Annotated in this window: 188 protein-coding genes (2 of these 188 running past the window's edge); 118 read left to right on the plus strand and 70 right to left on the minus strand. The window is 44.1% G+C overall.

Annotated elements, in window-relative coordinates:
* The 3 genes in view from IRJ18_RS02030 to IRJ18_RS02040 are tightly spaced (at most 2 nt apart) and all read left to right on the plus strand, a layout consistent with a single transcriptional unit that may run on beyond the window.
* Positions 1-41 carry the 3' portion of a DNA polymerase III subunit gene (locus tag IRJ18_RS02030; protein ID WP_194104533.1) on the plus strand. The gene continues 1,105 nt to the left of window position 1, outside the view, so 41 of the gene's 1,146 nt are visible here — the last part of the coding sequence; its start codon lies beyond the left edge, outside the window; its stop codon occupies positions 39-41.
* Positions 42-43: 2 nt separating this feature from the next.
* Positions 44-1,459, plus strand: a complete 1,416-nt coding sequence (locus tag IRJ18_RS02035) for a PSP1 domain-containing protein (RefSeq protein ID WP_194104534.1) — start codon at positions 44-46, stop codon at positions 1,457-1,459.
* Positions 1,431-1,925 carry a gliding motility lipoprotein GldH gene (locus IRJ18_RS02040; protein WP_228072494.1) on the plus strand — a complete coding sequence of 165 codons (495 nt, stop codon included), beginning with the start codon at positions 1,431-1,433 and terminating at the stop codon, positions 1,923-1,925. The genes IRJ18_RS02035 and IRJ18_RS02040 overlap by 29 nt, the downstream gene beginning before the upstream one ends.
* 7 nt (positions 1,926-1,932) lie before the next feature.
* On the opposite strand, the gene IRJ18_RS02045 is transcribed toward IRJ18_RS02040, so the two are convergent.
* The 6 genes from IRJ18_RS02045 to porX all read right to left on the minus strand — a co-directional run bounded on the left by IRJ18_RS02045 (position 1,933) and on the right by porX (position 7,773).
* Positions 1,933-2,538 carry a hypothetical protein gene (locus tag IRJ18_RS02045; RefSeq protein WP_194104535.1) on the minus strand — a complete coding sequence of 202 codons (606 nt, stop codon included), beginning with the start codon at positions 2,536-2,538 and terminating at the stop codon, positions 1,933-1,935.
* 95 nt (positions 2,539-2,633) lie between these two features.
* A complete protein-coding gene (locus IRJ18_RS02050; protein ID WP_194104536.1) occupies positions 2,634-3,476 on the minus strand; it encodes an isoaspartyl peptidase/L-asparaginase in 843 nt (280 codons plus the stop codon).
* 199 nt (positions 3,477-3,675) lie between these two features.
* On the minus strand, positions 3,676-4,347 hold the full coding sequence (locus IRJ18_RS02055) for a M15 family metallopeptidase (RefSeq protein ID WP_194104537.1): 672 nt from the start codon (positions 4,345-4,347) through the stop codon (positions 3,676-3,678).
* Positions 4,348-4,358: 11 nt separating this feature from the next.
* Complete coding sequence (locus tag IRJ18_RS02060) at positions 4,359-5,588, minus strand: alanine dehydrogenase (RefSeq protein WP_194104538.1); 1,230 nt, start codon at positions 5,586-5,588, stop codon at positions 4,359-4,361.
* Positions 5,589-5,633: 45 nt separating this feature from the next.
* On the minus strand, positions 5,634-6,053 hold the full coding sequence (gene tsaE, locus IRJ18_RS02065) for a tRNA (adenosine(37)-N6)-threonylcarbamoyltransferase complex ATPase subunit type 1 TsaE (protein WP_194104539.1): 420 nt from the start codon (positions 6,051-6,053) through the stop codon (positions 5,634-5,636).
* Between the two features lie 166 nt (positions 6,054-6,219).
* Positions 6,220-7,773 carry a T9SS response regulator signal transducer PorX gene (gene porX / locus IRJ18_RS02070; protein WP_194104540.1) on the minus strand — a complete coding sequence of 518 codons (1,554 nt, stop codon included), beginning with the start codon at positions 7,771-7,773 and terminating at the stop codon, positions 6,220-6,222.
* 144 nt (positions 7,774-7,917) lie between these two features.
* Between porX and IRJ18_RS02075 the strand changes: the two genes are divergently transcribed.
* The 7 genes from IRJ18_RS02075 to IRJ18_RS02105 all read left to right on the plus strand — a co-directional run bounded on the left by IRJ18_RS02075 (position 7,918) and on the right by IRJ18_RS02105 (position 14,701).
* Positions 7,918-9,144 carry an HD domain-containing protein gene (locus tag IRJ18_RS02075; RefSeq protein WP_194104541.1) on the plus strand — a complete coding sequence of 409 codons (1,227 nt, stop codon included), beginning with the start codon at positions 7,918-7,920 and terminating at the stop codon, positions 9,142-9,144.
* A 128-nt stretch (positions 9,145-9,272) separates the two neighbouring features.
* Positions 9,273-10,307: a UDP-3-O-(3-hydroxymyristoyl)glucosamine N-acyltransferase gene (gene lpxD, locus IRJ18_RS02080; RefSeq protein WP_194104542.1), complete on the plus strand. Its 1,035-nt coding sequence runs from the start codon at positions 9,273-9,275 to the stop codon at positions 10,305-10,307.
* 43 nt (positions 10,308-10,350) lie between these two features.
* Positions 10,351-11,766: a bifunctional UDP-3-O-[3-hydroxymyristoyl] N-acetylglucosamine deacetylase/3-hydroxyacyl-ACP dehydratase gene (locus IRJ18_RS02085; protein ID WP_194104543.1), complete on the plus strand. Its 1,416-nt coding sequence runs from the start codon at positions 10,351-10,353 to the stop codon at positions 11,764-11,766.
* Positions 11,763-12,545 (plus strand): acyl-ACP--UDP-N-acetylglucosamine O-acyltransferase, encoded by a 783-nt coding sequence (gene lpxA / locus IRJ18_RS02090; protein ID WP_194104544.1) that lies wholly within the window; start codon positions 11,763-11,765, stop codon positions 12,543-12,545. The genes IRJ18_RS02085 and lpxA overlap by 4 nt, the downstream gene beginning before the upstream one ends.
* Before the next feature lie 87 nt (positions 12,546-12,632).
* Positions 12,633-13,250, plus strand: coding sequence for an ABC transporter ATP-binding protein (locus IRJ18_RS02095; RefSeq protein WP_194106616.1), 618 nt, complete (start codon positions 12,633-12,635; stop codon positions 13,248-13,250).
* Between the two features lie 240 nt (positions 13,251-13,490).
* Positions 13,491-14,054: an elongation factor P gene (efp, locus tag IRJ18_RS02100; RefSeq protein ID WP_194104545.1), complete on the plus strand. Its 564-nt coding sequence runs from the start codon at positions 13,491-13,493 to the stop codon at positions 14,052-14,054.
* Positions 14,055-14,125: 71 nt separating this feature from the next.
* The gene (locus tag IRJ18_RS02105; RefSeq protein WP_194104546.1) at positions 14,126-14,701 is read left to right on the plus strand and encodes a 5-formyltetrahydrofolate cyclo-ligase; all 576 of its coding nucleotides are present in this window, start codon (positions 14,126-14,128) and stop codon (positions 14,699-14,701) included.
* 44 nt (positions 14,702-14,745) lie between these two features.
* On the opposite strand, the gene IRJ18_RS02110 is transcribed toward IRJ18_RS02105, so the two are convergent.
* The 4 genes from IRJ18_RS02110 to IRJ18_RS02125 all read right to left on the minus strand — a co-directional run bounded on the left by IRJ18_RS02110 (position 14,746) and on the right by IRJ18_RS02125 (position 17,506).
* Positions 14,746-15,516, minus strand: a complete 771-nt coding sequence (locus IRJ18_RS02110; protein WP_194104547.1) for an exodeoxyribonuclease III — start codon at positions 15,514-15,516, stop codon at positions 14,746-14,748.
* 102 nt (positions 15,517-15,618) lie between these two features.
* A complete protein-coding gene (locus tag IRJ18_RS02115; protein WP_194104548.1) occupies positions 15,619-16,320 on the minus strand; it encodes a peptidylprolyl isomerase in 702 nt (233 codons plus the stop codon).
* A gap of 2 nt (positions 16,321-16,322) precedes the next feature.
* A complete protein-coding gene (locus IRJ18_RS02120; protein ID WP_194104549.1) occupies positions 16,323-16,670 on the minus strand; it encodes a hypothetical protein in 348 nt (115 codons plus the stop codon).
* A 116-nt stretch (positions 16,671-16,786) separates the two neighbouring features.
* On the minus strand, positions 16,787-17,506 hold the full coding sequence (locus tag IRJ18_RS02125; protein ID WP_194104550.1) for a 3-keto-disaccharide hydrolase: 720 nt from the start codon (positions 17,504-17,506) through the stop codon (positions 16,787-16,789).
* Positions 17,507-17,680: 174 nt separating this feature from the next.
* Here IRJ18_RS02125 and IRJ18_RS02130 point away from each other — a divergent pair, with 174 nt between their 5' ends.
* Complete coding sequence (locus IRJ18_RS02130; RefSeq protein WP_194104551.1) at positions 17,681-18,187, plus strand: Mpo1 family 2-hydroxy fatty acid dioxygenase; 507 nt, start codon at positions 17,681-17,683, stop codon at positions 18,185-18,187.
* A 6-nt stretch (positions 18,188-18,193) separates the two neighbouring features.
* Here IRJ18_RS02130 and lepB (IRJ18_RS02135) read toward each other — a convergent pair whose 3' ends face one another.
* Both lepB (IRJ18_RS02135) and IRJ18_RS02140 read right to left on the minus strand, forming a co-directional pair.
* A complete protein-coding gene (gene lepB / locus IRJ18_RS02135) occupies positions 18,194-19,291 on the minus strand; it encodes a signal peptidase I (RefSeq protein ID WP_194104552.1) in 1,098 nt (365 codons plus the stop codon).
* A 63-nt stretch (positions 19,292-19,354) separates the two neighbouring features.
* Positions 19,355-20,446, minus strand: a complete 1,092-nt coding sequence (locus tag IRJ18_RS02140; protein WP_194104553.1) for an AI-2E family transporter — start codon at positions 20,444-20,446, stop codon at positions 19,355-19,357.
* 143 nt (positions 20,447-20,589) lie between these two features.
* On the opposite strand from IRJ18_RS02140, the gene IRJ18_RS02145 reads away from it, so the two are divergent.
* Both IRJ18_RS02145 and IRJ18_RS02150 read left to right on the plus strand, forming a co-directional pair.
* Positions 20,590-21,555, plus strand: a complete 966-nt coding sequence (locus IRJ18_RS02145) for a DUF58 domain-containing protein (protein WP_317174043.1) — start codon at positions 20,590-20,592, stop codon at positions 21,553-21,555.
* 16 nt (positions 21,556-21,571) lie between these two features.
* Positions 21,572-23,197 (plus strand): ABC transporter substrate-binding protein, encoded by a 1,626-nt coding sequence (locus IRJ18_RS02150; protein ID WP_194104554.1) that lies wholly within the window; start codon positions 21,572-21,574, stop codon positions 23,195-23,197.
* A 4-nt stretch (positions 23,198-23,201) separates the two neighbouring features.
* Here the strand turns inward: IRJ18_RS02150 and IRJ18_RS02155 are convergent, their stop codons facing one another.
* Positions 23,202-25,283, minus strand: coding sequence for a TonB-dependent receptor (locus tag IRJ18_RS02155; protein WP_194104555.1), 2,082 nt, complete (start codon positions 25,281-25,283; stop codon positions 23,202-23,204).
* Positions 25,284-25,788: 505 nt separating this feature from the next.
* On the opposite strand from IRJ18_RS02155, the gene IRJ18_RS02160 reads away from it, so the two are divergent.
* Positions 25,789-27,075, plus strand: coding sequence for a DASH family cryptochrome (locus IRJ18_RS02160; RefSeq protein WP_194104556.1), 1,287 nt, complete (start codon positions 25,789-25,791; stop codon positions 27,073-27,075).
* Between the two features lie 8 nt (positions 27,076-27,083).
* On the opposite strand, the gene IRJ18_RS02165 is transcribed toward IRJ18_RS02160, so the two are convergent.
* The 4 genes from IRJ18_RS02165 to IRJ18_RS02180 all read right to left on the minus strand — a co-directional run bounded on the left by IRJ18_RS02165 (position 27,084) and on the right by IRJ18_RS02180 (position 30,977).
* On the minus strand, positions 27,084-28,679 hold the full coding sequence (locus IRJ18_RS02165) for a family 43 glycosylhydrolase (RefSeq protein WP_194104557.1): 1,596 nt from the start codon (positions 28,677-28,679) through the stop codon (positions 27,084-27,086).
* A gap of 132 nt (positions 28,680-28,811) precedes the next feature.
* Positions 28,812-30,068 (minus strand): RNA polymerase sigma factor, encoded by a 1,257-nt coding sequence (locus tag IRJ18_RS02170; RefSeq protein ID WP_194104558.1) that lies wholly within the window; start codon positions 30,066-30,068, stop codon positions 28,812-28,814.
* A 47-nt stretch (positions 30,069-30,115) separates the two neighbouring features.
* Positions 30,116-30,466 (minus strand): YciI family protein, encoded by a 351-nt coding sequence (locus IRJ18_RS02175; protein ID WP_194104559.1) that lies wholly within the window; start codon positions 30,464-30,466, stop codon positions 30,116-30,118.
* A gap of 58 nt (positions 30,467-30,524) precedes the next feature.
* A complete protein-coding gene (locus IRJ18_RS02180) occupies positions 30,525-30,977 on the minus strand; it encodes a carboxymuconolactone decarboxylase family protein (RefSeq protein WP_194104560.1) in 453 nt (150 codons plus the stop codon).
* Positions 30,978-31,147: 170 nt separating this feature from the next.
* Between IRJ18_RS02180 and IRJ18_RS02185 the strand changes: the two genes are divergently transcribed.
* Positions 31,148-31,489 (plus strand): hypothetical protein, encoded by a 342-nt coding sequence (locus tag IRJ18_RS02185; protein ID WP_194104561.1) that lies wholly within the window; start codon positions 31,148-31,150, stop codon positions 31,487-31,489.
* 64 nt (positions 31,490-31,553) lie between these two features.
* Positions 31,554-31,730: a hypothetical protein gene (locus IRJ18_RS02190; RefSeq protein ID WP_194104562.1), complete on the plus strand. Its 177-nt coding sequence runs from the start codon at positions 31,554-31,556 to the stop codon at positions 31,728-31,730.
* Positions 31,731-32,273: 543 nt separating this feature from the next.
* Here IRJ18_RS02190 and metK read toward each other — a convergent pair.
* Positions 32,274-33,524: a methionine adenosyltransferase gene (gene metK, locus IRJ18_RS02195; RefSeq protein ID WP_194104563.1), complete on the minus strand. Its 1,251-nt coding sequence runs from the start codon at positions 33,522-33,524 to the stop codon at positions 32,274-32,276.
* A 213-nt stretch (positions 33,525-33,737) separates the two neighbouring features.
* On the opposite strand from metK, the gene IRJ18_RS02200 reads away from it, so the two are divergent.
* From IRJ18_RS02200 to IRJ18_RS02370, 35 genes are all read left to right on the plus strand, one after another.
* Entirely contained in the window at positions 33,738-34,625 is an 888-nt protein-coding gene (locus tag IRJ18_RS02200) for a diacylglycerol/lipid kinase family protein (protein WP_194104564.1), read from the plus strand.
* A 3-nt stretch (positions 34,626-34,628) separates the two neighbouring features.
* Positions 34,629-34,970 carry a translation initiation factor gene (locus tag IRJ18_RS02205; protein ID WP_194104565.1) on the plus strand — a complete coding sequence of 114 codons (342 nt, stop codon included), beginning with the start codon at positions 34,629-34,631 and terminating at the stop codon, positions 34,968-34,970.
* Between the two features lie 421 nt (positions 34,971-35,391).
* Complete coding sequence (gene pckA / locus IRJ18_RS02210) at positions 35,392-36,996, plus strand: phosphoenolpyruvate carboxykinase (ATP) (protein ID WP_194104566.1); 1,605 nt, start codon at positions 35,392-35,394, stop codon at positions 36,994-36,996.
* 273 nt (positions 36,997-37,269) lie between these two features.
* On the plus strand, positions 37,270-38,103 hold the full coding sequence (locus tag IRJ18_RS02215; RefSeq protein ID WP_194104567.1) for a MotA/TolQ/ExbB proton channel family protein: 834 nt from the start codon (positions 37,270-37,272) through the stop codon (positions 38,101-38,103).
* A 91-nt stretch (positions 38,104-38,194) separates the two neighbouring features.
* On the plus strand, positions 38,195-38,809 hold the full coding sequence (locus tag IRJ18_RS02220) for an ExbD/TolR family protein (RefSeq protein WP_194104568.1): 615 nt from the start codon (positions 38,195-38,197) through the stop codon (positions 38,807-38,809).
* Between the two features lie 4 nt (positions 38,810-38,813).
* Positions 38,814-39,356: an ExbD/TolR family protein gene (locus IRJ18_RS02225; protein ID WP_194104569.1), complete on the plus strand. Its 543-nt coding sequence runs from the start codon at positions 38,814-38,816 to the stop codon at positions 39,354-39,356.
* An 83-nt stretch (positions 39,357-39,439) separates the two neighbouring features.
* A complete protein-coding gene (locus tag IRJ18_RS02230) occupies positions 39,440-40,270 on the plus strand; it encodes an energy transducer TonB (RefSeq protein ID WP_194104570.1) in 831 nt (276 codons plus the stop codon).
* A 241-nt stretch (positions 40,271-40,511) separates the two neighbouring features.
* Positions 40,512-41,429 carry a PstS family phosphate ABC transporter substrate-binding protein gene (locus tag IRJ18_RS02235; protein WP_194104571.1) on the plus strand — a complete coding sequence of 306 codons (918 nt, stop codon included), beginning with the start codon at positions 40,512-40,514 and terminating at the stop codon, positions 41,427-41,429.
* Between the two features lie 29 nt (positions 41,430-41,458).
* A complete protein-coding gene (locus IRJ18_RS02240; protein ID WP_194104572.1) occupies positions 41,459-43,162 on the plus strand; it encodes a tetratricopeptide repeat protein in 1,704 nt (567 codons plus the stop codon).
* 88 nt (positions 43,163-43,250) lie between these two features.
* Positions 43,251-43,622 (plus strand): NADH-quinone oxidoreductase subunit A, encoded by a 372-nt coding sequence (locus tag IRJ18_RS02245; protein WP_194104573.1) that lies wholly within the window; start codon positions 43,251-43,253, stop codon positions 43,620-43,622.
* A 115-nt stretch (positions 43,623-43,737) separates the two neighbouring features.
* Positions 43,738-44,280: an NADH-quinone oxidoreductase subunit B gene (locus tag IRJ18_RS02250; protein ID WP_173413312.1), complete on the plus strand. Its 543-nt coding sequence runs from the start codon at positions 43,738-43,740 to the stop codon at positions 44,278-44,280.
* Positions 44,281-44,282: 2 nt separating this feature from the next.
* Positions 44,283-44,786, plus strand: coding sequence for an NADH-quinone oxidoreductase subunit C (locus tag IRJ18_RS02255; protein WP_194104574.1), 504 nt, complete (start codon positions 44,283-44,285; stop codon positions 44,784-44,786).
* Between the two features lie 3 nt (positions 44,787-44,789).
* Entirely contained in the window at positions 44,790-46,001 is a 1,212-nt protein-coding gene (locus tag IRJ18_RS02260) for an NADH-quinone oxidoreductase subunit D (RefSeq protein WP_194104575.1), read from the plus strand.
* Positions 45,994-46,521, plus strand: a complete 528-nt coding sequence (locus IRJ18_RS02265) for an NADH-quinone oxidoreductase subunit NuoE family protein (protein ID WP_194104576.1) — start codon at positions 45,994-45,996, stop codon at positions 46,519-46,521. Before IRJ18_RS02260 ends, IRJ18_RS02265 begins: the two co-directional genes overlap by 8 nt.
* Position 46,522: 1 nt before the next feature.
* Positions 46,523-47,887, plus strand: coding sequence for an NADH-quinone oxidoreductase subunit NuoF (gene nuoF / locus IRJ18_RS02270; protein WP_194104577.1), 1,365 nt, complete (start codon positions 46,523-46,525; stop codon positions 47,885-47,887).
* Positions 47,888-48,029: 142 nt separating this feature from the next.
* Positions 48,030-49,040, plus strand: coding sequence for a 2Fe-2S iron-sulfur cluster-binding protein (locus tag IRJ18_RS02275; RefSeq protein WP_194104578.1), 1,011 nt, complete (start codon positions 48,030-48,032; stop codon positions 49,038-49,040).
* A complete protein-coding gene (gene nuoH, locus IRJ18_RS02280) occupies positions 49,040-50,104 on the plus strand; it encodes an NADH-quinone oxidoreductase subunit NuoH (protein ID WP_194104579.1) in 1,065 nt (354 codons plus the stop codon). The genes IRJ18_RS02275 and nuoH overlap by 1 nt, the downstream gene beginning before the upstream one ends.
* A 9-nt stretch (positions 50,105-50,113) precedes the next feature.
* On the plus strand, positions 50,114-50,611 hold the full coding sequence (locus tag IRJ18_RS02285) for a NuoI/complex I 23 kDa subunit family protein (RefSeq protein WP_194104580.1): 498 nt from the start codon (positions 50,114-50,116) through the stop codon (positions 50,609-50,611).
* A 59-nt stretch (positions 50,612-50,670) separates the two neighbouring features.
* A complete protein-coding gene (locus IRJ18_RS02290) occupies positions 50,671-51,180 on the plus strand; it encodes an NADH-quinone oxidoreductase subunit J family protein (protein ID WP_194104581.1) in 510 nt (169 codons plus the stop codon).
* A complete protein-coding gene (gene nuoK / locus IRJ18_RS02295; RefSeq protein ID WP_194104582.1) occupies positions 51,164-51,493 on the plus strand; it encodes an NADH-quinone oxidoreductase subunit NuoK in 330 nt (109 codons plus the stop codon). The genes IRJ18_RS02290 and nuoK overlap by 17 nt, the downstream gene beginning before the upstream one ends.
* A 97-nt stretch (positions 51,494-51,590) precedes the next feature.
* Complete coding sequence (gene nuoL, locus IRJ18_RS02300; RefSeq protein ID WP_194104583.1) at positions 51,591-53,516, plus strand: NADH-quinone oxidoreductase subunit L; 1,926 nt, start codon at positions 51,591-51,593, stop codon at positions 53,514-53,516.
* The gene (locus tag IRJ18_RS02305; RefSeq protein ID WP_194104584.1) at positions 53,513-54,991 is read left to right on the plus strand and encodes a complex I subunit 4 family protein; all 1,479 of its coding nucleotides are present in this window, start codon (positions 53,513-53,515) and stop codon (positions 54,989-54,991) included. Before nuoL ends, IRJ18_RS02305 begins: the two co-directional genes overlap by 4 nt.
* Positions 54,992-55,034: 43 nt before the next feature.
* On the plus strand, positions 55,035-56,417 hold the full coding sequence (locus IRJ18_RS02310; RefSeq protein WP_194104585.1) for an NADH-quinone oxidoreductase subunit N: 1,383 nt from the start codon (positions 55,035-55,037) through the stop codon (positions 56,415-56,417).
* A gap of 73 nt (positions 56,418-56,490) precedes the next feature.
* On the plus strand, positions 56,491-57,732 hold the full coding sequence (locus IRJ18_RS02315) for an O-antigen ligase family protein (protein ID WP_194104586.1): 1,242 nt from the start codon (positions 56,491-56,493) through the stop codon (positions 57,730-57,732).
* An 86-nt stretch (positions 57,733-57,818) separates the two neighbouring features.
* Positions 57,819-59,396 (plus strand): hypothetical protein, encoded by a 1,578-nt coding sequence (locus IRJ18_RS02320; RefSeq protein WP_194104587.1) that lies wholly within the window; start codon positions 57,819-57,821, stop codon positions 59,394-59,396.
* Positions 59,393-59,908: a hypothetical protein gene (locus IRJ18_RS02325; RefSeq protein ID WP_194104588.1), complete on the plus strand. Its 516-nt coding sequence runs from the start codon at positions 59,393-59,395 to the stop codon at positions 59,906-59,908. Before IRJ18_RS02320 ends, IRJ18_RS02325 begins: the two co-directional genes overlap by 4 nt.
* A gap of 77 nt (positions 59,909-59,985) precedes the next feature.
* A complete protein-coding gene (locus tag IRJ18_RS02330) occupies positions 59,986-60,384 on the plus strand; it encodes a carboxypeptidase regulatory-like domain-containing protein (protein WP_194104589.1) in 399 nt (132 codons plus the stop codon).
* A 140-nt stretch (positions 60,385-60,524) separates the two neighbouring features.
* On the plus strand, positions 60,525-61,181 hold the full coding sequence (locus IRJ18_RS02335) for a DedA family protein (protein WP_194104590.1): 657 nt from the start codon (positions 60,525-60,527) through the stop codon (positions 61,179-61,181).
* Positions 61,182-61,199: 18 nt separating this feature from the next.
* Positions 61,200-61,745 carry an inorganic diphosphatase gene (locus IRJ18_RS02340; protein ID WP_194104591.1) on the plus strand — a complete coding sequence of 182 codons (546 nt, stop codon included), beginning with the start codon at positions 61,200-61,202 and terminating at the stop codon, positions 61,743-61,745.
* Positions 61,746-61,754: 9 nt separating this feature from the next.
* Positions 61,755-63,095 carry a hemolysin family protein gene (locus IRJ18_RS02345; protein ID WP_194104592.1) on the plus strand — a complete coding sequence of 447 codons (1,341 nt, stop codon included), beginning with the start codon at positions 61,755-61,757 and terminating at the stop codon, positions 63,093-63,095.
* 12 nt (positions 63,096-63,107) lie between these two features.
* Positions 63,108-63,815: a 16S rRNA (uracil(1498)-N(3))-methyltransferase gene (locus IRJ18_RS02350; protein WP_194104593.1), complete on the plus strand. Its 708-nt coding sequence runs from the start codon at positions 63,108-63,110 to the stop codon at positions 63,813-63,815.
* Position 63,816: 1 nt separating this feature from the next.
* Positions 63,817-64,473 (plus strand): DUF4159 domain-containing protein, encoded by a 657-nt coding sequence (locus tag IRJ18_RS02355; RefSeq protein ID WP_194104594.1) that lies wholly within the window; start codon positions 63,817-63,819, stop codon positions 64,471-64,473.
* 9 nt (positions 64,474-64,482) lie between these two features.
* Entirely contained in the window at positions 64,483-64,980 is a 498-nt protein-coding gene (locus IRJ18_RS02360; protein WP_194104595.1) for a biotin/lipoyl-containing protein, read from the plus strand.
* Between the two features lie 33 nt (positions 64,981-65,013).
* Positions 65,014-65,805, plus strand: coding sequence for a diadenylate cyclase CdaA (cdaA, locus tag IRJ18_RS02365; RefSeq protein ID WP_194104596.1), 792 nt, complete (start codon positions 65,014-65,016; stop codon positions 65,803-65,805).
* Positions 65,806-65,917: 112 nt separating this feature from the next.
* Positions 65,918-67,240: a sensor histidine kinase gene (locus tag IRJ18_RS02370; protein WP_194104597.1), complete on the plus strand. Its 1,323-nt coding sequence runs from the start codon at positions 65,918-65,920 to the stop codon at positions 67,238-67,240.
* Positions 67,241-67,245: 5 nt separating this feature from the next.
* Here the strand turns inward: IRJ18_RS02370 and IRJ18_RS02375 are convergent, their stop codons facing one another.
* The 4 genes from IRJ18_RS02375 to IRJ18_RS02390 all read right to left on the minus strand — a co-directional run bounded on the left by IRJ18_RS02375 (position 67,246) and on the right by IRJ18_RS02390 (position 71,983).
* Positions 67,246-68,070, minus strand: a complete 825-nt coding sequence (locus IRJ18_RS02375) for a hypothetical protein (RefSeq protein WP_194104598.1) — start codon at positions 68,068-68,070, stop codon at positions 67,246-67,248.
* A gap of 151 nt (positions 68,071-68,221) precedes the next feature.
* Entirely contained in the window at positions 68,222-68,983 is a 762-nt protein-coding gene (locus tag IRJ18_RS02380) for a hypothetical protein (protein WP_194104599.1), read from the minus strand.
* 6 nt (positions 68,984-68,989) lie between these two features.
* Positions 68,990-69,607, minus strand: coding sequence for a hypothetical protein (locus IRJ18_RS02385; protein WP_194104600.1), 618 nt, complete (start codon positions 69,605-69,607; stop codon positions 68,990-68,992).
* A 417-nt stretch (positions 69,608-70,024) separates the two neighbouring features.
* Complete coding sequence (locus IRJ18_RS02390) at positions 70,025-71,983, minus strand: NPCBM/NEW2 domain-containing protein (RefSeq protein WP_194104601.1); 1,959 nt, start codon at positions 71,981-71,983, stop codon at positions 70,025-70,027.
* Between the two features lie 393 nt (positions 71,984-72,376).
* On the opposite strand from IRJ18_RS02390, the gene aspS reads away from it, so the two are divergent.
* Positions 72,377-74,122 (plus strand): aspartate--tRNA ligase, encoded by a 1,746-nt coding sequence (aspS, locus tag IRJ18_RS02395; protein ID WP_194104602.1) that lies wholly within the window; start codon positions 72,377-72,379, stop codon positions 74,120-74,122.
* 122 nt (positions 74,123-74,244) lie between these two features.
* Positions 74,245-74,703 carry an FKBP-type peptidyl-prolyl cis-trans isomerase gene (locus tag IRJ18_RS02400; protein WP_194104603.1) on the plus strand — a complete coding sequence of 153 codons (459 nt, stop codon included), beginning with the start codon at positions 74,245-74,247 and terminating at the stop codon, positions 74,701-74,703.
* A gap of 35 nt (positions 74,704-74,738) precedes the next feature.
* Here IRJ18_RS02400 and IRJ18_RS02405 read toward each other — a convergent pair whose 3' ends face one another.
* Complete coding sequence (locus IRJ18_RS02405; protein ID WP_194104604.1) at positions 74,739-75,422, minus strand: LytR/AlgR family response regulator transcription factor; 684 nt, start codon at positions 75,420-75,422, stop codon at positions 74,739-74,741.
* A 28-nt stretch (positions 75,423-75,450) separates the two neighbouring features.
* Positions 75,451-76,944 carry a sensor histidine kinase gene (locus IRJ18_RS02410; protein ID WP_228072497.1) on the minus strand — a complete coding sequence of 498 codons (1,494 nt, stop codon included), beginning with the start codon at positions 76,942-76,944 and terminating at the stop codon, positions 75,451-75,453.
* Positions 76,945-77,092: 148 nt separating this feature from the next.
* Between IRJ18_RS02410 and IRJ18_RS02415 the strand changes: the two genes are divergently transcribed.
* Genes IRJ18_RS02415 through IRJ18_RS02425 form a run of 3 tightly spaced genes read left to right on the plus strand, consistent with a single transcriptional unit; the run spans position 77,093 to position 79,655 of the window.
* Entirely contained in the window at positions 77,093-78,412 is a 1,320-nt protein-coding gene (locus tag IRJ18_RS02415; RefSeq protein ID WP_194104605.1) for an amidohydrolase, read from the plus strand.
* A gap of 22 nt (positions 78,413-78,434) precedes the next feature.
* The gene (locus IRJ18_RS02420) at positions 78,435-79,337 is read left to right on the plus strand and encodes a hypothetical protein (RefSeq protein ID WP_194104606.1); all 903 of its coding nucleotides are present in this window, start codon (positions 78,435-78,437) and stop codon (positions 79,335-79,337) included.
* Between the two features lie 3 nt (positions 79,338-79,340).
* The gene (locus IRJ18_RS02425) at positions 79,341-79,655 is read left to right on the plus strand and encodes a low molecular weight protein tyrosine phosphatase family protein (RefSeq protein WP_194104607.1); all 315 of its coding nucleotides are present in this window, start codon (positions 79,341-79,343) and stop codon (positions 79,653-79,655) included.
* A gap of 125 nt (positions 79,656-79,780) precedes the next feature.
* On the opposite strand, the gene IRJ18_RS02430 is transcribed toward IRJ18_RS02425, so the two are convergent.
* The 3 genes from IRJ18_RS02430 to IRJ18_RS02440 all read right to left on the minus strand — a co-directional run bounded on the left by IRJ18_RS02430 (position 79,781) and on the right by IRJ18_RS02440 (position 82,799).
* Positions 79,781-81,325, minus strand: a complete 1,545-nt coding sequence (locus IRJ18_RS02430; RefSeq protein ID WP_194104608.1) for a GH39 family glycosyl hydrolase — start codon at positions 81,323-81,325, stop codon at positions 79,781-79,783.
* Between the two features lie 151 nt (positions 81,326-81,476).
* Positions 81,477-81,839: a glycoside hydrolase gene (locus IRJ18_RS02435; protein WP_194104609.1), complete on the minus strand. Its 363-nt coding sequence runs from the start codon at positions 81,837-81,839 to the stop codon at positions 81,477-81,479.
* 57 nt (positions 81,840-81,896) lie between these two features.
* On the minus strand, positions 81,897-82,799 hold the full coding sequence (locus IRJ18_RS02440; RefSeq protein WP_194104610.1) for a hypothetical protein: 903 nt from the start codon (positions 82,797-82,799) through the stop codon (positions 81,897-81,899).
* 162 nt (positions 82,800-82,961) lie between these two features.
* On the opposite strand from IRJ18_RS02440, the gene IRJ18_RS02445 reads away from it, so the two are divergent.
* Positions 82,962-83,156, plus strand: a complete 195-nt coding sequence (locus IRJ18_RS02445; RefSeq protein ID WP_194104611.1) for a hypothetical protein — start codon at positions 82,962-82,964, stop codon at positions 83,154-83,156.
* Between the two features lie 4 nt (positions 83,157-83,160).
* On the opposite strand, the gene IRJ18_RS02450 is transcribed toward IRJ18_RS02445, so the two are convergent.
* From IRJ18_RS02450 to IRJ18_RS02460, 3 genes are all read right to left on the minus strand, one after another.
* Positions 83,161-84,168, minus strand: a complete 1,008-nt coding sequence (locus IRJ18_RS02450; RefSeq protein ID WP_194104612.1) for an aldose epimerase family protein — start codon at positions 84,166-84,168, stop codon at positions 83,161-83,163.
* Between the two features lie 412 nt (positions 84,169-84,580).
* Complete coding sequence (locus IRJ18_RS02455; RefSeq protein ID WP_194104613.1) at positions 84,581-85,366, minus strand: DUF1835 domain-containing protein; 786 nt, start codon at positions 85,364-85,366, stop codon at positions 84,581-84,583.
* 119 nt (positions 85,367-85,485) lie between these two features.
* Positions 85,486-86,655, minus strand: a complete 1,170-nt coding sequence (locus IRJ18_RS02460) for an MFS transporter (protein WP_194104614.1) — start codon at positions 86,653-86,655, stop codon at positions 85,486-85,488.
* 268 nt (positions 86,656-86,923) lie between these two features.
* Here IRJ18_RS02460 and IRJ18_RS02465 point away from each other — a divergent pair, with 268 nt between their 5' ends.
* A complete protein-coding gene (locus IRJ18_RS02465) occupies positions 86,924-88,210 on the plus strand; it encodes a DUF2851 family protein (RefSeq protein WP_194104615.1) in 1,287 nt (428 codons plus the stop codon).
* Between the two features lies 1 nt (position 88,211).
* A complete protein-coding gene (locus IRJ18_RS02470; protein WP_194104616.1) occupies positions 88,212-88,433 on the plus strand; it encodes a PspC domain-containing protein in 222 nt (73 codons plus the stop codon).
* A gap of 93 nt (positions 88,434-88,526) precedes the next feature.
* On the opposite strand, the gene IRJ18_RS02475 is transcribed toward IRJ18_RS02470, so the two are convergent.
* Positions 88,527-89,894 carry an MFS transporter gene (locus IRJ18_RS02475; protein ID WP_194104617.1) on the minus strand — a complete coding sequence of 456 codons (1,368 nt, stop codon included), beginning with the start codon at positions 89,892-89,894 and terminating at the stop codon, positions 88,527-88,529.
* 43 nt (positions 89,895-89,937) lie between these two features.
* Positions 89,938-90,597, minus strand: a complete 660-nt coding sequence (locus IRJ18_RS02480; RefSeq protein ID WP_194104618.1) for a bifunctional 4-hydroxy-2-oxoglutarate aldolase/2-dehydro-3-deoxy-phosphogluconate aldolase — start codon at positions 90,595-90,597, stop codon at positions 89,938-89,940.
* A gap of 231 nt (positions 90,598-90,828) precedes the next feature.
* Between IRJ18_RS02480 and IRJ18_RS02485 the strand changes: the two genes are divergently transcribed.
* The 3 genes from IRJ18_RS02485 to IRJ18_RS02495 all read left to right on the plus strand — a co-directional run bounded on the left by IRJ18_RS02485 (position 90,829) and on the right by IRJ18_RS02495 (position 92,994).
* Positions 90,829-91,854 carry a sugar kinase gene (locus IRJ18_RS02485; protein WP_194104619.1) on the plus strand — a complete coding sequence of 342 codons (1,026 nt, stop codon included), beginning with the start codon at positions 90,829-90,831 and terminating at the stop codon, positions 91,852-91,854.
* A 71-nt stretch (positions 91,855-91,925) separates the two neighbouring features.
* The gene (locus tag IRJ18_RS02490; protein ID WP_194104620.1) at positions 91,926-92,375 is read left to right on the plus strand and encodes a YhcH/YjgK/YiaL family protein; all 450 of its coding nucleotides are present in this window, start codon (positions 91,926-91,928) and stop codon (positions 92,373-92,375) included.
* 118 nt (positions 92,376-92,493) lie between these two features.
* Positions 92,494-92,994, plus strand: coding sequence for a DUF3347 domain-containing protein (locus IRJ18_RS02495; protein WP_194104621.1), 501 nt, complete (start codon positions 92,494-92,496; stop codon positions 92,992-92,994).
* A 124-nt stretch (positions 92,995-93,118) separates the two neighbouring features.
* Here the strand turns inward: IRJ18_RS02495 and uxaC are convergent, their stop codons facing one another.
* Entirely contained in the window at positions 93,119-94,525 is a 1,407-nt protein-coding gene (gene uxaC, locus IRJ18_RS02500) for a glucuronate isomerase (RefSeq protein WP_194104622.1), read from the minus strand.
* 261 nt (positions 94,526-94,786) lie between these two features.
* Here uxaC and IRJ18_RS02505 point away from each other — a divergent pair, with 261 nt between their 5' ends.
* Both IRJ18_RS02505 and IRJ18_RS02510 read left to right on the plus strand, forming a co-directional pair.
* On the plus strand, positions 94,787-95,287 hold the full coding sequence (locus IRJ18_RS02505) for a DinB family protein (protein ID WP_194104623.1): 501 nt from the start codon (positions 94,787-94,789) through the stop codon (positions 95,285-95,287).
* 187 nt (positions 95,288-95,474) lie between these two features.
* Positions 95,475-96,776, plus strand: a complete 1,302-nt coding sequence (locus IRJ18_RS02510; protein ID WP_194104624.1) for an aminotransferase class V-fold PLP-dependent enzyme — start codon at positions 95,475-95,477, stop codon at positions 96,774-96,776.
* A 1-nt stretch (position 96,777) separates the two neighbouring features.
* Here the strand turns inward: IRJ18_RS02510 and IRJ18_RS02515 are convergent, their stop codons facing one another.
* Both IRJ18_RS02515 and IRJ18_RS02520 read right to left on the minus strand, forming a co-directional pair.
* On the minus strand, positions 96,778-97,851 hold the full coding sequence (locus tag IRJ18_RS02515; protein ID WP_194104625.1) for an Ldh family oxidoreductase: 1,074 nt from the start codon (positions 97,849-97,851) through the stop codon (positions 96,778-96,780).
* Positions 97,852-97,963: 112 nt separating this feature from the next.
* Positions 97,964-98,890 (minus strand): cobalamin-binding protein, encoded by a 927-nt coding sequence (locus IRJ18_RS02520; protein WP_194104626.1) that lies wholly within the window; start codon positions 98,888-98,890, stop codon positions 97,964-97,966.
* A 92-nt stretch (positions 98,891-98,982) separates the two neighbouring features.
* Between IRJ18_RS02520 and IRJ18_RS02525 the strand changes: the two genes are divergently transcribed.
* Entirely contained in the window at positions 98,983-99,603 is a 621-nt protein-coding gene (locus IRJ18_RS02525) for a LysE family translocator (RefSeq protein WP_194104627.1), read from the plus strand.
* Here the strand turns inward: IRJ18_RS02525 and IRJ18_RS02530 are convergent.
* A complete protein-coding gene (locus IRJ18_RS02530) occupies positions 99,596-100,651 on the minus strand; it encodes a DUF2157 domain-containing protein (RefSeq protein ID WP_194104628.1) in 1,056 nt (351 codons plus the stop codon). The genes IRJ18_RS02525 and IRJ18_RS02530 overlap by 8 nt on opposite strands.
* A gap of 177 nt (positions 100,652-100,828) precedes the next feature.
* Here IRJ18_RS02530 and IRJ18_RS02535 point away from each other — a divergent pair, with 177 nt between their 5' ends.
* Positions 100,829-101,026, plus strand: coding sequence for a hypothetical protein (locus IRJ18_RS02535; protein WP_194104629.1), 198 nt, complete (start codon positions 100,829-100,831; stop codon positions 101,024-101,026).
* A gap of 82 nt (positions 101,027-101,108) precedes the next feature.
* Here the strand turns inward: IRJ18_RS02535 and IRJ18_RS02540 are convergent, their stop codons facing one another.
* From IRJ18_RS02540 to IRJ18_RS02565, 6 genes are all read right to left on the minus strand, one after another.
* The gene (locus IRJ18_RS02540) at positions 101,109-104,246 is read right to left on the minus strand and encodes an efflux RND transporter permease subunit (protein ID WP_194104630.1); all 3,138 of its coding nucleotides are present in this window, start codon (positions 104,244-104,246) and stop codon (positions 101,109-101,111) included.
* Positions 104,247-104,343: 97 nt separating this feature from the next.
* Positions 104,344-105,441, minus strand: a complete 1,098-nt coding sequence (locus IRJ18_RS02545) for an efflux RND transporter periplasmic adaptor subunit (RefSeq protein ID WP_194104631.1) — start codon at positions 105,439-105,441, stop codon at positions 104,344-104,346.
* 28 nt (positions 105,442-105,469) lie between these two features.
* Complete coding sequence (locus tag IRJ18_RS02550; protein WP_194104632.1) at positions 105,470-106,750, minus strand: TolC family protein; 1,281 nt, start codon at positions 106,748-106,750, stop codon at positions 105,470-105,472.
* Positions 106,751-106,956: 206 nt separating this feature from the next.
* Positions 106,957-107,103, minus strand: a complete 147-nt coding sequence (locus IRJ18_RS02555) for a lmo0937 family membrane protein (RefSeq protein ID WP_194104633.1) — start codon at positions 107,101-107,103, stop codon at positions 106,957-106,959.
* A 122-nt stretch (positions 107,104-107,225) separates the two neighbouring features.
* Positions 107,226-107,447 carry a DUF2795 domain-containing protein gene (locus IRJ18_RS02560; protein WP_002996718.1) on the minus strand — a complete coding sequence of 74 codons (222 nt, stop codon included), beginning with the start codon at positions 107,445-107,447 and terminating at the stop codon, positions 107,226-107,228.
* An 80-nt stretch (positions 107,448-107,527) separates the two neighbouring features.
* On the minus strand, positions 107,528-108,076 hold the full coding sequence (locus IRJ18_RS02565) for a cob(I)yrinic acid a,c-diamide adenosyltransferase (protein WP_194104634.1): 549 nt from the start codon (positions 108,074-108,076) through the stop codon (positions 107,528-107,530).
* Positions 108,077-108,267: 191 nt separating this feature from the next.
* Here IRJ18_RS02565 and IRJ18_RS02570 point away from each other — a divergent pair, with 191 nt between their 5' ends.
* Positions 108,268-109,266: a chitinase gene (locus IRJ18_RS02570; RefSeq protein WP_194104635.1), complete on the plus strand. Its 999-nt coding sequence runs from the start codon at positions 108,268-108,270 to the stop codon at positions 109,264-109,266.
* Between the two features lie 114 nt (positions 109,267-109,380).
* Positions 109,381-110,046: a DUF4142 domain-containing protein gene (locus IRJ18_RS02575; RefSeq protein ID WP_194104636.1), complete on the plus strand. Its 666-nt coding sequence runs from the start codon at positions 109,381-109,383 to the stop codon at positions 110,044-110,046.
* A 182-nt stretch (positions 110,047-110,228) separates the two neighbouring features.
* Here IRJ18_RS02575 and IRJ18_RS02580 read toward each other — a convergent pair whose 3' ends face one another.
* Positions 110,229-110,750, minus strand: coding sequence for an NADPH-dependent FMN reductase (locus tag IRJ18_RS02580; protein ID WP_194104637.1), 522 nt, complete (start codon positions 110,748-110,750; stop codon positions 110,229-110,231).
* A 228-nt stretch (positions 110,751-110,978) separates the two neighbouring features.
* Here IRJ18_RS02580 and IRJ18_RS02585 point away from each other — a divergent pair, with 228 nt between their 5' ends.
* From IRJ18_RS02585 to IRJ18_RS02625, 9 genes are all read left to right on the plus strand, one after another.
* Positions 110,979-111,782: a ParA family protein gene (locus IRJ18_RS02585; protein ID WP_194104638.1), complete on the plus strand. Its 804-nt coding sequence runs from the start codon at positions 110,979-110,981 to the stop codon at positions 111,780-111,782.
* Between the two features lie 5 nt (positions 111,783-111,787).
* Positions 111,788-112,705 (plus strand): ParB/RepB/Spo0J family partition protein, encoded by a 918-nt coding sequence (locus tag IRJ18_RS02590; protein WP_194104639.1) that lies wholly within the window; start codon positions 111,788-111,790, stop codon positions 112,703-112,705.
* A gap of 2 nt (positions 112,706-112,707) precedes the next feature.
* Positions 112,708-113,397 carry a DUF5683 domain-containing protein gene (locus tag IRJ18_RS02595; RefSeq protein WP_194104640.1) on the plus strand — a complete coding sequence of 230 codons (690 nt, stop codon included), beginning with the start codon at positions 112,708-112,710 and terminating at the stop codon, positions 113,395-113,397.
* Positions 113,394-114,146, plus strand: a complete 753-nt coding sequence (gene dapB / locus IRJ18_RS02600; protein WP_194104641.1) for a 4-hydroxy-tetrahydrodipicolinate reductase — start codon at positions 113,394-113,396, stop codon at positions 114,144-114,146. The genes IRJ18_RS02595 and dapB overlap by 4 nt, the downstream gene beginning before the upstream one ends.
* Before the next feature lie 28 nt (positions 114,147-114,174).
* Positions 114,175-115,608, plus strand: coding sequence for a signal peptidase I (gene lepB / locus IRJ18_RS02605; RefSeq protein ID WP_317174045.1), 1,434 nt, complete (start codon positions 114,175-114,177; stop codon positions 115,606-115,608).
* Positions 115,609-115,700: 92 nt separating this feature from the next.
* On the plus strand, positions 115,701-116,402 hold the full coding sequence (gene truB, locus IRJ18_RS02610) for a tRNA pseudouridine(55) synthase TruB (protein WP_194104642.1): 702 nt from the start codon (positions 115,701-115,703) through the stop codon (positions 116,400-116,402).
* 121 nt (positions 116,403-116,523) lie between these two features.
* Positions 116,524-117,453, plus strand: a complete 930-nt coding sequence (locus IRJ18_RS02615) for a bifunctional riboflavin kinase/FAD synthetase (protein ID WP_194104643.1) — start codon at positions 116,524-116,526, stop codon at positions 117,451-117,453.
* A 106-nt stretch (positions 117,454-117,559) separates the two neighbouring features.
* Positions 117,560-120,601: a GH92 family glycosyl hydrolase gene (locus IRJ18_RS02620; RefSeq protein WP_194104644.1), complete on the plus strand. Its 3,042-nt coding sequence runs from the start codon at positions 117,560-117,562 to the stop codon at positions 120,599-120,601.
* Positions 120,602-120,886: 285 nt separating this feature from the next.
* A complete protein-coding gene (locus IRJ18_RS02625; protein WP_194104645.1) occupies positions 120,887-121,192 on the plus strand; it encodes a YtxH domain-containing protein in 306 nt (101 codons plus the stop codon).
* Positions 121,193-121,264: 72 nt separating this feature from the next.
* Here the strand turns inward: IRJ18_RS02625 and IRJ18_RS02630 are convergent, their stop codons facing one another.
* Both IRJ18_RS02630 and IRJ18_RS02635 read right to left on the minus strand, forming a co-directional pair.
* Positions 121,265-123,706: a TonB-dependent receptor gene (locus tag IRJ18_RS02630; RefSeq protein ID WP_194104646.1), complete on the minus strand. Its 2,442-nt coding sequence runs from the start codon at positions 123,704-123,706 to the stop codon at positions 121,265-121,267.
* Between the two features lie 197 nt (positions 123,707-123,903).
* Entirely contained in the window at positions 123,904-125,202 is a 1,299-nt protein-coding gene (locus IRJ18_RS02635) for an ammonium transporter (RefSeq protein WP_194104647.1), read from the minus strand.
* Between the two features lie 872 nt (positions 125,203-126,074).
* Here IRJ18_RS02635 and IRJ18_RS02640 point away from each other — a divergent pair.
* On the plus strand, positions 126,075-128,531 hold the full coding sequence (locus IRJ18_RS02640; RefSeq protein ID WP_194104648.1) for an outer membrane beta-barrel family protein: 2,457 nt from the start codon (positions 126,075-126,077) through the stop codon (positions 128,529-128,531).
* A 34-nt stretch (positions 128,532-128,565) separates the two neighbouring features.
* On the opposite strand, the gene IRJ18_RS02645 is transcribed toward IRJ18_RS02640, so the two are convergent.
* Positions 128,566-129,390, minus strand: a complete 825-nt coding sequence (locus tag IRJ18_RS02645) for an MBL fold metallo-hydrolase (RefSeq protein WP_194104649.1) — start codon at positions 129,388-129,390, stop codon at positions 128,566-128,568.
* A gap of 375 nt (positions 129,391-129,765) precedes the next feature.
* Here IRJ18_RS02645 and IRJ18_RS02650 point away from each other — a divergent pair, with 375 nt between their 5' ends.
* The 11 genes from IRJ18_RS02650 (at position 129,766) to IRJ18_RS02700 (ending at position 151,553) form a co-directional block, all read left to right on the plus strand.
* Positions 129,766-131,262, plus strand: a complete 1,497-nt coding sequence (locus IRJ18_RS02650) for an MGH1-like glycoside hydrolase domain-containing protein (RefSeq protein ID WP_228072498.1) — start codon at positions 129,766-129,768, stop codon at positions 131,260-131,262.
* A 218-nt stretch (positions 131,263-131,480) separates the two neighbouring features.
* Positions 131,481-134,192, plus strand: a complete 2,712-nt coding sequence (locus IRJ18_RS02655) for an alpha-d-galacturonidase (protein ID WP_194104651.1) — start codon at positions 131,481-131,483, stop codon at positions 134,190-134,192.
* Positions 134,193-134,201: 9 nt separating this feature from the next.
* Positions 134,202-137,048, plus strand: a complete 2,847-nt coding sequence (locus tag IRJ18_RS02660) for a glycoside hydrolase family 95 protein (protein ID WP_194104652.1) — start codon at positions 134,202-134,204, stop codon at positions 137,046-137,048.
* Between the two features lie 84 nt (positions 137,049-137,132).
* Positions 137,133-140,678: a malectin domain-containing carbohydrate-binding protein gene (locus IRJ18_RS02665; RefSeq protein ID WP_194104653.1), complete on the plus strand. Its 3,546-nt coding sequence runs from the start codon at positions 137,133-137,135 to the stop codon at positions 140,676-140,678.
* Between the two features lie 3 nt (positions 140,679-140,681).
* On the plus strand, positions 140,682-143,330 hold the full coding sequence (locus IRJ18_RS02670) for a glycoside hydrolase family 78 protein (RefSeq protein ID WP_194104654.1): 2,649 nt from the start codon (positions 140,682-140,684) through the stop codon (positions 143,328-143,330).
* A gap of 8 nt (positions 143,331-143,338) precedes the next feature.
* Positions 143,339-144,490: a glycoside hydrolase family protein gene (locus IRJ18_RS02675; protein ID WP_194104655.1), complete on the plus strand. Its 1,152-nt coding sequence runs from the start codon at positions 143,339-143,341 to the stop codon at positions 144,488-144,490.
* Between the two features lie 125 nt (positions 144,491-144,615).
* The gene (locus tag IRJ18_RS02680) at positions 144,616-147,000 is read left to right on the plus strand and encodes a sugar-binding domain-containing protein (RefSeq protein WP_194104656.1); all 2,385 of its coding nucleotides are present in this window, start codon (positions 144,616-144,618) and stop codon (positions 146,998-147,000) included.
* A 128-nt stretch (positions 147,001-147,128) separates the two neighbouring features.
* Positions 147,129-148,160 carry a substrate-binding domain-containing protein gene (locus IRJ18_RS02685; protein WP_194104657.1) on the plus strand — a complete coding sequence of 344 codons (1,032 nt, stop codon included), beginning with the start codon at positions 147,129-147,131 and terminating at the stop codon, positions 148,158-148,160.
* Between the two features lie 284 nt (positions 148,161-148,444).
* The gene (locus IRJ18_RS02690) at positions 148,445-150,013 is read left to right on the plus strand and encodes a sodium:solute symporter (RefSeq protein ID WP_194104658.1); all 1,569 of its coding nucleotides are present in this window, start codon (positions 148,445-148,447) and stop codon (positions 150,011-150,013) included.
* Positions 150,014-150,050: 37 nt separating this feature from the next.
* On the plus strand, positions 150,051-150,986 hold the full coding sequence (locus tag IRJ18_RS02695) for a dihydrodipicolinate synthase family protein (protein WP_194104659.1): 936 nt from the start codon (positions 150,051-150,053) through the stop codon (positions 150,984-150,986).
* Positions 150,987-151,013: 27 nt separating this feature from the next.
* Positions 151,014-151,553 carry a DUF4251 domain-containing protein gene (locus IRJ18_RS02700; protein ID WP_194104660.1) on the plus strand — a complete coding sequence of 180 codons (540 nt, stop codon included), beginning with the start codon at positions 151,014-151,016 and terminating at the stop codon, positions 151,551-151,553.
* 58 nt (positions 151,554-151,611) lie between these two features.
* On the opposite strand, the gene IRJ18_RS02705 is transcribed toward IRJ18_RS02700, so the two are convergent.
* On the minus strand, positions 151,612-152,502 hold the full coding sequence (locus IRJ18_RS02705) for an AraC family transcriptional regulator (RefSeq protein WP_194104661.1): 891 nt from the start codon (positions 152,500-152,502) through the stop codon (positions 151,612-151,614).
* A 446-nt stretch (positions 152,503-152,948) separates the two neighbouring features.
* Between IRJ18_RS02705 and IRJ18_RS02710 the strand changes: the two genes are divergently transcribed.
* From IRJ18_RS02710 to IRJ18_RS02825, 24 genes are all read left to right on the plus strand, one after another.
* Positions 152,949-154,565, plus strand: a complete 1,617-nt coding sequence (locus IRJ18_RS02710; protein WP_194104662.1) for a fucose isomerase — start codon at positions 152,949-152,951, stop codon at positions 154,563-154,565.
* A 4-nt stretch (positions 154,566-154,569) separates the two neighbouring features.
* Positions 154,570-155,262, plus strand: coding sequence for a DUF3826 domain-containing protein (locus IRJ18_RS02715; RefSeq protein WP_194104663.1), 693 nt, complete (start codon positions 154,570-154,572; stop codon positions 155,260-155,262).
* A 76-nt stretch (positions 155,263-155,338) separates the two neighbouring features.
* Positions 155,339-158,611 (plus strand): SusC/RagA family TonB-linked outer membrane protein, encoded by a 3,273-nt coding sequence (locus tag IRJ18_RS02720; protein ID WP_194104664.1) that lies wholly within the window; start codon positions 155,339-155,341, stop codon positions 158,609-158,611.
* A 12-nt stretch (positions 158,612-158,623) separates the two neighbouring features.
* A complete protein-coding gene (locus IRJ18_RS02725; protein ID WP_194104665.1) occupies positions 158,624-160,447 on the plus strand; it encodes a RagB/SusD family nutrient uptake outer membrane protein in 1,824 nt (607 codons plus the stop codon).
* Between the two features lie 439 nt (positions 160,448-160,886).
* Positions 160,887-162,542: a polysaccharide lyase gene (locus tag IRJ18_RS02730; protein ID WP_194104666.1), complete on the plus strand. Its 1,656-nt coding sequence runs from the start codon at positions 160,887-160,889 to the stop codon at positions 162,540-162,542.
* A gap of 12 nt (positions 162,543-162,554) precedes the next feature.
* Positions 162,555-165,722 (plus strand): DUF6298 domain-containing protein, encoded by a 3,168-nt coding sequence (locus tag IRJ18_RS02735; RefSeq protein WP_194104667.1) that lies wholly within the window; start codon positions 162,555-162,557, stop codon positions 165,720-165,722.
* A 9-nt stretch (positions 165,723-165,731) separates the two neighbouring features.
* Complete coding sequence (locus IRJ18_RS02740) at positions 165,732-167,120, plus strand: glycoside hydrolase family 140 protein (RefSeq protein WP_194104668.1); 1,389 nt, start codon at positions 165,732-165,734, stop codon at positions 167,118-167,120.
* Between the two features lie 10 nt (positions 167,121-167,130).
* Positions 167,131-168,063 (plus strand): glycoside hydrolase family 43 protein, encoded by a 933-nt coding sequence (locus IRJ18_RS02745; protein WP_194104669.1) that lies wholly within the window; start codon positions 167,131-167,133, stop codon positions 168,061-168,063.
* A gap of 6 nt (positions 168,064-168,069) precedes the next feature.
* Complete coding sequence (locus IRJ18_RS02750) at positions 168,070-169,911, plus strand: sialidase family protein (RefSeq protein WP_194104670.1); 1,842 nt, start codon at positions 168,070-168,072, stop codon at positions 169,909-169,911.
* Between the two features lie 3 nt (positions 169,912-169,914).
* Positions 169,915-171,372, plus strand: a complete 1,458-nt coding sequence (locus tag IRJ18_RS02755) for a sialate O-acetylesterase (RefSeq protein WP_194104671.1) — start codon at positions 169,915-169,917, stop codon at positions 171,370-171,372.
* Between the two features lie 5 nt (positions 171,373-171,377).
* A complete protein-coding gene (locus tag IRJ18_RS02760; RefSeq protein ID WP_194104672.1) occupies positions 171,378-174,179 on the plus strand; it encodes a glycoside hydrolase family 2 protein in 2,802 nt (933 codons plus the stop codon).
* On the plus strand, positions 174,176-176,920 hold the full coding sequence (locus IRJ18_RS02765; protein ID WP_194104673.1) for an alpha-L-rhamnosidase: 2,745 nt from the start codon (positions 174,176-174,178) through the stop codon (positions 176,918-176,920). The genes IRJ18_RS02760 and IRJ18_RS02765 overlap by 4 nt, the downstream gene beginning before the upstream one ends.
* Positions 176,921-176,938: 18 nt before the next feature.
* Entirely contained in the window at positions 176,939-177,670 is a 732-nt protein-coding gene (locus tag IRJ18_RS02770; protein ID WP_228072499.1) for a DUF3826 domain-containing protein, read from the plus strand.
* Between the two features lie 2 nt (positions 177,671-177,672).
* A complete protein-coding gene (locus IRJ18_RS02775) occupies positions 177,673-178,809 on the plus strand; it encodes a sialidase family protein (protein WP_194104674.1) in 1,137 nt (378 codons plus the stop codon).
* A 3-nt stretch (positions 178,810-178,812) separates the two neighbouring features.
* A complete protein-coding gene (locus IRJ18_RS02780; protein ID WP_194104675.1) occupies positions 178,813-180,207 on the plus strand; it encodes an acetylxylan esterase in 1,395 nt (464 codons plus the stop codon).
* 146 nt (positions 180,208-180,353) lie between these two features.
* Positions 180,354-181,220 carry a sugar phosphate isomerase/epimerase family protein gene (locus IRJ18_RS02785; protein ID WP_194104676.1) on the plus strand — a complete coding sequence of 289 codons (867 nt, stop codon included), beginning with the start codon at positions 180,354-180,356 and terminating at the stop codon, positions 181,218-181,220.
* A gap of 117 nt (positions 181,221-181,337) precedes the next feature.
* Entirely contained in the window at positions 181,338-183,245 is a 1,908-nt protein-coding gene (locus tag IRJ18_RS02790; protein WP_194104677.1) for a right-handed parallel beta-helix repeat-containing protein, read from the plus strand.
* A gap of 4 nt (positions 183,246-183,249) precedes the next feature.
* Complete coding sequence (locus IRJ18_RS02795) at positions 183,250-183,981, plus strand: L-rhamnose mutarotase (RefSeq protein WP_228072500.1); 732 nt, start codon at positions 183,250-183,252, stop codon at positions 183,979-183,981.
* 221 nt (positions 183,982-184,202) lie between these two features.
* Positions 184,203-185,291: a Gfo/Idh/MocA family protein gene (locus tag IRJ18_RS02800; RefSeq protein WP_194104678.1), complete on the plus strand. Its 1,089-nt coding sequence runs from the start codon at positions 184,203-184,205 to the stop codon at positions 185,289-185,291.
* A gap of 5 nt (positions 185,292-185,296) precedes the next feature.
* The gene (locus IRJ18_RS02805; RefSeq protein ID WP_194104679.1) at positions 185,297-186,892 is read left to right on the plus strand and encodes a sodium:solute symporter family transporter; all 1,596 of its coding nucleotides are present in this window, start codon (positions 185,297-185,299) and stop codon (positions 186,890-186,892) included.
* 6 nt (positions 186,893-186,898) lie between these two features.
* Positions 186,899-189,091, plus strand: coding sequence for an alpha-L-rhamnosidase-related protein (locus tag IRJ18_RS02810; protein ID WP_194104680.1), 2,193 nt, complete (start codon positions 186,899-186,901; stop codon positions 189,089-189,091).
* A 117-nt stretch (positions 189,092-189,208) separates the two neighbouring features.
* Complete coding sequence (locus IRJ18_RS02815) at positions 189,209-192,502, plus strand: glycoside hydrolase family 2 TIM barrel-domain containing protein (protein ID WP_194104681.1); 3,294 nt, start codon at positions 189,209-189,211, stop codon at positions 192,500-192,502.
* Positions 192,499-195,780 (plus strand): glycosyl hydrolase, encoded by a 3,282-nt coding sequence (locus IRJ18_RS02820; RefSeq protein ID WP_194104682.1) that lies wholly within the window; start codon positions 192,499-192,501, stop codon positions 195,778-195,780. The genes IRJ18_RS02815 and IRJ18_RS02820 overlap by 4 nt, the downstream gene beginning before the upstream one ends.
* Before the next feature lie 4 nt (positions 195,781-195,784).
* The gene (locus tag IRJ18_RS02825; RefSeq protein ID WP_194104683.1) at positions 195,785-197,809 is read left to right on the plus strand and encodes an aceric acid hydrolase; all 2,025 of its coding nucleotides are present in this window, start codon (positions 195,785-195,787) and stop codon (positions 197,807-197,809) included.
* Positions 197,810-197,901: 92 nt separating this feature from the next.
* Here the strand turns inward: IRJ18_RS02825 and IRJ18_RS02830 are convergent, their stop codons facing one another.
* The 8 genes from IRJ18_RS02830 to IRJ18_RS02865 form a co-directional block, all read right to left on the minus strand.
* Complete coding sequence (locus IRJ18_RS02830; RefSeq protein ID WP_194104684.1) at positions 197,902-200,217, minus strand: DUF5703 domain-containing protein; 2,316 nt, start codon at positions 200,215-200,217, stop codon at positions 197,902-197,904.
* 110 nt (positions 200,218-200,327) lie between these two features.
* Entirely contained in the window at positions 200,328-201,902 is a 1,575-nt protein-coding gene (locus IRJ18_RS02835) for a sodium:solute symporter (RefSeq protein ID WP_194104685.1), read from the minus strand.
* Entirely contained in the window at positions 201,899-203,068 is a 1,170-nt protein-coding gene (locus IRJ18_RS02840) for a four-carbon acid sugar kinase family protein (protein WP_194104686.1), read from the minus strand. The genes IRJ18_RS02835 and IRJ18_RS02840 overlap by 4 nt, the downstream gene beginning before the upstream one ends.
* Complete coding sequence (pdxA, locus tag IRJ18_RS02845) at positions 203,065-204,117, minus strand: 4-hydroxythreonine-4-phosphate dehydrogenase PdxA (RefSeq protein WP_228072501.1); 1,053 nt, start codon at positions 204,115-204,117, stop codon at positions 203,065-203,067. The genes IRJ18_RS02840 and pdxA overlap by 4 nt, the downstream gene beginning before the upstream one ends.
* Positions 204,114-205,046 carry a dihydrodipicolinate synthase family protein gene (locus IRJ18_RS02850; RefSeq protein WP_194104687.1) on the minus strand — a complete coding sequence of 311 codons (933 nt, stop codon included), beginning with the start codon at positions 205,044-205,046 and terminating at the stop codon, positions 204,114-204,116. Before IRJ18_RS02850 ends, pdxA begins: the two co-directional genes overlap by 4 nt.
* A gap of 6 nt (positions 205,047-205,052) precedes the next feature.
* Positions 205,053-206,222, minus strand: a complete 1,170-nt coding sequence (locus IRJ18_RS02855) for an iron-containing alcohol dehydrogenase (RefSeq protein ID WP_194104688.1) — start codon at positions 206,220-206,222, stop codon at positions 205,053-205,055.
* A 168-nt stretch (positions 206,223-206,390) separates the two neighbouring features.
* A complete protein-coding gene (locus IRJ18_RS02860; RefSeq protein ID WP_194104689.1) occupies positions 206,391-207,170 on the minus strand; it encodes a GLPGLI family protein in 780 nt (259 codons plus the stop codon).
* A gap of 8 nt (positions 207,171-207,178) precedes the next feature.
* Positions 207,179-209,995, minus strand: coding sequence for an outer membrane beta-barrel family protein (locus IRJ18_RS02865; protein WP_194104690.1), 2,817 nt, complete (start codon positions 209,993-209,995; stop codon positions 207,179-207,181).
* A gap of 264 nt (positions 209,996-210,259) precedes the next feature.
* On the opposite strand from IRJ18_RS02865, the gene IRJ18_RS02870 reads away from it, so the two are divergent.
* The gene (locus tag IRJ18_RS02870) at positions 210,260-211,036 is read left to right on the plus strand and encodes an Fpg/Nei family DNA glycosylase (RefSeq protein WP_194104691.1); all 777 of its coding nucleotides are present in this window, start codon (positions 210,260-210,262) and stop codon (positions 211,034-211,036) included.
* Positions 211,037-211,041: 5 nt separating this feature from the next.
* Here IRJ18_RS02870 and IRJ18_RS02875 read toward each other — a convergent pair whose 3' ends face one another.
* Positions 211,042-211,611: a TlpA family protein disulfide reductase gene (locus tag IRJ18_RS02875; RefSeq protein WP_194104692.1), complete on the minus strand. Its 570-nt coding sequence runs from the start codon at positions 211,609-211,611 to the stop codon at positions 211,042-211,044.
* Between the two features lie 123 nt (positions 211,612-211,734).
* Positions 211,735-212,085 (minus strand): limonene-1,2-epoxide hydrolase family protein, encoded by a 351-nt coding sequence (locus IRJ18_RS02880; protein WP_194104693.1) that lies wholly within the window; start codon positions 212,083-212,085, stop codon positions 211,735-211,737.
* Positions 212,086-212,193: 108 nt separating this feature from the next.
* On the opposite strand from IRJ18_RS02880, the gene IRJ18_RS02885 reads away from it, so the two are divergent.
* The gene (locus IRJ18_RS02885; protein WP_194104694.1) at positions 212,194-213,723 is read left to right on the plus strand and encodes an MFS transporter; all 1,530 of its coding nucleotides are present in this window, start codon (positions 212,194-212,196) and stop codon (positions 213,721-213,723) included.
* Between the two features lie 49 nt (positions 213,724-213,772).
* On the opposite strand, the gene nth is transcribed toward IRJ18_RS02885, so the two are convergent.
* The 3 genes from nth to IRJ18_RS02900 all read right to left on the minus strand — a co-directional run bounded on the left by nth (position 213,773) and on the right by IRJ18_RS02900 (position 215,683).
* The gene (gene nth / locus IRJ18_RS02890) at positions 213,773-214,447 is read right to left on the minus strand and encodes an endonuclease III (RefSeq protein WP_194104695.1); all 675 of its coding nucleotides are present in this window, start codon (positions 214,445-214,447) and stop codon (positions 213,773-213,775) included.
* A gap of 140 nt (positions 214,448-214,587) precedes the next feature.
* Entirely contained in the window at positions 214,588-214,785 is a 198-nt protein-coding gene (locus IRJ18_RS02895; protein ID WP_194104696.1) for a hypothetical protein, read from the minus strand.
* A gap of 313 nt (positions 214,786-215,098) precedes the next feature.
* Positions 215,099-215,683 (minus strand): RNA polymerase sigma factor, encoded by a 585-nt coding sequence (locus IRJ18_RS02900; protein ID WP_194104697.1) that lies wholly within the window; start codon positions 215,681-215,683, stop codon positions 215,099-215,101.
* Between the two features lie 462 nt (positions 215,684-216,145).
* Between IRJ18_RS02900 and uvrA the strand changes: the two genes are divergently transcribed.
* On the plus strand, positions 216,146-218,971 hold the full coding sequence (gene uvrA, locus IRJ18_RS02905; RefSeq protein ID WP_194104698.1) for an excinuclease ABC subunit UvrA: 2,826 nt from the start codon (positions 216,146-216,148) through the stop codon (positions 218,969-218,971).
* A gap of 236 nt (positions 218,972-219,207) precedes the next feature.
* Here the strand turns inward: uvrA and IRJ18_RS02910 are convergent, their stop codons facing one another.
* Entirely contained in the window at positions 219,208-220,515 is a 1,308-nt protein-coding gene (locus tag IRJ18_RS02910; protein ID WP_194104699.1) for a sensor histidine kinase, read from the minus strand.
* Positions 220,516-220,522: 7 nt separating this feature from the next.
* On the minus strand, positions 220,523-221,200 hold the full coding sequence (locus tag IRJ18_RS02915; RefSeq protein WP_194104700.1) for a response regulator transcription factor: 678 nt from the start codon (positions 221,198-221,200) through the stop codon (positions 220,523-220,525).
* Between the two features lie 155 nt (positions 221,201-221,355).
* Here IRJ18_RS02915 and IRJ18_RS02920 point away from each other — a divergent pair, with 155 nt between their 5' ends.
* Positions 221,356-222,822 (plus strand): glycoside hydrolase family 130 protein, encoded by a 1,467-nt coding sequence (locus tag IRJ18_RS02920; protein WP_194104701.1) that lies wholly within the window; start codon positions 221,356-221,358, stop codon positions 222,820-222,822.
* On the opposite strand, the gene IRJ18_RS02925 is transcribed toward IRJ18_RS02920, so the two are convergent.
* From IRJ18_RS02925 to IRJ18_RS02935, 3 genes are all read right to left on the minus strand, one after another.
* Complete coding sequence (locus IRJ18_RS02925) at positions 222,819-223,343, minus strand: O-acetyl-ADP-ribose deacetylase (protein WP_194104702.1); 525 nt, start codon at positions 223,341-223,343, stop codon at positions 222,819-222,821. The two genes, IRJ18_RS02920 and IRJ18_RS02925, sit on opposite strands and share 4 nt — an antisense overlap.
* A 132-nt stretch (positions 223,344-223,475) precedes the next feature.
* Entirely contained in the window at positions 223,476-223,979 is a 504-nt protein-coding gene (locus IRJ18_RS02930) for a DinB family protein (protein WP_194104703.1), read from the minus strand.
* Positions 223,980-224,200: 221 nt separating this feature from the next.
* Positions 224,201-225,901, minus strand: coding sequence for a M3 family oligoendopeptidase (locus IRJ18_RS02935; RefSeq protein ID WP_194104704.1), 1,701 nt, complete (start codon positions 225,899-225,901; stop codon positions 224,201-224,203).
* A 185-nt stretch (positions 225,902-226,086) separates the two neighbouring features.
* Between IRJ18_RS02935 and IRJ18_RS02940 the strand changes: the two genes are divergently transcribed.
* Positions 226,087-227,346, plus strand: coding sequence for a type IX secretion system plug protein (locus IRJ18_RS02940; protein WP_194104705.1), 1,260 nt, complete (start codon positions 226,087-226,089; stop codon positions 227,344-227,346).
* Positions 227,347-227,439: 93 nt separating this feature from the next.
* On the opposite strand, the gene IRJ18_RS02945 is transcribed toward IRJ18_RS02940, so the two are convergent.
* The 5 genes from IRJ18_RS02945 to IRJ18_RS02965 all read right to left on the minus strand — a co-directional run.
* The gene (locus IRJ18_RS02945; protein WP_194104706.1) at positions 227,440-227,922 is read right to left on the minus strand and encodes a hypothetical protein; all 483 of its coding nucleotides are present in this window, start codon (positions 227,920-227,922) and stop codon (positions 227,440-227,442) included.
* Positions 227,923-227,936: 14 nt separating this feature from the next.
* On the minus strand, positions 227,937-228,761 hold the full coding sequence (locus tag IRJ18_RS02950; protein WP_194104707.1) for a hypothetical protein: 825 nt from the start codon (positions 228,759-228,761) through the stop codon (positions 227,937-227,939).
* A 51-nt stretch (positions 228,762-228,812) separates the two neighbouring features.
* The gene (locus IRJ18_RS02955; RefSeq protein ID WP_194104708.1) at positions 228,813-229,367 is read right to left on the minus strand and encodes an RNA polymerase sigma factor; all 555 of its coding nucleotides are present in this window, start codon (positions 229,365-229,367) and stop codon (positions 228,813-228,815) included.
* 164 nt (positions 229,368-229,531) lie between these two features.
* Complete coding sequence (locus IRJ18_RS02960; protein WP_194104709.1) at positions 229,532-230,494, minus strand: transketolase family protein; 963 nt, start codon at positions 230,492-230,494, stop codon at positions 229,532-229,534.
* Between the two features lie 103 nt (positions 230,495-230,597).
* On the minus strand, positions 230,598-230,686 hold the final stretch of the coding sequence (locus IRJ18_RS02965; protein ID WP_194104710.1) for a transketolase. 757 nt of this gene lie beyond the right edge of the window; only the last 89 of its 846 coding nucleotides appear in the window; its start codon lies off the right edge, out of view; its stop codon occupies positions 230,598-230,600.

The following is a 230,686-nucleotide window of genomic DNA, read 5'->3' on the forward strand; positions in this document are numbered from 1 at the left end:
TTAAAACGTTCCCGCAAGGGGCTCAATATATACCAAGCTAATTATGGGATGTGGAAGTTGTTCAACAGGTGGTGGATGCGCCCCTGCTGGCTGCAAAAGTAATGGCGCGTGCCTTACCAATGGTTGCAGCAAACTGGATGTTTACGACTGGCTGTCGCATATGGACATGCCGGCAAATTATAAGCCGTTCCAAATCGTTGAAATAAAATTCAAGGGTTCAAGAAAGGATTTTTACGTTAACCAGGATAATATATACCTGGAGGCAGGCGAACTGGTAGCAGTGGAAACTACTACCGGGGGGTATGATATAGGCCACGTATCGCTAACCGGCGAACTGGTGCGCATGCAAATGACCAAGCGCCATGTTAAAGAAGCCGATGTTGCTAAAAAAATATATCGCAAAGCTACCGAAGCTGATGTGAACAAGTGGAAAATGGCGAAGGATTTGGAATGGGAAACTATGCACAAGGCCCGTACCCTGGCGCTGGAACTTAACCTGAGCATGAAGCTGAGCGATGTAGATTACCAGGGTGATAAAACCAAAGCTACCTTTTATTATACTGCTGAAGGCCGGGTTGATTTTCGCGAGCTGATCAAAAAAATGGCCGAGCAGTTCCGTATCCGTATCGAGATGCGACAGATAGGCATGCGCCAGGAAGCCAGTCGTTTAGGTGGTATCGGTTCATGCGGCCGCGAATTATGCTGCAGTACCTGGTTAACCGACTTTAAAACGGTATCTACTTCGGCAGCGCGCTATCAAAACTTATCATTAAACACACTAAAATTAGCGGGGCAATGCGGCAAATTGAAATGCTGCCTTAACTACGAACTGGACACCTATATGGATGCCCTGAAAACCATCCCCGATAATGTAAACATCCTACGTACGGAACGTGGTGATGCCCGTTTGCAAAAAACCGACATTTTTAAACAATTAATGTGGTTTAGCTTACCCGGCGAGGAAACCTGGATGCCAATTAAAGCGAGCCGTGCAAAGGAAATTCAAAGATTGAACAGAGAGGGGATTACCCCGCCGGATTTGGGTGAACCAGTGGAAATAACCGCACCTGTTGCCAAAGCATTCGACTACGAAAACGTGGTTGGGCAGGATAGCCTTACCCGGTTAGATGAACGTAACCGCAATCGTAACAATCGCAATAAAAAGCCAAATCGCGGACAGGGTGGTCAGCAAGGCCAGCAACCGCGTCAGCAGGAGCGGGGTGGACAGCGCCCGCAACAGCAGCCAAATCAGCCCCGGCCACAGGGACAAGGAGGACAGCCAGGCGGTCAGCCAAGGCCGGCAAACCCGCAACAGGCACGAGGCGAAGGGGGCCAGACAAACCAACCGCGCGACCCGAATGCACCGGAAAGGACAGGCCAGAATAAACGCAGGCACCGCCCCAACCGTAATAAAAACCGTAACAACCCAAATGGCGGTAGCAATGAAACAGGCGCATAAAATATTGTTAGGACTGGTTGCTTTAGTGGGGATAACGGCAGTAACCAGCTGTAGTGACCCTAATGGGATTTTTGATCAGAATACGCCAATTGTTAACCATAACTGGGCATACGTAAATAATATTACTTACAATGTTAAAATTGATGATCCATCAATAGCCTATAATCTGTATTTCAATCTGCGTGTAACCGGCGATTATAAATATTCCAACCTGTTTGTGCTTCTACACACCACTGGCCCAAATCAAAAACCGGCGGTGGTGCGTTACGAACTTAAGCTGGCCAATTTGCAGGGCGAATGGTTAGGCAGCGGATCAGGAAACCTGTATAGCTATCAAATCCCATTTGAAGGCAAATATCACTTTCCAGCTAAAGGGGTATACCGTTTTGAGATAGAACAAAACATGCGCGATAACCCCTTACACGAGGTTAGCGATGTAGGGCTGCGGGTAGAGAAAGCACAATAAAATTCAATTAGTTTTCAGCAGCCAGTTCGGCGTAACGCATATCGCTGCGCAGCGATGCAAAGCGGTTACGTTGTATTTGGGTAAGTTTCTTTTCTACTTCGATAATTTCTATCAGCCAGCCATGCGAGGCGGCAATTTCACGCGCTTCCAGCAAATCCTGTTGGGCCAGTATAAAATCACCAATCTCACATTTTACCATAGCCAGTTTGCTTAAGTTTGATATGGTAAGTTTATTGTTGTTTTGTTGCCTGGCTAAAAATGTGCTTTGCAGAAAATACCATTTAGCTTCCGAAAAACGGTTTTGTTGGACATATAGCTGGGCCAGATCGCGGAAATTATAGCTGGCTACATCATATATTCTGAAACGCATATTATGCTGGGCGGTTTTCATAGCCGCCTGTTCGGCCAGTTCTAAACTATAATCGCCTGGCAATAAAGTATGGGTATGAATGCGCGGATGCGGGGTAACAGTAACCGGCAGGAAATTTTTTTGTAGCTGCAACTGTGCATTTTCCAATTCGGCAGGGCGCGGTTCAACTTTCTTCAGCTTCCACCATTGCGCCGATGCACTGATACTTATGCTACAGAAAAGAATAAGTAGGGCTATCCTCATTTAACAGTATTGGGTTTAATTAATTTAACCAGGACGCAAAGATAAAATGAAATAGTGATGATTTACAATACTTTGTGTAATTGGCAGGTAAATAGTTATTCAAACACATCCACATCGCCATCATGGCAGGCCCATACCATATAAGGATGGGTATCGGTATGATATACTTCACCCTTCTCGCTAATGGCTATCAATCCGGCAAAGCCATCATGGGCTTTTATCTCGTTAATGGTTTTTTGACAGGCAATAGCTAAAGGCATACCATCGGTAACACGGGTAGCTATGGTTGAAGCCATTGCCCCGCTTACAATATCCTCGCCAATGCCTGTGCATGATATACCGGCACAGGTATTGGCAAAGTTACCTGCCGTGGTGGCCGAATCGCTTACCCGGCCGGGTATTTCAAAGCCTTTTCCCCCTGTAGAAGTAGCTGCGGCTAAATCGCCATAAATATCCAGCGCTACACAGCCTACTGTTCCTAAGCGGATAGAGTCGCTCAATTTTTTCTCGTACTCATGCCTGCGCTGTGGGGTTTCAGGATTATAATATTCAAATCCATAGTTACGGGCAAAGGCTTCGGCGCAATCGCCTCCCAAAACCCTATCGTCAAAATGGATCAATTTTTCGGCAATCAGTATAGGATTTTTAACATTTTCTATATTGATAACACCTGCAAAGCGATGCGTTTTCCCATCCATTAATCCGGCGCTCATCCGTATACGCCCATCACTTTGAATTTGCGAGCCTGTACCGGCATTAAACAGATCGCAATCTTCCAGTAAACTAACTGTATACACTACTGTTTGTGCAGCCGTATGCTTTTGCAGGTATTTATAACCCATGGTTACAATTTCCTTTAACACTTCCTGTTTAGCTTGCTTAATTTCCTGGTTGGTCAGCGATTCGCTGAAGAAACCACCATGAATGATCAGTTTCATATCTGCACGTTTAGCTGTAATTCCCGGCGGGCTATCTATTTTAACGTTTAATTAAACGTTGGGGTATACAAGTTAGGAAATTTAATTGTTAAATCCAGCTATCGTAAGATAAATAGAAAGCTTTAGCGCCATAGTTATACACTGAAATTTCAACAGCTAAGAAATAGCTTCCTTTTTGGCCAAACAGGTAAAGTCGAGATTACAAGCTTTCAAACGGTACGTCCAGCAATTCATATTGCTGCCAGCCGTTAAAATCAAAATGCCACCATTCTGTTTTTAGGGCAGTAAAGCCATGCAATTGCATAATTGACTTTAATAATTCGCGGTTTTGTATTTGATTGGCAGGCAGATCGGCATAAGCCGACGCGGCTTTACGGCTAAAGCTATCGAATGGAGTAGGCATGGCCAATTCCTTCCCGGTTTTCAGGTTAATAACGCTGAGGTCGATAGCGCAACCACGATTATGTTTTGATCCTAACTTGGGGTTAGCTACAAAATTGGTATCAGGTGTCATTTTAAAAAAAGCTACAGTTACCGCATAAGGACGATAGGCATCGTATATTTTTAGTCCCAAACCCTGTTGTTTCAATTGGGCTTGCACTTGTTTTAAGCCCTCAACTACGGGTGCGCGCGCAAAAGCCCTGGCCTGTTTGTACATAGCCCGGTGCATAAAGTTATCCTTGGTAGCATACTTAATATCCAGCTTAATACCAGGAATGGCTTTGCTGATCTCTACCAACCGTTTATCGGGCGATGTTTTAATTTGGGTGATATATTGCCGCTCACTTAGTACATGGGGTTGCTGTTGCGCATTGGCCGCAAAGTGTGTGCACAGCAAGAAAAAACAAAACGCTAAGGCGATACGCTGCATAAATAATTACGTTAATGGTGCGATACCACCAGTAGGTCTAAATCCTTGCATGGGATATTGAAACGTTCGCCAATGTGCTTGTTGGTGAGTTGGCCCTGGTAAATGTATACCGCGTTACGAACGCCTGCAGTGCGCCATATTACATTTTTAATGCCGCCCTGTTCGCCAATATCTAATAGTATCGGGGTGAAAATGTTGGTAAGCGCATAGGTTGCTGTCCGCGCCACACGCGATGCAATATTAGGTACGCAATAATGGATCACATCGTATTTACGAAATACAGGATGGGTATGGTTAGTTACCTCTGATGTTTCAAAGCAACCGCCCTGGTCGATACTTACATCAATGATCACCGAATTTGGCTTCATCCGGCTAACGGTTTCCTCAGTAACGATACATGGACTGCGCCCATCCTCGGCCCGCATAGCCCCAATGGCCACATCGCAGGTAGTAATGGCTTTCTCCAGTACAATTGGTTGTACTACAGATGTGAATACCCGGGTGCCAATGTTGTTTTGCAAGCGGCGAAGCTTGTATATGGATGGATCGAAAACTTTTACCTGGGCACCCAAGGATATAGCTGTACGCGCGGCATATTCGCCAACGGTACCTGCGCCTAATATTACAATTTCGGTAGGTGGTACGCCGGTAATACCGCCCAGCATCAAGCCTTTTCCTTCAAACACATTACTTAGGTATTCAGCAGCTATCAGGACGGACGTTGCACCGACGATCTCGCTCATCGCTCTTATTACCGTAAGCGATCCGCCTTCATCCTGCAAATGCTCGTAACTTAAAGCCGTGATCTTTTTGTTCAGCATTGCCTGCAGGCAGTCGGCATTTAAAGTAGAAATTTGAAGGGTAGATATTAATATCTGGTTCATCTTCATCAGTTGAATCTCAGACATGGTGGGCGGGGCCACCTTCATGATCAGATCTGACGCTTCATACACCGATTTATGGTCGTATACAATGCGGGCGCCCTGTTCGCTATAGTCTTTATCGGTGAAGTTGGCGGCTTTGCCGGCATTGCTTTCCAGTATTACCTCGTGCCCGTTATTGACAAGCAAGGCTACCGACAACGGGGTTAAAGGTATCCTGTTCTCCTGGAACGATACCTCTTTAGGTATGCCGATATATAGCTTGTTTTTTTTGTTCTTCACCTCCAGCATTGATTCCTGGGGCTGCATCATTGCCTGTTTGGCAACGTCAGAAAATCCGCTATATTTCCCTGAGCTCATTCTTATATCTTTATGTTGACAGATGTAAAAATAGCTATTATTACGTTAAATATTATTTAAAGTTATCTCTCGTTCACCATCTGCTTTTGCAACTATGTGGACTTCGGTATAATGTGCCGGGCGCAGATCGGGTATTTTTTCGGGCCACTCGATAAAACAGTAATCGCCCGAATAGAAATACTCTTCATATCCCATATCCAACGCTTCGGTTTGATTTTTTAAGCGATAAAAGTCGAAATGAAAGATCCGGCCTTTCGTGCCTGCATACTCATTCACAATAGAAAAAGTAGGACTGCTGGTTTGGCCCGTTACGCCCAATTCCTGGCACAAGGCTTTTATAAGCGTGGTTTTGCCGGCACCCATCTCGCCGTAAAAAAGGAAGATTTTTTGGGTTGATGCCGCTAAAACTTTGGCAGCGATGTCGTTTATTTGGTCAAGCGTAAACGTAAAAGATGTAGTGCTCATATCAGGCGCAAACGTATTTGAGTCAAAAATACGAATAAATGTTGTACACGTTTTTATCGTTGCCGTGCTTTATGGGGATTCTTCGCTATCGCTCAGAATGAGGAAGCCCTACGAAGTTTTAAGCTTCGTAGGGCTATAAAATCATGTTAATCCTAAAATCACGGTCTTATTTAGGCCCGTAAGTAATTACCGGGATGATCATCTCTTCTAACGATATGCCGCCGTGTTGAAAAGTCTCGTTATAAAAATTAACAAACTGGTTATAGTTGTTGGGATAAACAAAATAATTATCAACCTTGGCAAATACAAAACTGCTGCTTACATGTAGTTTTGGCAACATCGCATCGTGCGGATTTTTAATGTGGAACACATCTTTCGCATTAAAATTAAGGTTTTTGCCCTGTTTATAGCGCAGATTCGTATTGGTATTTCGGTCGCCGATAATTTTGCTTGGGTTTTTTACCTTAATGGTACCATGGTCGGTACTTATTACCACGCGCACTTGTTTAGAAGCCAGGAATTTCAACAGATCAAACAAAGGCGAATGCTCGAACCACGATAATGTTAACGACCGGTAAGCCGCATCGTCGCTGGCCAGTTCACGTATCATTTGCATATCTGTGCGGGCATGGCTCAGCATATCCACAAAGTTATATACCACTACGTTCAGCTCGTTGGTCATCAGGTTGCTTACCGATTCATTTAACGAGCGACCCTCGTCTATATTTAGAATTTTATGGTACGAGAATTTGCAATCCTTACGCACCACACGTTTAATATGGTCGGCAAGGAAATCTTTTTCGAACAGGTTTTTACCCCCTTCATCCTCATCATTCTGCCACATACCCGGAAACCGTTTTTCCATATCAAGCGGCATTAAACCGGCAAAAATAGAATTACGGGCATATTGTGTTGCTGTAGGTAAAATACTGTAATAGGTATCCTCTTCTTCTAAGCGGAAGTATTCGGATATAATAGGGTGGATGATCTTAAACTGATCGTACCGAAGGTTATCTATCAAAATAAAGAACAGCGGCCCGTTGCCATCAAGTTTTGGGAATACTTTCTTTTTAAACAGTTCATGCGATAATGTGGGGCCAGTACTATTGTCTTTTACCCAACCCAAATAATTACGCTCAATAAACTTACAAAACTGCACGTTGGCTTCGGCTTTTTGCAGAGTCAGTATTTCGTGCATGCCCGCATCTTCCAGGCTTTCCAGTTCCAATTCCCAATAGATAAGTTTTTTATAAACATCTACCCATTCCTGATAGCTCAGGTTATCGTTCAGGGTCATCCCCAGCGTACGGAAATCCTGCTGGTAGGCCATGGTAGTTTTTTGGGTTACAAGGTTCTTTTTATCGGTCAGTTTTTTTACCGTCAGCAATACCTGTTTCGGATTTACGGGTTTGATCAGGTAATCATCTATTTTAGAGCCGATGGCATCTTCCATCAGGTATTCTTCCTCGTTCTTGGTGATCAGCACCACCGGCACATCGGCATTTATGTTTTTTATCTCGGCCAAAGTTTCCAGTCCGGTTAATCCGGGCATATTCTCATCCAGGAAAACCAGGTCGAAGTAGCCGGCCTTAAAGGCATCAAGCGCGTCGCGACCATTGTTGGCCGTAGTGACCTTGTAGCCCTTCTCATTCAAAAAAAGTATGTGGGGTTTCAAAAGATCAATCTCGTCGTCGGCCCATAAAATTGTAGTTTCCTGCATATATATAAATCAAAAAATTGCGGTTCAGGTATAACCCCAAAGCACGGCTTTTGTTAGCTGCTTTTAAAGTGAATTAACAAAAATTAACAATTAAACATACACTGTTTACCATAATTTGACACATTTGCAGTCTATATTGCACCGTTGAATAAAAAGAAGATCATAAACGACCCGGTTTACGGGTTTATCAGCATTCCCTCGGAGTTGGTGTTCGACCTGATCGAGCATCCCTATTTCCAGCGTTTGCGTTATATTAAACAACTGGGCATGACGCACCTGGTATATCCCGGCGCGCTGCATACCCGTTTCCACCATGCCTTAGGCGCCATGCACCTGATGAGCACTGCCATTGAAACGCTTTGCAATAAGGGGCAGGATATGACCGACGAAGAACAGGAAGCTGTGACCATAGCCATTTTACTGCATGATATTGGTCATGGCCCCTTCTCGCACGCGCTGGAGCAAAGCATTGTACAGGGTATCTCGCACGAGGATATTTCCACTGCTATGATGGACCGTATTAACCGCGACCTTGGCGGGAAACTGCAAATGGCTATCGATATTTTCAACGATACCTATCATAAAAAATTCCTGCATCAATTGGTATCCAGTCAGTTGGATATGGACCGGATGGACTACCTGAACCGGGATAGCTTTTTCACCGGGGTTTCCGAAGGGGTGATTAGTTCGGAACGTATTATTAAAATGCTGAACGTGGTTGATGATCATATTGTGGTTGAAGAAAAAGGCATTTATTCTATCGAGAATTTCCTTATCTCGCGCCGGCTGATGTACTGGCAGGTTTATTTGCATAAAACAGTAATCGCCGCCGAGCAATTGCTGGGCAAAATATTAAAACGTGCACGGGAGCTGGCGTTAAAAGGCATACCATTATTTGCTACACCTGCGCTTAGCCATTTTTTAGTAAATACCATTAACAAAGAGGCTTTTAAAAAAGAAGAAGAACATTTAGATATCTTCTCCACGCTTGACGATTCAGATATCATGTCGGCTATTAAGGTTTGGGCCGGGTGCGATGATTTTGTATTGGCTACCCTGTGTCATAACCTTATTAACCGCAAACTTTACCATGTGGATATCAGCACGCGGGTATCGTCACAGCATCATTTAGATGATCTGCTAAAAGCCGCGGTCAACAAATATCATATCACTGCAGATGAAGCGCATTACTTTGTTTTTACAGATACGATACGAAACAATGCCTATAAGGTGGGCGACGGCAATATCCGTATACTAATGAAAGACGGAACTATAAAAGATATTACCGAAGCCAGCGATTATAGCAGCCTTGGCGCATTAACCCGCACGGTGAAAAAACATATTACGTGTTATGCAAAGGACCTTGTGTAACAGCCTCACCTAACCCTCGCCAAGGGAGAGTGCTAAAAAAGCCTCCGTTTTTGACAGGAGATTTACAGGTGGCTTTTGGATATTATTTGTAATTTGCCCCTTTATCAATTAACCACTAAATTTGCCGGATGCAATTTACTGCCCGCGATATAAGCTTTCTGCTGAACGGAACTATTGAAGGTGATGCTTCGGCAACGGTTAACCGGCTGGCAAAAATTGAAGAAGCTACAGAAGGTGCGCTTTCATTTTTGGCTAACCCCAAGTACGAGAGTTTTTTGTACACTACCCAGGCATCCGTAGTAATAGTAAATAAAGACCAGGTTTTAACCGAGCCTGTTACCGCCACGCTGGTACGGGTGGATAATGCCTACAGTTCATTCGCGGTATTGCTGGAGAAATACAATTCTATTAAACTGAACAAAAGCGGGATAGAGCAGCCTTCGTTCATTCATCCGTCGGCTAAAATAGGCGAGGATGTTTATGTAGGCGCTTTTGCCTACATAGGCCCAAATGTTACCATGGGGGATAATTGCAAAATATACCCTAATTGTTTTATTGCCGATAATGTAACCCTGGGAAATAATGTAACCTTATTCCCGGGTGTAACGATTTATTTTGATTGTGTATTGGGCAATAACGTTACCATCCACTCGGGGGCAATTATTGGTGCCGATGGTTTTGGTTTTGCCCCGCAGCCTGATGGCAGCTACCAAAAGGTGAGCCAGATAGGCAATGTGGTGATTGAAGATGATGTGGAAATAGGCTCGAACACTACGGTCGACAGGGCTACCATGGGCTCTACCATCATTCGCAAAGGTGTTAAACTGGACAATTTGATACAGATTGCCCATAATGTAGAGATTGGTGCTAATACCGTAGTGGCCGCGCAAACAGGCATATCAGGCAGTACCAAAATTGGCGAACGGGTGATATTGGGGGGACAGGTTGGTGTGGTTGGGCATATTAATGTTGCTAACGGATCGCAGGTGCAGGCACAATCGGGCATTAGCCGTAATATTATCGATGAAGGCAAAAAATGGATGGGGTCGCCGGCTACCGGTTACAGCGACCATATGCGTTCGCAAGTGGTGATCAACCGCCTGCCCGAATTGGAAAAAAGAATACAGGAATTAGAAAAAATAATTAAGGAATTTAAGAAGTAGTCAAATTCCCATGCTTAGGGATAATAACTTCTGTGTTAATATCATGAACGTAAAACAAAGAACTATTAAAGGCCCGGTATCGGTATCGGGTACCGGCTTGCATACCGGCGAAAAGGTAACTATGACTTTTAATCCGGCGCCGGAAAATCACGGTTATAAATTTAGAAGGATTGACGTTGAGGGATCACCCATAATAGATGCCGATGTAGATAATGTGACCGATACTTCACGCGGAACAACCATATCGCAAAATGGCGCCAGCGTTAGCACGATTGAGCATGTATTGGCCGCACTGGTAGGTTTGGAGGTTGATAACGTACTGATAGATATTGACGGGCCTGAAATACCGATAATGGATGGTAGTTCTATTATGTTTGTTGACGCCCTGGCTGAATTGGGTTTTACCGATCAGGAGGCGGATCGCGAGTATTACCATATCCCTTATAATATTCATTATTCGGAAGAAGATCGCAAGGTAGAGATGGTGGCCATGCCGCTGGATGATTACCGCTTTACTTGTATGGTTGATTATAACTCGGCTGTATTGGGCAGCCAGCACGCCAGTATATCAACCATAAGCGAGTTTAAAAAAGAGATCGCATCGTGCCGCACTTTTTGCTTTTTGCATGAATTGGAAATGCTTTTAAAGCACGACCTGATAAAAGGTGGTGACTTGAACAATGCTATTGTAGTGGTTGATAAAGATGTGGACGAGGAAGAGTTGAACCACCTGGCCAAACTATTTAACCGTAAGGATATCAGCGTTGCCCCGCAAGGTATTTTAAACAATATTGAGCTGCGCCACCAAAATGAACCGGCCCGGCACAAGCTGCTGGACATGATTGGCGACCTGGCGCTGGTGGGCGTACCGCTGCGCGGCCATATTATGGCAGCAAGACCGGGCCATGCCGCTAACGTGGCTTTCGCTAAAAAAATTAAAGCGCTGATTAAAAAAGAACGCAGCCGCAAACATGTAAAGGTTTACGACCCTAACATGACCCCGGTTTATGATACCGTACAGATCATGAACATTTTGCCGCACAGGCAGCCGTTTTTGATGATAGATAAGATACTGGAGCTATCAAAAAGCCACGTGGTGGGGTTGAAAAATGTAACCATGAACGAAGATCTGTTTATGGGTCACTTTCCGGGTTCACCATTGTTCCCCGGTGTTTTGCAGATAGAAGCTATGGCGCAAACAGGTGGTATTTTGGTATTAAATACCGTACCCGACCCTGAAAATTATATCACATTATTCTTAAAAATAGAAAATGCGCGGTTTAAAGATAAGGTTCAGCCGGGTGATACCGTTATATTCCATTGTAACCTGATCGCGCCTATCAGAAGAGGCATTGCTCAAATGAAGGGTATTGGCATGGTTGGGGCGCGCATTGTTGTTGAGGCCGAATTAATGGCACAAATTGTGAAAAAAACAAATACTAAAACCACCGAAGAATGATCCAACCCCTGGCTTATATACACCCGCAGGCCCGCATAGCCGAAAACGTAGTGATAGACCCTTTTGTAACTATACATAAGGACGTTGAAATTGGCGAAGGCACCTGGATCGGTTCAAACGTTACCATTATGGATGGCGCGCGCATTGGTAAAAACTGCCGTATATTTCCCGGTGCAGTAATATCAGCTATCCCGCAGGACCTGAAATATAAAGGGGAAAATACCCATGTGGTAATTGGCGATAACACTACCATTCGCGAATGCGTAACCATTAACCGTGGAACTAACGACAGGTTTAAAACCGAAATTGGCAGCAACTGCCTTATTATGGCCTACTGCCACGTTGCGCACGATTGTTTGGTTGGCAATAACTGTATCTTTAGTAACAATACCACGCTTGCGGGGCATATTACCGTGGGCGATAATGTTGTTTTAGCGGGGATGGTAGCTATACATCAGTTTGTAAAAGTGGGGTCGCACGCGTTTGTAACGGGTGGTTCGCTGGTACGTAAAGATGTGCCGCCATATGTAAAAGCCGCCCGCGAGCCGCTATCGTACGCTGGGATCAACTCGGTTGGTTTACGCCGCCGCGGTTTTAGCGAAGAAAAGATAAATGAGATACAGGATATTTACCGTACCCTGTTTGTACGTAATTATAACGTAACCAAAGCCCTGGATATCATTGAAGCCGATTTCCGCCCTACCCAGGAACGCGACGAAATACTGAACTTTATACAGGGTTCGCAACGCGGTATCATGAAAGGGTTTGGAAACAGCTAAAAAGTCGATAGTCCATAGACCATAGTCCATAGTAAAAGCTATCGACGAAAGTCCATGGGCTATGGGCCATCGACCATGGACTCACACATTAGCATATCTCTAAAAGGAATTGGCCGCCGCTTTAACCGCGACTGGATATTTCGCGGGGTGGATTATGTGTTTACATCGGGAGAAAGCTATGCTATCCTGGGGCCGAATGGTTCGGGGAAATCTACCTTGCTGCAAATCCTTAATGCCAGTCTAACCCCGTCGGAGGGAAGCATCGATTTTACCTTTAGCAATCAACCATTGGAGGTTGAAAAGGTATTCAACCACATCAGTTTAGCCGCACCCTACCTGGAACTGATAGAGGAATTTACGCTGGCTGAAATGATCGATTTTCATTTCAAGTTTAAAGCTTACCTGCCGGGATTGGACTGCAATAAAGTGATCGATCTGCTGGCGCTGCCCACTTCTAAACATAAACTCATTAAGTATTTCTCATCGGGTATGAAACAGCGTTTAAAACTTGCGCTGGCTTTTTGCGCCGATACCGCTTTGCTGATGCTGGACGAGCCAACTTCAAATCTGGACAGCCAGGGGGTAGCATGGTACCTTAACCTGGTGCAGCAATTTGCAAAAAACCGGCTGCTTATCATTTGCTCAAACCAGGAGCACGAGTATAACTTTTGCCAGCACCAATTACTGATAACGGATTATAAATAAAGGCGGGGTTGTCAAGTCGTCTACAACTTCTATAACCCTAAAGGCCTTTTATTTATGGTTAACACATGTAAACCATAAATAAAATTTAATAATCTGATTATTAGATGGTTGAATAAAAATAGCCCCGAATTTTGTAAACCATGTAAACCATGTTTTAATGGGTTAACCAGGTAACATTATCAAACTAAGTGCTTGATTGTTTGCGGATAAGTACATAAGTTTGCGCCTCAGAAAAAAGATATGGCTAAAGCATCAGATATTAAAAATGGAAACATACTGCGCTTTAACGGCGAGTTAGTGCAAGTCGAAGAATTTATACACCGTACCCCGGGTAACCTGCGTGCGTTTTACCAGGCGCGCATGCGTAACGTTAAAACAGGTAAACTGGTTGAATACCGCTTCCGTGTTGACGAAGAGGTGAATATTGCCCGCGTGGAAACCAACGATTACCAGTACCTGTACGATGAGGGCGAAACTCTGGTGATTATGGATAACACTACTTTTGAACAGCACAGCGTACCCAAGTTTTTGTTCGGCAGCGGCATAAAATTCCTGAAAGAGGGGATGAATGTGATTGTTGCGTTTGAGAGCGAAGAGCCAATAATGGCATCGCTACCAAACAGCGCCGAACTGGAAATTACCTATACAGAGCCTGCCGTTAAAGGTGATACATCAAGTGGTGCCATGAAAAAAGCTACCGTTGAAACCGGTGCCGAAATAAATGTGCCCTTGTTTATTAACCAAGGTGATAAGGTAAAGGTTGATACCGCTACCGGCGCTTATGTTGAGCGCGTTAAACAATAATAATCCTTTACGAAATATAAAAAGGAGGCTTCGTTTTGCGGGGCCTCCTTTTTGTTTATATTAGTAGTGTCGTGACCAGCAAACAACAACTTCGCCAGCAATACCTTCAGCAACGGCAACAGCTTTCGGTTGATGAATACGATGCGCTGAATAAGAAATTGTTATCTGAATTTCAAAAGTTAGACTTAACCGACATTAACTGCATCCACCTTTTTTTGCCAATGAAGGAGAATAATGAACCAGATACTTATGCCATCCGCGATTGGTTGAAGGTGAGCCATCCGCATATCAAAATAGTATTCCCTCAAACCAATTTCAAAACACTAACCATGCGCAGTTTTGCGGATGATGCAGACCTAAAATTGGAAGTGAATAAATATGGTATAACCGAACCTGTGCGCGGCAATGAAGTTAATACATCAGCTATTGACTTGGTTATACTGCCGATGCTCATTTTTGATAAGCAGGGCTACCGCGTTGGTTACGGTAAAGGCTTTTACGATAGGTTTTGCGCACAATGCAAACCCGGCACAAAGTTTATCGGCCTGTCATTATTCGATCCCGTTGAAAGCATTGAAGATGTTAACGAGTACGACGTGTGGATGCACAGTTGCCATACGCCCAATGGGCGATGGGATTGGCATTGAAATTATACACCACAGCATGCTTCTCGCGATGATGTTTTTTAATACTAAGCAGGGTGCAACTCCAGCAATACCGGGCAATGGTCTGAGTGTTTTGCTTCGCACAAAATTGCCGCGCGCTTAATGCGGGGTTCCAGTTCGGTGCTGGCCATAGTATAATCAATGCGCCAGCCCAGGTTTTTAGCACGCGAATTAGCGCGGAAACTCCACCAAGTGTAGTTATGTGGTTCCTTATTCAAATGCCGGAAGGTATCTATAAAGCCCGATTCGATAAAATTCTCCATCCACTCGCGCTCCTCGGGTAAAAAGCCTGACGAGTTAGCGTTCGATTTTGGGTTATGGATGTCAATTGGTCTATGGCAAATATTATAATCACCGCATACCACCAGGTTGGGGTGTTCAACCTTCAGCAGGGTAAGATATTTGCCAAACTCATCCAGGAAACGGTATTTGAATACCTGCCGATCATCGCCGCTGGAGCCTGATGGGAAGTATACACTCATGACCGATACATCATCAAAATCAACGCGGATATTGCGGCCTTCGCGATCAAAATCAGGGATACCACAACCATATTCTACGTGATTAGGTGTGTGTTTGGTAAGGATAGCCGTACCGCTATAACCTTTCTTCTCGGCCGGGAACCAATAATGCTGATATCCCATTTGCTCTACCAGGTGCAGGTCGGTCAGTACATCAGGCGTAGCCTTTATTTCCTGCAGGCAAACCACATCTGCATCGGTAGCCTGCAGCCAGGCCAGCCAATTCTTATTTATCGCCGAACGGATACCGTTGACATTATAGGTGATGATTTTCATATTTATACAATCTGTTATAGCGAGAAATAGCGTGGCAATCTCGTAGTTCGCAAACCATCCTACGAGATTGCTGCGTCGTTACGCTCCTCGCAATGACAATAATTATTTTTCTTCCAGTCCCAGCAACTTGTCCAACTCCTTGCACTCGCCTTTTTTAAGCACTTCTACGGTCATTGGTACATCTTCCAGCGGGCGGTCTTTGGCATCTTTTTTTGCCGCGGCAATGCGATCGACCATATCCAGGCCCATCACTACTTCGCCATAAACAGTATAGCTATGATCAAGCTGGGCTGTGCCACCAACCGATCGGTACCACTGGCGCTGCCACTCGGGTACTTTATGGCCTTTCAAACGGCCCTGTTCCAGTTTGTCCAGGTCCTCATCGGTATAGCGTTTGCCTTCCACAATATAAAACTGCGTAGCGCTTGATGCCTTTTCGGGATTGTCATCGCGGGCGGCAGCTAGCACGCCTTTTTTGTGGAATAGTGTATCGTTAAATTCAGCAGGGACTTTATATTTCAAATCGCCCTCACCCAAAGCCTGACCCGGCTTGGCGTTCTTCGAATCGGGGTCACCGCCCTGTATCATAAAGTTTTGGATTATACGATGAAACAGCGTGCCGTTGTAAAAACCTTCCTTAGCCAGTTTGATAAAATTATCGCGATGCTTCGGCGTCTCATTATACAAACGGATGATGCATTGCCCGTAGCTGGTTTTAATGCGCACATACTGGTTCTTCGGCGGTTTGGCAAAGGCCGTTATTGTAAGCGTGCAAACAAGTAATAAGGTAAATAGTTGCTTCATAATTAGGGCTCTAATATTTCGTCAAAATAGTTAATGATCAGTGATTTCATCGTCATTTCCTGCTCTAACAGCGTATAATTAGGAATAGGTTTTACCAGTTTCCAATGCGGCCAGCCATCTTGGTCAAGGCCTTCCAACTCGTAGAACCCCATCATGCTGAACAGCTTGCAGGTCGCTATATGCATTAGTTCTTCCTTTTGGCGCTTGCTGAATTTTTGCGGGCCTTTGCCCAACTCCTGCACACCAATTAAAAACAGCAGAACCTTAATATCCGGCGTATCCGAATCAAAATCAGCTGCAATTCTATCCTGTAATTCTTTCCACCTGGTATTGATCTCGGCTGGTTTCATGGTGGTAAATATACGGTGTAAGTTGGAAAGATTTCATCAACAATATGTCGAACTTGCACCTGCGAATAGAGTTGCAAGTGGGATGCCGAAACAAGTTCGGCATGACGCATTACTGTCTACAATACCTTTATCCTAAAATCCTTGTACTCAATTTTCATGGGTGGGCCAACATGTCCTTGTACACCTATCAGGCCTTCCATCTTGCGGTTGGCGGTGTCGTTATCAGTTACTTCGCTCATCAATTTGCCGTTAAGGTAATGCTGCAGCTTGTTGCCTTTGGCTATAATATGTAATTCGTTCCAATCATCGTAATTGATACTTTTCAATAGTTCTTCTTTGGTGCCGGTTGAATCAATAACGGTTGGTTTGCCATTTTCTATCACTGTCCGTTGTCCGCGCAAAGCCAAAAACTGTCTGCCGCGTTCTTCATAATTCTGACCGGAATAACGCGGATAACCAAGGTTGTATTTATCCTTACCATCAATATCGGCCTGATAACCTTTCAGCGCGTAGGGCAGGCTATCCACTCTAACGCTGCGATAGTTGACGCCACTGTTGCCTTTTGCTGATATTCGGTAGCTCACCTTCAGCTCAAAATTGGCCGGGTGGCCACCTTTCCAAATTAAAAAGGTATTTACCTTAATGATAGTTTCAGGGGTGATTTCACCGATTATTTCGCCATTTTCGGCACGCCAGTATTTCGGGTCGCCTTCCCAGCCATTTAGGGTTTTGCCATCAAACATGGGTTTATACCCATCGTCTTTTAATTGCGCTAAGGCAAAACCCGATAACAAGGTGACCGCACCGATAAATGCCAGTAGTTTTTTGATTTTCATACGTTGATTGTTACGTTTATCCCATATTTCGAGTTAAGGAAGAACTATTCTCAGACTTAAATGGAAGGTTGCATACTGTATAAGCCATACACAAAGGAAGTTGCTCTTCTATATATTGCCCGGAATGAATATAACGCTTATATCCTTATCTTCGCATATCAAATTCGATAAGCCGTGAAACAGCAGCACACTCCCAAAAAACAAGTAGATATTTATTTTGATAAGTACGCCGAGAGCCATCAAAACCACACCAATGAACTGATACATTGGATATGTGTACCGCTGATTGTTTTTAGCTTGGTTGGGTTGGTATGGGCCATCCCATTCCCTTATATTAAGTTTTTAGGCAAGTATAACGGCATGTTCAATTGGGCTTCTTTCCTTATCGCTTTTAGTATTTTTTACTATTACAAACTGTCGCCAATCCTATCGTATTTCATGCTGTTGATAGTAATGGCTTTTTGCTATGTAATTACTTTATTAGAGCAATGGCATACTGCCGGGGGCCCATTACTTTGGCAATCGTGCCTGGCTATTTTTGTGCTATCGTGGGTGGGACAGTTTATCGGGCATAAAATAGAAGGGAAAAAACCATCGTTTTTAGATGATATCAAATTCCTGCTGATAGGCCCTATATGGCTGCTTCACTTTATCCTGCTGCGGTTAAAAATAAAATATTAAGCCGCATTATTTAATCGTTCTCAGTATCCTGTTCCAGCGTACTTTATTAAAAAGAGTTGCCGTAGAATCCACACTCATCCAGGTGAGCATGGCTTTACCTATGATATGGTCTTCAGGCACATAACCCCAAAAACGGGAATCGAGTGAATTGTGGCGGTTGTCGCCCATCATCCAATAATAATTCATTTTGAAGGTATACTGGCCGGCCTTTTTGCCATTGATCAGGATATCCTTTCCCTCTATATCAACTTTGTTGCCTTCGTATAGTTCAATAGCACGACGGTATAATGTCATAGTAGAATCGTTCAGGGCAATACTCATCCCTTTTTTGGGCATTACCAGCGGACCGAAATTATCGGCATTCCATTTAAACTTCTCATTGTGTGGGAAAACAGCCGCATCATATTCATTAGCTGATTGCACAACTGGTATTATACTTTTTATATTAGAATATCCTTTTAACGTAGTCAAACTTTCGGCCGGAATGATCATTTCGAAAATATCAGGGGTTTTTTGAACCAATATTTCGATGTGCAGATCTTTTATTACCTGCGGGTTTATCTCTTTACCATCGGTAATAACATTGTACGATGTCTGGGCTTTCTCTGCATTTTTAGCGGCTTTGCCGTTAATGTAAACTTGTGCATTAACAATGCGCAACGTATCGCCGGGTGTAGCCTGGCAGCGTTTAATAAGTGTAGTGCGTTCGTCTACAGGGCGGTTGTATTGCGGGTCGGCTTCCTCGGGTTTGTTAAAAACAACAACATCCTGCTTCTTAACTTCCGATAGTCCCGGTAGACGCAGATATGGTAATTTTATAGCATCCCAATAGGTTTTAACGCCATAAACAGTTGGTTCGGTGAATGGAATAGCCAATGGGGTAAATGGCATACGCGGACCGTAGTTAATTTTGCTCACAAATAAATAATCGCCGGTTAGTAAGCTGCCCTCCATTGATCCGGATGGTATGGCATAAGCCGAGAATAATAATCCACGGATAATAGTTGATGCCACCAATGCAAATAACAAGGCATCGCCCCACTCGCGCAATTTGGATTTTTTTGCTTTAGGTGCAGTTGTTTTTTTGAAAATATTAAAGCGCATAAGTATAGATGTTGATACTTATAGATGCAAAAAAAGCAATTTTGTTACAAGGTTTTCGGGTAGCTATTTTACATCTACAGTTTCTTTGGCATCAATATGCGGTTCGCCTTCGTTTATCCTTTTTACATATAGCTCATCTACCAAAATAACTACAATAGCCAGCACAGGTACGGCCAGGATAATACCCAAAGCCCCTGATATGGCACCCATAATTAATTGACTGATCAACGTTAGCGCCGGCGGCAGGTTGATCATTTTTTTCTGAATAAGCGGGTTAACAATGTTAGCCGTAATAGTTTGCGAAATAATATAAAGCGCGGCTACTAATATACCCATGTTGGTGCTAATGGTTAAGGCTAATAACACGCCGGGTATCATAGCCAGCAACGACCCTAAATTTGGCACCAGTTCAAGTATACCGGTAATTAAGCCCAGTACCATGGCTACAGGCACGCCAATAATAGATAACCCTACCGAGATTAATATAGTAACCAATACCATGGATACCATCATGCCCTTTAGCCAGCCTTTTAACGATAGGCTAATGCGGTCCAAAATGTGCTCACCGATGACTTTTTTATTTTTTGGAACTAAAACCAGTATCCCGTTTTTATATAGCGATGGATTAGCGGTAAAAAATATGCCAAGGAACATGATAATATAAATATTACCGAGTACCCCAAAACTTGTACTAAAAAATGATTGCGCAGTCGTCATCAGCTTTTGGGAATTACCATCGGATACGCTTTCCAGCAGCTTTTGCCCAATGGGCGAGGTAGCCATTTTGGCCTTAACATTATTAATAGTATGCGGCAACGTGTTACTTAGCTCGGCTACCTGGTGCTGGATTTTTGTACCCATAAACCAAAGCAGCAAACCAATAACAGCAATAGTGCCTACAACAGCCATCAGCATGGCATAGGGGCGTTTCCATTTGGTTTTACGCTCTACCAGATCGCCCAGGCCATGAAAGTAAGTGGCAATAAGCGCTCCTGCCAATACCATTAGTACCACATTGAAGGCAACGCGGGCAATTAATATTACCACCACCAGTAATGCTACTATAGCAACTGTTTGCCATACCTTTTCAATATAGGTAAGTTCTTTTTTTGAATGCGAACTGGCTTCGTGCCTGGTAGGTTGGTCTTTTGCCATACATTGTTTAATTAATTTTAAATATAATATAATCCGTCGCTATTTGTTCTGAAACAGGATATTTTTCGCCTGGTTAGGTGTGTGTACTTAAAATTGGCAAATCCCTTTCATGGTAAGGTTAACGCCATCACAACTTTTTACATGTGCCCGACGAAAAACTGCCAACCGAAATCACTACCTTAGCCTTAATGGCAGCATTAAATAATGATCAGCAGATACGGCACCTGGCCAACCTTGAATTGCTGGCACGCCAGGTGGTGGAAGGTTTTATAACCGGCCTGCATCAAAGCCCATTCCATGGTTTTTCCGTTGAGTTTGCCGAGCATCGGTTGTATAATAATGGCGAATCGGTAAAGAATATCGATTGGAAGCTGTTTGCTCGTACCGATAAGCTTTTTGTGAAGCAATTTGAAGAAGAAACCAATCTGCGCAGCTACCTGTTGCTGGATACTTCCTCATCTATGAATTTCCCCGATAAGGGGTTAAATAAGTTGCAGTTTTCGGTTTATGCTATCGCATCACTTATGTATTTGTTTAAAAAACAGCGTGACGCCTTTGGATTAGGGCTGTTTTCGGACAAGGTAGATTGGTTAAGTATGGCCCGGTCGACCACCACGCATTTGTTTTACCTGTTTGCTGAGTTAGAGAAAGCGTACAATCACCCTAAAGAAAACACGCTGACCAATGTTGGTGATGTGCTGCACCATATTGCCGAGGACGTGCACCAACGGTCGATGATTATTATCTTTAGCGATATGCTGGAAAACAGCCTGAACCCGGATAAGATGCAAGCCTTATTCGCTGCCATCCAGCATTTGAAATATAAAAAACACGAGGTGATCATTTTTAACGTTAGCGATAAAAAGAAAGAACTGGATTTTGATTTTGATAACCGTCCACACCATTTTATTGATATGGAAAGTGGCGAGGAAATGAAGGTGCATCCGGGCCGTATCCGGGAAACATACAAAGCTGCTTTGAATGAATATCGCCATCAGTTAGAATTAAAATGCGCCCAATATCATATAGATCTGATTGACGCAAACATCCACGATGGATACAACCAGATATTAAAAGCTTACCTGGTGAAACGGGCTGCAATGGGGTAAGGCCTAATTACTATTAATGAAATACTGCTACTACATACTGCTACTATTCTTTACCCTCGCATCCTGCAACAGCGGCGATGACGATAAGGGCAAGACCATTTTTAATATCAATATGGATGAGGGCCTGACCAGTATGGACCCGGCTTTTTCACGCAACCAGAATGCTATTTGGGCTACCAACCAAATTTTTAACGGATTGGTGCAAATTGATGATAGCCTGATTACCCGGCCTTGCATTGCTAAAAGCTGGGACGCTGATACTACAGGCACAATTTATACTTTCCATTTACGTAACGATGTTTATTTCCATGACGACCCACACTTTGCCGGTGGCAAAGGACGCAAAGTTGTAGCCAGTGATTTTGTTTACAGTCTTGGCCGGTTAATAGATCCTAAGGTAGCCTCGTCCGGTTCGTGGATATTCAGCGACAAGGTGCACGGCAAGCAGGATTTTATTGCCGTTAACGATAGTACATTCCAGATCAGGTTAAAGCAGCCATTCCCGCCATTGCTTAGTATGCTTACCGCACAGTATTGCTCGGTAGTACCCAAAGAAGTGGTGGGATTTTACGGGAAAGATTTTCGTAACCACCCGGTGGGCACAGGCCCATTCCAGTTTAAATACTGGAAAGAAGGCGAGGTGCTGGTATTGCTGAAAAACCCGCATTATTGGGAAAAAGATAGTTCAGGCAAACAATTACCCTATTTGGATGCCGTCAGATCGACGTTTATTGCCGATAAGCAAACCGGCTTTATGGAATTTATAAAAGGTAAGCTCGATTTTTATAATGATATAGATGGCAGCTATCGCGATGATATATTGAGTAAATCGGGCCATATTACCAGTAAATATAAAGGGAAGTTTATCATTAATACCCGCCCGTATCTTAACACGCTTTATATGGGCATGCTGGTTGATACTACGCTAGCTATAGTAAAACATTCTCCGCTTAGAATAAAGAAAGTGCGGCAAGCTATAAACTATGCTATTAATAAAGATAAAATGACCAAATACCTGCGCAATAGCTTGGGTACGCCGGGTAGTTCGGGTTTTATACCCAAAGGGATGCCGGGGTTTGATGCACAGCAGGTAAAAGGTTATAGCTATGATCCCGAAAAAGCACGGCGCTTATTGGCAGAGGCCGGATTCCCCAATGGTAAAGGCATGCCCGAAATTGTACTACACACTACGGTAGGTTATCGTAACCTGATAGAGTATGTACAGGGCGAACTAAACCGTATTGGCATTAATACACGTGTTGAAATTGTGCAAGGCAGCAGCCTGCGCGAACTGGTTGGCAAAAACGGTGTTAACTTTTTCTATGGCACCTGGATAGCCGATTACCCGGATGGCGAGAATTACCTGTCGGTTTTCTATTCAAAAAATAAAATCCCCTACGGTCCGAATTATACCGGCTTCAACAACAAAAACTTTGATAAGCTTTTTGAGCAGGCGTATCATGTGAAAGATAATGCTAAACGTTACGCCCTATACCGCCAGATGGATAACCTGGTGATGCAGGAATCGCCGGTGGTGGTTTTGTATTACGATAAATTGGTGAACCTGTATCAAAACAATATTACCGGGTACAGTAACAACGCCCAAAACCTGCTGATATTAAAAAGGGTAGTAAAGCACTGATATACTATAATCCCAATTTAAACCCTGCACCAAAATACCTGCGATTATCGTAAGCAATGTCTGATTGTTTGTTTTGTATCAGGTTTCGCGCATCTGCAAATACTTCCAGGTTTTTAAATCTTGTGCTTGTTAATGTATAACCGGCATATAAATTCTGTACATCGAAAGAATTAAAATGACCAGTAACAACATAGTTTGGAGCGTATTGATCTTGGTTCAGGCGATAAAGAATATCTATTGCGGCAAAAGCATGTTTATAGTTTATTCGGTTAACGAATCCACCGGCAAACACAGTATTATTTGGAACAAATGATTGGGACGCAGTCAGCTGTTCTTGAAAGTTTAGTTTGTATTTAACAACAGTTGCATTTAATCCTGATGTCCAGTTAAATTTAGCTGAATGGAATAAATTGAGATTTAAACCAAAACGATGCTGGTCAAGGCGTGCGTCTGGGAATAAGTACAGTGTATAATATGCACCCGAGAGATATTCCATATAGGAAGTAGTATTAACAAACTTTTGAATGCTGTAATTATAATTGAACGATAACTTATTATTCAGCAAAGACAGAGACGTGCCCAATTGTAATTGTGTGTTTGCCTGATATGCATTATAGGCAGGCGTAGCAATAGGAGTAAGGGGAATTTGGGGATTCGCAAAATTACTGCCCAAGCGATGTGTATTAGGATCGTCAAATAAAATTGTAGCATTATCGGGAATGCCTTGTAATACACTGGCGTTTGGGTCTGACAAGGCAGCAACGGATTTGGAGTAAGATCCCAATACCATTAACTGTGCGCTTTTGCCTGCGGGTATTAGATTAATAGCCACCGAAGTAAATGGATAAGCCTTGGCTAATTTACTGTTATTAAAAGTAGTGTATTTACCGGCATTCAATACACTTTGAAAACCACCTTGCAGCATAATTATATTAGCATAATTAATAATTAATGAAGGTGTTAACAATGATGTGCTCTGCCGGTAAACTGAATAACTTAAGTTATACAAAGGAGAATTGTTGACTGTGCTTTTTAGCGCGATAGAGTCAATTGCTTTTTTATAGGTAAAATTTATATTTGGTTCAAAATTGAATTTGCCGGTTGATAAGTTGTAGGACAAGTTGTCTTTTATGAATCGGGTGTTAGTTTTTGTAGCCCTGTTAGCTGTGTATATATCGGCTGGCGGGAAAGCGGGTTGAATATTGTTATATTCATTTTCACTTAGTTGATAATGCTGTAATCCCGCGCTCAATTCGTTAGTTAAGCCTTTAATTATATGGGTACTGATTTTAATATCGCCATGCCATAACTGTTGTTTGCCATTATCGTTATGGTCTAACAAAATAGTATGGTTAGTATTACTATAAGTAGTAAAATTATTGCTGTTTGTTTGCGGTACATAGCCGGCATTAATGCTAATGGTGTTTATTTTGACAACATTGACATCCAGGTATCCATTGAACTTAAAGCGATCAAAACGATAAGGGTTACTTGATGTAAAAAGATTATTCTGCAATTGAGGTACGACATCGTGTTGGTAATCTGCTGATATTCCTGCTTTAACCTCTTCAGAATTTCGGTACGCTGATAGATAATACTGATGGTAAAAATTAGTAGTGCTTTTATATGACGGATCAATTGATGTGTTGCGGCTGTTAATTGCGTTAGTTTGGCCGGCTACTACTAAGCCTGATTTTCCTGGTTCATTCCTTCTTGTTTTAACAATAAGTAATAACTGCGAAGGTTTAACTCCGTTAAGCATAACCGAAGCATTTTGAATCAGGGTAATTTCTTCAATATCATAAATGCTATAGGCGTTTACATCATTGTTTAAATTACCATCAATAATACTTACGTATGTCTGTTTGCCGTTGTAATACCCATTCAGCCATACTGCGATTGCATCACTGAGATTACTGAAGGGGAGTTTCTCCAGGTCGGCGGCTTTAATGGTGATTGCCTGAGTGATTTTTTTTTGCAATTTAACATGGCCCAGGTCGTATTCGGTCGTGTCGGTTTGAGCATGGGCTTGAAGTAACGCTACTGATAATAGGACCGCAGCACAGATCAAGAATTTTCTTTTCATAAATTGTATAAGGTTAGCCAAATATAACCAACAATTTATGTTTGCAACAGTGCGGTTAGGGTTTAAAAACAAATATCCTGTATGGGATTGTTATACAGGGTTTTATTTTTCGATCAATGTATGCTTTGGCTTTACATTGTTAACAGCGCAGCAACGGCAAAAATAGCAAGCAGGAATAAGTATTTAAATTCGAGGGTGTTTTTAAAAGTTTTCATATAGTAAAATGTTTAATAAATAGATATTTATTGTTATTCAAATAATATTCCAAATGAGTGTAATTGTTTAAACAGCGTTTTAAGCTCTTTTGTCATTCCGATATTTAATAAGCGTGTACATTAATATATACAAATTGAATCAGGGTTGATATTTAAACCCTATCGCTCAGTCACATATTTTTTGGTTTTAGCATTATCTTCCCCATGTAATTATTTCATTAAGTTTTAGCCTAAAACCTAAATAATTACAATTTTTGTAGATTAGCTGAATTTACCGGGTCACGATTACTATGAGCGAAAGAACAATACTGGTTTGGTTTAGGAACGATTTGCGTATCGAGGACAATGAAATTTTGTTGGAAGCAACGCGCAAGGCTGATAAAGTGATACCGGTTTATTGTTTCGATCCATATTACTTCAAGGTTACTCCATCCGGTACTTTTAAAACAGGCAATTTTCGGGCTAAGTTTTTAATTGAATCGGTTCAGAACCTTCGCGAAAATTTGAGGGCGATGGGTTCGGAACTAATAGTCCGTTTTGGCCCGCCGGCTGAAGTTATCCCTCAATTAGCCAATGAATACCAGGTTAACGAAGTTTATCATCACCGCGAAGTTGCATTTGAAGAAACCGGCATATCAGAACAGGTTGAGGCTGCACTTTGGAAAATAAAATTAAACCTGAAGCATTTTATTGGGCATACTTTATACCATAAGGAAGACCTGCCTTTTCCAATAAAAGATATCCCCGACAGTTTTGCCACTTTCCGGAAAAAGATAGAGCGCGATAGCTCGGTGCGGCACATAGTACCTGCACCAGAGCGCATTAACACGCCGGCCATAACCGATGCCGGCGAAATACCAAACTTGAAGCAACTGGGTTTGGAAGAACCTATACCCGACCCACGCGACAATTTTCATTTTATAGGTGGCGAAACTGTTGCGCATGAACGCCTGCAAAAGTTTTTTGTGAATTTTGATTTTGCCCTGAACGGAAAAAACAACCGCAGCGCAACATCGGGCTCGCACCTTTCGCCCTGGTTGACGTTTGGCTGTATATCGCCACGGCAAGTGTATTGGGAGGCGGTTAAGCACGAACATCATACCAATCATTCATTGATCCTGGAACTACTGTGGCGTGATTACTTTCGCTTTATGTTCAAAAAATACGGCAACCAGTTTTTTAAGGCCGATGGTTTTAAAGATGAAGCACCCGCTGTCAGTGCCGATCAGCACGCATTGTTAGAGCAATGGAAAACCGGCAGCACTGGCGTGCCCTTTGTTGATGCCTGTATGCATGAGTTGAACGCCACGGGTTACATTAATAACTATTGCCGCCAAACTGTAGCAATATTTTTAGTACGCGAATTAAAAGTAGACTGGACTAAAGGTGCCGCATATTTTGAAGAGCAATTGATTGACTATTCACCGGCCAGTAACTGGGGCAATTGGGCCTTTATAGCCGGCGTAGGCAGCGACCCACGCGACAACAAATTTTTTAACAATACCAAGCCCGCTGCCGAACACGACCCCAAAGAAGAATTTATACAAACCTGGCTGCCCGATACTGTGGTGGTGTAAGGCGCGCTTTATTTATTCCTGACAAGCGTTATATCATCCACATAACAAAAAGCGTTAGCGTTCCCATCAGGTATAAAGCCAATTTCCACCCGTCCTGCTTTTACCTGGACATCACCGATACTAATTGTTTGCCACATTGAATTTTCTCCCACGATGCTTTGCTTAAACGTTTTACCCTTGCTTTCGGCATACATCAGTAACTGATTAAAACCGACGCTGTTTTTTACTTTAGCGGTAAGCGTATATATGCCATCTTGCAAAGCTACATAAGGCGAGGACGAAATAACTTGCCAAACTTTGCGCTTAAAGTTTACTTTGTCGGTTATCTGCAGACTTTTTTCACCAATAACTACTTTACGGTCATCCTCACTATTTACATGATTTAACACAATAGAATCAGGACTGCCAATGGCGATACCGTTTCCTGAAATAACGGTAGTTGTCCACCCTGTTAATTGCTGTTGCACAGGTTTCACAGGGCTGGGGATATTTTTACGGTCGGCTTCAAAGCTGCCGTTCTTCACGTAGTTATTATCTGTACCTACTTTCCATTCACCTGTTTGGGCGTTTAGGTTCCATGAGCTAAGCGAATTGAAATAAGGCGCTTTCTCATCAAACGATAGGGGGCACCACTGGTTGTAACCCAAGCCGTTGCCGGCAAAGTCGGCCCAGCGGTCGCCGCAGTAGACCACAGTTTCCTGCTTGCTGCCTTTAATAGTGACAAAGAAGCCGGTTTGTGTTACGTGTGCGTAATCATCAGCGCAACCATTCATCACTTGCATATTGTTAGCAGGAGTGTATGGCCCCTTTATATTATCCGCAACCAAATAATAAGCATACGAAGCATCCCACCCATAAATGTTTGATGCGCACATATAATACCGGCCCTTGTACTTAAACATGCAATTCCCCTCGCGGCTTTCGCCCTGGAAAACTTTGGTGCAATCCAGCAGATCAACCTTGCCGTCCTTCACACCAATTTCCGAAACGTATATTTTATTACGGCCCTTCCCATACGAATATACAAGATATGATTTCCCGGTATCCTCATCGGTAAACACGGTTTGGTCGCCGGTATTGGTGGTGCCTATCATTGGTTCCATATTAATTTCCTGGTGCCGGATAAACGGCTCCGTGGGCGCATCGGCAGTGGCGATCATTACACGGCTGCCATGCTGTACAAACATGGCGTACTTGTTCAACTCTTTAATATAAGCCACTCCCAAGCGTCCTACCCATGTCCTTCGGCCCGATTGGTTAACTTCTGCTTTAGTTAAAACATCACGTTCAAACTTCCAGTTCACCAGGTCGGTAGAACTGTAACAGGTTACCGATTCAAAGGTCGTTCCTTTTTGGGTTACATTCGGCGCTTCGTGATAACGCTCGGCTTCCAGGTAATGCACGCCGTACCAATAATACTTTGTCCCGCTACCGGCAGGATCAGCAAAACGGAATATCCCGCCGCCCTGACTGTAAATAGGCTGTCCATCAACAGTATTCCAGAAAATGTCGTTTTTAATATTTTGCGATTGTGCATTAATTGTGTAAGCAGCACATAGCAAGAAAAGGCATACGCTGCACAAGAAAAACTTTTTAAACATCATAACAGGCAATTGGTACAATAAAAATGCGCTATTATTTAAATTCAGGCATCCTGTACTGTTCTGTAAGGTGAAGATCGATCGGTTTGCTATAATCAAATCGAAAGATGTCTTCCCTCTTAACAACGGCCTAGTTTAAATATTGCCGTCAGAGGGTTTATCCAGACTTTTTATTTTATCACGTATCAATTGTTTTTCGGTTTGGGTTTTGGCTAAGGCATAAGCCCGTTCAAAATTGGCTACAGCCTGTTGGCGATCGGTATGAGTATAAAGTTCGCCCAGTAGTAAAAAGTAAAAGTGGTTGTTTTCCAGTTTTAGCTTTTCGGCTTCAATTATTGCCTGTTGCCAGCCATTGGCCTTGTATAGGGCAAAAGTGCGGTTAAGTGCCACCGCGGGCGAGTAATTGACAAGCAATAGCTTATTATATAGTTGCAGTATTTCTTCCCATTTCTCGGGTTTGCTTTCTTTCATACAATGCCAGGCAGCAATCCGCGCCTCTAAATGGTACGAGCTTATTTCCGCGCCCTGTGCCGATAGGTTTAAAAAGTGCCAGCCCTGGTTTATTAAAATCGCATCCCATAAATCAGGGTTTTGTTCATCATATAAAATAAAATTGGGGCTGTTGGTTTTCCGGGCATCAAAGCGCGAGGCATGGAAACACATCAGCGCCAGCAAAGCATTTGTTTTGGGCAGGTTGGTTTTTGAGTATTCGCTAAGCATTATGCCCAGGCGCAGGGCTTCCAGGCATAGGTCTTTCTGCAAGGTCTGGTTATTGGTTTTTGAATAATAACCCTCGCTAAACAGCAGGTATATAATGTGCAGCACACTATCCAGCCGGTTGTCTATTTCGCTTTCAGGCGGGAATTCCAGCTGCACATTTTCGGTGCGTAGTTTTTCCTTGGCCCTGAATAACCGTTTGTTAATGGTTTCCTTGTTGGATAAAAAAGCCTCGGCAATTTCATCAATCCCAAAACCGCAAAGTATACGCAGGGCCAGCCCAATTTGTGCTTCGCTGGCAATAAGAGGCGTGCACACAGCAAAAAGCATTTGCAGTTGACTGTCCTTGATGTTTTGGTAGGTGAAATCCAACTCGGCTGGTTCTTCGTATTCCTGTTGTTGCCGGCTTAACTGCGGCATTACCTTTTCGGTATAAATTTTATTCCGCCTGAAATGCTGAAGCGTTTTTTGTTTGGCCACGGTATATAGCCAGGCTGCAGGATTAAGTGGGATACCTTTATGTGCCCAGGTTTCTGTAGCCACCAAAAAGGTATCCGTTACAATATCTTCGGCAATTTCAATGTGCTGCAAGCCATAAAGTTTACTAATTACCGCTACCATTTTGGTAAACTCCTGCTTAAATAAATATTTTAATGCTGCCTGGTGCTGATCCATTATGCTAATTAACCCTGGCCGGTTTATTGGCCAGGGATATGAAATGTTTAATCTGCAAATGCCGTTCTTATTTCCACACTGCCACCTTCATCAAAAGTCGGGCAGCCATGGGCCATAGTAATGGCCTCTTCCATAGTATCAGCTTTAATTACAATAAACCCACCCAATATTTCCCTTATCTCTACAAAAGGGCCGTCGGTTACTATACCGCTGGCTTTTAATACATTGCCACCCGGTTTTAGATGAAGTCCATTGGCGGCTATTTTTCCCTGCGCAGCGATATTGCCTATCCAATCGTTCCATTTTTTGTTTATTTCCTTTTGCTTTTCCGGGCTGTGGTTTGAGGCCGGCTGGCGGAATAAAAAAACGAACTCGTTGTTATTGCTTGATTGATTCATGATCGTTATTATTAATTGAGGTGTGAATTTAAATAATCCAGTTAAACTATGCTGTTTATTACGACTTAAATTGCCCCGGCTGATAACTGCCACCCGGCGTTTGGAAGGTAATATTAATGCGGTTGTAGCTATTGATAGTAATAACAGCCACAGTCAGGTCTATTAACTCCTGTTCTGTAAATTCGGCGGCAGCGGTAGCGTAAACTTCATCACTAACATGAGTTTTGGTAACACCCTCGGCAAATGCTAATGCAGCCCGTTCACGATTTGTATATACGGTTCCCTCGCGCCAGGCATTCAGCATGTATAGGCGTTGTTCGGTTTCTCCGGCTGCACGCAGATCTTTCGAGTGCATGTCCAGGCAATATGAGCAGCCATTAATTTGTGATACCCTGAAATAAAGCAGGTGTAATAGTTTTTGTTCAACTGGTGATTTAGCCAGGTAAGCACCTAAACCATACATTGCTTTTAATGCATCTGGCCCTTTTTCAAAAAAATTAATTCGTTTCATTTGTGTTAATGTTAAATGCCTGCCAACCGGCAGACGGGTTATAAATTTGTTTATACCTCAATAATGATCGGGGTGATGCGAATTGGACACATCAGCAGAAAAATTTTATTGATGAGAGAATAACCTTTAACTGATTTGCTTTTTCAGTAATAATCAGGATATTTGATTTAATGAAATTTGTAGCGGTTTTATTAATTGGTTGTATGCTTTTCCTTTCCTCGTTCCCGGGGACTGTGAATGCCGTACCTGTTACCGCTAAAATGGATTGTTGTAAAAAAGCCGGCGGTACATCTGCATGCCATCATAACCCGGCAAAAAACCGGGAAAGCGGATGTGAAAAGCCCGGCTGTGCTATGTTGTTTTCATGCAGTATTTGCGGTTTTATCCCTGCATCGCAGTTAAGAGTGCAGCACAACTTTTCATTACTCCTTAAGCAGCCAGTTGCTTTTTATAAAATTGGTCATCTATCCGCTTATCATAAAGCCGACTGGAAACCACCGAAAGCCTGTTAAATAATTACCTGAACAACCTAAACCGGTTTAAATGAATAATTATTTAACTTTTAAAAGAATCAAAATGAAAAAGATAATGTTAAGCATGCTGGCGATAGCGTTCGCCGCAACTTCAGTAATGGCAAATGGTAATGCTCCTGTTAAAAAAGCAAAAGCAAAACAGGCAACTTGTACCAGTTGTCCAAAGGGACAAAAATGCACAAAGGAAAAATGTGCAGATCAGTCCAGTTGCTGTAAATAAGCAATTATAAGAAAGCCCCTTGCCGATTGGCGAGGGGCTTTTTAATTAAACCCAATTATCTCATCCCCTTAATCTGGATAAGTACCAAAGGGTGTAACATATCCGGTGTATTAACTGTCCAATAAAAGTTACAAATAAATTATAATAAATGCTGGTAATCAGCGTATCTTTATTATAAGATTATGAACACGTTCGAAGAATTCACCGTAATTATTGGCTTGCTGGCCATCGCCTTTGAGGGGATCGGCTATGTGAAAAGCTATATCCATAAATTGCTGCACTAATTATTCAGCAAAAAGCTAACCTATGATATTTGAAGCGCCCTTAACAAAGGCGCTTTTTGTTTGGAATAACTTTGAACCCTCCTTCAATCTAAAGTAAATCTCTTCTGAGCAGTAGCGAAGAATTTTCGATGTGCATTGTTCCTCTGCTATTTTGTGATCCTTCGCTGACGCTCAGGATGACGCGAGTATATAAAAAAAGCGTCCTGATCAAATCAAGACGCTTTTATCTTTCGGACTTTCGGTCTTCCCGACTTTCGGGCTATAAGCCAAAAGCAGTTTTTACTTTATCTACATAGTCCAGTTTCTCCCAGGTAAACAGTTCTACTTCTTTTTGTATAGAGCTGCCATCGGGCCTGGTGAATGTTTTGGTTACAGTTTGGCTTGGTTTACCAAAGTGGCCATAAGCTGCGGTTTCGCTGTATATTGGGTTACGTAGTTTAAAGCGGGTTTCAATAGCGTAAGGGGTCATATTGAAAATGCTTTCTACTTTTTTAGCTATCTCGCCATCATTTAAACCAACTTTACCGGTACCATAAGTGTTTACGTAAATACCCATAGGCTGGGCAACACCAATAGCATAGCTTACCTGTACCAATACCTCGTTGCAAACACCTGCAGCTACCAGGTTTTTAGCAATGTGGCGGGTAGCGTAAGCAGCAGAACGGTCAACCTTTGATGGGTCTTTACCGCTGAAAGCACCACCACCGTGTGCGCCTTTACCACCATAGGTATCTACGATGATTTTACGGCCGGTTAAGCCGGTATCGCCATGCGGGCCACCAATAACAAATTTACCGGTTGGGTTAATGTGATATTTAATCTGATCGTTAAAGAAGTGGGCATATTTAGGATATTTAGCTTTTACGCGCGGGATAAGGATATTGATCAAATCATCGCTGATCTTTTTCAACATAGCTTTCTCTTCATCAAAATCATCGTGCTGGGTTGAAATTACGATAGCATCAATACGGGTAGGCTGGTTGTTATCATCATATTCCAGCGTTACTTGCGATTTTGCGTCTGGGCGAAGGTATTTTATCTCCTTCATTTCGCGACGGATAACAGCCAACTCCAATAATAAAGCGTGGGCAATATCCAAAGCCAGGGGCATATAGTTGTCGGTTTCAACAGTAGCGTAACCAAACATCATACCCTGGTCGCCGGCACCTTGCTCTTCCTTGCTTTTGCGGTCGACACCCTGGTTAATATCCGGCGATTGCTCGTGAATAGCCGAAAGCACACCACAGCTGCTGCCATCAAACATGTATTCGCCTTTGGTATAACCAATTTTGTTGATCACATCACGGGCAATTTTTTGTACATCTAAATAAGCTTTTGATTTTACCTCGCCGGCTAAAATTACCTGGCCAGTAGTTACTAAAGTTTCGCAAGCTACTTTCGATTCGGCGTCGAAAGCTAAAAAGTTATCAATTAACGCGTCCGATATCTGGTCGGCAACTTTATCCGGGTGCCCTTCTGACACTGATTCTGATGTGAATAAATATGGCATAAGAATTATTTTTTAATTAAAATACAGGAAAGGGAAAGAGAAAATGGATTGCGCGCTTGCAAAAAAAGGAGCATTGGTTTTAGCACTTTTTTACGTGGTTGCAATCCAGCCTATATATAATAGGCGTCAAATCAGTCCACTTTCAAGCGCAAATGTAAAACAATTTTACAAAAGCCGAAAATAGGTTACTTTTGGTGCTGAAAAATTAATTGTTTGAAACTTAAAGTACTTTTTATTATTAATCCCATATCGGGCGGCAAAAATAAAGATGGGGTGCCGGCGCTGATAAAAAAGCACCTGGATGCTGCTAAGTTTGAATACCGTATAGATATTAGTACCGGTGTTTTGCATGCCCAACAATTGGCCCAAAAAAATATAAAGCAATACGATATTATTGTGGCGGTAGGCGGGGATGGGACAATAAACGAAGTAGCTTCGGTTATTGCAGGTACAGAGACAACATTGGGCATTATTCCTTATGGTTCAGGTAATGGCCTTTCGCGTTTCCTTGGTATTCCCATGGATCCGGAAGCAGCGATAAAAACCCTAAGCCAGGGGCTGGTGCAACATATTGATGCAGGTAAACTAAACGGCAAATGGTTTTTTAATATGGCCGGCCTGGGTTTTGATGCACATATCAGCGAGGTATTCAGCCATGATAAAAAGCGCGGGTTCGGTGCCTATATTAAATCCTCATTCAGGGAAATTACCAATTATAAATCCGAAACATACAGGCTTAATATTGATGGTGAAGATTATGTTAAAAAGGCTTTTATGCTCAGCTTTGCCAATTCATCGCAATACGGAAACAACGCGCACATATCGCCTTATGCTTCGGTACAGGATGGTTTGCTGGATGTTTGCATAGTGAAACCTTTCCCTTTATATAAATTTATAATGATGGGGATACGCATGTTCACCAAAACTACCCCCGGCTCAAAGTATGTCGAGATCATTAAAGGGAAGGAAATAATCATTAAGCGAGAGAAAGAAGGCGCTATACACCTGGATGGCGAACCGCAAATAATGGGCGCGGATATTAAGGTAGAGATCGTTCCCGCGTCATTAAAAATAATTACAGGACAAACTTATAAAGCATAAGCCATGTCGAAAAAAAATAAAAACTTTACCGGGGTAGTATACTCAACCGATCCGGGATTTGAGTATAAAGAAGAAACGCAAGCGTCATCAGGCACGCTGCCACCCCAACAGCAAAACCTGCGCATCTTCCTCGACCGCAAGGGCGGCGGTAAAATGGTGACTGCCATTGCCGGCTTTGTTGGCACCGATGCCGATATGGAGGCCCTGGGAAAAAAACTGAAAAGCAAATGCGGGGTAGGTGGCTCGGTAAAAGATTTTGAGATACTGATACAAGGCGACCACCGAGATAAGGTACTGGCCATCCTAACGGCCGATGGGTATAAGGCTAAAAAAGCTGGAGGGTAGAGGAATACTTTCCCTCTTGAGGGGGATAGGGATATGTCCTTTCTGTGAAATATTTATGCTTATTCTATTCTATTTTCGGCGTTGCCTTCGGCCCGCGCTTTCCGCTCATACTGCACAGGCCTTAGGCGCAAGGCTGGTATCCGCTACAATCGTTAACGCATAACAGAAATAATAGGAGATGCGTAATCAAATCAACACATCCTTATTTTTATTCTATACATAGCATTAATACGATCTAATTAAATGCTAATATTATCTTGTTTTTCAAAAATACTTAGTGTATCGACATTATATATTAAATATCTAATAATCAATAATTTATTATAGTGTAAAAACTACGTACTTGAAATTTTTGTTGCTGTTTCATTAGATAATTGGCATTTGTATTGCTATGTTTGCATAGTAATTATAAACCAATTTAATGAAGAGAATGTCGACCCAACTACCCGACTTAGGTTACTTGAACCTGGGTCGGGCTAAGAAAATATTTTACCAATTTTCGCCTGCCCAACTGGTGGAAGCCGCTTTAAAACGCCATGAGGGCACCCTGGCTGATACCGGCGCTTTAGCCATAGATACCGGCAAATTCACTGGCCGCTCGCCTAAAGACCGCTTTATTGTTGAGGACGATATTACCCGTAACACGGTTTGGTGGGGCGATGTCAATATTAAATTCGGCGCTGCAAAGTTTGACGCTTTATTTCAAAAAATGACTGCTTACCTAAGCAGTAAAGAAATATTTGTGCGCGATGCCTGTGCCTGCTCTAACGAGAAATATCATTTAGATATCCGCGTAATTACCGAAACGGCCTATCAAAACCTGTTTGTGCACCATCTGTTTATCCGTCCTGAGCTGATAGACGCCAAATCGCGGCCAGAGTGGACAATTATAGCAGCCCCCGGTTTTATGGCCGACCCTGCAGTTGATGGCACCCGCCAGGAAAACTTCTCTATCATTAACTTTAGTAAAAAAATGATATTGGTTGGTGGTTCCGGTTATACCGGCGAGATAAAGAAAGGTATCTTCTCAGTACTGAACTTTATACTACCGCATGATAAAAAGGTATTATCTATGCATTGCTCGGCCAATGTGGGGGCTAAAGGCGATACGGCTATTTTCTTCGGCCTTTCCGGTACCGGCAAAACTACCCTCAGTGCCGACCCGGAACGTAACCTGATAGGCGACGACGAACATGGCTGGAGCGATTATACCATATTTAACTTCGAAGGAGGCTGCTATGCTAAATGCGTAAACCTAACTGCCGAAAGCGAACCACAGATATTTAATGCCATTAAGTTTGGGTCACTGCTGGAGAATATTAACTTTTATAAAGGCACCAGCCGCGTAAATTTTGCAGATGTAGAGAAAACAGAAAATACCCGCGTATCGTACCCACTGAACTATATCAGTAACGCAGTGGTCCCTTCTATTGGGGCATCGCCAAAGAACATTTTCTTTTTAACCGCAGATGCATTTGGCATACTGCCACCCATATCAAAACTAACGCCTGAACAGGCTATGTACTATTTTATATCAGGCTATACCGCTAAGGTAGCGGGGACAGAACATGGTGTAGTACATCCTGAAGCTACTTTTTCGGCCTGCTTTGGTAAAGCCTTTTTACCGCTGCATCCTATAACTTATGCCCGTTTGCTTGGTCACAAGATAAAGGAACATAATGTAAACGTGTGGCTGGTAAACACCGGGTGGACAGGAGGTGCCTTTGGTACTGGTAAGCGCATGCGCCTAAAATACACTCGCGCTATGATAACTGCTGCGTTAAACGGTCATTTAGAGCATGTGCATTATGAGCAGCACCATGTATTTAATGTAAGCATACCTTTAACGTGCCCAAATGTCCCTGATCATATCCTGAACCCGCGTAAAACCTGGATCAATCCCGATGAATATGACGAGCGGGCAAATGATCTTGCCAACCTGTTTGTAAAAAACTTTGAACAGTATGCCAAATACAGCACAGTTGAGATACTAAACGCCGGTCCCGCAGTAACTATATCAGTTTAGTTACATATAAAATTAAGGCATACGCTTGCTAATTTTAAAAAATTTAGTTTTTATTGTAAAAAATTGTCTGTAGCAAGGCAATTTTTTTGTTTAAAGTCGTTTATAAAGCCGTATCATTACGCCTTATAAACCGGCGCATTAAAAAATTATTAATAATAGCGGATTTCGTTTTTTTATATTAATAAAATTATAAATTTGTTATTCGCTCTTAAAAAGCACATTTAATTAACTAATAACATATAAACAAAAACTAAAAACTAAATTTTAAAAGTAATGGCAAACGCACCAAAACCAACTACACCTGTTAAGAAAGAAGGCGGCTCAGGTTCAAGCATTTTCGCTACCCTGGTAATTCCTATCTGTTTCGTTATCGCTATCCTTGTATTCCTGTACGTTTTGGGAGATCCTAGTCACTACAAAGGCGGTGATGTTGAGCACGGCGAACCATCTGATTACTTTGGTACTGTACACCGCGGTGGACCGATTGTACCGGTGCTGATGACCATGTTCATGATGCTTATCGTATTCTCTATCGAGCGTTTTGTTGTTATCGGCAAAGCTTCAGGTAGCAGCAGCGTTGATTCTTTCGTTCACAAGATCCAGGTTTTCCTGAACCAAGGTAACATTGATGCCGCCTCTGCCGAGTGCGACAAGCAAAAAGGCTCTGTAGCCAACGTTATCAAATCAGGCCTGAAAAAATACAGGGAAATGGAAGTTGAGCCAAATCTTGACGTTGACCAGAAAACGTTAGCTATCCAAAAAGATATTGAAGAAGCTACTGCACTGGAAATGCCAATGTTAGAGCAAAACTTAACCATTATCGCTACCCTGGTATCAATTGGTACATTATTGGGTCTGTTAGGTACAGTAACCGGTATGATCCGTGCGTTCCAGGCATTGGGTGCTTCAGGTGCCCCAAGCCAATCGGCATTAGCGGTAGGTATCTCTGAAGCATTGATCAACACTGCTTTGGGTATCAGTACTTCAGCTTTATCAATTATCATGTACAACATCTTTACATCTAAAATTGATAAGTTGACTTACGCTATCGACGAAACAGGCTTCAGCATTGTACAAACATTTGCTGCGTCTCACAAAAACAAATAAAATTTAGTGCATAAGTAATACCCGGCTGGTATTTAACCGGCCGGGTATTATATCACCATTTCACTAATTTTTTATTTAATCAAACGAAACTATGCCAAGAGTAAAGATTCCAAGAAAGAGTACAGCGATTGACATGACGGCTATGTGCGACGTTGCCTTCCTGTTGCTTACTTTCTTTATATTAACAGCAAAACCCCGTACAGATGATCCTGTACCGGTGGATATTCCGGCATCAACCATGAAGATTCAATTACCCGAATCGGATGTTGCTACCTTAACCGTTGGCCAAAAGAAAGTATTTTTTGGCGTGGAAGGTTTCGAGATCCGTAAGGAAGTGTTGAAACAAATGAGCGCTAAGTACAATGTTCCCTTTACCGATCAGCAGATCGTTAAGTTTTCGGCGCTGCCTACATTTGGCGTACCAATCCGTCAATTACCGGGATTTTTGGACCTTGATGCCGATCAGAAAAAGATATTCAAACAACCAGGCATCCCAACCGATACCACTGCAACTTGCGAATTGTATGATTGGGTACGCACATCGCGTGTAGTTACCGCCAGCCTTGATAACAAGGATATGCGGGTTGCTATAAAAGGCGACAGTAAGGAAGAGTATCCAACTATTGCAATGATCATAAAAGTGTTGCAGAAACAAAAAGTGAACAAATTTGCTTTAATAACAAGTGTAAAATCCGCAGTAAAGTAAAAACATGGCAGAATTAGATACCTCCGGCGGGGGTGGGAAAAAAGGCGGGAAAGTAAGAAGTAAAAAAGCGTCTACACGCGTGGATTTAACCGCGATGGTGGATTTGGCTTTCTTGCTGGTAACTTTCTTTATGCTAACTACCACCCTAAATAAACCCAAGGCTATGGACTTGGTAATGCCTGATAAAGACGAAAAAGTAAAAGATCAGAAACCGGTGCCTGAAAGCCGTACAATGACAATTTTGTTGGGTAAAGACAATAAAATTGAATGGTACCTAGGCTTACCCGGAAAACCACTTGCGCCACCTACAACTGATAACTTTGGTAAGGAAGGCATTCGCAAGGCGTTAATGGAAAATCAGAAAAAAATATCTGAGGCGTCTGGCGGTAAACCAATGATCGTACTGGTAAAGCCAAGCGACCATTCGGTTTATAAAAACATGGTGGATATTATGGATGAGCTGAATATCGCTAAAATCGATATCAGGGCAATCGTTGATATTTTACCTGCCGAAGTCGAACTTTTAAAGCGCGACGGCAACTACTAATAAAACTAAAAATTTAGTTGTTTATTTGGATAATAAACTATAACTTTAGTCGTTCAATAATTAAACATTAAAAATATTATACAATGTCCTTTTTAAGCTCAAAATTAGATATCTTAAAACCTGAGTGGCTTGACATTGTTTTTAATGGCAGGAACAAAAGTTACGGTGCATACGAACTAAGAAAACAGAATCCGAAAAGTACTGTAAAGGCACTTATATTTACTGTTCTGTTGTTTGTGTTTGCTGTATCATTGCCAACCATCATAAACAAGATCAAAGGGTTTATCCCGAAAGCCCCGGAAAAAGTAAAAATTGTTGAGGTGAACTTAAAACCACCTCCACCAATTGATAATACAAAAAAACCACCTCCGCCACCTCCGGAACCACCAAAACCGAAGGTTGACCAGGTACGTTTCCCGCCTCCGGTAGTGAAACCTGATAACGAAGTAAAGGAAAAAGATCCACCAACTCAGGAAGAGCTGAAAGTAGCGGATCCGGGCCCGAAAGATCAGAAAGGTGACCCTAATGCGGCTATCCGTATTGATGAGCCGGTTGGTAACTCTGATACCAAAGCGGTAACAGAAGAAAGCAACGAGATTTTTACCGCAGTTGAGGAGCAAGCCTCTTTTCCAGGCGGTTTGGGAAAATTTGGTGATTACTTAGGTAAAAATATCCGTTACCCGGCTGTTGCTCGTGAAAACAACGTGCAAGGTAAAGTATTCCTTACCTTTGTTGTTGAACGCGACGGTAGTTTAACTGATATTAAAGTGTTACGTGGTATTGGCAGCGGTTGCGATGAAGAAGCAATACGTGTTATCAAGGCTTCACCGAAATGGAAGCCAGGTATGCAAAACGGTCGTGCCGTTCGTTCTCAATTTACAGTACCTATCAGCTTCACTTTACAGGAACAATAGGATACATTAATGTCATATTTTTATAAACGTAAGCAAAAATCGCCCTCAAGGCGGTTTTTGCTTATTTTAGGAATCGCCCTGTTTATATGCATTACTGCATTTGGGCTAATGATACTGTTTTGGGATAAATTGGCTATAGCCATGCAATTAACCCCACAGTTACGGATAGGGTTCGGTGTATTGTGTATTATATATGGTATACTACGCAGCTCACGGATCATATTTAGGAAAGAAGATAATAATGAGCGCTAAAAAGAGTTTTTTATTTGTTGGGTGCGGGTTAGCGCTTGTCGCAGGTTTATATGCCTGCAAACCCAAGAAGGGAAAGGTTAATGCCGATACCTTTATGGCGGGCAAAGCCGACTTTCTGATAGATGAATCGTGCTCACCCATAGTTGATGAAGAGGCTTATGTTTTTACCGCATCATACGATAAAGCCAAACCTCACCTCATTTACAAAACCGAAAATGATCTGCTTAATTTGCTGTTAAACGATAGCCTTAACTTCGCTATCATGACACGCGACCTTAAGCCAGCCGAAGCCAAAGCGATGGCTGATCGCGGTTTACCCGCCGAAGTGAATAAGTTTGCTACCGACGCGGTAACATTAATTGTGAACAATACATCTGCCGATACAACGATAACTGTATCGCAGATTAAAGATATGCTGAACGGGGAAATAAAAACAGATAAAAACATCGTTTTTGATAACCCAAATTCAAGTTTGGTACGGTATTTAAAGGATTTAACCGGTATTAAAGACCTGACCAGCAAAAATATATATGCGTTAAAATCTAATAAAGAGGTTATACGTTATGTAAGCCAGCACCCGCAATCTATAGGGATAACTGGATTTGCCTGGCTAAACGATCCCGATAAGGATTACGCAGATGCCGTTAGTAAAGTGAAGATTGTTGGTGTGAAGGATGATCGCCGCAAAGATGACATTGGCTTTACTAAACCATCACAGGAAACCTTTGCTCTAAAACAATATCCGCTTGCACGCAATTTGTATATTATCAATTGCTCGGGCAGGCAGGGTTTAGGATCGGGGTTTGCTTCCTTTATATTGAGTGACAGGGGGCAAAGGATCATATTGAAATCGGGCTTATTGCCTGAGATTATGCCCGGTAGGGAAGTTAACATTGTACAACAGTAAACAACAAACTAAAACTATAAATTAGAGCCATGAAAATGATTAAAAGAGTAGCGATGTCGATTACGGCACTGGTATTTATAGGTTCGTCAGTTTTTGCGCAAAGTCTAGCCGACGCCAAAAAAGCTATTGACGCCGAACAATATCAGAAAGCTAAAACAATGCTTAAAAACCTGACTGTAACACAACCAACCAATGATGAAAACTTTTTTTATCTGGGTTGGGTATATATAAAGCAGGATTACACAGATTCTGCAAAAACTGCTTTTAATAAAGGCATTGCAGCAAATCCCAAATCAGCTTTAAATTATGCTGGCTTAGGTGCGGTTGCCCGTTTAGAAAAAGACAAAGCAGGTGCAACATCAAACTTTAACCAGGCTTTAATACTGGCAGGTAAGGATACTAAACCATATCGGTATGTAGGCGAGAGTTATTTATTACCAGTTCCGCCGGCAACAGTTGTAACCCAGGCCGATGCTGATGCCGCTATTGCAGTATTGGAAAAAGGTAAAGTTGTTAACCCAAAAGTTAAAGACGCCGAACTAATGGTAGCCCTGGGTGATGCATATATTTCACAACTGAAAAGTAACGATGCATATAGAAACTATTCAGATGCATTGGGTGCTGATCCAAAATCGCTGACTGCACACGTAAAAGAAGGTGTGCTTTGGAGATTAGCGAATAACTGGGAATCGGCCGCGAACGAGTTTAAAGCTGCTTTGGCTATAGACCCTAACTTTGGCCCGGCTTACCGCGAATGGGCTGAAACCGATCTGCGTCAGTCTAAAAACGATATGAAAGTAGCTTCAGAAAAAGTAAAAGAAGCTGTTGAACACTACCGCAAATATTTAAGCCTGACAGATATGTCGCTTGAATCACAATTGCGTTATGCCGACTTCCTTTATAATGCCGGCGATTTTAAAACTTTACAGGAAACAACAGCCGCGTTATCTAAATATGCCAACACCAATCTGCGTGTTTACCGTTATTTGGCCTATTCAGCTTTGGAGAATAAGGATTATGCAGCAGGTTTATCTGCAATAAACAAATGGTTAAGCCAGGCAGGGCCTAATCGTATTTATCCTACAGATTACCTGGTATTGGGCCGTTTGCAATTAGCTTCAGGAGATTCAACCGGTATTGCTAACCTGCGCAAAGCGTATTCATTAGATACTACAAAAGCCGATGTGTTTTTAGAGATTGCAAAAAGCGATTATGCTAAAAAGAAGTATTTAGCTGCAGCTAACGATTACCAGGAGTATTTCGACAAATCGCATAAAGGCGGGGTATTAGATCACTTTTACCAAGCCAACGGTTATTATTATGGCTTCCTATATCCTGCGCCCGGTACTAAACCAGACAGCACCCTATTAACTAAAGCAGACTCTGGTTATAGCTACGTGAACCAAAAATTAGGCAAACCAAATGCTTCAGCCGTGCAGTACCGGGCTTACATTGCCGACTTAAGGGATGCGGACCGTAATAATATTAAAGGTTTAGCAAAACCATATTACGAACAATATATCGCCTTAGTAACAGCTAAACCAACTTTAACTACAGCTGATAAAGCTGATTTAGCTGCTGCTTATGTGTACTTAGCGCGTATTTATGAATATAAAGATAAAGATGAGGCTAAAACATTGGAAGCCTATACTAAAGCTAAAGAGTACGACCCTACAAATGCTGCGGTTGTGGCCTACTTCAGCCGCAAGCCGGGAGCTAAATCGGCTAAATAAGGTATAAATTTCAATATCATACAGAAAGCTCTCCGGTACTATGCTGGAGAGCTTTTTTTATAAGCGGTACATTACTATATTTGCGCCCATGGAAGCACAAAGTTCGGCAATTAATTATTTGCCTATTGTTATACAAATGCTGGTAGCGGTTGGCTTTGCCGTAGGTACCATGTTTGCCACACACTATCTTGGTCCTAAAAGAAAGACTAAAGATAAACTTACCCCGTTTGAATCGGGTGTAGAGGTGGTAGGTAACGCGCGTACACCAATATCTATCAAATATTTTTTGGTAGCTATATTATTTGTGCTGTTTGATGTGGAAGTAATATTTATGTATCCATGGGCTGTAAACTTTAGGGAAATGGGTGTAGAAGGGTTGGTAGAGATGTTTATTTTTATGGCTACACTACTGCTGGGCTTCATTTATATCCTGAAAAAGAAGGCCCTGGATTGGGATTAATTAGATTGATTCTAAATATGTTCCCCTTATCATAGTGTACTTTTAACAACGTTTAATTATTGTAAATTTGCCCGTCAGTTTTTTTGCTGGCAGGCTTTACTTATTTGTTTAAGTGATGAGTGATATTCAAATTGTTAACGCGCCTGCGGGTGTTGAAGGTCAGGGCTTTTTTGCTACTAAGCTTGATGAAGCCGTGGGTTTAGCGCGTTCATATTCATTATGGCCATTGCCATTTGCTACCTCATGCTGTGGTATCGAGTTTATGGCAACCATGGCATCGCACTATGACCTTTCCCGTTTCGGTGCCGAGCGTTTAAGCTTTTCGCCGCGCCAGGCCGATTTGTTGATGGTAATGGGCACTATATCAAAAAAAATGGGCCCGGTTTTACGCCAGGTTTATCTGCAAATGGCCGAACCACGTTGGGTAATGGCTGTGGGTGCCTGTGCATCAAGCGGTGGTATATTCGATACTTATTCTGTTTTACAAGGCATAGATGAGGTGATCCCGGTTGATGTTTATGTACCCGGCTGTCCGCCACGCCCCGAAGCTATTATTGATGGCTTTATGCAAATACAAAAACTGGTGCAAACAGAAGAGCGCCGCCGCCGCGATACACCGGAATATCAAAAACTATTAGCATCATACGGGATCCAATAATAATGAGCACTATAACTAACGAAGAAATTATTGGGCTGATTGCCGCTAAATTTGGTGATACCGTACTAACTGAAGGCGAACCCTATGGTTTACTGACCATACAAACCGGCCGCGAGCAGATCATCGACCTGTTGACCTTTTTGAAAGAAGACGCCACGCTTAAGTTTGGCTTTTTGACTGATATCACCGCTATACACTACCCTGAACTGGAAAAACAAACCGGGGTGATCTATCATCTGCATAGTCTGCAAAACAATATCCGCATCAGGATAAAAGTATTTTTGGCAGATGGCGATGTACATATACCTACCGCCACCGTTTTATGGGATGGCGCTAACTGGATGGAACGTGAGACTTACGACTTTTTTGGAGTAGACTTTACTGGCCATCCCGATTTAAGAAGAATATTAAATGTTGACGACATGACGGTTTTCCCGATGCGCAGAGAATATCCGCTGGAAGACCCTAACCGTGTTGATAAAAAAGATTACTTTTTCGGAAGATAAGAAATGGATAACCATCCTGTATTAACAGATAACGATCCGCAAAGCGAACTATCTACCCTTAATTTAGGGCCTACGCACCCGGCTACGCACGGCGTTTTTCAAAACGTATTGCAACTGGATGGCGAGCGTATTGTAAGCGGCGTATCCACCATAGGGTATATACACCGGGCATTTGAAAAAATTGCCGAACACCGCCCGTTTTACCAAATTACCCCGCTAACGGACAGGTTGAACTACTGCTCGTCGCCAATCAACAACATGGGCTGGCATATGACGGTAGAAAAACTGCTGAACATACAATTGCCAAAGCGTGTAGAATACCTGCGCATTATTGTAATGGAGCTGGCGCGTATTGCCGACCATATTGTATGTAACGGTGTATTGGGTGTTGATACCGGCGCTTTCACAGGTTTCCTTTACATGATGGAATTCCGTGAGCACATTTACGAAATATATGAGGAAATTTGCGGATCGCGCTTAACTACTAACGTAGGCCGTATAGGCGGATTCGAGCGCAATTTCAACGATATATTTTTCCGCAAGGTGCGTAAGTTCCTGGAAGATTTTCCTAAAGGTTTAGCCGAGTTTGAAAATTTGTTCAACCGTAACCGCATATTTATTGATCGTACTAAAGGTGTGGCTGCCGTTACCCCCGAAGCGGCTTTAAACTATAGCTGGACTGGTCCTTTATTGCGTGCCGCAGGTGTAGATTATGACGTGAGGGCCATGAACCCTTATTCATCGTATCAGGATTTGGATTTTGAAGTACCCGTAGGTACCAGTGGCGATGTTTATGATCGTTTTTTGGTACGTAACGAAGAAATGAAGCAGAGTATGCGCATGATAGATCAGTGCTTGAAGCTGATCGAGAAGGAAAACCCAACTATCTTCCACGCCGATGTCCCTGCTTATTACCTGCCTCCGAAAGAAGAAGTTTATAATAATATGGAAGCCTTGATCTACCACTTCAAAATAGTGATGGGCGAGGTAGAAACCCCTGTTGGCGAAGTTTACCATTCGGTTGAAGGCGCTAACGGCGAATTAGGTTTTTATTTGGTTAACGATGGCGGCCGTTCGCCATACCGTTTGCATTTTCGCAGGCCAAGTTTCATTAATTACCAGATGTACGCGCCAATGAGCCGCGGCATGCTGTTATCTGATGCGATTATTAACATGAGTAGTTTAAACATTATAGCCGGAGAGTTAGATGCTTAGAGTTGAAGATACTGAACAAACGCCTGTTAACTTTAGCACTGAGTTAATTGCCCAGTTTGCTGATATCGTAAGCAGGTATCCGGAAGGCCGTCAAAAATCGGGCTTATTGCCTATACTGCACCTGGTACAGGCTGAATACGGCTGGTTAAGCGTACCTGCCATGGATAAAGTAGCCGAATACCTTAACATTTTACCAATTGAGGTTTACGAGGTAGCTACTTTTTATACTATGTACTTTATGCGCCCGCAAGGCAAATATGTACTTGAAGTTTGCCGCACCGGCCCTTGCGAAATTGTTGGCGCCGGCAAAATAATGGATTACATTGAAAATAAACTGGGCGTTAAAGAAGGTGAAATTACCCCCGACGGTTTATTTAGCTGGCGCGGTGTAGAATGCCTTGCTGCCTGTGGCTTTGGCCCGGTGCTGCAAATTGGCCCTGAATATACTTTTTACGAAAACCTGACCCCCGAATCGGTTGATAAACTGATTGGTGATCTGAAAGCTAAAGCGAGCAACTAAGATGGGACGCAAATTATTATTAGAACATATTAACGTACCCGGCATTAATACTTTTGATGTTTACCGTCAAAAAGGTGGTTACCGCTCGGTAGAAAAAGCCCTGAAAACTTTGACACCTGAAGAAGTGGTGGAAGAAGTGAAAAAATCAGGCTTGCGTGGCCGTGGTGGCGCGGGTTTCCCAACCGGTATGAAATGGGGTTTCCTGGCTAAACCGGAAGGTGTACCACGTTACCTGGTTTGCAACGCCGATGAATCTGAACCCGGCACTTTTAAAGACCGCTACCTGATGACCTACATCCCTCACCTGTTAATTGAGGGGATGATAGTAGGCAGTTTTGCCCTGGGTGCAAAAACATCATATATATACGTTCGTGGCGAAATGATGCCGCAGATCCGCATTTTGGAAAAAGCTATCGCCGAAGCCAAAGCAGCCGGATTTTTGGGCAAAAATATATTAGGCACCGGTTACGACCTGGAACTGTACGTACAGCCCGGTGGGGGCGCCTACATTTGCGGCGAAGAAACCGCCCTGCTGGAATCACTGGAAGGCAAGCGTGGCAACCCGCGTATTAAACCGCCATTCCCGGCTATTGCGGGTTTGTATGGCTGCCCTACTGTGGTAAACAACGTAGAATCAATTGCTGCTGTGGTGCCTATTATAAACGATGGAGCTGAAGAATATGCTAAAATAGGCATTGGCAGAAGTACAGGTACTAAGCTGATATCTGCTGGCGGGAATGTACGCAAGCCGGGTGTTTACGAAATTGATTTAGGCCTGCCTGTAGAAGAATTTTTATATAGCGACGAATATTGCGGCGGTATAGCTAACGGCAAACGCCTGAAGGCGGTAGTAGCCGGTGGTTCATCGGTACCAATCCTTCCCGCTAACCTGTTTATGAAAACAGCTAACGGCGAAGCCCGCCTGATGAGCTATGAAAGTTTAGCCGATGGTGGCTTTGTTAGCGGTACTATGATGGGTTCGGGTGGTTTTATCGCTTACGACGAAGACCAGTGTATTGTACGCAACACCTGGAACTTCACCCGCTTTTATCACCATGAAAGCTGTGGCCAATGCTCGCCTTGCCGCGAGGGTACCGGCTGGATGGAGAAAGTTTTGCACCGCCTGGAATATGGTCATGGCAAAATGAGCGATATGGATTTGCTGGTCGATGTATCTAAAAAGATAGAAGGGAATACCATTTGTCCGCTGGGCGACGCGGCTGCATGGCCGGTAGCCAGTGCTATCCGCCATTTCAGGGATGAATTTGAATGGCATGTGAGCCATGCTCATGAAGCAACGACACATAATTTTGGCTTAGCTCATTACGCGGATCCGTTGCCGAAGCCTGAAGAGAAGGTAGCGTAAGGCTGAAGCCGGTTTGTTATTGCGAGGAACGAAGCAATCGCGAACTATACAAGGCCACTATGCTTGTGTGCGATTGCCACGCTACGCTCGCAATGACATGGTGAAAATATAAAGAGAGAAAAAGAATTTTGACGAACATAAAATGTCAGATAAACATAAAGTTACTATAGACGGGATAGCCATTGAAGTAGAGCCCGGGACAAGCATTCTGAACGCCGCGAGGCTGATTGGGGGCGATATTGTTCCGCCTGCTATGTGCTATTACTCTAAACTGGAAGGCAGCGGCGGTAAATGCCGTACTTGTTTGGTGCAGGTAAGCAAAGGTTCAGAAAAAGACCCGCGCCCGATGCCTAAGCTGGTAGCATCGTGCCGAACCACGGTGATGGACGGTATGGAAGTGAAAAATATCACATCGCCCGAAGTTATTGAAGCGCGTAAGGGCGTAGTGGAAATGCTGTTAATTAACCACCCGCTGGATTGCCCGATTTGCGACCAGGCTGGTGAGTGCGACCTGCAAAACTTAGGTTATGAACACGGCGCGGCTAAAACCCGTTACGAATTTGACCGCCGTACATTTGAAAAAATTGACATTGGCGATAAGATACAGCTGCATATGACACGTTGCATCCTGTGCTACCGTTGTGTTTTCACGGCCGATCAGATCACCAATACCCGCCTGCACGGTATATTAAACCGTGGCGACCACTCTGAAATATCTACCTACATCAGCAAAGCGGTTGATAACGATTTCTCAGGAAACGTAATTGATGTTTGCCCGGTAGGTGCGTTAACCGACAGGACTTTCCGCTTTAAAAACCGGGTTTGGTTTACTAAACCTGTAGAGGCCCACCGCGATTGCGATCACGAAAAATGTAACGGTAAAGTAACCCTGTGGTATAAAGGCGAAGAGGTGCTACGTGTTACCGCCCGCAAAGATGAATATGGCGAGGTTGAGGAATTTATATGCAATACCTGCCGCTTTGATAAAAAGAAAACCAGCGATTGGGTAATTGAAGGCCCGCGTAAGGTATCGCACAAATCGGTGATCAGCGCAAACCATTATGATACGCTGAAACCACTGCCGGTAGTAAAAACCAACCCGCTGCTGCAGGGAGCTAACAAGGAACAATTTGAACGAGACACACGCTTATAATGGAATTAGCACAAATAGGAATTAAGGCAGGGTTAGTAGTTATTATTTTCGCCATTAGTTTGGTAATGGCCATGTACAGCACCTATGCCGAGCGTAAAGTTGCCGCGTTTTTGCAGGATAGGGTAGGCCCTAACCGCGCCGGTAAATGGGGTATTTTACAACCCCTGGCCGATGGTGGCAAGATGTTTATGAAAGAAGAGATCATCCCCACAAGGGCAAGTGGCCTGCTGTTTATAGTTGGCCCAGCGCTGGCTATCATGACGGCCTGTATAGGCTCGGCGGTGATACCTTGGGGACAAAAAATTGTAGCGGGTAATACTATTATCGATTTGCAGGTGACCGACATCAATGTAGGTATCCTGTACATTTTTGGTGTAGTATCGCTGGGAGTGTATGGTATTATGATAGGTGGCTGGGCATCAAACAATAAATATTCACTGTTAGGGGCTATCCGCGCGGCATCGCAAAATATCAGCTACGAAATTTCAATGGGCTTATCTATCATCGCTTTGCTGATGGTAACTGGCACTTTAAGCCTTAAAGAAATTGCCGAACAGCAGCACAGCTGGCATTGGAATGTGCTTTATCAGCCGCTCGGTTTCCTGTTGTTTTTAGTATGCGCTTTCGCGGAGACCAATCGTTCACCGTTTGATTTACCTGAGTGCGAAACCGAACTGGTAGGTGGTTATCATACCGAATATTCATCAATGAAACTCGGCTTCTACCTGTTTGCTGAATACATCAACATGTTCATTTCATCTGCAGTGATGGCTACTTTATACTTTGGGGGTTACAATTATCCTGGTATGAGCTGGATGGCCGGGCACATGGCTGTGTGGATGCCTCATGCTGCCCCTGTTATCGTCCCGCTAATTGGCACTGCTGTATTGTTTGCTAAAATTGTCCTGTTCATTTTCTTCTTTATGTGGGTACGCTGGACCATCCCGCGTTTCCGTTACGACCAGTTGATGGACCTTGGCTGGAAAATATTAATACCGCTGGCTATCACCAACATTGTACTTACCGGTGCCTGGATCACTGTTCACGATAAATTTTTTAAGTAAGAAATTGAGATGGAACCACTAAGTAATAAACGGAAAGTTTTAGATTTTAAGCCATTGACGCTGGCCGAGCGTTCGTACCTGCCGGCTATTGCCAAAGGTATGGCTATCACCATAAAGCACTTTTTCAAAAAGCCGGTAACTATTAGTTATCCCGAGCAAAAACGTGAGTTCTCTGAAAACTTCAGGGGCATGCACTCGCTTAAGCGCGATGAGAACGGTGCCGAGCGTTGTACAGCTTGCGGTTTGTGCGCCTTATCATGCCCGGCTGAAGCTATTACCATGACAGCCGCCGAACGCCAGAAAGGTGAGGAGCATTTATATCGCGAAGAAAAATACGCTGCCGTATACGAAATAAATATGCTGCGCTGCATTTTTTGCGGCCTGTGCGAGGAGGCTTGCCCCAAAGAAGCGATTTATCTTGATGGCGATATTGTACCATCGGATATGCTGCGGAAAGACTTTATTTACGGTAAAGACAAATTAGTAGAGGCACCCTTAAATCAATAGAGAAGTTTTATACCTTTGCCCCGCTATTACGAAGGTTAAGGTGATATAGTAAACAACATATGAGTATATTTTACTTCATCGCATTTTTATCCATACTGTTTGCAGTGCTGGTTATTTCTGCAAAAAACCCGGTACATAGCGTACTGTACCTTATCCTTACGTTTTTCACCATTACCATCCATTATATTTTACTGAACGCGCAGTTTTTGGCTATTGTAAATTTTATAGTTTATATGGGTGCCATAATGGTGCTGTTCCTGTTTGTGCTAATGTTGCTGAACCTGAACGTTGATGCAGAACCGGCTAAAAGTAATATTGTAAAGTTCGCCGGCGTAATCGGTGGCTGCTGTTTACTGGCTACGTTGTTCGGGTCGTTAAAATTGGCGTCCGCATCAAACCCGGTAGTGCTAAGTAACCCCGGACTGGGCCTGGTTAAAAACCTGGGTAAAGTATTATTCACCGAATTTTTATTGCCGTTTGAAATTTCGTCCATCCTGCTGTTATCGGCTATGGTAGGCGCGGTTTTGCTGGCTAAAAGAGAAAAGCAACCTGATGGAAAGTTTTTTTAATACCGTTAGAGTAGTGCCGCTTAACCACTACATCATGTTAAGCTGCATTTTGTTTTCGATAGGGGTTATTGGGGTATTGATACGTCGTAACGCCATTGTGATATTCATGTCGGTTGAGCTGATGCTGAACGCGGTGAACCTGCTGCTGGCCGTATTCTCGGTTTATCGCGGCGATGCCAGCGGACAAGTGTTTGTATTCTTTATTATGGCCCTGGCTGCTGCCGAAGTAGCTATTGGCTTGGCCATTATAGTGATGATCTACCGTAACACCAGTTCGATAGATACGAATGTGTTGAATAAATTGAAATGGTAATAGCCCCCGGCCCCTGAAGGGGAGTAGGACGGCTTACTGAATAATATAATAAATAAAAACTTCTGTCCCCCCTTCAGGGGATTAGGGGGCTTGAATTATGGATAAATATATCTGGCTTATTCCTTTGTTACCGCTTGCAGGGTTCGTGTTTAACGGACTTGGCCGCAATGTCCTTTCAAAAGGCGTTATCGGTTTTATCGGTACATTTTTGGTATTGGTGTCATTCGGTATCAGCTTAAGTGTGTTTTTTGAAGTGCAGCAAAAAGGGCACGCTATTAACCTAACCATGTTCGATTGGATAAGCGCCGGGACAATGCATGTGCCTTTTGCCTTTATGGTCGATCAGTTGAGTGCTATAATGCTGCTGATCATCACCGGTGTCGGTACGCTGATTCATTTATACTCCATAGGCTATATGCACGATGATGCCGGTTTTGGTAAGTTCTTCGCTTACCTTAACCTGTTCATCTTCTTTATGCTATTGCTGGTAATGGGTTCAAACTACGTGGTAATGTTTATTGGCTGGGAAGGCGTAGGCTTGTGCTCATATTTACTTATCGGTTTCTGGTACACCAATCCTGCTTATGCAGATGCGGCTAAGAAAGCCTTTGTAATGAACCGTATTGGCGACCTTGGTTTCCTTATCGCTATATTTTTGATGGTAAATATGTTTGGCAGCCCATCGTTCAACGAGATATTTCCTAAAGTGCAAATGATGCACCCGGGCTATTGGACCATTACTTTAGTTACTATATTGCTGTTTATCGGCGCTACAGGTAAATCGGCACAGATACCTTTGTTTACCTGGTTGCCCGATGCTATGGCCGGCCCAACACCGGTATCGGCGCTAATACACGCGGCTACCATGGTTACCGCGGGTATTTATATGATAGCGCGCAGCAACGCCTTGTTCTCGTTTGCGCCGGTAACAATGGAGATTGTAGCTATTATTGGTTTGGCAACTGCCTTACTGGCCGCGCTGATTGCCTTAACTCAAACAGATATTAAAAAGGTACTAGCTTATTCAACCGTATCGCAATTAGGCTATATGTTTTTAGGTTTAGGCGTTGGCGCTTATACCGGCGGGTTCTTCCATGTAATCACACATGCCTTTTTTAAAGCTTTATTATTCCTTTGCGCAGGTTCGGTTATTCACGCGGTAAGCGGCGAACAGGATATGCGCAATATGGGCGGCCTTTGGAAAAAACTACCTATCACAGCCTGGACCATGCTTATTGGTACTATTGCCATTGCAGGTATCCCGCCGTTCGCAGGCTTCTTCTCTAAAGATGAAATATTGGCACATGTCTACGAACACAGTAAGTGGATGTACGCCGTAGGTGTATTTACCGCCATGCTAACATCGTTCTACATGTTCCGTTTGATATTCCTTACCTTCTTTGGTAAATTCCGTGGCACCAGCGAGCAGGAGCACCATTTGCACGAGTCACCTGCTAATATGACCATCCCGCTGATCATTTTAGCGGTGTTATCAATAGTTGGCGGCTTTATTGGTGTGCCCGAAGCTTTGGGCGGTCACCATGCTTTGGAACATTTCCTTGCCCCGGTATTCAGGAACCCTTATCTGCATAAAACTACCGAGGTTTTATCTGCAAATACAGAAATGACTTTAATGGCTGTATCAGTTGGCGGTGCTATCATCGCGCTGATATATGCTTATATTAAATACGTTAAAAACAACCACGTGCCCGTGCGCGATGGGGAAGAACGCGGTCTGCTGGCAACCTTATCATACCATAAGTTTTATGTAGATGAATTGTATGATATCCTGTTCCGTAAACCGCTGGATGCACTGTCGGACTTCTTCTACAAAGTAGTTGATAAGCTGGGTATTGATGGCCTGGTGAATGGCATAGGTGCTGCCCCCGTTGAGGGTAGCAAAGGCCTGCGCCTGCTGCAAACAGGTAATGTGGGTTTCTATATTTTTATGATGGTGGTGGGCATTATTGCTGTACTTATTTATAGCCTGGGATTAACAGATATACTGCATATAAAAAAATGACGGTTTCGATATTACTTTTTTTACCTCTGCTTGCTGCGCTTATTCTTGTTTTTGTTAAGAACGAACAGGCTAAATATGCGGCATTGTTTTTTGCAGTAGCCGAACTGGCACTGTCTGTTTATTACCTGGTTAACTTTGTACCTGATGCTTCTGTTCAGTTTGCGATAGACGCGTCGTGGATACCGCAATTTGGTATTTACTTTAGCGCCGGTATTGACGGTATCAATATTATTCCGGTAATGCTAACCACACTGCTGGTACCCATTATTATCCTGACTACTTTCAAGCACGATCAGCCAAGGGCAAACGCTTTTTACGCACTGATGCTATTTATGCAAACGGGTTTGCTGGTTGTATTTACCGCTTTGGATGGTTTCCTGTTTTACGTAGGCTGGGAAGCGGCGCTGATACCTATTTATTTCATTTGCGCGCTATGGGGAGGCGAGAACAGGATAAAAGTAACGCTGAAGTTCTTTATCTATACCTTCGCCGGTTCGTTGTTTATGCTGGTAGCATTGATTTACCTGTACACACAAAACCCAAACAAAACTTTTGATATACATGAGCTTTACGGCTTAACCTTATCGCTTAAAGCGCAGGGTTGGTTGTTCCTGGCATTCTTTTTAGCGTTTGCTATTAAGATGCCGATATTCCCATTCCATACCTGGCAACCTGATACCTATACCGAAGCGCCAAGTGGTGGTACAATGATGCTATCGGGTATAATGCTGAAGATGGGTATTTATGGCGCTATCCGCTGGATGATCCCTATTGCTCCACAGGGCTTTAATAAATTTTATCCATATGCAATAACTTTGGCGGTTATCGGGATAGTTTATGCCAGCATCATCGCGTTCAGGCAAAAGGATGGTAAGCGTTTGGTTGCTTATTCGTCAATAGCGCACGTTGGTCTTATTGCAGCCGCTATTTTCGCATGGAACGTTAATGGTAATCAAGGCGCCATGATACAAATGCTTAATCACGGTATTAATGTGGTAGGTTTATTTTTTGTATGGGATATCATCAGCCGTAAAATGAATACACGCGATTTAAACCAGCTTGGTGGGATTGCTAAAAATAGCCCCTGGTTTGCGGTATCGTTCCTTATCATCACTTTGGGTACAGTTGCACTGCCATTAACCAACGGGTTCATCGGCGAGTTTTTATTGCTGAACGGTGTTTACTATTACAACGTACGCCTGGCTATTGTGGCGGGCACTACTATTATATTAGGTGGTGTATATATGTTAAGGATGTATAAAAATGTGATGCAGGGCCCAACCAACGACCTGACCATTACCTTCACCGATATTACCGGTAGCGAGCGGGTAGTAATGGTGATCATCTGCGCGCTGATCATCATAATAGGAATTTATCCGCAGCCTATTCTGCACTTAAGTGAAGCAGCGGTAACAGAATTGACGGCCACGGTAAATGCTAAAATGAGTCTTTTAGGGTCGAACTTTAAACCATAATTATTGTCAGGACCTGATATTATAAAGAAATTGGAAATATAAAATGAATACCCTCATCCTCATATCTGTTTTACCTATACTGTTGTTGTATTTGGGCTTATATAAAGCTAAAAATGCGTTGTTACCCGTAACCATTATCGGTTTACTGGCGGCACTGGGTTTAGTAGTTGCAAAATGGAATACCGTTGCCGAGCCAATTTATCACGGCATGATGCAGTTTGATAGGTTCGCCATCGCTTTCTCGGCCATCACTATCCTATCGACCATACTGATCCTGATGCTGTCTAAAGATTACTTTGAACGCATTAGCAGTCACGTGGCCGAATACTATGCTATTATTTTATTCTCCCTGGCGGGCATCGTGGTGATGGTATCATACCATAATTTAACCATGCTGTTTATCGGTATCGAGATCATGTCGGTAAGCTTGTACATATTGGCGGGTATTAAAAAGAATGATTTTGCTTCAAACGAAGCAGCGCTGAAATATTTTCTGATGGGTGCCTTTTCTACGGGTTTCCTGTTGTTCGGCATTACGCTCATTTATGGAGCTACAGGTTCGTTCGACCTGGATGTGATCCGCGACTGGGCTTTAACCCATACCAGCAAAACCGTTGACCCGATGTTTTACACGGGTATTATGCTGATGATAGTTGGTCTGTGTTTTAAGGTAGGCGCCGCGCCATTCCATTTTTGGACACCGGACGTTTACGAAGGCTCACCAACTTTAATCACTGCGTTCATGTCTACCGTAGTTAAAACGGCTGGCTTCGCGGCTTTCTTAAGATTGTTTTCTACTTGCTTCGCCTCGGTATCCGATTTCTGGATGCCTACGCTAATGGCTATCACTATACTTACCTTGTGTATAGGCAATATCACTGCGCTGTATCAGCAAAGTTTTAAAAGAATGCTGGCGTTCTCCAGCATTTCGCATGCGGGTTATTTGTTGTTCGCTATTGTTGCGCTGGGCGTAAACTCAGGAAATTCAGTGTTCATATATGCCACGGCTTATTCAGTTGCCTCTATCATTGCCTTTGCAGTGCTGATATTGGTTCAGCAGCAATCCGGTAACGATAATTTTGAAAGCTTTAACGGCTTAGGAAAAAGTAACCCATTCCTGGCGTTTGTGCTTACGGTAGCTATGCTTTCGTTAGCAGGCATACCACTTACCGCAGGGTTTATTGGTAAATTTTTTATGTTTAGCGCTGCTGTGGCCAAATTGCAAATATGGATGGTGGTTATAGCAGTGATAAATGCCATCATCAGCATTTTCTACTACTTCCGGGTTATTGTGGCCATGTATTTCCGCAGCGCCGACCGTACCGAAATGGTTATACCGGGTTATTTTAATGTAGTGCTGGCGCTATCGGCTATCATCACTATCATTATTGGCATTTACCCAAGTGTTATTGCTAACTTGATTTAACTTCCTTATTATACCATAATATTTAGGTATTGACAATTACATTTAATCTGTTTAATTTCAAAACAAATTAGATGTGATTGTTGCATCTGCATTAGCATTACCTAAACTGAAACTTCGACCACATATTCCTTTTTTAATCATGCTGTTTTGCATGGTTATTTCTGCTTTTTCCGGAAATAGATCTTTAACATGCGGTTGCTGTGTAGCATGTAGTTGGTTATACTTATATAACGCCAATTTTGATAAAAAGAAGATTTTTTTATCAGCAATATTTTTCGCTGTAATTTTAGTATTGGCAGTTTTGGTTTTTAAGCAAGATTCATCCAGCGGAAGATTACTGATATATAAAATATCATTACAGATATTAAATAAACATTTCGTAACTGGCGTAGGATTGGGGAATTTTAAAACAACCTATCTGTATGCGCAGGCCGATTATTTTAGGGCAGGTCACTTTACGATCAAAGAGTTGCTGCTTGCAGATAGTACGCAGTATGCATTTAATGAATATCTCCAATTTGTTATTGAATTAGGTTTAGCGGGATTTGTGCTTATCATCTGCTTTTATAGCCTGATGTTTATAATTATAAAAAAAGCCATACAAAAAAAATCTTCACAATTATTATTAATATGTATTTCTCTATTCATTGCATTAACTATAGCCGCTTGTTTTAGCTATGTATTCCATATAGCAATTTTTGCTGCCATCTACATCGCTTGCAGTACATATATCGCTTGTTTTACCTTAACTAAAGGGTGGACTAAAAGTATTCTTATTGCAGTTTCAGTAATTAGCGTAGCTGCAATTTGGATAAACAATTACTCGTTGTTTATATTTCATTCAAATGCTCTTGAAAAATTTAAAGAAGCAAACGAATTAGGGCAAGCTGGATATAAATCAGAAGCTTACCAAAAAATGGATAGCTTATATGAAGATTTAAAAGACTACCAGTTATACCTGGAAACCTTTGGCAACTTAGCATTACAACAAGGCTATCCGCAAAAAGCGTTAACCGCATTTCAACAGCAAAAAAAACGTAAACTTTATTACAACCTTTTTGCAAACATCGGCGATTGTTATAACAAATTAAATCAAAAAAGTGAGGCCGAGAAGAATTACCAGTTAGCCGTAAATATGGTTCCAAACCGTTTTGTTAGCAGGTACAGATTGTTTGAATTTTATCTGTATAATAATGAACCCCAAAAAGCATTAATAGTGGGGAAAGGTATATTGCATCTTCCAGCTAAAATACCGTCGGCCCAAGTAAATCATATTAAAAGCATCGTACAAATCAAATTAAATCAGCTTAAATAAAGAAAATAGAATTTCGGTAACCTTTTTTGCGGGAGTCCGTAAAAGGTAATAAAATCCTAAACTTCATTAACCTAAACTAAAAAACAATGAAATTGAAATTTACCAGTTTAGCATTAATTGCTATTGTTATCTTTTTTTCGTGTCGTAAAAGTTACGATACCTCTAACGCCAATTTAGAAACGACAGTTTCAAAAACATTTTCAGTAAAAGACGCCCAAAGTTATTTGGATACTAATCTGCATCTAAAAGCAAGTAGCCTGAATAGTATTGTTTTAAATTCAACAAGGCATCTTTCAAGTAGTGCATATTTTATGTTTAATAGGGCTAAAGTGGGTAGTATTAGACAATTCGAAGTAGTGGAAATACCGGTTGCACTAAGCAATAACGTAATTCCCTTTTATAATTTCGCTAAAGACAACTTAAAATATAAACCGGATATGTCGGTTTTTCATGCATCTTTCACCCGTATGCTTGTTTATAAAAACCAACAAACAAAAGAGATTAGCAGCGTATTAGTTACCTATATCCCGGATAAGGAATATTTATTGGCTAATAAAAATGACGCCAGCAATAATACTATTGCAAAAATGAGCCCGTTATTTAAAGGTTACCTGCAATACCAAGATAAAGATGGAAATATTAAATATGTGTTACGTATTATAAATGGACGAACAGTGCACAAATATGTTTACAGCGCTTCTGGCCGGATGGCCATACAGGGCACCAAACTGAAAGTGAATGATTGGGTGGAGCAATGCGTTGACCATTACCAGGTGGGCTGTGTTGTGGGGCCGGAAGGCGAACTTATTAATTGTGGCGAACCGGTATATCTTGGAACCGATTGTACTATTTGGTACGAACCTGATAGCCCAAATAATAATGACCCGACACCACCGGAGGACAATGGCGGCAGTGGCGGTGGCGGTGGCGGTAGTGCGGGTGGTGGCATAGCTACTTTAAGTGTTCAAGGCATTAATCTTCCTCCATGTATTACGGCTATACTTAATAGTATTAATAGCGCTGCGTATCAGGTTGCTGCAGTAGCAAGTATGTTTAATGATCCAATTGACATACCTGATTCATACGGCGTAGGCACAATGCTGAATACGGTAATGAATAATCCAGCTTATGGAATTACGTTTTCTGTAGGCAATAATTTCCCAGGGACAAACGCATCAACAAGTCCGTCAGCACTTTATCCAGTTACTACAGAATTGCAAAGCTCTTACACTAGTACTGCGACGCAACTTTCCGTTGCCAGAACCATAATGCATGAGACAATACATGCTTATTTTCAGTACGGCTTGGCGAATTTTCAAAATGATCCTAATTTCGCTAACTTTCAAACAATAAACGACGTGTTGTTTGATACTAATGGCAACCCGCAGAACGATCAGAACTTAGCACAACATAATGCCATGGCATTAGATTATGTAAGTGGAATTACAAGTATGCTCGTTATTTATGCAAATATGAATAACATAACATCTCCGGACCCCAATAGAACAATCCAGGAATATTGTTCGGATTTAGCCTGGGCTGGACTATTTGGTACGAATGCATATAAAAGTTTGTCACAAACTGATCGAGATCGTATTAATGATACTGCTTTAAAAGAACAAGATAATTTACAAGGTTCAACGGGGAAAAAGGCATGCCAATGAGAATCAAAAACATTTTAATGATTACCATGCTTCTATATGGATGTGGGGTAACAGCGCAGGTAACTGATACCGGAAAAGGAAATGAATTTTATCAACACCTGATCATTGGATTGGGTGTTGATAAAGATATCCCGATATATTATAAAACATCACTATCTGTGTTTAAACGGGTTGACTTAAAAAATGATAAATTGAGGTGGATAGGAAAGGATCAAGTTTCTGGAATAGCTGCTTTTTTAAATCAGGTCGATCCCAATCAATTAAAAGAAAATGAATCGCTATCTAAAATAGAGGGGCATCCGTTTACAGTAAAAAAATATGAAAGCATTAATTCGCGATCACAGCCATTTTTAGAATTATCGCCTATAGTTTATTCAAGTGATAAAAGTTTGGCGCTTTGTTCTGTTTATCATTGGAGCAGCCCGGAAGCGGCGAGCGAAACTATTTATATTCTACAGCATCAATCATCCGGATGGAAAATCGTTAGGTTTTTGGTTGTGTCAATTTCTTAATTATTGTAAAATTTAATAAAGTCAATGTACTAACAATAAACATTATCCGCATTTGACTATCACAAAAGAAGCCGGCTATGAAAAAAAAAATTTTTTTTATAAGTTGTTTTTCTTTAATGTATTTAATTTCTTGCTCTGTTAATCATGAGATTGTGAAACCAAAGTCGGGTGATTATCAATGGCAGGTTACTCATTCCTCCCAGGCGTCCGCCCCGGTAATTTGTGGTACTGTTAATGACTTTGATACTAAAAAGCCATTAGGTAAAAATGGTGCAATAAAGATCAATCAAAGTGTAAAACAAAAAACCGATTTGAATGGGGGATTTTCGTTCAAAGTTGAACCTGGAAAATACGCTTTCACAATAGTTGCCTTCCCATATGATTTAGTAACGACAAAAAAAATACAAGTAAATCTTGGTGATTCGGTTAAGTTAAAAGTGTACCTCAAGCCTAGCAGTGAACCCATGGTTGACTAAATTTTTTTGATCACATAAATAAGCTTAAGATATACAAACGAGGCGGGCTAACACCCGCCTCGTTTTGTATATCGTGTTATTTAATAGTTATAGGCAGTAAATACTACAAGTAAAATAATATTTGTAGTTTTACTTATTACATGGAAAGTTTCTGGGAACATCTGCACACTTTAACCGATGCTAATTCCATCATAAGTACCGGGGGCTTTTACCTATTACTTATTGTTGTATATGCTGAAACGGGCCTCTTTTTCGGGTTTTTTTTACCCGGCGACTACCTGCTGTTTATGGCCGGCCTTTTTTGCGCGACAGGTATATTAGATGTCTCTATTTATTTATTATTAGGCGGGTTGATGATTGCGGGTATATTGGGTAATTATACCGGCTATTGGTTTGGTTACCGAACAGGCCCCTTACTGTTCAACCGCAACGAATCAATCTTCTTTAAAAAACGCTATGTGGTAATGGCAGAAGCGTTTTATGAAAAATATGGTGGCATGGCTTTGGTTTTAGGCAGATTTTTCCCCATAATCAGAACTTTTGCACCTATCTTTGCAGGTGTTGTAAAAGTGGACATTAAAAAGTTCACTATCTATAACATAATAGGGAGCGTAGCCTGGGTATGTACATTAACATTAATAGGTTTCTTCCTGGGGCTTAAATATCCCGGGATAAAAGATTACCTTCAATACATTATTGTTGGTTTAATTGTAATAACAGCTATCCCATTGGTAGTAGCATTTGCCCGAAGAAAAGGGTTTATTGATACAGAAGAAAATAAAACAAATAAGGCATAATTATATTTAATATAGCAAATGAGTACACAACACCCATGGCACCAGGTATCGCCGGGCGATGATATACCGTCAACAGTGAACGCGATTATAGAGATACCAAAAGGATCGAAAGCGAAGTATGAGATTGATAAAGATTCGGGTTTATTGAAACTGGACAGGATCCTGTTCTCGTCGGTAATGTATCCGGCCAACTACGGTTTTATCCCGCAAACCTATTGCGATGATAAGGATCCTTTAGATATATTAGTACTATGTTCTGCCGATGTTTATCCTATGAGCATGATAGAAGCCAAAGTAATTGGGGTGATGCACATGGTTGATAACGGCGAACAGGATGATAAAATTATCGCGGTAGCAAAAAACGATATGTCGGTAAACTATATCGACGATTTGAATGAATTGCCGCCGCATGCCATGAAAGAAATAGTGCGGTTTTTTCAGGATTACAAAGCGCTGGAAGAAAAGAATGTTACCATAGAGCATCTTTTAGGCAAGCCCTACGCATATAAAGTAATTAAGGAAAGTTTAGAGCTGTATAAAGCTACTTTCAAAGTTGAACAATAAAAAAAATTAATGGACCACCCCGATCTTTATGTAAACGGCTATTTTATTGTTCTAACCATATTCCTGGTTTTTTTAAACGGGTTTTTTGTAGCTGCAGAATTTGCGCTGGTACGTGTGCGGGGCTCGCAAATTGAATTGCAGGTAAAAACCGGCAGCCGGATGGCGCGGCTTACGCGCAGCATTATGGCTAATATGGCTGGCTACCTGGCTGCTACGCAATTAGGTATCACCATTGCATCGTTAGGCCTGGGTGTAATAGGCGAAGACGTGTTTACACGTGTAATGCTGAATGCGTTTAATTTATTAGGGTTTCAAATCACCTCGGTATTTGTTATCAATACATGCCATGTGCTGGCATTTGCTATAATTACAGTATTAAGTATTGTGTTTGGTGAATTGGCTCCTAAGCGACTGGCCATTCAGGCTTCAGTACGCACGGCTATGGCGGTATCGGCGCCGCTGCGTATCTTTTTTGTAGTGTTTAAGCCGCTTATTTGGGTGCTTAATAACTTTGCCAATTTTATACTTAAGCTTTTGGGTATTAACGCGGTACAGGGCGAATCGCACCACAGTTCGGAAGAATTACAATACCTGTTAGAACAAGGCAAAGAAACCGGCGTACTGGATTCAACGGAACACGAACTGATAAAAAACGTGTTCGATTTTAACGAGCGTGTGGTGAAAAACATTATGGTGCCGCGTACTAAAATATCAGGCATGGATGTGGAAACCAGCAAGGAGGAGCTATTAGAACTGATTATTACTGAAGGCTATAGCCGGATGCCGGTTTACCAGGATAGCGTTGATAAAATTATTGGTGTAGTGCATGCTAAGGATATTTTGCCTTTGTTAGCCCGTAATACCAACTTTGAACTAAAAGACATTATCCGCAAGCCATATTTTATCCCGGAAACCAAAAAAATAAACGACCTGATGGCCGAACTGCAGCAAAAACGCATGCAAATAGCCATTGTGCTTGATGAATTTGGCGGCACGGCAGGCATGGTTACGCTGGAAGATATTGTAGAAGAATTGGTCGGAGAGATACAGGATGAGTTTGATGAGGAAAAGCCTATTGTAGATAAAGTGAGCGACCGTGAATTTATTGTGAATGCGGTAGCCTCTATATATGATGTGAACAGTCACCTGCCGCATGATTTGCCCGAGGATGGTGACTTTGATACCGTGAGCGGCTGGGTAAGTGGTATATTTGGTAAGATACCCGAGGTGGGCGAACAACGTGAAGCCGACGGCTACAATGTTACCGTCCTGAAAAAATCAGACCAGAACATCGAATCTGTAAAGCTGGAGCTGCTGCTGAACGAAGAAGACACCGTGGATCTGCATTAATCCCTACTGTCGATGCATCTGTTTTACACGCCCGATATTACCCCCGCTAATAAGGATTGGTTTTTAACCGAAGAGGAGAGCAAGCATTGCACCCGGGTGCTGCGCCTGGAAAAAGGCGACCAGGTAAACCTGATTGACGGCAAGGGCGGTTTGTACGCAGCCACTATTTCCGATGCGCACCCAAAGCGCACCATCCTGCATATTGAAGCCGTAATTACGGAATACGGCAAACGCAACCATTATCTGCATATAGCCGTTGCCCCTACCAAAAATTTAGACCGGCTGGAGTGGTTCCTGGAAAAAGCTACAGAGATTGGTATTGATGAAGTATCACTGATCATCACCCAGCGCTCGGAACGCAAGGAAGCAAAGATAGATAGGTTGAATAAGATTATCACGGCGGCTATGAAGCAATCGCTGAAAGCTTATCACCCGGTATTGAATGAAGCAATCAGCTTTAATAAATTTATAAACCAACCTTTTGACGGGCAAAAGTTTGTAGCCCATTGCGCTAATAGCGAGAAGGTAGCAATAAAAGATCAGTTTAAACCTAATAGTAACTATTTGGTGATGATTGGCCCTGAAGGCGATTTTACCGAAAAAGAAGTAGGGGATGCTTTACAAAACGGTTTTAAAGCTATAACTTTAGGGGAAAGCAGGCTGCGCACGGAGACCGCCGCGCTGGAAGCTTGTTTCGAGATCAATTTTTTAAACCGGTAAGATGAAGTTAAGGTTTGCCATAGGTATTGTGCTGTGTTTTTGCCTTTTTGGTTTTAACGAACCCGCCTATAAAATGGCCAAGCTAAAATACAATGGCGGCGGCGATTGGTACGGCGACCGCACGGCCTTGCCCAACCTGATCAAATTTTGCAACGAAAACCTGAAAACTAATTTCCAGTCCGAAGAAGAAACCGTGGAAGTAGGCAGCGCCGAGTTATTCAACTACCCCTTTGTATTTATGACCGGCCACGGGAACGTGATATTCAGTGATGCTGAGGCACGTAACATGCGTAAATATTTAATGGGTGGCGGCTTTTTACATATCGACGATAACTACGGTTTAGATCAGTTTGTGCGCCCGCAAATGAAAAAAGTATTCCCCGAATTGGATTTTGTGGAGTTACCTGTTAACCACCCCATTTATCACCAGAAATATGATTTCCCATCGGGCTTACCTAAAATTCACGAGCATGATGGCAAACGTGCGCAAGGCTTTGGCCTGATCTATAAAGGCCGCCTGGTTTGCTTTTATACCTACGAGTGCGATTTAGGCAACGGTTGGGAAGATTATGGCACTTATGCTGGTGATACCCAGGAAGCCCGCTTAAAAGCCCTTAAAATGGGCGCTAATCTTGTTCAATACGCATTAACACAGTAACCCTTTATTATGTACCAGATAAAAGTAAATGATAAGCTGAATTTTGAAGCTAAACGAGAAAAGGGGGCGCTGATGGTTAACGGAGAACCAGCCAATGCTGATATAAAGCAATTAAGCCCCTTAAGCTATCATGTAATTCATAATATGGCGTCATACAATGTTGAGGTCATATCATTGGATGCCGTTGCCAAAACGGCCGAAATTAAGGTTAATGGCAACACCTATGCTGTTTCCGCAAAAGATCAATTCGACCTGTTGCTCGATCAATTGGGTATGAGCAACAAGGATACCTCCAAAATAAGTGAAATAAAAGCCCCTATGCCGGGCCTGGTGCTAAAAGTATTTGTTGCGGAAGGCGATGTAGTGCAAAAAGGCGATAACCTTTTCATCCTGGAAGCCATGAAAATGGAGAACATTATTAAAGCTCCCGCCGATGTAACTATCAAAACATCCAAAATAAAAGCCGGTGATAAGGTTGAAAAAGGACAAGTACTCATGCTGTTTTAGGTTAGTAATCACCAAAAAAAACTACCTTTAACCATGCAATCATTTGATTTTAGTTTCCTGAAGGTTACCCCTTTTGATGTGCTGGATGTATTGCTGGTAGCGTTTATACTGTACCAGTTGTATAACCTGATAAAGGGTACCATTGCGGCTAATATTTTTATAGGGCTAACCATTATTTGCCTGGTATATGTGGTGGTAGACAGGCTGCATATGCGTATGCTGAGCTATATACTGGGTAACTTTATGAAGGTGGGCATTATTGCCATAGTGGTAGTGTTTCAGCAGGAAATAAGGCGATTTTTGCTATTGGTGGGGAAAAATGCCTCATTTCAGCGTAACCGAGAGTGGTGGCGGTATTTTTTTGGTAAAAAGGAAGCCGAGAAAAACAATTACGCACGCATAAAACCTATTATTGATGCCTGCAAAACCCTGAAGCAAACCCGCACCGGTGCATTAATAGTTTTTGTGAAATATTACGACGAACAGTTTTACCAAAACAGTTGCGAAGTACTGGAATCAAGAATATCAAAACGCTTGCTGGAGAGTATTTTCCAAAAGAACAGCCCCCTGCACGATGGGGCGGTGGTTATTGCCGGTAACCGCATTAAATCGGCCAGTTGTATTTTACCGCTGACGGATAAAACCGACTTGCCCGCGCAGTTTGGCCTGCGCCATCGGGCAGGCATTGGCGTAACCGAAGCCAATGATGCGACGGCAATTATTATCTCTGAAGAGACCGGTGAACTATCTTATGCCAAACAAGGCAAGGTGAAGATCAATATCAGCTTTGCTGAATTGGAAAAACTGTTGAATAAGGATTTTTAGAGGACACTTCCCATTGGAGGCACAATACGCCATTAACCCATTTGATTGCTGAATTTAACTTTGGCTTTTATTACCTTTAAAACAAAATCTTATAAGCCTATTGTTACTGCCTATGCCAAATAAAATCAACACATTGTGGATCAGGTTAATTGGCAGTCAGCCGGAGTTCGCTTTAGAGAGCCGGATCTTCCACTCCATAAGCGTTTGTTTAATTGTACTGTCGGCAATTTATGTTCCCTACAATTTATTTTCAGGGCAGTACGTGGCATCGGTATCTTTTTTAGCTATAGCCTGCATATTTTATTACCAGTATCACCAGTCGAGGTACCATGGGAAAAAGCATAGCACCTTAGTGTTCGGTCTTGTAGGTTTGGTTTTATTCTCGGTTAATTATTTCGCTAACTCCGGCATCGATGGTTCTACCGATATCATCTGGCCTTCGTACCTGCTACTGGTGTTTGCCATTTCGCCCTACAGGCAGCATGTATTTTGGCTGATAGGTTGCCTTGTTACTTTTATCCTGATCCACGTCATCGAATTTTACCACCCCGAACTGGTAAAGCATCCATTTACAGCCGGGCAGGGCCAGTTTATGGACAGGGTCACCGCTTTTCCCATCCCGGTAGTAGCTATTTATATCATTATCACCTATATCCGCCGCAACTATGATAATGAACGGCAAGTTGTGGAACTACGGAATAAAGAAATATTGCTGCAAAAAGAATTGCTTGAACAAAGCGACAGCACAAAAAACAAGCTCATGTCTATCATATCGCACGATATGCGGGCCCCGCTGGTGAATATACAAGGCTATCTTGAGCTGCTAAATGAAAATGAACTGGATGATAACCAGCGCCCGGCGATAGAGAAAGATCTGCTGATAGCCACCAACAACACCATGCAAATGCTATCTAATTTGCTGTATTGGACCAAAGCGCAAATGGAACAACCCGTAGTAAACCTGGTGCAAACCAATTTGGCGCAGGTTTTAAGGAGTACGCTGGAGATGGAAAAAGCTATCGCAGCTAAAAAAGGCGTTTCCTTAGTTTACCAAATTGATGACGGGATAAAAGTGACTGCCGATATTGATATGCTGCAATTGGTGGTGCGCAACCTGGTGAGCAATGCGATAAAGTTTACCCCAAAAGGCGGACAAATTACAATAAACGCTAAGCCAGATGGCCAAAACTGCAAACTAACCGTTAGCGACAACGGGAAGGGTATTGAGCAATCTTACCAGGAAAAGATCTTTAAAATAACAGCTGATCCCGCCTTTGGCACCAACAACGAGAAAGGCGTAGGCCTGGGGCTATCGCTATGCAAGGAGTTTATTGAACGACAAGGCGGCAGCATTGGCTTTGAAAGTATTTTTGGCCAGGGCAGCAACTTTTATGTTTTTATTCCTAGGGAGGGAACCGCTGTGGGGAATAATTAAACGATTTACTTGCTTAGCGTGTAATATCCCCACATATCAGTGGTCGAATCAAGATCCTGATCTACATCTACCGGTTGCCCGTTAATGTAAGTATAACTTTTGTGCATGCCCAGTTTAAACCGTGTTAGCCTGTTTTCTAAATGTATACTGTAAGTGAATTTTTGGCCAGCATCAAGGTTTAAATATTTTAATGGTATAGCCAACTCATACACGTAGGCGCCGTTTTTATCAAACCTGCTAACAGCACGTATACGCTCTTCATTGTAAACCGATATTAACATATCTTTTATTTCGGTAATGCCCGTCACCTCTATATTCTTGGCGTGGTTGCCCATTAGCTTATTGGCTATGGTGATTAACGAATCCACATGCGCGCCAGAATAGCGGGAGGTGTCGTTGTCCAGTATGACCTGCGGGATTTTAGCCTGCGACCGTACCCGCGACCCGGCATACCACAATATTTGCTGGCCTGGTGCAAAATCCAGCATGGGGTAAGTTAGCTGTATGTTGTCTTTAGCATCACTACTTTTTTTACCAGCTTTGTTAATTATGAACGTGAGGCCCACATCAATTAGCTTTGTTATAACCCGTGGCTGGTCGGCTTTAACTGTGAGATATAGATTTTCATCATCGTTGCTTACTATATAATATAACTGCGTTGCTTTATTGTAAGCCTGCAAACTATCTTTCCATTCGTTAAGCCGGCCGTCTATTTTAATATTCGCTGGTGCACGTAGTGACACTTCCTGTACATTAGGCAGTTTTTGTGCCTGCAAATGCCATGCGCCCAATAGCAGGGTGATTATAGTGATACAGATTGGTTTAGACATTTTGTGGTGATAAAGTTTATAAGGCAGTATCTGTAATGATTTTAATTATCAATAGACTTAGATAATTAATAATAAGGCACAAGTATGTCCGCAAGCCAACGCTGAATACTTTCGCCGGTATGAGTACACGTTCCAACATGGGTTTAGTTGTTTATAGCTTCTTTTCCATCGTCTCAAATTTTTCAACCAATTTAATCAAACTGGTAGTGTCGATCTTAGTCTCTTTTACCTCAAATAAAAATTTCCGTTTAGGTATATCCATTCCTTTATTGCCTTTAGGAACTTTATTGGTGATAAACTCAACTTTAAATAATTTGAATTGAGGATATATGTCCAAATCTTTTGAGAAAGAGTATTTAACTCCTTTAAAACCGGATTTAAAGTAATAATACATTGTATCAGGGTAGCTATCATCAACCCGAATTTTGGGAATGTATTTTTTTATTAAAATGTTCGCGCTTGAATTGAATTCGGTTTTTAATAATGTGTCTTTAGCTTTCTGGAAAAATGGGAAGTTGCCGTACGCGCGAAAATTCAATAATGAATCAAAGTTTATTCTGCGTGGCCTCTCCGAACTTAATGAATCAAACCAATAAGCGTAACGATTGTCAGAGCTGTGTATTACAAAATTGTATTTTATGCTATTTTCTGACGTTTGCTGTAGTGCATAGTCGCCATTTTTATTTGTTTTCGCTTTCATGGTCGTAGTAACGTAAGGTAGCTTGTACACAGTATAATTGTTACAATAACAGATAGTTAAACTATCTGTTATTGTAAACAATTTATTACTTTCCGCATTAACGAATTGCATATCAGCCTTAAAGGCTATTCCAGTTATCTTGTGAGGATTTTTGCAGGCAGTAAAAGTAACCAATGCGATTATAATAAGCTTTACCTTAGCTTTTAAGTTCATTTGCATTTAATTTGTAGATGTGCCAGAATTAACAGCTCGTTGTAGCGCTTCCTCTTGATTTTGAGGGAGATACCAATTGGCCATTTTTGTAACTGTATGCCGGAACAAATTTTCCTTTAGGAGTAAAATAAAAACCATTCCCGAAAAAGTTGAATCGTGCTTAGCGTAACTGTTATTATTTAATTTAGTTAGATCATTTCCAATGTAGGAAGGGTCGGCAAAGATAGTCATAATAAAAGCTTGATAACTTTTACCATCATTAAGTATTACAAAAGAAGATTTACTATTTTCCTTTACATAAGCCAATTTGCCCGTATTTTTATTTTTAAGTGCAGATAGTATCCTATTTGCAGGGTCTATAGGTATTTCAATTACATCTTTATTATGTCGCTTATAACTAACATTATGCGCCCAATCGGGTTTAACATGCTGACTGTAATCAATTGGGTTATTAATAGAAGAGCTCGCATTCGTGCTTATTGATGAATTTGAATTATCACCAGGAAACGCACTTTCATACCAGTTTTTAGCTAGATTAACGGATTCAGAAAGGGGTGGAGACGTTGACTTGTTCTCTCTACACAGCTGTGGGTAATGAATAATGCACCGACGAATAAGATGCAACCAAGTAACCGCAAAGTTATCTTGTTAAGATTTAGTTTTTTCATGATGTGACGGTTTAAGTTAATATGATTAAGTATTATTTACTTATACGTCATCCTTTATAAAAGGTTACAATATTAAAATTATAGGATTTATGTATTTAGTTCCTCACTCGCTACCGCAAGCGTGCCTTGTGCTGGCGCACGTGCCACGTGTGCTTTAATAAAACATCCCCGGTAAGCCGGTCAGCTTTGCACGTCGGGGATGTTCCACTACGTTCAACATGACGCGAGGGAGAGTGTGTGGTCACAAGTTTCCAAGCTATACCCCCCGCGTCATTCTGAGCGCCGGCGAAGAAACCCCGGTAAGTAGGCCTACTCTGCATACAGGGATGTTTCACTACGTTCAACATGACGCGGTGGTGAGTGGGGCAAGCACCTACTTCCTACCCACTCCCTTCACTTTCAACAACACACACCCATGCGCTGGTACTTCAACCGTGTAGCTGCCGTTGATGGTGCCGAGGTTTTTGTGCAGCCATAGGTCGCGGACGGCTTGGGGGGCTTTGAGGCCAAGGTCGGCCCATTTAACGGTTATCTTTTGCGGCTCGTTATCCATGTTCACCAGTCCTACGGCTTTGGTACCGTCAAACAGGGGGCGCGCCCAAACTTCGCGGTTGCCATCCTTCACTACGCGACTGGCGGCTTTGCCCAGCGGGTCCTGGTTAATGTCGATGGTTTCATCGTTGGCCAGCAGGTCCAGCGTAAACTGATCCATTTTGGTCATATCGCAGCCAATCAGTATCGGGGCGGCCAGCAAGCTCCACATACTGATATGTAATATTTGTTCGTTAGGTTTTAAATGGGTAGGGTGGGTTTTGCCAAAGCCCACTATGCCCACCATCAGCATATCAGGGTCGTTCCAGTGGCCCGGCCCGGCATACACTTCGTGCCCGGCCTGGCTTTCTATAATGCCTCTTAAACTGTGCCAGTTATCTACAATATCGCCGGTGGTGCGCCAGGCGTTACCGCCAATGGATGGGTCGGCGCCCCATTTCCAAACCTCGCCCATACCATACTGGCATAGCGAGTACACAATATCGCGGTTAACTTTATTCAGCGATGCGCCCATCACCTGGTAGGGTTTCATCAGGGCTGGCAGGGAATGATCATCCTTAGCAATGCGCCCGTAGCTGCACCAATCGTATTTTAAATAATCAACACCCCAGGCGGCGTAGCTGGCGGCGTCCTGGTCTTCATGCTCGTAACTGGCGGTATAGCCCGCGCAGGTTTGCGGTCCCGGCGAGGAATAGATCCCAAAGCGCAAGCCTTTTTTATGAATATAACCCGACAACCGCGCCATGTCAGGGAATTTTTTGTTCGTCAGGATATTGCCTTTATCATCGCGCCCTGCCTCCCAGGTATCATCAATATTAATGTATGAATAGCCATGTGCGGCTAACCCGGTCGAGATCATCTCATCGGCAGCGGCTTTCACTTTGTCCTCATCAACCGCGCCTGCCCACACGTTCCACGAGTTCCAGCCCATGGGCGGGGTTAAGGCCAGTTTATGCTCGCCGCCAACTATGGTCAGTTCGCGTGTCGCCCGTCCTTTTGGTCCGCGGGCGCTTAGTATAACCCGCGTAGTCCCCGCAGCTTTTAACGCGCCCGAGATTATCCCGGTAGCCGGGTTCAATTTTAATCCAGAGGGTAGGTTCGCGGCACCGTAGCTTAACGGGCCTTTACCCGTGGCCGGTATGCGGAAAAGAAAATCGCGCCCCGGTGTCGCGCCAATTATCCTTGCGCCATGTATCTGCGGTACTTCACTCTCGGCTTGATGTACATAGCGCGGCGGGGTAGCCGGTGTGGTCACTATCTCGGGTTTTTGCCGGGCGCCGGGAGCCAGTTCTAACTTAGCGTCGGCCCAGTCGCCATGGTCGTTATTAATGCCATCGCCGGCATCGTCCAATTGCAGCGTTAGCTGTTTAGCACCGGTGACATCTATGGAAATTACCTGTGTATCGCCCCTTTTCAATACCGGGGTTTTAACCCGTTCTTTGCCATCAACAAGCACGGTAAACACTACCGATCCTTCTTTAGTGGCCTCGTCATCCACACCCACTGTGGCGGAGAAACGGGTAGCCGCGCCGTGCAGGGTAATTACGATATTCCCATCGGCGTGGGTGCCAATGCCATGCGCGTACACCACGTTATTCAGCGTAATGGGGTGCCCGTCTACAGATTTTCCCGCGTGCACCTGCCCCCAGCCTTGTTCCACTTCGGTAAGGTTCATGGCATCAATCCATACAACATTGGGGGAGGCTTGCTGGGCCAGCACAGGTAAGCCCATAGCGCATAGTGCTGTGAATAATAAACGAGGCAATAAATGGTTTTTCATGGCAAATAGGTTGGTAATTGTTGTGATATGAAGATACTGCATTTTTATAAATGAAAAAGGGGCGGCCAGGTATAAAATAAAAAATCGGGAGGATTTGCCGTGAAAATGGTAAAATAATACCGATGGATAAAAAAAGCTCCATATGCTGGCGCACGCGTGCCGCGTGTGCTTTAACCGCTTTATTTGTTTAGATATCGCATACTATAATATCTGAATAAGCACACGCGGCACGCGTGCGCCAGCATGGGATAAAAAATGTTACGGGATACCGCAATTGTTGTTATGGTTCATCGCGATACTAATGCATACTTATACCTGTGAAAATGAACAAGGAATATGCCTTTCACCTTTCGCTTCAAAAACGTACTTTTGCCGTTTTACAGGAATACAGCTATGCTACGTACACACACTTGCGGCGAATTAAACATCAGTAACCTTGGCCAAACCGTCACTTTATGCGGTTGGGTGCAAAAATCGCGAGATTTGGGCGGCACAACCTTTATAGATGTGCGCGACCGTTATGGTTTAACCCAGATTTTAGTAAATACCGACAGCAGCGCCGACATACGCGAACAAGCCCGCAACCTGGGCCGCGAGTTTGTAATTAAAGTTACCGGTACCGTTTTAGAACGTACCAGCAAAAACCTGAAGATACCTACCGGCGAGATCGAAATCAGCGTTTCGGAGATCGAGATACTGAACGGATCGAAGATACCGCCGTTTATGATAGAGGATGAAACCGATGGCGGCGAGGAATTGCGTGCTAAATATCGCTACTTAGACCTGCGCCGTAACCCTATCCGTAATAACCTGGTGATGCGCCATAAACTGGCCCAGGAAGTGCGCCGTTACCTGAGCGACCTTGACTTTATCGAGGTGGAAACCCCGGTACTGATCAAGTCGACCCCTGAAGGTGCGCGCGACTTTGTGGTGCCAAGCCGTATGAACCCGGGCGAATTTTATGCCCTGCCGCAGTCGCCGCAAACGTTTAAGCAGTTGCTGATGGTAAGCGGGTTCGACCGCTACTTCCAGATCGTTAAATGCTTCCGCGATGAGGATTTGCGCGCCGACCGTCAGCCGGAATTTACACAGATAGATTGCGAGATGTCGTTCATTACCCAGGAAGATATCCTGAACGTATTTGAAGGCATGACGCGCCACTTATTTAACCATGTGAAAGGCATTACCCTGGAAAGCTTCCCGCGGATGGAATATGCTGATGCGATGCGTCTGTACGGATCAGATAAACCCGACCTGCGCTTTGGGATGGAGTTTGTGGAAATGAACGACCTGGTGAAGGGCAAAAACTTTGGCGTATTTGATAACGCCGAACTGGTTGTTGCCATTAACGCTAAAGGCTGCGCCGAATACACCCGCAAGCAAATTGATGAACTGACCGAATGGTTAAAACGCCCGCAAATTGGCGCGACAGGTTTGATATATGCCCGTCACAACGCCGATGGAACCATTAAATCATCGGTCGATAAATTTTATGATGAGGCTGCCCTGGCCGAATGGTCTAAAGCACTAAATACCGAACCCGGCGATATGATATTAGTATTGGCGGGCGCTAAAGATAAAGTACGCAAGCAAATGAACGAGCTGCGCCTGGAAATTGGCGGCCGTTTAGGCTTGCGCGATAAGAACAAGTTCGCGCCGCTATGGGTTGTTGATTTCCCGCTGCTGGAATGGGACGAGGAAACCGAACGTTACCACGCCATGCACCATCCGTTCACTTCACCTAAGCCTGAAGATATTGCCTTGTTAGACAGCAATCCGGGAGCAGTACGCGCCAACGCTTACGACCTGGTTATTAACGGTACCGAAATAGGCGGTGGTTCTATCCGTATCCATGATAAAAAACTGCAATCACTGATGTTTAAGCATTTAGGTTTTTCACCAGAGGAAGCGCAGAAGCAATTTGGCTTTCTGATGGACGCCTTTGAATTTGGCGCCCCTCCGCATGGCGGTATCGCTTTCGGGTTCGACAGGTTGAGCTCAATATTTGCCGGACTGGATTCTATCCGCGATGTGATTGCTTTCCCGAAAAACAATTCGGGACGCGATGTGATGATCGATTCGCCATCGACCATTGCCGAAGCGCAAATGAATGAATTAAAAATAAAGACGACCGCTTAAACGTAATAACAGCTAATTAGAGGTAATTTCTCGTGTTATTGTTCAAGAACGGATAAAAACGAATAAAAATAAATAAAACGGGATAAGAATAATTTTTACCCCTAAAAATAGTTTATAAACTGATGAAAAAATATTTACTGATCTTATTTGTGCTGGTAGCGGGTCTGTCAGCATGCAGCAAAAGTGATGATTTTGATGCCAACGCACAGGCGACTACCGATGATGCAGCCATACAAGCGTATTTAAAAGCCAACAATATTACCGCTGTAAAAGACCCATCGGGTTTATACTATCAGGTGGTAACGCCGGGTACCGGCAATTACCCAACTTCAGGTTCTACAGTTACTGTAAACTATGTGGGTAAACTGTTAAATGGTACGCAATTCGATGCGTCAAACGGTTTTAAAACTTCGTTAGGGGCAGTTGTGCGCGGGTGGACCATAGGTGTACCGCACGTACAGGTTGGCGGTACCATTAAATTGTTTATACCATCGGGATTGGGCTATGGTAATACTGCCACAGGTTCCATACCCGCAAATTCGGTACTGATATTTACAATTGATCTGTTAAGTATCAATTAAAAACAAAACTAAAACGCCTGCAAACACAGGCGTTTTTAGTTTGATATCAATCCTGGGTCAAAACTGCTGCTTACCGGCACTACCTGCCCGGCAATGTGCAACTGGTGCCGCTCAATGCGGTCTATTTTATTTTTATTGACGATGTATGACCGGTGCACCCGCACAAAAACGCCGGCAGGTAAAAGGATCATGGTATCGGCCATGGTAAGGCGTGATAATATCCTGCGGCCATCGGCCAGGATAAAACTCATATAATTACCGCCGGCCTCCAGGTATAACAACTGATCAAACATTACCTTAATTTGTTCGTAGCCCGATTTAATGAAAATACTATCGGCAACAGGTGGTTTATTGCCTTGTTTTAGTAATAATTGCTCGTGCGCCTTATGGCAGGCTTTTAGAAACCGGGGGTACGAAAAGGGCTTCAACAGGTAATCTATCGCGTTAAGCTCGTAACTGGTAACGGCGTGCTCGGCATAGGCTGTTGTAAAAATAATAAGTGGTTTTTGCTGCAAGCCTTCGGCCAGCTCAATACCTGAAATATCGGGCATTTTAATATCCAGGAACAATAGATCGGTAGGGTTGGCAGCCATATAAGCCATCGCCTCGAACGCGTTAGTGAAATAGGCCGCCATTTCTATAAAAGGAACCTTCCCGGCATGCGACCGGATCACTTCCAGGGCAAGGGGCTCATCATCTATGGCAATAGCTTTTATCATTTTGTTACTAAGCTAATAAAAGGCTTGCTTATATTGGTTTTTGCTGGTCGAGCGTAAGCGATAAATGCACAAAAAACTCTTTGGTATTTTGCCTCACCACCAGTTCGTGCCTGTTTGGGTAAAGCAGTTGCAGGCGTTGTTTTACATTTTCTAAACCCGTGCCCGAATGATAACGCTCGGGGTCGTTTATGTTAACTGGGTGTACGCTGTTGTGTACATCAAGATGCAATATGTTTTCGTTTTTGTAAAGATTAACATTTATCCACGATTTTTCCTGCAGGCTAATGCCATGCTTGTAGGCATTCTCAATAAAGGGGATCAGCAGCATGGGTGCAATTTCATTATATCCCACCATCTCTTCAATTTGAATATCAATGATCATATCAGGCGATAGGGCTAATCGCATATTTTGCAGGTCGATATAGTTATGAATATAATCCAGTTCGCGGCTCAGGGCTATCTTGTCCTGGTTATTCTCGTGCAGCATAAAGCGCATCATATCGCCCAGTTTTTGGATGCCCTCGCCGGTTTTCTCGGCTTTTTCCATCAGGGCGGCTCCATATAAGGTATTCAGCGCATTAAACAAAAAATGCGGGTTAATTTGCGACCGTAAGTATTGCAGGTTTGCGTTTGATGTGCCCAGCGCTGCTTTCAGCGATGTAAGCTGCTTATACTTTTCCTTATTGGCTAAGTATACCCACCATGAAATGGCGATGGTTACCAATGTAGGCGCAAACCAATGGATGACAAGATGCCCAAAGAAGGTGAAATAATGAAATTGCAATAAAAAGGCCATTTCTATTATCCCAAGCAGTATAGCCGTACCCATTAATCTGGAAAAATAGATAAGCAGGCTAGCCGGATGCTCTTTTTTATATCCAGGTATCAGCCAATATAAATTAAGGAAATATAAAGCAAAGCAATAGGGTAGCACAAAACAGTAAAACGGACCAAAATCGCGAAAGGCGCTTGCGCTTTTTAATATCAACAAAGGGAATAGAATAATTAGCCACAGGCTGCTGATTAAAATAATTTCACGTGTTATTTTGGCAGGTAAACTTTGCGTACCGCTGGATAATTTATATTGGTAAATAATCCCTTCGCGCACCACGACGTATAAAACATAAATAAGCAAAAATGAGCTGGCCATTACAAAGCCATAGCTAAAAAATACTTTATAAGCATGGCTCACCGAACCTCTATTAAATTCCCATTCCCGCAAGTGGCTATATAAAACCATATCTGCTAAGCCTACTATAATTAATAAAACAATAGTTAGCCCCACAGCTTCAAAGTATTTCTTTTTTAGCCAGTACCGAGGCCAAACTACATAGTTAAGCGCTAAAAAAGCACTATAGGTGGCAACATAGCTTAATAGATAGGGGAATAATTCGCCCAAATAGCTGTTTAGGCTAAGGCTGTTAATATATAAGTAATGGTGCGTTATGTTTTGAATTGTGGCAATAGTTACAGTAATAAAAAAAATTGTTGCTATTCCAAATTCAATTTTGCTGTATTTCATGTTGTGTACTAATATATTACAAGCATACTACTGTTTTATGCTGATATAAAATAAATGTGACGAGGCGATTGAAAAATGTGACGAACATTGTGTAACCTTTTAAATATCTGCACATATCATTACATTTATTGAAAATCATTCCCATCACATGAAAAAACTTTTACTCCTGCCTTTCTCACTTTTTGCCATACAAGCCTTTGCCCAAACAAATGCTTCAAAAATATTGATCGCTAAGAAAGCGGATGCCATTGAAGGTAAAGTGATAGCCTGGCGCCGCGATTTTCATGAACACCCCGAACTGGGCAACCACGAGGTGCGCACAGCTGCTATTATTGCCAAACATTTGCAAAGCCTGGGACTGGAAGTAAAAACCGGGATAGCAACAACCGGAGTTGTTGGCATACTAAAAGGCGGTAAGCCGGGACCGGTGGTTGCCCTGCGGGCCGATATGGATGGCTTGCCTGTTACCGAGCGTGTGAACCTGCCTTTTGCCTCGAAAGTAAAAACAATGTATAACGGGGCCGAAGTAGGAGTGATGCATGCTTGCGGTCACGACTCGCACATGGCCATTTTAATGGGCGTGGCCGAAATATTATCGGGCATGAAGGCTGATCTGCATGGCACAGTGAAATTCATTTTCCAGCCGGCTGAGGAAGGCGTACTGCCGGCTGAATTAGTGAATGGCAAAAAATCAGGAGCAGAACAAATGGTAGCCGAAGGAGTGATGGAAAACCCGAAGGTGAATGCAGTGTTTGGTCTGCATATCCAATCCTATCAGCCTGCGGGAACCATTACCTATCGCCCGGGCGGGGATATGGCAGCTGTGAACGATATGCAGATTATTGTAAAAGGCCGTTCGGCGCATGGGGCTTATCCCTGGTCGTCGGTCGATCCGGTAGTTACTTCGGCCCAAATCATTAATAACCTGCAAACCGTAGTGAGCCGCAACCTGCATATTACCGATAACCCGGCAGTGGTAACCGTAGGTGCTATAAACGGCGGTAACCGCAGTAACATTATCCCCGAAACGGTAACCATGCTGGGAACCATCCGCACGTTTAGTCCGGCGGATGAAAAGATGATCATTGAACGGGTAAAAACCATCGCCACTAAAACCGCTGAAGCCAATGGCGCTACGGTTGAGTTGAAGATACCTTACAGCAACCATTACCCGGTAACCTATAACAACCCCGAACTGGTAGCCAAAATGCTGCCTGCCCTGCAGGCAACCGCGGGAAAGGAAAACATTATTTTGCGCCAGGCTGAAACCGGGGCCGAGGATTTTAGCTTTTACCAGGAAAAAGCGCCCGGCATATTCCTGCACCTGGGCGGCCTGCCCAAAGGCGGCGACCCAACCAAAGCACCCGCCCACCACACCCCCGACTTTTTTATTGATGAAAGTGGCTTTACGCTGGGTGTGAAAGCTTTGTGTAACTTGACGCTGGATTATATGAATACTAAGAAATAACCTACGTTAAATACCCTAACCTATGAAAAAACACCTGCTCATTACATTGATAATTTGCGCATGCTTCAAAATAGTATCAGCACAAATTACCCCTGCGCAAGTGATTGATGCTGCACATATAGCCTCGATAGCCGACAGCATAAGTGCTGAAGGCAAAATGCTGGCGCTCTCCGAAATGGCATCGTGGTATGGAACGGATGTTTTTCTTGCAAAATGTAAAAGTCGGCTTTCGCGCGCAGGTGGATACCTGTCATACAATACAGGTTCTGGTATGAATAATATCTTCTTTTCCAAAGACGAAAAGCCGGTAGTGTTGGCAACTATGTCGTTTACCCTTCCGGATATTAGCATGAACGGCTGCAAGGTTGACAGTACGGAGCGCAAACTTACCAATGCCGAGGCCGAACTTTATGCCATACGCAAGGTAGCTATGGCAGCACTTATAGCTAATAAAGATTCCATCTTTCGTTTCTATAAAAATACGGGTACCAATCCTGTTCCCATTATTGTTAACGGACAAAAACGCGTGTATTTTTTAACAAGTCCAAAGAGTAATGGCCAGGTTATTTTTGGTAACGATTACCTGCTTACATTTGATAAAGACAATCATATCACCAGCACAAAAAAGCTGCATAACAATCTCATCACAATTAATACCAAACCCGCTCCTGACGATACGAGCCATGCGGTACAGGTAGCAGGTGTGCATAATCATTTGGGTAATACCAGTCCATTTATAACAGCTACAGATATTTGTACCATGATACTATATCATAACGCTACCACCTGGAAACAGTATTATGTCATATCGCCCACATACATCTCTATTTGGGATTTCCAGGGAGCGCACCTGACTATTATTACCAAAGAAGCTTGGGATAAAATTATGGCTAACCGCAAAACTCCGGTGCCTGTTAATCACTAACTTTTGTCTAACCTACTTTTCATTTGCAGCAAAAACCAGTGGCGCAGCCCAACTGCTGAACTATTGTTCCGCAATCATTCCGTGCACCAGGCACGTTCGGCAGGGACCAGCGAGCAGGCCCGTATTAAGATAAACCAAAAATTGCTGGACTGGGCTGATGTGGTTTTTGTAATGGAAAGGAGACATCGCGATATTTTGAAACAGCGCTTTACCGTACCATCTAAAAAATTGATCGTGTTTGATATTGAGGATAATTACCAGTTTAATGACCCGGAATTGGTGGCGATGTTAAAAGAGGCGCTTGAAGGGTATCTATAAAAGATGTCATTTCGAACGAACATGGGCTGGGACGTGTAAGCGTGAGGAGAAATCTTTTACGAGAAGCCGTCTTAACGTATAAGATTTCTCCTCGTTCCTCGTTCGAAATGACACTTTTTTATTAATTATCTCCCCTTCCAAATCAATTTCACCATATAAATATCATTACTGCGGATAGGGAATTGCTGGTGATAGCTACCATTGCTTACCGTTACGTTTACTACACTGATCGATTTGCCGGTTGATTGGGCTTTCAGTTCGTTCACCTGCGCTACGGATAAGTAAGCCGGTTTGCCCCAATCGAGGTATTGGCTGTAGGGGTCGTTCATACGATAACCTACCCGGTAAACTTCCACCCGGTATTTGCCATTGGTAAGGTGCGTTAGTTGCAGATTGACAGGAACTTTATCCGTAGGTGGCTGTATTTTACTGAAAGCTATCTGGTTATAATCTTTTGTAGGAAACGTGAAATCCCAAAACAAGGCCTGCACGTTTTTACCTTGTTTGCAGATGATTGAAGTAGGATCGTTCGTTTTCAATTCCTGGCTGCCTAATTCATTCAAAAATTTATAGGCATAATAGGTTGGCTTCCTGATGTCCTGTAAGTTCAGCAAACCAAACCCGCCGTGGAATGAAGTTGGCCCGGCGCCGGCTTCCTCAAAAATATCGGTAAACGTCCAGTACGACATACTGTTGGGCCATGGCGCGGCTTTTTTCAGCACATTTAGTATAAAGGCCGCATTTTGATAGGTATCGTGCATTGGGTCGCGCGATGATGGCGAGGTGTTCCATTCGGTAAAATGCAGCTCAGCATTTTTAAAGCCCGAAGCATTTATTTGTTTGCGTACTTTTTCTACGTCCTGTGCTACCGAATCGGCATTGGGTTTTAACCTTTGTTTTTTCAGGCCAAATTCATCCAGTACAGATGTGGTGGCATAATCGTGCGTCGATACAAAGTCGACCGGGAGTTTATGATCGTCGCAATATGTTAAAAAATCGCCTATCCACTTAACAGCCGATGTAGCCGGGCCGCCTACACGGTAAGTTGGCGATACACTTTTTATAGCTTTGGCCGTATGCCCGTATAACTCAAAATAGTCTGCCTGTGTACCCGCAAAGAAGCCGCCAAGGTCGGGTTCGTTCCATACTTCAAAATACCACTTTTCTACCTCGGCTTTGCCATACCTGTCCTGAAAATGGCTTACCAGGCGGCGGATGAGTTCTTCCCACAACTCGTAAGTTTTTGGCTTGGTTACATTGCCCTTCCACCAAAAAACGGTTTTGGTGCCGCTGGCCATATCGGTGGGCATAAAACCCAGTTCCACAAATGGGCGGATGTGGATGCTCAGCAAATAATCGTACAGTTTATCAATATACTGCCAATTGTATACCTGCTTGCCCTCCTTGTCAATTTTATACACCTGCATATCATCGTTCAGCAGCCCGTGGAAGCGGATGTAACGGAAACCCATATCCTTTTGTACCTCGGCCAATTGCTGCTGCCAATCGGCCCGCAAACCTTCGTTAGCGCGACCGGCACCCACACATTCGTTAAACATAGCAGGTTTTTTACCTGCAACCTGTGTTAGGTCGGCGCGGATAGTACGGGTTTGGGCAATGGCACAGCAAGCCAGGAAAATAAACAGTAGCGTATAGCAGGTTTTTTTCATTTTAGCGGATAATTGGTATTGCTAAAATACCCGTTTATGCCAGTCCATTAGCCCGACAAATGAAACAGAATTACCTTGTAAATGAATAGGGGGCGTAAATAAAAAAACCTCGCCCCAAGGCAAGGTTTTATAGGTCGATTTTTAAAGTTTACTATTTTTCTTCCACACGTTTTAGCATACCGTGCAGGTTGGTACCATTATAATCCACATCTATAGTAATAGAATCACCATAAAACTTGCCTACGTTTTTAAGCATGGTGCCATTAAAATCGAGGTTAAAGGTAAAATTAGTCCCGCTTATTTTACCATCGGTAATGGGAATGGAGGTATCAGCCCCATCGGCAGTACCTGTTAGTTTATCACCTTCAACCTTAAAGGTGTATTTTACAGGGAAGTCGCCATTGGGGGTTTTAATTGCACCGCTCCATTTGCCGGTCAGGTCGGCAACAACAGCCAAACAAATCAAAAAACTGCAAAGCACAAGTGCCAGGGTTGAAAATAATCTCTTCTTCATGGTTTGTTAATTTTTCATGAATATAAAACTTTTTCCTGAAAAGTTTCCCGACTTCCCTCAATACAAATTATAATGATATATCGGTTCCCCAATACCTTCGCTGGCGGTATAGTAACCTTTTCCATCTGGTGTAAAGCCAATGGCTTCGCCTTGTTTTTCCTGCTTGTAATATAGTTTAGCAGGTTTTTCGGTCATGGCCTGCCACACAGGTACACCGGGTGTGCGTTTCCAGTAATATACGTTCTTGTAGTTTTTTAACAGTATCTGGGTGCCGTCTTTAGAAATATCGCCGGCGGTGACCCACTTAAACGGCGGTATCCCGCCCAGGTGAATGGTACTGCGTTTGGTGAGGGTTACCGTATCATTCCCTTTAAAGTTTAGCGGGGTAGTATATATGCTTACCGAATTTTTCCGTTTGGATACGATGTACAGCAATTGGTCAACCGGGTCAACCATCAGTGTTTCGGCATCCTTAGCACCATCGGGGTATTTTACATATAGCGGCGCTGCTGTTATATGTTTCACACTATCCGGCCCACTTATCGGTGGCTCTTCAAAGCGATAGATCACCAGGTGGGTACGTACAGCCTGGTTATCGCCAATATCGCCTAAATACACATAGCTTTTACTTTTGTCGGGCCCGGGGCCAACGGCAATGTCTTCACAATCATTTACGCCCAGTTTTTCGGTAGCCTCACCTTTAAAATAATAGGTAGCTTTTAGTTTGCCTTCGGGTGTAATAGCAAAAAAGCGACTGGTGTCGCCACTATCGTTATGAATATAATAAATGCCTTCGTGTTCAGCAGATGCTGCAATGCCCGATGTTTCATCCAGCATATTGCCGGTAAGATATCCCGTAACAGTGCCTTTTTCATGCCTTATTTTTTGGGCATAGGCAGCAATCAGCATTAAAATTATGAACGATGGCAGCAGTATTCTTTTCTTTTTTAACCAATTCATTAGTACAAAGGTAACGTAAGTAGTATGAAGTTATTATTAATTATAAGGCGTTAGCATTATACATAAACCATTTATGAGTGCAATTGTGCGGGTAAAATCTAATTCAAAAACTAATAGCTCTTTTAAAACGTTATAAAGTAACACGACGTTAACTGTGACCCAATGAAAACAGATAACAAGCATTATAAGTTTATCAACAGTCAAACCGGTAACACTATTTTTTATCATCAGGTTGGAGCGTCCCTTACCGGGGATGAACTTAGGGCTGTACTCGAAAAAGTGAAGGCACAGGTTGCCACGCAAAATGCCCTGCCCGTAAGTACAATTTATTGGGAAGAGGTAAAGGACACCAAATAAAAAGCTATTCAACCACTCCAAAGCGGTATACGGACGAAGATCTGAATACTTGTCCTGCACTTAATAAAGTTGACGGAAATGCGGGCTGGTTAGGCGAATCGGGGAAGTGCTGTGTTTCTAAACAAAACGTGCTTCGGAAATCATCTTTACTGCCGCCCTTAAAGGTATTGGTGCCATCCATAAAGTTGCCTGTATAAAACTGCATGCCCGGTTCGGTGGTATCTACGGCCATGGCAATGCCCGTTTTGTCGCCAATGGCTTTAGCGGCGAAGGTTAGTTTTTGCCCTTCAACCCTGTTCAGTACATAGTTATGATCATACCCCCGGGCAACTATAAGTTGTTCATGATCGGCCCCAATATCCTTACCAATAGGTTTCGCCGTCCTGAAATCAAACGGGGAATGTGCTACCGTTCCCAGTTCGCCGGTGGGGATCAGGTTTTGGGTAACAGGCGTGTAGCTATCGGCGTTAATTTGCAGGGTATGGCCCAATATATCGCCATCGCCCTCACCGTTCAGGTTAAAATAAGCGTGGTTGGTTAAGTTAATTATAGTGTCCTTATCGGTGGTGGCTTCGTAATTTATCACCACGGCGTTATCAGCCAGCATATAGGTTACTGTAATATACACATTGCCGGGAAAGCCATCCTCGCCATTGGGTGAATACAGCTGCATTGTGATGCTTTGATCCTGTACGTCCAGTATATCCCAAACTTTAGCATGTATGCCGCCGCCGCCGTGCAGGCAATTTGGCCCGTTATTTACCGGTAGCATATAGCTTATCCCATTTAAGCTGAACCGCCCTTTAGCGATACGGTTAGCAAAACGCCCAATGGTTGCACCGTAATAAGGAGATGTAGCCTGTTCGTATTCATCAACCGTTTTAAATCCTGCCACAACATCAACAAGGGTGCCGTCTTTCCCGAGGGTAAGCAAGCCCACCAAACGTGCGCCATAATTGGTAATAGTAACTTGCAGATGTTTATTTTTCAGGGTAATGAATTTAGCCGGCATATAGCGAATAGGTAGAATTAGTGTGCTAAAATAAAGAATTATCCGACTAAATATTTATAATCCACCCTCACTTGTTCGCCGCATCATTTTCTCATAAAGTAATAGCCGAAGCTAAAATCAATTGATCTTATAATCCAAGACAAAACTGCAGTATGATGGCATAAGTTTTGTGCATAATTATGAAAATTTTTACTTAAACAAATAGTGCCGGATAATTCGTGGGACACCACTTTTATCTAATGTGCCTGAAGGCAGCAGGAGTATTGGAAAATATGATCGATAATTATATTAACTTCTCTCCCTAAACCGATTTTTGACGGCGGCCATTTCATAGGGGTCGCCGTTTTTTGTATCGTTTTAAATCAGCCTAAACGGAGATATGGAATTAAAAGAAAATTTCAAATGCATAAGCTTAGGAGAGGTACCCCTTCTGTCTCAATTTATCCAAATACAAGCCCACTTCCAAATCGCCCAGGCCATAAATTTTATCGGTCTTCCAAAATTCGGTGCAGATACCAATTTGATCGGTTATGCCCATATTATAAATGTCCAGCAATTTTTGCTCGATATGGTTTAGTCCGTTTGCATTAACCAGCAGGCGCTGTAAATGCGCTTCGAGCGCAGTTTTCAACCAATGCATGCAACCCCAGAACCTGGTTTTGGCCAGGTATTGTTTTAAATGCTCAGCATCGTGCTTTACATACATTTCCCAGGTTTCGGCAGCGATAACAAAATCTACTTCACTTAACTGTGTGCGGATGGTATTGTAGAGATACAATTGTTCTTTGCCATTCAATTCGCCCATGCCACCAAAGTTTGGCTTACCCGGAAATTCGCCGGGGCAAATTAAATAAATAGCCGGCCCCGATAAATCGGTTTGCTGTTTCAGATAATTCATTACCCCCAGCATATTGCTTTGGCAGTGAAGGTCGTATTCAAACCAAAGGTTTATTTCATCGTGCGGCTTACTTAATACGGCCAATTGGTCAATCATATCCCGTTGATAGGCTTCAGGGTTATCATCGAAGGTTTTACATATCCACTCCGATCGCGTTTCCCAAAAATGTGCCCCGCCAATGTTTATCTCCAGCGGGCCTTCCGAAAGTACTTCGCGCCAAACCATAATATCCCCATCAAGCCCGGTTTGCTTAAAGCCCACAAGTGTCGAGTCGCCATTAAGAACATGCAGAATTTTCATAGATCAGTTTTGTTGATGTATTCTGTAGTAAGATAAATATGACGACTATTTGTTACGCCCAATTTTTTATTAGATGCCTAAAGCGTTAAATCGTTCGAGTGTTAATTTTTTTCAAAGGCTTAGTGTGCGCCATCATCCTTTATCATCGATACCATCCAAACAATTAGCGCACCAAAAGCGGCTATTATGCCAAACGCCATCCGCAGGCCTGCTGCCTGCGCCACAAAACCTACAAATGGGGGCACCAGTAAAAAACCGAGGTAACCAATAGTTGATATGGCTGCAATAGCCGATGCGCCACTCATAGTTTTTGATTTCCCTGCCATACTGAAAACCAGTGGCACAATACACGATACCCCGGCGCCAGTGAGCACGAAACCTATGCAAGCCGCTACGGTATATGGGATCAGTACAGCAATTAACAAACCTGCAAATATCAGCCAGCCGCTATATTTTAAAATAGGTTTAACTCCTAATTTGTTCACCATTTTATCGCCCGCAAACCGGCTGATGGTCATAGCCACCATGTAAAATACAAAACCTGCCGTAGCGGATTGTTTAGAGGTATGTACGGCCTTTTCAAAATAGATACCGCCCCAGTCGTACATGGTGTTTTCGCAAGCCATACAGGCAAAACAGATGAGCGCGAATTTAAGCAGGAACTTATCGGGGAGTGAAAATACAGGCTTTTTTTGCAGCGCTGATGGTTTATGATAGATAGTTTCGGGGTAAAACCATAAAGCAGTTATGATCATCAATATGGCTACCGAGGGTAAATGCCAGGCTGGCGCCACATTAAAGGTCACCATTAAATAGCCTACTGCTGCACCGGCAAAGCCCGCCATGCTCCACACCCCGTGAAAGAAGGTCATAATAGATCTGTCGTAAAGCGACTGCACGCTAACCGATTGCGCGTTGAGCGACAGGTTAAACAAATTACGGGACGAACCGAAGAAGAACAATATGACTGCCAATTGCCAGGGATGCGTAACAAAACCTAATAAACCCAGCATAATATTATACATCATAGCGCCGCCAAACATGATGCTGCGACTGCTGAAGCGGCCAAGGAGCTGACTGGTTAGCGGCATGGTCAACATCAAACCGGCGGGCATGGCAAATAATATTGCGCCCAATTGTGCTTCGTTTAAATGCAGATGCTGTTGGATAGAAGGGATGCGCGATGCCCAGGCCGAATAGCCAAAGCCTGAAATGAAGTAAAACACCGTGCTGGATATGCGGGCCCTTTTGGGTGTTTTATAAGTGATAATAGCATCGGTATGCGGCATGGCGCAAAAGTAAGATGTGTTGATGAGAAATGGATAGGTGTATAAATGTTTATTTGATAGTTGACCGTAAGCAAACCTGCCAATTCAAGCGTCTAGCCTGGCGGGGTCGATAAGTTATAATCCTATTTGTCATTGCGAAGAGTGTAGCGACGCGGCATCTCGTAGGACGTAAATTAAACTACGAGATTGCCGCGCTATCGCTCGCAATGGCATTCTTTTAAAACTTGCAGCAATTTTATCATCTGTACATTTTTACTATTTTTAAACCATGCTTATCACCGAGGATCTCTTGCATTACGTATGGAAGTTCCGCCTGTTCAACAGAATGGGGTTGCGGACTACCGATGGCGAAGAAATAGAGGTATTCTCGGCAGGCATGGCGCATACCGATGGCGGGCCCGATTTTCAGAACGCGCGTATCCGCATTGGTGAAACAACCTGGGCGGGTAACGTGGAGCTACATGTATCATCGGCAGACTGGAACCGCCACGGCCACCAAACCGATGGCGCTTATGGCAGTGTAATACTACATGTAGTTTATAAGGACGATCAACCAGTGATAATGCCCGATGGACGGAAAGTTCCTACGCTGGAATTGTATAACCGCATCCCTGATGAACTTTATCAGCGTTACCATTATCTGATCTTCAGCAACCAAGCATTTATCCCCTGCGAAGCCACCTTAAAAACCGTTGATGATATTACTATGCGTAACTGGCTGACGCGTGTGCTGGTAGAGCGATTGGAAAAGAAATCGACAGCGGTAATTGAAGCTTTAGCTGTAAACCGGGGAGATTGGGAAGAAACTTTTTACCGGTTACTGGCGGCAAACTTTGGTTTCAAGGTGAATGCCTTGCCGTTTGAGATGATGGCCAAATCGCTTCCGCAGATCATCCTGGCCAAACACAAAAACTATCCGCTGCAAATTGAGGCATTGATATTTGGCCAGGCCGGTTTTCTGGAAGATGATTTTGTTGATGAATATCCGCGCAAGCTAAAAGAAGAATACAACTTTCTGCGCAAAAAGCACAAACTGACTCCGGTAGAAAAGCATCTGTGGAAATTCCTACGGATGCGCCCGCAAAACTTCCCAACCATAAGGCTTGCACAATTCGCGGCACTGGTGATCAATTCCAATCACCTTTTTTCGAAAATATTAGAGGTAAAAGACGTTGCCCAACTGCGCGATCTGTTTGCCAACGCTAAAGTACACCCTTACTGGGATACCCATTTCCGGTTTGATGTAGAAAGCAAATCGTCGCCAAAAAACATGGGTGCAAGTGCGGTTGATATTTTATTATTAAACACAGTGGCCGTAACCTTATTTACCTATGGTAAACACCTGCAAAAACAATATTATATCAGTCGTGCGCTTGCTTTGTTAGAATATTTACCCGGCGAAAAGAACAATATCACAGATGATTTTGTTACCTTCGGGGTGAAAAGTACTACAGCGTTCGATTCGCAGGCGTTGCTTGAATTAAAAAATAGTTACTGCAACTATAAGAAATGCCTGCAATGCGCCGTTGGTAATAAAGTATTAAAATTGTCCTGATATGTTACAACGCATCCTTACATTTTTTGAGCGGTACTCCTTTGGGGTTTGTACCTACCTGGGCGAGCGTTTTAATATCTCAATAAATAAGATCAGGCTTTTTTTCATTTATTCGTCGTTCCTGGCAGTAGGCTTCCCCCTGATATTCTACTTCTTTGCCGGCATTGTGCTGGATATCCGCAACTATGTAAAACGCATGCGTAGCCGCGTTAGTGATCTGTAAAATCAAATCTGATCATGCCATACAGGTTTTCCAGGATCTGCATTAAAATAAAAAAGGGGCTATTAAGCCCCTTTATATGTTATATCACTGATATTATAATTCAATAACCTTGTATTTGGGCACCAGTACCTTCATAATGCACCAGGCTATAAGGTAAGCCGTTGCACAAATGGCAAACATAATGCTGTAGCCTGTTTCAATATGGCCAAGGGCCTTATAATGATCGAACAGGTAACCGCCCAGTTTGGTAATTAATACACCGCCAATACCACCGGCCATACCACCAATACCCACAATTGATCCAACTGCTTTTTTAGGGAACATGTCGGACACGGTTGTAAATATATTGGCCGACCAAGCCTGGTGTGCCGAAGCGCCAATACCTATCAATAAAACAGGCATCCAGTAAGAAATATAGCCTAATGGCTGTGCAGCCAATACTACCAACGGTATAAAGGCAATTAAAAGCATGGCTTTCATGCGGCCGTCATACGGCGTATCGCCTTTGTTAATAAAATAAGCCGGGAAATATCCGCCACCTATACTGCCAAACATAGTCATGCTGTATAGCACTGCCAGGGGTACCTGTATAGCCATGCCTGAAATATGATACTGATCGTTCAAATAAGCGGGTAACCAAAAAAGGAAGAACCACCATACACCATCGGTCATAAACTTACCAACGGTAAATGCCCAGGTTTGCCTGTAGGTAAGCAAGTGAAACCACGATACTTTTTTGGGATCGCCACCGGCAACATATTTGCCTGAATGATCTTCCTGGTCGGCATAAATATACTTGTACTCTGCTTTTGATAAACGCTTTTGTTCTTCGGGTTTATCGTAAAAGATCAACCAAAACAACAGCCATATAAAGCCTATAGCACCTATAATTAAAAAAGCGGCTTCCCAACCCCAATTAGCGGCAATCCATGGTACGCTCAGGGGTGCTAAAATAGCGCCAACGTTTGAACCTGAATTAAAAATACCGGTTGCAAACGAACGCTCTTTCTTTGGGAAATATTCGGCAGTAGCTTTAATAGCAGCCGGAAAGTTGCCCGACTCGCCAATGCCCAACACCGCCCTCGAAAACATAAAACCAAGTATAGAAACCGGCACCGTTGCAATGCCTACCCAGCCTAACACAAAATTCAATTTCTCGCCTATCGGGATAGCAAGCGCATGTATAATAGCACCTATGGACCATACGACAATAGCCCAGGCATAACCTTTTTTGGTGCCAAGCTTATCAATAATACGGCCGGCAAACAGCAGGGATATGGCATAAATAAGCTGGAACATGGCTGCGATATCCGCATAGTCGGTGTTGCTCCAGTTAAATTCCTTTTCAAGCGACGGTTTTAAAAGGCTCAATACCTGACGGTCCAAATAATTTACGGTTGTTGCAAAAAACAACAAGGCGCAAATTGTCCACCGGTATTTGCCTACTTTGGTTTCACTCATTTTTTTCTTCTCGGGTAAATATAGGGTTCTTTTATTGGTAAAATTATCGGCTTGCTTTCACAATTTCCATCGCTTCTTTAGTTGCGGCGGTAAGTTCGTCATATTTTTGGCCTTCCATCACATCTTTGCTAATTAATTTGCTGCCCATGCCCACGGCGCAAACGCCAGCTTTAAACCAGCCCCCAATGTTCTCTTTGGTCAATTCAACGCCACCGGTAGGCATAAACAGCATACCCGGAAACAACTCTTTAATGCCTGAAAGAAAAGATGGGCCCAGTAAATTACCAGGGAAAAGTTTCACCACTTTAGCACCCAGGTTTTCGGCTTTAATAATTTCAGTTGGTGTCATACAACCAGGCACCCATAGTAATCCTGCTTTTTCAGCAACGGGTATCACTTCTTCTACCAATCCGGGGCTAATAATATAATCTGCACCGGCATCAACAAAGTCCTGCGCTTGTTTGGCATTTTTAATGGTGCCTACGCCTAAATACATCCCGCCCAGTTCTTTATCACAAACCTCGCGCAGTTTGGCAAAATTTTTCAAAGCTGCCTCGCCCCGGTTAGTGTATTCAATGGTTTTTATACCGGCCTTATATAAGGCATGTAAAATATTTACGCTAACCTCGGCATCTTTATTAAAATACAACGGTAAAATACCTTGTTCTGGTATTAATTTTAATATTGCTTCTTTCTTATCCATCTTAGTGTTATTATATCTTTAGATTTTAATTGGGGCTAAAAGTATAAAGAAAATATAGAAAGATGTATGCTTGATTAGCATTTAGTTCAAAACAATTAACGCAATCGTTTCCGCTCATTTTTTTTATAATATCTTAGTAATTAGTTAGGTTTAAATGTATTTTTGACCGCCGCGGATAAGCCGTAATTTATTTGTAATTTATTTTTTTCAATTTTAAAACATAACCCAACGATGTCTAAAAAAGTCGTAACCCTGGGAGAGATAATGTTAAGGTTATCAACTCCTGATTTTAAAAGATTTGTCCAGTCTGATACTTTTGACGTTACCTACGGTGGCGGCGAGGCCAACGTTTCGGCAGCACTTTGCAACTATGGATTGAATGGTACCTTCGTGTCAAAAGTGCCAAATAACCCCATCGGTCAGTCGGCTATTAACCACCTGCGCCGTTATGGTGTTGATACGCAATTTGTAGCACGTGGTGGCGACAGGTTAGGGATATATTTTTTAGAGACAGGCGCCTCAATGCGTGCATCGCAAGTGGTTTATGACCGTGCCGGCGCTTCTATTGCCGATGTTGATGCCAGCGAATTTAACTGGGATGCTATTTTTGAAGGTGCCGATTGGTTCCACACCACCGGTATTACACCTGCATTAAGCGATAAAGCTGCGGCTTTAACTTTAGCTGCCTTAAAAGCGGCGAAGGCAAAAGGCATTACTACTTCTATCGACTTGAACTACCGTAAAAAACTTTGGAGCAAAGAGAAAGCCCGCCAGGTGATGACCGAGCTTTGTAAATATGTTGACGTTTGTATTGGTAACGAAGAAGATGCCGATACCACTTTAGGGTTCACCAGCGAAGGCACCGATGTAACCAAAGGCGAACTGAACCTTGACGGTTACAAAAGCGTTTTCAAACAAATGAAAGAAAAATTTGGCTTTAAATATATTGCATCAACCCTACGCGAAAGCCATAGCGCCAGCGATAACGGCTGGAGCGCTTTAGTATATGATGGTACCGAGTTCTACCACACCAAACAATACGAAGTACGTATAGTTGACCGTGTTGGTAGCGGCGATTCGTTTGCCAGCGGTTTCATCTTTGGTTTGGTTACCGGTATGAGCCAGGGCGATGCTGCCGAGTTTGGCGTTGCTGCTTCTGCATTGAAACATACTATCCCAGGCGATTTGAACCACGCTACTTTGAACGAAGTAAAAGAACTGGTTAAAGGCGATGGCTCGGGACGGGTACAGAGATAAGTTTAAAGTATTGAGTTTTGAGTGATGGTATAGAAACTCATTACTCAAAACTTACAACTCAACACTAAAATATGATTATAGATAAATTAGAGAACGGCGCCCAATATGCTGCTCTACACCCAAATTTTAAAGTAGCTTTTGATTATTTATTATCAACAGATCTGGCTGCTTTAGAGGTTGGTAAATTTGATATCGCCGAGGGTGTGAAAGCCATTGTAAGCGATAAGGATGGCGTAACTGCTGAAACTGCCGGTGAGAAGTTTGAGTGCCATAATAAAAACATAGATATACAGCTTTGCATCCGTGGCAACGAAACTATGGGTTGGAAACCACGCACAGATTGCACCCAGCCAAAAGGAGAGTTTAACGAAGAGAAGGACGTAATTTTTTACGCCGATAAACCCGATATGTACTTCAGCCTTAAGGGCGGCCAGTTTGTGATCTTTTACCCTAACGATGTGCACGCGCCTATGATAGGCGTAGGCCCGATCAAAAAATTGGTGGTGAAAGTGGCTATTTAAGTCGCGAGTTTTAAGTGAAACAAAAAGTCCGTACAATTTTGTGCGGACTTTTTGTTTTACAAGATGTCATAGAAATTGTAATAGCATAAATTGTTAACTTTACTCATAAACAAACAACATGAAAGCATTAAAAGCATTAATACTATTCTTATTCATAGCCGTAAGTACACAAGTAAAAGCTACCGATAACACGGTTATCAGCCCAATAATAAAAGCTTATCTGGGTATAAAAGATGCCCTGGTAACTGATAATAGCAAAGCTGCCAATGAGCAGGCCAAAGCATTTACCGCGGCTATAAAAGCAGTTGATGTAAATAAATTGGACGCTACACAAAAAATAGCATGGACCAAATACGCAGAAAAGCTACGCTTTAACGGCGACCATATCAGCGAATCAACCGAACTGGCCCACCAGCGCGAACATTTCCAGAAACTATCTGACGATATGTACGCCCTTGTAAAAAACATGAAAAGTACCGATGTTACTTTATACCGCCAGTATTGCCCAATGAAAAAAGCCTATTGGCTGAGTTCATCCGACAAAATTGCTAACCCTTATTACGGCAAAGCAATGGATGAGTGCGGTGAAGTGAAGGAAACGATAAAGGCCAGCAAATAACATAACCATCTCCAACACGTCGTTTCACTCCTCACAATGACGTGTTGGAGATAACAAAAAAGGAGGACCATTTGGTCCTCCTTTTTTGTTATGCTAACTGCAAACTTTAAATTGTAACTGAAATTTACACATCCCAGCCAAAGTAGTTTTTAGCGTTATAGAAGCAAATATCCTGTACAATTTTACCTATCCAGGCTATATCGTTTGGCAGTTCGCCGTTCTCTACATCATCGCCAAACAGATTACATAGCAACCTGCGGAAATATTCGTGACGTGGGTAGGAGAGGAAACTGCGCGAATCGGTAAGCATACCTACCAAGCGGCTTAACAGACCCATATTGCTTAAAGCATTCATTTGCTTGATCATGCCGTCCTTTTGGTCAAGGAACCACCAGGCCGAACCAAACTGTATCTTGCCCGCAACCGAACCATCGTTAAAGTTACCAATCATGGTAGCTATCAGTTCGTTATCAGCAGGGTTAAGGTTATAGATAATAGTCTTTGCCAGTTTATTGTCTGTATCCAAACGGTTAAGGAATTTAGACAGCATACGGGCCTGGCTAAAATCACCTATCGAATCCCAACCGGTATCCGGCCCTAATTGCGATAGCATGCGGGTATTGTTGTTGCGCAAAGCGCCCAGGTGATATTGCTGTACCCAACCTTTCTCGTGGTCCCATTCTGCAAAGTAAACCAGCATGGCCGATTTAAACTTCAGTATTTCCATTGGCAGCAGCACACCACCTGCACGGATGGTTTTAAATATGTCGCTGATCTCTTTATCGGTATAATCTTCGGCATATATTTGCTCCAGGCCGTGGTCGGATACCGAGCAGCCATTAGCCGCAAAGTAATCGTGACGGGCTTTCAGTGCTGATAGGTAGGTATCAAAATCGCTGATGTTGGTGTTGGTCACCCCTTCTAGTTTGTTGATGTATGCATTCAACCCGGCTACATCATCAGCAGCCATCGCTTTATCAGGCCGGTAGGCCGGTAATATTTTTACGGCATAGTTATCAGCCTTTATTTGCTGATGGTATTCCAAGTTATCCAGTGGATCGTCGGTAGTGCATACCACCTTCACATTCATATTCTGTATCAAGTTACGTACCTTGTAATCGGGTGTTTGCAGCTTGGCGGTACATTCATCGTATATCTTTTTGGCTGTGGCCAATGATACAATATCATGCATGCCAAAATAACGCTGTAATTCCAGATGTGTCCAGTGGTAAAGCGGATTGCGCAGGGTATAAGGCACTGTAGCCGCCCATTGTTCAAACTTCTCAAAATCGCTGCCGTTGCCGGTAATATATTTTTCATTCACACCATTGGCGCGCATAGCACGCCATTTGTAATGGTCGCCATACAGCCACACTTGGGTAAGGTTGGCAAAATTACTGTTTGCCGCAATCTGATCGGGCGGTAAATGGCAGTGATAATCAATTATCGGCATCTGCTTCGCATACTCGTGATATAAACGGCGTGCGGTCTCAGTTTTCAGCAGGAAGTTGTCGTCTAAAAAGTTACTCATAAAATAAGTTTTAAGCACAAATTTGCTCGCTTAAAACGCTGCTAAGGTATTAATTATTCCGTTTTATTAATAGCAGATATATGCCTATTTATATAGATAATTAGCCACTTTGTAACTGATTGATCCAGGGGGTATTTAAATGCGCTAAAAAATTATAAAGTTACTGTCGCAATTGCCCCGTTAATTGTCGTTTTTACGCATTTCACAATAATTATGCAGGCCTTAATTTTACGTTATCGCTAAAAATAAATTATACAAATCATGGCAAAGCATATTTCAGCAGAATTACTGACGGTAAAAGAAGACCTACTAAAGATAGTATCAGATTTTAAACAAGAACAATTTAATAAAGTACCTTTTAAAGATAGCTGGACCGCCGGGCAAGTGACCGAGCATGTTTATAAATCGGTAAATGGCGTTCCTGCTTTATTGAATAATGAAGCTTTACCAACTCAACGCGACCCTGAACAGCACGTGGGGCAACTGCGCGCTATGTTTTTAGATTTCAACACCAAAATGAAATCGCCCGAGTTTATATTGCCTTCGGATGAACCAAAGGATAAAGATGAGTTGACCCGGTTGCTGGATGAAACCTTTACCGGAATTATTGAAGCCGCTAAAACGCAAGACCCTACACAAACCATACAAGGTTTCGAATTTCCGGGTTCGGGGCCTGTTACCCGGATAGAGCTGCTGAACTTTATTTCAGTACATACGCAAAGGCATATCCATCAGCTGAAAAATATTTGTGCGGCGGTGTGACTCACCCCGACGACGCTGCGCTGGTCGGTACTATATTTGCGTTCCGCGGAAAGAGGGCAGGATTTCCTTTCCCATAGGGATACGGACCCTCTCGTTACGCCGAAGGCGAAGAGGGGGTTACGCACGAAGTGCCGCGGGGTTAGTCTAACCCTATTGCATACCTCCTACGAATCTCCTAAATTCGTTCATGACCAATAACCGTCGCTTATTCCTGAAACAAGCCGCTGTGCTTACAGGTGCTTTTTCTGCAACCAGCTTATTTAACCAGGCCCACGCCGAAGCCTGGCACGAAGCCGAACAAAAGGTAGCGCACCTAACGCCGCAGCAAGTAGCCGAGGATGAAGACTTTTGGGGCGTAATACAGCGCGCTTATAGCGTAAGCACCAATATTATGATACTGAATAATGGCGGGGTTTCACCATCGCCCATTGTGGTACAGGAAGCGGTTGAACGATATAACAAGCTGGCTAATGAAGGTCCATCCTATTTTATGTGGCGTATATTAGACCAGGGCCGCGAACCCCTGCGTGAAAAACTGGCCTTGCTTGCCGGTACGTTAGCCGACGAAATAGCGGTGAACCGCAACGCCACAGAGGCACTGAACACTATAATTTACGGCTTACCGCTCACTAAAGGCGACGAAGTGATAGCCACACGCCAGGATTATCCGCATATGCGACAGGCATACCATCAACGGGCTTTACGAGATGGGATAGTTCACAAAGAACTTAGTTTCGATTTTCCTATTGAGAATGATGAGCAAATAGTAAAAGTATACGCAGATGCTATTACACCCAAAACTAAATTGATACATGTTACCCATGTCATTAACTGGGTTGGCCAGATTATGCCGGTACGTAAAATATGCGATATGGCCCACGCCAAAGGTATTGAGGTGATTGTAGATGGTGCCCACTCGTTCGGTTTACTTGATTTTAAGATATCCGACCTGCATTGCGATTATTTTGGCACCAGCCTGCATAAATTTCTATCGGCGCCTATTGGCAGCGGCATGTTATGGATCAAGAAGGAGAAGATAGCCAAAGTATGGCCGCTGCTATGTGATGATAACCCCCAAAGCGGCGATATCCGCAAGTTTGAAAACATTGGCACCCGCAGTTTCCCTATAGAGCAGGGCATTGGCGAGGCGATAAACTTTCATTTGGCAATTGGCAGTAAACGCAAGGAAGAACGCATCCGCTACCTTAAAGATTATTGGGCTAGCCGCGTGCAGCATGTGCCGAAGGTTAAGCTGCATACCTCGTTAAAACCAGCCTATTCCTGTGCTATTTGCGGCGTAACAATAGATGGTATGACTCCGCAGGAACTGGACGGCGCACTGTTTGGCAAATATAAAATACATACTACATCCATCGTAATAGAAAATATTAAATGCGTGCGTATTACCCCGCATGTGTATACCACTATTGCCGATATGGATAAGTTGGTGAAAGCGATTACTGAGATTGCGGGAACGGTGAAGGGATAGCTTACAAACCCTTTAAACCAAACCTTACAGCTAATTCATTTAAATCCTTCACCACGGCATCAACTAACGGAATTCCATTTTGCCTCCTGTCAATTTCTGCTTCCAGTTCTGGCTCGCCGGGGATAATGACTTTCTGATCAGGATTGATAGTTGAAGCAGATTTAAACCGGCTGATCCAATTATCCAGGTTATCTTTAAAATCCTGGACAGGGCGGAAGCCGTCAACCCGCATAGCACCCAGGAAATGGCCGATGCCTTGTCCTACAGGATCAGTCGGGGGATCTAAAAAAGCTACAAACGGCGGTACCCACGGGCCGTAATTAGCCCCCGACAATACCGCTGATAAAATATCAACCGTGGCGCTTAAGCCAAAACCTTTGTGACTGCCATGTTCACGGTCGCTGCCTAAGGGTAATAGCGAGCCGCCGGTTTTCAGCGCGTGCGGGTCTGTTGTGTAATTTCCTTTTGCATCCTGTATCCAGCCTTCGGGTACTTGCTTACCGCCGCGCTGGGCTATTTCCAGCTTGCCATTGGCTGCCGCAGAGGTGGCCATATCAATTATCAATGGTGGATACTGCCCAGCCGGAAAAGCGTAGCACATGGGGTTGGTCCCCAGCATTCGCTCGTTGCTAAAAGTGGGCGCTACCAGCGGACTGGCATTGGTCATGGCAAAGCCTATCATGTCCTTCTCCACCGCCATCAAAGCATGGTAACCGGCAATACCGAAGTGATTAGAATTGCGTACGGATACCCAGCCCGAACCATATGCTTCAGCTTTTTGCATGGCTACCTCCATGGCAAATGGCGCTACCACCAGTCCAAGTCCCGCGTCGCCGTCAACAGTGGCGGTAGTTGGGGTTTCATGCACAATGCGAATGTCGGGGGTGGGGTTTATCCGGCCTTTCTCCCACAGCCTGATATAGCCCGACAGGCGCGCAACGCCATGTGAATCTATTCCCCGCATATCCGATCTTAGCAGCACATCTGCCGAAAGACGGGCATGCCCTTCACTGCAGCCTATAGCGAGGAAGATGTTGTGGGTAAATTGGCGGAGTTGGGTCTCGGTGACTATCATAATTCTACATTTTTGTCATTGCGAGCGATAGCGTGGCAATCTCATAGTTCGTAAATCATACTACGAGATTGCCGCGTCGCTGTGCTCCTCGCAATGACATATACTTATTGGTTCAAATACTAAACTTCATCCACCCATTACCCTCGTAGCCAAAAATAAACTGTTTAGGGTTAATAATTTCGGCCAGTATCTCAATAGAATCCACTATCCGCGGACCAGGGCGGTTAAAATATTGGTTACCATCGGTAATATACAAACGGTTGTTTTTTACAGCTTTCAGCTCGGCAAAACCAGGTTGCTGCAGCAGGATACTTACTTCTTTTAATGCCCTGTCCATACTAAACCCACAGGGCATCAGCACTATAATATCCGGATCGGCAGCGGCAATGTCTTCCCATTTCACATAAGGCGAATGTTTACCAATTGAGGCCAATATCGGCAAGCCGCCGGCTATTTCAACTAATTCGGGTACCCAATTGCCCGATATCATCATCGGTTCCAGCCATTCTATACAAGCCACAGTAGGCTTGTCTGCTATGAATTTCAGTTTGTGTTTGATGATATCCACCCTTTCGTTCAGTCTTTCCAACAGATCAGCACCTGCGGCTTGTACATTTAAAGCTTCCGCCAAAACGGTGATATCATTAAAAATATCAGTCAAATTGTTAGGCTGTAAAGAGATGATCTGAGTTTGTTTATCCAGGTAATTGCCCAGCGCCTGCTCAACTTCTTGTACGGATACCGCACAAACATCGCACTGGGCCTGGGTAATCACCACATCAGGTGAAAGCGCTTTAATTACTTCGCGCTTTAACGTGTAAACCGATAGTGCCTCAGTTAATATTTCCTTTACTTTATTGTCAATTTCCAGGCTGCTCATTCCGTCGGGAAAATTGGCTTCGGAACATATAGGCAAAGCTTTTACATTTTCGGGATAATCACATTCGTGCGACCGGCCTACCAGGTTACCCTGTAAACCCAGGGCGCAAACAATTTCGGTAGCGGCAGGCAATAATGATATAATTTTTTGCTGGGACATTAATTGCAATTAAATACGGTGCAAATAACGTTAAATTCAAATTTTAACCGAAATATAATATACGCTATCAAAAAGCTAATTATTTTTAGGCAATGTTAGTGCTTACCTTTTTCCTTGGCCTCATTGTTAACTTTATTGGCTATATCCCGCCGGGGAACATCAATTTAACACTGGTGCAAATTGCTATTAACCGGGGCATGAAACAGGCATTGCAATTCATTACCGCCTTTGCCTGCGCCGAACTGATATTTACGTTTGCAATTATGCACGCCGCAGAATGGCTGTCGAGTCAGCTGCATTTAAACACTATTATAGACTGGGCCATGGTTGCGCTATTCGGCACCTTAGGTACCATTACCTGGCTTAACCGCAAAAAGCCACCTAAGCCCAATTATTCTAAACGCGAGAGTATTAAATATGGATTGCTACTGGGTTTTATTAACCCCATGCAAGTTCCCTTTTGGATGATTGCCGGGACTTACCTTATCACACACCAATGGATAATGAGTGGCTTATTGGCGTTAACCATATTTAGCTTAGGTTCGGCTGTTGGCGCGTTTTTATGTCTATTTATTTACGGAAAGTTTGCCCGGTATATACAAAGCAAGTTTGAGCTAAGCACGCGGACTATAAATACGGGAATTGCTATTTTGTTTTTCGCCTTCGCGGCATATCATGTGGTGAAACAAGTGTATTTGGTATGGGTTAAATAGAATCTTTATCGTCCTTCCCTTTTAAGTTCCAAATTTTCTCGGCCTTCCTGCCAATCAACCAAAACGATGCGGCAAGGATGGAGAAGAATACCGCCATGTTGGTTTCATTCCAAAAGTATTCGAAGTATTTGGTGTATAGAAAGATAATAAGGAATGTTATACCAAATTCGCGGGCTATAATGTCATTGCTTTTTAACCCGTAAAACATAAAACCACCGGCTACCACGGCCGAAATGATGCCCCAATAAAACAGGCTGATCTGTTTGATCTGCCACCAGGCATCCAGTTCGCCATAATTACCGAATATACTCAGCATCCATAGCGAAAGGAACAAATACAGCAACCCAATGACGTAAGTAAGTTCCCAAAAGTATTGTATCCATTTTTGCTTTTTTAGGGCGTAGCATGCTGCCAGCAATATGGCGCCAAAACCAACAAAACGCAATGGATAGTTCATCCCTAAAAAATAATGGCTCCATTTTGTTTGGTAACCGGTTTCGGTACCAAACCAACTACCCAGCGATATGAGTGCGAATAGCCATATCAGCCTGGAATTGAAACGCCAGCCTAAAAAGCCATAAACAAATACCGAAATTAAGAACAGGATAGAAAAATGATGAGACCCGTTATCGAATGTTTTACCTAAATAAGCTATGCAGCAAGCAGTAAACAATACGCCGGTAAATATCAAGGCTTCGTTACTAAACACTTTTTCAGGGCGCTTTTTCTCCATCAGCCGGCCGTAATAGAAAAAGGCCACAGCAGCTATACACGATACTATGCTAATAACCACATCAGGTGTGTAATAAAGGCTTTTTATCCAGCGCACAATAGTATCGTTTATAATGAGTGAGCCAAAGGCTACGATACCGCAAAACAAAGCTATCCAAAAAGAATACTTAGCCAGGCGCATCCAATCAAAGCCTTTTACCGTAATGGAATTGCGCAGGTTTTCGGCGGTTTCCGCATTAAGTAAACCATCTTTTTCCCACTGGGCAATGGTTTTGATCAAAAATTCGCTTTCCTGTTTGTCCAGATCGAGTTTCATACCGGGATGAATATAAATGATTAATGCCGTAAACTAAATTTTGTTCTGTATAATTAATCACTTTAAAAGTTTCACCTCAGGCCATATTAAGCCTATCGCAAGTGTATGCATTTGCCTGTGTTTTTGCGGTAAAACTTTAAGATTAGTACTTTTGTTAAATACTAAACCCCAATTGTTATGGATAAAAGAGACTCGAGCATATTATACGGCATTTTAGGTATCTATGCTGTTCTGATCAGTTGGTATTACAACCACTCTATCATCCTTGCGCTTATCAGTTACCTGTTTTGGCCATTATACCTTATTTATGAAGTACTGATAGGTCATCTGGCGCACGGCTTGTGGAAGGAGATACCATTGTCGTATTTTAAATAAAACTGCTACAAAGTAGCTACATGCAACAGCGGCACATTGATATAAATGCGCCGCTGTTTTAGTTAAATTAGGAGTTGAATAGTTACGATCTTACCGCCCCTATTCTTTTAAGTAATTTTCTATTCTCGCGGCGGTGTATCAGTTTATAAACCATAGCATAAATAACCGGCAGTATTAGTAGTGTTAATATGGTTGAAGTAACCAGGCCGCCAATTACTACCACTGCCAGTGGTTTTTGTGTTTCGCTGCCAATACCGGTCGATATAGCTGCCGGCATCAGCCCTATGGCGGCCATCAGAGCGGTCATAACAACAGGGCGTACGCGGGAAATTACACCATCTAAAATGGCTTCGTCCAAATGCATACCGGCTTCCAGGTTTTTGCGGAAAACAGATACCAGGATCACCCCGTTTTGGATACATACACCAAACAAGGCAATAAAGCCAATACCTGCAGATATACTGAAGTTGATACCCGTAATATGCAGGGCCAAAATACCGCCAATTAATGCGAAAGGCACGTTCATAATTACCAGTGTAGCATCTTTCACATTACCAAAAGTGATGAACAGGATCAGGAAGATGACCAGCAAACAAATAGGCACCACATGTGCTAAAGTATTTGAAGCGCGGGTTTGGTTCTCAAACTCACCAGCCCAGGCAATGCTATAACCTTGGTCAAGGTGCACCATTCGGGCCACTTTGGCCTGTGCTTCGGCTATAGTACTGCCCAAATCGCGGCCGCGGTTACTGAATTTCACCGCAATGTGCCGGGTATTGTTATCGCGGTAAATAAACGCCGGACCAGTAATCGTTTTTATTTCGGCAATTTCTTTAATAGCTATTTTAGAACCGTTCATGGTAGGGACCATCAGGTTCTCTATCTTATCTTGTGTATCGCGGAAATCCTTTTGGTAACGCACGCGGATATCAAATCGGCGTTCGCCTTCATAAAGTTCGGTAGCGGCTTTACCGCCAATGGCCATTTCAATTACCGCGTTGGCGTCAGCGGTAGCTACGCCATACATGGCCATTTTGCGCTGGTCAAGTTCAATCCTGAACTCCGGCTGACCAAGGTTACGCAGTACCCCCAAATCGTCCACACCTTTCACTGTTTTCAATACGCGTAATACCTCGTCGGCTTTTTCATCCAGCACTTTAAAATCAGGGCCAAATATCTTTACAGCAAGGGCCGCGTTCACCCCGGCCACGGCTTCTTCCACGTTATCACGTATGGGTTGCGAATAGTTGAATACCGCGCCCGGTATTTTAGTTAATTGCCCATCCATCTGGTCTATCAAGTCGTCCTCGGTTACGCCTTTTGGCCATTCTTTTTTATTTTTCAGGTCAACCTGGATCTGCACATCAAAAAAGCCTTTAGGGTCGGTACCATCGTTAGTGCGGCCTACCTGTGCCAGGGTTTGCTTTACCTCGGGGAATTTTTCCAGTATCTGCATCATTTTTTGGTTGATACTTTCGGCTTCCGGTAATGATACGCTCATTGGCAATTCGGCTTCCACCCAAAGGGCGCCCTCATTCAGGTCGGGTAAAAATTCTGAACCCAAAAATTTGGCCGAGAAGAAAGTTAAGGCCATAAAAGCTATGGCGACAAGCAAACTTAATTTTTGGTTGCGATAGGTGAAGCTGAACATACGGCGCACGCCGTTTTCAAAGAATAGTACCACCACATTATGTTTCTCTTTAACATTTTTCCTTAAAAGGATGCTGGATAAGGCCGGCACCAGTGTAAGGGTAAATATCAAGGCGCCCAGCAAGGCAAAACCAAGCGTGTAAGCCAGTGGTGAGAACATTTTACCTTCTACTTTTTGGAACGCGAAAATTGGGATCAAACAAGTAATGATAATTAGCTTGGAGAAGAAAATAGCTTTGCCCATTTCGGCACCTACGTTTTTAAATAAGCCTAATTTGGCCAGCTTATTAAATTTCTCCATGCCCACCTCTTTGGCCTTATGATCGAGGGCTACAAAGATGCCTTCCACCATCACCACGGCCCCGTCTATAATAATCCCAAAGTCTACCGCGCCCATACTGAGCAGGTTGGCGCTCATGCCCTTTATCCGCATACAAATAAAGGCAAACAGCAAAGCCAGCGGGATAATAATAGCCACAGTTAGGGTAGTGCGCCAATCGGCCATAAACAAAAAAACGATTACAGTTACCAGCACAATACCTTCCAATAGGTTATGGATCACCGTTTCGGTACAGAAATCCATTAGGTTAGTACGATCGTAAAAGGTATCTATCTTTACATCTTTGGGCAGTACGTTATCGTTCAGGTCTTTAACTTTAGCGCGTACACGTTCCAGTACTTCAGCCGGGTTTTCGCCTTTGCGCATTACAATAATACCTTCAATAACATCTTTTTGCTTATCGCGGCTAACTTGTCCCAAACGCGGCAAACCTGCTTCATGCACGTCGGCCACGTCTTTAGCCAGGATAGGCACATTATTTACATTTTTGATAATGATGTTCCTTATCTCATCCACGCTGCCAATTAAACCTATTCCACGTACTACGTAGGCCTGGTCATTCTTTTCAATCACATCGCCGCCTACATTAATGTTACTGCGGTTTATTGCATTAAAAACATCCAATGATGTAAGGTTGTATTTTTGCAGCAAGGCTGGGTTAACGCTTACCTCGTAGCTTTTCTCCTCGCCCCCAAAGCTGTTCACATCGGCTACACCAGGCACAGATTTAAACTGGCGGTCTAATACCCAATCCTGTATAGCAGTCAATTCATGCAGCGATTTGGTTTTGCTTTTCAGCGTATAGCGATAAATCTCGCCGGTGGGGCCATAGGGCGGCTCTATTTCGGGTTTTACACCATCAGGCAGATCGGCATTGGCCAGGCGGCTTAATACCTGCTGGCGCGCAAAGGCATCGTCTACATCGTCATCAAAAATGATACGGGTATAGGATAAACCAAAAGCCGATGTGGTACGCAGGTTCGATTTTTTTTGTACCGAATTAAGTACCGTTTCTATAGGGATAGTGATAAACTTCTCCACCTCTTCGGCGCTGCGGCCGGGCCATTGCGCTATAATGATGATCTGTGTATTGGTTACATCGGGGAAGGTTTCGATAGGCGTGTTACTGTAACTCCATATCCCTATCACCACCAAAATGGCAGTCATAAAGAACACAAAGTAGCGGTGCCTTAACGAGAAATAGATAATATTTTTAATGAATTTGTTCATCGTTTGGTCATTAATCAGTGGTCAATTATTAAGTCAGAAGTAATTAGCCAAAAGTCATAAGTGGCTGATTTACGACTTAAAACTTTGAACTTCGGGCTTAATCAGCAGTCAACGCATCGTATAACAACAGTTGATTTTTAGAGATCACCTTATCGCCGGGGTTAAGGCCCGAAGCGATGTAGGTTATATTATCTACCGTTTTTATTACACTTACCTCGCGCACCTTTAAATCGCACTTGCTGTTGTAAACCACTACATAATTCTTGCTGCTGTCAAACACAATAGCCCTGGCCGGTACCGATACCGATTGTTGCTGTTCGCTGTTGGTGATGACCACAGTGGTAAACATTTCGGGCTTTAATAGCATATCGGGGTTAGGCAGTGCAATTTTTATCTTCATTACTTTATTGTCCGGGTCAAGCACCGAACTTATCTCGTTCACCTTGCCGGTGAATACTTTGCCGGGATAAGCTATGGTGGTCACTTTTGCCGTATAGCCAACTTTCACTTTGCTTATATCCGATTCAAACACATTGGCCCAAATCCAAACATCCTTCATATTACTGATCGTAAACATGCTGCCATTATTATCCTGGCGGATGAAGCTGCCTGCGGTGATGTTTTTCTCGATGATGTAACCGCTTTGCGGGGCTTTTATCACCAGCATGCCGTTCTCGTTGGTATTACCGCCGCCATTTATTGATAGTGCCGATTTTACTTTTCGGTTAGCAGCTATTGCTTTAGTATAGTTTTCTTTAGCTTCGGTATAATCCCGCTCGCTGCTGATGCCGTTTTTGTAGAGGTATTCAGCTTGTTCCAATTGCCGTTTGGCAACAGCTACATCTGCATTAGTAGATGACAGATCGGTATAGTTGCCGGCAATATCGGCGCTGCGCATTACAGCCAGGGTTTGGCCCTTGCTCACCTTATCGCCCAAGGATACTTTTACCTCTACTACCTGCCCGCTGCTAAAAGGGAATACTTTTACCACGTTATTATCATCGCTTGAAACTTCGCCAGAGAGGGTAAGCTCATCCTTCATGGTAGTAGTTTTGGCAGTATCAATAGCGATCATTTTTGCCAGCGAATCGCTGATGCAAACCTGTTTGCTGGCTTGGCTTTCCTGCACTTTTGGGTGACAGGCTGCCAGGCAAATCAGGGCAATTGAACCGGCCAGTAATATTTGTTTATTCATTTTTTTGTGTTATCTAAAGTTTTGTTGATCAGGGTTTAATTACAGTGGTGCCGGTAGCGAAATTAAGGTCGGCTATGGCTTTTTGTAGGTTGTATTGCTGTTGCAATATTTTCAACTTGGTATCTTTATAAGTGTCAAAAAAGTCAACAAACTCTATCAAGCCTATTTGCCTTTCCTGGAAGCTTTTTAGCATGCTTTTAAATAGTTTATCGTACTGTTCGTTAAAGGCAATTTGCTGGGTACTGAATAATTGCTGGTTCAGCTGGTACTGATTAACGGCTGAAACAACATCATTCTTTAAACGGACTTCACTGTCTTTTACGGTAGTTTCCTGGCTTAGCATATTGTATTTGGCCGATTTGATATTGCCCTGGTTGCGGTTAAAGAATGGCAGGGGTAAACCTATTTGCAAGCCATAATAATTTGGTGCATAGCTGCTGTTTTTATCGTAAGCCACGCCCAAAGTAATGTCCGGCGATGCCATGGCCTTTTGCAAAGCCAGATTATGTGTAGCCGATTCTAGTTGGTACTGGTTTGACAAGTAATCGGCCCGATTGGCTTTGGCTTGCTCTATCAACGCAGGGATATCCAGTTTTACAATTTTGTCTGGGACATCGTTAATTACAGGTAATATAAAGGTGGTTTCTTTAACGGACAGTAAGGTTTTTAATTCAGTTTGCAGATCGTTTATCTGTTTGCTGTTCTCCACCATGTCATTCTGCAGGCCAAACAGCAAGGCTTTTAGCCTTATTAAGTCTTTCATGGAAGTATTTCCTGCATCGTACGATTTTTGGATGGCGTTAACGAGGTTGGTAGCTGAAACGATTTCGTTTTGGTAGACCTTGCTTTGTTCTATCAGTGTAGCCAACTGACTAAAATCTAACTGCAAATTATAGTGCAGGTTGCGCATCAAATCGTTAAACTGGGCTTCCTGTACTTTTGCATCTGCTTTGGCTATCTGCACTTGTTTACCGCGCTTGCCAGCGGTGGTAAATACCTGGCTTAGTTGTACAAATACCTGCCCTTCACCCAGGGATGAATTATGGTAAAAGAATTTTTTGCTACCCCCATCATAGATGTTCTGATCGGTGCTTAATACTGGGTTATCCCATAATTTTGCTTGGCTTATCATAGCCTTGCTTGCCTCTACATTGTATTTTTGTGCCAACAAAGCCAGGTTATTTTGCAGGAAAGCCTTTTCGGCGTCCTGGAAATTGAGGCGCAGTGTATCGGTTTGTGCGTACCCCGTGTGGAAAAGGGCCATAGCAAACCCACAGAATAGTCCTATTCTTATATTGTGTTTCAGCATGTGAGTTTAATCAATTCAACGCTGCAAAAATTCACAATCAGTATGAAGTTTGTATGAATTCCCGTAGAGACAGATGATATCTGTCTCTTTACATTGGTAGAAGAGGGTTTGCACGGTTAGGGATAGATGATCATCTGTCCCCACTAGGATAGCAACGAAAAAAGCCACTATATAGTGGCTCGTAACTAATTAAGGAATGTTATGGGTCAGGCCCGGCGGATGACTCCTAATATCAGGGCAATAATTGCAATTACCAATAACACGTGAATCAGCCCGGTTGCTGAATACATAAATACGCCTAATGCCCAGCCTATAATAAGGATAACGGCAATTATGTAAAGTAAACCTCTCATTTTGTAAAGTTTTAGTTTGATAATGTAACACTAAGTGCCAAAACCATTCCAAAAAACTTTATTTCACAAAAAAGCCCCGCTTGCATGCACAAGCGGGGCTTTTTACTTACTGTATGCCCTTTTTAGTATTCGTCTTCGTTAAAAAAGAAATCATCCTTTGTAGGGTAATCAGGCCATATTTCCTCTATATTTTCATACGGCTCACCATCGTCCTCTAAAGCTTGCAAATTCTCGATAACCTCAACAGGGGCGCCAGAGCGGATGGCATAATCAATTAACTCATCTTTTGTTGCGGGCCATGGTGCATCTTCCAGATGCGAAGCCAGTTCAAGTGTCCAATACATATTTAAATTTCCTAATTTTTACGTTTTTGCAAAAGTATAATATTTTTAATCTGATTATCAAATTATTTTTTCAATAAATTTTAAAGCCTTGGTAGCCACTTATTTTCAGGCACTTGCTGCTGATGTGCAATGCGCCTGCCCAGGGTAAACAGGTAATCGCTAAGCCTGTTCAGGTAAATTATAACCCGTTCATCAACCGGGTTATCCTCTGCTAAATGTACGGTAATACGTTCGGCACGCCGGCAAACGCAACGCGCTATGTGGCAATAAGATATGGCATTGCTGCCGCCAGGTAAAATAAAATGGCGCAATTCAGGAAGTTCCTCGTTCATGGCGTCCATTTCTTTTTCCAGTAGGTCAATATCTTCGGGATGCAGGTCGGGTATCACCATTTTAGACTTTTCCGGGTCGGCCGCCAGTGATGAACCGATGGTGAATAGGCGGTCCTGTATCTGCTTTAAAATTTCGCGGTCATGTTCAGCAATATCCTGGTCACGGATAAGCCCCACCCACGAATTCAGCTCATCAACGGTTCCGTAACTCTCAATGCGGATATGATGCTTGGGCACACGTGTCCCGCCAATCAGAGAAGTTAAACCTTTGTCGCCCGTTTTAGTATATATTTTCATGCTGGTACAATTTTAGTTAAAATTGTTAAAAAGGATATCAAGATATTTGGCCATAGTTTTTTGCTCACTTGTTAATGTGCGCTGCAAATTGCTCAGGCAGTGGTATTTCTCTAAATTTAGGGGAAAGCAGCGTCAATGCTTTAACAATAATTTTAATAAGGGTATAGTTAAACAATAATTAGATACACGACATGAAACTTAAGATATTATTTACCCCTACGATACTATTAGCCGGCGCGTTGCTTATGGCCAGCGTTAGCTGCGGCAATACGGGCAGAAACAATATTACTGAACCTGGGCAATCTCCGATAAAAGGTTATAATTTTAGTTTTAGCCATTTTTTGTCTGAAAAGCAATTTAACGAAATGTTTCCCCTGCGGGATAAGTTTTATACTTATGCCGCCTTTATTAAGGCGGTTAATGAGTTAATGCCTATTTCTGTAAAAGTTACTAAACGGGCTACATCAGTGTATCAATTGATACGTACTGATAAAACCACCGGCAAGGCCACCATAGTGCGCCAGGATGTAGACTGGAACGAGAACTGGGCCAAACAAAAACCAGATAGTACCTATACTATAGATTACGGCACCTTTTGCGCCGGGCCTAATGTAACTATTAATAAAAGGGAATTAGCCGCGTTTTTCGCCAACGTTGCCCACGAAACCCGGCACGGACAAAACGGGGCCTATAACGATGGTTTGATGTTTACTCACGAGCAGAACACCAGCTTACCTTATATAGCTGAAAGCGATGAATATCCGCCTGTAGCTGGGAAAAAGTATTATGGCCGCGGGCCGTTGCAGCTAAGTTACAATGGCAACTATGGTTATGCTTCTGATTGTATTTTTGGTAATAAAACGTTGTTAAATAACCCCGACCTGATAGAACAAGACCCGGTTACAGCTTTTAAAGCAGCTATTTATTTTTGGATGACGCCGCAAACGCATAAGCCATCGGCGCACGATGTAATGATAGGCAAATGGCAACCCAATGCCATGGATAAAAGCAAAGGCCGTACACCAGGCTTTGGTATGACCATAGTTATTATCAACCCGATTGAATGTAACCAGGGCGAAAACATGAGCAGTATGAACGACCGCATTGGCTACTACCAGCACTTTTTAACCAAGCTAGGAATTAGCGACCCTAATTGCGCTTGCTCATGCGGGAAGATGCAGCCTTATTAACCTACGTCGATTGGAACGAGATACGAGGAGAAATGACATAGTTGTTTAGCTTCTGATTGCCAAACAATCCCTCAATCGCATGGTTATAATTAGTAAACCAGCTATTAAATAACCATGAAAGCGCTATTGAAAATTCAGATGACCGGGGCGGCTGTATTATCGTTTTCGATACTATCGGCCTGCACTAATACCAAATCAAATAATGCCAGTTATGCGGCAGATTCGGCTAATAAGGCAATTATCGAAAAAACCGATTCAGCCAATAACGAACTGGCTGTCAAAAAAGATTCGGGTAATAAAGAAGCCCTGAAAAAAGCGGATTCGACCAATAAAGCTAAAAAGGAATTGAAAGAAGATGCATCCAAATTCCTTGTAAAAAGCTATGAAGCAAGCTTATTTGAGATAGAACTTGCACAATCGGCCATAAAACATGCTGCTAATGCCAGTGTAAAGAAGCTGGCTACAGATATGGTTGCATCACACAAGGATATGAACGGTAAAATGCAGGTTATTGCATTTGATGCCAGTTTTAAATTACCAGGTGGTATAGATAGCGGGCACGCTAAGGACCTGACCGACCTTGAAAAATTAAAAGGCGCCGACTACGATAAAAAGTTTATGGATATGATAGTAAGCGGACATGAAAAGCTTGCCGATAGCTATAAAGAAGCTTACAGCGATTTATCGGCAGGCGAAACCAAGGAATATGCAGGTAAAACCCTGCCTATAATTAACAGTCACCTGGAGATGGCTAAAAAGGTAAAAGCTTCATTGAAATAATATTAAAAACAATCCGGCGCGTTAAGTGTTAAAGCTGTTTTAGCCGAAACTCCACTACTATTACGGAACCAAAAAGCCAGGTGTAATCCTGGCTTTTTTAGTATATCTGAATAATTTAAGGCCACTGACGGCAGCTTTGTGTAGGTAAATAGCAAGCGTACTGCGCATAAGTTTAGGGTGATTTAATATTTCACAAACTTATCTATTTGCTCGTTAGTGAATTTCACGGTATCGGGCAGGTACAGATCGCCGTTGGCATCCAGTTCCTGGCGGATATTGGCAATATGGATGCGTAAAGGCATTACATTCAGGTGCACATAGCCGCATACACCGTTAAAATGTTCAATGCCACGTATATTACCATACTTTCCTGATGACAAGCCTACCAACGCGGCTTTTTTATCATAGAAACTCCCCGGGAAATCGCATGCATCCATAAAAATTTTCAGCACACCGGGGAAGCTGCCGTTATATTCGGGTATCACAAAAAGAAATTTATCGGTATTGGTAATTACATTCTGAATAACTTGGAACTCCGCGCTCCGTTTTCCGTATAAGTCGGTAGCGATAATGTTAGCCGGTAAATCCATTAACGATAGCAAATTGGTATCCAGCCCTTTTTCGCGCAATTTTTTTTGATAATATTGTGCCAGCTTTAGTGTTGAACTATTGGGCCTGTTGGTAGATGCAATGATGGTAACCATTTTTTGAGCTTAAGGCTTAAAGCCATTTATTGTTTTAGTGTGCATTGCCTTTCAGCTTTTCGCCTTTTGCTTTCGGCTTATTTTTGTTTGTAAGTAGGCCTAAGCTGTGGATTACGTAATTGTTTAAATATGTATCTTTAGCCGCGGTTAAAACTTTACGAAAATAGAAATTTTTACGTTTGCTTTCCGTTGTTTAAAATCATCAGTCAATTATAATTTAATTATATAATGGGTAAAATAATTGCTTTGGCCAATCAAAAAGGCGGTGTAGGTAAAACTACATCATCTATAAACCTTGCCGCAAGCCTGGCCGTGCTTGAATTTAAAACATTACTGGTAGATGCCGATCCGCAGGCTAATTCCACATCTGGTATTGGGTTTGATCCGCGTACCATTAAGGATAGCATTTACGAGTGCATTATTAATCAAACCGACCCGCACGATGCAATCCAGAAAACAGAAACCCCTAACCTGGACCTGCTGCCTGCGCATATTGATTTGGTTGGTGCCGAGATAGAAATGATAAACCTGCCCGACAGGGAGTATAAAATGAAAGCCGTGCTTGAGCAGGTGGTTGATGAATACGATTTTATTATTATTGACTGCTCACCATCGCTGGGATTAATTACCATAAACGCCTTAACCGCCGCACATTCGGTAATTGTACCTGTGCAATGCGAATACTTTGCGTTAGAGGGTTTGGGCAAATTGCTGAATACAATTAAAATAGTACAGAACCGTTTAAATACCAATTTGGATATTGAGGGGATATTACTAACCATGTACGATGTGCGCCTGCGTTTAAGCAATCAGGTAGTTGAAGAAGTACGTTCGCACTTTGAAGATCTGGTATTTGATACCATTATACAGCGGAATACCCGTTTAAGCGAAGCTCCAAGTTTTGGTATATCGGTAATTATGCACGATGCCAATTGCAAGGGCGCTATCAACTATTTGAACCTGGCCCGCGAAATTATTCGTAAAAACGGCTTAATGAAATCTGAAGAAGCTACAAGCACCGCAACTGTATAAAATAAATGAGTGCAGAGAAAAAAAGAGGTTTAGGAAAAGGCTTAAGTGCCCTGCTTGATGATTCTACGCATGTTAATAGCCATGCCAGCCAAAATCGTTCTATATCTACAGCCCCCGAAATAAACGATGCGGGGTCTATCAACGAGATCAAGATCAGTGAGATAGAGGTAAACCCGTTTCAACCACGTACCGAATTTGATGCCGAAGCTTTAAACGAACTGGCAGATTCTATAAAATTACAGGGACTTATACAGCCAATTACCGTGCGCCGCATGAGCGCACATAAATATCAGCTGATATCGGGCGAGCGCCGTTTGCGTGCTTCGAAAATGGCGGGATTAACACAAATACCAGCCTATATCCGTACAGCTAACGACCAGCAGATGCTGGAAATGGCGCTTATAGAAAATATCCAACGCGAAAACCTGAACGCCATTGAAACAGCGCTTAGTTTTCAGCGGATGATTGATGAGTGTAACTTGAAACAGGAGGAATTGGGCGAACGTGTCAGTAAAAACCGCTCGACAGTGACCAACTACCTGCGTTTACTTAAACTGCCACCTGCTATTCAGGCTTCTATCCGCGATGGCGGCATCAGCATGGGCCATGCCCGGGCGCTAATTACCGTTGAAAGCCCGTCAGACCAGTTATACCTTCATCAACTGATATTGAAGCAGCAATTATCTGTGCGCAAGGTAGAAGAGATGGTGCGCAACATGCAAAAGCATAACGGCAACAAACCGGCCACTGCTAAAACAGATGCTCCATTATCATACCAGGTACAAAAAATACAGGATGATCTGGCTTCAAAGTTCAGCACTAAAGTTAAACTAAAAGTAAACAGCCAGGGGGCAGGCAGTATCGAGATACCTTTCCTTTCGGAAGATGATCTGGGCCGTATCCTTGAAATGCTGGATTGGTAAACATGCGCAGGCTATTTATATTAGTGATATTGGTATTGGGGGCTTTATTTACTGCAAAAGCGCAGAAACCCGATACGCTTACCCACAAAAGTAAGACTGATAGCCTGTATAAACAAAAAGATACCGACCCGGGGAAGAAATTTGTCCCAAAAGCAAAAAAAGAAAAAGTTTATCATCCCGATAGTACGCATAGCGCACACAAAGCCTGGACACGCTCGGCTTTTGTGCCTGGCTGGGGCCAGGTATACAACCACCAATGGTGGAAGGTTCCTGCTATCTACGGCGGTTTAGGCGCGCTGGTTTATTATGTTATAGTTAATGAACGCGACTATAAAATGTTTTTAGCTGTAGCGCGGTATCAGCAGTTGGGTAAGCCGGTTACAGACCCCATGTACGATAACGACAAATACAGGAATGATTATATTACTTACGGCGGGTTCCCCAAGCAATCTGTTATTGATGCCAAAGATGGCGCCTATCGCAACCGCGATGTAAGTATCCTTGGCTTTTTAGCCGTATGGGGCGTAAATGTGGTTGATGCTTATATTTACGGTAAGTTTAAGCAATCCTATTCCATGGATAACAATTTCAGTATCAGGTTTGATGCGGGCACTATTAATCAGCCTATGTACGCCTCAAATTTTAATACTACCTTTACGCCTGCATTAAAAATCACCATCACACTAAAATGAAGATCGCAATATTAGGCTATGGTAAAATGGGCAAGATCATTGAAAAGATAGCTCAGGACCGTAAACACGAGATCGTACTGAAAATTGACGTGACCAACAAGGATGAGCTAACTACCGAAAACCTGCGAAAAGCAGACGTAGCCATTGAGTTTAGTACCCCTGATACTGTTTTAGACCATATTGAAGCTTGTTTTGAAGCCAAAGTGCCCATTATTGTTGGCACAACCGGCTGGTACGGACAACTACAAAACGTAAAGAATGATTGCGAGGGTACCGGCAGTACATTGCTTTATGGGTCTAATTTTAGCGTAGGTGTTAACGTATTCTTTCACGTAAATAAAATTTTAGCCAAGCTGATGAATAACTACCCGTATTATGACGTACAGGTAGAGGAAATACACCATACCCAAAAGCTCGATTCGCCCAGCGGCACGGCCATTACCATTGCCGAAGGCATTGTAGAAGGACTTGACAGAAAGAAAGAGTGGGTAAACATCCTTACAACGGATGGTAACGAAGGCGCTGATGACATGGTAAAAGCCGACCAGTTGCTAATAGAATCATTACGTATTGAAAACGTCCCCGGCACCCATACCGTAGTATATGATAGCGAAGTTGACAGCATTGAATTTAAGCACACGGCCCACAACCGCAATGGCTTTGCACTCGGCGCAGTATTGGCTGCCGAATGGGTGCAAGGCAAAAAAGGCTTTTATTCGGTAAAAGATATGTTTAACTTTAGCCTGTAACCAATTTAGATATTTAATCCCCTGTATCGTGAACGTTGTTTTATTTATATTAATACTTGTTGCCCTTTTTGTACTACCAACCATAGGTTATTATAAGCTTTTTGAAAAAGCAGGCCAGCCTGGCTGGAAGTCCTTGATTCCCTATTACAGGTTTTATGTAATGTGTGAGCTATCAAAAACCACACTATTGTGGTTTATATTATTGTTTATACCAGTTATAAACATATTGGCATATGCGGGCATCATTATAAATTTTGTAAAATCTTTTGGCAAGTTCCAGTTAAGGCAACATGCCGGGGCAATTGTCCTGCCTTTTATATTTATAAGTATGTGGGGTTTTGATCCACAGACAAAATATTTAGGCCCTGCTAATTCCGATGATTTTAAAGATAAGCACAAGGCTCTCCTTAAAAAATCATCAGGCCGCGAGTGGACAGAGGCTATTATCTTCGCAGTGGTTGCCGCAACGCTTATCCGTAGCTTTTTTATCGAGGCTTATACCATTCCTACTCCATCAATGGAGCGGTCGCTTTTAGTTGGCGATTTCCTGTTTGTAAGTAAAGTAAACTATGGCCCGCGCATCCCAATGACACCTGTAGCATTTCCGTTTGCGCACCATACTATGCCTTTAATTAATACAAAAGCCTATTGGGATGGTATTGAATTACCTTACTACCGTTTACCGGGATTAAGCGACGTGAAAAAAGGAGATGTGGTGGTATTCAACTGGCCAATGGAAGCTGATTCGCCACTGTTGCGCCCTGTTGATAAACGCGAAAATTACATTAAGCGCTGCCAGGCCACGCCGGGCGATACCCTCACTATTGTAAACGCGCAAGTATATATTAACGGTAAGCCCGCGCCAAATCCGCCAGGCGAACAGATTGACTATAACCTGCAAACCGATGGTACTGAGCTTAACCCTAAAGTGCTGGAAGATTTGGGTATTACTTACTACGAAGGTAACCCTAACCCAACCATGAATGCGGAAGCTGCCAAAACGCTGAAGAGTTATAGCAATATTAAAGCGGTTACGCCGATGATACAGCCAAAAGGCGTTGCCGATCCGCAATGTTTCGCTGCCGACGACAACCACAAATGGAATGCTGATAATTTTGGTCCGCTGATAGTTCCTAAAAAAGGCTGGACGGTGAAACTGGATAGTTTGAGCATACCGTTATATAAACGTGCTATCCAGGTTTATGAAGGTAATAAGGTAACCCTGGTTGGTAAGAACGGCATCATGATAAATGGAAAAGCCGCTACTACCTATACCTTCAAAATGAACTACTACTGGATGATGGGTGATAACCGTCACGACAGTCTGGATTCGCGCTTCTGGGGTTTTGTTCCTGAAGACCATATTGTAGGCAAGGCCCTGTTCATCTGGATGAGTTGGGATGATAACGGTTCTTTCCTGAACAAAATACGCTGGAACAGGATATTTAAAGGGATACATTAATTAGCCCCACCCAAACCCTCCCCGGGAGGGAGGGCTTTAATAAACATAACATTAAAAAGTCTCCCCTTCCGGGGGAGATTTAGAGGGGGCTCATGAAATTAGAAGACTACGCCACCGGCCGACTGTTGCTGGTAAATAAACCTTACCGCTGGACCAGCTTTGATGTGGTTGGCAAAATACGGAACGCTTTTAAACCGCTTAAACTAAAAGTTGGCCACGCCGGGACACTTGATCCGTTGGCAACGGGATTGTTGATTATTTGCACCGGCAAAATGACCAAGCAAATTGATAGCTTCCAGGCACAGGAAAAAGAATATACCGGCACATTTGTGTTGGGCGCTACCACACCAACGTATGATCTGGAAAGCGAACCCGAGCAAAAATTTGATACCGCAAATATTAGCGAAGAGACCTTACACGCAGCTTGCAGTCAGTTTATTGGCGATATACAGCAATATCCGCCGGCGCATTCCGCCATTAAAATTGATGGCGAACGCCTGTATGAGAAAGCCCGCCGTGGCGAAGAAGTGGAATTACGTGCACGCAACGTTACTATTACCGAATTTGAACTAACACGTATTGAACTGCCTGAAGTTGACTTTAGGGTAGTTTGCAGCAAGGGCACTTATATCCGCTCGCTGGCTAACGATTTTGGAAAGGCGATAAATAATGGGGCTTATCTTTCGCGCCTGCGCCGTACCCGCAGCGGTGATTTTAAAATTGAAGATGCACACGAGGTAATGGAGCTGGTAACCAATATCAGGGAACTTAAGGCTGATTCCACAGATTTGTAAAATTGATTTCACAGATACCAATTACTGATTAATGCAAGTATCTTTGCACGCAACTATCTACCATAACATTACGTATTGAAAGCAATCGGTGAATTTTAAACAAATCGGTGAAGTCATACACATGAAGATCTACCACCATATTGATGAATTTAAGGCGATAGACGGCGCGGTGGTTACCATTGGGACGTTTGACGGCGTACACCAGGGGCATCGCAAAATTATCTCGAACATTGTCGAACTGGCTAAAGCATCGGGCGGGGAGAGCGTAATACTTACTTTTTTTCCGCACCCGCGGATGATATTGCACCCCGAAGATCAATCGTTAAAACTAATTACCACTATTGCTGAAAAAGCCGGGCTATTGGAACAATTGGGTGTAGATCATTTGATCATTACTCCATTTAGCCGCGATTTTTCTAATCAAACGCCGGAAGAATATATAGGGAATGTGTTGGTAAAACAAATAGGCACCACGCAAATTGTCATAGGGTATGATCACAGGTTTGGCAAAGACCGCAGCGGCGGGCTGGAAGATTTGCAACGCTTAGGGCCGGTTTATGGTTTCGAGGTGAAGGAAATACCTGAACAGGATATTAATGAAGTTGCGGTGAGCTCGACCCGTATCCGCAATGCTTTGCTGGAAAGCGATATCGCGACAGCCAATGCATTTTTAGGTTATCCATTCTTCCTTACAGGCAAAGTTATCCGCGGCGACCAGATAGGGCGGCAGATAGGTTATCCAACGGCCAACATTCAACCGCATGAAACTTACAAATTAATCCCCGGCGACGGTATTTTCGCGGTGACGCTGGATATTGACGATGAAAAATATAAAGGCATGGCCTATATAGGTCAACGCCCCACAGTTAACGGTATTACCAGGAACATAGAAGTAAATATTTTCGATTTTGACCGCGAGATATACAATCAAAACATCCGCATGGAATTCCGTCATTATATTCGTGGCGACATAAAATTCGATTCGCTGGATGCCCTGAAAACTCAATTAGCGCAGGATAAAGTGGATGTGCTTGCAGCATTAGGATACTGATAGACATTATGCCTTTTGTGGGAACTCCTTCGCATGTTTTTTTATTCAAAAAAACAACATTAAACCCTTAATTTGCGTTATTCATAAGTTTTCAAAAATCATGTTGATGAAGAACATCTTACGCTATATTTTACCTGTAATAGTATGTTGTGGCACCCTGACCGCATGGGCGCAGAAAAAGGTAGATAATACCCCAAATGTAAACGTGTTTTTAGGCACCGGCGGTCACGGTCACACTTACCCGGGGGCAACAGTGCCTTTTGGTATGGTACAATTAAGCCCCGACACCCGTTTAGAAGGTTGGGACGGCTGTTCGGGTTATCATTATACCGATACGGTTGTTTACGGCTTCTCGCACACCCACTTAAGCGGCACCGGTATTGCCGATTACTGCGACGTGTTGTTTATGCCAACAATCGGCAAACCCCAGTTACTGAATACCGACTACCGCTCAGGTTTTAAGAAGAAGAACGAGAGTGGCTCGCCCGGTTATTACAAAACCAAACTGGATAAGTACAATATTGGTGTGGAATTGACCGCTACCACCAGGGTAGGGGTGCATCGTTATAATTTCCCCAGCACACATGAGGCCAATATTATTATCGATCTGAAACATCGCGACAACGTAATAGAATCGTGGGTTGAATTTATCAGTAACCACGAGGTGCGCGGCTTCCGCAGGTCGCGTTCATGGGCTAAAGATCAGTATGTGTATTTCTATGCCAAATTCAGCAAGCCATTTAAAAGCTATGGCATAACGCTGGATGATAAAGTTGTGGAAGGCAAAACCAAGGTAGAAGGCAAGAACGTAAAAATGTTTCTGCAATTTGATAACCCCGGCGAAGTAATTGCTAAAGTAGGGATCTCGGCAGTAAGCGCTGATGGCGCCCTCAAAAACCTCGATACCGAGGTGCCCGACTTCGATTTTAAACGCGTACAAAAACAAGCGCATGACCAATGGATGAACGAACTGGCCAAAATACAGGTAGAGGGCGGCGCGCCGGCCCTGCCGCAATCGGTACAGAACGCGCAGAATATGTATGGTGGCGTAAACCCTTACGGGGGCTATAACCCTAACCCCAACCAGCGTGTAAAGCCTATTTTTATTGATTATGCTAAAATAAAACGCACCATTTTTTATTCGGCATTGTACCATACCATGCTGGCCCCCAATATTTATAACGATGTGGATGGCCAATACCGTGGACTTGATCAGAAAGTGCATACGGCCAACGGCTTTAATTACTATACCATATTTAGTTTGTGGGATACCTACCGCGCCGAGCATCCGCTGCTGAGCCTGATAGATAAAAAACGCACGCTTGATTTTATTAAGACGTTTTTAGCCATGTATGATGATGGCGGCCTGTTGCCTATATGGCCTGTGGGTTCATCAGAAACTTATTGTATGGTGGGTAACCATAGCATCCCGGTAATTGTTGATGCCTATGCTAAGGGCATCCGCGATTTTAATACCGATAAGGCCCTGCGCGCCATGAAGGCCGCGGTGAACCGTAACCAGTTTGGATTGGATTCGTACCGTAAGAATGGTGTGGTACTGGCTGATGACGAGCATGAGTCAGTATCAAAAACCCTGGAATACGCTTTTGATGATTGGTGTATTGCACAGTTTGCCAAAATGCTGGGCAAGCAACAAGATTATGTAGAGTATATTCAGCGCAGCCAGTACTGGAAAAATCAATACAATAACCAAAATGGCTTTATGCAGGCCCGGGTAAATGGCGGCTGGTATCTGCCATTTGAACCTACCGAGGTAAACAACAACTACACCGAAGGTAACGCCTGGCAGTATGCCTTTTTAGTGCCGCACGACGAGGAAACTTTGCTGGCCAAAATGGGCGGCAAGGAAAAATTTGAAGCCAAACTGGATGAACTGTTTACGACTCAAAATAAACTGACAGGGCGCGAACAGGCGGATATCACCGGTCTTATTGGTCAATATGCGCATGGGAACGAACCAAGTCACCATATGGCTTACCTGTATAATTTTACTGACGACCCGACCAAAACCCAATTATACCTGAGTAAGATTTTCAAGGAAATGTATAAAGACGGCCCGGATGGATTGGCCGGTAACGAGGACTGCGGGCAAATGTCGGCCTGGTATGTAATGAGCGCTTTAGGTATTTACAATATCGCGCCGGGCCAGCAGCAATACCAGGTAGGGTTGCCTCAGTTTGATAAGGCGGTGATTAGTTTGGAGAACGGTAAAAAGTTCACCATCACCTGCCCATCGGTATCTCAAAACAACTTCTATATGCAGGGGATGAACCTGAATAAGAAGCCTTACAGCAAGCTTTATCTGGATTACGATGATATAAACAAAGGAGGTGAATTTGAATACTTTGCCGGCCGCTTACCTAACCGCTTGTTTGTACAGGATCTGGAAAAACCAACCAGCAAGGTTGATGATAACCTGATCGTAACTAACCCTTACTTTGTTAATGGGGCGCGTACGTTTAAGGATCATACATCTGTAGAGATAAAAAGCGGCGATGAGGGTGCTAAAATTTACTATACTACTGATGGCAGCACACCAACAGAAAAATCAAACCTGTACAGCGCGCCGATAACCGTGAGCGCTACCACAACTATAAAAGCCATTGCTATTAAAAATGGCAAAAGCAGTAGGGTAGATGCGGGCACTTTCACCAAAACCAAAGGCGACGTAAAACTAAGTCTGTTAAACAAATACCTGCCCAACTACCCGGCCGAAGGCCAGGACGCGTTGATTGACGGCCTGCATGGCAGTACCAACTGGCGCCTGGGCAACTGGCAGGGTTACCAGGGGAAAGACCTGGTAGCCGTATTGGACATGGGCGAAGTGAAACCCGTAAAGAAAGTGAGCCTGAGTACCCTGCAGGATTCGCAAGCCTGGATAGTGTTCCCTAAATATGTACAGTACCAGGTATCCGACGATGGTAAAACTTACCGTGATGTTACCCGGGTAGATACCAAAACCGATATTAAGGACGCCGCTATAACCACCCAAACTTTTACCGGCGAACTGAATACACGCGCCCGTTACATTAAACTCATAGCCAAACAATACGGCCCGCTCCCCGATTGGCACGAAAGCAAAGGCAGTCCCAGCTACATTTTTGCTGATGAGATAACAGTTGAGTAGTCATTGGATCATTACGCTGTGCTGTCATTGAGTCACTATGAGAAATAGAACCGCCTGCACGTCATAGTGAGCGATAGCGAACTATCACCGTTAAGCAGAGCCGTCACACTTCCCCTCTTGAGAGGGGTCAGGGGTATGTCCTTTCTGCGATAAGTAATGTCATATAGTTAAGATTTTCACTTTCTCTCTGCTGACGCACGCGTGCCGCGTGTGTTAATTCCCACCCATTTTCACTTTCCCACAACCAAATCCCAAACGGCTTGTTGCATAAAGAAACATACCGCTATGAAAAATCTATTTAAACAGAAAAATAACAACGTATTAATAACTTCAATAGTTATTGGGTCGGTGGCTGCCGCGGCGGTTACTTATTTGTTGCTTACCGAAAGCGGTGCTACCGTGCGTGACCAACTGGCTAAACAAGTCGACCGCCTGCGCGACCTGATCACCGGCGCCGAGAAAGAACCAGAGGAGACTGCAGTCGATTACATGCACAAAAAACCTAAAGCGCCGAAGACTGACCGTGAGGCTTTGTTGAAGCATGAAATTATTGGGGCCCCGCACGAGGAAGGGGAGGGCGACAACCAATAATTTAGTTAGAACGGTTTCAAAACAAATAGCCCGGCCAAAAGGTCGGGCTATTTTTGTTTCTGCTAAATCACATTAAAATTTATAAGCCAGTGTAGTGCGGAACTGGCGCGGGGCTATTGGAGTAATACTGTAATTGTCGTGTATCAGGTAGTTCAGGGTGTTGCCTACATTGGTTAGCGCGCCCAGGATAGATACATTTTTGTAGGTATACCCGGCTGATAGATCGAACGTAACGAAACCACCTACCGGCAGTAAGCGACTGTAGGCCTGGGTTTGTCCCACGGTATTATTATAACCAGCCATACGGCTGCCGGTGTAAAATGCCGATGCGCCAACTTTTACGCCACGCAGGCGGCGGTTGCTAAACGTATAGAACAAGCTGGCATTAGCCGTATTACGCGGATTGATAACTAATTGCTCGCCCTCAATGTTCGATCCTTTCAGGCCTGATGTTTTGGTATAGCGGGCAAAATTGTAGGCATAACCGGCAATAAAATAAAAGTTTTTATTGGGGCTGCCGGTAATGTCAACCTCTAAGCCGTCGCTGGTGGTTTGGCCGCTAAATGTTTTAACGGTGTTGTCAGTATTGGCAGTCACGCCATCAGCTTTGTAAGGTGATACTACCGCCAGGTTATCATTCACAATGCGGTAAATGCTAAGGTTGGCGGATAGCTTCCCATTAAAGAATTCGTTTTTAATACCTGCCTCATACTGGTCAATTACCGATGGTTTCAGGCCCTGACCGGTCGCAAGGTCGGTACCGCTGTTTACGATAAAGTTATTAGCGTAACCGGCATAAATTGAGGTGTTGGTTGTAGGCTGATAGACCAACGATGCTTTTGGCGAAAAAGCTTGGTCGTTACGAGTACCGGCTGCCCCAACGATGCTTTTACCCTTCTGTACCGAGTCTATCCGTGTTTGGCTGGTATGCTGTGTAGACCAGCGCAGGCCTGCCAGTATTTTAAACTTGCTGCTCAGACTAATCAAATCCTGTACGTAAGTACCCAAACGGTATACAGGCGCGGTGGTCAGGGTAGCTACGGTAGCATCAGGTACATCGTTGCGTTGCGCGTATTTGCCAAGGTCGATGGTATTAATTTTATCGTAAGCATAGCTGCCAATAGCCACACCGTTAATAGTGTAAGCATTGCTCAGGTTTATCACTTTGGCCGCGTCGGTACCAAATAATACTTGGTGACCTATGCTGCCGGTGCTAAATTTGCCGGTCAGGTTTATTTGTGTAGTGTAATCACCCTCGTGGGTATTGGCGCGGGCCAGGCTGCGGTTCCAGTCGCCGGCTGCATTTACCGTGTTGGGCAGGCTGGTGCCGTAGCTATCAATATTAGTGCCTTGTGCCGATGATATAAAATTCAGTTTCCATACATCGTTAAAATTATGGTTTATAGTTAATGTACCGGTATACTGGTTCATGTGGCTATAGGCCCAATTGGTATTAATAAATTGCGAGCGGGGGATCATGGTAGGTATGGCTTGCCCGTTATTTATCGAACCGATACCCCAATCGGGTGTTAGGTCGGCTTTAAGGAAATCGCCTTCCAGTATCATGGTAGTGCTTTTGCCCAGGTTATATAATAAAGATGGGTTTACATAAGTACGTTCGGTTTTAACGCCGTTGCGGTAACTGCCATCATTCTCGTAAGTGGCAATAGCGCGGTAGGCCAAATTGCCGTTTACCGGGCCGTAAACATCAATGGCAGGTTTGTATTCCTGGTTGCTGCCATAGCGCATGCTCACCTCGCCGCCGTTCTCAAATTTTGGTTTTTTAGTTACCATATTAATGATGACACCGCCCGATACGTTGCCGTATAATAAGGCCGAGCTTCCTTTCAATACTTCTACCGATTCCAGTGTGCTGGCTTCGGGGAAACCGGCGGTATTTACTAATACCCCGTTTTTAAATATGCTGCCTGCGCCGCCGCCAATACCAATGCTGTAACCGCGCGAGCTGAAAGTTTCGCTGCTGCCGCCACGTGTTTGGGTAAGGGTTACACCACTTACGTTGCGTACGGCATCGCTTAAATGGTCAACCTGCTGATCGGCAATTACCTGGCTGTTTACTACACCGGTACTCTGCGGTAAGTCCAGCGGACGAATGCCTGATTTACCGATGCTAACAGGCCGGTTGTTAAGGCTGCGGCCCGATGTAATGCGTACCTCGGCCAGGTCTGCTGATGTTTCTATCAGCGCAAAATCTGCTATTGTAGTTTGACCTTGAGTTACGTTTATCTGTTTTTCGCCCCCTTTAGTACCTATGTAGGTAATTTTAAGGATATAGCTACCGGTTTTAATATTGGGGAAAATGTAGGTGCCGTTTTCGTTAGTTAACGTTGCTTTGTTTAATTCTGATATGCTGACAGTTACCATCGGTGCTGGTTTACCGTCGGTAGTTTTAACCGTACCCGATATCTTACCACTTTGGGCTATTGTCAGTTTACAGGTTGTTAGCATTATAAGCAACAGGCCGATCTTGAGTGAGTAAATATTATGTTTCATTAGTGCTATATTTATTTAGATTGATTCTAATCTGTCACAAATATAGCTATGGGGATTTATTTTCAAAAATTATTTAGAATTATTATAAATAATTAAACAAAGTAGCCATGGCGGTTTTCAGATTGCCATGGCTACTTTGTTTAGGCTTTAAAATTACAGGCTGAGGAGGAAGGGCCTGTTCTAAGTATGTTTACAGATTATAGTTCCTCGTCGTGCTGGCTAATATCGAGGCCTATCACTTCTTCTTCAGGGGTAACACGTAGTGGACTGATCAAATCAGTTATTTTTAGCAATAACATCGAACCCAAAAAAGCAAAAGCCGATACAACTACTAAAGCGATCAGGTGTTTAACAAACAGGGTGGTTTCACCATAAAATAAACCTTCTGCACCAGCGCTGTTAACACTTTTAGTAGCCAATATGCCGGTTAATAACATACCCATCATGCCGCCAACACCGTGGCAGGGAAATACGTCAAGGGTGTCATCAATATTGGTTTTTGAACGCCAGATCACTACCAGGTTACTTACTACAGCCGATACAATACCAACTATTAACGAGCTTGAAACAGTAATAAAGCCGGCAGCAGGTGTTACAGCTACCAAACCTACCACCGCCCCAATACAGGCACCCAGGGCCGAGGGTTTTTTACCCCGCAATATATCAAAGAACACCCACGACATGGCTGCCGCAGCCGAAGCAGTAGTGGTGGTGGCTAATGCAGTTGATGCTAATTCATTAGCGCCCAAAGCCGAACCGGCGTTAAACCCAAACCAGCCAAACCAAAGTAAGCCTGTACCCAAAATTACATAGCTGATACGGGCCGGTGCATGTGCTTCTTCGGCGCCTGTTCGTTTTTTAAGATACAGGGCCGAGGCTAAAGCCGCCCAACCTGCCGACATGTGTACAACCGTGCCGCCTGCAAAATCGAGGACACCCAGTTTAAAGAAATAGCCTTGCGGGTGCCACGTAGCGTGGGCTAATGGTATGTAAATAATAATAATGAACAGGGTAATAAAAATTAAATATGAATTGAAGCGGATACGCTCGGCAAAAGCGCCTGTAATAAGCGCCGGCGTAATTACTGCGAATTTTAACTGGAACATAGCAAACAGGATAACCGGGATAGTGCCCCAGGCTACGCCTAATGTATTTTGCATCATGAAGAAGGATTTTGGACTACCGATAATCCCCATTCCGTCCACATCTTCGCCAAAGGCCATGCTAAAACCAAATACTACCCATATAATAGTAATCAGGCCCATGCAAACAAAGCTTTGCAGCATGGTTGAAATAACATTTTTTTTACGCACCATGCCACCGTAAAAAAAAGCCAGGCCGGGTGTCATTAATAATACAAGTGCGGTCGAGATCAAAAGCCAGGCGGTATCGGCTTTGTCAATTTCAGCAGGTTTAGGTGCTCCTGAAGCTCCGGGGAACATAAATGCCAGCACAACTACAATGACAAGTATGCTAAAGGGTATAATTTTTTTCATTTCAATATTTTAAAGGTGATCGTGCCCGCACGCAAGCCAGTATTCGCAATGGCGGAGCGTATGCAGGTTAGTGTAATTGTTTATAGATAAAAAATGCACAAATAATTATGTACGATAATCGTGTCAACGCGATTTAACCGTTTACAAAGTAACCTCCCGGGATATCAAACCGGGAGGTATTTTATCGTTCAAATATCTTTTAATTTGTTGCAGGTCACCAGAAAACGTGAAAGGGAAAAAGGATGAGTTTACACCAGCGCACATATCCTGCCCGGGTGTGCTGAAATATATTACTTAAAAATTGAAAGTAAGCGTTGAATTTGGTAGTATAAGTAAATGGGGGTTTAAAAAGGCTTACACCACGCTGGGTTTGCGAGCGATAAATTTGTACAGAACCATATGTGCCTAAAAAATAATTACTGGGTAAGTGGGCATTGTTTTGGCCGGAATGTAAGGTTGTGTTAAAAAAATGCTGATAAATCAGGTGATTTTGATGGTTTTTTGATTCACATCGAGATTTTGCAGCAATAACTGCAAAAAACACGAGTAAATATTTAAAAAACCGATAATTCATTGTATATAACAAGCTATTAATTCGAATGTAGGAGTAAATTTTATTAATCTGGTACTTTTCATTAATTTTTTTGAAGTAAAATGATAATTTAAACGTTTATATATGGGTTTTGTATAAATCACTTTTATAAACCCGGCAAATATTGGGGTTTTATTAAGCTATATTGAGTTTAGCTCTGAAAATATTTTTTTCAGTGGATTAATCCTTTTCGTAAAAAAATATCTAAGTGAAATAAGATTGTACTTTTTACACTTACTAATTTATACTAATTTTATAGGCTTAATATCTACCCAATTTCTTGAAAAATTTCTATCTACTCTTCTGTTTTTTAGGTGCTTTTGTTTTTTATAGCTCGCGTGCGCAAACTGTTCCGGCGGGTGCCCGCATAAGTGGAAAATTATTGGATGCTAATACCGGCGAAGCGGTTGACTTTGCTACGGTAGGCCTTTATAAAGTGGGCAGCGATATTGCCGCCAAAGGCACATCAAGTAACGATGGGGGTATCTTTAACTTTTATAATGTGCCATTTGGCAGCTATAGCTTGCGTATTTCTTTTGTAGGCTATGATAAACAAATTATCGACCGCGTTGAAGTAAGCGCTACGCACATGGTAGCCAACCTGGGAACTATTCGTTTGAAACCATCGGTTGGCAATGCATTGGCCGAAGTAGTAATATCTGATAAAAAGCCACAAATAGAATATTCTGCCGACCAGATCACTTATAATGTGGGCGAAAGCCTGCAGGCCGAAGGCAGTGTAGCTACGGATATATTGAAAAATGTACCCATGGTAAATGTAGATATTAATGGTAATGCTACTATTGCAGGTAAACGCAATACCCGGATATTTATTGATGGCAAACCATCAGATTACATGACAGCCAATATTACCGACCTGCTAAACATACTCCCCAGCGACGCAATTGATAAGATCGAGGTAATGACCAATCCGCCGGTAAAATATTCGGCCGATGGTGAGGGGATCATCAATATCGTATTGAAAAAAGGCTATAAGGTTGGGTTGAACGGAACTATTTCTATGACAGGGGGGACGCTTGGAAACTACAACATTAATAGCTACGCTTCCTATCGCACTAAAACCTTGTCGCTAAACAGCAGCTACGCCTTCGGCGAAAGCCAGAATATAGGCGATAGCTATTCGCTTCGAAAGAACTTTTTTCCTGATACGCTTTTTTATCGCAATAACTTTAGCAATCGGGACGGGCATAACTTTGGCCATAACTTCCGCACGGGAATGAACTGGGATATTGATAGTACCCGCAACCTGCGCTTTACATCAAATTTTAATTTCAATAAATCGTCTGCCGAGTCGTTTACAGACTATCATTACCTTGATGAGTTGGCTATTGAGAGTAACCTGAATAAGCAGAATAACAGCAGTCATAACAATTCTTTTAATTACGCGCTTACAGCCGATTATAGCTGGAAGATAACCAAAGATGGCGAGCAACTGGAAGCCAGCGCACTTTATAGTGCCAACACATCTGGGAATAACCGCTATCTGTCGCGCGATTACCTGGATGGTAATGGTCTGCCTGTAATTGGGAAAAGCCCCGTTGAACAAACTTATGATATCGATGGCGCCAACCACGGTTTTGAATTTAAAATGGATTATGATAAGCCGCTGGGTAAACCCAAAAATAGCCTGAGTGCGGGGGTATCGGCAAATATGCGTACGAATAACAACGACCAGGAAGTAAATAATTATAACTACCTGTTGGGTCAATACATGCCGAATAATGGGTTGACCAACCGCTTCATTTTCAACGCCAACATCTATTCGGCATATGCCAGCTTGAATTTGCATACTACCAACAATTGGTCATTCCGTATAGGCGGGCGTGGCGAATTAACCGATATGGGTTTCAATCTGTCGTCACTATCACAGAAGTATAATATTAAACCTTATGTCAATATTTTCCCTAATCTATCGGCCAGCCGCATGTTTAAGGATAAATATACTGTGGGTTTAAGTTATAGTGAGCGTATTGCCCGCCCGCGAGAGTTTGCCCTGAACCCGCAGATAGAAACGTCTGATTCGACCAATATCAGCTTTGGTAACCCCAACCTTCGCCCGGCCTTTACCCGGCAGCTGGACCTGAGTTTTGGCATGTTTGAAAAAAAATGGTCAATTTACCCACGCCTGGGCTATTCCAGTACCAGCAGTATTATTGAACGTATCACCACCGTTACTCCAAATGGGGTATCACAAAGCACTTACGATAATTTATCAAACAGTCAGTATTATACCATAAATATTTACGGTAACTATCGGCCTAATAAAAAGATAAACTTAAATGGCGGCGGAACGCTGGGGCGCATTGTATATCAAACCACCTCGGCCAACGCCATCTCACGCGATGGTTTTAGTGTCAACGCCAGGGCCGGTATAACTATGGATTTGCCGCAAAGGCTTGCTTTTGAAGGGAACATGAATTATTACAGCAACACTTCGGCGCAAGGCCATAACTCGGGCTCGGTAAGCACCAGTTTTGGTGTGCGTAAAATATTTTTAAAAAATAAGTTGAAGTTCAGGATAATGGCTATAAACCCACTTAGCCAAAGTAACGCGCACAGTTATGCCGAAGGCCTTAACTTCACCCGCGAAAGCTACTCCAGCACGCGTACCCGTAACTTCAGTATGACGGTGAGTTATAATTTTACTAAAGTTGGGCGCAACAGTTTAGAAAAAAATCGTAAAAAAGACGCGCCGCCGCCTGATGTGCAGCCATAGCTGAAGTATAGGCTTCAGTCGATACCCCACAAGCTTAAAAACTAATTGCCAGCTGTTCAGCCTTATTCACAACGGTGCTCATTCCATTCTCAATACAATAAACCGCACTCTCTACATGCCGCGATGCTACAGTTACATGTACGCCGTTGGCATGCTGATCAAACAACTGCTGAACCAGTTGTGGGTTGTTGTTATCCTGCGATAGGTGGGCCAGCAGCAGGTGACTTAAATGTTGTGGACGGTGATCTAAAAATAATTGTAAAGCTTCCCGGTTGGATAAGTGCCCGCGACCGCCGCGGATGCGGTTTTTCAGGTGCCATGGGTAACGGCCGCTATCCAGCATTTGTTCATCGTAGTTAGCTTCTAAAAACGCCGCATGGCATTGTTTAAAGTGGGCGATAAGCTGATCGCAGGGGCGGCCGAGGTCGGTAAACACACCTATTTTAATATCACCGCAGCAAACTATAAAGCTGTGCGGATCCATGGCGTCGTGTATTTTGGGGAATGCGGTAATGGTTAAATCACCAATGCTGATCTCGGTAAATGCCCGTAATAAATAGACATGGTGACGGCCCAATTCAACCTGAAGCCAACTGGAATTACTGAGCGTGCCCGGCGTAATATAAACCGGCAGATCATACTTTTTAGCAATAACGGGGATGCCGCGGATATGGTCGGAATGTTCGTGCGATACGAAGATGGCCTTAACTTTGCCCATGCTTAGCCCGGCGCGCAACATGCGCTTTTCGGTTTCGCGGCACGAGAGGCCGGCATCAACCAATATGGCTTCGTGCTGGTTGCCAACGTAATAACAGTTACCGTTACTACCCGAATTAAGCGAACAAATAAATACCGACATTGTGACTGCAAAATAAAGTATTCCCGGGTTATTTGCGACATGAGTTGCTAAAATTTTTTGCACATTTTAATTGGGTGTACGAACCGCTAAAAATAAACCCGGGTGGACTGGAAAGCCCGCAGCGAGGTACGAGCGAGGACTTGGAAGGGAAAACGGGGCTGCAGCACCTACAGTGGCCTGACCGATCATTTTCAACTATTTAATCAGCTTACTTGCATCTCTATGTTTTAGAATTTATAAATGTGTTTTTTACATTTAATATAAAAATTCCTTTACTTTGATAAACGATAACCAATTCATAAACGTTTTCTTAGTATAATGATAAAAAAACTGCACTTACTTTTTCTTTGTATAAGTATAATTTGCCTTGGGGCGATGAAAAGCAGTGCGCAGCCAAAACGCTTGCTAAGTCTGGAAAAACTGAAAAGCAATATCAGTTATTTCAATTCCATTGATACCGAAACGGTTAAAAATTATATCCCCAATGATAAGGCATACGATTTTCTGGCGAAGAACATCCCTATTTTTGAATGTCCTGATTCGGCCATACAACGTATCTACTATTACCGCTGGTGGACGTTTCGCAAGCACCTGAAACAAACTCCCGATGGCTTTATTTTCGACGAATTTATTACCCCGGTAAGCTTCAGTGGCATTTATAACAGCGGCAGCAGTGCATTGGGTCACCAAATTAATGAAGGCCGCTGGTTGCGTGATACACAATACATTAAAGACTACATCAGCTTTTGGCTGTATGTTGACCCCAAACAGGCTAAACCAAAATTCCACAACTTTAGCAGTTGGATTGATGACGCGGTTTACAGCTTTTACCTGGTTAATAAAGATAAGGCCTTCGTGCAAAAGATATTGCCTGCGCTGGATAAAGATTATAAACAATGGGAAACCGAAAAGCAACTGCCATCGGGGCTATTTTACCAGTTTGATGTGAAAGATGCCATGGAGGAATCCATCAGCGGCAGCAGGAAAGATAAAAACCGCCGGCCAACCATTAACAGTTATATGTATGGCAATGCCATGGCTTTAACTAAAATAGCCGCCTTAACCGGCAACGATACGCTGAAAGCAAAATACACAGCCAAAGCCGCTGAATTAAAAAAACTGACACAGGACAGTTTATGGGATGCTGAAGCCAGCTTTTTTGAGGCTAAACACCCCAATGGCAAATTTGCCGATGCCCGGGAAGAATTGGGTTTTATCCCCTGGTATTTTAACCTGCCCGATGATAAACCTGCCTACGCCAAACAATGGGACCAGCTGACAGATCCCACAGGTTTTAATGCCCTCTGGGGTATTACCACCGCTGAACGCCGCCACCCACTTTTCCGCACACATGGCAGCGGGCATAGCTGCGAATGGGACGGCGCGGTATGGCCTTTCGCCACCACGCAAACTTTAAAAGGTCTGGCTAATCTGCTGACCAACTACACCAACAAAGGCAGTATGACCAGCAAAGTGTTTTATGACGAGTTGCATAAATACGCTATGTCGCACATAAAACGTGGCGTACCGTATTTGGGCGAATACCAGGACGAGAAAACCGGCTATTGGCTTAAAGGCGATAATCCTCGTAGTAGCTATTATAATCACTCGGGTTTTGTTGATTTGGTAATAAATGACCTGGTAGGCCTGAAACCCCGTGCCGATAATATGCTGGAACTATACCCGCTTATCCCGCAAGGAAAATGGAAATGGTTTGGGTTAGATAATGTATTGTATCATGGCCGCACCATCAGCGTATTGTGGGATGAAACTGGTACAAAATATCATAAAGGAAAAGGCTTAAGTATTTATGCAGATGGTAAATTGATATATCACGGAAGTGCTTTGAAGCACGTAGTGGTTAAGATGTAGCCTCACCCTATCCTCTGACCAAAATTATCAACTTTGCCTATTGTATCTTTTTTGTTCAGGATAAATTTGTACAACATAAGGAAAACATAGTAGATGAAATTACCCTCGTCCGCCAATATTTTTGATCTTATAAACCTGTAATCGGTTAAAACCTGGATACCCCCAAATTTATTCGCGGCAAGCTGGTGAAACCGCATGCCAAACGTTTTTAAATGAGAATGAGAAAAAGAACCAGCCTTTGTGCTATCCTGTTCATATTTTGCTTTGTGCTGATAGCGACTGCATCGGTACCGCCTGCAAGAAAGGTTAACATTGTTACTTACCCAAACCACCATACCCGGATTGATTACGGTGTGCAAAAGCTGACCGGTGCCTTGAAAAAAGCGGGTTATACTGTTACACGCAGTACGGGTAAGGCTGCCAATGGTATCCCTAATATTGCTATTAATGTAAAAGGGGAAAATAAAAACAGTGGTAAAAAGGAAGGTTTTAGCATTACCGGCGCTATAAAAAACATAACCATAACTGGGAATGATAACTCGGGCGCGCTTTATGGTTGTTTAGAACTGGCCGATCGTATCAATGCTCAACACAAACTACCCGCATATATCAATTTCACCGATCAGCCTGAAATGGTACTGCGCGGCGCTTGTGTAGGTGTCCAAAAACCGGCTTTACTGCCCGGTCGCGGTACTTATGAATATCCTTACACGCCCGAGAATTTTCCGTGGTTTTATGATAAGGCATTATGGTCGCGCTATTTGGATTCACTGGCCGAAAACCGGATGAATTCATTATACCTGTGGAACGGTCACCCGTTTGCATCGCTGGTGAAACTGAAGGATTATCCTTACGCGGTGGAGGTAGACGACGCCACTTTTAAAAAGAACGAAGAAATTTACGGATGGCTGGCCGAAGAGTGCGATAAGCGCGGTATTTGGCTGATCCAGGGCTTCTACAACATCATCGTATCAAAACCTTTTGCCGAACGTAACCACCTGAAAACGCAGGACCGTAACCGTCATATTGTACCTATCATTGCCGATTATACTCAAAAGTCAATAGCGGCCTTTGTGCAGAAATACCCCAATGTTGGCTTGCTGATTACTTTGGGCGAAGCAATGGAAGGTGTTGGGCAGGATGATACCGATTGGTTCACCAAAACTATTATTCCGGGTGTGAAAGATGGCCTGAAAGCTTTAGGCCGCACTGACGAACCGCCCATTGTTTTACGTGCGCACGATAGTGATGCACCTACCGTTATGAAATATGCCAAGCCACTGTACAGTAACTTGTATACTATGGCCAAATATAATGGAGAGGCCCTAACTACCTACACGCCCCATGGCCCTTGGGCCGATCTGCATCGCACGCTAAGTAAAATAGGTACCGTACAAATAGAGAACGTACACATTTTGGCGAATCTGGAACCCTTCCGTTATGGCTCGGCAGACTTTGTGCAGAAATGCGTACTGGCTATGCACAATACTTATGGCGCCAATGGCCTGCACATTTACCCCCAGGCATCCTACTGGGATTGGCCCTACACTGCCGATAACGCCAACGGCAAACGCATTTTGCAGATTGACAGGGACTGGATATGGTACAAGGAATGGGCACGCTATGCCTGGAACGCGCACAGGGACAGGGCTGATGAAGTGAAATACTGGTCGGGGGAATTGGCTGCCAAATATGGCACTAACAGCGGCGTGGGTAAAGATATACTGGACGCCTATGAACAAAGCGGTGAAATATCCCCAATGATACTTCGCCGTTTCGGCATTACCGATGGCAACCGTCAAACCATGACCTTAGGCATGCTGATGCAGCAGTTGGTGAACCCCGAAAAATTTGGCTTGTTCAGTTTATTATATAACTCGGAAGGGCCGATGGGCGAGATGTTGAGCGAATATGCCGAGAAAGAATGGAAGCACCAGCCGCACGTAGGCGAAACCCCGGGAATGGTGATCAATGAGATTATTGCCCGCGGTAAAAAGGCCGTGGAGGCTATAGACCAGGCATCGCCGCAGGTAAAGAGGGATAAAGCCGAATTTGAGCGCCTGAAGAATGATATGTATTGCTACAATGCCATGGCCAATTGCTACGCCTACAAAGCTAAAGCGGCGCTATGGGTACTGCGCTACAAATACAGCGACGATGTTAAAGACCTGGAAAAAGCCTTGCCCGAACTGGAAATCAGCCTGAAATATTTTGATGAGCTGGTAATGCTGACAAAAACCAGCTACCTGTATGCCAACAGCATGCAAACCCGCCAGCGTAAAATACCTGTGCCGGGCACGGATGCAAAAATGAAAGAATGGATAGAGCTGCTACCCGTGTACCAAAAAGAACTGGCCAACTTCAAACGTAATATCGATTCGCTGAAATCGCCGCAGGCCAATGCCAAAAAAACTGAAAAAATTGTATTGACTGATGCCGATGTTACCATCAACGACTTACCGCGCTACAAGATAGCTACGGGCGAAAAGGTTTACACCGATAGCGCCAATGCCATCAAAAACATGGCACCCGAACTGGCAGGTCTGCATGGTATTCAGTTAAATGCTACCAAACAGCGTAAAGATGGGACTACCATCACCTTTACCAATGCCAAACCGGTTAAAGTTTTAGTAGGTTATTTTGTGAATAAGGATAACGCCTACTTACAGCCATCGCTGCTGGAAAATGATGCCAGCGCCAACGATTACGGTCAGGCTGATGCTAAAATAACTTCTGCCATCCAAATATCAGCCTTGCCGCCGGTAAACGTGCATACCTATACTTTTAAGGCAGGTACCAACACGCTTAGCTTAGCCAAAGGCCAGTGCCTAATATTAGGTATAGTAGACGACACAGCACGCATCCCCGTATACGATGCCGGCCTCAGCAACGAAGGAAATATTAAAGACCTGCGTTGGTTATTTAATTAAATTGTATCTATGAAATTGAACATTTTATCGCAAAAAAGTCAATCGAACGCTGTTAAATACATCGGACTTCTGGCTTTGTTCTTAGGACTTCAGACTTCCACAATCCACGCTCAATCCGACCTAAAACTCTGGTACAAACAACCTGCAATAAAATGGACAGACGCTTTGCCGATTGGCAACGGCCGCCTTGGTGGGATGATCTTTGGCGGCGTACAGGAAGACCGTATCCAGTTTAATGAGAATACCTTTTGGACAGGCGGCCCACGCGAATACCAGCGTAACGGTGCTTACAAATACCTGCCGCAAATTCGCCAGCTATTAGCCGAAGGCAAACAAAAAGAAGCCGAAAGCCTGGCCATGAAAGAATTTATGGGCACCAAAAGTCACGAGTTTACTTATGCTGCGGGTTCGATAGTATGGGTGAAAAAAATGCGTGGCGCAAAAGCAATTAGTGCTTATAAATTAAACAGTACTAAACTAAAAAATATCAATCTGCCAACAGAACAAGGTTGGGAAGTAACCCCGGGGTTTGAAGGGCTGGATGGTGCGGTTTGGTTCACTAAAACATTTGACGTACCGGCAAGCTGGAAAGGTAAGAACCTAACATTAAGCCTGGGTCGGGTGCGCGATGTTGATTTTACTTATGTAAATAATAAACAGGTAGGTACTACCGGCGGCACCACCTATCGTAAATATATTATCCCCGCGAAAGATTTACATGCTGGAAAGAATACCATTTCAATACAAGTTCTCAACTTTAATGATAAAGGCGGCCTGACCAGTAACGCTAAGGAACTAAAGGTTTATCCCGAAGGCGACCAAAATGCAGCCATAACTCTTAGTGGCGAATGGAAATATTTTATCCAGGATGCCAAACCGCCCGCATTCCCTAAATACAATGCTGATTACCAGCCTTTCGGCGATGTGTACCTGCAGTTTCCCAAGGCCGACATCAGCAATTATATACGCGATCTGGATATTAGTAACGCTACCGCGCATGTGACTTATAAAGCTAACGGCGTTACTTACACCCGCGAGTATTTCAGCAGCGCGCCCGACCAGGTGATGGCTATCCATCTGACTGCCGATAAACCCGGCAGCATCAGCCTGAAAGCTTTATTAAAAGCGCTGCATACCGACAGGCATACCCGGAAAATTGACAATAATACCCTGGCTTTATATGTTAGACCGCGCGATGGCGTGTTGCAGGGTGTAAGCTATCTGAAAGTGAAGAATATTGGTGGCAAAGTGGTTGCAACAGATAATAATATTACCATCAGCCACGCTAACGAGGTGACGCTGTACTTAACTGCTGCTACCAATTACAAAAATTATCATGATGTTTCAGGCAATCCGGAAGCTATCTGTAAAAGGCAGCAAGCTGCTATCGCGACAAAAAGTTATGCCGCTATTCGCGATACCCATATTGCCGATTATCAAAAGTATTTCAACACGTTTAGTCTCGATCTGGGCAGAACTGCCAGCGCCGATTTGCCTACTGATGAGCGTATTTTGCAATTCCGTAATACACCCGATCCATCGTTTGTGACGTTGTATACCCAATATGGGCGCTACCTGTTCATTTCCTCATCGCGCCCGGGTAATGGCCCTTCAAATTTGCAGGGAATATGGAACGATCTGCTGACACCGCCATGGGGCAGCAAGTACACTACCAATATTAACCTGCAAATGAATTACTGGCCTGCCGAACCGCTGAACTTATCCGCGCTAAGCGAACCATTTTTCAGCATTGTTGATGACCTGGCAAAAACAGGCAAAGCTACTGCCAAAGAACACTACAATGCCCCGGGCTGGGTACTGCACCACAACACCGACCTGTGGCGTGGTACGGCCCCGGTAAATGCCAGTAACCACGGCATCTGGCAAACTGGTGGTGCCTGGCTATGCCACCAGTTGTGGGAGCACTATTTGTTTACCCAGGATATCAATTTTCTGCGTAACCGGGCTTACCCCGAAATGAAAGGAGCGGCTGAATTTTTTGTACACAATTTGGTGAAAGACCCCAAAACAGGTTACCTCATTAGCAGCCCATCCAACTCGCCCGAGCATGGCGGCTTGGTGGCCGGCCCGACTATGGATCACCAGATCATCCGCGACTTGTTTAAGAATTGCGAAGCGGCGGCTAAAGCCTTAGAGGTTGACAATAAATTTGCCGATACGCTGAAAACCATGTACAAGCAGATAGCGCCGAACAAGATCGGTCGCGCAGGGCAATTGCAGGAATGGTTGGAAGATAAGGACGATACGACAGATACCCACCGCCACGTATCACACATGTGGGGCGTTTACCCGGGTAATGAGATTAATATGCAAACGCCGGAAATGCTGAAGGCTGCCACTAAAAGCATGCAGTTTCGTGGCGATGACGGTACCGGCTGGAGTATAGCCTGGAAAGTAAACATTTGGGCGCGCATGCACCAGGGCGATCACGCCTGGCTGATGTTCACTAAACTGCTATCACCCGCCGACGTAGTAACCGGCAAGGAAAAAGGCGGTGTGTACCACAATTTGTTCGATGCCCATCCACCGTTCCAGATAGACGGTAATTTTGGCGGCGCTGCCGGTATTTCTGAAATGCTGGTCCAAAGTCAGGGCGAGGGGATTGAATTACTACCGGCACTGCCAACAGCCCTGCCAAACGGTAACGTAAAAGGGCTATGCGCCCGCGGCGGCTTTGTATTGAACTTTAGCTGGGAAAACGGCGTTTTAAAAGAGGTGCAGGTACTTTCTAAAACCGGCGCCAAATGCCGCCTGATTTATAAAGACAAGACGGTTAATATCTCTACCCAGATTGGTAAGAGCTATACCTTTAATGGAGATTTGAAGAAACTGTAGATGGAAAGCGGGGATAGGAAAGAAGCGGCCGCCTTGCGCGATTCCCCTCTTGAGAGGGGTGCATGGGTATGTCCTTTCTGCTTGATGGCTGAAGGACATACCCCCGCCACTTCACGTGCTACCGCACCCCCTCTTAAGAGGGGAGTTTGGCTACTAATAACAATACTTGGACTTATAACATCATCAACTTTCGCCCAACGCCAAAGCATCTCCCTCAACACCAACTGGAAAACCGTTGCCGATGATAATAATATCAAAGCCTACAACGGTTTTGAGCAAGCCAACTTTAACGATAGAAACTGGAAGGCTATTGATGTACCCCACAACTGGGACAATTATGGCGGCTACCGCCGGTTAAAGCACGGTAACCGCCATGGCTATGCGTGGTATCGAAAGGTGTTTGCCGTAGCGAAACAACCGGCAGGCAAACACTATTTTCTGTATTTTGAAGGCGTAGGTTCGTACGCTACAGTGTGGCTGAACGGTAAACAGGTGGGTTATCATGCAGGTGGTCGCACTACGTTTACACTGGATGTAACCGATGCTATAAAATCCGGGAGTTCGAACCTCTTAACGGTCCGTGCAGATCATCCCTCGTTTATAAAAGATTTGCCCTGGGTTTGCGGGGCTTGCTCGGATGACCCTGGTTTTTCGGAAGGGTCGCAGCCGATGGGTATTTTTCGCCCGGTGCATTTGGTAATTACCAACGCGGTTAGGGTGCAACCTTTTGGCGTACACATTTGGAACGATACAACGGTGAGTGAAAGATCAGCCACGTTGAATCTGGAAACCGAGGTTAGGAATTACGATAAAACAACAACTGGTATAACCATTACCAATACATTGCTGGATGCTGCTGGAAAAGCGATGGCATCGGTTAAAACGGATAAGCAACTCTCGGGTGATGCGGTTGTCAGTCAAACCTTGTCCAAATTAACCAATGTGCATTTGTGGGATTTGCAACATCCCTACCTATATACTTTGGTGACGGAAATCTCATCAAACGGAAAATTATTAGATAAACTAACCACGCCTTATGGCATCCGGTGGATAAGCTGGCCGGTTAGTCGTGCAAGGAACGATGGCCGGTTTTACCTGAATGGCAAGCCCGTATTCATCAACGGTATTGCTGAATACGAACACCTGATGGGTAAAAGCCACGCGTTTAGTCCGCAGGAAATTAAAGCGCGCGTAATGCAGGTGAAGGCTGCCGGTTTTAATGCCTTTCGCGATGCGCACCAGCCGCATAACCTGGCGTATCAGCAATATTGGGATAAAATGGGCATCCTTTGGTGGCCGCAGTATTCGGCACATATCTGGTACGATAGTAAAGCTTTCCGCGATGAATTTAAAGCCCTGCTGGTAGATTGGGTAAAAGAACGCCGCAACTCCCCATCGAACATTTTATGGGGATTGCAGAATGAAAGCCGCTTGCCTGAGAACTTTGCCAGGGAGTGTTCGGACATCATCCGCAAGCTTGACCCAACAGCTTCATCGCAACGCAAAATTACCACCTGTAACGGCGGTAAAGGCGCCGATTGGGATGTACCCCAAAACTGGACAGGCACTTACGGCGGGAACCCTCTGACTTATGCTGAAGACCTTAAAAAACAATTACTGGTAGGCGAATATGGCGCGTGGCGCAGTGAGGGGTTGCACACTGAAGGGCCATTCAATCAAAACGGGCCATATAGCGAAGATCGCTTTACCCAACTCATGGAAACTAAAGTCCGGCTGGCCGAATCGGTAAAAGATAAGGTCGCGGGGCAGTTTCAGTGGCTCTTGTACTCACATGAAAATCCCGGTCGTACCCAGGGGGGCGAGGGCGTGCGCGAGTTGGACAGGGTTGGGCCTATCAATTACAAAGGCTTGTTTACCCCCTGGGGGCAACCGACCGACGCTTTTTACATGTATCGCGCCAACTACGCACCAAAGGAAACTGAGCCGATGGTATACATTGTATCGCACACCTGGCCCAACCGCTGGCTGAAGCCGGGCAAAAAGGATAGCATTGTGGTATACAGCAATTGCGATGAAGTGGAACTGTTTAACAGCAATGACGGCGCATCGTTAGGGAAAAAAAAGCGTGGCGGTGTGGGTACACATTTTCAATGGGATGGTGCGGAGATTAAATATAACACGCTGATAGCGGTGGGCTATATAAACGGAAATGTTGTCGCCAAAGATGAAATAACGCTGACCCATTTACCACCGCCACCGCATGCTGCTAAGGAAACATCGATTTTATTACGACCGCAGCAGGGCTATCACTATATTTACCGCGTAAACTGCGGCGGACCTGCGTATAAAGATAGTTATGGCAATACCTGGGCGGCAGATAAGCACGACAGCAAATTAGGTTCAACATCGTGGACGGACGACTACCCCGGTGCGCCGGCATTCTTTGCCAGTCAGCAACGCACGTTTGATAAAATTAGCGGAGCGGGTGCAGATGGTGCACTATTCCAAACCTTCCGCTACGGAATGGATAAACTGAAATTCAATATCCCCGTTCCCGATGGGGATTATCAGGTAGAACTATACTTTACCGAACCCTGGTATGGCATAGGTGATGGTATGGACTGCACCGGCTGGCGCATGTTTGATGTAGCGGTGAATGGGCAAACTAAGATCAAAAACCTTGATATCTGGAAGGAAACGGGTTATAATCATGCGTTAAAAAAGACGGTTACTGCTCATGTTTCAGAAGGACAATTAAATATCTCGTTTCCTAATGTCGCATCCGGTGAGGCGATGATCTCAGCTATCGCCATCAGTTCATTAAAAGATATAGCGGTGTTAAGGACTGCTCCGGCAGGCATTATTGGCAACGCGTTCATCGGTACAAACTGGAAAGCGCAAACCTGGTTGGATCTGGGTTCGCATCCGTATACTAATTCAACTATCAGCATCAGCAATTTGCCATCGGTGTTGTATGGCGCTGAGTGGCTGCAAACCCCAACAAGTTACGGCGGGCACGAGCCATTTGGCTTTAGGGTTAACCAGCAAGCCGATGTTTATGTCGCCATGGATGCCTCGCCTGCCGAACGTCCGCAATGGCTGAAGGATTATGAGGTGACCGGACTCACCGTTGAAACAGATGCACCGGAAAGAAATAAGTTACAAGTTTATCGCAAGCGCTATCAGCAAGGGAATATGGTTTCGCTGGGTGGTAACAAAGGGCGGGAGATGTATACCGTTAGTGTCGTCCCTGCCAGTACGCTTGAACCGGCTTCTGACCTGCGGAAAACCACCAGTTACAACACCGATAACGCTGAATTGAAAGGTGGGTTTGTGCGTGATACTGTAGGAAGTAAAAAAGTAGTGCGGTTAGCTGGTAATGATGGGGCCGTGAGCTTTGCCATTAACCCCGGCGTGGCCGATAAGTATGCCCTGCGAATAAAATATTATAACTATACCGATAAAATACTGACCGCCAAAATGCAATTGCTGGCTGCCGATGGAACGGTGATGAAAGATGAAACGCTAACGTTTAAGCCCGTCGCCAAAGGGAAATCGGGCACGGTGGCTACCGATAGCGGCACCAGCATTAACGCGGGGAATTATAAAGTGGTTATAACAGGGTTAGATGCAACGGGTTTAAACATTAGCGGGATTGAAGTTCAATAAACAATGACTATAAAAAGATATTATTTGCTGCTGTTATTGCTGCCCCTGCAAACGCTGGCGCAATCACTCAAGGTTACCGCTTTGCAATGCGAATACAGACATAACCCCCAAGGTGTTGAGGCTTTAGCGCCTCGATTAAGCTGGCAATTACAAAGCCCTAAACAGGGTGTTTTGCAAACCGCTTATCGTGTACTGGTGGCCGATGACGCCGCTAAGCTGGCAGCGAATAATGGCAATGTTTGGGACAGCAAAAAGATAAATTCAGGCGCATCTATCCAAATAGCTTATCAAGGTAAAGCTTTGCAGGCCGCTAAAACATATTATTGGAAAGTAATGGTTTGGGATAACAAAGACAATGTTTCAGCCTGGAGCAGCATTTATACCTGGCAAATGGGACTGCTTACCAAAGCCGATTGGCATGGTGCGCAATGGATAGCTTATGATAAAATACCGGATACATCTATCATAGTGCCTTTTATCCACCTGCGCGGACCAAAAAAGTTGGGCTATGAAAATGATGTGCTGCCGCTGATGCGTAAAACCTTCTCGGTGAAAGCGCCGGTAAAAAAGGCTACGCTTTACATCTGCGGACTGGGGCATTTTGAACTAAGTCTGAACGGCAAAAAAGTAGGTGACCATTTCCTTGACCCGGGATGGACACAATATGACAAACAAGCGCTGTATGTGCCGTTTGATATTACCAAAGATTTAAAAGTCGGACAAAACACCGTCGGTATAATGCTGGGCAACGGCTTTTACTATATCCCCCGGGATAAACGATACCGCAAACTCACCGGTGCATTCGGTCACCCTGAAATGATTTGCCGTTTGGTGATGGAGCGTGCGGATGGCACCGTTGAAAATTTAATAAGCGACCAAACCTGGAAAACCGCGCCCGGGCCCATCACTTTCACCAGCATTTACGCGGGCGAGGATTACAACGCTAACCTTGAACAAAAAGGCTGGGATACCAACAATTTTAACGATGCTAAATGGCAAAGGGTAATTACCATTGATGGTAACCCTGAACTAAACGCCCAGGCAGCCGACCCGCTGAAAGTGATGCAGGTGTTCACGCCGCAAAGCCAAAAACAGCTGAGCACCGGCGCGGTGGTTTATGATATGGGCCAGAATTTCTCCGGCATCCCGCAAATTACAGTGCAGGGCAAAAAAGGCGATACAGTAAAGATCATCCCGGCTGAATTAATTAATGCTGATGGCAGCGCTAATCAAAAAGGATCAGGCGGACCACATTATTATAATTATATCCTGAAAGGTGGAGATGTGGAAACCTGGCAGCCGCGTTTTACTTATTACGGCTTCAGATATGTACAGGTAGAAAGCAATGCTAAGATTATCAATGTTAAAGGCTTGCATACGCGCAATTCAGCTGTATCGACTGGTAATTTCACCTGTTCTAACGAATTGTTTAATAAAACATTTAAGCTGATAGACTGGGCCATCCGCAGCAATATGGCCAGTGTGCTTACTGATTGCCCGCACCGCGAAAAATTGGGTTGGCTGGAAGAAGCGCATCTGATGGGTAGTTCAGTTCGGTATAATTATAATATTCATCAACTGGCGCTGAAATGTATTAATGACATGCGCTATGCCCAAACCCCCGAGGGTTTGATCCCTGAGATTGCGCCGGAGTTTACCCATTTTACCGAACCTTTCCGCGATTCGCCGGAGTGGGGGAGCAACGGCATTATTTTGCCATGGTATGTTTACCAATGGTATGGCGATAAGCAGGTGCTGGCCGACAGTTACGATATGATGAAGCGCTACCTGGCTTATCTTGACAAAAAATCTAACAATCATATTCTTAGTCAGGGATTGGGCGATTGGTACGACTTAGGGCCAAAACCACCCGGCTTGTCGCAGCATACGCCTAAAGGTGTTACCGCTACGTCTATTTATTATTACGATCTGGGCATCGCGGCAAAAACGGCCCGGTTATTAGGTAAAGATGATGACGCGAAAGACTATCAAAAGTTAGCTGCGGAAGTGCGTGCGTCTTACAATAAAGAGTTTTTCAATGCTGATACTAAAGAGTACGCTACCGGCAGTCAGGCGGCAAATGCCATGTCAGTTTACATGGGTTTGGTTGAGGAAAAGGACAAGGAAGCCGTTATAAACAATATTGTAAAAGACCTGAAGGAGCACGGAAATGCACTTACCGCCGGCGATATCGGCTACCGTTATCTGCTAAGAGTGCTGGATGATGCCGGTCGCTCAGATGTGATATATGCGATGAACAATCGCGACGACGTGCCGGGTTATGGTTACCAATTGAAGCACGGCGCTACATCTTTGACAGAATCATGGCCTGCCCTGCCGGCAGTATCCAACAACCACCTGATGCTGGGCCACCTGATGGAATGGTTCTATAGTGGACTGACTGGTATCCGCGAAGCTGAAGGCAGTGTCGCTTTCAATAAAATTGAGATCAGGCCGCAGGTGGTTGGCGATATTACGTCAGTATCTGCAAGTTATCAATCGCCTTATGGTTTAATTTCGAGCAGTTGGAAAAAACAGGCTGGTAAATTTGAGTTGAAAGTAAGTATACCTGCCAATACAACGGCGGTTGTATATCTGCCCAATAAAAAAGTAAATATAGGTTCAGGTAACTACACATTTGTCGCCCAATAATTGAAGAAATGAAACGAACGATCAAATATTTAATAATGCTTATCGCGATAAGCGCAACTATTAACGCATCCGCGCAAAGCAAAAAAGTAAAAGCCACAACTGCATTGCCAACTACAGTTAGTGACAAAGTAATGCAGGGCATCTACAAAGAAATTAAAACGCCCTACAAATATGGCTTAGTGATCGCTACGGATGATAACTCTAAAAAAGCCGATTGCCCCAGCGTGTTCCGCAGGGGGAACGATTGGTTTATGACCTATTTAATTTTTAACGGTCGTGGTTACGAAACCTGGCTGGCGCAAAGTAAGGATTTGCTGCACTGGTACACAAAAGGTCGCATCTTGTCTTTTAGTGATAGCACCAGCGGTGCCTGGGATGCTAATCAAAAAGCGGGGTACATAGCTTTACAAGACCCGGCCTGGGGCGGTAGTTATGCTTTGCAACAATATCAGGGTAAATATTGGATGAGCTACTTTGGCGGCAAGGATAAAGGCTATGAAAAAGGCCTGCTATCTATTGGGATTGCCTCTACCGCTAAAGACCCATCAACCGTGCACGATTGGGACAGGCTTGACCACCCGGTGCTAATGGCTACCGATGCTAATGTGAGCTGGTGGGATAACCACACGCTGTACAAAGAAACCGTTATTTGGGATAAGGAGAGGCATACCGGTCACCCGTTTGTGATGTATTATAATGCTAATGGCGACAGTCTGAACAAAAAGCGCGGCGCCGAACGCATTGGCATGGCTACCAGCGATGACATGGTGACCTGGACGCGCTACGGTAAAGACCCGGTGTTAAACCATAATGTTGGTATTACCGGCGACCCGTACCTTCAAAAAATTGGCAATGTATGGGTGATGTTCTACTTCGGTGCGTTTTGGAAAAACACTAACGGTGCTTTCAACCGGTTTGCCTGTTCGTACGATTTGATACACTGGACAGAATGGAACGGCGATAACCTGATTCAATCAAGCGAGCCTTATGATGACCTGTTCGCGCATAAATCGTTTGTGGTGAAGTGGAAAGGCGTGGTTTATCATTTCTACTGCGCTGTAAATAAAGCCGACCAGCGGGGGATAGCGGTAGCCACATCAAAAGATATGGGCAAAAGCACGGTGAACTTTGTAGCCCCGCCGGAAAAGAAAAAGAAGTAACAACAAGCCATGCGTCATGTCGAACTTGTTTCGGCATCTCATCACGCAGATAGTGGCGGTGTTTACTTTGCAAGTGGGATGCCGAAACAAGTTCGGCATGACGTGTTGAATATTATAATTAAAGAATGCGGAATTTATACCTGATATGTTTATTACTACTGGGCACTTTAGCCCAGGCCCAAACAGCGCGCAAAACCGAAGATTTTGACGGCGGTTGGAAATTTCTTTTAGGGGATGAACCGCAGGCGAAAAATGTAGCCTTTAATGACCATAACTGGCGGGCGCTCGACTTGCCGCACGACTGGAGCATTGAAGGTAAGTTTGACGAAAAAGCACCCACTACCCAAGCCGAGGCGGGTTTACCAGCCGGTATTGGCTGGTACCGTAAAACGTTCACTGTTCCTGCATCAGCAAAAAATAAACATGTTTTTATTGATTTTGATGGCGTTTATCGTAACAGCGAGGTTTGGATAAACGGGCATTGGTTAGGCAAACGGCCTAACGGCTATATCTCATTTGAACATGAACTGACTAACTACCTAAAGTTTGGGCAGCAGAATGTGATTGCTGTTAAAGTTGATAATTCAGAACAACCAAATTCGCGTTGGTATTCAGGCTCGGGGATATACCGTAATGTGTGGCTGGTGACGACTAATGATACCCATTTCTCGCATTGGGGCACTTTTATCACTACACCAAAGGTTGACAGGACACAGGCCACAATCAACATAAAAACAACCATTCATCATGCGCTTACACAGCGTGCTGATCTTAAAATAACTGTACTGGATGCGCAGAAAAAGGTGGTAGCCAGTAAGCTAATTGCCTTAAAAGATACTGCTGTTAATCAAAATGTCAGCATTAGCAAACCTATGTTATGGTCTGTTAATCGTCCCTACCTATATCAAATCAAGCTACAGGTAATATCCGGTAAGCAGGTTTTGGATGATCAGGTTTTCACTATGGGTATCCGCACTTATAATTTCGATACCGATAAAGGCTTCAGTTTGAACGGCGAGCGCATGAAGATAAAAGGCGTCTGTCTGCACCACGATGAGGGGGCCTTAGGTTCGGCCGTGCATATCCGCGCTATTGAACGGCAGTTGCAGATACTAAAAGATATGGGCTGCAATGCTATCCGTACATCGCACAATCCGCCTGCGCCCGAGCTGTTAGACCTGTGTGACCGTATGGGTTTCCTGGTGATGGATGAGGCTTTTGACATGTGGAAGAAGAAGAAAAACAAGTTCGATTACTCAAAAGACTGGGATAAATGGCATGTGCAGGACTTGCAGGACCAGGTACTGCGCGACCGCAATCACCCATCAGTTTTTGTATGGAGCATAGGGAACGAGATACGTGAGCAGTTTGACAGCACCGGCATCAGTATTGGCCGGGAACTAGTTGGCATTGTAAAAAGTATAGATCAAACCCGTCCGGTAACATCCGCGCTAAGTGATGCTGACCCCAAAGAGAATTTTATTTACCAAAGCGGCGCGCTTGATTTGGTTGGGTTAAACTATCATATTGAAACCTATGCCGATTTTCAGAAAAATTATCCCGGGCAAAAGTTTATTGGTACCGAACAAATGTCGGCACTGGCAACACGAGGGCATTATGATATGCCGTCGGATAGTATCCGCCGCTGGCCTAAGGATGGTAAGACATCGCTGAAGGATGGCAATCCCGACTTGACCGTTTCATCTTATGATAACGTTTCTGCTTATTGGGGAAGCACACACGAGGAAACCTGGAAGATCATCAAAAAATACGATTTCCTGTCGGGTTTGTTTGTATGGAGCGGCTTCGACTTTTTGGGTGAACCTGTGCCATACCTGTGGCCTGCGCGCAGTTCGTACTATGGCATTGTCGATTTGGCAGGCTTCCCGAAAGATGCGTACTATATGTACCAAAGCGAGTGGACCAATAAACCCGTTTTACACCTGTTCCCGCATTGGAACTGGCAGCTTGGGAAAACAGTGGATGTTTGGGCGTATTATAACAATGCCGACGAGGTAGAGCTATATTTGAACAATAAAAGCTTGGGCGTAAAAAAGAAAACAGGTGATGAACTGCATGTGATGTGGAGGGTTAAGTATCAGCCTGGCACACTGAAAGCCGTATCGCGCAGGGATGGCAAAACAGTGCTTACTACCCAAATTGTTACCGCAGGACAACCTTATCAAATTAAACTAAGTGCCGACAGGAGCAAAATAAAAGCGGGCGGAAAAGACCTTTCTTATATAACAGTGTCTGTTTTAGACAAACAGGGTAATCCCGTGCCGGTTGCCGATAACTTAGTAAAGTTTAATATACAGGGCGCCGGAGTATTGAAAGGTGTAGATAACGGCTGCCAAACCAATCTTGAACCATTTACCGCGCAGCAAATAAAACTGTTCAATGGTTTGGCTTTGGGAATTATACAATCTAAACACGCGGGTGGTAAAATCAGTGTCACCATAGCGGGGAATGGGTTAAAACCTGCCAGTTTAGCTTTAATTTCCTACTAAAATAGCCTATCGGGCTATGATAATATCGTACAATATCTGGAGAAACCAATATAAAAATCTACCACATAGTTGGTTTAGCTTTATCTTATTAAACCAGTAATAAACTACCTCTTTATTAGTGTTACCAGATGAAGCAACAAAATATCTTCGATTTTATTAATGTCGACGGCTTGTCATTGACACCCAAATACATACAATTGGCTAATTCTATACAGGACGCGGTAATCTCCGGTAAGATAAAAAACAACTGGATATTGCCATCATTGCATGAACTGACCTATCATTTGGAAATATCGAAAGAAACTGCCGACCGGGGGTACAAGTACCTGCGCGATTTGGGTGTACTATCATCCGTGCCGGGCAAAGGGCACTACGTTACTGCAAAAACCATTGAGCAGCCCCGTAAAGTATTCCTGATGCTGGACAAACTGACAGCAGGCCGTAAAATGTTTTACGATATGTTTAGCGAAGTGCTGGGCGATAACGTAGCTATCGACTTTTACATTTATAACGATGATTTTGAGCTGTTTAAAAAACTGCTTGATCGCCGTCGCGATGGCTATTCGCACTACGTGATACTCCCCAATTTTAGTGAAGGCGGCGAACGCGCCCATGAATTAATAAACGCCCTGCCAAAGGATAAGTTGATACTGCTGGATAAATCTATAAATGGTGTGGATGGTGAATACGGCGCTGTTTTTGAAAACTTTAGGCGCAATATTTATAAAGCCATGGAAACCGTACTGGAAGATTTGAGCAAGTACGATACTATTAAAATATTATCATCGCCGCAGGTTTACCTATCGCCCGAAATTATTAAAGGCTTTAATTTATTTTGTCAGCAATACGCGTTTGAGCGCGGTGTTGAAAATGATGTGGATTCCCTGGAAGTTCAAAAGGGCCAGGTGTTTATCTGTTTAGATGATGATGATTTAGTTGTACTGATAGAAAAAATACGCGGACAAGGACTGGAAGTAGGCAAGGATGTAGGTATTATATCGTACAATGAAACGCCCCTGAAAAAGTATATCCTGAAAGGCATCACCACCATATCAACCGATTTTGAGCAGATGGGAGTGAAAGCTGCCAAAATGATATTGAAGAACCAAATGGAGCAGGTGGAATTGGATTGCCGGTTAAAGGTTAGGAATTCGCTGTAAGACCGGGAAGCCCGCGTTTCCCCCTTTTGAGAGGGGATGCACTGAACCAGCAGGCAGCAAAAACTTTCATAGGGGTATGTCCTTTCAGAAGTTTACCAAAGAAAAGACATATCTCTGACCCCCCTCAAGAGGGGAAGCATTGTTCTCTAATGAATCCCCTATGCTAAATTAGTATAATAGCAGGCAAACATGTTATAAAAAACAACCTACCGGGGCGGTTACATTTGTTATCGTTCATATAAACCAGCTTTAAATAAATTTAACGAAACTCCTACTATAGCATAATGAAAGTTTTACCGGTGCTCGATCTGGCCATTATATTGGTATACCTGGTGGGTATGGTGTTGGTTGGCTTTTGGTTCTCGCGTAAAAATAAAAGCAGTGAGGCGTTCACCAAAGCATCGGGACTGGTGCCGGGCTGGGCCATTGGATTTTCCATTTACGCCACTTTTTTAAGCAGTAATACGTTTTTAGGCGTGCCCGGTAAAGCTTTTGGAGGTAACTGGAATGCGTTTGTATTTAGCCTCAGCATGCCCCTTGCTGCCTGGATAGCCGTTAAATATTTTGTACCATTTTACCGTAACACCGGCGAAATTTCAGCCTATACACATTTAGAAAAACGATTTGGCCCTTGGGCGCGCACGTATGCCGTGGTTTGCTTTTTGTTGACGCAATTGGCCCGCATGGGTTCCATATTCTTCGGCATCGCGTTGAGCTTGCAGGCGCTTACAGGCGTATCCATGAAAATGATCATGATCGTAATGGGTATCTCCATCATTCTATATACAGTAACCGGCGGGATCAAAGCCGTGATATGGACAGAAGTGGTGCAGGGCATCATTAAAACCCTGGGCGCAATGCTGATCATTTATTTAGTGGTGATAAACGTCCCCGGTGGATATGCTAAGATCATCGAGATAGGCAAGGCCGACCATAAATTTAGTTTGGGCAGTTTCGCACTGAACTTTACCGAACCCACCTTTTGGGTGATATTGCTGTACGGTTTCTTTATCAACCTGAACAATTTCGGGATGGATCAAAACTACATCCAGCGTTATCATACCGCAAAATCAACTAAGCAGGCTGCCAAGTCAGTATGGTTATGTGTGTATTTATATGTGCCCGCGTCGTTCCTGTTTTTTGTAATAGGAAGCTGTTTGTATGCTTATTACGCGCAGCATCCGGATCTGATTGAAATCATAAAACACCAGGTAATTGCTGAGCGCTTGCCCGCTACCGCAAGCGCATCTGAAGTAAGCCAAGCTATGGCCAAACTAACGCCTGCTGATTATGGCGACAAGATAATGCCCCATTTTATGGTTACCCGTATCCCCGCCGGTTTGGTGGGGTTGATTGTTGCGGCCATTTTATCGGCAGCAATGAGTACCATCAGCTCAGGAATGAATTCCTCGGCCACAGTGTTTACGGTAGATATTTATAAAAGATACTTTAAGCCCGGTATTAGCGAAAAGCAAAATCTGCGCTTACTGCATATCATGACGGTTGTATTTGGCATAGCAGGGATGATTGCCGGGATAGGGATGATAGGGGTTAAAAGCATTTTAGATGTATGGTGGCAACTATCGGGCATTTTTGCGGCAGGTATGCTGGGATTGTTCTTGCTGGGGATGATCAGCCGGCGGACAAATAATCACGAAGCCATGGCGGCCACCATTATTGGCGTGCTGGTAATCCTGTGGCTAACTTTTCCTAAGCTAATACCCGAACAATACGCTGCACTGCGCAGCACTTTGAACACTAATATGATCATCGTAATAGGCACCCTCACCATATTTTTGGTAGGTGTGCTGTTAACTAAAGTAAAAACACAGGCTGTAACAGCCACGAAATAATCCATTGGAAAATTCCAATGACTAATGACAAAGACCAATGACTAAGAAAGAAAAAGGGTTTATCCCGGTGATGCTGACGCCATTTAAAAACAACGGCGATATTGATTATGATATACTTACCAAGCTAACAGAGATATACCTGAAGGCAGGCGCCTCGGGCCTGTTTGCCAACTGCTTAAGCAGCGAAATGTTTGAACTGGAAGATGACGAAAAGTTACAAGCTATTAAGCATATTATAAAAGTGGTTGATGGCGCGGTGCCAGTTGTGGCCACAGGCACCTTCGGCGGACCTATTAGTAAGCAAGCTGATTTTGTAAAACGCGTGCACGATACCGGCACCCAGGCGGTGATTATATTAAACAGCCTTATTGCCGCTGAAACGGATAGTGACGATATATTTAATGAACGTATCTTCGATCTTTTTAACCAAACCGATAATATCCCTTTGGGATTTTACGAGTGCCCGGTGCCTTATAAAAGGTTATTATCGCCGCAGCAGCTGATAGATTTTGTGGCAACCGGGAGGGTGATCTATCATAAAGATACCTGCCTTGATATTAACCTGGTGAAACAAAAGCTGGAGGCAGGAGAAGCCAACGCCGCTTTTGGTTTGTATGATGCTTACATGGTACACGCGGTAGAATCGCTGAAGGCAGGTTCGGCTGGGTTATCATGTATTCAGGGTAATTTCTTTCCGGAGCTAATTGTGTGGCTATGTAAAAACTATGCCGAAGATTCGAAAGCACACGAGGTAAACATGGTGCAGCAGTTTTTAATTGATAATATGGATGTGATGCACAACGTTTATCCTATTATAGCTAAATACTGGCTTACTAAGCGCGGGCTAAATATTAGTACCATTACCCGGCGCAACGTAGGGGTGTTCACTCCAACAACCCGTAAGCAAATAGAGCATTTATATGGCGATTATAATTTGCTAAAAGACCATATAGGAATAATGAATTTAATGTAAATTACATATCATTAATAAACCCAAACTATGAATCCATTGAAATTTACACTTCTTATCATCCTTTTTGTGGCCGGCAGCAATTTGGCACATGCGCAAGGTACTGCGGCTGATCTAAAAAAGATTGCCGATGGCAAAATGTTCAGTTTCAAGCCAATAGCGGCTAATATTGTAGAAACTTCTACCAATGCCAGTTTTGTGAACACAACACCGTCTATGGGTAATGGTCATATTGTCCTTAAGGGCGATTATGTGATTACCATCAAACCTGATTCAATAGTTTCTTATTTACCATACTTTGGCGATAACTTTATCCAAGACCAGGTTAATACGGGGCAAAGTTTTACTAATATCGATGTCAATGAAAACCCGAGTAAAATAACCATCAAACTTTACGATTATTCGGTACAGCAAAAGAAAAATGGTTCGGTACAAATAACTATCAAACCAAAAGATAAGGAATGCAAGATAGAAAAAATGATATTTGAGTTTACGCTTGCAGGGAGTGGAAAGTTAACCATGAATATTACTGACCACCCTACAATAAAGTATGACGGTAAGATATTATAGAAAAGAATAAAATATATTTTCGGCCCTCTTTTGTCTGAAGCAAAAGAGGGTTTTTACTTTAGTTAATCGCCACCGGGTTGCCTTGCAAGTACCTGCGTTTATATTCTAACGGAGTCATATTGGTCACCTTTTTAAAGTGACGGTAAAAGTTTGATACATTGTTAAAACCGCACTCAAAGCATAATACTTCAGTAGGTAATTTGTCTTCAATCAAAAAGCGGCAGGCGTGGCTAATACGTATCTCGGTCAAAAAGTCTGAGTAGGTTTTTTTGGTCATCAGCTTAAAATAGCGGCAAAAGCTGGTAACACTCAGGTTGCCAATGGCGGCAATCTCCTGCAGGCCGATTTCTTTTTTGTAGTTAGCCAGAGTGTATGAACAAACCTTATTTAAACGTATCGTATCCGACTCGTTAGATTGGTGGAACTCATTGTGGGATAGGGTAATATGCTCATAATCCTCATTCTCGGCCAGCACTTTTAATATAGATAGCAATACAATTATGCGGTCAAGATTAGTGGCATCTACTGCCTGGCGCATTAGTTCGGTAAGCTTTTCGCGGGCTTCCCCCCCTATAATCATTCCGCTTTTGGCTTTTTCAAATAGCTTCGGTAATAAATATGCTTCGGGCAGGTTAAGCAAATAACGGCCAAGGCAGTCGGGCAAAAAATGTATCACAATAACTTCTACATTCAAGCCCGAATCCTGCTGAAAATATTCTTCCTTACAGCGCCAGCAATGCGGCAGGTTCTCGCCCAGCAGCAAAACCTCGCCCGATGAAAAATTGCTGATATTATCACCAATAAAACGTACACCCTCACCCTTAATTACGTAATGTAATTCCAGTTCGGGGTGATAATGCCAAATCCCCCTGAAAGTTGGCAAAATATCGTGCCTTATACTAAAAGAGTTTTGCGGTTTTACGGCAACTTTAAGAAAATGCGGTTTCATACTAAAAATCACTTGTCAATAATCAAAAACAGAATTTGTTGATGATGCTGATTAGGTTATGATTTCTAAAATTAGGAAATTTTTAAGAAGAAAGGGAGAAATCGATAAAAAACAAATAAAAATAAATAAGAATGAATAAGTAAAAAATGGCCATGATAAAATCGTACAATAAATTGATAAATACAGGTAGTAATAGCAATAGGTAATGATTGATATTTGTTAAAGCGGCCCATTTTATACCTGTGTGGCTAAAGCTAAATTATAAACCGTAATAATAAATTGTACTTTTTGTTTAGAGTTAGGTCTTGATGAACCTTGGTGTTTTTAATAATTGTTATAAATACAGTTATTGTATAGCTGACACTAAGACATATCAAAAATCAGATTAGTTTAGGCGATCAAATAACCTTTCTCTTGTACTTAAAGATCAATGATGTAATTCAATAATGTCTGGTAACCCGAAAGAAGTTTTATTAGTTGCAAGCGGCGATCTTCGCCTGGCTGCTAACCAAATTTGCTGGCCCGAACAGCAAAAGGTAGAAGGCTTGCTTATAGCTGCCATTGAAAGGCTTGGGTGGAAGGCAACGCGTGCGCACCAGTACGATCCGGCAAAAAAACACGGATTGATCGATTCACAAAAAATGGGTATGGAAGTTTTCCGCACCATCGATCCGGCAAAACCCTTAATAGTAATCGAAAGCCTTTGGCAATACACCCATCATGTTTTAGCGGGGTTAACCACACACCAAGGCCCCATATTAACACTGGCTAACTGGAGTGGCACCGCGCCGGGGTTGGTTGGGATGCTAAACATTAATGGATCGTTAGCTAAAGCAGGTGTGAAATTCAGTACACTGTGGAGCGAGAATTTTGATGATGAATATTTTCTAAACGGCATTAAGCAATGGCTTGAAACCGGCATTTTAACGCATGACGAAAGTCATATCCGCAATTTTGACCATGTAAATATACCCGAAGCCGATGCAGCCATAGGGCGCGATTTTGCGGCTAAGTTTCAACGCGATAAGGCCATTATGGGCGTATTTGATGAAGGTTGCATGGGCATGTACAATGCCATTGTACCCGATGAATTGCTGCACCCAACTGGTTTATTTAAAGAAAGATTAAGCCAATCCTCGTTGTATGCGGCTATGCGTTTGGTAACCGATGTTGAAGCCCGCAAGGTTTTAGATTGGCTGCTGCAAAAAGGCATGCAGTTTAATTGGGGTACCGATGGGGAAACCGAATTAACCGAAGCCCAAAGCCTTGAGCAATGTAAAATGTACATAGCCGCCGTGCGCATAGCCGATGAATTTGGCTGCGCTACTATTGGCATACAATATCAACAGGGGTTAAAAGACCTTACCGTGGCCAGCGACCTGGTAGAAGGCCTGTTAAATAATCAGGACCGCCCGCCGGTATATAGTACCGATGGACGCGAGCTCTATGCCGGCGAAGCCTTACCTCATTTTAACGAAGTGGATGAATGTGCCGGGATTGATGCCCTTATTACCTATAACTTATGGAAACAACTGGGCCTGCCTGGTGAAAATACCCTGCACGATTTGCGCTGGGGCGAACATTTTAAAGGAGATGGTATTGATGATTTTGTGTGGGTATTCCTGATATCAGGAGCGGTGCCGCCAGCGCACTTCGTGGATGGCTACAAAGGCGCCAGCAGCGAAAGGCAGCCGGCTATGTATTTCCGTTTAGGTGGCGGCAGTTTAAAGGGCATAAGCAAACCCGGTTCAATTGTTTGGAGCCGTATTTATGTAATGGATGGCAAACTGCACTGCGATATTGGTGTTGGTGAAAGTGTATTGTTACCCGAGACCGAGACAAAACGCCGCTGGGAAGCTACTACGCCGGTTTGGCCAATTATGAATGCCGTATTAAAAGGCGTAAGCCGCAATCAGATGATGGGGCGCCACAAAGCCAACCACATCCACGTGGTATATACACCCGATGAAGCAACCGCGCACAAAGCCTGTCGTGTAAAAGCTGCGGCACTGGCAGGTTTAGGTATAGCCGTACATTTTTGCGGCGATGTTAATTTGAATTGATAAGATGAAGATGATAAAGAAAAGAATAATAGTGATGTTGGTGTTCCTGTTGGCAGGGACGATGCTGGTTAGCGCGCAAGCACAAACACAGGAACAGAAAGATAATTATACAAAGGTGATCACCGCGCGTTCGGCTAAAGTGGTGACCAATATTGGTATCACCGATTCAACTTCAAAAAAGTTTATTAAGGTGCGCGATATTTTGGTTGACCATTACCGTGTTACCGGGGCTATATATGATGACCGCAATGCTGCTGTAAAAACACTTAAAGCCGACCCTGCTACAGACAAAGCGACAGTGAACGCGAAAATAGAGGCCTTAGATAGTGTTGCTGATGTTAAAATAGCAAAACATCATAAAGAATTTTTGGCCACTCTGGGTAAAGAGTTAAATGCCGAACAGGTTGAAAAAGTAAAAGACGAGCTGACGTATAAAAAAGTTGCTGTTACCTATAACGCCTACGTGGATGAACTGCCGCAATTAACAGAGGCTCAAAAAACGCAAATTAAAACCTGGCTCATCGAAGCCCGTGAAAAAGCAATAGATGCAGGTTCATCTGACGCTAAGACCGCCATATTTGGCAAGTATAAAGGCCGTATAAATAATTTCTTATCAGCCCAGGGTTACGATATGAAAAAGGCAGGAGAGGAATGGCAGAAACGTTTAAAAGAAAAGGCTGCCGTTAAGGGACAATAATACAAATAAGCTTCGGCCCATTAAAAAAGTAAACCAATAAAAATTAACCCAATATGAAACTAAAATCTAATAACTTATGAGAAGAATTTTCCTCTTTCTTTCGGCGCTGCTGATGTTAAGCAGTGCGCTAAAAGCCCAGACCCGCACTATAACTGGTGTGGTGACAGGAGATAAAGGTGAGACGCTTCCCGGCGTTACCATTTCGGTGAAAGGGACCACTACCGGCACACAAACCGATGTTGATGGTAAATATTCTATCAAGGTCACTAACATGCAAAATGTAACTATCGGGGCTAAATACCTGGGATACGCCTACCAGGAAAAAACTTTAAAAATTGGTGAGGCAAACGCCGATTTTAAGTTAGTACAAATAGCAAGCGACCTTACCGAAGTTATCGTTACCGGTTATGGCGAAGCTAAAAAACAAACCCTTACAGGTTCGGTATCTACCGTAGATCTTAAAAAGGTAGAAGATATCCCTGCGCTAAGCATTACTGCAGCGTTAAGGGGAACAGTACCGGGCTTAAGTGTTTCGGGTGGTGTTAACCGTCCGGGCCAACCTACTACAATAACCATACGTAACCCTGTTGCGTTTGCTAAAGACGGAGGCCAGGGCACCAATCCATTGTTCGTTATTGACGATATCATCCGTACCCAGTCCGACTTCGACTTATTGGATATAAACGAAGTTGAAAGTATCACTGTGTTAAAGGATGCTGAAGCTGCTATTTATGGTGTTCAAGGCGCTAACGGCGTTGTACTCATCCGTACCAAAAAAGGCCGTAACGGCCCGCCAAGGTTGAGTCTAAGCGCCTCTTACGGGTTGAATAATGCTACTCAATTGCCTAAAATGATGAACTCGACTCAATTGGCAACTTTTAACAATGATTATAATAACGCAAACCTTTATCAGCAAACTGCTGCAACATGGACCGCATTAGGCCAGGGTGTGCCTACAAATAATTATTATGATGCTGATGGTTTCAAATATTTAAACGGTGTTAAAACTGCCGATCCCCGTTTAGCATCGTGGTACACGCCCGATGAATTTGATTATTTCGCAACACACAGTCACGATTGGATAAGAGAAGCTTTCCAAACCTCACAAGTTGGACGGGGCGCTATCAGCTTGTCAGGCGGTAACGATAAAACCACTTATTTTGTGGGGGGTGACTACGTTAATCAAAACTCTAACTTTAAAGGGATCAACTCTTACAAATATGGCGTAAGGGCTAATGTGGAAACCAAACCTGTAAAAGGTTTAACAGCCAACTTCTCTATCAGTGATGATATCTTTTATTCTAAAAGCTATTTCTATAAATTAACCAGCACCAGCGAAAGTTTAGACAACGATGCCGGTAGTTTGGAAAACATGATGCCATGGAACGAATACTTTATTGATGGTAATCCGGTATTATTAGGTTCGGCTACAAACGGCGGCTATGATAACATCAACTTTTTCCAGATACAAAACTCTAACAACTATACCAGTTCGCAGAATTATGTAATGAACCTGCAAGGTAAGTTAACTTATGAGTTACCGGGCATTAAAGGCTTGAATGCTACCGTTAGCATGAACAAAAATATCAGTAACAGCAACGGTAAACAATTCGGTACTACATTTAATTATTACCAATATTCTGGTCAGGGAACTAACAAACATATTCCGGGCGGTACTTTATTAAAAATATTTCCAATAAAAAATGGCGACCGTGTACGTTTGAATCCATCTACTTATAGCAACTATCAGTTAGACGCGGGCTTAAACTACAACCGTAGCTTCGGTAAGCACACTATCTCTGCTTTGGTACTTTATGAGCAACGTGAGCAATTTACAGATGGTGTTGCTGCAGAATCTGACGGTGTAATTAGCGGTGGGTTGGATTACCAGGCATTCACTGCAGGTCCTGTTGGTTCTCAATCTTCATCTGAAACTGCGAGTCAGTTTGGCCAAATGTCGGTGATCTCACGCTTAAACTATGCTTATGATAACAAATACCTGTTGCAATTAGTATATCGTGCTGATGGTAGTTCAAAATTCCCTCCGGGAAAAAACTGGGGTGGTTTTCCTGCTGCTTCAGTAGGTTGGGTAGCATCAGAAGAGCCGTTTATCAAAGATAAATTCAACTGGCTTGATCTGTTAAAGTTCCGTGCTTCGGTAGGTTTAACCGGTACTGATAATACCAAACTCTATCAATACATAGCCAATTATAACCTGGGTACAGGTAACAACGGCGGCGCCGTATTTGATGAAGCATCAAGGGCTACAGGTATTAAAACCAACATTGCAATTGCCAACCCTTTTGTTACCTGGGACCACATCCTGAAAACTGATTATGGTTTAGATGCGCAATTCCTGAAAAATCGTTTATCGTTAACTGCCGATTACTATTGGAGCCATGGGTACGATTTGTTAACTACGCTAAGTTCATCGGTGCCGGCAACCGTTGGTTTCCAAAACGTACCAACAGAAAACTATAGCATTGTAAATATGTTTGGTTACGAAATATCAGTTGGCTGGAGAGACCATATCGGTAAGAACTTCAACTACAGCTTTACCCCATTCTTTACTTGGAATGATAATAAAAATATTAAAATAGACGTTGCAGCTGCCAAAATTGGCGGACCTGAAGACCTAACGGGTAAATCATCAGATCCAGGTGTGTATGGTTATAAATCGGCCGGTATTGTACGTACACAAGAGGAAGCTAACGCCATTATCGCGGCAAGGGCAACTGCAGCGGGCGGTGCGAATAAAGTAACAGTTTTTGGAACCTTGATGCAACCAGGCGTCCTTAACTTTGAGGATTATAATGGGGATGGTATTATTGATGCTAAAGACCAACAATACATCACTAAAAGATCAGGCAACCACAATAGCCTTGGTTTAAACTGGAGCGTAGGTTATGGTCCTGTTAACCTGAACGTAATTATGGGCATGTCATGGGGCGGGTGGACATCTATCGATGGCCTAAAACCATTCCAGCAATCAAGTTCAGGCGCATCAATAGCTGATAACAGGCCGGTTTACTGGGCTGATCACTGGACTTTGACAAATACCAATGCCGCCTACCCTAACCCATACTTTGGCAGTACTTACCAGGTTACCACCGATTTTTGGTTAAGACCGGCTACATCATTCAACGTAACCAGCGCTAATTTAAGCTATAGCATCCCTCAAAAATTACTGAGTAAAATTGGTATTGCAAGCGCGCGTTTATATTGTGTAGCGACTAATCCATTCCAATTTATCAACCCGTATCCTGAACAATACAGGGATCTATCGTCACCTTTATACTCATATCCCTCTTTAAAGTCAGTATCTTTCGGTTTAAATGTTGGATTTTAAAAAATGAATATCATGAAAAGATCATATATATTTTTATTAACAGCCTGCACAGCATCATTAATGCTTAGCAACTGTAAAAAAGTTTTGGAAAAAACTGATATTGGCGCCTTTACTGCAAGCCAGGTATACAACGACTCTATTACAACAAAATTAAGTATCGATTACTTATACGGGCAAAATCAACCCGGTTGGTTTGGTAATTCGGGTGGCAGTATAAGCGGTACTTTAAATACCCTTGCTGATGAGCAATATGGGGACAATGTTTATGTCAGGGGTACAGCAACAATTGAAAGTGTAACAGATATTGGTGTTGCTAACAGCACCAGTAATGCCTATGGTAAAATACGCCAGCTAAATATGTTTATCAGGGATGTTAACGCTGGTACGTTAGACCCGGCAGTGAAACGCAGGTATGCTGCCCAAGCCTACTTCTGGCGTGCATATCGTTATTTTGAATTGGTAAAGCTATACGGTGGTGTGCCGTTGGTGCTTACACCACTTGATGAGGTGGGCGATGATGCCAGAAAAGCAGCGTTAATACCCCGCAGCCAAACTTCGAAGGTTTTCGCGCAAATATCTGCCGACTTAGATAGCGGCATTAAATATTTGCCAACAAAGTGGCCTAATACTGCTGACTATGGACGCCTAACTTCATGCGCCGCTGCAGCAATGAAAAGCCGGGTAACCTTAACCTGGGCCAGCCCGCAGTTTAACCCTACACATGATAACACCAGGTGGCAAACAGCTTTTGACGTGGCTAGTCAGGCAATTTCTCTTTGTAATGGTATTTTTTCACTGTATCCCAAGTTTGATGTAACGATGTGGACAACAGAGAGGAACGTTGAATCGGTATTAGTGACAGAGTATAACACTACAAGCACTGATAACGGCGCTAACAATAATACATATCCCACTAATACTATTCCTAAAACTGTAGGTGGTACAGGTGGCTCAAACCAGCCAACCTGGGACATGGCCAGGGCATTCCTGATGAAAGATGGTAAGGATACTTTGACCTCGAAATACGCTTATAGCGCGCAAACCTTTTACAAAAATCGTGACCCGCGTTTCGATCAAACCATTGCTTACAATGGAGCGCTTTGGCCGGTGTTGGGTAATTCTACTCAACGTTTATGGACATATTATTATTCAGCAAAAGATAAAAATAATAATGTGGTACAAACCAGCACGGAAATCGGGGGAGCTGGTACTACGGGGTTGTATCTTCGTAAAGCTATTGACCCGGCGCTGAACAGTGCAAGTTTACCTACAGCAGGTACCGACTGGATTGAAATACGTTATGCTGAAATACTATTAAACCAGGCGGAAGCAGCAGCCGAATTAGGGCGCTTGGGTACTACACAGGAAGCTTATGCTAACGTAATTGCAGTGCGTAAAAGAGCTGGTATAGAAGCTGGTGCAGATAATCTTTATGGCTTAACAACGCCCTTAACTTCTGCACAAATGGTAGATGTGATTATGAAAGAAAGACAAGTAGAGTTTGCTTTTGAAGGTAAACGCTATTGGGATTTGCGCCGCCGTAAATTACTGGAAAGCACATTGAACAATAAACGAAGAATGGGTGTAGTGATTACTTTGGCAAATAATAATAGTTATACTGATTATATCGCTAATACCCGTGATGCTTCTGCCTCTACATCGCTAGATGCTTTATACGCCAGCAGTTTTACTGTAAAAACTAAAAGTGTAGATACATATAATATCGCTGTCCAAACAGCCGATTATTTCTTTGGTATTCCTACTAATGCATTGCTTAATAATTCTGCTTTGCTACAAAATAACACCTGGGGCGGGACATTTGATCCGTTACAGTAATTTAAACTATTGATTTTTGGAAAAGGGAAGCATAATGCTTCCCTTTTTTTGTGTCTTTAATATTTATTTATGTATCATTTTAACACTATTCGAGGCACTTACCCGTTAATTAAAATGGCAGATTATCGCGGACGAAAAAATAAAAAATATGTATTTTTAACCTGTTTTGTAACATAAGCGCGACAATTTAATTGAATTGAGGCTAAAAATTTCAATAAGATAAAATCCTATAAAAGCTTGTCAATATGATACATTAAACAGCAGGCTGTAGCTTGCATATTTGGATAAGTATAAATTATAACCAATTAATACCTAAAGCCTCCCCAAATTATTTTTATGGCAGTTTTAAATGTCGGTGCGTATATTATACTGCGGATGATTTAATGGGGCTGCCTTACCAATTATGGTGCCTGGTATAAATTGTTTAAACGATCTTAATATGAAAAGAAGACTTTTGTTGCTATCGGTATTTGCCGTTGCATTATGCTCAAACGCGGCGTTTGCCCAATACCCGCAAGTCCCCCGGAATGTACAGCAGGAAGCTGAAACTTTGATGAAAAATGCTCAGGCGCATTCAGATTCGGCCTGGGCGGTGGCATTGCCAATTATACAGGCCGACCAGCGCAAAGGTAAGGTATTCGTTCCCTGGGCTTCCCGTCCTACCGATTTGCCACAGGCAAAAATCCCTGCATTTCCAGGTGCCGAAGGTGGTGGTAAATTTACTTTCGGCGGTCGCGGGGGAAGGGTACTTGTAGTGACCAACCTTAACGATGATGGCCTTGGTAGTTTACGCTGGGCCTGCGAACAAGGTGGCGCGCGTATTGTAGTTTTTAATGTAGCTGGTATCATACATCTTAAATCGCCAATTATGGTAAGGGCGCCTTATATCACTATTGAAGGCCAAAGCGCACCGGGTGATGGGGTTTGTGTGGCAGGTGAATCATTCTGGGTGAATACGCATGATGTGATCATCCGTTATATGCGTTTCCGTCGTGGCGAAACCAATGTTGGCCGCAGGGACGATTCGTTGGGTGGTAACCCGGTAGGCAATATTATAGCCGACCACGTTTCGGCCAGCTGGGGGTTAGATGAGAACTTCTCTATGTACCGCCACATGTTCGATCCGGGAGATGGCTCGAAAGAAGAGAAACTGGGTACAGTGAATATTACTATTCAAAATTGTATCTATAGCGAATCATTAGATTACTGGAACCATGCGTTTGGCAGCACTACCGGCGGCGAGAACAGCTCGCTAATGCGTAACCTTTGGGCGGATAATACAGGTCGTAACCCATCTGTAGGCTGGAATGGTGTTTATACCTTTGTGAATAACGTAGTATTTAACTGGCATCACCGCAGTATGGATGGCGGCGATTATACAACCAACTATAACGTAATCAATAACTACTTTAAACCAGGCCCGGTAACACCGAAAGATGAACCGGTAGGCCATCGTATCCTTAAACCGGAATCGGGTCGTAGTAAACTGAAAGAAAAATATTTTGGCCGTGTTTATGCCGTTGGTAATATTATGGAAGGCTTTCCCGAAATTACCAAAGACCCATGGAAAGGTGGTATACAAGTGGAAGGCGAGGGCGGTAAGGAATTGCCTGATGCTGGTAAATATAAAGATTACATGAAATCAGACGAGCCGTTCCCAATGCCACCGGTTACTATTATGCCGGCCACCGAAGCGCTGAAGTTTGTAATTGCCAATGCTGGCGCTACATTGCCAGTGCGCGACGCGGTTGATAAGCGCATAACAGAACAAGTACGCACCGGAAAAATTGACGCGAAGGAAGTAAGAACAGATACCGCTTTCCAGTTCAAGATCCGTAAACTGCCTAAAGATTCGTATAAACTGGGTATAATTACAGCCCCATGGCAGGTAGGTGGCTATCCTGATTATAAAGGTACGCCATATAAAGATTCGGATAACGATGGTTTACCTGATAGCTGGGAACTTAGCCATGGCTTAAACCCAAAAGATGGTAAAGATTCGGCCCTGCCTGCTAAAAACGGCGGTGGCTATACCAACATAGAAGTATATCTGAATACCCTGGCCGAAAAAGGCGAGAAGAAAATTAGTAAATAATTTGCTTTGGAAATGAGCAGTTTTAAATTGAAAGGTCTTCATACTTTAGTTTGGTTTATAATGGGGTGTGTGCTGATGCATGCACCCTTATTTGCTCAGGACAAAAAGAAGGCATCTAAGCCTCAATCCCCCGTTGCGGCCGAAAAAGGTGGAAAACTGGTTTACCTTACCTATCCAAATGGCGACCGTATCCCCGATTATTCTTACGCGGGTTATATGGCCTCAGAAAAGCCTATCCCAACTGCGCAGGTTAAAGTTACGGTCCCTGTAAAACCCGGCGACGCCACCTTGCGCATACAGGCTGCTTTAGATTATGTAGCTGGCTTACCCACTAATACCGATGGCACCCGTGGCACGGTTTTATTAGAAAAAGGGACTTACGTAGTTAATGGCAGTTTAAAGATCAACGCTTCAGGTGTGGTATTGCGCGGCAGTGGTATGGGTACTAATGGTACGATACTGTTGGCTGCTGGTACTGATAGAGAAACTTTTATTAAGATCATTGGAAAAAATGATCGCCGCAAAGAAAAAGAAATAAAAATTGCTGATGCTTATGTGCGGGTAAATGCCATGAGCTTTCATGTGACATCTGCGGGAAATTTAAAAACCGGCGATATGGTAGTAGTGCGCCGCCCAAGCACAGCAGCCTGGATAGCCAAACTGGGTACCCAAACCTTTGGTGGCGGTCTTAGCGCTTTAGGCTGGCATCCCGGCGATGAAGATATTTATTGGGACAGGAAGATAACTGGTGTTAGTGGAAACACCATTACCATTGATGCTCCTATCACCACTGCTTTAGATACAACTTACGGTGGGGGTACCGTAGCTAAGTACGAATGGCCGGGCCGCATAGACCAGGTTGGGGTGGAGAATATTTGCCTGCGCTCGGCTTATGACGTAAATAACCCAAAGGATGAAGCCCACCGCTGGATGGCCATCACCATGGAAAACGTAAGCGATGCCTGGGTACGCCAGGTTACTTTTCAGCATTTTGCTGGTTCGGCAGTTTATGTGCTGGAAACCGCAAACCGTATTACGGTTGAAGATTGTAAATCATTAGCCCCGGTGTCTGAAATTGGCGGCTATCGTCGTAACACCTTCTGGACAATGGGTGGCCAAACCCGGTTCCAGCGCTTGTATTCTGAAAATGGTTACCACGATTTTGGTACTGGTAATTGCACACCCGGGCCAACTGCTTTTGTACAGTGTATGAGCTGGCAATCGTTAAGCTTTAGCGGTGGTTTGGATAGCTGGGCATCAGGTGTTTTATTTGACGTAGCCAGCATTGATGGGCAAGCGTTAAGTTATAAAAACCGCGAGCAGGATGGACAGGGTGCCGGTTGGAACGCTGCCAATAGCCTTTTCTGGAACTGCACTGCATCGCGTGTAGATAATTATAACCCGCCAACCGCGCAGAATTGGGCCTTTGGTACCTGGGCGCAATTTGGTGGTGATGGTTATTGGGAGGAATCGAACAGCAGCATTAACCCGCGCAGCTTTTTTTATGCGCAATTAGCTAACCGCCTGAATAAGGACGTAAGCAAACAGGCTGATTTGTTGCTAATCATGACCGAGCCATCAAGCAGCCCTACGCCTGAACAGGCCGCCGCACTGATGGCTGAAGCCCGCAAACCCGCGACAACTATTAGCGATTGGATTGACGGCGCGCCTAAGCGTAACCCGATCAATACATCAGCCGCTGGCGCAAAAACTATTGACGCAATAGGTTACAAAGTACCTGCAACACCGGGTTTAGCACCCAAAATGACGGTGACCAACGGCTGGCTGGTACGCGGTAACACCATTTTACAGGGTATGCACTTTGAAGCGCCGTGGTGGAATGGTAACGTGAAACCGAACTATTTGGAGAAAACTGCCAAGCCGCAAATCAGTCGTTGGGTGCCGGGCCGTACAGGTACAGGCTTGACTGATGATATTGATGATGTGGCCAACTGGATGGTAAAAAGCCATATCGAGGTTTTTGAACACAACTACGGCTTATGGTACGAGCGTCGCCGCGACGACCACGAACGTATCCGCCGCTCGGACGGCGATGTTTGGGCGCCATTTTATGAACTGCCCTTTGCCCGCAGTGGCCGCGATAAGGATTTGGCTTACGATGGTTTAAGCAAATACGATCTGACCAAATACAATACCTGGTATTGGAACCGCCTGAAACAATTTGCTGATGTGGCTGACCAAAAAGGATTAGTCCTGCTGCATCAAAATTTCTTTCAGCATAATATTATTGAGGCAGGCGCCCATTATACCGATTTCCCATGGCGCACGGCTAACAATATCAATAACACCGGCTTCCCCGAACCGGTTAACTATGCAGGCGACAAACGCCAGTTTATGGCCGAACAGTTTTATGATGAAACCAACCCGGCAAGGCGTGGCCTATTGCAAGCCTACATCAATAAATGCATGGATAATTTTGCTGATAATAATGGCGTTATCCAATCCATTGGCGCTGAATTTACCGGGCCGCTGCATTTTATGCAGTTTTGGGTAGAAACTGTAAAGGCCTGGGAAACCACGCATAAAAAGAAACAGATCATCGCGCTAAGCGCTACCAAAGATGTGCAGGATGCTATACTGGCTGACCCCGCAAAAGCAGCTATAATTAATGCTATTGATATCCGGTACTGGTATTACGAAGGTAGCGGCAAATTGTATGCACCGGCAGGCGGCCAAAGCCTGGCACCGCGCCAGCAAGAGCGTATTTACAAACCTAAAGCGGTATCGTTTGAATCGGTTTATAAAGCGGTGCATGAATACAGCACTAAATACCCCGACAAAGCAGTACTATTCTCAGCAGATGGTTTCGACCACTTTGGCTGGGCGGTGTTTATCGCGGGTGGATCGTTACCCGTACTACCTGCTGGTACCGATAAACAGTTTTTAGCTGATGCAAGTGTTATGAAGCCTATGGATTTGCCCGGCACGCCAAGCAGTCAGTGGGCGTTGGGCAGCGCAGCTAAGGGAATGATTGTCTATAACAATACTGATAATGCCATCCATTTAAACCTGGTGGCGAATGCCAATTATAAAGTACAATGGCTTGACCCTAAAACAGGGCAGGTTTTAACCGGCGGGCAGCAGGTGAAAGGCGGCAACGGTGTGGAAATTAAAAGTCCAAGCACCGGTGCGTCTATCCTGTGGTTATCCCGCATTTAAATTTAAGTGATGTTAAAAAGACTTGCTATAACGGCTGCTGCATGCTGTTTACTTTTCTCATTTAAAGGCGACCCGTCGAAGGTTTTGCCACCGTTAAAAATATCCGCCAACCACCGCTATTTTACTGCTGATGGTAAACCATTTTTTTGGTTGGGCGATACAGGCTGGCTGCTGTTCAGTAAAATGAAGCGGGCCGAAGCGTTTGAATACCTGGAAACCCGCCGCCAGCAGGGCTTTAATGTGATACAAGTAATGGTGGTGCATAGCATTAAGGAAGTTAATGCCTATGGCGATTCTGCCTTAACAGGCAAAAAAATAACTGAGCCTAAAGTTACACCGGGTAATACCTTTGGTAAAGACGATGAGTACGACTATTGGGACCATATAGACTGGATCATTAGCCAGGCGGCTGACAAGGGCTTGTATGTGGCGCTGGTGCCGGTTTGGGGGTCGGTAGTAAAGGAAGCGCATATTAATCCAGCCCAGGCTAAAGCTTATGCCGAATTTTTAGCTAACCGTTACCGCAACCACTCCAACATTATCTGGATGAACGGCGGTGATGTTCCCGGAACAGACTCGCTGCGTACATGGCAGGCTATCGGTAATACTATCCACCAGGTTGATCCTGCACACCTGATGACCTTTCACCCACGTGGACGTACGCAATCATCAACTTGGTTCCATAACGAGGAATGGCTGAATTTTAACTGCTTCCAATCGGGGCACCGCAATTACGCGCAGGATACGTCTAAAAAAGATTTGAACTATGGCGAGGATAACTGGCGCTACGTGCAGGCTGATTACGCTAAAACACCGGTTAAACCAACGCTGGATGCAGAGCCATCTTACGAAAATATTCCTTATGGTTTGCACGATGTGAAGTTGCCGCGCTGGCAGGCAAACGATGTAAGGCGCTATGCTTATTGGTCGGTTTTTGCAGGTGGCTGCGGCTTTACATATGGTAATAACGATGTGATGCAGATGCACAAAGCAGGCGAAAAGGTAGGTTCCTACGGATCAAAAGACCCCTGGACAAAGTCCATCAACGCGCCGGGCGCCAGGCAAATGGTTTATCTGAAAAAGCTGATGCTATCCCGGCCGTATTTTGACCGCGTGCCTGACCAGTCATTAATTGCTGCGGGGCAAGGTAAAAGGTATGACAGGCTTATCGCGACACGCGGCAGTAAATATGCCTTTATTTATACCTACAATGGCCGTGATATGCAGATAGATGCCAGTAAGCTGGAGGGCAGCAAGTTAAAGGCAACATGGTACGATCCGCGCAACGGGCAAATAACTGTAATAGGTACGTTTAATAAATCGAAATTGCTTAAATTTAATCCTCCCGGCGAGAAAATGAACGGCAACGATTGGGTGCTGATACTGGACGCTGTATAAACCAAATAAAATGAACCGTGCTTTTAAATATTTGCTGACTGGTTTCACCGCCATGGTTTTGCTATCGTGCAAAAGCACAAAAAGCGTGTATGTTTTCACATCCTTCCACGAACCGGCTAACGAGGGCTTAAGGTTCCTTTACAGTTACGATGCTTATCATTGGAATGACCTTAACCACATTTACCTGAAACCAGAAGTTGGTGACGCTAAAATAATGCGCGACCCATCTATTTGCCAGGGGCCTGATGGTACCTTCCACTTGGTGTGGACTACTGGCTGGAAAGATGATAAAGGCATTGGTCATGCCAGTTCAAAAGATCTGGTGCATTGGTCGCCGGAGGAGCATATTGATGTGATGGGTTACGAGCCGACTGCCAAAAACGCCTGGGCACCCGAGTTGTTTTATGATGATGAGGCCGGGCAATACATTATTGTTTGGGCATCGTGCATTCCATTCCGTTTTCCCAAAGGAGAAGAACCCGAGGATAACAATCACCGGCTATATTATACCACTACTAAGGATTTTAAAACCTTTGCGCCAACTAAATTATTTCTTGATCCTGGCTTCAGCGTGATCGATGCCGAAATACTAAAACGAGGTAAAAACGATTATGTGCTGGTAATGAAAGATAATACCCGGCCCAACCGCAATATCCTGGTGGCATTTGCCAGCAACCCGCTGGGGCCATATCACGATTACAGTAAACGGTTTACGGAGTTGTTTAGCGAGGGGCCATCAGCAATTAAAGCGGGTGATAATTGGTTGATCTATTACGACTCATACCGACTGAAACGTTACGGCGCTATGCGCACCACCGACTTTAAAACCTTTACCGATATAGCCGACAGCGTAAAAGTACCCGAGGGACACAAGCACGGCACCATTTTTAAAGTGAGCAAAAAAGTATTGGCCGGCCTTAAACAAGCCGCAGGCCAACCATGAAAATATATGAGCAGGAAGATAGCGATAACGATATTAAGTTTTGTAAGCCTGGCGTTTGCTACCCATGCGCAGGATACCGTGCATTATACCGGGAATACGGTGGTGAATGTGGATTATCACGATGGGCGGTTAACCCCGGCGGTAGGTGTGCACAATATGCAGATATTCCGTGCCAACCGTGAGCATCCTGAACTGGCTGAAGGCTTTGGTTTTACTTATAACCATGCCCCCATGCTGGCTTACTGGAACAACACTTTTTATGTAGAATACCTGAGCGATAAAGTAGGAGAGAGCGTTCCACCGGGACAAACGCTGCTCATTACCTCAAAAGACGGCCAAAACTGGAGCAAGCCCGAAGTTATTTTTCCTCAGTATAAAATACCTGACGGTACAACTAAAGAAGGCCACACGCAGGTAGCTAAAGACCTGTATTCGGTAATGCATCAGCGGATGGGTTTTTATACTTCCAAATCTAAACGCTTGCTGGTGCTGGGCTTTTATGGGATAGTATTAGAACCGCATGACGACCCTAATGATGGGTTGGGCATTGGCCGCGTTGTCCGCGAAGTTTTACCCAATGGTAAGTATGGCCCCATCTATTTTATCCACTACAACCCTAAATGGAACGAAAAAAACACCTCGTACCCGTTTTACAAAACCAGCAAGGATAAAGGTTTTGTACAAGCCTGCGATGAGTTAATGGCCAATCCCTTAATGATGATGCAATGGGTGGAAGAAACCGACCGGAAAGATCCGTTGATCCCACTGCATAAGGAATATAAGGCGTTTAGTTTTTATCACCTGCCGGATGGGAGGGTAGTGGGGTTATGGAAAAACGGCCTGACCGCCATCAGTAAAGATAATGGCAAAACCTGGCCGACTAATGCCACCCGTGCACCGCGCATAGTAACCAGCAATGCCAAAATATGGGGCCAGCGCACATCTGATGGTAAATATGCTACCGTATACAATCCGTCGGAATTCAGATGGCCGCTGGCGGTATCGGTAAGTAAAGATGGACTGGATTATACCAACCTGCTGCTGGTAAACGGCGAGATATCAACCATGCGTTATGGGGGTGCTTATAAATCATACGGGCCGCAGTATACCCGTGGTATTATTGAAGGCAACGGCGTAGTACCCGATGGCAAGTTGTGGGTAACCTACAGCATGAACAAGGAAGATATTTGGGTATCCAGCATCCCCGTGCCTATCACCGATATGGCCGATGGCCCGGCTAATGATGATTTTAATGCACTGCCTGCTGGTCACGAGCTGGACAAATGGAATACGTTTAGTCCGCTGTGGGCAAAGGTTGAAATAGAAAAAATGAGCGATGGTACGAAGGCTTTAGCACTGAACGACCACGACCCATTTGACTACGCCCGTGCCGAACGTGTGGTGCCCGAAGGTAAACGCATGTCGGTTGATTTTACGTTGGTGCCGGGACAAAATAATACCGGTATGCTGGATATAGAATTCCAGGATGCAAAAGGTAACGCAGCCATCAGGCTAACGCTTGATTCAACGGGGGCATTTATCACTAAGGCGGGGTATCGCAACAAAAACCTGATGAAATATGAGGCAAATAAGCCGCTGCACATCATTTTGAAACTAAATACTGATACCCGTTTTTACAGTCTGAACATTAATGGAAAAGATTTGGCGCCCAACCTGTTCTTCGCGCCGGTATTGGCGATAAAAAGGGTGGTGTTCCGCACAGGCAGCGTGCGCCGTTTCCCTGATGCGGATACCCCAACCGATCAGGATTACGACTTGCCAAAAGCAGGCGAGCAGGCAAAACCAGCGGTATTTTATATCAAATCATTTAAAACAGGAAAATATTAGCAGATGAAAAGAAGTGGTGTAGTTGCTGTGTTAATATTGCTGTTATGCTGCTTTGGTGGCTATGCCGAAGTGGTACTGCCTAAAATATTGGGTAATGGTATGGTATTGCAGCGCGAGAAACCTGTACCTATTTGGGGAACTGCTGCTGCGGGTGAAAAGGTTACTGTTAAGTTCAATAAACAAACTAAAACAACAACTGCCGATGCCGCAGGAAACTGGAAGTTAATGCTTGATGCCATGCCGGCATCGGCTAAAGGCGCCACCTTAACCATTTCAGGTACAAATACCATTAAGCTTACCGATATTTTGGTGGGTGAAGTTTGGTTGTGTTCAGGGCAGTCGAATATGTTGTACGAGATGCGCAAGAACAGTAAAGTGAACAAGCCCGATACTATGACCACGGCCTATTCGCCGGTTGATGAGATCGAGCACGCTCATAATCCGCAGATACGAATATTTTTGGTGACGCAGAAAAACCTGGCCAAGCCCGATTCTACCCATTCGGGCTGGAGCATCGCGCAGGATTCGGCTTTGCGGGCATTTTCGGCAGCAGGTTACTTCTTCGCCAAAAACTTAAATCACGATTTAAATGTACCCGTGGGCGTAGTTTGCGCGGCCGTAAGCGGCAGCCGCATTGAGCCCTGGATACCCGAAACGGCATTTGCTGAGTCGCCCTATTTTAAACGGGTAAGTAAAGATTCGGCCCAGGTAAGCGGTGCCGATGGTAAATTCTGGCACCGTATGATCTCACCCTTAGCGCCATTGGCTATCCGCGGCTTTTTATGGTACCAGGGCGAAGCTAATATGACAGAAACAGTTAGCTACATCCACAAAATGCAGTTGCTGATCAACAGCTGGCGCGATGCCTGGCATGAACCGACCATGCCGTTTTATTACGTGGAGATCGTGCCGTACTACTATTCTAAAATGAAAAGTACGGTAACCATTAGCCCGCAAATGCTGCCCCGGTTTTGGGAAACACAAAGCCAGGTACAAAACATCCCCAACACAGGCATGATCATCACTACCGATTTAAACGATGACGTTAAAAACCTGCACCCGCCATTTAAATGGGAAGTAGGCAGGCGCCTGGAATTGCTGGCTTTAGCCAAAACCTACAAAAAGCCGGTGGTGTATTCAGGCCCGGTTTATAAGCAAATGCACAGCAGCGAAAACAAAATTATATTAGAATTTACAGGCGTAAGTAAAGGATTGATCAGCCGCGATGGCAAGCCGCTTAACTATTTTACCATAGCCGGGACTGATGGCGTATTTGTTGATGCCAACGCTGTAATTAAAGGTAATACAATTGAGGTTTCAACCCCCTCAGTAAGCAAACCAACCGCGGTGCGCTTCGCCTGGAGCGAAGATGCCCAGCCTAATTTTTACAATAAAGATGGTTTCCCTGCCGCGCCTTTCCGCACGGATAACCCTTTGAAATTTAACCCAACCGATAACTAATCCTTATGAAAACTGCCGGATATAAATTACTACTGTTTGCTGTGCTGATCTTATCAGCCATAACTACCCGCGCCCAGGAAACGCAAAAAATATTCCTGAGCGGTACCGGCAGCGATCGTACCGTAAACTGGCAATTCTTTTGTACCGAAGGCCGTAATTCGGGCAAATGGACAACCATTCCCGTGCCCTCAAACTGGGAGTTGCAAGGCTTTGGTAAATACAACTACGGGTTGGATAAGGACAGCCTTAAAGGCCGTGAGAAAGGCTTGTACAAGCACGAATTTATGGTGCCGGCCAACTGGCAGGGCAAAGCTATCAATATTGTTTTTGATGGCGTAATGACCGATACAGAAGTTAAAATAAACGGCAAACCGGCAGGCGATATGCACCAGGGTTCATTCTACCGTTTTAAATATGATATCAGTAAATTATTAAACTACGGCAAAACCAATTTGCTGGAAGTAACTGTCGCCAAATATTCGGCCAATCCATCAGTTAACAACGCTGAACGTAAAGCTGATTTTTGGGTGTTCGGTGGCATATTTCGCCCGGTATTTTTGGAAGTTTTCCCTGTGGCGCACATCAAACAGCAAGCGGTAAATGCCCGCGCTACCGGCGCTTTTGATGCGGTATTACAATTGGCTAATGCTAAAGCCGGCACAGTAACCGGACAGATTTATACTTTATCAGGACAAAAATTTGGCCCGGTATTTTCGACAAAAATAAATGCGGGCGATACGGCAGCTCATTTGAGGGCGGCTATCAAATCACCCAAATTATGGTCGCCAGAGTTTCCTAATCTTTATAATGTGGTATTTACCCTAAACCAGGGTGGGAAGATTGTGCACACTGTAAAACAACGTTTCGGCTTCCGTACGGTTGAACTGCGCGTGCACGATGGAATTTACGTGAACAATGTAAAGATCAAATTCAAAGGGGTTAACCGTCACTCGTTTTGGCCAACAACAGGCAGGGCTATGAATAAAACCCAAAGCATTGCCGATGTGAAAATGATCAAAGATATGAACATGAATGCGGTGCGGATGTCGCATTATCCACCCGATGATCATTTCCTGGATGCCTGCGATTCATTAGGTCTTTTTGTGTTAGACGAGCTAACCGGCTGGCACGGCAATTACGATACTAAAGTGGGTGCCAAACTGGTGCATGAAATGATTGCTAAAGATGTAAATCACCCGGCTATAGTAATTTGGGATAACGGCAACGAGGGCGGTTTTAATCTTGAGCTTGACCACCTGTTTGGCGAACTGGATATACAGCAACGCCCGCTTATCCACCCATGGACAATATTCAACGGCACCAACACACAGCATTATATCAACTACGATTATGGCACCGCAACAAACTTCCACGGTCACGATGTAACTTTCCCAACAGAGTTTCTGCATGGCTTATATGATGGTGGCGCAGGTGCGGGCTTGGATGATTTTTGGGAACTGATGTGGCATACACCGCTTTCAGCTGGTGGTTTCATTTGGGTTTTTGCTGATGAGGACGTTGTGCGTACCGATAAAAACGGTGAACTGGATTCGGATGGCGACCACGCGCCCGACGGTATTGTTGGCCCTTATCATGAAAAAGAAGGCAGCTATAACGCCATTAAGGAAATTTGGTGCCCGGTACGCCTTGATTCCCGCGAAATTACTCCCCGGTTTGATGGAAAATTGCATTTGGAGAACCGCTATTTCTATACCAATTTGAAGCAGTGTACTTTTAGTTATAAGCTTACCAAACTGGCTAATCCATATCAAAAAATTGCACCAGATACCAAAACTGGCACCATTACAGCGCCCGATGTGGCTCCGGGTCAATATGGTTACCTACAAATGGCATTACCCGCAGGCTGGCAAAATTACGATGTGTTATACATGACGGCTTACGGCCCTGATAAACGCGAACTATACACCTGGAGCTGGCCTATTACCGGGCACCAGGCAATTACCGCCCGTATGGTTACTAAAACCGGCGGCAGCAAACCTGTGATTACCACAACCGACTCGCTGTATAAAGTGAGCGCTAATGGTATAAACCTTGAATTTAGCCGTAACAGTGGTGTGCTGGTAAAAGTTAAAAATGCTAAGGGTGAGATACCGTTCAATAATGGACCTGTCCTTGCCGAGGGCGGCGAGAAAACAGGCTTCAAGCAACTGAACTATCATTACGAAAACAATAATCTGGTAGTTGAGGGCGAGTTTGAGAAAAAAGCAAATGCCGCGCAATTAAAATGGACGATATACCCTTCGGGTTGGGTTGAACTGGCCATGCGCTACTGGCCCGTAGGCGAGGAAGGCAATTTGTTAGGCATCAGTTTTTCCTATCCTGAAAAGGATGTTAAAGGGGTTATGTATATGGGCGATGGCCCTTATCGCGTTTGGAAAAACCGGATGAAAGGCGTTACATTGAATGTTTGGGATAAAAAATACAATAACACCATAACAGGCAATCCTGAACCGAAGATAGAATATCCGGAATTCAAGGGGTATTATTCAAACCTGTACTGGCTGAAGCTGCAAACTACCGGTCAGCCGGTAACCATTGTTTGTGATAACCAGGATGTATTTATGCGCCTGTTTACCCCGGCCAACCCTAAAAAGGTGTACAATACGGCACCGGCGTTCCCATCGGGCGATATCTCATTTATGAATGGCATCACACCGATTGGAACCAAATCGCAAAAGCCCGAAAAATTGGGTACACAGGGTTTCCCTAATAAATATTTTGATTACTACCGCGATATTAACATGGCGTTACATATCACCTTGTATTTCGATTTTTCGGGGAAATGAAAAACCGCATCCATATATTAACCCTGCTGGCATTGGTGCTTTTATCCTATCAATGCTTTGCCGCTAGTGGCACACAAAACCTGCGCTGCGAAATGCTGGTGAACCCGCAAGGCATTGGCACAACACACCCGCGACTAAGCTGGGAAATTACCGGCGATGGCCGCGGCATTATCCAAACTGCTTACCAAATATTGGTAGCCAGCACCCCTATAAAGCTGGCGGCAAACCAGGGCGACCTGTGGGATTCACACAAAATGACGTCAGACCGCTCGGTGATGGTAGCCTATGCAGGCAAACTGCTGATGAGTCGCACGGCCTGTTATTGGAAAGTAAAGGTATGGACAACCAACGGCGAAAGCGCCTGGAGTAACCCGGCGCAATGGACTATGGGCCTGCTTAACCCCGCCGACTGGAAAGCCAAATGGATAGGTTATGATAACGGCTTCCCCTGGGATAGCGTTTCTAAATTTTCAAGGCTATCCGCAAGGTATTATCGCAAGCAATTCGATGTCTCCCAAACCATAAAAAAAGCCACGGTTTACGTAGTAGGCTTAGGTCATTACGAACTGTTTGTGAACGGCAAACAAATCGGTGACCAGGTATTGTCTACCCCGCCAACCGATTATACCGAATCGGTGATCTACAATACTTTTGACGTCACTAAAGAAATTAAGCCGGGTACAAACGCCATTGCCACTACCTTGGGTAACGGCAGATTTTTTACCATGCGGCCAAAGTATAAGCCTAAAAAAATAAAGGAATTTGGCTTCCCCAAAATGCTGCTGCAACTGGAATTGGAGTATACCAACGGCACCAAACAAACCATTGTGAGCGATGGCAGCTGGAAGTTTACCGCCGATGGCCCAATCCGTACTAACAACGAATACGATGGCGAGGAATACGACGCTACCAAAGAAATGGCGGGCTGGAACCATACAGGGTTTGATGACAGTAAATGGCTGAAACCTGAACTGGTGCAAGCTCCGGGTGGGAAGCTGGTACCGCAAATGAATGAGCCTATCCGTGTGGTGAAGCTGGTTAAACCGGTATCAATAAAACTGGTCAAACCGGGGATGTATGTGATGGATATGGGGCAGAATATGGCGGGCTGGCTGAATATGAAAGTTACAGGTAACCGGGGACAAAAAGTGCAGTTACGCTATGCGGAGACTACTAAAGATGGTGAGCTATACGTAACCAACCTGCGCGATGCCAAAGTGACCGACGTATACACCCTAAAAGGTGACGGCCCGGAAAGCTGGCACCCGGTATTTGTTTATCATGGCTTTCGTTACGTGGAAATTGTGAACTATCCTGGCACCCCAACGGTTGATGATTTTGAAGGCCAGGTAGTGAATGATGATCTGGAGATTACCGGCAGCTTTGAAACATCAAACGCGTTGGTAAACCGCATTTATCAAAACGCGGTTTGGGGTATACAGGCCAACTATAAAGGTATGCCGTTGGATTGCCCTCAGCGTAACGAGCGTATGCCTTGGCTGGCCGACCATGCCACCGGCAGCTATAGCGAAAGCTTTGTGTTTGACAACGCCAAACTTTACGCCAAATGGCTGGACGATATTGAACAAGCACAAAAACCAAACGGTTCTATCCCCGATGTGGCCCCTGCTTACTGGAATTACTACAGCGATAACATGACCTGGCCTGCTACGTACCTGCAGGTAGCCGATATGCTATACCAGCAATATGGCGATAAGGAACCTATTGCTAAGCATTATGCTTCTATGAAAAAGTGGCTGGCTTACATGCGCACTTTTATGAAGGATTACATTGAAACCAAGGACAAGTATGGCGACTGGTGCGTACCGCCTGAATCGCCGGAATTGATCCATTCTAAAGATACCCTGCGCACAACAGATGGGCAGCTAATTGCGACAGCTTACTATTACCGACTGTTGGGCACTATGCAAAAGTTTGCCAAACTACTGAACAAGCCACAGGATATGCAGGAGTTTGCCGCGCTGGCCGCGAAGATCAAAGCCAGGTTTAATCAAAAATACTTTGATGCGAAAACGGCGCGGTACAGCAACAATTCGGTAACATCGAACCTGCTGCCTTTGTATTTTGATATGGTTCCGGCGGGTGAGCGCAAAGCTGTCTTTAAAAATATCGACGATAAAATTGTGGTGGCCAATACCGGGCATATCAGTACCGGGGTAATTGGCACGCAGTGGTTAATGCGCGGGTTGACAGATAATGGTCGCCCGGATATTGCCTGGCATATAGCTACCAACACTGATTACCCAAGCTGGGGCTATATGGTAAGCAAAGGCGCTACCACATTTTGGGAATTGTGGAACGGCGATACGGCTAATCCATCAATGAATTCGCAAAACCATGTAATGCTTTTGGGCGATCTGCTGGTATGGTTTTATGAAGACTTGGCCGGTATCAAATCCGACGCAACGAGCACGGCTTTCAAAAAGATCATTATGAAACCGGAAGCGGTTCGTGGACTGGATTTTGTGAACGCCAGTTATCATTCCATCCATGGCTTAATTAAAAGCGACTGGAAAAATATCGGAGGTAAATTCCATTGGAGCATTACTGTTCCGGCTAATACTACGGCGATGGTTTACGTCCCTGCAAAATCTGCGGAAGCGGTGACTGAAGGCGGTCAAAAAGCAAATGCGTCAAAAAGTGTGAAATTCATTAAGATGGAAAATGGACGGGCTGTGTTTGAAGTAGGTTCTGGAAATTACGTGTTTGACACTAAATAATTACGGGAAAATATCACCATGAAAAAACTTACAATAACAGGAATTTTAGTAGCGGCGGGTTTGTCGTTCGCCACGATGGTTAATGCGCAGGAAGTATCTAAAATACCAGCTCCCTTATCCGCGGAAGCGCAAGCCAAAGCGGATGCCGATGTAGATAAAAAAGCCACAGAATATGTAGCCGCCCTAAACCTGACTGATGAGGCCAAAGCTACCCGGGTAAAGGAAGTGGTTTCTACTCATATGAAAGCCGTGCGCGATTGGAACAACACCCACAACGCCGATATGGTACCAGCTGGTATTAACCCGCTATCAGGTAAGCCATTAAGCGCTATGGATAGGCAGATCATCGTCAATTCGTCCATCCCTAAATCTGTACATGAAAACCTGATGACCGGCTTACGCAAAGACCTGACTGAAGACCAGGTTGAAGTGATACTGGATAAATACACTATTGGCAAAGTAGCGTTCACGCTGAACGGTTATAAGTCCATCGTGCCCGACCTTACCCCGACCGAGGAAGCCGTGATTTTAGCCAATTTAAAACAGGCCCGCGAGCAGGCGGTCGACTTTAAAAACATCAAACAAATCTCGGCCATATTCGAGATTTATAAAACCAAAAACGAGCAATACCTGAACGAGCACGGCCGCAACTGGCACCAATTATATGGCGACTACACCAAAATGATCATCGCAAAAAAAGCCGCCGACAAAGCCGCGAAAGAAAAAGCAGAACAGGATAAAAAGAACTAAAAATGAATAAAAAGACGATATTAACGATAAGTGTGTGGTTGCTGGTATTTGCTGCTTTTGGACAGATAAATCCGTGGCGAAAAGGCATTGTGACGGATGAATTTATTTACGAAAAAGCCCCTTACCCCGAGTGCCATGCTGCAACCATTGCCGAAACGCCGACCGGTTTTGTAGCGGCTTGGTTTGGCGGGACAAAAGAGCGTAACCCCGATGTGTGTATTTGGGTAAGCCGACTGGTTAACGGCAAATGGACGGAAGCCATTAATGTGGCTGATGGTATCCAGAACGCAACCCTGCGCTACCCTACCTGGAACCCGGTGTTGTTCCAGGTGCCTCATGGCGATCTGTGGCTGTTCTACAAGATCGGCCCAAGCCCGTCAACCTGGAAGGGGTACATGAAAACATCTGCCGATGGCGGCAAAACCTGGTCTGCGCAAAAGGCCTTACCTGAAGGTTTTTTAGGCCCGATAAAGAATAAGCCTGTATTGCTGAACGATGGCACTATCCTATGCCCAACCAGTACCGAAGGCAAAGGCTGGCAGGTGCATTTTGAAGCTACAAAAGACCTGGGCAAAACCTGGACAATGATAGGGCCCATCAACGAAATAGGCGGTGAAATGAAGGCTATACAACCCAGCATATTATTTCATAAAGGTGGCAAGTTGCAGATACTTTGCCGCAGCCAAAATAGAGCAGTGTTAACCTCATGGTCGAACGATAACGGTAAAACCTGGTCGCCGCTGAAGAAAACATCATTGCCGAATAATAATTCCGGTACCGATGCTGTAACGCTGAAGGATGGCCGCCAGTTGCTGGTTTATAACCATGTACTGCCACCGGGAAAAGAAATTAAAGGAGCGCGTACGCCACTGAACGTAGCGGTATCTAAAGACGGTGTTAAATGGTATGCAGCCGCTATTTTGGAAGATTCGCCCATCAGCCAGTATTCGTACCCATCAGTGATTCAGTCATCGGATGGGATGGTGCATGTGGTTTATACCTGGCGCAGGCAAAAAATAAAACATGTGGTGATTGATCCGGCTAAACTGCAGATGAAAAAAATTAAGAACGGCATTTGGCCGGCGGTAAAAGGTTATACCCTCCCCGTAGTAACCGGCGAGGTTGACGTAATGAAATAAGTTATGAAAAAGCTATTGTTTTTATGTTTAGGATTGCTGATTACAGGCAGCACCTACGCTCAGCAAAATTCTGACGACCGATACAGGGAGCCATTAAAAGATGTGCTGTTGAAAATACAGGACCGCTATCACGTAAAGATAAAAATGAACGAAGCGCTGGTGAAGGACAAGTTTGTGAACTACGCCGAATGGCGCTTTCGTCAGGATGCCGAAACTACGCTGAATAATGTGCTGGCGCCTTTTGATATGAAGGTAAACAAGGAAGGCCCCAATAGCTACAAACTGAAAGATTACGAATACTACCGGTGGGAAGTGCAGGATGGCTGGAAGGAACTTGACCGCATAGCCTCGCAATATCACGACAAAGCCAGCTTTGAACAACGCAAAGCCTTACTGAAACCACAGCTATACCAGGCGCTTCAACTATCCCCTTTACCGACTAAACCGGCATCTGCACCTATTATTACCCCGAAACGTGTTTACGATGGGTATACTGTTGAAAATATAGCTATTGAGATTTTGCCGGGTTTATATATTAATGGATCATTATATAAACCGTTGAAGATAAGGGGTAAAATCCCTGTAGTGCTTAGTCCCGATGGGCACTGGGACAAACAACGCTATCGTGCCGATTGCCAGATACGCTGCGCCAGTATAGCCCGTATGGGCGCCATGTCTTATAGCTATGATCTGTTTGCATGGGGTGAATCTTTGCTGCAATTTAAAGGCGAAGACCATCGCCGCAGCCTGGCGCAAAGCATACAGGCTTTGGGTGCTATCAGAATACTGGATTATATGTTGAGCCTGAAAGAAACTGACCCTACGCGGATAGGCATCAGTGGCGGATCGGGTGGTGGTAGCCATACCGCTTTAATGGCTGCAATTGATGACCGCATTACGCTGAGCGCGCCGGTGGTTGCTATCTCCTCATACTTTTACGGCGGTTGCCCTTGCGAAAGCGGGATGCCGATAGCCCAATGCGGCAATGGCAGCGATAATGTGGAACTGGCCGCTATGGCCGCGCCGCATCCGCAGTTGCTGATATCAGACGGCAGCGACTGGACGGCCAACATGCCCGAACACGATTTCCCGTACCTGCAAAAGATATACGGCTATTACGGCGCAACGGATAAAGTAGAGAACGTTCACCTGCCAAACGACAAACATGACTTTGGCCCCAGCAAACGCTTTCCGTTGTACACGTTTTTGGCTAAAAACTTTCATTTAGATATTAAGAATATACAGGACAAAGACGGCAAGTTCGATGAATCGCACGTAACGGTGGAGAAAGAACCGATGCTATATGTGTTTGGCGATAAAGGCGAGAAGCTGCCTAAGAATGCTATCCATGGGTTTGACCAGTTGGAGCGGGTTTGGGCAATGAATGTGCATAAATAAAGTGCTTTACGTCATCCCGAACTTGTTTCGGGATCTCACTTGCAAAGTGATTGACTTTATGGGCGACCTACCAGATGGGATGCCGAAACAAGTTCGGCATGACGTGTTGGATTTTGACAGAAGATATATACAGTTGAACAAAACATATGAAAAACAAAGTTATATTAGGATTGATCGCAGTTTTGGCTTTACCGATCATCGTATCCGCGCAAGCCAACAGCCAACGCTACAAAGTGGCTGTGGCCGATATCATGATCATTAAAAGGCAAAAACTGGGTGCCTTTCAACTCACCAAAACCATTGGTGCCGATGGTGTAGAGGTAGATATGGGCGGTATGGGCCCGCGCCCTACTTTTGAAAACACCCTTGCGGTTGATTCGGTACGCAAACAGTTTTTGGATAAATCAAAAGAACTGAATATCGAAATTTCATCGCTGGCCATGACCGGCTTCTTCGCGCAGCCATTTGGCACCCGCGAAACCGCCGTTAAGGCTGTTGGCGATTGTATTACCACCATGAAACAAATGGGCGTGAAGGTGGCGTTCCTGCCGCTGGGTGCCAGCGATCCCGCTACTAAACCCGAACAACGTGAAGCTGTTATAGCACGCCTGAAAGAAGTTGGCAAAATGGCCGAGAAAGAAGACGTAGTGATAGGCATTGGCACAGCATTACCGGCTAAAGACCAGGTAGCACTGTTAAAAGAGATCGGTTCGCCAGCTGTGAAAAGTTATTTCAATTTTCAGGATGCGCTGGACAACAACCGAGACCTGGAAAAGGAACTGAAAACCTTAGGGAAGAAAAATATTGTAATGATCCATTGTACCGATACCGACGGCGAATGGCTGCAAAACGACCCTAAAATAGATATGAAAAAAGTAAAAGCCACGCTGGATAAAATGGGCTGGAGCGGCTGGCTGGTATTAGAACGTTCGCGCGATGTGAAGGATGTGCATAATGTGAAGAAGAACTTCGGCGCTAATACTGCTTATGTAAAATCGATATTTCAACAGTAACTGACCATGTACACTCAAAACCAGAATGTCATTTCGAACATAGTGAGAAATCTTATACGATATTCCCATAAACAATGCACCGCGTATAAGATTTCTCCTGTACTACGCTTCGTCGAAATGACACGGTTTTTTGCTGTTTGTTTTTTCCTTTTCATCATAACCTTTACCGCCAGCGCTGCCGATATCTATGTTGCTAAAAATGGTTCGGATAAAAATGATGGTACGAAGGAAAGGCCGCTGGCATCGGTAGCTATGGCCTTGCGCAAAGCGCGCGAACTGCGCCGGCTGAACGACCCATCCGTGAAAGGTGGCATCAGCATTAAAGTTGGCGCGGGCGTTTATCAATTAGAAGAAACCCTGTTCATCCGTCCTGAAGATTCGGGTACGGCTGATAATCCGACAGTAATTGAGGGCATAGATGGCGAAGCTGTTTTGAGCGGTGGCATTAATATCCATAACTGGAAAAAGGCTATCGGCATTATTCCCGGTTTGCCTACTGAAGCCAAAGGCAAAGTTTGGGTGGCCGACGCGCCTATGATAGGTAATGAAAGCTTATTGTTCCGACAGCTATGGGTGAACAACATAAAAGCTACCCGTGCCCGCGATGTGGACGCGCCGCTAATGAACCGCATATTATCGTGGGATAAAAAGAGTGAAACCTGCTGGATACCTAAAGCCAAAGACATGGATATTAGCCGGGTTAAGGGCATGGAAATGTTTATTCACCAATGGTGGGCCATTGCTATGCTGAGGATAAAAAATGTACAGGTGCAGGGTGATAGTGTACGTTTATCTTTTTATCAGCCCGAAAGCCGTGTGGAATCAGAACACCCCTGGCCTGCGCCCTGGATATCGAAGAAAACGGGCAATTCCGCATTTTATCTAACCAACGCCATTCAGTTTTTAAATAAGCCGGGCGAATGGTATTTGGATCAACTCCATCAAAAGATCTATTACATCCCCCGCGCAGGTGAAGACATGCGCACCGCTACAGTAACCGCGCCTTATTTGGAAACACTGGTAAAAATGCTGGGGACAATTGATAACCCGGTGAGTTATGTACGTTTCAAAAACATCGCGTTTCAGCATAGTACCTGGCTGTTGCCATCAAAGCAAGGTTTGGTACCCCACCAGGCGGGTATGTATATGACGGATGCTTACAAGTTGAAAATCCCCGGTACGCTGGATAAAAAAGGTTTGGAAAACCAGGCCTGGGTTGGCCGCCCGGCGGCGGCTATAACCGTGGCTTACGCCGACCATACCGGCTTTGAAGCCTGCAAGTTTGAACATTTGGCCGCGACAGGTTTAGATTATCAGCGCGGTACACATGATGATGAAATAAAAGGGAACTTGTTTAAAGATATTGGCGGCACAGGCATAATGGCCGGTGTTTTCTCTGACGAAGGACAGGAAGTGCACCTGCCTTACAATCCTAAAGATAAACGGGAGATATGCACTAACGACCGCATTGAAAATAACCTGGTGACCGATGTAACCAACGAGGACTGGGGCTGTGTAGGCATTGGTGCGGGTTACGTAAAGAACGTTACCATTGTCCATAATGAGGTGTGCGAGGTAAACTACACCGGCATCAGCGTAGGCTGGGGCTGGACTAAGACCGAAAACGCCCTGCGCGATAACCACATCACCGCTAACAAAATTCACCACTACGCCCGCAATATGTACGATGTGGCGGGTATCTACACCCTGTCATCGCAAGCGGGAACAGTAATCAGCAATAACAGTATCGACAGTATTTACAAAGCCCCTTACGCGCACGATCCGGTGCATTGGTTTTACCTGTATTGCGATGAAGGTTCATCCTACATCACCGTGAAAGACAATTGGTGCCCGGCTGAAAAATTCCTAAAGAATGCCAACGGCCCGGGTGATGTGTGGGAGAATAATGGTCCGCAGGTAAGTGCTGAAATTAAGAATGCTGCAGGCCTGGAAGCGCCGTATCAATACCTGTTAAAATATAAAGTCACAAACCCGGCTAACCAACCTATAAATCATAAAGAATAGCGTTATGAAATTCAGAAGTGTTTTATTAATGGCGCTTATCGCGTTATCTGTTGCGGCATGTGAACGGTCGCACCCGATAAAGAATACAGTTACTATTAAACCCAACACGGTTAGGCCTAAAATTGTGCTTCACCCGGTAATTGTGGAACTTATCAATCCGCGGATTACTAGCATGGGCGATGCCTTTGGCGATACCAAGAGTTTGGCGGAATGGGGAGCTAATATTAATCAATGGCAAAATCGCGTGACCATATTTGCTATGGTACGTAATCCAGATGAATTGACGAGAGAGATCAAAGAAAATTTTCATGGATCATACGATAGCCTCGTAGTTTTTGACAAACCTTTTTACAATTTCAACAGGAAATTATGTACCGATACAACCAGTTCGAAAGAATGGACGAACATATTTTTAACAGCCAACCTGGTGGCCGACCCTAAACTTCAACAGGAATATTTAGATTATCATAAAACCCAATTCCAAAAATGGCCCGAGGTTTCGCAAGGGTTTTGCAACGCGCAGTTTCAGCAATTGCTTGTGTTTAAAAGTGGGCGGCAGTTAATTATCGTCATCAGTATCCCTAAAGGGAAAACACTGGACGAATTAAACCCGCTGACTACTAAAAATAACCCACGGGTTGATGAATGGAACAAAACGATGAGCAAATACCAGGAAGGTTTACCGGGAACTAAGAAAGGGGAGACCTGGGTGTTTTTGAAACCGATAGGTAGCTAACTTGTCATTGCGAGGAGCGTAGTGACGTGGCAATCTCGTAGGTTGATTTGCGTACTACGAGATTGCCGCGCTATTGCTCGCAATGACATATGTTTTGTGGTGATTAAGAGCAGGACGGCATAGGAAGATAAAAACAATATTGTTGCAGATATTACGCAATTCAAACCAACTATAATCTTCCGGACTTAGGGTCTTGCCGACTTCCGGACTAAAAAATACAAATGTTAAAAATAGGCATATTAGGATTAGGCGAGGGCCGCAGCACCATGTCGGCGGCTTTGCAAAGCCCCAAAGTGGAACTGAAGATGGTGTGCGACAGGGATTTGGAAACCTGTAAGCAGCGCGCACATGAGTTTAATTTTCACAACTACACCACCAGTTACCAGGATATGCTGGATGATGCGGAGATAGACATCATCGCTATCTACACGCCCGATCACCTGCATGCACAGCACGTAAAACAAGCCTTGCTGGCGGGTAAGCATGTTATATGTACTAAACCTTTTATTGATGACCTGGCCGATGCGGCAGAGTTGTTGGAGGTTGCTGAGCAATCGGGCAAGAGGGTATTTGTAGGGCAAAGCTCGCGTTTTTTTGAACCTGCAAAACGTCAGCGCAAGGATTATGAGGCAGGTTTGATAGGCGAACTCATCACCATTGAAGGCGAATACAGCGCCGACCACCGCTGGTTTTTAGAAAAGCCCTGGGCGCTGGAGGAATCATTCAAATGGCTGTACGGTGGCTTAAGTCACCCGGTTGATTTTGTACGCTGGTACCTGCCCAATATTGAAGAAGTGATGGGCTACGGGATGATCAGCGCCAACGGCAGCGCCGCCGGTTTGAAGAACGAGGATACCATGCACTTTATCTTCAGGGCAGCCGATGGCCGCATTGCCAGGGTGAGCGGCGCTTATACAGGCCCGACACAACCCGCCCAACGCGATAGTGGCATGAGCACTATTTTGCGTGCTACCGAAGGCGCTTCGCAGGCTGATTATCATGAACTGCGTTACGCCATTACCGATAAAACCGGCGAAGAAAAGATTGTGGTTTGGGGCGATAAAACCCTGAAACATTACTTTAGGTTTGAAGGCCAAAGTCACCACGCTGGTGAATACCAAAACTACCTGGAATACTTTGCCGATAGCATTACTGAGGGCTTTACTGCTTATCCTGATATCAAAGAGGGCATAGGCACAGTAGCTTTACTACAAGCTATGGATAGGTCGCTTCAAACCGGCATGCCCGTAAAGGTTGACGCGATACTGGCGGAGTACAATTTATCACGTAACCAATTGAGCGCATCATGATAGCCATGAGCAACATTGTATCCCGTCTTACCACGCTGGATTATGCCATTGTGGCGGCCTATCTGGTTATCCTGTTCGTGATAGGCTACCGCGCCAGCTTCGGCAAAAAGAAGAAATCGGAAGAGAATGATACGCTGTTTTTGGCCAACAAATCGTTAGGGTGGAGTAGTATTGGCTTTAACATGTGGGGCACCAATGTGGGCCCATCTATGCTGGTGGCATTTGCCAGTATCGGTTTTAAAACGGGTATTGTGGCCATTAATTTTGAATGGTATGCCTTTATATTCCTGATGCTGCTGGCGCTGGTTTTCGCGCCGCGGTACATCGCCGCCAAAGTATCAACAATGCCCGAATTTATGGGTAACCGTTACGGCGATTCCACTCAAAACATTTTGGCCTGGTACGCGCTCATCAAAATACAGATCTCGTGGTTAAGTCTCGGCTTGTTTGCAGGCGGCTTTTTGGTACGGCAAATCTTAGGCATCCCCATGTGGCAATCGGTTATTGTGCTGGTTTCCTTTGCGGGGATATTCGCTTACGCTGGGGGCCTGAAAGCTATTGCTAAAGTAAATGTGTTTCAGATGTTGCTGCTTATAGGCGTTTCCATTACGCTTACCATCATCGGCGTGAACAAAGCCGGTGGACTGGTAAATATCTATCACAAAGTCCCTTCGCATTTCTGGAACCTGGTGCGCCCTGCCAGCGACCCAGATTACCCCTGGTATGCTATTTTATTAGGTTACCCGGTATCCGCGGTAGCGTTTTTCTGTACCGACCAGGCTATGGTGCAATCAGTTCTGGGCGCTAAAAACCTTGAACAGGGTCAATTAGGAGTGAACTTTATCGGCTGGTTAAAAATCCTGTCGCTCCCTTTGTTCATCCTTACGGGGATACTTTGCCTGCTCCTGTTTCCATCCTTAAAAAATCCTGACGAAGCCTACATGACAATGGTCACCAACCTTTTCCCGCCAGGAATGAATGGTTTGGTAATTGTGGTACTGATAGCGGTGCTGGTAGGAACTATTGGCTCGTCGTTAAACTCGCTGAGTACAGTGTTTACTATGGATGTCTACGCCAAAAAGATCAACCCAAAAGCTACCAATAAGCAACTCATCACCATGGGGCGCATTACAGTTGTAGTCGGCTGTTTGCTGGCTATTGGCGTGGCGCTGGCTATTGATAGCATTAAAGGACTGAACCTGTTCGATGTATTCCAATCGGTGCTTGGCTTCATCGCGCCGCCACTGTCCGTAGTGTTCCTGCTGACGGTATTCTGGCCGAGGATGAGTAAGCTATCGGTGAACCTGATCTTATCTGCGGGCTCGGCGGTAAGTTTGGGAACTGGCGTGTTGTATCTGTGGGTATTCCCGCAAAAGGAGTATCACATCTGGCCGCATTATCTGCTGCTATCGTTTCTCATTTTCGCGTTCCTGTTTGTGGCGGCCATTGTTATCGCCTTGCTGGACAGAGCGCCCGTGCGCTATGTAGCCACTGCCGAACAAACCGCCGAGATTGCTAAACCAACCAAAAAAGTAAAAATTGCGTGGGCTATGTTATGCGTAGTAATGGTAATTTTATATATCATATTTAACGGACATTAAACCTGTATGAATACCACTAACCTGAAAAAACTGAGTAAATATATTGGCGTGGCCCTATGCTTCGGTATGCTGTTTTTTGCCGATGCCGCCGTGGCCCAAAAAGCTACCTGGATATGGTACCCCGGCGATTACGAGATTTGGCTGAGCAACAAAATGCAAAACCGCCGCACCGAACGCGGCGCGTTCCTGCCGCCACTGTGGAAAGAGGACAGCCATTATGTGCTGATAGAGTTTCATAAAGATTTTACTCTGCCCAAAGCCGAAAAGGTTGAGCTATCGATTGAAGGGCAATACAACGTGAAAATAGATGGTAAGGCATTTGCGGGTTATCCAAAATCAATAGATGTCCCCGCAGGGAAGCACCGCATCAGTCTGAAAGTTTACAACCAGGCTAATGTGCCGTCAATCTATGTAAAAGCCCCCGATTTGGTATCGGATGAAACCTGGCTGGCTACTTTCGAGGATAAGGAATGGATAGATGCATCGGGCAAAAGTTCCGATCTGTCGGCTACCAAATATGTAAATGCGGGTGCCTGGAATTTCTATGATCCAAACTCGGGTCCGGCCGAATTTAAACTGCCTACAGAGGAGCATAAGGCGGTTAAAAAGGAGATGATGAACAGTGCCATCCTTGTTGATTTTGGTAAAGAAACCTTTGGGTTTATCAAGTTCCTGGGCTTAAAAGGTAAGGGGAAGGTAACGCTATATTATGGCGAGTCAAAAGAAGAAGCGTTATCATTTGATCATGCCGAATTGGTAGATGAATTGCCGGTAGACCAGTCACAAAAAAGCGATGTAGTAATGGAAGGGTCGCGGGCATTCCGTTATGTCAATGTTAAATTGGAAGGAAATATAAGTGCCGATGATATCACCATGCTATACGAATACTCGCCCGTTGAACAGCGGGGCAGTTTTAAATGTAACGATGAGCAGATCAACAAAATTTGGGATGTGGCGGCCTATACCCTGCACCTGAATACCCGCGAGTTTTTTATAGACGGTATTAAACGCGACCGCTGGGTATGGAGCGGTGATGCTTACCAAAGCTACGCCATGAATTACTACCTGTACTTTGATTCTCCAACCGTAACCCGCACGCTGTACGCCCTGCGCGGTAAAGACCCGGTGACCAGCCATATCAATACCATTATGGATTATACTTTTTACTGGTTCCTGGGCATTCATGACTATTACCAGTATAGCGGTGATAAGGCGTTTATCCAACAAATTTATCCGCGCATGCAAACGCTGATGAACTGGTGCCTGGCGCGACGCGATAAAGATGGCCTGATGACTGGCCTGCCGGGCGATTGGACATTTATAGACTGGGCCGACGGCTTAAGCAAAAAAGGCGAAATAAGCTTTGAGCAATTGCTGCTTTGCCGCAGTTTGGAAACCATGGCTCAATGCGCCGATTTAATGGGTGAGAAAGCCGAAAGTGCGAAATACAAGCAAATGGCTGCCTCGCTGAAAACCAAAATATTTCAATACTACTGGAACCCGCAAAAAGGGGCGCTGGTGCACAGTCGCGTTGATGGCAAGCAGACAGATAACGTAACCCGTTACAGTAATATGTTCTCTATCTTCTTCAACTACTTTACCGAGGCACAGAAGCAGCAGGTGAAGAAATCGGTGTTGCTGAATGATAAGATCCAGAAGATCACCACGCCGTACATGCACTTTTATGAACTGGAAGCGCTATGCGCCATGGGCGAACAAAATTATGTGTTGAAAGAAATGAAAGATTACTGGGGCGGCATGCTAAACCTGGGCGCCACCACTTTTTGGGAAGAGTACAACCCGGCCAAATCGGGCGCCGACCATTACAGCATGTATGGCCGCGAGTTTGGCAAAAGCCTGTGCCATGCCTGGGGGGCCAGCCCGATATATCTTTTGGGTAAATACTACCTGGGCGTGAAACCAACCGCGCCGGGTTACAGTCAGTACACCATCACTCCCAAACTGGGCGGCTTGCAATGGATGGAAGGCAGCGTACCTACACCTAACGGCGATATTAAAGTACGCTGCGACGCCAAACAAATAAAGGTAAGCGCCGAAACCGGCACAGGTACCCTGCACTTTACCAGCAGCACCATACCAGTTTGTAAAGAAGGTGCAGTAGTTGCTAAGGGCAAAAATGTTTATGAGGTAACTATCGCTAAAGGGAAGAAGTATACGGTGGAGTATAGTGCGATGTAAATATTTCTTACGTCATCCCGAACTTGTTTCGGGATCTCACTTGCTTAGTCGTAAGGTATATGAGACTTGTCTTATGGGATGCAGACACAAGTTCGGCATGACGATAACTTTAATTAAATGATCTTAAAAAAGTATATATTCCTAACTATCCTGCTGTTGCCCTTGATGGCATCGGCGCAACTGGTTGATAAAACACCGGCGGCAATTCCAAACGTGCCGGCCATTTATAAAGATGAACCCTGGGAGAACCCAATGGTTGACGGCATTAACCGCGATGCGGCGCGCGCTACAGCTTATTCTTACCCTAACATTGCCGATGCATTAAAGGGCGACCGGGAAAAATCGGGACGAATGATAAGCCTGAACGGTAGGTGGGATTTCCACTACGCCAGCAAACCTGCCGATGCGCCACAGGATTTTTATAAAAGCCGGGTAAGCGGCTGGGCCAAAATTATAGTCCCATCCAGCATGGAAATGCAGGGCTATGATAAACCTATTTACAAAAGCGCGGTATACCCTTTCCGCCCGGTGAACCCGCCGCACGTGCCGCAGGATTACAACGCTGTGGGCAGCTATCAGCGCACTTTTACCGTCCCTGTCAACTGGAAGGACATGAACATCACCCTGCATTTCGGCGGAGTAAGCTCAGGCTTTAAAGTGTGGCTGAACGGGCAGTTTTTGGGATATGGCGAGGATAGTTTCCTGCCGTCAGAATTTAATATTACGCCATACCTACAGGCTGGCGACAATGTACTATCGGTGCAGGTGATCCGCTGGAGCGATGGCTATTTTTTGGAAGATCAGGACCAATGGCGCATGAGTGGCATCCACCGCGAGGTAATGCTGCTGGCCGAACCAAAACTGCGTATTGCCGATTTTCAATGGCAATGTAAACTGGATAAAGATTACAAGGATGCCACGCTGATGATCCGTCCCAGGATGGAGAATTTGACAGGTAAGGCTATTCCGGGTTACCAGCTAAAGGCGCAGTTGTTTGATAAAGACGATAGAAAGGTTTTTGAAAAACCTTTGCAAAAAAGCGTAGAAAGCATTGTAAACGAAATATACCCCCGCCTGGATAATGTAAAGTTTGGCCTGATGGAAGCCAAAGTGAAAAACCCGGCCAAATGGAGCGATGAAGAGCCAAACCTGTACACGCTAACTTTAAGTTTGGAAGACAGCACCGGCCATGTGCTGGAAGTGAAAAGCTGCAAGGTTGGCTTCCGCAGTATTGAGTTTGCCAAGGACAACAGCAAGCTGCTCATCAACGGCAAAGTCACTTACCTGTACGGCGTAAACCGCCCCGACCATGACCCGATAAAAGGCAAAGCCCTGTCTCGCGAAGATATTTTGCGCGATGTGCAAACCATCAAACGGTTTAACTTCAATTGTATCCGCACCAGTCATTACCCCATGGACCCGTACCTGTACGACCTGTGCGATCAGTACGGTATTTTGGTGATAGACGAAGCCAACCTGGAGACCCACGGCCTGGGTTCAAAACTAAGTAACGACCCGCAATGGGCCGGGGCTTATCTTGACCGGGTGACCCGCATGGTGATGCGCGATAAAAACCATCCTTCGATCATTATCTGGAGCTTGGGTAATGAGGCTGGCCGGGGGCCAAACCACGCGGCTATGGCCGGTTGGGTGCACGATTTTGATATTACCCGACCCGTGCATTATGAACCTGCCCAAGGCACGCCACAGGCTGAAGGTTACATAGCGCCCGATGACCCGCGCTATCCAAAAACTAACGACCATTCGCACCGCCTGCAAAACCCTATCGACCAGCCTTACGTAGATATTATAAGCCGGATGTATCCTGGCTTATACACCGCGCCGCTACTGGCCAATCAGCAAAACGGCGACCATCGGCCGATATTTTTTGTGGAGTACTCGCATGCTATGGGTAACAGCAACGGCAACCTGAAGGAGTTTTGGGACCAATGGCGCACTACGCCGCGCATCATTGGCGGCGCCATTTGGGAGTTTAAAGACCAGGGCTTATTAAAACACGATTCTACCGGCAAAGCTTTCTACGCCTACGGTGGCGATTACGGCGAACGCTATTTTGACGATTTTACCATCAAGGGTATTGTTGATCCGGCTGGCAGGCCGAAACCTGCTATTTACGAATGTAAGCACGTTTTCCAGCCGGCAGAATGTACGCTGGTTAATGCCGCCAAAGGAACTATCCATATTAAAAATTGGAGCAGCGTAAGCAACCTGAATAAGTACGATGTTTACGTGCAAGTGCACGAGGATGGCAATATCATCAGCAAAAAACCGATGCCGCGTATCAACCTTGCCGCTGGGCATGACACCATTATTAGCCTGAAACCATATTTATCGGCATTAAAAACCGGGCATGAGTATTTGGCTGATATCCATTTCACACTGGCGCAAGATGAAGCCTGGGAACACAAAGGTTATGAGATAGCAGCTGACCAGTTTGCCTTAACTGGGTTACCCGAAGTAAAACCAATTGCAAGTACCTATCCGGCTATTAAGGTGGTTGATTATGCCAATTATCTGATCAGCGGGACAAATTTTGCTTTGGCTATTAATAAAAAAACAGGTGCATTGGTTTCCTACATCAGCAACGGCAAACGACAGGTTTTTGAACCGCTGTTACCGCATTTTATCCGCCCGGCTACCGATAACGACCATCGCGGCTGGAAGATGGAGAAGAAGCTAAAACCGTGGTTCAGCGCGCAACCAAAACTGAAAGATATCAATGTCGATCAATCGCAAAAAGGGATTGTTAAAGTGAGCAGCAACTATACCATGCTGCACGATAGTGTGATGGTGAAAGTGCTGTACACCATTACCGGCGATGGGATTGTGAAAGTTGATTATGAGCTGCAAGCTAATAAAGCCTTGCCGAACATTCCTAAAATAGGGATGCAAACCGGTATTTCAGATGTTGACACTACCATCACTTACTATGGTCGTGGCCCGTTTGAAAATTATATTGACAGGCGCACAGGGTCGGAAGCGGGTATCTATACCTCGACCATTAGCAATTTTATGGAACCTTATGTAGTTCCGCAGGAAAATGGCAACCGTACCGATGTGCGTTGGATGTTGCTGGCTGATAAGAATAAAGACGGCTTACTGGTGGTTGCCGATAGCTTGCTAAGTATGAGCGCCTGGCCTTATGCCGAGGAGAATATCCGCACGGCAAAGCATACCTATAAGTTAAAAAATGCCGCTGCTGTTACCCTAAATATCGACCTGAAACAAATGGGTGTAGGGGGCAATGATAGCTGGAGCGATGTTGCCGAGGCGCTGGAACAATATCGCATTTCGGCAAGAAATTATCATTACAGTTTTTACCTGTCGCCCTATAAGGCGGGGACAGATATTAGCGCATTAGTGCGTAAAATAAAAACCGGGCATCCATGAGGAAGTTAGTCATAACTATTGGTTTTTGCTTGCTTGCTTTGGCGGGAATGGCTCAGGTGCGCGGTAAAATCATCCCTAAAGATAAGCTGAAGGAAGTCTTTCTGCACCCGCCCGAAAGCGCCAAGCCCTGGGTGTTTTGGTATTGGATGTATGGCGCGGTAACCCGTGCTGGTGTTACTGCCGATTTGCAGGCCATGAAAGATGCCGGCATAGGCGGTGCTTATCTGATGCCGATTAAAAGTCCCGGTAACCCACCTCTGATTGCAGAACCCGTGCCGCAACTGACACCGCAATGGTGGGCTATGGTAAAATTTACCATGCAGGAAGCTGACCGTATTGGCGTAAAGCTGGCCATGCACGATTGCGATGGCTTTGCCTTGGCCGGTGGCCCCTGGATCACACCCGAACTATCCATGCAGAAAGTGGTTTCCTCAAAAACGATGGTAACAGGTGGCAAACTTTTTCATGATACACTGACTGTCCCATCGCACTACAAAAACTATTATAAGGATATCGAGGTTTTGGCCTATCCATCACTGCAAGGCGAAGGGACAAACAGTTACGATGATAAGCCTAAAGTAACCGCTTCCGTGGCTGATGACCTGCAATACCTGGTCGAACGTGGTAACAAAAAAAGCTTTTCAACTTCAACGGCTTGTTGGATACAATTAGCCTTTGATAAACCAGTTACCTGCCGCTCGTTGGTTATTCATACCAATACCAGCAATTATCAATCGGAAAGATTATTGGTGGAGTATAGTAATGACGGTAAAGATTTTAAATCATTAGGCCGGTTGGATCCACCGCGCCACGGCTGGCAGGATGGCGACGCGCAGATCACTAACGATATCCCCACCACAACAGCGAAGTATTTCCGATTTACATACGATAAAACAGGCTCGGAACCCGGTGGGGAAGATCTGGACTTTGCCAAGTGGAAGCCATCATTAAAACTGTCGGGTATCGAACTTTCATCCGAACCAAAAATACATCAATACGAAAGCAAAACCGGCGAAGTGTGGCGCATCAGCAAGCCAACCAATACTGCGCAATTACCTGATGAATTGTGCATAAAGAAAGATCAGATCATCAACCTCACTGATAAACTTGGCGCTGATGGTAAACTGGACTGGCAAGTGCCTGCCGGTAACTGGACGATCATGCGGATCGGTCATACTTCAACCGGGCATACTAACGCTACGGGTGGGGCAGGCAACGGTTTGGAATGTGATAAATTTAACCCTGAAGCGGCTAAAGTTCAGTTTGAAAATTGGTTTGGCGAAGCCATTAAGCACGGGGGGCCCGATCTGGCTAAACGGGTATTGAAAATATTCCATGTAGATAGCTGGGAATGCGGCAGCCAAAACTGGTCGCCGGTATTTGCGGCGGAATTTAAAAAACGCCGCGGGTACGATCTATTGCCGTATTTGCCGCTGATGGCTGGTGTACCTATGGACAGCGCGGAAGCATCAGAAAAAGTATTGGCCGATGTGCGCGAAACCATTGCCGAACTGCTGGTAGATAATTTCTACGGCACGATGGCTAAACTGGCGCATGAAAAAGGCTGCGCCGTCAGCGCCGAAAGCGTGGCACCGACCATGGTGAGCGATGGCATGCTGCATTATAAAATGGCCGATATCCCCATGGGTGAGTTTTGGTTCCGCAGCCCAACGCATGATAAACCTAATGATATGCTGGATGCTATTTCGGGCGGGCATATTTATGGTAAAAATATTATACAAGCCGAAGCTTTTACCGAACTGCGCCTGATGTGGGACGAACAACCCGGCATGCTAAAAACTATGGCTGACCGCAATTTCGCTTTGGGCATTAACCGCTTTGTATTTCACGTAAACGCCCATAACCCCTGGCTTGACCGTAAACCCGGCATGACGCTGGACGGCATCGGTGTCCATTTTGCCCGCGACCAAACATGGTGGGAACCCGGTAAAGCCTGGTTTACTTATATTCAGCGTTGCCAGGCCTTATTGCAGCAGGGCCACCCGGTCACTGATATCGCGGTTTTTAGTGGTGAAGAAACCCCGCGCCGCGCCGTTTTGCCTGAACGTTTGGTAAGCACCTTACCTGGTCTGTTTGGTGAAGAAGCCGTAAAACGCGAATCCAAACGCACAGCCAACAAAGGTGAGCCAACCTTAAGCATGGTAGAAGATGGCGCGCATTCAGCCAATATGGAGGTGGCCGAAACTTTTACTGATCCTTTGCGGGGTTACGCTTACGATTCGATGAATAAAGATGCATTGCTAACCGCAACGGTTAAAAATGGACGTGTTGTTTTACCAGGTGGGGCAAGTTATGGTGTGCTGGTGATACCGGCGGCAGATAAAATGAACCCGATAGGAAAGCTATCTGCGCGGGTATCGGATAAAATAAACCAACTGAAAAAGGCCGGTGTGAAAATCATCTATGGCAATCAGCCCTATCAAAAAGAAATCCTTGACGAATTTGGTATTACCCGCGATGTTGTCGTAACCGATTCAACCGGCAACCGTGCTAAGGATATCACTTGGGCGCATCGTACAGACGAAGATTTTGACATGTATTTTATATCCAACCAACAGGCCGCTAAACGTGAGATACAACTATCGTTAAGGTCTGCAATAGGTACACCTCAATTGTGGGACGCTGTTACCGGCGAAGTTAACGGCGTTGCATCGCGCGTTATCAACAATCGAACGATGTTAACCGTCCAGCTTGCGGCCAATGGTTCGGTATTCGTCATTATGAAAAATGATGGTAGCCGCAAAGTAGCCCGCAATGAGAAAAAAGAGCAGGTTCTGCCTTTGCAAGTGCTTAAACAAAGCTGGCAGGTACAATTCGATCCCAAATGGGGTGGCCCGGCACAGCCTGTAAGTTTTGATAAACTGTATGATTGGTCAGCAAGAAACGAGGAAGGTATCCGTTATTATTCGGGCACGGCAGTTTATACCCAAAGTTTTAAGAATACCGCTACCGGGCGCGAAGTATGGCTTGATTTAGGCAAGGTGGCCGATATGGCCGAGGTATATGTAAACGGCGTTAACTGCGGCGTGGCCTGGACTTATCCTTACCGCGTAAATATCAGCAAGGCTTTAAAAGAGGGTGTAAATCAATTAAAAATTGAGGTGACCAACACCTGGGCTAACCGCCTGCGTGGCGACCATGGTAAACCTGAAAAAGAACAGCTGACCTGGACAAACGCGCCATATCGTATAGAAACAAAATCGTTATTACCAGCTGGTTTATTAGGGCCGGTGAGTTTAATACAATTGAATAAATAGAGTTATGAAAAGATTATTGTGTGCAGGAATTGGATTAATGTTGATGATAGCATCCGCGAACGCGCAAACCAAGGCGTTAACTAATACCAGCGCCAGTCCGTACGCCAGGTTAAGCAGCGTAGACATGGGCAACGTAACCTGGACCAAAGGCTTCTGGGCCGATAGGTTTAAGGTTTGCCGCGATACCATGATCCCCAATCTTTGGAAAATCTATACCGACCCAAAGATTAGTCACGCGTTCAAGAACTTTGAGATAGCTGCGGGGTTAGACACCGGTTCGCACGAAGGCCCACCATTTCACGATGGCGACTTTTACAAGCTGATGGAAGCCGTTGCCAGTATGTATGCTACTACTCACGATCCAAAACTGGATGCGCTTATGGATCATGCCATCGCGGTAATTGCCAAAGGTCAGCGTAAGGATGGGTACATCCATACCCCGGTAATTATCTCCGCGCAAAAAAAAGGGCAGGAAACCGCTTTTAAAGATCCTAATAACTTTGAGGCCTATAATCTTGGTCACCTGATGACGGCGGCTTGCGTGCATTATCGGGTGACCGGGAAAAAGAATTTCCTGAACATCGCTATTAAGGCTGCTGATTACTTGTATAACTTTTATAATTCATCTTCAGCCGAGGCATCGCGCAGCGCCATTTGCCCGTCGCACTATATGGGGGTGGTTGAAATGTACCGCACTACGGGTAACCCCAAATATCTGCAGCTATCTAAAAAACTAATTGATATACGCGGTACCACAGGCAACGGCACCGATGATAACCAGGACAGGATCCCTTTTCGCCAGCAAACCAAGGCCATTGGGCACGCCGTGCGTGGTAATTACCTGTACGCCGGTGTTGCCGATGTTTACGCCGAAACAGGCGACACCACGCTAATGCATTCGCTTAACGCGATATGGGACGATATGGTGACCCGCAAAATGTACATAACCGGCGCTACCGGCGCTTTGTACGATGGTGTATCACCCGATGCTACCTCATATAATCCCAAAGAAATACAACAGGTGCACCAGGCCTACGGCAGGGATTACCAGTTGCCTAACTACACTGCCCATAACGAAACCTGCGCCAACATTGGCAACGTGCTTTGGAACTGGCGCATGCTGCAGGTAACGGGCAAAGCCGAATATGCTGATGTAATGGAACTTGCATTATATAACAGTGTACTATCAGGCATCAGCCTGAGCGGTCGTGGGTTTTTATATACTAATCCCTTAAGTGTTTCCGATGATGAACCGTTTACGCCCCGGTGGTCTAAAGACCGGGTAGGTTATATTAAACTGTCCAATTGCTGCCCGCCAAATGTGGTGCGTACCATTGCCGAGATCAGTGATTATGCCTATAGTATTTCCGACAAGGGCTTGTACTTTAACCTATACGGCGGCAATAACCTGTCGACCAAACTAAAGAATGGTTCGGCTATCAAACTATCACAAGTGACTGATTACCCCTGGAATGGCAGGATCAGCATCACGCTGGAACAAGTCCCGGCCAATGCTTTTTCTATGTTCTTCCGTATCCCGGGCTGGTGCAATGATGCAAGCTTAACTGTGAACGGCAAGGCAGTTAATGCAAGCCTTATTTCAGGCGAATATGCTGAAGTTAACCGCAACTGGAAAAGCGGCGATAAAGTTGAACTGGACCTGCCTATGTCCGCCAAACTAATGGAATCGAACCCGCTGGTAGAAGAAACCCGCAACCAGGTAGCCGTAAAACGTGGGCCAATAGTTTACTGTCTTGAATCGGTAGATCTGCCCCAAGGCCAAAAAATATTTAATGTGGCCCTGCCTGCTAAAATAGACCTGAAACCCGAGCTGATCCAAATTGACGGCAGCAATATAATGGCCCTAACCGGTAAAGCCGACCTGCGCAACGAAGCTAACTGGAAAAACCAATTGTATAAAGAGGTAAGCAACGATAAGCAATCGGTAAACATCCGCCTGGTACCCTACTACGCCTGGGGGAACCGCGGCCATGTGGATATGGAAACGTGGATACCGTTGGATAGGTAGTCTGAACCGGGATTTAACGAAAGCTTTGGGCCATGTGCGCTTCCCTCCCTTGGGGAGGGAAGCGCACATGGCCCAAAGCTTTTGCATTGGTTTTACTTCAACATCACCTCCACATCCTTCATCCGTTCAGCAGGCAACACTTTTAATTCAGTGACTTTGCCATCTTTTAACACACCTTCTACTGTGGTGTTGTAGGGGGCGTGGAGTTTAAAGTGGGTATCCCAATCTTTTGGCCAGGCGGGGAACAGGTAGATTTTGCGGCCATCCACCTGCATCAGCATTTCCTGTAAGCCTATCATGCCTGAGCCTCCCCAGTTATGGTCGGGTGTCCAATCGAAACCGGGGCCCCAGAAAGCGGGGAAACGCCTGCCGGAATCTTTCAGTTTAAAGGTGGTCAGGTCGGCCGCTTCTTTGGTTAGACCAAGTCGCGCCGCCCAAATGTTGTCCTGCTTCCAGCCCTTGCCGCTGCGGAACTTGATAGCCAGCGTATCATATTTCCAGGTGTTCAGGGCAATGTTCAGGTCGGGTTTATTTAATCCATGTATGCCCCAGGGGAACACACTGTAAAACTGGGTGCTTTCTTCATTGTTAATGCGCTCCCAACTTTTGGCTGGTGATAGCATCTGGTGACCGTTCATTTCGCGGTAAGTGATCGGCGGTATACGTTTGGCAAAGGCTTGCAATTTGCTACGCTCTTCTTTGGTTAGATAAATATCCGGCAATTCCAGCAGGCGTTTGGTAATGGTTTGCAGCGCCGCAATGGTGGAGTTGGAATTATAGGCCATCTTATAAGTTTCGGCACCAGCGCCGGGATATAGTATCAAATGTCCGTTACCATCAAGTGCTTTAAAACCACGCTGACGGGCCAGGTATTGGTAATGCTCATCAAAAAAAGTGAGGCAGCTTTGTATAAAAGGCAGGTATTGGTGAATGTCCTTCGCTTCGTAACGTTCTGTTTCCAGCATCATCAGGCAAAATTCAAAAACGGTATCCCAGGTGTATTCCAGCCAGGCGTTATATTCCACGCCCTTGTCAAAATTGGCAGGGCGTTTCCAGGTGTATTCGGCGCTGTTGGGTAGACCGAAATTTTCCAGTTGTTCGGTAAAGGCCGCGCCGCCGTGGTTCCAGTAAACTTTGCTGCGCAGTTCGGCGTTGTGCAGTGATCGCATATAGAAATCAAACTGCGGCTTCATCATATCAATATCGCCTCCCTTTAGCATGGGAAAATAAACCAAACGCTGATTTTGCGCAGTCATTAAACCGCCGCCCCAGTTACGGAAATCGGGGGTGAAGTTTTGGCCTTTCGCAACAAAAAGCGGGTCGTAGGTAAACAAGCCGCCATTAAATTTAGTAGGGTATCCCCCATAAGCATTACAACCCAGCATGTAGCGGAATAACTGATAATTTTTCCCGGTTTGGTAGGCGGCAGATGTATCTGCTTTGCCGGTATTAATGTACACGAAGCTCCTGTCCCAATATTGCTGCCACCACGCGGCGGTTTTTTGCCAGACGGTTTTTTTATTCGCTTCCGCGGATGCGATGGTATTGTTTAAGCCTTTTTGCCACTCCGCTACAGATGGTGTTTGAGCAGTATTCAGATAAATAGTAATGTCTTGTTGTTTAGTTGCCGATTTGCTCGCTAACTTCCAACCTTCAAAATCGGTATCCTGATACTTGCCGCTGTAAGTTCCTGCGGGTTGCAGGTTGTCACCGTGCATGGTGCCGCCGAAGGTTAGGTTCTTTAACGGGTTAAACATTTCGCCTTTTACGGCTTCCATCCCTTGTTGCTTTATGGTAGCATCAAAAATAGTGGCCTCAAGGTTGTGATGATAAAATTCAACAGCATTTCCTTTAAAAGCAATGTTATCCTTTAAAGTATTTACCGGCCCTTGCGGCGCAAATTTCCATGAGCCCTGGTTATTCTCGCGCCCTACAACTGGTCTATCTTTATAACGCCAGCTTTCGTAGTCAGCCTCGGTTTTTACCGGTTGGTTGCTTTGTACCTGCACATGTATCACCGGGCGAAAAACATCAACCCATACTTTTATTTGCGTGGCTAAGCTGCCGTTTTTACCATTGATAAGCACCGAGCCGTTTTGCAACATCAATTGCTGCTTAAAATCGTTACCATCAAAAGGGTTGGGGCTTAGCTTTACCTTCACCCGGCCCAGTTTCAGCATGGCATTGTTTTCGTCGAATGTGCCGCTGCGGGCTATGTAAAAGTATAGTTCGCCTTTTTCTACCCATACGTTAAGGCCAATATCGCCGCCGCCGCAAGGCATGCTTTCGCTGCTGTTTTTACTCTGACTGGTCCAGATTGCATTGTACTGGTCAATCTCTGCTGGTTTTTGGGCATAGCAGCTGATACATACATACAGGAGAAAGCAGATGAGGGCCAGTTTTTTCATGATGCTAAGTTATATCAATTACAACATTGTCAAAATCAATTACGTCATGCCGAACTTGGTTCGGCATCTCACTTGCAAAGTCTTCGCTTTATTAATCTGCGCGATGGGAGTTACGAATTCTTTTCTTCCAGTTTATGGGCACGTTTAGCTTCCAGCCAACCACTGTACAACAGGTTTTTATCCAGCACAGGTTTCGGGAAAAACAGGCTGGCCAGATAGCCTACAATAATTACTACAAAATGACTGTAAACCCCAAGCATATATTTATGCTGTGTGAAGTTGTATTTACCCAGGTTCAGCAAAATGTGTTTCTGATCGCCCAGGCCAATTTTGGTTGAGGTTAAAAACGCCCAGGCGGTAAATATTACGCAAGCGATGATCCCAATATTTAAACCCTGCCTGTTAGCCCGTGAACTGAACAAGCCCAGCAGGAATATCCCTACAATACCACCAGAGAATATGGCGTAAAGCGTAAATACAATACCCAATGCGCCCTCACCGCCAACAACAAGATATAAAGTTGCTATCAGGATAGCGCCAATACCGGCCAATACCACAATCCAGCGACCAGCCTTCAGGTAAGTTTCATCTGATTTTCCCGGTCGGAATTTCTTGTAATAGTCTTCCACACCAATTGCGGAAAGGCAATTCAAATCGGCGCCCAGGCTGGAGATCGCCGCTGATATTAACGCGGCCAATATCAACCCAACTACGCCCGGCGGTAATTCGCTCATAATAAAATAGGGAAATACAGCATCATCCTTAATACCTGCCGGTAAGGGGTGTTGCTGATAGAAAACAAACAAAGCCGTCCCAATAAACATAAACAGACCCCAAAGCGGTACGGTTAATGCCACGCCTAACAAAGAAGCGCGGATGGCACCCTTATCAGTTTTAGCAGTAAGATAACGCTGTACCATAGTTTGGTCGGTGCCATATTTTTGAATGGCGTAGAACACACCGTTAATGGCCATCACCACAAAGGTCAGTTTTTTAAAGTTCCAGGTGTAGGGGCCAAAGTTTGTTTTATGGTGCAATGTTGCCACTTTCCATAGTTCGGGGAAGCCGCCTTTGATAGAAAATACCAAAATGAAGAATGAGGCGATACCACCTGCTATCAGCAGGAAACCCTGAACCACATCGGCCCAAATTACGGCCTCGATACCACCAATCAGCGTAATAACCACTATTACAAACCCAATTACCCAAATAATGGCATAGGTGTTAGTATTGGTCATATTAGCCAGCGCCAAGGCCAGCAGGAAAAACACGGTACCCATTTTAGAGAAATGCGTGAGCACAAAGCCTACCGAACTATAAAAGCGTGCAAACAGGCCAAAGCGTTTCTCGAAATATTCATAAGTGCTTACGCCGATAACTTTACGGTAAAGCGGCACTACAAACCACACCATGCATAGCAATACTACCGGCACCATTAAGCCTTGCACCAATAATATCCAGTTAGATGAGAAGCCCTCGCCGGGATAAGCCAAAAAAGTAACACTGCTAATAAGTGTTGCCATCAGCGACATGCCGATGGCCCAGGCCGGTAACGATCCACGCGATACAAAATATTTTTTTGTAGAGTTTTGCCCTTTTGAAAAACGCAGGCCAATAGTGAGGGATGTAGCCAGCGCCACAGCAATTATAATATAATCTATCAGGTGCAGGGTTTCGTGCTTCATTTATAATCAGGTAAATTGGCTGGCTGCCAAACTATGGCGGGCCATTGGTAGCTGCCGGGTTTTAAAGTTACATATAATTGGTTGCCTGGCACACTGGTACATATTACACCTGGCGCCATTTGCTTAACAGGGGTTAGTTTGCTAATATGCATATGCTGCAAAACGGCGGTGGCTGTAGCGCCGCCTTCTATCAATAATTCGTGCAGGGTAATTTGCTGATGGACGCGGTTTACCAAAAAGCCCATCTTATTGGTAAGCGTACATGGTTCAATACTTTTTTGGCTGGTTGCATTAGGGTGTATAGCCATAATGCAGTTGCCTTTTTCCTTTAACACGGTAATGATCTGTTGTACGTAGTTTTCGGCGATGGCCGCGGGTATCTTCTCGCCAAAAATAATTTCAGCGGGGATGTACAGTACCGGTATATTGTTCAGCAAACCGTTCTTAATGTTATGGCCGTCTTTATTAAAAGTGCTGCCAAAAACAAATAAACGGGGTGTGTTAAATGTTTTTTCGGGGTGATCATCAGCCGATACTGTCGGTTTTAAATAATTAAGCAGGCTGTTAAATAAACCTGCCGCGCCAGCTATCAGGGTTTTGTTATCCAGTTTTTCAACCCAGCGGTTAAAATCGGCTTCTACAGCTACTTCACCTACAATAATACCAGTAGATGGCAACTGCTGGTGGTTTTTAAGTAGTTGTATACTACCATTGGCGCGCAGCATTGTTTTTACATCCGATGATGTTACTGGGAAGCCGGGGTCATTAGCGTAATTGCTTAAATGCACGGGCTTATCCTGATAGTAGTAAATACCGTCGACAATGGTTTTACCGTGTAGCGGGTTGCCGGGCACTATCAGCGCACGTTGCAATCCCGAGGCTTCCAACTGACTGTTGATCTCGTCCAGCACGTTGCCCCGCAAAACCGAGTCTATTTTTTTAAATATTAGCTTTGGCTGAAGCTGCATCAGTTGGCGGGTAAGGTCGGTTATCACCTGTTTGGCTTCAGCAGCAGGCAGCGAGCGGGTATCGGTGGCGATAATGAGCAGATCGGCATTGCTATTGGTATCTACAATGGTATCAATCTCGGTCTTCAGATGATAATTCAGCCCGATGCCGGCCAGTTCGGCCGCTCCTGTAAGGTCATCTGCAATAACCGCTATCATGCCGTAGTTTGTACTGATCTGTATTTGCTTAGTTGTATAGCCGATTCAATAGCTAAGATCATCGCATCAGGACTGGCCACACCTTTGCCCGCAATTTCAAACGCGGTGCCATGGTCGACCGAGGTGCGGATAATAGGCAAGCCCATAGTGATGTTCACGCCTTTTACGCTATCCATTTGTTGTTTCTCACTGTTCCATTTAAAGCCGGTAAGTTTAAAGGGAATATGCCCCTGGTCGTGATACATAGCCACTACACCACCATAATACCCTGTTGATGCTTTAGAGAACATAGTATCGGCAGGTACAGGGCCTTCCACATCATAACCCAAACGGCGTGCTTCTTCCACAGCTGGTAATATCTCCATGTCGTCTTCGGTCCCAAACAGGCCCGAATCACCTGCGTGCGGATTTAAACCGGCTATGCCTATCTTCAGGTTTTTTTCACCTAAGGATATCAGGCCGTTGTGCAGCAGTTCGGTTACCTCAACAATACGATCTTTCTTTACCAGATCGCAAGCCTGGCGCAGGGATACGTGGGTAGATACATGGATCACTTTCATATGATCTTCTACCAGCAGCATGGCGTATTTTTTAGTGTTGGTATAATGCGCGTAAATTTCGGTATGCCCGGCAAAATGGTACCCGGCTTCGTTAACTGATTTTTTATTGATCGGGCCTGTAACGGTAGCGTCAATATCGCCGGCCATGGCCAGTTCAATTACTTTCTTCACCGCCTCGAACGATGCGCCGCCAGCCATAGCCGATATTTCGCCGAATTTGAACTGACTCATGTCTACATTCTTTAGGTCGTACACATCGGGTTCGCCATAAACATATTTAGCATCTTTAATATCGGTTATAGCGTTTATTTTGGCTTTTGAACCAAAGCGTTCCACAATGGCTTCAAATACTTTAGCATCGCCTATAATAACCGGGCGGCAAACTTCAAACAAACGTTCGGTGAGCAGTGCTTTCACGGCAATCTCCGGGCCTATACTGGCCGGGTCGCCCATGGTAATGCCTATAATGGGTTTGTAACTGCTGCTCATTGGTAGAAAGGTAAATTAAGGTTCTCTTTAGCGATAATGCTATGCAGCGTGCGCTGTAATTCGGCCGCATCCAGGTCAGATACCTGTTCCAACGGCGGCATCATATATGGCTGGCATAAACCAGCGCTCTGCATTAACGATTTTAACGCGGCTAATGACCCGCCCAGTAAGCGTTTGCTTTGGTACAGGTTACCCAACAGATCTGAATGGGCTTGCAGCATGTATGCTGTTTGATGATCGTCGCGTTCTACAGCGCCAATCATTTCCTGATAAATATCGGGGCAAAGGTTTCCGGTACTTGGCACTAATCCATCGCAGCCATTAATTAAAGCATACGCCGATTGCGCGGCCCAGCCCAAAAAGTGACTGAAATCGCTGCGGTTTGCCCACAAGGCTAATGATTGGTTTAAGCGTTCCTCGCTGCGCTCGGAATCTTTAGTGCCAACAATATTGTCATGATGACTCAACTCATCTATCAGTTTTAAGGGGATAGAGATATGCGTGGTTGATGGAATGTTATAAATAATCAGCGGCAGGGGAATCATATCTGCCAATACTTCGAAATATTTTTTTATCTCGTGTTCGGTGAGGTTAAAGTAAGCGGGTAAATGGGCTACCACCGCATCCACGCCTTCGTCAGCACAAAATTTCGCCATCTCAATCGATTCGGCTACGCAATTGGATGATACACCTGCATAAAGCATTTTGCCGGGTTGTTTAAGCTTTGCGGCTAACTGGATAAAATCTTTCTTCACATCAGCAGGTAATGATGATGCCTCGCCGGTAGTGCCTAAAATAAAAGGCACACCGCCATGGTTAAAAAAGCTGTCGAATATCTTTTCAACGGCTTTATGGTCCAGTTTGTGGTTCTCTGTAAGGGGAGTAATGGATGGAACCACCAATCCATTATATTTCTTTTTCACTTTCATTCTTAATCAATAAGCCGCTTCGTAAATCGCAATCGCATCTTCCAAATTTATAGGGCGCGGATTGTTTTTTAGTAAGCGTGTAATTTTCATGGCATCGGCTGCCATTTCGGGTATCGCGTTTTTGGTGATGCCGGCTGCACTGAGCGTTGCCGGTATTCCACATTGTTTAATTAGTTCTTTTATTTTATTGATGCCTGCCATGGCAGTTTCTTCATCGGTTGCGCCGCTATTGCAGCCCAATGCGCGTGCCACGGCCGCATGCCTTGCCGGCGATGCGGGCATGTTATATTCCATTACGTAAGGCAAAAGTAATGCATTGGATAAACCATGCGCCAAGTGGAACATACTACCCAGCGGATACGATAGCGCATGTACCCCGGCAGTATTTACAGGGCCAAGACAAAAACCGCCCAGCATACTGCCAATAGCCAACTGGGTACGGGCATCCTCATTGTTGCCGTTGGTAACGGCTCCTACCAGGTTTTGGCTAATCAGGCGCATACCTTCGTACGCATACATGTCAATAAACGGATGGGCAAACAGGTTGGTGTAAGCCTCCAGGCAATGGGTTAACGCGTCAAGTCCCGTTGCGGCGGTTATGGCAGGGGGCAGGCTAACGGTCAGTGCCGGATCAATGATCACCACATCAGGTACAAGATACGGACTTATAATGCCTTTTTTCTGATTATCAGCCTCATCGACCAAAATGGCGTTGGGCGATACCTCGCTGCCTGTGCCCGCGGTGGTAGGGATGCATATCAGTTTTATACGGCGTTGTTTCAGCAGGCCGTTACCTACAATGTCATTCAGCGTTTGGGTGTTATCCATCTGCGCGGCTATTAGCTTGGCAATATCCAGCACACTGCCGCCGCCAATACCTATCACCGCGTCGGCTTTAAGACCGTCGAAGCTTTGCAGCAGGGTATTAAAATCGGCAAAGGATGGTTCCTGTACAATAGAAGTATCAACCTTAACGGTAACCCCCTGTGCCTGCAACTGTTGAATTACAGGCTGTAGTTTGGGCAATAGCGGTTCAATGGTAACTATAATTACAGTGGTAAATCCCGAAAGGGTTACCTCATCAGTCAATTTAAGCAGCGCGTCCTTCCCGATAATGATCTGCCCGGGGAACCTGATTGTGATATCCCGGTAAGCATTATGCTCTGTTACTCCCATATGGTTAAAATAGCAATCAGTAAAAATAGGGAACAATTATACTTTCACTTTCATAGGCCATCCTTGTCGTCATTATTTTTACAGATGTGATAGGATTGTTACCAATTTGCCCGAAAAACAAAGCCCCTTGTCGAAGCTGACAAGGGGCTTTGTTTGAAATCAGTGTAATTACCACATCAGCACTTTCATGTACGATGCGCCTTCTTCGCGCCAGTCTTTCAAGGCTTCGTTCAGTTTTAACTTTAATTCTTTATTATTTACCGGCTTGCCTTTTGTTGGCGGGTTAAGCGCATTGGGCGGCAGGGTAGTGTCGGTTACCTTGGTGGCAAACCAGGTATAATCATCGTGTGGAACGGCTACGCCCAGTATCATGCCAGGCAAACCCGTGAACGATTCGGGGCCGCTGCTTACCGGTATCTCAATGGTATAAAATGCCACTACGTAAATGGAATCCATAATTAAGGCGTTAGCGCGGCGACAGGTATAACCGGCAATCTCGCGGGTTTCATCGGTTATTTTCCAGTTGATCTTGCGGGTGCTGTCCTTCAACAAGAATATTTCTTCGAATGCCTTTTTCTGGATTACGCTCATACCCGTATTCAAGTCGTTATAAACAGTATTGGGTTGCTGTACAGTTGGTGCCGCATTCCAAACATAGTTGTTATTGGTGGTTGGTTCATCAGGCACCGGTACATACAGTGACTTGTCTTTAGAAAACGACAATACACTTTTCTGCACCTTAAACTGCGGATTGCTTTTTTTGTAGTTATCATACATCTGCTGCATGTAACTCTCGTTATACTTGTTTATTTGCTTTTTCAGCACGTTAAACATGTTTAACCGGCGCTCAAATTCAATAGTGCCCGAGGTGGTAAAATGTTGTTTGCCCTGGGCAAACAGGTTTTGCCCAATTGATATAATCACTAATAATATGATGATCTTCTTCATTGTTAATATTATTTGGAGTTAGGTTGCGGGGCACCGCCCATTTTGTTAAAATCCCAGGTAATGCTGAACAGAAAATACCTGCGGATAGAGGTATAACTACTTTGTGTAATGGTACCATTAGACGAGTTACGGTTAAACCCACGGTTCTGATCGAACAGGTCGTTTCCACTTAACGACAGCTTTAGATTGTCCTGTTTCAATAATGTTTTAACAATAGACGCATTCAGGATAAACTGCGAAAAGGTTTCGTTAAAGGTTTGTGTTTTACCACGGTATTGATAATTGCCGTCAGAATTGATCTGTATTTTACCCGGCAGATACAAATTTAAATAACTATAACCCTGGAAAGTATAACCATTGTTATTAATATTTGGCTGTAATGATGTTTTACCAAAGCTATATCCCGGACCGGCAGCTAGGCGGAAATCATATTTTTTTTGCTGCGATTTGTATAAACTTAGCTGGCCGCTAAAGCCGCTTGTTGTGGTAGTATTAAGCACACCGTTTGAAAAGTTGTACGATTTACCACCATTACCACCAAAGAACAAGCCGGCGTTAATATTAATGCCGGGTATTTTTTTGCCATAATTGCCATTAAAAGAAAAATTATATGGCTGATGCCCCGTTAGGTTTACCGACTGATAAGTGTTTACACCATTTTTGTAGGTATTATTATTTACAATGGCATTGCCGGTAAAACTGTACGAGCCGCTAAACCAGATAGACTCATCGGAAATTATTTTATACGAGTTGTAGTTAATACTAAAACGGTTATTGAATGCAGGTGATAGCAATGGGTTACCTGCCTGTATGTTCAACGGGTCGGTATTTACACGTACGGGTTGTATCTGATCAATAGAGGGTTGGTTGGTATTACCAAAATACGAAATCCTGAACGACTTTTGTTGTGTAAACCTGTATTGATAACTGGCATTAGGGTTCCAGTTTAGAAAGTTACGGCTAAGGCCGGTATGTGCTATTTCATCTGTTTGTTTATAATTAACCGCTGTTGCCCGTGCGCTTACATTAAGCGTTGATTTTGGTGCGCGGTAGTTTAAAGAAGCGCCAAAGTTGTTTGATAATTGATTAACGGTATAATCGTTACTGAATTTGGTATCTAAAGCGTTGTACACCCCGCCATTGTTGTTGAATGATTTTCTGTCGGAATTACTATTGATATCACCCAGACCATAATTGAATATTATTGATGTTTTTTTGTTCAACGGCTCGGTATAAGTGGCATTGCCGTTAAAATTATGGGTTTTGGTAACCGTGGTTTTGTATTGATCGGTTTTTTGGGTACTATCCAGCAATGCTGTTGTTTTGTTATAAAAATCAATTTCTGATTTTAAAAACCCTTTCGCATCACTGTTATTCATATTGCCGGCCACATTTATAGAGATAGTACGCCCGGTCTTTTTGAATTTCCTGGTATAAAATGCGCTGGCATTAAATATCTGGTTATTTACGTTGTTGGTCAGCGCACGCTGGTTAGTATTCAGTAAAGTATCAGGAACACCGGTAACGAACGACGGGCTGCTGGTAGTAGTCATATTAGTGCTATTGTTTTTGCTGTTTTTCTGCGTTCCATCAATAGCTAATTTTAAGGTAGACATACTGTCCAGCTTAACCGTGTAGGTGTAATCCAGCTTTTGCCTGAATACGCTGTTTTTAAAGTCCTGGTTGGTATTATTGCTGAAGCTACTGCCGGGCAGTGTCCTTTGCGTTTGATTATTTGAACTCCCGGTAATTTCGAGATACCCGGCTTTATAATTGGCGTTCGCGGTCTTCTTGTCATTATCCCATTTGTTATCATAATGTATACCGCCTGTTTGCGCAATAGGGATACCCTGGCCGTTATACCTTCCATCGAACGAGTCCAGGTCGCCACCACCACCCCCAAAAAAGATAATACCGCCGTCGTCCGTAACTTCGGTGTTGCTGGTGCCGTATTTATTACTGTCTTCCCAGCCAAGCCCCGTTTTACCCGTGTTTGAAGCGATACCATAGGCCGAAAACTTTTTCTTACCCGAAAAACGGTTATACATGGCCTGTGCCGAATAATAGCCATCGGTGCCCGCACCCGCGTCAACCTTGCCAAAGTAGCCGTTCTTTTTATCCTCTTTAAGTTTAATGTTAATGGTCTTGGTTTTTTGTCCGTCATCTACACCCGTAAAGGTAGCCTGGTCGCTTTTTTTATCATAAAGCTGCACCTTATCCACCATATCGCCGCGAATGTTTTTGGTGACCAGGGTAGGGTCGTCGCCAAAAAACTCCTCGCCATCAACCAATACCTTCTTCACTGTTTCGCCTTGCGCGGTAATTTTCCCATCCTTATCTACCTGTATGCCGGGTAATTGCTTCAGCAAGTCCTCTACTTTTGAATTGGGCTGAATGGTGTAGGCCTTAGCATTGAATTCGGTGGTATCGCCTTTAATTTTCATAGCAGCGACGGTCCCTTTTATCAATACCTCCTGTAGCAGCTTAGCTTTTAAGGTAAGCGATATTTTCCCAAAATCGTGCTGTGGTTTGGCCTCATCTAAAGCAAAATGTTCCACATAGTCGGCATAATCGGGGTAGGATACCAACAGGATGAATTTCCCTTTGGTTAGTTTGTTTAAGCTGAAAGTTCCGTTTGCACCGGCCCTCACAAACTCGCGCAGGGTTGAATCCTTTGCATTTAAAACGCAGATAGTGGTGCTTACCAGCCGTATGTTCGACGAACTGTCAATAACCGATCCTTTAACCGAATAGGTGGTTTGAGCAAAAGTACGTGATGAAAAAAACAGGTATAGTAGCAGCAGTGGTAGAATTGTGATTTTCATTTAGGGTTGGTTAAAATAGATGTCGTCAAGATATAACTAAAAATTTAGTATTCAAAAAAAAATTAACATTCATTAACACATATGAAGCGTTTTTATTGTTAGCGTTGCTTTCGTGTTTAAATTAAATTTCATGCTGCAAGGGTAACGCAACCCGCAACGGGTAGCAATAAAATGTGATGAATGGTGCGGAAAATGTGATGAATTAGGCGCTACGCTTTTAAACCCTGACGTTTTATATTTGTTATTTAAATCAAAACCAAGACTATGCCCGAACTACCCGATCTGCAAGTATTCAGCCACAACCTTACCAAAGCCCTGAAAGGCAAAAAAGTAAAGCGTGTTGAAGTGCATAATACAAAAAAGCTAAACGTGAGCAGTAAAGAATTAAGTGCTGCGCTTGAAGGTAAAACCCTGAATAGGGTAGAGCGATCGGGCAAGGAACTGCACGTGCACTTTAGCGGCGACCAGGTACTTGGCCTGCACCTGATGCTGAACGGCAAACTGTATTTGTTTAAAGAAAAGAATGAGCAGAAGTATACCATTATTGAAATACTTTTTGATGATGACAGCGGCTTGGTAATGACCGATTTTCAGGGGATTGCGACGCCTACACTTAACCCCAAGGAGACGGATGTCCCGGACGCCCTATCGGATGAGCTGGATTTGAAATACTTGCTGGCGCAACTGCAAAAGAAAAAAACCGCGGTAAAAAATATGCTGATGGACCAGCATATTGTGCGTGGTATAGGTAACGCTTATGCAGATGAAATTTTATGGGACGCCAAAATTTCGCCATTTTCCATAGCCAGGCAAATACCTGAAGAAAAAGTGAAAGAATTGCTAAAATCGATTAAAAACGTTTTAAAAGATGCAGAAAAGCAAATCCTGAAAACCCATCCCGATATTATAGCGGGCGAAGTACGCGACTTTATGCTGGTACATAATTCAAAGAAGAAAGAAACTCCCGGCGGGCATAAAATTCACCAGAAACCAATAGCGTCGCGCAAGACTTATTATACTGACGAGCAGGTGGAGTATTAGGCAAACTATTTGGAGATCTTATTCAGATATTCTAAAACTTTTGGGTTGCCGTAATCGGCACTGCCTTCCTGGTGAAAAACGATCTGGCCGTTTTTGTCAATAATAGTAGTGGCTGGTATAGAATTACTTACCAGGTTTGGCGGCACATTACTGGCCAGTTTATACAACGGCATATTGTAACGGTGCTTAGCCATAAATGGCAGGGATTTTGAGAAATTATGATCGGCATCGACTATAATAAACACTACGTTTCCATTATCTTTCAATTTCCCGTAAAGCTTATTGATAGAGGGCATTTCGGCAATACATGGCGGGCACCAGGTAGCCCAAAAATTCAGAAAAACTACCTTGCCTTTTTGATCGGCTAAGTGGATCTGTTTACCATCCGGGCTTTCAAAAATAACATCAGGCAAGCTGTTGGCTGTACTAACTGTGCTTACGTTTTTTGAAATATTGGGTTGGAAAAGCCCAACTTTCATCAACCCTTCAATCACCAGGGCTTTTGCCGAGGGACTAAAGATCAGCATCAGTACGGCAACAAAAAACAACCCGTTAAATATTCTCGATCTGCTCATTAGAGCAAATTAACAAATAATGGACAGACTTACAAAGTTTTTAAAACTTCATAAGTCCCCAAAAATTCCCAAAAATTCCCACTAATGACTAATGACTAATGACTAATGACTAATGACTAATGACTAATGACGTTCTAAAAGCGGCCGGGGATCGAACACGACCCTGATGTTGTTGATCTTCCCATCTATCACATGATACCAGCCACTGCTAAATATGGTGTTATCGCCCATATTGATATCATAAAAAACCGAAACATCATCAGCATCGATAAACATGCGTTTGATCTCGTATTTAAACTTCATTTTTTCCATATCCTGGAAATAAGCATCGGCGCCATTGCGTGAGCCCAGTACTCCCACAAACTTCATATCATCGCGCGCATATTGGCGGGCTGCAGTAAAATCCTCATTGTTCATGGCCTTCAGGAAAGCGTTAATAACTTCCCCGGCATTTGTTGGCTTTGTATTTTCCATGGTTGTATAACAAGTGATGTTATAATTTGGTTTAAAGGATGAATTGAACACCAATAATATGGACAAACTATTTTATAATCAGTAAGTTTACTTAAATGACCAATGACAATGACTCAAACAGTACTTTTAAAAAGCACGGCAGGTAAATGGATAATGGTATCAACCATACTGGCATCGGCTATGGCCTTTATTGATGCTACGGCGTTAAATGTGGTATTGCCATCATTACAAAAAAGTTTAAATGCCAGCGGCGCCGATCTGTTTTGGATACTAAATGCCTACTTGTTAATGCTGGCATCGCTGATATTGATTGGGGGCGCCATGGGCGATAAGCTGGGCCGGAAAAAGGTATTTATGGCCGGTATATCTGTATTTATACTCGGTTCGGCCGCTTGCGGCATTGCAAGCAGCGTGCTGTTGCTGGTAATATTTCGCATTATCCAGGGTATTGGCGGCGCCCTGATGATACCGGGTAGTTTATCTCTTATTTCATCATCTATTGATCCGAAAGAACGCGGTAAGGCCATTGGTACCTGGTCGGCATTTACAACGGTAGTTACTATGGGCGGGCCAATATTGGGTGGGGCATTGGCCGACGCTGGTTTATGGCGTTACATCTTTTTTATTAATGTACCATTTGGCGTGGCAGCGCTAATAATGTTATGGTTAAAAGTGAAAGAGAACCATGATGACAGTGCTGATAAATCGCTCGATTTTCCTGGCGCTATAACCATTGCTTTTGGCTTAGCTTTAATAACTTTCGGCTTTTTACGGATACCTGCGGTTGGGTTATACAACTGGCAAGCATATGGGGCGTTGGCTGCTGGGGTAGTGTTGCTAATTGTTTTTATTCTCATCGAACGTAAAAGCAAACACCCAATGATGCCTTTAGAATTATTTGCTAATGCCACTTTCAGCGGGGCTAATTTGCTTACATTTTTTCTATACGCGGGCTTAGGCGCGGGGATGTTGTTCCTCTCGTTAAACATGGTACAGGCGCAAGGGTATAGTCAGTTTCAATCTGGTTTAACTTTTCTGCCATTTACCGTTTTAATGATATCACTCGCGCGTTTTGCTGGTAGCCTGGCAGATAAGTATGGTCCAAAATGGTTTCTGATCATTGGTCCGGCCGCAGCCGGGGCGGGTTTATTGATATTATCCTTTGTGAAGCAAACTAACGGTCCGGCCGATTATTGGACTACGTTTTTCCCCGGGGTGTTAGTACTTGGTTTGGGTATGTCATTTACGGTAGCGCCGCTAACTACCGCCGTAATGACTTCGGTTAGCAACCATTTCTCTGGTACAGCCTCGGGCATCAATAATGCCATGACACGTATTTCGGGCGTTTTTGCTAACGCCATATTTGGGGCACTGGCGGTGTTGTTTTTTGCAGGGATGCTACAAAAGGAAATACAACCGCTAAAGCTTGATATTAAAGAAAAACAAACTATTATGCAGCAAGCTAATAACCTGGGCAATGCCAATGTACCCAAAGCCTCAGGCAATCAGCATGCTGCTCAAATTGAAAAAGCCTACCATAACAGCTTTATTAGCGCCTATGGCAAGATCATGAAAATATCTGCCGGGTTAGGGTTTTTAGGCGCGCTGATGGCATTGGTATTTATCAGAAAAAAATGAGTGTATAATTCTGTAGTTAAAGATACGGGTGTACAAATGACAAAATGGATTACCCCGATACCTTTACGCTTCTTACCACCTTTTTGCTCATTACCTGTTCATAGTATTTACAAAACGATGTAAGGGGGCATATCTCGCATTTTGGCCGCCTGGCTATACAAATATAACGACCGTGCAATATTAGCCAATGGTGGGCTATCGCTATTGTATGGCGGGGCAGGTGCTTCATCAACTGTTTTTCAACAGCTAAGGGTGTGCGGGCATTACTGGTTAAGCCAATACGGTTTGCCACGCGGAATACGTGCGTATCCACAGCCATTGCGGGTATATCATAAATAACCGAAGCAATTACATTGGCAGTTTTGCGGCCAACGCCCGGCATTTTCTGTAACTCGTTCAGGTCGGATGGCACTTCGCCTTTAAATTCGCCTATCAGCATTTTGGCCATGCCAACCAGGTGCTTTGCTTTATTATTAGGATAGCTTACACTGCGGATATAGGTAAAAACCTCTTCAGGGGTAGCTAAAGCTAAACTTTCGGGATTGGGAAAGCGATCGAACAGGGCAGGGGTAACCTGGTTAATACGTTTATCAGTACATTGTGCAGATAATATAACTGCCACCAGTAATTCGTATGGGTTGGTGTAATTTAATTCGGTAACCGGGTTGGGCTGATGCTCGGAAAAATATTCAACAAACAGGCGATAGCGGTCTTGTTTAAGCATCAGCAAATATAATGAAAGTCATTATGCCCGGCATCATGTTGCTATGGCGCATAGAAAAGTCTTAAGTCAATGATATCGGATAGATAGAAAAGGTAAGCGCAAAATTGTATATGACTTAAGACTTTTTTGTCGGGCTAAAACTAACGAAGGCTTTTTGAGTAATTCAGGATATTGTCAATAGTTTGCTGTTCAGGTACTCTTTGCAGCAAATCCAGATCGGTACGGATAGCATGATAAAACACCATTTCATCCGGGTCCATTAACGCTATTTCATCTGATTCTTTCACGGCAGCCTGGTTATTAGTTACTTTTAAAGTTGTAGTAGAAGTTTCATCCATAAGTTTTGTTTTGTTCGGTTATTCTGTTCTGTTTGTATGATTATACAACGTAAGATACAAAGAGATATTTTGTTAAATGAAAATTAAATGAAATTATTTTAAGGGAAATAACAAGCAGGGTATCAATTTGTTGTTGTAATATCATATCAACGTGCAGCGGGTGCGTAAAATTGCCTTTAAGGAATTTTTATTTCGTAATAAAATATGATCTGGTTAATAGCAACTCAGGGATAGGCGGGCAAAAAAAATGCCCCAGACGGGGCATTTTCAACATATTACTTTTTGCAGGAAATCACTCCTGTTGAACTATTTATTAGTTTTTAAAACTTAATTCTTTGTTCTGCATCATTTTACGCAGGTTATTAAGCGCGTAACGCATGCGGCCAAGGGCGGTGTTTATACTAACCTGGGTAATATCGGCTATTTCTTTAAAGCTTAGATCGCCAAAGTGGCGCATAATTAATACTTCTTTCTGTTCTTCGGGCAAAAGATATATTAACGATTTAAGGTCTTTATAGGTTTGTTCGCGCACCAGGCGGTCTTCGGCGCTTTCATCATAATTACCCAATACTTCAAAAATGTCAAAATCATCGCCACCATTAACCAGTGGGGTGCGTTTCTCGCGGCGGAAATGGTCTATCACCAAATTATGCGCAATGCGGCTAACCCAGGGAAGAAACTTGCCTTCCTCGTTATATTTTCCGGCCTTAAGGGTATTAATTACTTTAATGAAGGTATCCTGGAAAATGTCCTCGGCCAGGGCCTCGTCTTTTACCAGCAGATAAATTGAAGTATATATTTTGGATTGATACCGCCTGATCAATTCTACCAAGCCACCTTCATCCCCGGCAATATACAGATGGATTAAATCCTGATCACTTTTCAATTGAAAATCCATAGAACTTGTGCTACTTTAAATTAAAGTTAAAAACTAAAATATGTCTCTTTTAAAGTAAAGTTCTAATCTATAAGGGGCTCCTTTTGTGTTTTACGTTACCAAATAAAATGATTAATCATTAAAAAAACAAATAATTTACATTTATTAACGTTTAAAGTTTTTTATTAAAAATCCACGTCAATTGATGTAGAATAAGCCATTTAATAATAATCGGCTGTTCACTTTATAAATATAAGGAATAAATTTTGGTATTCCATAATAATTAAACTATTTTTTTAGTTGTCAAGCTGGCAAGTATTTTCATTACAATCACCTGATAATTAAAACTAAAACAGGTTTGGAAAGTGCTAAATTTTTTAGGATTTTTGCATTTTGGAAGAAAGTTCATGGTCTGTAGCCCGTATACCATGGTTTCTCCCCGCTAACTATGGACTATGGTCCATCGACTATCGACCATCAAAAATGAATACAGAGACAGAAAAAGATCCACAACATCATATTATTATTAAAGGTGCCCGTGTCCACAACCTTAAAAATATGGATGTGGCCATACCCAAAAACAAACTGGTAGTTATCACCGGTATGTCGGGATCGGGTAAATCGTCATTGGCTTTTGATACGCTTTATGCCGAAGGACAGCGCCGCTATGTGGAAAGCCTTTCCAGCTATGCGCGCCAGTTTTTAGGCCGTATGAACAAGCCCGATGTAGATTATATAAAAGGTATTGCTCCTGCCATTGCTATCGAGCAAAAAGTAATTACATCGAATCCCCGTTCTACTGTTGGTACTTCAACCGAGATATATGATTACCTGAAGCTGCTCTTCTCGCGTATTGGAAAAACTATATCGCCGGTATCGGGCAAAATAGTAAAAAAGGATACCGTTACCGATGTGGTTAACTTCATTGCCTCGCAACCCGATGAAACCCAGATAACTATACTTTGCCCGCTTCACCCGCATAATAACCGTAGCCTGAAAGAGGAACTGGCAGTATTGCTGCAAAAAGGTTTTATCCGCGTGGAATACAACGGCACCCTGGCCCGTATTGAAAATATACTGGAAGATGAAAGCATAGTCAATTCAACTTTAGAAGAAGGCCATGCGCAAGTGAAAATAGTTGTTGACCGTATTGTAAAAAATAACGGAGACGAAACGTTAAGCCGTGCGGCAGATAGCGCGCAAACCGCTTTTTTTGAAGGGAAGGGCGATTGCTATGTACGCTACCAACTCCCCAATGCTGAGGCGGAAAATGAAATGTTTTTTTGCGACAGGTTTGAGTTGGACGGTATCCGTTTTGAAGAGCCGTCGGCCAATTTCTTCAGCTTTAACAACCCTTATGGCGCTTGTAAGCGTTGCGAAGGTTATGGCAAAATAATTGGTATTGACGAGGATCTGGTTATCCCTGATAAAAGTAAAAGCATATACGACGGCGCTATTGCCCCATGGCGTGGCGAAAAGATGCGCGAATGGAACGACAGGCTGATAAAGAATGCTTTAAAATTCGATTTTCCGATTCATCGCCAATATAACCAGTTGACGGAAGAGCAGCAGCGGTTACTATGGACAGGTAATCAATATTTTACGGGTTTAGATGCGTTTTTTAAGGAGCTGGAAGAGCAAACTTACAAAATACAATACCGGGTAATGCTGTCGCGCTATCGCGGTAAAACAACCTGCCCCGAGTGTAAAGGCAGCCGTTTGCGCCAGGACGCATCGTACGTAAAGATTGCCGGTAAAAGTATCACCGATATTGTGCTGATGGCCCTGGATAAGGCGCTTGACTTTTTCCAGCATCTTGAATTAAGCAAACATGATGAGAAAATTGGTAAGCGATTGCTCACCGAGATCAACAACCGCCTGATGTTTTTAAACGATGTTGGTTTAAGTTATTTAACATTGAACCGTTTATCCAATACCTTATCGGGGGGCGAATCGCAAAGGATAAACCTGGCTACCTCGTTAGGTAGTAGTTTGGTGGGGTCTGTTTACGTGCTGGATGAACCCAGTATAGGTTTGCACCCGCGTGATACCCAGCGGTTAATTACAGTCTTGAAATCTTTACGCGATGTTGGCAATACGGTGCTGGTAGTGGAACATGAAGAGGAGATTATGGAGGCTGCCGATTACCTGATAGATATTGGCCCGGCAGCAGGCACCCATGGCGGTGAACTTTGTTTTGCCGGCACCTATAAAGAAATTTTAAATGATGATAAAAGCCTTACCGGTAAATACCTGAGTGGTAAGGAGCAAATAGCTATTCCAGCCCAGCGCCGCAGGTGGAACGATTATATTGAACTGAAAGGCGCCCGCGAGAACAACCTGAAGCATGTAGATGTGAAATTTCCGCTACAGGCCTTAACGGTGGTTACGGGTGTATCCGGGTCGGGTAAAACCAGTTTGGTGAAACGTATTTTAGCACCGGCTTTGCAAAAAACACTGGGCAATTATACCGGCGAGCAAACCGGCAGTTATGATAGCATTGAAGGCGATTATAACAAAATTGAGCAGGTAGAGATGGTAGATCAAAACCCCATTGGCCGTTCATCGCGCAGTAACCCAGTTACTTATGTAAAAGCCTGGGACGAGATCCGTAACCTGTTTGCCGGGCAGCCGGCGGCAAAGGCTGCGGGCTTGAAGCCATCGGCATTCTCCTTTAACGTAGAAGGCGGTCGTTGCGATGTTTGCCAGGGCGAGGGTGAAGTAAAGATAGAGATGCAGTTTATGGCTGATATATTTTTGCCGTGCGAATCGTGCAACGGCAAGCGCTTTAAACAGCATGTGCTGGATGTGCAGTACCAGGAAAAAAATGTTGCAGATGTGTTAGGGATGACCATTGACGAAGCGCTGGAATTTTTCCGCAAAGAGCCTAAGATACTGAACAAGATAAAACCACTGGTTGATGTAGGTCTGGGATATGTACAATTAGGGCAGTCATCCAATACGCTTTCAGGTGGCGAGGCGCAACGTATTAAACTGGCTTCGTTCCTGGTAAAAGGCAATAACACCCATAAAACCTTGTTCATTTTTGATGAGCCAACCACAGGCCTGCATTTTGCAGATATAAAAAAGCTACTCAAATCATTCGACGCGCTGCTGGATAATGGCAACACCATTATTGTGATAGAACACAATATGGACGTAATTAAAAGCGCCGACTGGATCATAGACATCGGCCCTGAAGGGGGCGACAACGGCGGTAAAGTCATGTTTGAAGGTGTGCCTGAAGATATGATCAAACAAAAAGATAGTTATACGGGTAAGTTTTTGAAGGAAAGGTTTGGTCAGTAGTACTTACACCCGTCATTGCGAGGAGCGATAGCGACGTGGCAATCCCCGAGTTGTAGATCACCTCAGCATATCTGAGATTGCCACGCTACGCAATGACGTGCTTTATGCAGCGAATTGACTAAAAAAAACAAAGGCTGCATTGAATCGCTCAATGCAGCCTATCTAATAGGGGTAACTCGAAACTAAAACTTGCACGAAGTAAAACATCAAGTATGAAGATTTAGTGAAGTTTATATTTAACTGTTAAAAGTTAAGGTAAATGCGGTCCCTTTGCCCCGGTTCGATCGGATGTCGATACTGATATGGTGAAACGTAGCAATACTTTTTACTATGGCTAATCCCAAACCGAAACTCTCCATTTCGTCGCTTTCCAGTTTTTCAAAACGGTTAAATGCCTTCTCTATTTGCTCGGGTTCCATACCTACGCCGCTATCAATTATAGTTAATATGTATTTATCACCGGCCACCTGATCGGCTATTGTTAATGTTCCTTTGGGGTAATTGTATTTAACGGCGTTATTTATAATGTTAAATAACAGGGTATGCACCAGCGGCCTGTTCCCTGTTATGGTGTATTGGTATTTAATATTATTGTTAAGCACAATTTGCTTCGCTTCAAGGCGGTCTTCCAATTCCTCAATAATCTCGGTTAAAACATCAGTTATTTTTACGCTGTCACTTTTGTTGAACTGGTTATTTTCTACTTTAGATATCAGCAATAAACTATTAATGATAGACTTTAACCGGTTTAATGTTTTTAACGAGGCAAATAACTTATTTTCTGCTTCCTCACTTAAGTTTTCCTGTAGCATCAGGTTTTCCAGGCGCGAGCTGATGATAGATATCGGTGTCAGTAATTCATGCGAAACATTGGCAATAAATTGTTTTTCCAGCAAGAATAGGTCGGTTATTTTTTTCATCAGCGAACTGATGCTATCATCCAGTAAATTGAAATCCTGGGTAGATGTCTTTACCTTTTCGTAGTCGAAGTTAAGCGGGTCGTTAACTTTTATCAGCTTGCGGTCTATTATTTTATAAAACGGATTAAGCAGGTATTTGGTAAATATCAAATCGCTGGCAAGGGTAAGGGCAAGGGCAATAACCAATACTACCAGTGTAAACTTTTTAATAATGGTTTTCAGGTCTTCTACCGATTCGGTGCTTTCACCAATTTCGAGCAGGTAAGTTTTGTTCTTGAAATTAAACCGGGTGCTTAAAATGCGGTAAGTTTCGCTGTTATTATCTACCACTCTTTGCGCAGTACGATATTTAATAGCATTAGGTGGATTGGGCTCAAATACAATTGGTTTTATCAGTACATATTCCTGATTAAGAATATTATAGTCAGGCTGATTGATCAGGAAATTTTTGATCTCGTTTGATGACATCTGCCTGATCACCATATCCTTACTTTTCTGAAGCCTTACTTCGATATGATTAACCGAGAGTTTTTCAATAGCAAGTAGTGTAAACAAACCCGTAAACAGGATAACCGCTATTTTGGTAAGCGTGTTATAAAGGGCCAGTTTAAACTGTAATTTCATTAATGCTTTAAATATTTATACGGTAGCCAATGCTTCTTACAGTTTCAAACCAATCAACCAGGGCAAATTGCGATAGCTTTTTGCGCAGATTTTTCACATGCACATCCACAAAATTCGAGTCGGAATTGATCTCCAATACATCGCCCCAAACATGTTCTGTAAGGTTAGTGCGCGATATTACCCTGTTTTTGTTTAAAACCAGGTAGTTGAATATCTCGAACTCTTTTTTGGTAAGATTAATTCGTTCTTCATTATAATAAACCGTACGGTTTTGGATATTGATCCGAAAGCCTTTAATGTTTATTTCATTACTATCCAGCTTGTGCTTACGCCGTGTAATAGCATGTATACGGGCCAGTAGTTCATTCAGGCTAAAGGGTTTTGGCAGATAATCATCAGCACCCTCTTCCAGACCGTGTATGCGGTCATCTATAGCACCGCGGGCAGTTAAAATAATAACAGCATCCTCGCGGTTGGGCAGCTTTTTAAACACCTTCAGCAAGTCGAACCCGTCGCTGTCCGGCAAGCCCAGGTCAAGCAATATAAAGTCATAATTGTTTACAAAGATCTTTTCCTCGGCCGAACGGCGGGTACGGGCATGTTCAACCGTAAACCCCTCGCGACTTAAAAATTCGTCAATTTCCAGTGCAAGGCTTTTCTCGTCTTCAACAATTAATACATTCATAATTGGTGCAATTTACAAAAACATAAAACTTATAGCAGTTGCAATTTGTCTTTATAATATATGTTGCAACATAATGTCTTTTTAAGTTAAACATTGTAAAATTGCTCAAATCAATTTAACACGAATTGTGTTAAAGATAAAACTTGTTTTTTTGTATGAGACTTTCCATCGAACGTAAGCCCGTAAAAGTAAACCCCGATTCCAAACGTGTTATAGCCCGATTTTTTTTTAATGGTAATGATAGAGCCAAAGAGGTAATTGAGCGGGTAATGGATATTACTGAAGAAGAAGCGTTCGCGATAGTTTCACCTATTTTACAGGAGTATTCCAAGCGTCACCGCAACATTACCCGGGTACTTAACCGCCACTGCAGCAAACTAAAAAACCTGTTTGCCGAGCTTAAAGTTGATTTTGATAGCCTGACGGTGTACCGTAAATTGTTGATCGGGTCCTATTTTACACATGAATACTCCATTGAATCGGCCGCCTTTTTTAACCCTTCCATTGTAGATGACCCCGACCAAAGCGAGTTGGAAGACGGCGAACGCCGGGTGATCATTAGCTTCAGGGCGGTAGGCGAGGGGCATATCTCCTCCATCACCTTTCGCCGGGCAATGATTGATAAGAACAATAATATTACCGTAATACCCGCCGGCGATTATATTGATGAAGCTGAGATTGTACGCAACGCGGTATATAATAAAAAGCTGTTTTTTGAGAAAGCAGTAGCCACGCAAATTAATGTTGATGTGTTGCGTGAGGTTGAACAAAAGCTTGATCATCATTTTGAATATGCCACGTTGCGCCGTATTATCCTCGATTCGCAAAACCTGCAGGAAAAGGATATAAATAAGCTGGAGTTTGATAAGATACTTTGGTTGGCCGATAGCTATTATGAAATAGTTTTCTCGCTTGATACGGATATTTCGGACAGGGTGATTTTCCCAATATCCGAATATGAGCGTAAAGGGATTGAAGATGCCCGTTTTGTGAAGTTTATAAACGATGACGGCACTTTTGTATACTATGCTACTTATACAGCTTATGATGGTTCGCTGATTATGCCCAAACTGCTGCAAACGCGGGATTTTTACGATTTCCGTATTATGCCCTTATATGGTGATGGCGCGCAGAACAAAAACCTGGCCCTGTTCCCGCGTAAAATAAATGGCAAGTTTGTAATGATATCCCGTATAGACGGCTGCAACAACTATATCATGTATTCCGACAAGATTAACCTGTGGGAAAAACCTATTTTACTGCAAAAACCAAAGTTTAGCTGGGAGTTTGTACAGATAGGGAATTGCGGCTCGCCAATTGAAACTGAAAAAGGCTGGATAGTGATTACCCACGGTGTTGGCCCTATGCGCCGGTACGTTTTGGGTGCCAGTTTACTTGACTTGGAAGACCCTACAAAAGAGATAGGCAGGTTGCGCGAACCTTTGCTGATCCCCAATCCCGACGAACGGGAAGGTTATGTGCCAAACGTATTATATTCCTGCGGGTCTATAGTCCACAATAATAAATTGATCATCCCGTATGGCTTATCCGACTATTCTACCTCGTTTGCAGAAGTTGATATGGACGAACTGGTGAATAAGCTGCTGGAGGACGGGGCTTAGGTTATTGTTAAAGCTTTTTCATACAACCTGAAATTTTCTTCATCAAAACATACAAATACTACTTGTTCAATTTCCTGGTTATCTTTTAAAAATTCATCAACAGTTTTTAATGCTACTTCGGCGGCCTTGGCTTTTGGGTAATGGTAAATACCCGTGCTAATATTAGGGAAGGCAATAGTTTTGATGTTGTTTTTAACCGCTAATTGCAAACTGTTTTTATAGCAATTAGCCAGCAATTCCGGTTCGCCTTTTTCACCACCGTTCCAAATCGGGCCTACGGTGTGTATTACATAACGGGCGGGTAGTTTGCCACCGGTAGTAATAACAGCTTCGCCGGTTTTGCAGCGCCCCTGCCGGTCAATAATATCCATACAGTCATCCAATATCTGTTTGCCGCCAGCACGATGGATAGCGCCATCAACACCGCCGCCACCCATCAAACTGCTATTGGCGGCATTCACCACCGCGTCAACCTGCTGTTTGGTAATGTCCCCTTGTATAACTTTTATGCGTTTGTCCATTTTGATATAACAAAAAAGGCTGATGAAGTTTTGCAAGTCTTTTTTGTCATTGCGAGCGTAGCGTGGCAATCTCGTAGTACGACTTGCAAACTACGAGATTACCACGTTGCTTCGCTTCTCGCAATGACAGCTTTATGCAAACACCATTTCCATCTCATCAGCACTTGGGCCATAGCTGCCGGGAATAGGTACATTCAGCAGGCGCAGAAATACACCTAATTGTGCCCTGTGGTGTATAAGCTGCGAGAACGACATACGGATCACCTCGGCTTTGGTATTGGTAAAATAAATCTGCTCGCCATTGCGCATGGTCCATGGTTTTTGCAGATCGGCTTCTGTCGCGGCGTCTAATTGCGCTTTGGCATCGGCCACATTTTTCTCAAAGTAATCCAAAACATCCTGCGTATTGGAGTAAAAGGTGTGCTCGCTTTCGGTTGCAAAATCAAGCTCGCTGGTAGTTAAGGTCAAGGCTATCCATCCCGGTATTTCAGCAACGTGTGTAGCCAGGCGGGTAATGGTCATGCTTTTAGGGTGCGGCCGCCAATCGTAACTATCGTTAGGGATAATGGCCAGCATTTTACGGGTGGTCTGTGCTTCCTGCTCCAGTTCCTTTTTAAAAATTTCAATCAGGTTCATATCTTTTATTTTTTAGTTGATGATACAAAGGAACCATCAGCTAATGACAGCCCTATGTCAGCAGGAAAATTTTTAATATGAAAATTGTGCAGCTAATAAAAAAACGTCATTGCGAGGAACGAAGCAATCTCCAAACTATCCATATCGGATTTACATATCGGGAGATTGCTTCGTTCCTCGCAATGACGAGCTTTGTGTTCCCCTTCGGGGAATCAGGGGTGTTATATCTTTTCCAACTCACTCTTTACAAAAGCGGCCAGTTCGGCTACGTAGCTTGCGCTGAAATCGAACTTAATGCCGGCAGTTTCGTAAATTTCTTTAATGGTTTTGGTATAACCCAGTTTCAGGGCGTCAAGGTATTGCTGTAATCCTTTTTCGGGGTTTTCTTTATAGTTTTTCCAAACCGCAATAGCACCTAATTGTGCCATGCCATATTCAATATAATAAAATGGCACCTCAAAAATGTGCAATTGCTTTTGCCACAGGTTTTGTTCGGCTTCCTTATGGTCGCTCCAATCTACAAAACCCGCGCCAAAACGTTCGTATATCTGTATCCAGGCTTCAGTGCGCTCGGCATCGGTATGGTTGGGGTTAGTGTATATCCAATGCTGATATTGATCGACCACTGCTACCCATGGCAGGGTTTTCAGCACATCTACTAACTGATCGCGTTTGGCGCGTTTCAGGTCTTCCTCGTTATCAAAATACACATCCCAGTTATCCATGCTGATCAGTTCCATCGACATAGATGCCAGTTCGGCTACCTCGGCAGGGGTGTGCTTAAAGTCATTTAATTCAAGGTCGGCAGTAAGGAACGTATGTACCGCGTGGCCGCCTTCGTGCACCATGGTGGTCAGATCGCGGAAGGTATTGGCTGAGTTCATGAAAATGAACGGCGCGCCGGTTTCGCTTAGCGGATAATTGTAACCGCCTGGTGCTTTGCCTTTACGGCTTTCCACATCAAAAAGGCTGTTATCCTTCATAATTTCCAAACGCTCGCCTAAATACCTGCTGATATTGCTAAAGCATTGTATTGATTTCTCGATCAGGTCAGCGCCGTTTTTAAAGGGTTTTAATGCGGGTTTGCCCGATATATCAACGTCCATATCCCAGGCTTTTAAGGTATTTAAACCTAAAGCTGCTTTGCGTTTTTCGGCTTGTTCACGCAGTATAGGTACTATTTCCTTCTCTATAGCTTCGTGGAAGGCATAACAATCCTGCGGGGTATAATCAAAACGGCCCAGCGCCTGGAACATATAATCGCGGAAATTCTCAAAATTTGCATTCAGTGCCAGTTTGTGGCGCAGGGCGCGCAGGTGGTCGAACAGGCTGTTCAGCTTGTCTTTATCCTGTAACCTTCGGGCAGTGATAGTTTCCCAGGCTTGCTGGCGTTTGGCGCGGTCGGCATCCTTTAAAATTACGGCAGCCTGTTCCATGGTATATTCCTTATCGCCAATATGCACCGACATGGAGCCGGTGATGGATTGATATTTCTGCTGCTCTAATTGTATCTCGGTTTGTACCGGGATGTTTTCCTCACGGAACAACTCCAGCGATTTGCGCACCCCACGCAGATAAATAAAGTATTTTTCGCCGTCCAGTTGATCGGCATATTCGCTGGCTACCAGCTTTTTATTCAGTTCATTGTTACAGGGGGCAATTTTAGGCTCAACTTCGGTAGCAAAGTATTGAAATTTAGCCAGCAGGTCTTCGTTGGTGGTATCGCAGGTCATGCGGATATAACGCCAGGCAAAATCTTCCTCAATTGCGGCTTCTACCTCGCTGCGGTCGCGCATCCATTGCTCTAATTCCTCCACCGAATTAATGGGGCGGGCAATCAACTCCTTAAACAAGGGTTCCAGGCTTTCCCAGTTCATTTCAAATTCGGCAGGGACGTATGTTCTTGGTTTTTTATGGATCATGGTTGTATATTATAAATCCGGTATAACGGATAGACCGAAAGTCCGAAAGATTTAGCAGAAAGCCAAAAAAGTATGAAAGATTGACAGAATTGTTGGATTACTACTTACGGGCTATGGCCCGGATACATTACCCTGTTTTGTTTTCACCAGATTTTCACCCGTATTTCCTATCTTGCCAGTATTAAATGAAGCGATATATATTCCTTTTATTAGTATTTATCACGCTAAGATCAATAGCCCAGAAGGCTTTGGTTTATGATGATATGGTGTATCGCCCCGAAATAAAAAGCGTGCAATTCAGTGTGGTTGGCAAAGAGAGTTCGTTCCCGGTAATTAATCTGCGGTCGGGCGAACAGGTGATGCTGGCCTTTGACGATCTGCGCGGCAATACCCGTAACTATAATTATACCATTGAACATTGCGATGCCGAGTGGAACTCATCTAACCTGTCGCCTTCGCAGTACCTGCAAAGTTTTAACGAGGACAGGCTGACCGAATACCGTTATTCATCTGCTACGCGGCAAAAATACGTGCATTACGAGCTGGTTTTACCTAACCAAACCATCGCGCCTAAAATTGCCGGCAATTATCTGTTAAAGGTGTACGAGAACAGCGATCAGGATAACCCCATTATTACCCGCCGGTTATATGTGTTGGGCAACAGGGTAAGCACGTTTGCCGAGATTATCCCATCGCCGAATACTGCGTTGCGCGAGACCAACCAGAAGATAAATTTCACCCTGGATTATGCCGGGTTAAATGTGCAAAACCCTTATACCGATCTCCGCACATTTATTATGCAAAATGCCCGCCCTGAAACCCGTACTTTAAGTAATAAACCATCGCAAATACGGGGCACACAGCTGGTATATAACGATGTAACCACGAACGATTTTCCGGGCGGTAACGAGTTCAGGCATTTTGATACCCGTTCGTTACTTACCAATTCCGAACGGATAGGGCACATTTACCGGGATACGGTGAATACTGTGATACTGCTTACTGATTACAACCGGGATAAGCCGGGGTACACCTTTGAGTATGATAACGACGGTAAGTTTTTTATCAATACCCAGGATAGCCGCGACGCGCGCACCGAGGCTGATTATGCCCACGTGTACTTTAACCTGGCTACCAATAAAACCATCCGCGATGGTACGCCTTATATTGTGGGTCAATTTAATAACTGGCGCATAGACGCCAATAGCAAACTGAGATATGACGGCGGCCGCTTTTATACCGACCTGTTCCTGAAACAAGGGGTTTATGATTATGCTTATGTTTGGGTAGATACAGTTAATAACCCCGATTACACCCTGCTGGAAGGCAACCACTTTGAAACTGAGAACGACTATCAGTTACTGGTTTACTACCGCCCTGTTGGCGCCCGCTGGGACGAGTTGGTGGGATACCGTTTGCTAAACAATGGGTTGAATAAACGGTAATAGCAGAAATAAAGCCAGCGTGGGGGATATCAATGCATAAAAAAGCCTTCCATCTGGAAGGCTTTTTTATTATTTTAACAGGTGTATTATCAATTACATTGGTGGCGTGGCTTCGCGGCCTTCTTTAAGGCGGCGCAGTAGCTCAAATTTAAAATCGCGTTCGCTTTTAAAAACCAGGTTGGCTTTTTCGGGCGGCATTATTTTAATAAACTCGCCGTAGTAGTGTTTTTGCAGGTTAGTAATGCGTGCCTGGTAACTCAACTCACGATCAAACTGATCGGTCCCGCTTGGATCGGCGTTGGCATTGTTTTCTTTACGCAGTTTGGCTACATATTCCAGTTCGTCCTGGTATTCATCGTACGTTGGCCAAAATTTAGCGGCCTGTTCGGGTGTTAAGGCCAGTCGCTGCGATATATAGCCTTTTTTAATAGCCTCGAAGCGTTTGGCTACCGTTGGCTTGCGCATGCGGTTGCCCATGCCCCTGTTTTGTAAAGCCGGGCGTCCTCCCTGCGCATTGGCCATCAGGCCCGCACACATGCAGAGTAAAATCAGAACGATCCTTGTTAGCTTATACATTGTTTAGTATCCCGTTAATGTGTACTTAAATAATCTTTCAGTTCTTCCGCATCCGCGCCGTAGCTGTTAACCTTGTCGGCGCCATCCATCAGACTGCGGGTATCAGCAGCATCGGTATGCGTTTGCAGGTACTCAATAATATCGGCATCGGATACCTTAGACAAGGCTTTGTGTATGTAAGAACGCTGGTGTTTTGCCTGCGGACTTTCATAACTTCTTAAAAACAGCGTACCGCCTACACCAAGCACCAAACAAGCTGCTGTGGCGTATTTAAAAGCACCCGAAGTAAACATTTTGCGCACTATGCCTTGTTTACGTTTAACCCCGGTTTGGGCCGTAGTTTTATTGATGATAGCGTTCTCCAGGCCTTCAAAATAATTTTCGGGCACGGTAAAACCTTCCGATTGCTTGTTCAGCAATTCATCAACCGCAATCATATTAATTATTTGCTGGTGCTGATCCTCAAAATAACCATCGGGCACTGTAAAGTCGCCTTCGGTGTGGTGGAGTGCAGCTTCAACATTAATACGGCTTTGCAGGTTGGTCTGCATTTCCTCAAAATAATTTTCAGGAACAGTAAACCCTGTATCGCCCTGCAGCAACTCCTCCACATTCATGCGGCTTTGCAGGTTATCGGCTAATTCATTAAAATAATTTTCAGGGACGGTAAAACCCTCCCCATTATTGGCGCTCATCCCGTCAATAAAGGCGCGCGACATCGCCCTTTGATGTAATTCATCAAAGTAATTATCGGGCACTATAAACGGGTTATTTGAGTTTACCTGTTTAAGTGACGGATAATCGTCCAGCCATTCTTTATTGTCCATATCACTTTTCATATCTACTTATAGATGAAAATCAGATGAAAAGGTTTAAACACTTTTTTAAAATTAATCATTACCTAATAAATGCGCCTCAATTTTTTTCACCGCAAGGTGAAAAGATGCCTTTAACGCGCCTACGCTTGTGCCCAAAACATCGGAGATTTCTTCATACTTCATATCATCATAATACTTCATGTTAAAAACCAAACGCTGTTTATCGGGCAGGGTAAGCAAAGCTTCCTGTAATTTCTGCTGGGCGCGGTCGCCGTTAAAGTAGGTAGAATCAGCCAGCGACTCAGCCAGTTCATACGATACATCATCCAGCGGGATATTGTTCTTCTGCTTCTTTTTATTCAGGAAGGTAATACACTCGTTAGTAGCAATGCGGTACATCCAGGTGTATAGTTGCGCGTCATTACGAAAGTTAATCAGGCTTTTCCATACCTTCACAAATACGTCCTGCACCAGGTCGTCGGCATCGTCGTGGTTTACCACCATACGGCGCACATGCCAGTATATTTTTTGCTGATATTTTTTCAGCAGCAAATTAAAAGCCTCGTTCCGGGTCTTTTCATCCCTGAACTTGTCTAAAATTTCCGCGTCATCTACCGGTTGTGCCATTTTGTAAATTTAATATTTTTCGGGATGCTTTATCAAATTGTCATTGCGAGGAGCGCAGCGACGCGGCAATCTCGTAGTATGCTAATCAGGCTACGAGATTGCCACGCTACCGCTCGCAATGACAGCGATATGTCTATCCCAACTTATTTAAAGCGACAAACGCCTTAAATTGTTTTCTTACGCTTTATAACGCGCTGAACGGCTTCAATAATATGTTTGGCGTCCAGACCGTATTTGGTCATCAGTTGCTCGGGTGTACCGCTTTCGCCGAAACTGTCGTTCACAGCTACATATTCCTGTGGAGTTGGGTTGTTTACCGCCAGCAATTGCGCAATGCTGTCGCCCAGTCCGCCTAAACGGTTATGCTCTTCGGCAGTTACCACACAGCCGGTTTTAGCTACCGATTTTAATACGGCTTCTGCATCCAGCGGTTTAATGGTGTGTATATTAATGATTTCGGCATCGATACCCATTTCGGCTAATTGTTCGCCCGCTTGTATGGCTTCCCATACCAGGTGACCGGTAGCAAAGATGGAAACATCAGCACCTTCGTTCACCATCCAGGCTTTGCCTATCTCAAATTTCTGATCGGCATCGGTAAAAATTGGAACTACCGGCCTGCCAAATCGCAGGTAAACAGGGCCTTCGTATTCAGCTATGGCAATGGTGGCCGCTTTGGTTTGGTTATAATCACACGGATTAATAACGGTCATGCCCGGCAGCATTTTCATCAGGCCAATATCTTCCAGTATCTGGTGGGTAGCGCCGTCCTCGCCCAGGGTTAAGCCCGCGTGCGATGCGCAAATTTTTACATTTTTATCCGAATAGGCTATCGACTGGCGGATCTGATCGTATACCCTGCCGGTAGAAAAATTGGCAAATGTACCCGTAAAAGGTATTTTACCACCAATGGTTAAGCCAGCGGCAATACCCATCATATTAGCTTCGGCAATACCGGTTTGAAAAAAACGTTCAGGAAATTCTTTAATAAAATCGGCCATTTTTAATGAACCGATCAAATCGGCGCAAAGGGCAACAACTTTATCGTTGCGTTTGCCGGCCTCCAGTAAACCCGCGCCAAAGCCCGAGCGTGTATCTTTTTTATCTGTGTAAGTGTACTTCTTCATTGTGAGCCTCACCCCAACCCCTCTCCTTTAGGAGAGGGGTTTATTGGGAATATTTTAATTGTGATATAAAAATTCTAACTCCCCCTTTAGGGGGCTGGGGGGCTTAATAATCCCCTAAGCTTTCTTCCAGTTGTGCTAATGCTGCGGCTAATTGCTCGTCGTTTGGTGCAACGCCGTGCCATTTGTGGCTGC

Source organism: Mucilaginibacter boryungensis (genome assembly GCF_015221995.1).
In the GTDB taxonomy this organism is placed as follows: Bacteria; Bacteroidota; Bacteroidia; order Sphingobacteriales; family Sphingobacteriaceae; genus Mucilaginibacter; species Mucilaginibacter boryungensis.

Excerpts from the sequence above, each read along its gene's own strand:
- IRJ18_RS02275 (WP_194104578.1), top strand. The coding sequence starts at position 48,030 with ATGTCAGATAAACATAAAGTTACTATAGACGGGATAGCCATTGAAGTA.
- IRJ18_RS02230 (WP_194104570.1), top strand. The coding sequence starts at position 39,440 with ATGTCCTTTTTAAGCTCAAAATTAGATATCTTAAAACCTGAGTGGCTT.
- IRJ18_RS02475 (WP_194104617.1), bottom strand. The coding sequence starts at position 89,894 with ATGAGTGAAACCAAAGTAGGCAAATACCGGTGGACAATTTGCGCCTTG.
- IRJ18_RS02055 (WP_194104537.1), bottom strand. The coding sequence starts at position 4,347 with ATGCAGCGTATCGCCTTAGCGTTTTGTTTTTTCTTGCTGTGCACACAC.
- IRJ18_RS02575 (WP_194104636.1), top strand. The coding sequence starts at position 109,381 with ATGAAAGCGCTATTGAAAATTCAGATGACCGGGGCGGCTGTATTATCG.
- metK (WP_194104563.1), bottom strand. The coding sequence starts at position 33,524 with ATGCCATATTTATTCACATCAGAATCAGTGTCAGAAGGGCACCCGGAT.
- IRJ18_RS02060 (WP_194104538.1), bottom strand. The coding sequence starts at position 5,588 with ATGAGCTCAGGGAAATATAGCGGATTTTCTGACGTTGCCAAACAGGCA.
- IRJ18_RS02780 (WP_194104675.1), top strand. The coding sequence starts at position 178,813 with ATGAAAAAGCTATTGTTTTTATGTTTAGGATTGCTGATTACAGGCAGC.
- IRJ18_RS02670 (WP_194104654.1), top strand. The coding sequence starts at position 140,682 with ATGACTATAAAAAGATATTATTTGCTGCTGTTATTGCTGCCCCTGCAA.
- IRJ18_RS02540 (WP_194104630.1), bottom strand. The coding sequence starts at position 104,246 with ATGAACAAATTCATTAAAAATATTATCTATTTCTCGTTAAGGCACCGC.
- IRJ18_RS02880 (WP_194104693.1), bottom strand. The coding sequence starts at position 212,085 with ATGGAAAATACAAAGCCAACAAATGCCGGGGAAGTTATTAACGCTTTC.
- efp (WP_194104545.1), top strand. The coding sequence starts at position 13,491 with ATGGCTAAAGCATCAGATATTAAAAATGGAAACATACTGCGCTTTAAC.
- IRJ18_RS02660 (WP_194104652.1), top strand. The coding sequence starts at position 134,202 with ATGAAATTGAACATTTTATCGCAAAAAAGTCAATCGAACGCTGTTAAA.
- IRJ18_RS02860 (WP_194104689.1), bottom strand. The coding sequence starts at position 207,170 with ATGAAGAAGATCATCATATTATTAGTGATTATATCAATTGGGCAAAAC.
- IRJ18_RS02190 (WP_194104562.1), top strand. The coding sequence starts at position 31,554 with ATGAAAAAGATAATGTTAAGCATGCTGGCGATAGCGTTCGCCGCAACT.
- IRJ18_RS02140 (WP_194104553.1), bottom strand. The coding sequence starts at position 20,446 with ATGGCAAAAGACCAACCTACCAGGCACGAAGCCAGTTCGCATTCAAAA.
- IRJ18_RS02290 (WP_194104581.1), top strand. The coding sequence starts at position 50,671 with ATGAGTATATTTTACTTCATCGCATTTTTATCCATACTGTTTGCAGTG.
- IRJ18_RS02440 (WP_194104610.1), bottom strand. The coding sequence starts at position 82,799 with ATGAATTGGTTAAAAAAGAAAAGAATACTGCTGCCATCGTTCATAATT.
- IRJ18_RS02325 (WP_194104588.1), top strand. The coding sequence starts at position 59,393 with ATGAGAATCAAAAACATTTTAATGATTACCATGCTTCTATATGGATGT.
- IRJ18_RS02710 (WP_194104662.1), top strand. The coding sequence starts at position 152,949 with ATGTCTGGTAACCCGAAAGAAGTTTTATTAGTTGCAAGCGGCGATCTT.
- nth (WP_194104695.1), bottom strand. The coding sequence starts at position 214,447 with ATGCTTAAACAAGACCGCTATCGCCTGTTTGTTGAATATTTTTCCGAG.
- IRJ18_RS02380 (WP_194104599.1), bottom strand. The coding sequence starts at position 68,983 with ATGAACTTAAAAGCTAAGGTAAAGCTTATTATAATCGCATTGGTTACT.
- IRJ18_RS02170 (WP_194104558.1), bottom strand. The coding sequence starts at position 30,068 with ATGGATCAGCACCAGGCAGCATTAAAATATTTATTTAAGCAGGAGTTT.
- IRJ18_RS02175 (WP_194104559.1), bottom strand. The coding sequence starts at position 30,466 with ATGAATCAATCAAGCAATAACAACGAGTTCGTTTTTTTATTCCGCCAG.
- IRJ18_RS02800 (WP_194104678.1), top strand. The coding sequence starts at position 184,203 with ATGTTAAAAATAGGCATATTAGGATTAGGCGAGGGCCGCAGCACCATG.
- IRJ18_RS02770 (WP_228072499.1), top strand. The coding sequence starts at position 176,939 with ATGAAAAAACTTACAATAACAGGAATTTTAGTAGCGGCGGGTTTGTCG.
- IRJ18_RS02495 (WP_194104621.1), top strand. The coding sequence starts at position 92,494 with ATGAAAGCATTAAAAGCATTAATACTATTCTTATTCATAGCCGTAAGT.
- IRJ18_RS02625 (WP_194104645.1), top strand. The coding sequence starts at position 120,887 with ATGAAAAATCTATTTAAACAGAAAAATAACAACGTATTAATAACTTCA.
- IRJ18_RS02665 (WP_194104653.1), top strand. The coding sequence starts at position 137,133 with ATGGCTGAAGGACATACCCCCGCCACTTCACGTGCTACCGCACCCCCT.
- IRJ18_RS02370 (WP_194104597.1), top strand. The coding sequence starts at position 65,918 with ATGCCAAATAAAATCAACACATTGTGGATCAGGTTAATTGGCAGTCAG.
- IRJ18_RS02510 (WP_194104624.1), top strand. The coding sequence starts at position 95,475 with ATGACCAATAACCGTCGCTTATTCCTGAAACAAGCCGCTGTGCTTACA.
- IRJ18_RS02525 (WP_194104627.1), top strand. The coding sequence starts at position 98,983 with ATGTTAGTGCTTACCTTTTTCCTTGGCCTCATTGTTAACTTTATTGGC.
- IRJ18_RS02935 (WP_194104704.1), bottom strand. The coding sequence starts at position 225,901 with ATGATCCATAAAAAACCAAGAACATACGTCCCTGCCGAATTTGAAATG.
- IRJ18_RS02335 (WP_194104590.1), top strand. The coding sequence starts at position 60,525 with ATGGAAAGTTTCTGGGAACATCTGCACACTTTAACCGATGCTAATTCC.
- lpxD (WP_194104542.1), top strand. The coding sequence starts at position 9,273 with ATGCAATTTACTGCCCGCGATATAAGCTTTCTGCTGAACGGAACTATT.
- IRJ18_RS02750 (WP_194104670.1), top strand. The coding sequence starts at position 168,070 with ATGAGCAGGAAGATAGCGATAACGATATTAAGTTTTGTAAGCCTGGCG.
- IRJ18_RS02085 (WP_194104543.1), top strand. The coding sequence starts at position 10,351 with ATGAACGTAAAACAAAGAACTATTAAAGGCCCGGTATCGGTATCGGGT.
- IRJ18_RS02715 (WP_194104663.1), top strand. The coding sequence starts at position 154,570 with ATGAAGATGATAAAGAAAAGAATAATAGTGATGTTGGTGTTCCTGTTG.
- IRJ18_RS02850 (WP_194104687.1), bottom strand. The coding sequence starts at position 205,046 with ATGAAAGTGAAAAAGAAATATAATGGATTGGTGGTTCCATCCATTACT.
- IRJ18_RS02410 (WP_228072497.1), bottom strand. The coding sequence starts at position 76,944 with ATGAAATACAGCAAAATTGAATTTGGAATAGCAACAATTTTTTTTATT.
- IRJ18_RS02045 (WP_194104535.1), bottom strand. The coding sequence starts at position 2,538 with ATGAGGATAGCCCTACTTATTCTTTTCTGTAGCATAAGTATCAGTGCA.
- IRJ18_RS02260 (WP_194104575.1), top strand. The coding sequence starts at position 44,790 with ATGGATAACCATCCTGTATTAACAGATAACGATCCGCAAAGCGAACTA.
- tsaE (WP_194104539.1), bottom strand. The coding sequence starts at position 6,053 with ATGAGCACTACATCTTTTACGTTTACGCTTGACCAAATAAACGACATC.
- pdxA (WP_228072501.1), bottom strand. The coding sequence starts at position 204,117 with ATGAGCAGCAGTTACAAACCCATTATAGGCATTACCATGGGCGACCCG.
- IRJ18_RS02875 (WP_194104692.1), bottom strand. The coding sequence starts at position 211,611 with ATGAGCAGATCGAGAATATTTAACGGGTTGTTTTTTGTTGCCGTACTG.
- uvrA (WP_194104698.1), top strand. The coding sequence starts at position 216,146 with ATGAATACAGAGACAGAAAAAGATCCACAACATCATATTATTATTAAA.
- IRJ18_RS02445 (WP_194104611.1), top strand. The coding sequence starts at position 82,962 with ATGAAAACAGATAACAAGCATTATAAGTTTATCAACAGTCAAACCGGT.
- IRJ18_RS02705 (WP_194104661.1), bottom strand. The coding sequence starts at position 152,502 with ATGAAACCGCATTTTCTTAAAGTTGCCGTAAAACCGCAAAACTCTTTT.
- IRJ18_RS02225 (WP_194104569.1), top strand. The coding sequence starts at position 38,814 with ATGGCAGAATTAGATACCTCCGGCGGGGGTGGGAAAAAAGGCGGGAAA.
- IRJ18_RS02180 (WP_194104560.1), bottom strand. The coding sequence starts at position 30,977 with ATGAAACGAATTAATTTTTTTGAAAAAGGGCCAGATGCATTAAAAGCA.
- IRJ18_RS02585 (WP_194104638.1), top strand. The coding sequence starts at position 110,979 with ATGGGTAAAATAATTGCTTTGGCCAATCAAAAAGGCGGTGTAGGTAAA.
- IRJ18_RS02735 (WP_194104667.1), top strand. The coding sequence starts at position 162,555 with ATGAGCAGTTTTAAATTGAAAGGTCTTCATACTTTAGTTTGGTTTATA.
- IRJ18_RS02420 (WP_194104606.1), top strand. The coding sequence starts at position 78,435 with ATGAAAAAACACCTGCTCATTACATTGATAATTTGCGCATGCTTCAAA.
- IRJ18_RS02560 (WP_002996718.1), bottom strand. The coding sequence starts at position 107,447 with ATGTATTGGACACTTGAACTGGCTTCGCATCTGGAAGATGCACCATGG.
- cdaA (WP_194104596.1), top strand. The coding sequence starts at position 65,014 with ATGCAATCATTTGATTTTAGTTTCCTGAAGGTTACCCCTTTTGATGTG.
- IRJ18_RS02205 (WP_194104565.1), top strand. The coding sequence starts at position 34,629 with ATGTCGAAAAAAAATAAAAACTTTACCGGGGTAGTATACTCAACCGAT.
- IRJ18_RS02755 (WP_194104671.1), top strand. The coding sequence starts at position 169,915 with ATGAAAAGAAGTGGTGTAGTTGCTGTGTTAATATTGCTGTTATGCTGC.
- IRJ18_RS02950 (WP_194104707.1), bottom strand. The coding sequence starts at position 228,761 with ATGAAAAGTGATATGGACAATAAAGAATGGCTGGACGATTATCCGTCA.
- IRJ18_RS02310 (WP_194104585.1), top strand. The coding sequence starts at position 55,035 with ATGAATACCCTCATCCTCATATCTGTTTTACCTATACTGTTGTTGTAT.
- IRJ18_RS02595 (WP_194104640.1), top strand. The coding sequence starts at position 112,708 with ATGCGCAGGCTATTTATATTAGTGATATTGGTATTGGGGGCTTTATTT.
- IRJ18_RS02345 (WP_194104592.1), top strand. The coding sequence starts at position 61,755 with ATGGACCACCCCGATCTTTATGTAAACGGCTATTTTATTGTTCTAACC.
- IRJ18_RS02795 (WP_228072500.1), top strand. The coding sequence starts at position 183,250 with ATGAAATTCAGAAGTGTTTTATTAATGGCGCTTATCGCGTTATCTGTT.
- dapB (WP_194104641.1), top strand. The coding sequence starts at position 113,394 with ATGAAGATCGCAATATTAGGCTATGGTAAAATGGGCAAGATCATTGAA.
- IRJ18_RS02400 (WP_194104603.1), top strand. The coding sequence starts at position 74,245 with ATGAAAAAATATTTACTGATCTTATTTGTGCTGGTAGCGGGTCTGTCA.
- IRJ18_RS02040 (WP_228072494.1), top strand. The coding sequence starts at position 1,431 with ATGGCGGTAGCAATGAAACAGGCGCATAAAATATTGTTAGGACTGGTT.
- IRJ18_RS02165 (WP_194104557.1), bottom strand. The coding sequence starts at position 28,679 with ATGATGTTTAAAAAGTTTTTCTTGTGCAGCGTATGCCTTTTCTTGCTA.
- IRJ18_RS02220 (WP_194104568.1), top strand. The coding sequence starts at position 38,195 with ATGCCAAGAGTAAAGATTCCAAGAAAGAGTACAGCGATTGACATGACG.
- IRJ18_RS02485 (WP_194104619.1), top strand. The coding sequence starts at position 90,829 with ATGTCTAAAAAAGTCGTAACCCTGGGAGAGATAATGTTAAGGTTATCA.
- IRJ18_RS02265 (WP_194104576.1), top strand. The coding sequence starts at position 45,994 with ATGCTTAGAGTTGAAGATACTGAACAAACGCCTGTTAACTTTAGCACT.
- IRJ18_RS02695 (WP_194104659.1), top strand. The coding sequence starts at position 150,051 with ATGACTAAGAAAGAAAAAGGGTTTATCCCGGTGATGCTGACGCCATTT.
- IRJ18_RS02415 (WP_194104605.1), top strand. The coding sequence starts at position 77,093 with ATGAAAAAACTTTTACTCCTGCCTTTCTCACTTTTTGCCATACAAGCC.
- IRJ18_RS02820 (WP_194104682.1), top strand. The coding sequence starts at position 192,499 with ATGAGGAAGTTAGTCATAACTATTGGTTTTTGCTTGCTTGCTTTGGCG.
- IRJ18_RS02690 (WP_194104658.1), top strand. The coding sequence starts at position 148,445 with ATGAAAGTTTTACCGGTGCTCGATCTGGCCATTATATTGGTATACCTG.
- IRJ18_RS02350 (WP_194104593.1), top strand. The coding sequence starts at position 63,108 with ATGCATCTGTTTTACACGCCCGATATTACCCCCGCTAATAAGGATTGG.
- IRJ18_RS02255 (WP_194104574.1), top strand. The coding sequence starts at position 44,283 with ATGAGCACTATAACTAACGAAGAAATTATTGGGCTGATTGCCGCTAAA.
- IRJ18_RS02790 (WP_194104677.1), top strand. The coding sequence starts at position 181,338 with ATGACACGGTTTTTTGCTGTTTGTTTTTTCCTTTTCATCATAACCTTT.
- IRJ18_RS02840 (WP_194104686.1), bottom strand. The coding sequence starts at position 203,068 with ATGATAGCGGTTATTGCAGATGACCTTACAGGAGCGGCCGAACTGGCC.
- IRJ18_RS02565 (WP_194104634.1), bottom strand. The coding sequence starts at position 108,076 with ATGAAAATATATACTAAAACGGGCGACAAAGGTTTAACTTCTCTGATT.
- IRJ18_RS02615 (WP_194104643.1), top strand. The coding sequence starts at position 116,524 with ATGAAGATCTACCACCATATTGATGAATTTAAGGCGATAGACGGCGCG.
- IRJ18_RS02460 (WP_194104614.1), bottom strand. The coding sequence starts at position 86,655 with ATGCCGCATACCGATGCTATTATCACTTATAAAACACCCAAAAGGGCC.
- IRJ18_RS02150 (WP_194104554.1), top strand. The coding sequence starts at position 21,572 with ATGAAATACTGCTACTACATACTGCTACTATTCTTTACCCTCGCATCC.
- IRJ18_RS02955 (WP_194104708.1), bottom strand. The coding sequence starts at position 229,367 with ATGGCACAACCGGTAGATGACGCGGAAATTTTAGACAAGTTCAGGGAT.
- IRJ18_RS02945 (WP_194104706.1), bottom strand. The coding sequence starts at position 227,922 with ATGTATAAGCTAACAAGGATCGTTCTGATTTTACTCTGCATGTGTGCG.
- IRJ18_RS02120 (WP_194104549.1), bottom strand. The coding sequence starts at position 16,670 with ATGAAACCAGCCGAGATCAATACCAGGTGGAAAGAATTACAGGATAGA.
- pckA (WP_194104566.1), top strand. The coding sequence starts at position 35,392 with ATGAAGAGAATGTCGACCCAACTACCCGACTTAGGTTACTTGAACCTG.
- IRJ18_RS02285 (WP_194104580.1), top strand. The coding sequence starts at position 50,114 with ATGGAACCACTAAGTAATAAACGGAAAGTTTTAGATTTTAAGCCATTG.
- IRJ18_RS02375 (WP_194104598.1), bottom strand. The coding sequence starts at position 68,070 with ATGTCTAAACCAATCTGTATCACTATAATCACCCTGCTATTGGGCGCA.
- IRJ18_RS02830 (WP_194104684.1), bottom strand. The coding sequence starts at position 200,217 with ATGAAAAAACTGGCCCTCATCTGCTTTCTCCTGTATGTATGTATCAGC.
- IRJ18_RS02885 (WP_194104694.1), top strand. The coding sequence starts at position 212,194 with ATGACTCAAACAGTACTTTTAAAAAGCACGGCAGGTAAATGGATAATG.
- IRJ18_RS02035 (WP_194104534.1), top strand. The coding sequence starts at position 44 with ATGGGATGTGGAAGTTGTTCAACAGGTGGTGGATGCGCCCCTGCTGGC.
- IRJ18_RS02960 (WP_194104709.1), bottom strand. The coding sequence starts at position 230,494 with ATGAAGAAGTACACTTACACAGATAAAAAAGATACACGCTCGGGCTTT.
- IRJ18_RS02725 (WP_194104665.1), top strand. The coding sequence starts at position 158,624 with ATGAAAAGATCATATATATTTTTATTAACAGCCTGCACAGCATCATTA.
- IRJ18_RS02250 (WP_173413312.1), top strand. The coding sequence starts at position 43,738 with ATGAGTGATATTCAAATTGTTAACGCGCCTGCGGGTGTTGAAGGTCAG.
- IRJ18_RS02675 (WP_194104655.1), top strand. The coding sequence starts at position 143,339 with ATGAAACGAACGATCAAATATTTAATAATGCTTATCGCGATAAGCGCA.
- IRJ18_RS02240 (WP_194104572.1), top strand. The coding sequence starts at position 41,459 with ATGAAAATGATTAAAAGAGTAGCGATGTCGATTACGGCACTGGTATTT.
- IRJ18_RS02155 (WP_194104555.1), bottom strand. The coding sequence starts at position 25,283 with ATGAAAAGAAAATTCTTGATCTGTGCTGCGGTCCTATTATCAGTAGCG.
- IRJ18_RS02685 (WP_194104657.1), top strand. The coding sequence starts at position 147,129 with ATGAAGCAACAAAATATCTTCGATTTTATTAATGTCGACGGCTTGTCA.
- IRJ18_RS02470 (WP_194104616.1), top strand. The coding sequence starts at position 88,212 with ATGTTACAACGCATCCTTACATTTTTTGAGCGGTACTCCTTTGGGGTT.
- IRJ18_RS02635 (WP_194104647.1), bottom strand. The coding sequence starts at position 125,202 with ATGAAAAAAATTATACCCTTTAGCATACTTGTCATTGTAGTTGTGCTG.
- IRJ18_RS02160 (WP_194104556.1), top strand. The coding sequence starts at position 25,789 with ATGAGCGAAAGAACAATACTGGTTTGGTTTAGGAACGATTTGCGTATC.
- porX (WP_194104540.1), bottom strand. The coding sequence starts at position 7,773 with ATGCAGGAAACTACAATTTTATGGGCCGACGACGAGATTGATCTTTTG.
- IRJ18_RS02775 (WP_194104674.1), top strand. The coding sequence starts at position 177,673 with ATGAATAAAAAGACGATATTAACGATAAGTGTGTGGTTGCTGGTATTT.
- IRJ18_RS02920 (WP_194104701.1), top strand. The coding sequence starts at position 221,356 with ATGAGACTTTCCATCGAACGTAAGCCCGTAAAAGTAAACCCCGATTCC.
- IRJ18_RS02305 (WP_194104584.1), top strand. The coding sequence starts at position 53,513 with ATGACGGTTTCGATATTACTTTTTTTACCTCTGCTTGCTGCGCTTATT.
- IRJ18_RS02520 (WP_194104626.1), bottom strand. The coding sequence starts at position 98,890 with ATGTCCCAGCAAAAAATTATATCATTATTGCCTGCCGCTACCGAAATT.
- IRJ18_RS02450 (WP_194104612.1), bottom strand. The coding sequence starts at position 84,168 with ATGCCGGCTAAATTCATTACCCTGAAAAATAAACATCTGCAAGTTACT.
- IRJ18_RS02360 (WP_194104595.1), top strand. The coding sequence starts at position 64,483 with ATGTACCAGATAAAAGTAAATGATAAGCTGAATTTTGAAGCTAAACGA.
- IRJ18_RS02340 (WP_194104591.1), top strand. The coding sequence starts at position 61,200 with ATGAGTACACAACACCCATGGCACCAGGTATCGCCGGGCGATGATATA.
- IRJ18_RS02235 (WP_194104571.1), top strand. The coding sequence starts at position 40,512 with ATGAGCGCTAAAAAGAGTTTTTTATTTGTTGGGTGCGGGTTAGCGCTT.
- lpxA (WP_194104544.1), top strand. The coding sequence starts at position 11,763 with ATGATCCAACCCCTGGCTTATATACACCCGCAGGCCCGCATAGCCGAA.
- nuoK (WP_194104582.1), top strand. The coding sequence starts at position 51,164 with ATGGAAAGTTTTTTTAATACCGTTAGAGTAGTGCCGCTTAACCACTAC.
- IRJ18_RS02805 (WP_194104679.1), top strand. The coding sequence starts at position 185,297 with ATGAGCAACATTGTATCCCGTCTTACCACGCTGGATTATGCCATTGTG.
- IRJ18_RS02870 (WP_194104691.1), top strand. The coding sequence starts at position 210,260 with ATGCCCGAACTACCCGATCTGCAAGTATTCAGCCACAACCTTACCAAA.
- IRJ18_RS02390 (WP_194104601.1), bottom strand. The coding sequence starts at position 71,983 with ATGAAAAACCATTTATTGCCTCGTTTATTATTCACAGCACTATGCGCT.
- IRJ18_RS02480 (WP_194104618.1), bottom strand. The coding sequence starts at position 90,597 with ATGGATAAGAAAGAAGCAATATTAAAATTAATACCAGAACAAGGTATT.
- IRJ18_RS02125 (WP_194104550.1), bottom strand. The coding sequence starts at position 17,506 with ATGAAAATCAAAAAACTACTGGCATTTATCGGTGCGGTCACCTTGTTA.
- IRJ18_RS02815 (WP_194104681.1), top strand. The coding sequence starts at position 189,209 with ATGATCTTAAAAAAGTATATATTCCTAACTATCCTGCTGTTGCCCTTG.
- IRJ18_RS02330 (WP_194104589.1), top strand. The coding sequence starts at position 59,986 with ATGAAAAAAAAAATTTTTTTTATAAGTTGTTTTTCTTTAATGTATTTA.
- IRJ18_RS02630 (WP_194104646.1), bottom strand. The coding sequence starts at position 123,706 with ATGAAACATAATATTTACTCACTCAAGATCGGCCTGTTGCTTATAATG.
- IRJ18_RS02580 (WP_194104637.1), bottom strand. The coding sequence starts at position 110,750 with ATGGTTACCATCATTGCATCTACCAACAGGCCCAATAGTTCAACACTA.
- IRJ18_RS02320 (WP_194104587.1), top strand. The coding sequence starts at position 57,819 with ATGAAATTGAAATTTACCAGTTTAGCATTAATTGCTATTGTTATCTTT.
- IRJ18_RS02940 (WP_194104705.1), top strand. The coding sequence starts at position 226,087 with ATGAAGCGATATATATTCCTTTTATTAGTATTTATCACGCTAAGATCA.
- IRJ18_RS02720 (WP_194104664.1), top strand. The coding sequence starts at position 155,339 with ATGAGAAGAATTTTCCTCTTTCTTTCGGCGCTGCTGATGTTAAGCAGT.
- IRJ18_RS02530 (WP_194104628.1), bottom strand. The coding sequence starts at position 100,651 with ATGAAACTCGATCTGGACAAACAGGAAAGCGAATTTTTGATCAAAACC.
- IRJ18_RS02895 (WP_194104696.1), bottom strand. The coding sequence starts at position 214,785 with ATGGATGAAACTTCTACTACAACTTTAAAAGTAACTAATAACCAGGCT.
- IRJ18_RS02745 (WP_194104669.1), top strand. The coding sequence starts at position 167,131 with ATGAACCGTGCTTTTAAATATTTGCTGACTGGTTTCACCGCCATGGTT.
- IRJ18_RS02435 (WP_194104609.1), bottom strand. The coding sequence starts at position 81,839 with ATGAAGAAGAGATTATTTTCAACCCTGGCACTTGTGCTTTGCAGTTTT.
- IRJ18_RS02900 (WP_194104697.1), bottom strand. The coding sequence starts at position 215,683 with ATGGATTTTCAATTGAAAAGTGATCAGGATTTAATCCATCTGTATATT.
- truB (WP_194104642.1), top strand. The coding sequence starts at position 115,701 with ATGAAATTAGAAGACTACGCCACCGGCCGACTGTTGCTGGTAAATAAA.
- IRJ18_RS02785 (WP_194104676.1), top strand. The coding sequence starts at position 180,354 with ATGAAAAACAAAGTTATATTAGGATTGATCGCAGTTTTGGCTTTACCG.
- IRJ18_RS02545 (WP_194104631.1), bottom strand. The coding sequence starts at position 105,441 with ATGAATAAACAAATATTACTGGCCGGTTCAATTGCCCTGATTTGCCTG.
- lepB (WP_194104552.1), bottom strand. The coding sequence starts at position 19,291 with ATGCGCTTTAATATTTTCAAAAAAACAACTGCACCTAAAGCAAAAAAA.
- IRJ18_RS02505 (WP_194104623.1), top strand. The coding sequence starts at position 94,787 with ATGGCAAAGCATATTTCAGCAGAATTACTGACGGTAAAAGAAGACCTA.
- IRJ18_RS02760 (WP_194104672.1), top strand. The coding sequence starts at position 171,378 with ATGAAAACTGCCGGATATAAATTACTACTGTTTGCTGTGCTGATCTTA.
- IRJ18_RS02430 (WP_194104608.1), bottom strand. The coding sequence starts at position 81,325 with ATGAAAAAAACCTGCTATACGCTACTGTTTATTTTCCTGGCTTGCTGT.
- IRJ18_RS02590 (WP_194104639.1), top strand. The coding sequence starts at position 111,788 with ATGAGTGCAGAGAAAAAAAGAGGTTTAGGAAAAGGCTTAAGTGCCCTG.
- IRJ18_RS02465 (WP_194104615.1), top strand. The coding sequence starts at position 86,924 with ATGCTTATCACCGAGGATCTCTTGCATTACGTATGGAAGTTCCGCCTG.
- IRJ18_RS02835 (WP_194104685.1), bottom strand. The coding sequence starts at position 201,902 with ATGAAGCACGAAACCCTGCACCTGATAGATTATATTATAATTGCTGTG.
- IRJ18_RS02645 (WP_194104649.1), bottom strand. The coding sequence starts at position 129,390 with ATGTCGGTATTTATTTGTTCGCTTAATTCGGGTAGTAACGGTAACTGT.
- IRJ18_RS02825 (WP_194104683.1), top strand. The coding sequence starts at position 195,785 with ATGAAAAGATTATTGTGTGCAGGAATTGGATTAATGTTGATGATAGCA.
- IRJ18_RS02405 (WP_194104604.1), bottom strand. The coding sequence starts at position 75,422 with ATGATAAAAGCTATTGCCATAGATGATGAGCCCCTTGCCCTGGAAGTG.
- nuoF (WP_194104577.1), top strand. The coding sequence starts at position 46,523 with ATGGGACGCAAATTATTATTAGAACATATTAACGTACCCGGCATTAAT.
- IRJ18_RS02865 (WP_194104690.1), bottom strand. The coding sequence starts at position 209,995 with ATGAAAATCACAATTCTACCACTGCTGCTACTATACCTGTTTTTTTCA.
- IRJ18_RS02215 (WP_194104567.1), top strand. The coding sequence starts at position 37,270 with ATGGCAAACGCACCAAAACCAACTACACCTGTTAAGAAAGAAGGCGGC.
- IRJ18_RS02855 (WP_194104688.1), bottom strand. The coding sequence starts at position 206,222 with ATGGGAGTAACAGAGCATAATGCTTACCGGGATATCACAATCAGGTTC.
- IRJ18_RS02915 (WP_194104700.1), bottom strand. The coding sequence starts at position 221,200 with ATGAATGTATTAATTGTTGAAGACGAGAAAAGCCTTGCACTGGAAATT.
- IRJ18_RS02925 (WP_194104702.1), bottom strand. The coding sequence starts at position 223,343 with ATGGACAAACGCATAAAAGTTATACAAGGGGACATTACCAAACAGCAG.
- IRJ18_RS02620 (WP_194104644.1), top strand. The coding sequence starts at position 117,560 with ATGAAGAACATCTTACGCTATATTTTACCTGTAATAGTATGTTGTGGC.
- IRJ18_RS02740 (WP_194104668.1), top strand. The coding sequence starts at position 165,732 with ATGTTAAAAAGACTTGCTATAACGGCTGCTGCATGCTGTTTACTTTTC.
- IRJ18_RS02050 (WP_194104536.1), bottom strand. The coding sequence starts at position 3,476 with ATGAAACTGATCATTCATGGTGGTTTCTTCAGCGAATCGCTGACCAAC.
- IRJ18_RS02700 (WP_194104660.1), top strand. The coding sequence starts at position 151,014 with ATGAATCCATTGAAATTTACACTTCTTATCATCCTTTTTGTGGCCGGC.
- IRJ18_RS02910 (WP_194104699.1), bottom strand. The coding sequence starts at position 220,515 with ATGAAATTACAGTTTAAACTGGCCCTTTATAACACGCTTACCAAAATA.
- IRJ18_RS02650 (WP_228072498.1), top strand. The coding sequence starts at position 129,766 with ATGAAAAGCAGTGCGCAGCCAAAACGCTTGCTAAGTCTGGAAAAACTG.
- nuoL (WP_194104583.1), top strand. The coding sequence starts at position 51,591 with ATGGATAAATATATCTGGCTTATTCCTTTGTTACCGCTTGCAGGGTTC.
- IRJ18_RS02245 (WP_194104573.1), top strand. The coding sequence starts at position 43,251 with ATGGAAGCACAAAGTTCGGCAATTAATTATTTGCCTATTGTTATACAA.
- IRJ18_RS02110 (WP_194104547.1), bottom strand. The coding sequence starts at position 15,516 with ATGAAAATCATCACCTATAATGTCAACGGTATCCGTTCGGCGATAAAT.
- IRJ18_RS02535 (WP_194104629.1), top strand. The coding sequence starts at position 100,829 with ATGGATAAAAGAGACTCGAGCATATTATACGGCATTTTAGGTATCTAT.
- IRJ18_RS02115 (WP_194104548.1), bottom strand. The coding sequence starts at position 16,320 with ATGAAGCAACTATTTACCTTATTACTTGTTTGCACGCTTACAATAACG.
- uxaC (WP_194104622.1), bottom strand. The coding sequence starts at position 94,525 with ATGAGTAACTTTTTAGACGACAACTTCCTGCTGAAAACTGAGACCGCA.
- nuoH (WP_194104579.1), top strand. The coding sequence starts at position 49,040 with ATGGAATTAGCACAAATAGGAATTAAGGCAGGGTTAGTAGTTATTATT.
- IRJ18_RS02930 (WP_194104703.1), bottom strand. The coding sequence starts at position 223,979 with ATGAACCTGATTGAAATTTTTAAAAAGGAACTGGAGCAGGAAGCACAG.
- IRJ18_RS02555 (WP_194104633.1), bottom strand. The coding sequence starts at position 107,103 with ATGAGAGGTTTACTTTACATAATTGCCGTTATCCTTATTATAGGCTGG.
- IRJ18_RS02570 (WP_194104635.1), top strand. The coding sequence starts at position 108,268 with ATGAAACTTAAGATATTATTTACCCCTACGATACTATTAGCCGGCGCG.
- IRJ18_RS02490 (WP_194104620.1), top strand. The coding sequence starts at position 91,926 with ATGATTATAGATAAATTAGAGAACGGCGCCCAATATGCTGCTCTACAC.
- IRJ18_RS02765 (WP_194104673.1), top strand. The coding sequence starts at position 174,176 with ATGAAAAACCGCATCCATATATTAACCCTGCTGGCATTGGTGCTTTTA.
- IRJ18_RS02655 (WP_194104651.1), top strand. The coding sequence starts at position 131,481 with ATGAGAAAAAGAACCAGCCTTTGTGCTATCCTGTTCATATTTTGCTTT.
- IRJ18_RS02355 (WP_194104594.1), top strand. The coding sequence starts at position 63,817 with ATGAAGTTAAGGTTTGCCATAGGTATTGTGCTGTGTTTTTGCCTTTTT.
- IRJ18_RS02185 (WP_194104561.1), top strand. The coding sequence starts at position 31,148 with ATGAAATTTGTAGCGGTTTTATTAATTGGTTGTATGCTTTTCCTTTCC.
- IRJ18_RS02810 (WP_194104680.1), top strand. The coding sequence starts at position 186,899 with ATGAATACCACTAACCTGAAAAAACTGAGTAAATATATTGGCGTGGCC.
- IRJ18_RS02515 (WP_194104625.1), bottom strand. The coding sequence starts at position 97,851 with ATGATAGTCACCGAGACCCAACTCCGCCAATTTACCCACAACATCTTC.
- IRJ18_RS02730 (WP_194104666.1), top strand. The coding sequence starts at position 160,887 with ATGAAAAGAAGACTTTTGTTGCTATCGGTATTTGCCGTTGCATTATGC.
- IRJ18_RS02550 (WP_194104632.1), bottom strand. The coding sequence starts at position 106,750 with ATGCTGAAACACAATATAAGAATAGGACTATTCTGTGGGTTTGCTATG.
- IRJ18_RS02680 (WP_194104656.1), top strand. The coding sequence starts at position 144,616 with ATGCGGAATTTATACCTGATATGTTTATTACTACTGGGCACTTTAGCC.
- IRJ18_RS02455 (WP_194104613.1), bottom strand. The coding sequence starts at position 85,366 with ATGAAAATTCTGCATGTTCTTAATGGCGACTCGACACTTGTGGGCTTT.
- aspS (WP_194104602.1), top strand. The coding sequence starts at position 72,377 with ATGCTACGTACACACACTTGCGGCGAATTAAACATCAGTAACCTTGGC.